The 230686-nt window shown below is 34.5% G+C and carries 225 protein-coding genes, 1 tRNA gene and 1 pseudogene (2 of these 227 cut by a window edge); 111 read left to right on the forward strand and 116 right to left on the reverse strand.

Annotated features, from left to right (window positions below; genetic code table 11):
- Nucleotides 1-359: the beginning of a YifB family Mg chelatase-like AAA ATPase gene (locus HQN85_RS07445; RefSeq protein ID WP_173270834.1), read on the reverse strand. It extends 1180 nt beyond the left edge of the window; the window shows 359 of its 1539 coding nt (coding positions 1-359); its start codon is at nt 357-359; its stop codon lies off the left edge, out of view.
- 166 nt (nt 360-525) lie between these two features.
- On the reverse strand, nt 526-1866 hold the full coding sequence (gene ffh / locus HQN85_RS07450) for a signal recognition particle protein (protein ID WP_173270835.1): 1341 nt from the start codon (nt 1864-1866) through the stop codon (nt 526-528).
- A 220-nt stretch (nt 1867-2086) separates the two neighbouring features.
- On the opposite strand from ffh, the gene HQN85_RS07455 reads away from it, so the two are divergent.
- The 3 genes from HQN85_RS07455 (at nt 2087) to HQN85_RS07465 (ending at nt 7132) form a co-directional block, all read left to right on the forward strand.
- Nucleotides 2087-2449, forward strand: a complete 363-nt coding sequence (locus tag HQN85_RS07455) for a BlaI/MecI/CopY family transcriptional regulator (RefSeq protein WP_173270837.1) — start codon at nt 2087-2089, stop codon at nt 2447-2449.
- A complete protein-coding gene (locus HQN85_RS07460) occupies nt 2446-4554 on the forward strand; it encodes a M56 family metallopeptidase (RefSeq protein WP_173270839.1) in 2109 nt (702 codons plus the stop codon). Before HQN85_RS07455 ends, HQN85_RS07460 begins: the two co-directional genes overlap by 4 nt.
- Before the next feature lie 148 nt (nt 4555-4702).
- A complete protein-coding gene (locus HQN85_RS07465; protein ID WP_173270841.1) occupies nt 4703-7132 on the forward strand; it encodes a DUF5916 domain-containing protein in 2430 nt (809 codons plus the stop codon).
- A gap of 73 nt (nt 7133-7205) precedes the next feature.
- Here the strand turns inward: HQN85_RS07465 and HQN85_RS07470 are convergent, their stop codons facing one another.
- The 9 genes from HQN85_RS07470 to HQN85_RS07510 form a co-directional block, all read right to left on the reverse strand.
- On the reverse strand, nt 7206-8198 hold the full coding sequence (locus tag HQN85_RS07470) for a DUF3078 domain-containing protein (protein ID WP_173270843.1): 993 nt from the start codon (nt 8196-8198) through the stop codon (nt 7206-7208).
- A gap of 97 nt (nt 8199-8295) precedes the next feature.
- The gene (locus HQN85_RS07475; protein ID WP_173270845.1) at nt 8296-8622 is read right to left on the reverse strand and encodes a hypothetical protein; all 327 of its coding nucleotides are present in this window, start codon (nt 8620-8622) and stop codon (nt 8296-8298) included.
- Nucleotides 8619-9383, reverse strand: coding sequence for a hypothetical protein (locus HQN85_RS07480; protein ID WP_173270846.1), 765 nt, complete (start codon nt 9381-9383; stop codon nt 8619-8621). Before HQN85_RS07480 ends, HQN85_RS07475 begins: the two co-directional genes overlap by 4 nt.
- A gap of 50 nt (nt 9384-9433) precedes the next feature.
- On the reverse strand, nt 9434-10285 hold the full coding sequence (locus tag HQN85_RS07485; RefSeq protein WP_246249682.1) for a glucosaminidase domain-containing protein: 852 nt from the start codon (nt 10283-10285) through the stop codon (nt 9434-9436).
- Nucleotides 10282-10986 carry a glucosaminidase domain-containing protein gene (locus HQN85_RS07490; protein WP_173270848.1) on the reverse strand — a complete coding sequence of 235 codons (705 nt, stop codon included), beginning with the start codon at nt 10984-10986 and terminating at the stop codon, nt 10282-10284. Before HQN85_RS07490 ends, HQN85_RS07485 begins: the two co-directional genes overlap by 4 nt.
- Nucleotides 10987-11059: 73 nt before the next feature.
- A complete protein-coding gene (locus tag HQN85_RS07495; RefSeq protein ID WP_173270850.1) occupies nt 11060-11692 on the reverse strand; it encodes an O-methyltransferase in 633 nt (210 codons plus the stop codon).
- Between the two features lie 5 nt (nt 11693-11697).
- Complete coding sequence (ruvX, locus tag HQN85_RS07500) at nt 11698-12114, reverse strand: Holliday junction resolvase RuvX (protein WP_173270852.1); 417 nt, start codon at nt 12112-12114, stop codon at nt 11698-11700.
- A gap of 63 nt (nt 12115-12177) precedes the next feature.
- Nucleotides 12178-14358 carry an outer membrane beta-barrel family protein gene (locus HQN85_RS07505; protein WP_173270854.1) on the reverse strand — a complete coding sequence of 727 codons (2181 nt, stop codon included), beginning with the start codon at nt 14356-14358 and terminating at the stop codon, nt 12178-12180.
- A gap of 4 nt (nt 14359-14362) precedes the next feature.
- A complete protein-coding gene (locus HQN85_RS07510) occupies nt 14363-14791 on the reverse strand; it encodes a MarR family winged helix-turn-helix transcriptional regulator (RefSeq protein ID WP_173270856.1) in 429 nt (142 codons plus the stop codon).
- A 120-nt stretch (nt 14792-14911) separates the two neighbouring features.
- On the opposite strand from HQN85_RS07510, the gene HQN85_RS07515 reads away from it, so the two are divergent.
- The 4 genes from HQN85_RS07515 to HQN85_RS07530 all read left to right on the forward strand — a co-directional run bounded on the left by HQN85_RS07515 (nt 14912) and on the right by HQN85_RS07530 (nt 19175).
- Nucleotides 14912-16060, forward strand: coding sequence for a DNA polymerase III subunit (locus HQN85_RS07515; RefSeq protein ID WP_173270858.1), 1149 nt, complete (start codon nt 14912-14914; stop codon nt 16058-16060).
- A gap of 1 nt (nt 16061) precedes the next feature.
- Entirely contained in the window at nt 16062-17480 is a 1419-nt protein-coding gene (locus HQN85_RS07520; protein ID WP_173270859.1) for a PSP1 domain-containing protein, read from the forward strand.
- Nucleotides 17473-17937 (forward strand): gliding motility lipoprotein GldH, encoded by a 465-nt coding sequence (locus HQN85_RS07525; RefSeq protein ID WP_173270861.1) that lies wholly within the window; start codon nt 17473-17475, stop codon nt 17935-17937. Before HQN85_RS07520 ends, HQN85_RS07525 begins: the two co-directional genes overlap by 8 nt.
- Nucleotides 17938-17999: 62 nt before the next feature.
- Nucleotides 18000-19175: a thioredoxin family protein gene (locus HQN85_RS07530; RefSeq protein WP_173270863.1), complete on the forward strand. Its 1176-nt coding sequence runs from the start codon at nt 18000-18002 to the stop codon at nt 19173-19175.
- 95 nt (nt 19176-19270) lie between these two features.
- Here the strand turns inward: HQN85_RS07530 and HQN85_RS07535 are convergent, their stop codons facing one another.
- Nucleotides 19271-20572, reverse strand: coding sequence for a UDP-N-acetylmuramoyl-tripeptide--D-alanyl-D-alanine ligase (locus HQN85_RS07535; protein WP_173270865.1), 1302 nt, complete (start codon nt 20570-20572; stop codon nt 19271-19273).
- A 92-nt stretch (nt 20573-20664) separates the two neighbouring features.
- On the opposite strand from HQN85_RS07535, the gene HQN85_RS07540 reads away from it, so the two are divergent.
- A complete protein-coding gene (locus HQN85_RS07540) occupies nt 20665-23151 on the forward strand; it encodes a M14 family metallopeptidase (protein WP_173270867.1) in 2487 nt (828 codons plus the stop codon).
- Nucleotides 23152-23261: 110 nt separating this feature from the next.
- Here the strand turns inward: HQN85_RS07540 and HQN85_RS07545 are convergent, their stop codons facing one another.
- Both HQN85_RS07545 and HQN85_RS07550 read right to left on the reverse strand, forming a co-directional pair.
- Entirely contained in the window at nt 23262-23669 is a 408-nt protein-coding gene (locus HQN85_RS07545) for a DoxX family protein (RefSeq protein ID WP_173270868.1), read from the reverse strand.
- 1 nt (nt 23670) lies between these two features.
- The gene (locus tag HQN85_RS07550; protein WP_173270870.1) at nt 23671-24570 is read right to left on the reverse strand and encodes a S66 peptidase family protein; all 900 of its coding nucleotides are present in this window, start codon (nt 24568-24570) and stop codon (nt 23671-23673) included.
- Nucleotides 24571-24609: 39 nt separating this feature from the next.
- Here HQN85_RS07550 and metG point away from each other — a divergent pair, with 39 nt between their 5' ends.
- The gene (gene metG, locus HQN85_RS07555; RefSeq protein ID WP_173270872.1) at nt 24610-26718 is read left to right on the forward strand and encodes a methionine--tRNA ligase; all 2109 of its coding nucleotides are present in this window, start codon (nt 24610-24612) and stop codon (nt 26716-26718) included.
- Between the two features lie 63 nt (nt 26719-26781).
- On the opposite strand, the gene HQN85_RS07560 is transcribed toward metG, so the two are convergent.
- Nucleotides 26782-27600 carry a hypothetical protein gene (locus HQN85_RS07560; protein ID WP_173270874.1) on the reverse strand — a complete coding sequence of 273 codons (819 nt, stop codon included), beginning with the start codon at nt 27598-27600 and terminating at the stop codon, nt 26782-26784.
- 378 nt (nt 27601-27978) lie between these two features.
- On the opposite strand from HQN85_RS07560, the gene HQN85_RS07565 reads away from it, so the two are divergent.
- The 11 genes from HQN85_RS07565 to HQN85_RS07610 all read left to right on the forward strand — a co-directional run bounded on the left by HQN85_RS07565 (nt 27979) and on the right by HQN85_RS07610 (nt 36965).
- Nucleotides 27979-28203: a hypothetical protein gene (locus HQN85_RS07565; protein WP_173270876.1), complete on the forward strand. Its 225-nt coding sequence runs from the start codon at nt 27979-27981 to the stop codon at nt 28201-28203.
- A 323-nt stretch (nt 28204-28526) separates the two neighbouring features.
- Nucleotides 28527-29984, forward strand: a complete 1458-nt coding sequence (locus HQN85_RS07570) for a tetratricopeptide repeat-containing sensor histidine kinase (protein ID WP_246249684.1) — start codon at nt 28527-28529, stop codon at nt 29982-29984.
- A 9-nt stretch (nt 29985-29993) separates the two neighbouring features.
- Nucleotides 29994-30659: a response regulator gene (locus HQN85_RS07575; protein WP_173270878.1), complete on the forward strand. Its 666-nt coding sequence runs from the start codon at nt 29994-29996 to the stop codon at nt 30657-30659.
- A gap of 369 nt (nt 30660-31028) precedes the next feature.
- Complete coding sequence (locus tag HQN85_RS07580; protein ID WP_173270880.1) at nt 31029-31568, forward strand: hypothetical protein; 540 nt, start codon at nt 31029-31031, stop codon at nt 31566-31568.
- A 164-nt stretch (nt 31569-31732) separates the two neighbouring features.
- Complete coding sequence (locus tag HQN85_RS07585) at nt 31733-31939, forward strand: hypothetical protein (RefSeq protein ID WP_173270882.1); 207 nt, start codon at nt 31733-31735, stop codon at nt 31937-31939.
- Nucleotides 31940-32124: 185 nt separating this feature from the next.
- Complete coding sequence (locus tag HQN85_RS07590; protein ID WP_173270883.1) at nt 32125-33261, forward strand: DUF4236 domain-containing protein; 1137 nt, start codon at nt 32125-32127, stop codon at nt 33259-33261.
- Nucleotides 33262-33274: 13 nt separating this feature from the next.
- Entirely contained in the window at nt 33275-33646 is a 372-nt protein-coding gene (locus HQN85_RS15920; RefSeq protein ID WP_379114969.1) for a DUF6804 family protein, read from the forward strand.
- 4 nt (nt 33647-33650) lie between these two features.
- Nucleotides 33651-34049: an uL10 family ribosomal protein gene (locus HQN85_RS07595; protein ID WP_216847245.1), complete on the forward strand. Its 399-nt coding sequence runs from the start codon at nt 33651-33653 to the stop codon at nt 34047-34049.
- Between the two features lie 5 nt (nt 34050-34054).
- Nucleotides 34055-35323, forward strand: coding sequence for an ABC transporter permease (locus HQN85_RS07600; protein ID WP_173270885.1), 1269 nt, complete (start codon nt 34055-34057; stop codon nt 35321-35323).
- 3 nt (nt 35324-35326) lie between these two features.
- A complete protein-coding gene (locus HQN85_RS07605; protein ID WP_216847246.1) occupies nt 35327-36229 on the forward strand; it encodes a hypothetical protein in 903 nt (300 codons plus the stop codon).
- 211 nt (nt 36230-36440) lie between these two features.
- On the forward strand, nt 36441-36965 hold the full coding sequence (locus HQN85_RS07610) for a thermonuclease family protein (protein WP_173270887.1): 525 nt from the start codon (nt 36441-36443) through the stop codon (nt 36963-36965).
- Nucleotides 36966-37358: 393 nt separating this feature from the next.
- On the opposite strand, the gene HQN85_RS07615 is transcribed toward HQN85_RS07610, so the two are convergent.
- From HQN85_RS07615 to HQN85_RS07690, 16 genes are all read right to left on the reverse strand, one after another.
- Nucleotides 37359-38657, reverse strand: coding sequence for an acetyl-CoA hydrolase/transferase family protein (locus tag HQN85_RS07615; protein WP_173270889.1), 1299 nt, complete (start codon nt 38655-38657; stop codon nt 37359-37361).
- The gene (locus tag HQN85_RS07620) at nt 38654-39055 is read right to left on the reverse strand and encodes a hypothetical protein (protein ID WP_173270891.1); all 402 of its coding nucleotides are present in this window, start codon (nt 39053-39055) and stop codon (nt 38654-38656) included. The genes HQN85_RS07615 and HQN85_RS07620 overlap by 4 nt, the downstream gene beginning before the upstream one ends.
- 86 nt (nt 39056-39141) lie before the next feature.
- Nucleotides 39142-39735, reverse strand: coding sequence for a YceI family protein (locus HQN85_RS07625; protein ID WP_173270893.1), 594 nt, complete (start codon nt 39733-39735; stop codon nt 39142-39144).
- Nucleotides 39736-39781: 46 nt separating this feature from the next.
- Nucleotides 39782-41113, reverse strand: coding sequence for a hypothetical protein (locus HQN85_RS07630; RefSeq protein WP_173270894.1), 1332 nt, complete (start codon nt 41111-41113; stop codon nt 39782-39784).
- 25 nt (nt 41114-41138) lie between these two features.
- Entirely contained in the window at nt 41139-41765 is a 627-nt protein-coding gene (locus HQN85_RS07635) for a YceI family protein (protein WP_173270896.1), read from the reverse strand.
- A gap of 109 nt (nt 41766-41874) precedes the next feature.
- Nucleotides 41875-42483 carry a YceI family protein gene (locus HQN85_RS07640; RefSeq protein WP_173270898.1) on the reverse strand — a complete coding sequence of 203 codons (609 nt, stop codon included), beginning with the start codon at nt 42481-42483 and terminating at the stop codon, nt 41875-41877.
- A gap of 139 nt (nt 42484-42622) precedes the next feature.
- Nucleotides 42623-43324, reverse strand: a complete 702-nt coding sequence (locus HQN85_RS07645) for a sulfite exporter TauE/SafE family protein (protein ID WP_173270900.1) — start codon at nt 43322-43324, stop codon at nt 42623-42625.
- Nucleotides 43321-43749 (reverse strand): FixH family protein, encoded by a 429-nt coding sequence (locus HQN85_RS07650; protein WP_173270902.1) that lies wholly within the window; start codon nt 43747-43749, stop codon nt 43321-43323. The genes HQN85_RS07645 and HQN85_RS07650 overlap by 4 nt, the downstream gene beginning before the upstream one ends.
- A 26-nt stretch (nt 43750-43775) precedes the next feature.
- On the reverse strand, nt 43776-45146 hold the full coding sequence (gene ccoG / locus HQN85_RS07655) for a cytochrome c oxidase accessory protein CcoG (RefSeq protein ID WP_173270904.1): 1371 nt from the start codon (nt 45144-45146) through the stop codon (nt 43776-43778).
- Entirely contained in the window at nt 45124-46056 is a 933-nt protein-coding gene (locus HQN85_RS07660) for a cbb3-type cytochrome c oxidase N-terminal domain-containing protein (RefSeq protein ID WP_246249686.1), read from the reverse strand. Before HQN85_RS07660 ends, ccoG begins: the two co-directional genes overlap by 23 nt.
- Complete coding sequence (locus tag HQN85_RS07665) at nt 46043-46225, reverse strand: hypothetical protein (RefSeq protein ID WP_173270905.1); 183 nt, start codon at nt 46223-46225, stop codon at nt 46043-46045. Before HQN85_RS07665 ends, HQN85_RS07660 begins: the two co-directional genes overlap by 14 nt.
- Before the next feature lie 2 nt (nt 46226-46227).
- A complete protein-coding gene (ccoN, locus tag HQN85_RS07670; protein WP_173270907.1) occupies nt 46228-48366 on the reverse strand; it encodes a cytochrome-c oxidase, cbb3-type subunit I in 2139 nt (712 codons plus the stop codon).
- Nucleotides 48367-48474: 108 nt separating this feature from the next.
- On the reverse strand, nt 48475-48636 hold the full coding sequence (gene ccoS, locus HQN85_RS07675; RefSeq protein ID WP_173270909.1) for a cbb3-type cytochrome oxidase assembly protein CcoS: 162 nt from the start codon (nt 48634-48636) through the stop codon (nt 48475-48477).
- Complete coding sequence (locus HQN85_RS07680; RefSeq protein ID WP_173270911.1) at nt 48633-51017, reverse strand: heavy metal translocating P-type ATPase; 2385 nt, start codon at nt 51015-51017, stop codon at nt 48633-48635. Before HQN85_RS07680 ends, ccoS begins: the two co-directional genes overlap by 4 nt.
- A 1-nt stretch (nt 51018) precedes the next feature.
- On the reverse strand, nt 51019-52359 hold the full coding sequence (hemN, locus tag HQN85_RS07685) for an oxygen-independent coproporphyrinogen III oxidase (protein WP_173270913.1): 1341 nt from the start codon (nt 52357-52359) through the stop codon (nt 51019-51021).
- A 1-nt stretch (nt 52360) separates the two neighbouring features.
- Nucleotides 52361-52786: a Rossmann-fold NAD(P)-binding domain-containing protein gene (locus HQN85_RS07690; protein WP_173270914.1), complete on the reverse strand. Its 426-nt coding sequence runs from the start codon at nt 52784-52786 to the stop codon at nt 52361-52363.
- Between the two features lie 177 nt (nt 52787-52963).
- Here HQN85_RS07690 and HQN85_RS07695 point away from each other — a divergent pair, with 177 nt between their 5' ends.
- Together HQN85_RS07695 and HQN85_RS07700 are read left to right on the forward strand one after the other, a co-directional pair.
- Nucleotides 52964-53353: a group III truncated hemoglobin gene (locus tag HQN85_RS07695; RefSeq protein ID WP_216847247.1), complete on the forward strand. Its 390-nt coding sequence runs from the start codon at nt 52964-52966 to the stop codon at nt 53351-53353.
- Nucleotides 53350-53778, forward strand: coding sequence for a hypothetical protein (locus HQN85_RS07700; RefSeq protein ID WP_173270916.1), 429 nt, complete (start codon nt 53350-53352; stop codon nt 53776-53778). The genes HQN85_RS07695 and HQN85_RS07700 overlap by 4 nt, the downstream gene beginning before the upstream one ends.
- Before the next feature lie 3 nt (nt 53779-53781).
- On the opposite strand, the gene HQN85_RS07705 is transcribed toward HQN85_RS07700, so the two are convergent.
- The 3 genes from HQN85_RS07705 to HQN85_RS07715 are packed head-to-tail and all read right to left on the reverse strand — an operon-like array spanning nt 53782 to nt 57820.
- Nucleotides 53782-54810: a response regulator gene (locus HQN85_RS07705; protein ID WP_173270918.1), complete on the reverse strand. Its 1029-nt coding sequence runs from the start codon at nt 54808-54810 to the stop codon at nt 53782-53784.
- A gap of 5 nt (nt 54811-54815) precedes the next feature.
- Nucleotides 54816-56003 (reverse strand): PAS domain-containing sensor histidine kinase, encoded by a 1188-nt coding sequence (locus HQN85_RS07710; RefSeq protein ID WP_173272529.1) that lies wholly within the window; start codon nt 56001-56003, stop codon nt 54816-54818.
- 35 nt (nt 56004-56038) lie between these two features.
- Nucleotides 56039-57820 carry a hypothetical protein gene (locus HQN85_RS07715; RefSeq protein ID WP_173270920.1) on the reverse strand — a complete coding sequence of 594 codons (1782 nt, stop codon included), beginning with the start codon at nt 57818-57820 and terminating at the stop codon, nt 56039-56041.
- Between the two features lie 223 nt (nt 57821-58043).
- On the opposite strand from HQN85_RS07715, the gene HQN85_RS07720 reads away from it, so the two are divergent.
- The 6 genes from HQN85_RS07720 (at nt 58044) to HQN85_RS07745 (ending at nt 63307) form a co-directional block, all read left to right on the forward strand.
- Entirely contained in the window at nt 58044-59507 is a 1464-nt protein-coding gene (locus HQN85_RS07720) for a L,D-transpeptidase family protein (protein WP_173270922.1), read from the forward strand.
- Nucleotides 59508-59514: 7 nt separating this feature from the next.
- The gene (locus HQN85_RS07725; RefSeq protein ID WP_173270923.1) at nt 59515-60387 is read left to right on the forward strand and encodes a universal stress protein; all 873 of its coding nucleotides are present in this window, start codon (nt 59515-59517) and stop codon (nt 60385-60387) included.
- A 9-nt stretch (nt 60388-60396) separates the two neighbouring features.
- Nucleotides 60397-61170, forward strand: coding sequence for a DUF6920 family protein (locus tag HQN85_RS07730; RefSeq protein ID WP_173270925.1), 774 nt, complete (start codon nt 60397-60399; stop codon nt 61168-61170).
- Nucleotides 61171-61173: 3 nt separating this feature from the next.
- Nucleotides 61174-61941 (forward strand): LOG family protein, encoded by a 768-nt coding sequence (locus tag HQN85_RS07735; protein WP_173270927.1) that lies wholly within the window; start codon nt 61174-61176, stop codon nt 61939-61941.
- A 2-nt stretch (nt 61942-61943) separates the two neighbouring features.
- Nucleotides 61944-62681 (forward strand): sulfite exporter TauE/SafE family protein, encoded by a 738-nt coding sequence (locus tag HQN85_RS07740; RefSeq protein ID WP_216847248.1) that lies wholly within the window; start codon nt 61944-61946, stop codon nt 62679-62681.
- 149 nt (nt 62682-62830) lie between these two features.
- On the forward strand, nt 62831-63307 hold the full coding sequence (locus HQN85_RS07745; protein ID WP_173270930.1) for a hypothetical protein: 477 nt from the start codon (nt 62831-62833) through the stop codon (nt 63305-63307).
- A gap of 32 nt (nt 63308-63339) precedes the next feature.
- On the opposite strand, the gene HQN85_RS07750 is transcribed toward HQN85_RS07745, so the two are convergent.
- The 8 genes from HQN85_RS07750 to HQN85_RS07785 all read right to left on the reverse strand — a co-directional run bounded on the left by HQN85_RS07750 (nt 63340) and on the right by HQN85_RS07785 (nt 69634).
- On the reverse strand, nt 63340-64029 hold the full coding sequence (locus tag HQN85_RS07750) for a VIT1/CCC1 transporter family protein (RefSeq protein ID WP_173270932.1): 690 nt from the start codon (nt 64027-64029) through the stop codon (nt 63340-63342).
- A 29-nt stretch (nt 64030-64058) separates the two neighbouring features.
- Nucleotides 64059-64721 (reverse strand): cytochrome b/b6 domain-containing protein, encoded by a 663-nt coding sequence (locus tag HQN85_RS07755; RefSeq protein ID WP_173270934.1) that lies wholly within the window; start codon nt 64719-64721, stop codon nt 64059-64061.
- Nucleotides 64722-64723: 2 nt separating this feature from the next.
- Nucleotides 64724-65932 carry a DUF3570 domain-containing protein gene (locus HQN85_RS07760; RefSeq protein WP_173270936.1) on the reverse strand — a complete coding sequence of 403 codons (1209 nt, stop codon included), beginning with the start codon at nt 65930-65932 and terminating at the stop codon, nt 64724-64726.
- Nucleotides 65933-65943: 11 nt separating this feature from the next.
- A complete protein-coding gene (locus tag HQN85_RS07765; RefSeq protein ID WP_173270938.1) occupies nt 65944-66174 on the reverse strand; it encodes a DUF4266 domain-containing protein in 231 nt (76 codons plus the stop codon).
- Nucleotides 66174-67070 (reverse strand): FAD:protein FMN transferase, encoded by an 897-nt coding sequence (locus tag HQN85_RS07770; RefSeq protein ID WP_246249688.1) that lies wholly within the window; start codon nt 67068-67070, stop codon nt 66174-66176. The genes HQN85_RS07765 and HQN85_RS07770 overlap by 1 nt, the downstream gene beginning before the upstream one ends.
- A gap of 41 nt (nt 67071-67111) precedes the next feature.
- Nucleotides 67112-67543, reverse strand: a complete 432-nt coding sequence (locus HQN85_RS07775) for a thioredoxin family protein (RefSeq protein WP_173270942.1) — start codon at nt 67541-67543, stop codon at nt 67112-67114.
- A gap of 148 nt (nt 67544-67691) precedes the next feature.
- Entirely contained in the window at nt 67692-68960 is a 1269-nt protein-coding gene (locus HQN85_RS07780; RefSeq protein ID WP_216847249.1) for a sensor histidine kinase, read from the reverse strand.
- A complete protein-coding gene (locus HQN85_RS07785) occupies nt 68957-69634 on the reverse strand; it encodes a response regulator transcription factor (RefSeq protein WP_173270943.1) in 678 nt (225 codons plus the stop codon). The genes HQN85_RS07780 and HQN85_RS07785 overlap by 4 nt, the downstream gene beginning before the upstream one ends.
- A 338-nt stretch (nt 69635-69972) precedes the next feature.
- On the opposite strand from HQN85_RS07785, the gene HQN85_RS07790 reads away from it, so the two are divergent.
- Genes HQN85_RS07790 through HQN85_RS07800 form a run of 3 tightly spaced genes read left to right on the forward strand, consistent with a single transcriptional unit; the run spans nt 69973 to nt 71764 of the window.
- A complete protein-coding gene (locus tag HQN85_RS07790) occupies nt 69973-70809 on the forward strand; it encodes a PAS domain S-box protein (RefSeq protein ID WP_173270945.1) in 837 nt (278 codons plus the stop codon).
- 46 nt (nt 70810-70855) lie between these two features.
- Nucleotides 70856-71218: a response regulator gene (locus HQN85_RS07795; RefSeq protein WP_173270947.1), complete on the forward strand. Its 363-nt coding sequence runs from the start codon at nt 70856-70858 to the stop codon at nt 71216-71218.
- An 18-nt stretch (nt 71219-71236) separates the two neighbouring features.
- Entirely contained in the window at nt 71237-71764 is a 528-nt protein-coding gene (locus HQN85_RS07800) for a DUF892 family protein (protein ID WP_173270948.1), read from the forward strand.
- Nucleotides 71765-71808: 44 nt separating this feature from the next.
- On the opposite strand, the gene HQN85_RS07805 is transcribed toward HQN85_RS07800, so the two are convergent.
- The 11 genes and pseudogenes from HQN85_RS07805 to HQN85_RS07855 form a co-directional block, all read right to left on the reverse strand.
- Nucleotides 71809-73563 carry an ATP-binding protein gene (locus tag HQN85_RS07805; protein WP_173270950.1) on the reverse strand — a complete coding sequence of 585 codons (1755 nt, stop codon included), beginning with the start codon at nt 73561-73563 and terminating at the stop codon, nt 71809-71811.
- Between the two features lie 12 nt (nt 73564-73575).
- Nucleotides 73576-74691 carry a sensor protein KdpD gene (locus HQN85_RS07810; protein ID WP_173270952.1) on the reverse strand — a complete coding sequence of 372 codons (1116 nt, stop codon included), beginning with the start codon at nt 74689-74691 and terminating at the stop codon, nt 73576-73578.
- A 9-nt stretch (nt 74692-74700) separates the two neighbouring features.
- A pseudogene (locus tag HQN85_RS07815) lies at nt 74701-75770 on the reverse strand (porin).
- A 19-nt stretch (nt 75771-75789) separates the two neighbouring features.
- Nucleotides 75790-76353 carry a potassium-transporting ATPase subunit KdpC gene (kdpC, locus tag HQN85_RS07820; RefSeq protein WP_173270954.1) on the reverse strand — a complete coding sequence of 188 codons (564 nt, stop codon included), beginning with the start codon at nt 76351-76353 and terminating at the stop codon, nt 75790-75792.
- Nucleotides 76354-76379: 26 nt separating this feature from the next.
- Nucleotides 76380-78410 (reverse strand): potassium-transporting ATPase subunit KdpB, encoded by a 2031-nt coding sequence (gene kdpB, locus HQN85_RS07825; RefSeq protein ID WP_173270955.1) that lies wholly within the window; start codon nt 78408-78410, stop codon nt 76380-76382.
- A 6-nt stretch (nt 78411-78416) separates the two neighbouring features.
- On the reverse strand, nt 78417-80135 hold the full coding sequence (gene kdpA, locus HQN85_RS07830) for a potassium-transporting ATPase subunit KdpA (RefSeq protein WP_173270957.1): 1719 nt from the start codon (nt 80133-80135) through the stop codon (nt 78417-78419).
- A gap of 3 nt (nt 80136-80138) precedes the next feature.
- Entirely contained in the window at nt 80139-80216 is a 78-nt protein-coding gene (kdpF, locus tag HQN85_RS15925; RefSeq protein ID WP_173272533.1) for a K(+)-transporting ATPase subunit F, read from the reverse strand.
- Between the two features lie 252 nt (nt 80217-80468).
- On the reverse strand, nt 80469-81797 hold the full coding sequence (locus tag HQN85_RS07840; protein ID WP_173270959.1) for a sigma-54-dependent transcriptional regulator: 1329 nt from the start codon (nt 81795-81797) through the stop codon (nt 80469-80471).
- A gap of 54 nt (nt 81798-81851) precedes the next feature.
- Nucleotides 81852-82757, reverse strand: a complete 906-nt coding sequence (locus tag HQN85_RS07845; protein WP_173270961.1) for a prohibitin family protein — start codon at nt 82755-82757, stop codon at nt 81852-81854.
- Nucleotides 82758-82999: 242 nt separating this feature from the next.
- Nucleotides 83000-84547: a bifunctional GNAT family N-acetyltransferase/carbon-nitrogen hydrolase family protein gene (locus HQN85_RS07850; RefSeq protein WP_173272535.1), complete on the reverse strand. Its 1548-nt coding sequence runs from the start codon at nt 84545-84547 to the stop codon at nt 83000-83002.
- A 190-nt stretch (nt 84548-84737) separates the two neighbouring features.
- Entirely contained in the window at nt 84738-86051 is a 1314-nt protein-coding gene (locus tag HQN85_RS07855; RefSeq protein WP_173270963.1) for a TIGR00341 family protein, read from the reverse strand.
- Nucleotides 86052-86175: 124 nt separating this feature from the next.
- Here HQN85_RS07855 and nhaA point away from each other — a divergent pair, with 124 nt between their 5' ends.
- Nucleotides 86176-87498 (forward strand): Na+/H+ antiporter NhaA, encoded by a 1323-nt coding sequence (gene nhaA, locus HQN85_RS07860; protein ID WP_173270965.1) that lies wholly within the window; start codon nt 86176-86178, stop codon nt 87496-87498.
- A 22-nt stretch (nt 87499-87520) separates the two neighbouring features.
- Here the strand turns inward: nhaA and HQN85_RS07865 are convergent, their stop codons facing one another.
- The 8 genes from HQN85_RS07865 to HQN85_RS07900 all read right to left on the reverse strand — a co-directional run bounded on the left by HQN85_RS07865 (nt 87521) and on the right by HQN85_RS07900 (nt 94544).
- Entirely contained in the window at nt 87521-88435 is a 915-nt protein-coding gene (locus HQN85_RS07865; protein ID WP_173270967.1) for a helix-turn-helix domain-containing protein, read from the reverse strand.
- An 11-nt stretch (nt 88436-88446) separates the two neighbouring features.
- The gene (locus HQN85_RS07870; RefSeq protein ID WP_173270968.1) at nt 88447-89376 is read right to left on the reverse strand and encodes an alpha/beta hydrolase family protein; all 930 of its coding nucleotides are present in this window, start codon (nt 89374-89376) and stop codon (nt 88447-88449) included.
- Between the two features lie 543 nt (nt 89377-89919).
- The gene (locus HQN85_RS07875) at nt 89920-90108 is read right to left on the reverse strand and encodes a hypothetical protein (RefSeq protein WP_173270970.1); all 189 of its coding nucleotides are present in this window, start codon (nt 90106-90108) and stop codon (nt 89920-89922) included.
- A gap of 25 nt (nt 90109-90133) precedes the next feature.
- Entirely contained in the window at nt 90134-91105 is a 972-nt protein-coding gene (locus HQN85_RS07880; protein WP_173270972.1) for a hypothetical protein, read from the reverse strand.
- A 327-nt stretch (nt 91106-91432) separates the two neighbouring features.
- A complete protein-coding gene (locus HQN85_RS07885) occupies nt 91433-92821 on the reverse strand; it encodes a ThiF family adenylyltransferase (protein ID WP_173270974.1) in 1389 nt (462 codons plus the stop codon).
- On the reverse strand, nt 92802-93419 hold the full coding sequence (locus tag HQN85_RS07890) for a hypothetical protein (RefSeq protein ID WP_173270975.1): 618 nt from the start codon (nt 93417-93419) through the stop codon (nt 92802-92804). Before HQN85_RS07890 ends, HQN85_RS07885 begins: the two co-directional genes overlap by 20 nt.
- Nucleotides 93361-93840 carry a hypothetical protein gene (locus tag HQN85_RS07895; RefSeq protein WP_173270977.1) on the reverse strand — a complete coding sequence of 160 codons (480 nt, stop codon included), beginning with the start codon at nt 93838-93840 and terminating at the stop codon, nt 93361-93363. Before HQN85_RS07895 ends, HQN85_RS07890 begins: the two co-directional genes overlap by 59 nt.
- On the reverse strand, nt 93837-94544 hold the full coding sequence (locus HQN85_RS07900; protein WP_173270979.1) for a multiubiquitin domain-containing protein: 708 nt from the start codon (nt 94542-94544) through the stop codon (nt 93837-93839). Before HQN85_RS07900 ends, HQN85_RS07895 begins: the two co-directional genes overlap by 4 nt.
- Nucleotides 94545-94943: 399 nt before the next feature.
- On the opposite strand from HQN85_RS07900, the gene HQN85_RS07905 reads away from it, so the two are divergent.
- Nucleotides 94944-95297, forward strand: a complete 354-nt coding sequence (locus tag HQN85_RS07905) for a helix-turn-helix domain-containing protein (RefSeq protein WP_173270981.1) — start codon at nt 94944-94946, stop codon at nt 95295-95297.
- Nucleotide 95298: 1 nt separating this feature from the next.
- On the forward strand, nt 95299-95850 hold the full coding sequence (locus HQN85_RS07910; RefSeq protein ID WP_173270983.1) for an ImmA/IrrE family metallo-endopeptidase: 552 nt from the start codon (nt 95299-95301) through the stop codon (nt 95848-95850).
- A 356-nt stretch (nt 95851-96206) separates the two neighbouring features.
- Here HQN85_RS07910 and HQN85_RS07915 read toward each other — a convergent pair.
- From HQN85_RS07915 to HQN85_RS07925, 3 genes are all read right to left on the reverse strand, one after another.
- Nucleotides 96207-96278 (reverse strand) — tRNA-Arg (locus HQN85_RS07915).
- 95 nt (nt 96279-96373) lie between these two features.
- Nucleotides 96374-97027 carry a hypothetical protein gene (locus HQN85_RS07920; protein WP_173270985.1) on the reverse strand — a complete coding sequence of 218 codons (654 nt, stop codon included), beginning with the start codon at nt 97025-97027 and terminating at the stop codon, nt 96374-96376.
- Nucleotides 97028-97351: 324 nt separating this feature from the next.
- Nucleotides 97352-97954: an FMN-dependent NADH-azoreductase gene (locus HQN85_RS07925; RefSeq protein WP_173270987.1), complete on the reverse strand. Its 603-nt coding sequence runs from the start codon at nt 97952-97954 to the stop codon at nt 97352-97354.
- A 110-nt stretch (nt 97955-98064) separates the two neighbouring features.
- Here HQN85_RS07925 and HQN85_RS07930 point away from each other — a divergent pair, with 110 nt between their 5' ends.
- The 6 genes from HQN85_RS07930 to HQN85_RS07955 all read left to right on the forward strand — a co-directional run bounded on the left by HQN85_RS07930 (nt 98065) and on the right by HQN85_RS07955 (nt 106044).
- Nucleotides 98065-98418: a winged helix-turn-helix transcriptional regulator gene (locus HQN85_RS07930; RefSeq protein WP_173270989.1), complete on the forward strand. Its 354-nt coding sequence runs from the start codon at nt 98065-98067 to the stop codon at nt 98416-98418.
- Between the two features lie 238 nt (nt 98419-98656).
- Nucleotides 98657-99346 (forward strand): hypothetical protein, encoded by a 690-nt coding sequence (locus HQN85_RS07935; protein WP_173270991.1) that lies wholly within the window; start codon nt 98657-98659, stop codon nt 99344-99346.
- Between the two features lies 1 nt (nt 99347).
- Entirely contained in the window at nt 99348-102119 is a 2772-nt protein-coding gene (locus HQN85_RS07940; RefSeq protein ID WP_173270993.1) for a TonB-dependent receptor, read from the forward strand.
- 3 nt (nt 102120-102122) lie between these two features.
- The gene (locus tag HQN85_RS07945) at nt 102123-103292 is read left to right on the forward strand and encodes a DUF4249 domain-containing protein (protein ID WP_173270995.1); all 1170 of its coding nucleotides are present in this window, start codon (nt 102123-102125) and stop codon (nt 103290-103292) included.
- Nucleotides 103293-103306: 14 nt separating this feature from the next.
- Nucleotides 103307-105673 (forward strand): hypothetical protein, encoded by a 2367-nt coding sequence (locus tag HQN85_RS07950; RefSeq protein WP_173270996.1) that lies wholly within the window; start codon nt 103307-103309, stop codon nt 105671-105673.
- Nucleotides 105674-105870: 197 nt separating this feature from the next.
- A complete protein-coding gene (locus HQN85_RS07955; protein WP_173270998.1) occupies nt 105871-106044 on the forward strand; it encodes a DUF6496 domain-containing protein in 174 nt (57 codons plus the stop codon).
- Nucleotides 106045-106128: 84 nt separating this feature from the next.
- On the opposite strand, the gene HQN85_RS07960 is transcribed toward HQN85_RS07955, so the two are convergent.
- From HQN85_RS07960 to HQN85_RS07980, 5 genes are read right to left on the reverse strand one after another with little or no spacing between them, the layout of a single operon-like run.
- Complete coding sequence (locus HQN85_RS07960; RefSeq protein ID WP_173271000.1) at nt 106129-107088, reverse strand: hypothetical protein; 960 nt, start codon at nt 107086-107088, stop codon at nt 106129-106131.
- 16 nt (nt 107089-107104) lie between these two features.
- Complete coding sequence (locus HQN85_RS07965; protein ID WP_216847250.1) at nt 107105-108067, reverse strand: DUF6175 family protein; 963 nt, start codon at nt 108065-108067, stop codon at nt 107105-107107.
- A 19-nt stretch (nt 108068-108086) separates the two neighbouring features.
- Entirely contained in the window at nt 108087-108575 is a 489-nt protein-coding gene (locus HQN85_RS07970) for a hypothetical protein (protein WP_173271002.1), read from the reverse strand.
- A 10-nt stretch (nt 108576-108585) separates the two neighbouring features.
- Nucleotides 108586-109113, reverse strand: a complete 528-nt coding sequence (locus HQN85_RS07975; protein ID WP_173271004.1) for a hypothetical protein — start codon at nt 109111-109113, stop codon at nt 108586-108588.
- A gap of 29 nt (nt 109114-109142) precedes the next feature.
- Nucleotides 109143-110486: a hypothetical protein gene (locus HQN85_RS07980; RefSeq protein WP_173271006.1), complete on the reverse strand. Its 1344-nt coding sequence runs from the start codon at nt 110484-110486 to the stop codon at nt 109143-109145.
- A gap of 363 nt (nt 110487-110849) precedes the next feature.
- Here HQN85_RS07980 and HQN85_RS07985 point away from each other — a divergent pair, with 363 nt between their 5' ends.
- Nucleotides 110850-111413, forward strand: a complete 564-nt coding sequence (locus HQN85_RS07985) for a thiamine pyrophosphokinase (protein ID WP_173271008.1) — start codon at nt 110850-110852, stop codon at nt 111411-111413.
- Nucleotides 111410-111913: a GNAT family N-acetyltransferase gene (locus HQN85_RS07990; RefSeq protein WP_173271010.1), complete on the forward strand. Its 504-nt coding sequence runs from the start codon at nt 111410-111412 to the stop codon at nt 111911-111913. The genes HQN85_RS07985 and HQN85_RS07990 overlap by 4 nt, the downstream gene beginning before the upstream one ends.
- 89 nt (nt 111914-112002) lie before the next feature.
- Here HQN85_RS07990 and HQN85_RS07995 read toward each other — a convergent pair whose 3' ends face one another.
- The 3 genes from HQN85_RS07995 to HQN85_RS08005 all read right to left on the reverse strand — a co-directional run bounded on the left by HQN85_RS07995 (nt 112003) and on the right by HQN85_RS08005 (nt 116375).
- On the reverse strand, nt 112003-113316 hold the full coding sequence (locus HQN85_RS07995) for a M20/M25/M40 family metallo-hydrolase (RefSeq protein WP_173271012.1): 1314 nt from the start codon (nt 113314-113316) through the stop codon (nt 112003-112005).
- A 36-nt stretch (nt 113317-113352) separates the two neighbouring features.
- The gene (locus HQN85_RS08000) at nt 113353-115179 is read right to left on the reverse strand and encodes a M61 family metallopeptidase (RefSeq protein WP_173271014.1); all 1827 of its coding nucleotides are present in this window, start codon (nt 115177-115179) and stop codon (nt 113353-113355) included.
- An 83-nt stretch (nt 115180-115262) separates the two neighbouring features.
- Nucleotides 115263-116375, reverse strand: coding sequence for a DUF4407 domain-containing protein (locus HQN85_RS08005; protein ID WP_173271016.1), 1113 nt, complete (start codon nt 116373-116375; stop codon nt 115263-115265).
- Nucleotides 116376-116692: 317 nt separating this feature from the next.
- On the opposite strand from HQN85_RS08005, the gene HQN85_RS08010 reads away from it, so the two are divergent.
- The 3 genes from HQN85_RS08010 to HQN85_RS08020 all read left to right on the forward strand — a co-directional run bounded on the left by HQN85_RS08010 (nt 116693) and on the right by HQN85_RS08020 (nt 118044).
- Nucleotides 116693-117322: a hypothetical protein gene (locus HQN85_RS08010; RefSeq protein WP_173271018.1), complete on the forward strand. Its 630-nt coding sequence runs from the start codon at nt 116693-116695 to the stop codon at nt 117320-117322.
- Nucleotides 117323-117544: 222 nt separating this feature from the next.
- Nucleotides 117545-117862, forward strand: a complete 318-nt coding sequence (locus HQN85_RS08015) for a rhodanese-like domain-containing protein (RefSeq protein WP_173271020.1) — start codon at nt 117545-117547, stop codon at nt 117860-117862.
- Nucleotides 117862-118044 carry a DUF6358 family protein gene (locus HQN85_RS08020; RefSeq protein ID WP_173271022.1) on the forward strand — a complete coding sequence of 61 codons (183 nt, stop codon included), beginning with the start codon at nt 117862-117864 and terminating at the stop codon, nt 118042-118044. The genes HQN85_RS08015 and HQN85_RS08020 overlap by 1 nt, the downstream gene beginning before the upstream one ends.
- A 5-nt stretch (nt 118045-118049) precedes the next feature.
- On the opposite strand, the gene HQN85_RS08025 is transcribed toward HQN85_RS08020, so the two are convergent.
- Nucleotides 118050-118352 carry a helix-turn-helix transcriptional regulator gene (locus HQN85_RS08025; protein ID WP_173271024.1) on the reverse strand — a complete coding sequence of 101 codons (303 nt, stop codon included), beginning with the start codon at nt 118350-118352 and terminating at the stop codon, nt 118050-118052.
- 423 nt (nt 118353-118775) lie between these two features.
- Between HQN85_RS08025 and HQN85_RS08030 the strand changes: the two genes are divergently transcribed.
- The 5 genes from HQN85_RS08030 to HQN85_RS15870 all read left to right on the forward strand — a co-directional run bounded on the left by HQN85_RS08030 (nt 118776) and on the right by HQN85_RS15870 (nt 123280).
- On the forward strand, nt 118776-118973 hold the full coding sequence (locus tag HQN85_RS08030; RefSeq protein ID WP_173271026.1) for a hypothetical protein: 198 nt from the start codon (nt 118776-118778) through the stop codon (nt 118971-118973).
- A 109-nt stretch (nt 118974-119082) separates the two neighbouring features.
- Nucleotides 119083-119559 (forward strand): peroxiredoxin family protein, encoded by a 477-nt coding sequence (locus HQN85_RS08035; protein ID WP_173271028.1) that lies wholly within the window; start codon nt 119083-119085, stop codon nt 119557-119559.
- 74 nt (nt 119560-119633) lie between these two features.
- A complete protein-coding gene (locus HQN85_RS08040) occupies nt 119634-120518 on the forward strand; it encodes a carboxypeptidase-like regulatory domain-containing protein (RefSeq protein WP_173271030.1) in 885 nt (294 codons plus the stop codon).
- A gap of 66 nt (nt 120519-120584) precedes the next feature.
- Nucleotides 120585-121118, forward strand: coding sequence for a hypothetical protein (locus HQN85_RS15705; RefSeq protein ID WP_216847251.1), 534 nt, complete (start codon nt 120585-120587; stop codon nt 121116-121118).
- Nucleotides 121115-123280, forward strand: a complete 2166-nt coding sequence (locus HQN85_RS15870) for a peptidase domain-containing ABC transporter (RefSeq protein WP_173271032.1) — start codon at nt 121115-121117, stop codon at nt 123278-123280. The genes HQN85_RS15705 and HQN85_RS15870 overlap by 4 nt, the downstream gene beginning before the upstream one ends.
- A 276-nt stretch (nt 123281-123556) precedes the next feature.
- Here HQN85_RS15870 and HQN85_RS08050 read toward each other — a convergent pair whose 3' ends face one another.
- Nucleotides 123557-124588 carry a dipeptide epimerase gene (locus HQN85_RS08050; RefSeq protein ID WP_173271034.1) on the reverse strand — a complete coding sequence of 344 codons (1032 nt, stop codon included), beginning with the start codon at nt 124586-124588 and terminating at the stop codon, nt 123557-123559.
- A gap of 81 nt (nt 124589-124669) precedes the next feature.
- Here HQN85_RS08050 and HQN85_RS08055 point away from each other — a divergent pair, with 81 nt between their 5' ends.
- Nucleotides 124670-125803 carry a hypothetical protein gene (locus HQN85_RS08055; protein ID WP_173271036.1) on the forward strand — a complete coding sequence of 378 codons (1134 nt, stop codon included), beginning with the start codon at nt 124670-124672 and terminating at the stop codon, nt 125801-125803.
- A gap of 112 nt (nt 125804-125915) precedes the next feature.
- Nucleotides 125916-126884 (forward strand): hypothetical protein, encoded by a 969-nt coding sequence (locus tag HQN85_RS08060; RefSeq protein ID WP_173271038.1) that lies wholly within the window; start codon nt 125916-125918, stop codon nt 126882-126884.
- Here the strand turns inward: HQN85_RS08060 and HQN85_RS08065 are convergent.
- On the reverse strand, nt 126867-127481 hold the full coding sequence (locus tag HQN85_RS08065) for a rhomboid family intramembrane serine protease (protein WP_173272539.1): 615 nt from the start codon (nt 127479-127481) through the stop codon (nt 126867-126869). The two genes, HQN85_RS08060 and HQN85_RS08065, sit on opposite strands and share 18 nt — an antisense overlap.
- A 4-nt stretch (nt 127482-127485) precedes the next feature.
- Nucleotides 127486-129228: a M14 family metallopeptidase gene (locus HQN85_RS08070; protein WP_173271040.1), complete on the reverse strand. Its 1743-nt coding sequence runs from the start codon at nt 129226-129228 to the stop codon at nt 127486-127488.
- 148 nt (nt 129229-129376) lie between these two features.
- Here HQN85_RS08070 and pepT point away from each other — a divergent pair, with 148 nt between their 5' ends.
- Nucleotides 129377-130627: a peptidase T gene (pepT, locus tag HQN85_RS08075; protein ID WP_173271042.1), complete on the forward strand. Its 1251-nt coding sequence runs from the start codon at nt 129377-129379 to the stop codon at nt 130625-130627.
- Nucleotides 130628-130682: 55 nt separating this feature from the next.
- Here the strand turns inward: pepT and HQN85_RS08080 are convergent, their stop codons facing one another.
- Together HQN85_RS08080 and HQN85_RS08085 are read right to left on the reverse strand one after the other, a co-directional pair.
- On the reverse strand, nt 130683-131369 hold the full coding sequence (locus HQN85_RS08080) for a class I SAM-dependent methyltransferase (protein WP_173271044.1): 687 nt from the start codon (nt 131367-131369) through the stop codon (nt 130683-130685).
- A 37-nt stretch (nt 131370-131406) separates the two neighbouring features.
- A complete protein-coding gene (locus HQN85_RS08085; protein WP_173271046.1) occupies nt 131407-131613 on the reverse strand; it encodes a YtxH domain-containing protein in 207 nt (68 codons plus the stop codon).
- A gap of 85 nt (nt 131614-131698) precedes the next feature.
- Here HQN85_RS08085 and HQN85_RS08090 point away from each other — a divergent pair, with 85 nt between their 5' ends.
- From HQN85_RS08090 to HQN85_RS08135, 10 genes are all read left to right on the forward strand, one after another.
- Nucleotides 131699-132085: a hypothetical protein gene (locus HQN85_RS08090; RefSeq protein WP_173271048.1), complete on the forward strand. Its 387-nt coding sequence runs from the start codon at nt 131699-131701 to the stop codon at nt 132083-132085.
- A gap of 91 nt (nt 132086-132176) precedes the next feature.
- Nucleotides 132177-133283, forward strand: coding sequence for an SGNH/GDSL hydrolase family protein (locus tag HQN85_RS08095; RefSeq protein ID WP_173271050.1), 1107 nt, complete (start codon nt 132177-132179; stop codon nt 133281-133283).
- Nucleotides 133284-133567: 284 nt separating this feature from the next.
- Complete coding sequence (gene rplM, locus HQN85_RS08100) at nt 133568-134011, forward strand: 50S ribosomal protein L13 (RefSeq protein ID WP_173271052.1); 444 nt, start codon at nt 133568-133570, stop codon at nt 134009-134011.
- 16 nt (nt 134012-134027) lie between these two features.
- On the forward strand, nt 134028-134414 hold the full coding sequence (rpsI, locus tag HQN85_RS08105) for a 30S ribosomal protein S9 (RefSeq protein WP_173271054.1): 387 nt from the start codon (nt 134028-134030) through the stop codon (nt 134412-134414).
- Between the two features lie 20 nt (nt 134415-134434).
- Nucleotides 134435-135280 carry a 30S ribosomal protein S2 gene (gene rpsB / locus HQN85_RS08110; protein ID WP_173271056.1) on the forward strand — a complete coding sequence of 282 codons (846 nt, stop codon included), beginning with the start codon at nt 134435-134437 and terminating at the stop codon, nt 135278-135280.
- Nucleotides 135281-135378: 98 nt separating this feature from the next.
- The gene (gene tsf / locus HQN85_RS08115; RefSeq protein ID WP_173271058.1) at nt 135379-136221 is read left to right on the forward strand and encodes a translation elongation factor Ts; all 843 of its coding nucleotides are present in this window, start codon (nt 135379-135381) and stop codon (nt 136219-136221) included.
- Between the two features lie 136 nt (nt 136222-136357).
- Complete coding sequence (nagA, locus tag HQN85_RS08120) at nt 136358-137470, forward strand: N-acetylglucosamine-6-phosphate deacetylase (RefSeq protein ID WP_173271060.1); 1113 nt, start codon at nt 136358-136360, stop codon at nt 137468-137470.
- Nucleotides 137471-137534: 64 nt separating this feature from the next.
- Nucleotides 137535-138242 (forward strand): UMP kinase, encoded by a 708-nt coding sequence (gene pyrH, locus HQN85_RS08125; RefSeq protein WP_173271063.1) that lies wholly within the window; start codon nt 137535-137537, stop codon nt 138240-138242.
- A gap of 42 nt (nt 138243-138284) precedes the next feature.
- Nucleotides 138285-138848 (forward strand): ribosome recycling factor, encoded by a 564-nt coding sequence (frr, locus tag HQN85_RS08130; RefSeq protein ID WP_173271065.1) that lies wholly within the window; start codon nt 138285-138287, stop codon nt 138846-138848.
- Between the two features lie 87 nt (nt 138849-138935).
- Entirely contained in the window at nt 138936-140696 is a 1761-nt protein-coding gene (locus HQN85_RS08135; protein WP_173271067.1) for an ABC transporter ATP-binding protein, read from the forward strand.
- A gap of 78 nt (nt 140697-140774) precedes the next feature.
- On the opposite strand, the gene HQN85_RS08140 is transcribed toward HQN85_RS08135, so the two are convergent.
- The 9 genes from HQN85_RS08140 to HQN85_RS08175 all read right to left on the reverse strand — a co-directional run bounded on the left by HQN85_RS08140 (nt 140775) and on the right by HQN85_RS08175 (nt 148522).
- Entirely contained in the window at nt 140775-142067 is a 1293-nt protein-coding gene (locus tag HQN85_RS08140; RefSeq protein WP_173271069.1) for an MFS transporter, read from the reverse strand.
- A gap of 37 nt (nt 142068-142104) precedes the next feature.
- Complete coding sequence (locus tag HQN85_RS08145) at nt 142105-142503, reverse strand: group III truncated hemoglobin (protein ID WP_173271071.1); 399 nt, start codon at nt 142501-142503, stop codon at nt 142105-142107.
- Nucleotides 142504-142510: 7 nt separating this feature from the next.
- Complete coding sequence (locus HQN85_RS08150; RefSeq protein WP_173271073.1) at nt 142511-143152, reverse strand: alpha/beta hydrolase; 642 nt, start codon at nt 143150-143152, stop codon at nt 142511-142513.
- Between the two features lie 77 nt (nt 143153-143229).
- Nucleotides 143230-143862 carry a thiamine phosphate synthase gene (locus HQN85_RS08155; RefSeq protein WP_173271075.1) on the reverse strand — a complete coding sequence of 211 codons (633 nt, stop codon included), beginning with the start codon at nt 143860-143862 and terminating at the stop codon, nt 143230-143232.
- A gap of 115 nt (nt 143863-143977) precedes the next feature.
- Nucleotides 143978-146425: a TonB-dependent receptor gene (locus HQN85_RS08160; protein ID WP_317170029.1), complete on the reverse strand. Its 2448-nt coding sequence runs from the start codon at nt 146423-146425 to the stop codon at nt 143978-143980.
- A gap of 55 nt (nt 146426-146480) precedes the next feature.
- Nucleotides 146481-146603 (reverse strand): hypothetical protein, encoded by a 123-nt coding sequence (locus HQN85_RS15820; RefSeq protein WP_262888145.1) that lies wholly within the window; start codon nt 146601-146603, stop codon nt 146481-146483.
- Between the two features lie 126 nt (nt 146604-146729).
- Nucleotides 146730-147257: an AAA family ATPase gene (locus HQN85_RS08165; protein WP_173271077.1), complete on the reverse strand. Its 528-nt coding sequence runs from the start codon at nt 147255-147257 to the stop codon at nt 146730-146732.
- Nucleotides 147241-147864 carry a nicotinamide riboside transporter PnuC gene (pnuC, locus tag HQN85_RS08170; protein ID WP_246249697.1) on the reverse strand — a complete coding sequence of 208 codons (624 nt, stop codon included), beginning with the start codon at nt 147862-147864 and terminating at the stop codon, nt 147241-147243. Before pnuC ends, HQN85_RS08165 begins: the two co-directional genes overlap by 17 nt.
- 139 nt (nt 147865-148003) lie before the next feature.
- Nucleotides 148004-148522: a hypothetical protein gene (locus HQN85_RS08175; protein ID WP_173271078.1), complete on the reverse strand. Its 519-nt coding sequence runs from the start codon at nt 148520-148522 to the stop codon at nt 148004-148006.
- A gap of 279 nt (nt 148523-148801) precedes the next feature.
- Between HQN85_RS08175 and HQN85_RS08180 the strand changes: the two genes are divergently transcribed.
- From HQN85_RS08180 to carB, 5 genes are all read left to right on the forward strand, one after another.
- Entirely contained in the window at nt 148802-149119 is a 318-nt protein-coding gene (locus tag HQN85_RS08180) for a carboxypeptidase-like regulatory domain-containing protein (RefSeq protein WP_173271080.1), read from the forward strand.
- Nucleotides 149120-149276: 157 nt separating this feature from the next.
- Nucleotides 149277-150758 (forward strand): hypothetical protein, encoded by a 1482-nt coding sequence (locus HQN85_RS08185; protein WP_173271082.1) that lies wholly within the window; start codon nt 149277-149279, stop codon nt 150756-150758.
- Nucleotides 150759-150766: 8 nt separating this feature from the next.
- A complete protein-coding gene (locus HQN85_RS08190; RefSeq protein ID WP_173271084.1) occupies nt 150767-151267 on the forward strand; it encodes a hypothetical protein in 501 nt (166 codons plus the stop codon).
- A gap of 74 nt (nt 151268-151341) precedes the next feature.
- Nucleotides 151342-151905, forward strand: a complete 564-nt coding sequence (locus tag HQN85_RS08195; protein WP_173271086.1) for a Crp/Fnr family transcriptional regulator — start codon at nt 151342-151344, stop codon at nt 151903-151905.
- Nucleotides 151906-152055: 150 nt separating this feature from the next.
- Nucleotides 152056-154953 (forward strand): carbamoyl-phosphate synthase large subunit, encoded by a 2898-nt coding sequence (gene carB, locus HQN85_RS08200; RefSeq protein ID WP_173271093.1) that lies wholly within the window; start codon nt 152056-152058, stop codon nt 154951-154953.
- Between the two features lie 151 nt (nt 154954-155104).
- Here carB and HQN85_RS08205 read toward each other — a convergent pair whose 3' ends face one another.
- The 7 genes from HQN85_RS08205 to HQN85_RS08235 all read right to left on the reverse strand — a co-directional run bounded on the left by HQN85_RS08205 (nt 155105) and on the right by HQN85_RS08235 (nt 162086).
- Nucleotides 155105-156058, reverse strand: a complete 954-nt coding sequence (locus HQN85_RS08205) for a DUF3137 domain-containing protein (protein WP_173271095.1) — start codon at nt 156056-156058, stop codon at nt 155105-155107.
- A complete protein-coding gene (locus tag HQN85_RS08210) occupies nt 156058-156615 on the reverse strand; it encodes a LemA family protein (protein ID WP_173271097.1) in 558 nt (185 codons plus the stop codon). The genes HQN85_RS08205 and HQN85_RS08210 overlap by 1 nt, the downstream gene beginning before the upstream one ends.
- 149 nt (nt 156616-156764) lie before the next feature.
- Nucleotides 156765-157235, reverse strand: coding sequence for a DUF4920 domain-containing protein (locus tag HQN85_RS08215; protein ID WP_173271099.1), 471 nt, complete (start codon nt 157233-157235; stop codon nt 156765-156767).
- 351 nt (nt 157236-157586) lie between these two features.
- Nucleotides 157587-158963, reverse strand: a complete 1377-nt coding sequence (gene radA / locus HQN85_RS08220; protein WP_173271101.1) for a DNA repair protein RadA — start codon at nt 158961-158963, stop codon at nt 157587-157589.
- Nucleotides 158964-159104: 141 nt separating this feature from the next.
- On the reverse strand, nt 159105-160655 hold the full coding sequence (locus tag HQN85_RS08225; RefSeq protein ID WP_173271103.1) for an Rne/Rng family ribonuclease: 1551 nt from the start codon (nt 160653-160655) through the stop codon (nt 159105-159107).
- A 249-nt stretch (nt 160656-160904) separates the two neighbouring features.
- Entirely contained in the window at nt 160905-161777 is an 873-nt protein-coding gene (locus HQN85_RS08230) for a tetratricopeptide repeat protein (RefSeq protein ID WP_173271105.1), read from the reverse strand.
- A gap of 6 nt (nt 161778-161783) precedes the next feature.
- Nucleotides 161784-162086, reverse strand: coding sequence for an HU family DNA-binding protein (locus HQN85_RS08235; RefSeq protein WP_055133196.1), 303 nt, complete (start codon nt 162084-162086; stop codon nt 161784-161786).
- 168 nt (nt 162087-162254) lie between these two features.
- Between HQN85_RS08235 and mutY the strand changes: the two genes are divergently transcribed.
- A complete protein-coding gene (gene mutY, locus HQN85_RS08240) occupies nt 162255-163304 on the forward strand; it encodes an A/G-specific adenine glycosylase (protein WP_173271107.1) in 1050 nt (349 codons plus the stop codon).
- 12 nt (nt 163305-163316) lie between these two features.
- Nucleotides 163317-163742, forward strand: a complete 426-nt coding sequence (locus HQN85_RS08245) for a single-stranded DNA-binding protein (RefSeq protein WP_173271109.1) — start codon at nt 163317-163319, stop codon at nt 163740-163742.
- Between the two features lie 51 nt (nt 163743-163793).
- Here HQN85_RS08245 and glmS read toward each other — a convergent pair whose 3' ends face one another.
- The 3 genes from glmS to HQN85_RS08260 form a co-directional block, all read right to left on the reverse strand.
- The gene (gene glmS, locus HQN85_RS08250; RefSeq protein WP_173271111.1) at nt 163794-165632 is read right to left on the reverse strand and encodes a glutamine--fructose-6-phosphate transaminase (isomerizing); all 1839 of its coding nucleotides are present in this window, start codon (nt 165630-165632) and stop codon (nt 163794-163796) included.
- Between the two features lie 81 nt (nt 165633-165713).
- Nucleotides 165714-167129, reverse strand: coding sequence for a DUF4270 domain-containing protein (locus tag HQN85_RS08255; RefSeq protein ID WP_173271113.1), 1416 nt, complete (start codon nt 167127-167129; stop codon nt 165714-165716).
- Nucleotides 167130-167155: 26 nt separating this feature from the next.
- Nucleotides 167156-167980 (reverse strand): glycogen/starch synthase, encoded by an 825-nt coding sequence (locus HQN85_RS08260; RefSeq protein ID WP_173271115.1) that lies wholly within the window; start codon nt 167978-167980, stop codon nt 167156-167158.
- Between the two features lie 149 nt (nt 167981-168129).
- On the opposite strand from HQN85_RS08260, the gene panC reads away from it, so the two are divergent.
- The 3 genes from panC (at nt 168130) to HQN85_RS08275 (ending at nt 171034) form a co-directional block, all read left to right on the forward strand.
- Nucleotides 168130-168978 (forward strand): pantoate--beta-alanine ligase, encoded by an 849-nt coding sequence (gene panC, locus HQN85_RS08265; RefSeq protein ID WP_173272545.1) that lies wholly within the window; start codon nt 168130-168132, stop codon nt 168976-168978.
- 92 nt (nt 168979-169070) lie between these two features.
- Nucleotides 169071-169421 carry an aspartate 1-decarboxylase gene (panD, locus tag HQN85_RS08270; protein WP_173271117.1) on the forward strand — a complete coding sequence of 117 codons (351 nt, stop codon included), beginning with the start codon at nt 169071-169073 and terminating at the stop codon, nt 169419-169421.
- A 473-nt stretch (nt 169422-169894) separates the two neighbouring features.
- The gene (locus tag HQN85_RS08275) at nt 169895-171034 is read left to right on the forward strand and encodes an acyl-CoA dehydrogenase (protein WP_173271119.1); all 1140 of its coding nucleotides are present in this window, start codon (nt 169895-169897) and stop codon (nt 171032-171034) included.
- 72 nt (nt 171035-171106) lie between these two features.
- On the opposite strand, the gene HQN85_RS08280 is transcribed toward HQN85_RS08275, so the two are convergent.
- Nucleotides 171107-171454, reverse strand: a complete 348-nt coding sequence (locus HQN85_RS08280; RefSeq protein WP_173271121.1) for a phage holin family protein — start codon at nt 171452-171454, stop codon at nt 171107-171109.
- Between the two features lie 87 nt (nt 171455-171541).
- Between HQN85_RS08280 and HQN85_RS08285 the strand changes: the two genes are divergently transcribed.
- The 5 genes from HQN85_RS08285 (at nt 171542) to HQN85_RS08305 (ending at nt 178133) form a co-directional block, all read left to right on the forward strand.
- Complete coding sequence (locus HQN85_RS08285; protein ID WP_173271123.1) at nt 171542-171967, forward strand: hypothetical protein; 426 nt, start codon at nt 171542-171544, stop codon at nt 171965-171967.
- Nucleotides 171968-172084: 117 nt separating this feature from the next.
- Nucleotides 172085-172549: a ribosome assembly cofactor RimP gene (rimP, locus tag HQN85_RS08290; protein ID WP_173271125.1), complete on the forward strand. Its 465-nt coding sequence runs from the start codon at nt 172085-172087 to the stop codon at nt 172547-172549.
- Between the two features lie 3 nt (nt 172550-172552).
- Nucleotides 172553-173788: a transcription termination factor NusA gene (nusA, locus tag HQN85_RS08295; RefSeq protein WP_173271127.1), complete on the forward strand. Its 1236-nt coding sequence runs from the start codon at nt 172553-172555 to the stop codon at nt 173786-173788.
- Nucleotides 173789-173857: 69 nt separating this feature from the next.
- A complete protein-coding gene (gene infB / locus HQN85_RS08300; RefSeq protein ID WP_173271129.1) occupies nt 173858-176839 on the forward strand; it encodes a translation initiation factor IF-2 in 2982 nt (993 codons plus the stop codon).
- 202 nt (nt 176840-177041) lie between these two features.
- A complete protein-coding gene (locus tag HQN85_RS08305; RefSeq protein WP_173271131.1) occupies nt 177042-178133 on the forward strand; it encodes an acyltransferase family protein in 1092 nt (363 codons plus the stop codon).
- 6 nt (nt 178134-178139) lie between these two features.
- Here the strand turns inward: HQN85_RS08305 and glf are convergent, their stop codons facing one another.
- The 5 genes from glf to HQN85_RS08330 all read right to left on the reverse strand — a co-directional run bounded on the left by glf (nt 178140) and on the right by HQN85_RS08330 (nt 183077).
- The gene (glf, locus tag HQN85_RS08310) at nt 178140-179240 is read right to left on the reverse strand and encodes a UDP-galactopyranose mutase (protein WP_173271133.1); all 1101 of its coding nucleotides are present in this window, start codon (nt 179238-179240) and stop codon (nt 178140-178142) included.
- Between the two features lie 44 nt (nt 179241-179284).
- Nucleotides 179285-180160 (reverse strand): glycosyltransferase family 2 protein, encoded by an 876-nt coding sequence (locus tag HQN85_RS08315; protein WP_173271135.1) that lies wholly within the window; start codon nt 180158-180160, stop codon nt 179285-179287.
- Nucleotides 180153-181055 carry a glycosyltransferase family 2 protein gene (locus HQN85_RS08320; RefSeq protein WP_173271137.1) on the reverse strand — a complete coding sequence of 301 codons (903 nt, stop codon included), beginning with the start codon at nt 181053-181055 and terminating at the stop codon, nt 180153-180155. Before HQN85_RS08320 ends, HQN85_RS08315 begins: the two co-directional genes overlap by 8 nt.
- 134 nt (nt 181056-181189) lie before the next feature.
- Entirely contained in the window at nt 181190-182083 is an 894-nt protein-coding gene (locus tag HQN85_RS08325; protein WP_173271139.1) for a glycosyltransferase, read from the reverse strand.
- Between the two features lies 1 nt (nt 182084).
- The gene (locus HQN85_RS08330) at nt 182085-183077 is read right to left on the reverse strand and encodes a glycosyltransferase family 2 protein (RefSeq protein ID WP_173271141.1); all 993 of its coding nucleotides are present in this window, start codon (nt 183075-183077) and stop codon (nt 182085-182087) included.
- Between the two features lie 215 nt (nt 183078-183292).
- Here HQN85_RS08330 and HQN85_RS08335 point away from each other — a divergent pair, with 215 nt between their 5' ends.
- Entirely contained in the window at nt 183293-184243 is a 951-nt protein-coding gene (locus HQN85_RS08335) for a glycosyltransferase family 2 protein (protein ID WP_173271143.1), read from the forward strand.
- Here HQN85_RS08335 and HQN85_RS08340 read toward each other — a convergent pair.
- Nucleotides 184240-186069, reverse strand: coding sequence for an ABC transporter ATP-binding protein (locus tag HQN85_RS08340; protein WP_173271145.1), 1830 nt, complete (start codon nt 186067-186069; stop codon nt 184240-184242). The genes HQN85_RS08335 and HQN85_RS08340 overlap by 4 nt on opposite strands.
- 163 nt (nt 186070-186232) lie before the next feature.
- On the opposite strand from HQN85_RS08340, the gene meaB reads away from it, so the two are divergent.
- Nucleotides 186233-187159 (forward strand): methylmalonyl Co-A mutase-associated GTPase MeaB, encoded by a 927-nt coding sequence (gene meaB / locus HQN85_RS08345; RefSeq protein WP_173271147.1) that lies wholly within the window; start codon nt 186233-186235, stop codon nt 187157-187159.
- Here the strand turns inward: meaB and HQN85_RS08350 are convergent.
- A complete protein-coding gene (locus HQN85_RS08350; protein WP_173271149.1) occupies nt 187119-188408 on the reverse strand; it encodes an aminopeptidase P family protein in 1290 nt (429 codons plus the stop codon). The two genes, meaB and HQN85_RS08350, sit on opposite strands and share 41 nt — an antisense overlap.
- Before the next feature lie 170 nt (nt 188409-188578).
- Between HQN85_RS08350 and HQN85_RS08355 the strand changes: the two genes are divergently transcribed.
- The 5 genes from HQN85_RS08355 (at nt 188579) to recG (ending at nt 193541) form a co-directional block, all read left to right on the forward strand.
- A complete protein-coding gene (locus tag HQN85_RS08355; RefSeq protein ID WP_173271151.1) occupies nt 188579-189925 on the forward strand; it encodes an OmpA family protein in 1347 nt (448 codons plus the stop codon).
- A 70-nt stretch (nt 189926-189995) separates the two neighbouring features.
- Nucleotides 189996-190139 (forward strand): DUF6728 family protein, encoded by a 144-nt coding sequence (locus HQN85_RS15875; protein WP_317170030.1) that lies wholly within the window; start codon nt 189996-189998, stop codon nt 190137-190139.
- On the forward strand, nt 190139-190519 hold the full coding sequence (locus HQN85_RS08360; protein ID WP_173271153.1) for a RidA family protein: 381 nt from the start codon (nt 190139-190141) through the stop codon (nt 190517-190519). The genes HQN85_RS15875 and HQN85_RS08360 overlap by 1 nt, the downstream gene beginning before the upstream one ends.
- Nucleotides 190520-190525: 6 nt before the next feature.
- A complete protein-coding gene (locus tag HQN85_RS08365; protein ID WP_246249699.1) occupies nt 190526-191428 on the forward strand; it encodes an EamA family transporter in 903 nt (300 codons plus the stop codon).
- Between the two features lie 7 nt (nt 191429-191435).
- Complete coding sequence (gene recG, locus HQN85_RS08370) at nt 191436-193541, forward strand: ATP-dependent DNA helicase RecG (RefSeq protein WP_173271157.1); 2106 nt, start codon at nt 191436-191438, stop codon at nt 193539-193541.
- On the opposite strand, the gene HQN85_RS08375 is transcribed toward recG, so the two are convergent.
- Complete coding sequence (locus HQN85_RS08375) at nt 193542-194777, reverse strand: serine hydrolase domain-containing protein (protein ID WP_173271159.1); 1236 nt, start codon at nt 194775-194777, stop codon at nt 193542-193544.
- 183 nt (nt 194778-194960) lie between these two features.
- Here HQN85_RS08375 and fumC point away from each other — a divergent pair, with 183 nt between their 5' ends.
- From fumC to HQN85_RS08405, 6 genes are read left to right on the forward strand one after another with little or no spacing between them, the layout of a single operon-like run.
- A complete protein-coding gene (gene fumC, locus HQN85_RS08380) occupies nt 194961-196358 on the forward strand; it encodes a class II fumarate hydratase (protein ID WP_173271161.1) in 1398 nt (465 codons plus the stop codon).
- 38 nt (nt 196359-196396) lie between these two features.
- Nucleotides 196397-196903, forward strand: a complete 507-nt coding sequence (locus tag HQN85_RS08385; RefSeq protein WP_173271163.1) for a fumarate hydratase — start codon at nt 196397-196399, stop codon at nt 196901-196903.
- 1 nt (nt 196904) lies between these two features.
- Nucleotides 196905-197705 carry a S1/P1 nuclease gene (locus tag HQN85_RS08390; protein WP_173271165.1) on the forward strand — a complete coding sequence of 267 codons (801 nt, stop codon included), beginning with the start codon at nt 196905-196907 and terminating at the stop codon, nt 197703-197705.
- Nucleotides 197706-197722: 17 nt separating this feature from the next.
- Complete coding sequence (locus HQN85_RS08395; RefSeq protein ID WP_173271167.1) at nt 197723-198157, forward strand: hypothetical protein; 435 nt, start codon at nt 197723-197725, stop codon at nt 198155-198157.
- Nucleotide 198158: 1 nt separating this feature from the next.
- Nucleotides 198159-198596 carry a low molecular weight protein-tyrosine-phosphatase gene (locus tag HQN85_RS08400; RefSeq protein WP_173271169.1) on the forward strand — a complete coding sequence of 146 codons (438 nt, stop codon included), beginning with the start codon at nt 198159-198161 and terminating at the stop codon, nt 198594-198596.
- Nucleotides 198597-198610: 14 nt separating this feature from the next.
- On the forward strand, nt 198611-199171 hold the full coding sequence (locus HQN85_RS08405) for a DUF1543 domain-containing protein (RefSeq protein WP_173271171.1): 561 nt from the start codon (nt 198611-198613) through the stop codon (nt 199169-199171).
- Between the two features lie 11 nt (nt 199172-199182).
- Here the strand turns inward: HQN85_RS08405 and HQN85_RS08410 are convergent, their stop codons facing one another.
- Nucleotides 199183-199623, reverse strand: coding sequence for a carboxymuconolactone decarboxylase family protein (locus tag HQN85_RS08410; RefSeq protein ID WP_173271173.1), 441 nt, complete (start codon nt 199621-199623; stop codon nt 199183-199185).
- 77 nt (nt 199624-199700) lie between these two features.
- Nucleotides 199701-200273, reverse strand: coding sequence for a Crp/Fnr family transcriptional regulator (locus HQN85_RS08415; RefSeq protein WP_173271175.1), 573 nt, complete (start codon nt 200271-200273; stop codon nt 199701-199703).
- Nucleotides 200274-200389: 116 nt separating this feature from the next.
- Here HQN85_RS08415 and HQN85_RS08420 point away from each other — a divergent pair, with 116 nt between their 5' ends.
- A complete protein-coding gene (locus tag HQN85_RS08420) occupies nt 200390-200845 on the forward strand; it encodes a PA2169 family four-helix-bundle protein (RefSeq protein ID WP_173271177.1) in 456 nt (151 codons plus the stop codon).
- 69 nt (nt 200846-200914) lie between these two features.
- Here HQN85_RS08420 and cphA read toward each other — a convergent pair whose 3' ends face one another.
- Nucleotides 200915-203533 (reverse strand): cyanophycin synthetase, encoded by a 2619-nt coding sequence (cphA, locus tag HQN85_RS08425; protein WP_173271179.1) that lies wholly within the window; start codon nt 203531-203533, stop codon nt 200915-200917.
- A gap of 257 nt (nt 203534-203790) precedes the next feature.
- Here cphA and HQN85_RS08430 point away from each other — a divergent pair, with 257 nt between their 5' ends.
- From HQN85_RS08430 to HQN85_RS08470, 9 genes are all read left to right on the forward strand, one after another.
- Nucleotides 203791-204663 carry a cyanophycinase gene (locus HQN85_RS08430; RefSeq protein WP_173271181.1) on the forward strand — a complete coding sequence of 291 codons (873 nt, stop codon included), beginning with the start codon at nt 203791-203793 and terminating at the stop codon, nt 204661-204663.
- Between the two features lie 24 nt (nt 204664-204687).
- Nucleotides 204688-205530, forward strand: coding sequence for an isoaspartyl peptidase/L-asparaginase (locus tag HQN85_RS08435; RefSeq protein ID WP_173271183.1), 843 nt, complete (start codon nt 204688-204690; stop codon nt 205528-205530).
- A gap of 20 nt (nt 205531-205550) precedes the next feature.
- Nucleotides 205551-206231 (forward strand): hypothetical protein, encoded by a 681-nt coding sequence (locus tag HQN85_RS08440; protein WP_173271185.1) that lies wholly within the window; start codon nt 205551-205553, stop codon nt 206229-206231.
- A 64-nt stretch (nt 206232-206295) separates the two neighbouring features.
- On the forward strand, nt 206296-208104 hold the full coding sequence (locus HQN85_RS08445; RefSeq protein WP_173271187.1) for a tetratricopeptide repeat-containing sensor histidine kinase: 1809 nt from the start codon (nt 206296-206298) through the stop codon (nt 208102-208104).
- A gap of 94 nt (nt 208105-208198) precedes the next feature.
- Nucleotides 208199-210142: a tetratricopeptide repeat-containing sensor histidine kinase gene (locus tag HQN85_RS08450; protein WP_173271189.1), complete on the forward strand. Its 1944-nt coding sequence runs from the start codon at nt 208199-208201 to the stop codon at nt 210140-210142.
- A 48-nt stretch (nt 210143-210190) separates the two neighbouring features.
- On the forward strand, nt 210191-210826 hold the full coding sequence (locus tag HQN85_RS08455; RefSeq protein WP_173271191.1) for a response regulator: 636 nt from the start codon (nt 210191-210193) through the stop codon (nt 210824-210826).
- 94 nt (nt 210827-210920) lie between these two features.
- The gene (locus HQN85_RS08460) at nt 210921-211388 is read left to right on the forward strand and encodes a DUF6252 family protein (protein WP_173271193.1); all 468 of its coding nucleotides are present in this window, start codon (nt 210921-210923) and stop codon (nt 211386-211388) included.
- A 29-nt stretch (nt 211389-211417) separates the two neighbouring features.
- On the forward strand, nt 211418-211645 hold the full coding sequence (locus HQN85_RS08465; protein WP_173271195.1) for a response regulator transcription factor: 228 nt from the start codon (nt 211418-211420) through the stop codon (nt 211643-211645).
- Nucleotides 211646-211748: 103 nt separating this feature from the next.
- Nucleotides 211749-213974, forward strand: coding sequence for a carboxy terminal-processing peptidase (locus tag HQN85_RS08470; RefSeq protein WP_173271197.1), 2226 nt, complete (start codon nt 211749-211751; stop codon nt 213972-213974).
- Nucleotides 213975-214040: 66 nt separating this feature from the next.
- Here the strand turns inward: HQN85_RS08470 and HQN85_RS08475 are convergent, their stop codons facing one another.
- On the reverse strand, nt 214041-214964 hold the full coding sequence (locus HQN85_RS08475) for an SPFH domain-containing protein (protein ID WP_173271199.1): 924 nt from the start codon (nt 214962-214964) through the stop codon (nt 214041-214043).
- Between the two features lie 80 nt (nt 214965-215044).
- Between HQN85_RS08475 and HQN85_RS08480 the strand changes: the two genes are divergently transcribed.
- Complete coding sequence (locus tag HQN85_RS08480) at nt 215045-217078, forward strand: M13 family metallopeptidase (RefSeq protein ID WP_173271201.1); 2034 nt, start codon at nt 215045-215047, stop codon at nt 217076-217078.
- 107 nt (nt 217079-217185) lie between these two features.
- A complete protein-coding gene (locus HQN85_RS08485) occupies nt 217186-217371 on the forward strand; it encodes a hypothetical protein (RefSeq protein ID WP_173271203.1) in 186 nt (61 codons plus the stop codon).
- A gap of 192 nt (nt 217372-217563) precedes the next feature.
- Here the strand turns inward: HQN85_RS08485 and HQN85_RS08490 are convergent, their stop codons facing one another.
- A complete protein-coding gene (locus HQN85_RS08490) occupies nt 217564-218670 on the reverse strand; it encodes a CapA family protein (RefSeq protein WP_246249702.1) in 1107 nt (368 codons plus the stop codon).
- A 74-nt stretch (nt 218671-218744) separates the two neighbouring features.
- Nucleotides 218745-219299: a C40 family peptidase gene (locus tag HQN85_RS08495; RefSeq protein WP_173271205.1), complete on the reverse strand. Its 555-nt coding sequence runs from the start codon at nt 219297-219299 to the stop codon at nt 218745-218747.
- Nucleotides 219300-219783: 484 nt separating this feature from the next.
- Here HQN85_RS08495 and pdhA point away from each other — a divergent pair, with 484 nt between their 5' ends.
- The 4 genes from pdhA to hisS all read left to right on the forward strand — a co-directional run bounded on the left by pdhA (nt 219784) and on the right by hisS (nt 225226).
- Complete coding sequence (pdhA, locus tag HQN85_RS08500; protein ID WP_173271207.1) at nt 219784-220779, forward strand: pyruvate dehydrogenase (acetyl-transferring) E1 component subunit alpha; 996 nt, start codon at nt 219784-219786, stop codon at nt 220777-220779.
- 27 nt (nt 220780-220806) lie between these two features.
- Nucleotides 220807-222468 (forward strand): pyruvate dehydrogenase complex dihydrolipoamide acetyltransferase, encoded by a 1662-nt coding sequence (locus HQN85_RS08505; RefSeq protein WP_173271209.1) that lies wholly within the window; start codon nt 220807-220809, stop codon nt 222466-222468.
- 130 nt (nt 222469-222598) lie between these two features.
- The gene (locus HQN85_RS08510; RefSeq protein WP_173271211.1) at nt 222599-223759 is read left to right on the forward strand and encodes a DUF418 domain-containing protein; all 1161 of its coding nucleotides are present in this window, start codon (nt 222599-222601) and stop codon (nt 223757-223759) included.
- Nucleotides 223760-223834: 75 nt separating this feature from the next.
- Nucleotides 223835-225226, forward strand: coding sequence for a histidine--tRNA ligase (hisS, locus tag HQN85_RS08515; protein ID WP_173271213.1), 1392 nt, complete (start codon nt 223835-223837; stop codon nt 225224-225226).
- Here hisS and HQN85_RS08520 read toward each other — a convergent pair whose 3' ends face one another.
- The 3 genes from HQN85_RS08520 to HQN85_RS08530 form a co-directional block, all read right to left on the reverse strand.
- Nucleotides 225227-225964, reverse strand: coding sequence for a class I SAM-dependent methyltransferase (locus tag HQN85_RS08520; protein ID WP_173271215.1), 738 nt, complete (start codon nt 225962-225964; stop codon nt 225227-225229).
- Entirely contained in the window at nt 225954-226424 is a 471-nt protein-coding gene (locus HQN85_RS08525; RefSeq protein WP_173271217.1) for a nuclear transport factor 2 family protein, read from the reverse strand. Before HQN85_RS08525 ends, HQN85_RS08520 begins: the two co-directional genes overlap by 11 nt.
- 66 nt (nt 226425-226490) lie before the next feature.
- Entirely contained in the window at nt 226491-226886 is a 396-nt protein-coding gene (locus HQN85_RS08530) for a response regulator transcription factor (RefSeq protein ID WP_173271219.1), read from the reverse strand.
- 157 nt (nt 226887-227043) lie between these two features.
- On the opposite strand from HQN85_RS08530, the gene HQN85_RS08535 reads away from it, so the two are divergent.
- From HQN85_RS08535 to HQN85_RS08545, 3 genes are all read left to right on the forward strand, one after another.
- Entirely contained in the window at nt 227044-227460 is a 417-nt protein-coding gene (locus HQN85_RS08535; protein WP_173271221.1) for an OsmC family protein, read from the forward strand.
- A 132-nt stretch (nt 227461-227592) separates the two neighbouring features.
- Complete coding sequence (locus HQN85_RS08540) at nt 227593-228903, forward strand: DUF3887 domain-containing protein (protein WP_173271223.1); 1311 nt, start codon at nt 227593-227595, stop codon at nt 228901-228903.
- Nucleotides 228904-229029: 126 nt separating this feature from the next.
- Nucleotides 229030-229476: a KTSC domain-containing protein gene (locus HQN85_RS08545; RefSeq protein ID WP_173271225.1), complete on the forward strand. Its 447-nt coding sequence runs from the start codon at nt 229030-229032 to the stop codon at nt 229474-229476.
- Between the two features lie 49 nt (nt 229477-229525).
- Here HQN85_RS08545 and HQN85_RS08550 read toward each other — a convergent pair whose 3' ends face one another.
- On the reverse strand, nt 229526-230368 hold the full coding sequence (locus tag HQN85_RS08550; RefSeq protein ID WP_173271226.1) for an NAD(P)H-binding protein: 843 nt from the start codon (nt 230366-230368) through the stop codon (nt 229526-229528).
- 151 nt (nt 230369-230519) lie between these two features.
- Between HQN85_RS08550 and HQN85_RS08555 the strand changes: the two genes are divergently transcribed.
- Nucleotides 230520-230686, forward strand: the start of a protein-coding gene (locus HQN85_RS08555; RefSeq protein WP_173271228.1) for a hypothetical protein. Its footprint extends 433 nt past the window's final position; the window shows 167 of its 600 coding nt (coding positions 1-167); it begins with the start codon at nt 230520-230522; its stop codon lies beyond the right edge, outside the window.

The following is a 230686-nucleotide window of genomic DNA, read 5'->3' on the forward strand; positions in this document are numbered from 1 at the left end:
GCACCTTTAATACTTTGTAAACCTCCATCTAAAGAAAGCTCACCCATAATAAAATACTTATCTAATTCATCGTTTTGAATTTGACCCGACGCAGCTAAAATTGCAATCGCAATTGGTAGATCGTAAGCCGAGCCTTCTTTTCTAATATCTGCAGGTGCGAGGTTTACAACAATTCGTTGTCGGGGCATGTGATATCCAGAAGTTCTGATTGCGCTTTCTACCCTGAACATACTCTCTTTTACTGCATTATCAGGTAAGCCGACTACAAAATATTTAGTGCCACTTACAATACTAACTTCGATGGTTATGGTTAACGCATCTACTCCATAAACGGCACTTCCATAGGTTTTTACAAGCATAGTTTTAAATGTATGCAAAGCAAAATGGATTTTTAGATTCCTTTTTAAAAATGAAACTATTAAGTAATTTCTTTAAGTATTGAGGATGTAATTTTTCTTTTTGAGAAATATTAGCGCAAAAAAAATCCCGAAACGTAAGTAACGGGATTTTAATTCCTGTTTAAACCTACATTCTGCCTTGTGGCATCTTCGGCATATTTTTCATCATTTTTGCAGCTGCTGCTGGATTTGAAAACTGTTTCATTACTTTGCGCATATCTTCAAATTGTTTAATTAATTTGGTCACCTCTTCAATTTTGTGACCAGAACCTTTGGCAATACGCAAACGACGGCTTTGTTGTATGCTATCTGGATTTTCTTTTTCAAAAGGAGTCATCGATTGGATAATTGCTTCAACACTTTTAAAAGCATCATCCTCAATATCTACGTTTTTCATCATTTTACCAACTCCAGGTATCATCCCCATCAAATCTTTCATATTACCCATTTTCTTTATTTGTTGAATTTGGTTATAGAAATCATTGAAATCGAATTTATTCTTACGAATTTTCTTCTGTAATTCTGCCGCTTCTTTTTCATCAAATTGTTGCTGGGCTCTTTCTACAAGGGAAACAACATCACCCATGCCTAAAATACGAGAAGCCATACGATCTGGATAGAAAACATCCAATGCTTCCATTTTTTCGCCAGTACCGATAAATTTAATCGGTTTATTAACTACAGACTTGATAGATAAAGCAGCTCCACCACGTGTATCACCATCTAATTTCGTTAATACTACACCGGTAAAATCTAATCTGTCGTTAAATACTTTAGCCGTATTTACCGCATCCTGACCAGTCATCGCATCCACCACAAATAAAATTTCATGAGGTTTAGTTTGCGCTTTCACCTCAGAAATCTCGTTCATCAAACTTTCGTCGATAGATAAACGACCCGCGGTATCAATAATAATTACGTTATTGTTGTTCTTTTTACCCTCAGTAATACCTTCCAACGCAATTGCAATAGGATCTTTAGAAAAGGTATTTGCATAGACAGGCACACCAATTTGCTCGCCTAAAACCTGTAATTGGTCTACAGCCGCAGGGCGATAAACGTCACCAGCAACCATTAAAGGCTTTTTGCCTTTACTTTTTAAATGTAAGGCAAGTTTACCAGTAAATGTTGTTTTACCAGCACCATTTAGGCCGGCAATTAATATAATCGTAGGATTGTTTTTTAAGTCAAGCTCTGTAACCTCACCACCCATTAAGGAAGCAAGCTCATCATTCATTACCTTGGTTAATAACTGACCTGGAGATACTGCTGTAAGTACATTTAAACCTAGTGCCTTTTCTTTCACATCATCTGTAAAAGCTTTTGCAGTTTTATAATTTACGTCGGCATCTAATAAAGCTTTCCTAATTTCTTTCATGGTTTCAGCCACGTTGATTTCAGTAATACTTCCTTGTCCCTTTAAAACTTTAAATGCCCTGTCTAGCTTATCCTGTAAATTTTCAAACATATTTTTATGGTGTAAAGTGCAAAGATATTAAAAATGACTGATAGTCTTAAGAGATAGTTGGTGATGATTTCCTGATTATTAATGATTGATATTGGGCATAAAAGATATAACATCTTAATCCTGCTCAATAATCACTTAAACATAAATGTATCAAAAAAGTTACTAATCTACTAATCTACTAATCGATTAGTATTACCTTCGTTTATCAAATTAAATAAAGATGATTAAACTGGCAAAAAGAGAAGAGCAAATTATGCAAACCTTTTGGGATGTAGAAAAAGCATTTATTAGAGATATTATTCCATTACTCCCAGATCCAAAACCTCATTACAATAGCGTAGCAACAATGGTGAAAATTTTGGAAGAAAAAGGATTTTTGGGTCATGATGTAGTTGGCAATATGTTTTGTTATTTTCCACTTATCAGTAGAGAAGAATACCAAAAGCATGCTTTAAAAGATGTAGTAAGTCAATATTTCGATAATTCTTATCCTCGGATGTTGGCTTTTTTTGCCAAAGAGCAAAATCTTTCAGAAGACGAACTAACAGAAATTGTAAACCTCATTAAAACGAAAAAGCCATGATGTTTTATGCCATAAATGTTGCCCTTATTTTAGCAGGATGTTTTTTGTTTTATAAAACATTGTTGCAAAAGGAAACCTTTTTTCCGCTCAATCGCTTTGTGCTGTTATGCTGTCTGGTCTTATCATTCGGGTTGCCACTCATTCCGGTTCCACAACAATGGTCGTTTCGTAATGTAGATAATAAGACTACTATGGCTACAATTATGGAAAACAAAGAATCGTATTCTTTACCAATTTCAGATGTCGTTTCTACTAAACAAGATGGGGCACCTACTAACCAAGTTGCACCAGTACAAAAAGAATCTTTCTTTAAGGACATTTCAATTTTTAAAGTACTTGTTTGGGCATATTGGCTTGGTGTTGTCGTATTTGGTCTAAACTTTTTATTTCAACTTTGTTTGCTATTGTACCGAAGCTATCGAAGCCCATCTATAGAAGATGGACGTTATAGAATTGTTGAACTTACTGGAGACCAAGCCCCATGCTCCTTCGGCAACCATATTTTTATAAATCCTGAAAAATACGATTGGGATACCTATAGCCAAATCATTTTGCACGAAAAAATACATATTCAGCAAGGCCATAGTTACGATATTATATTAGCTGAATTAGCACTTATTTTTCAATGGTTTAATCCGTTTGCTTGGTTTTACCGCAAGGCGATGGAGGATAACCTAGAATTTTTAACCGATAATGAATTGCTAGAACATTCAGATGTAGAAAAAACCAGTTATCAAATGAGCTTGGTTAAGGTTTCTGCACCTCACTTTCCAATTAGTTTAACCACAAATTATAACCAATCTGTACTTAAAAAAAGATTAATCATGATGAATGCAAAAAAATCCAACCTAAACTCTACATGGAAATACTTATGTATTGTTCCATTGTTGCTCGTTTTCATTTCTTTATTGAACGAGCCTATAGCTTATGGAAAAGTAAACCCTAAAGCCACTAAAAATGAAAATCAATTAAATTCTGTTCCAAATAAGGGTACATGGTTTGCAACAATTAAAAGAACCAAAATTACAATCCGCTTCGAGGACGAAGACAATAAAAATAGTAATAGCAATACCGATTTTGAACTGGCTGAATTTAAAAATATACCTTATAATAACACAGGAAATTTCTCTCTAACTCGTGAAGCGGGAAGTATACAATTTACTGGCAGATTTGAAGGGAATACAGGGATGGGCCAATATAATTTTAACCCAGATGATAGTTTTGTTTCTTTTCTTAACAGAGAAGGTGTTAAAGCGGATAAGGAAAAAGATATGCTTGTCTTTTTCATTCTCAACATTAAAAAGGACTTTATCACCATGTTAAAATCTCAAGGATATAACCAACTTTCTAAAAACGATATTATTCCATTAGCGGCATTAAAAGTTAGCGAAAAATACATAAGCTCTTTGAAGGCAGCCGGTGTTAATGATCTCAGCATACAAAATCTTATACCTTTAAAAGCATTAAATGTTGATGCTGCATTTGTAACAGATATTAAAAATTCTGGTTATAAAGACATATCGTCAAACAAACTAATCTCGCTAAAAGCACAGGGAATTACTGGTGAAGACATTAAAACTGCTAGAAGTGAAAAGATAGAATCTAATCAGAATATTAGCAAAAATAAAAATAACAACATCAATTTAAACATCAACTTAAATGCGGATACTAAAGGATCAAAGGGAAGCAAGGGAAACAAAAATTCAGATGATGATGCACTTGAATCTTTAATTACGAGAAAGGCGATGAACATCACCCCAGAATTTATTAAAAGTTTTAGAGATGCTGGCTATAAATTTACAGATGAAGAATTGGTTTCCATCAAAGCACTAGGAATAACGCCAGAATTTTGCAAGAAATTTGATGCAATTATCCCAAACCTTGGAACCGAGAATTATGTAAGTTTGAAAGCCTTAGCGTTTACACCAGAAGAATACAATAGCTATTTAAAACTTGGCTTCAAAAAACTTGAAATTGGAGATGTAATGGGCGCAAAATCGACGGGAGCTACTCCGGCATTTATTACAGAAATGCGAAAAAAAGGACGTAACTATTCTACTATAGATAAATATATCTCTTTAAAAGTACTTTCAGTCGGAGATTAAAAACAAATAAAATTCAGCAATGCCATTAGGAGATAATTCTTCTCCTTGGCTTTGCTATGGAAAAAAATTGCAAGCCTGAAAATTTATTTTCGACCTCGTGCAACATTTAGTAATAAAGTGCAGTCTTATAGTGAACAAAACAAACCGAATGAAACTAATTTTTACATGCATTATCCTTGCGTTTACCGTTACTATTAGTGTAGCCCAGAACGCTCCAATAAAGAAGAAAGTTCAGGCCAAAAGAACTTCCATCAGCCCAAAAATAGATGGTTTTTTAGATGATGCAGTTTGGGATGGAGTTCCGATAGCTACAGATTTTGTAGAGAATAGACCGGTTCCGGGGCGTGTGGAACCTAAAGATGGTAGGACAGATGTAAAGTTTTTATACGATGATTACGCGATCTATGTATCGGCTAGAATGTATGACAAACCTGATAGCGTTGTACACGAGCTTGTCGCAAGAGATCAAATTGGTAATGCCGATTTTATAGGCGTAGTTTTCGACACTTTCTTAGATGGGCAGAATGGTAATGGATTTTTTGTTACTGCTGCTGGTGTTCAGTTCGATGCCAAATACTCACTTATTGGTGATGAAGATCCAAACTGGAATGCTGTTTGGGAAAGTGCTGTAAGAATTGACGACAAAGGCTGGACGGCAGAAATGAAGATTCCCTATTCGGCCTTGCGATTTTCTAGCAAGGATATTCAAAATTGGGGGATGAATATTATCCGTAAGCGTACGGGAACAAACCGACAGACTTTTTGGAATTTTGTGGACCCGAAAGTTAGTGGATTTATCAATCAAAGTGGTGTTTTAGAAGGCTTACAGAGTATCAAGGCACCATTACGTTTATCATTTTCACCATTTGTTTCTACATTAATTAGTAATTATCCTTATAACACACCAGGCGTTAAAAATACACAAGCCACTATCAACGGTGGAATGGACGTAAAATATGGTATTAATCAGAGTTTTACATTAGATATGACTTTGATCCCAGATTTTGGGCAGGTGCAGAGTGATTATAGGGTATTAAACCTTACACCATTTGAGGTAAAATTTAATGAAAACCGTCAGTTTTTTACAGAGGGAACAGAATTATTTAATAAAGGAGATTTATTTTATTCTAAACGTATTGGATCGATTCCATCTTATTTTGATAGAAGCGCATTGAAATCTACAGATAAGGTAATTAAAGATCCGCAAGAAGGAAAAGTGTTAAATGCAACTAAAATTTCTGGCCGTACTGCTAAAGGATTAGGCATAGGTGTTTTTAACGCCATCACAAATAAAATGTACACAGAGGTGGAAGATGCTGCTGGAAACAGAAGCCGTTTTGAGAGTCAGCCCTTAACAAATTACAACATTTTTGTGTTAGACCAATCGTTAAAAAATAACAGTTCTGTAAGTGTAATTAACACAAATGTTTTAAGACAGGGAAGTGCATACGATGCAAACGTGAGCGCCGCACTTTTTAATATTAACGATAAGAAAAATACTTACTTTATTGATGGTGCTGCTAAAATGAGTTATGTAACTGCAGATCCAATTAAAGGAAACCATAATGGTTATAGTTATGATTTATCTCTAGGAAAGAAAAGCGGAACTTTTACATTTACTTATGGGCAAGAATTCTCAGATACTAAATTCGATCCTTCTGACATGGGATTCTATACCAATAATAACTTCTTCGATCAGTCAGTGAATTTCGCATACAATATTTATAAACCAGGTAAGTGGTACAATCAAATTCAGGCATGGACAGAAGTAGAATATTCTCGAAGATTTAAGCCTGGCGATTATCAAAGTTTAGGATTTTATCCGGGATTTTATGTTCAGTTTAAAAATCAATGGTCTGCAGAATTGAATGCGAATGTGTTGCCAAAATCAAATGATTTTTATGAGTCGAGAAACGGACAAATCTATAAAGCTCCGGGAAGATATCGCTTAGGAATTTATATTAATCCGAATAGAGCAAAAGCATACAATTTTGGTGGAAATGTAACAAGAACTAAAGTAGATTTATTTGATGGTGTCAATTATAATTTTTACTTTTTTCAGAACTTGAGAGTTAGTGATAAATTGGCTTTTGGATTAGACCTAAACTTTAATCCGAGTTATGATTATGTAAGTTGGGTAGGGTTCAATGGTGCACAATCAGTGTTTTCTAGATACGATAGAAACACTGTTGAGAATACAATGGATGCTAAATATAGTTTCAGCAATAAAATGGGAATTCAGCTAGGTGTGAGACATTATTGGTCTGATAGAAGGAACAAAGAATTTTATGCATTAAACAGTACTGGTGGATTAAACGCATATGTTGGTCCTACACTGCAAAATGTGGATAGAAACTATAATGTTTTTAACATTGATTTGGCTTACGTTTGGCAATTTAAACCAGGTAGTGAGTTAAGCATTACGTATAAAGATGCGGCAGAAACAAACGATAAATTTTTAACTAAACGTTACAGCAAAAACTTCGATAAAGTGTTTTCGAGCCCGCAAAATAACAGCTTATCTATTAAAGTATTGTATTATATAGATTATCTGGATTTGGTGAAAAAGAAGAAATAGTTTAGTTGTTCATTAGTTCATTTGTGCATAATATCTGATAGCCCAAATGAACTAATGATGCTAATGAACTAATTTATCTCGGAAAGATGAACATTAAACCCAATGCTAGGGTTTGACTACCTTGTATTTTTAGGTCAGTATCTCTATCATACAAACCAACTCCAGTAAGAGATACGTTCATGAAACGATTAACTTTTGCAACAAGATTTACATCTAATCTGTGATCTATATGCCCAAAATTATCATAAGGAATAAACATGTTATACCTAGTTTTTAAGGTAATGTTTTGAAAAATTTCTTTTTCGAAACTCGTTACAATTTGAAAAGCGAGCTCATTTCTAAATTTTTTCCCTTGCTTTACTCCGAAATTGTTAGGATTAGTTTTATATAGATCGGTATCTAATACGAAGGTTTGCCTAGCCGTACCTGTACCAATACGAGTAGAGAAAAACTTATTTGGCTTGTATTCAAAACCTATTGATTCTGTTAAATAACCAGGCGACATAAATTTAGATAATAGATTTTCTATTTCATTTCCTGCGGCGTCTTTTGGGTAAGAAAATCCTTTGTCGAATTGCGATTCGAAATTAATTGAACCGAAAAAGTACCAGTTTTTAGAAAGTTGTATTGCCGCTTTATTATCCCAATAAATGCGGTCATTAGTTTTCTTTTGTAACTGATTTTTATTTTTGACTTTGCCATATTGCAAAATAACCTCGCTCACATAGCTATAACTTTCTTTATTATATTCAGCTTTATAATTTACTAAACCCCCAATAGCTAATGAATTAACTCCACCGCCTTTCCAATTATCACTAAAAGATGCTTGGTTAATATTAATGCCAACCGACGTTTTAGTTTTCCAATAATTTATTTTTGCATTTACTATTGCTGGATTTAATTTAACGGGTTGAAATTGCAAAGTTCCCATTCTAGAAGGCAGAGGACTGCGTTTTAATTTAATATCTAAATCTTTTGTAGGAATAGGAATGGTATCTATCTCTTGGGCGGCTAGATGTGAAGAAAGCGCAAATACGATTAAAAAGGCAAGCAGTAAGTTTTTCATTTGTATTACAAATAAAAACAAAAATTAGGCGGAATAAAAGTGATTTATCATAAAATACGTGATAACATCTTCATTAATAGCACACAAATGTTTATGGTTAGCGGAGAAACTTTATCCAGCTATACCATTTTCTAATGGATAAATAATTCAAATCTTTTTCAAAATGATAGGCTTCTTTCTCAAAGGAGATGTTAAAGTAGGCTAAGTAATGATTTTTATATCTAACAAGATTGATAAGGTAATTTAGGAGATATAGAAGATAAAAAGGCAAAACCAATAATTCCAGCTGTTGCTGAAGATGTATTTGCTCATGATTAATTAAAACCAAGTCTTGTTTTTGTGCTTTATTTTTTAAAATGATGAAAGGAAATATTGCCATTGCATTTGCAGATAAATTTGGCAATATAATAATCCAAGACCTCATTGATTTTGATTACTAATAGGAGAATTCATCTTTGGTAAATTTGGCAACCTAAACATAGCTGGATTTCTTTTATAGGAAGCAAAACTATTTTTGACATATTGAACGAAAGAATAATCCGATGCGGATAAAACAAATTGATAAGTTGGTCGATATTGCAACATGAAATCAGTAAGCTCTGTATCATTTGTTGAGACAATTGATTTGATATAATCAGGCCTGAAGCGATAATCTATAATAGCTTCGCGGTAATCCCGTTCTAAAATTGCTTGTAAATGTCGAGCGTTTTTTCCTTGTCTACTTAGTAAATTATAAATGGCATCAATACCTAAACCGACTCCACCCAAACCTATATTTAATAAATCACTTGTATTACCTTTATCAAGTGCATACTTATAATCTTTTAAAGTTTTAATGTATTGATCATCAGGACTAGGAGCTTTGCCATAAATCTTTACTGCTTTTAGTTTAATGCTTAAAGATTTTAATTGAAAAACTATGGCATTTTGACCTTTGTAAATTACGGTATCCATTCCATAACCGCTTAGTGCAGCAAAAAGTGTATCGCCAACTTTTGCAGTACTTGTAAATTCTCCTTTATTGTTGTTATAAATGCCGTTGTCGTTTGCAGGATTGTAGATATAAACTTTTGCCAATCTCAGTTTACTATCCTTATCTACAACAAAGCCCTGCACCGATCTAGTTTGTGCAAACAGTTGAAAACAACATAGGGTTAACAATAAGAAAAAGCCCGAGAATTTCATTTGTTTAACAAAGCTACAATATGTTAGAAAGAGTTATGCTCTTCTTAACATTATTTAACTATCAAAAGTTTTTGACCGATTTTAATGTTGTTGTCGGTTAGCTTGTTTAAGGTCTTTAGGTCATCAACAGTTAATTTGTATTGTTGAGCAATTTTAAACAAAGTATCGCCTTGCTTAACAGTATAATAATTTTCATTGCCGATTGTAGTAGAAGATGTTGGCGGATCTTTTGGCGCTATGTCAACCGGCGTGAATTTTTTCTTTTCTATTGGAATATTTGCATTTATTTCAGTGAAAACGCGATCTTCTCTTGAAATTTTTTCCTTTTCACTTTCAGGCTGGTCATATAGATATAATTTATATTTCTCTATAACAGTTATCAACATTTCAGGATATTTAGGATTTGTAGCGTATCCAGCAGTCCTTAATCCTTGAGCCCAATTCTTGTAATCGTTTTTATCCAATTCAAATAGAAAACTATAGCGCTTACGTTTTAAAAACTCAGAATGATCTTTGTATGATTCCCTAGCATCTTTATACACCCTAAAACAATCGTTATTTTGATCATCATCTTTATAATACGCTTTCCCTTTCCAATCAGAAGTACATTTTATACCGAAATGATTATTGGCATATTTAGCCAAACTACTATTTCCACTACCCGACTCTAAAATACCTTGAGCTAATGTGATACTTGCTGGAATACCATAAGCATTCATTTCTTCTATCGCTACAGCCTTAAAAGCATCAATATAAGTTAAGGTTGTGTACGTTGTAAAATTTGGATTTTCTTTATTCGCAGCTTTTTCAATTTGCTTATTGTTTCTACTATATTGTCTAGATTTACAAGCGCTAAAAAATAAAATAGCAACCGCTAAAATGAGCGTAATTTTTTTCATCATAATTTAATTTTTTGTCCAGGGTGCACAACTGCTGATTTCAATCCGTTTTTCTTCATTAATGAAGATGAAGTTGTCCCAATTCTTTCTGCAATTTTATTTAAGTTTTCGCCAGCTTTAATGGTATATGTTTTACTTCTGGCTATTGATGAACGAGGTTTTGTTCGACTGCTTTTTGTTGATTTTGCCACAACCTTTGCAGCTGGAATTACAGTTTCAATATAATCATCTGGCCGGTCATCATATTGATACAATTCGTATTTCTTAATTAAGCCTATAACTTGTGTTGCCCAAGTTCGACTACTTGCATAACCTCCACGCTGAATTCCTTTAGCCCAATTTTTATAATCGTATTGGTCGTATTTACTAAATAGAACATTGAAATAAGAACGACTGTGTAAAAAGGAAACGAAGTGACTGTAAGAAGAATCGACAGTAGGATAATCTCTATAAGATGAATTGATTTCGGTACTGCTATTAGGCCCTTTTACACCAAAATGATTATTTAAAAAACGAGCAATTTTACTTTTACCAGCAGCAGATTCATGAATGGCAACTGCTAAAATAATACTTGCAGGAACTTGATGAATGCGCATTAATTTTTGTGCAAAATCAACGTGTTCGGCAATATAGTCTTCAGTAGTTTGAGCTTTAGCAAAAAAGCATGCTAATAGAAGTATAAATAAAGTAAATGTTTTTTTCATTTGTTAAATTGTTTTATTGCGCAATTGTTGGTTTATACCAACGTAAACTGTCAACTGACAATTGCCAACCGAATTATTTTTTCCGTATTACAAAAAGCCCATCTCTAACAGGTAATATTAATTTTTCAACTCTATTATCTGCAGCAATTAGATCATTAAAAGAGCTAATATTTTTGGTGTCTTTATCTTGAGCATTACTTAAAACTTTTCCGCTCCAAAGCACATTGTCTACAATGATAATTCCACCAGAGTTTACTTGATCAAATATTAAATCGTAATATGTTCCATTGTTTTTTTTATCAGCATCTATAAAAACTAAATCAAATGTTTCGTTACCTAAAGTTTTTAAACTCTGTTGAGCATCACCGATAATGTATTTTATTTTTGAATTTAATGGTGATTTTGCAAAATTTCTTCGAACCATTTCCTCCAATTCCGCATTAATATCTAACGTGTAAATAATCCCATTTTCAGTTAAACCCTCTGCTAAACATAAGGTTGCGTAACCTGTAAAAGTGCCAATTTCTAAAATCCTTTTAGGATTATTCATTTTGCTGAGCAAACTCAAAACACGACCCTGATAATGACCACTTAACATGCGAGGCATTAAAACTTTAAGATGAGTTTCTCTATCTATTTGCTGTAGTAATTCATTTTCTGGTTCGCAGTATTTTAACAGTAAACTCTGTAGTTCTTCGCTAATCATTGTATTTATAAACGGTGTTGTTCCATAAAATATTGCAAAATTATTGTTGCCGCGATAGTATCAACTCTTTCTTTATCTCTTCTATCGCTCTTTTTAAACCCACTTTGCATAATGGTTCTTTCGGCTAATTTAGATGTATAACGTTCATCAATCCAATGCTGCGGAATAGTAGGGAAATGCTTTTTTAGAATAGTAGAAAAACCTTTTACATGTTGTGCAGATTCTGAAGGCGAGCCGTCCATTTGTTTGGGTTCTCCGATTACAAAGGCTTCGATTTGCTCGGTAAGCATGTATTTTTTAAGAAAATCGATGATATCTTTTGGATGTATAGTATCCAAACCGGTTGCAATAATTTGCAGCGGATCTGTTACGGCAATGCCGATACGTTTGGTGCCATAATCAAAAGCAAGAATACGTGCCATAAAATCAAAGATATGATTTTTGGCGAAATTGGATTTTAAGCTACCTAATTAGTAAGACTAAAACTAAGTTCCCGCCCTATTAATTTCATCATTAGCACCGCCAGTAGAACGTTTTGCAGCTTTTAATGGTTTACCAAAACGATAGCTGAAACCAGCATTAATTACTTGGCTATCTCGCCATAAAATGAAATACTCGTTTGCACCAGGGAAATCTGTCATACCCTCCATAGATTGAGTGTAAAAAATATCTCTAGCCGTTAATCTCAATGTCCCTTTTCCTTTTAGAATAGTTTTAGCTAAACCTGCCGATACCTGTCCGGTTGGAGATAATAATTCTTGTAAATCGTTGCGATTTTTAGTGGTGTAAAATCCAGATATTTCTCCGTTTAAGGTTTTGCTTAGTTTAAATTGATTATTCATGTTCGTATGCAATTGTTTTACAGACGATTTATAATTTACGTTCTGATAACCACTTAATTTTTTATAATTAAAATTACTCTGAGCAGTTAACGACCACCACTTAACAGGAGAAACTTGTAAAGTAATGGATGCTCCAAAATTGTGCATCTGCCCAACGTTTCCTTCAGTATACACCAAAATATCATCTCCTTCGGATAAAAATAATTGCGAGAAATAGTTTTTAATTCCACTATAAGAAACGGCAGTTGTTAAGAGTTGCTTATATGAATGGCTTAACTCAAAATTCCATGTGTACTGAGGCAAAAAGAATGGGTTTCCTCGCTGATAGGTATATTTGTTAATGATGAAAACGAATGGATTTAATTTCTGATAAGCTGGGCGATCTATTCTACGACCTGCTGTAAAAGAAAATGAATTTGCCGAATCAACTTGATAAGATAAATATCCCGAAGGGAAAAAATCTTGATAATTTTTAGAGAAATTACTACCAGCTTGTGAAGAGTTACCTAATTGATTGCCAGTATAATGTGTATTTTCATAACGAAGGCCAAGTTGATAACTTAAACGATTCATTTTATGCTCTAAACTACTATATACAGAATTGATGTTTTCTTTGTATAAAAAATGGTTGCTTTTTTTAAGATCTTCTTTCCAATTTGTTCCATCAAACAACTCGTAATTTGCAGTATTGTCTGTATTAATAGATGAAGATTTAGCGCCAGCTTCAAATTTTGCATTTTTACCTAATTGTAAGATATAATCGGCCTTAGCAGAAAATATTTCCAGTTTAGAAGGAATATCCCCTCGCGAACCTTGGTTATAAGCAACAACTCCAGTGCGTATATTTTGAAAATTTTGATCATTATCAATGCTATACTTCAGATAATCTACATCAAAGCCAATATCTTGAGTTTTAGTAATTGTGTGTCTACCATACAGATTTACGGCACCATTTCTTAATCTAAAATCGCTACCGCTGTAGGTTGTGATTGCAGAATCAATTGCTTTCTGTGCGCTTAACCAAGTCGCAATCGCATTCCCAGCGCCTTTGCGGGTTACTAAATTACCAGAGAGCGTAAGTCCAAAAGTTGTTTTTTCTGATGCATAGAAATCCAATCCAGTTTTAAGAGAGTTGTTATGGCCCTCATTTCCTAAATAGGAGGGTTGGTCTAGTACAGCTGAAACAGCACCTTGATTATCAAAATATTGACGATATGCATAAATCGAGGTGAAATTTTTATTGTAGTTGAATCCATAATTCATAAATGTGTTTATTCGACCTTTTCTAAAATTTAAAACCAATGAATTATTGTTTTTCAAATATTTTCCCTGTCCGATATTGGTTAAAAAATTGCCATTAAATCCTTCTTGTTTGTTCTTTTTGGTTTTAATGTTGATGATGCCTGCATTTCCGCTTGCATCATATTTTGCCGATGGACTCGTAATTAATTCAATCTGATTTACTTGCGAAGAACTCATACTCCCCAACAAATTACTTAACTCGGTTCCTGATAAATAAGTTGGTTTATCATCTATTAGTACCAAAACACTTGATTTACCTTGTAAACTTATCCCACCATTTTTATCTACCATCACGCCAGGAGATTTTTCTAATACTTCTAAAACTGTAGTTCCAGCATTGGTAATTGCAGCATCCACATTTACAATTGTTTTTCCTTGTTTACGTTCAATCAATTGTTTTTTCCCTGTTATAGTTACTTCTTGTAGTTTTTTTGCACTCGTGTCAGGTTTTACGGTTTGTGCCATTAAGGCACTATAATTTATAAAGGATAATATAAAAAAGTATTTAATTAATGATTTCATTGTGTTATTTGCAGTTTTCTATAATTTGTTGAAGTAAGCTTTTCATTTGGTGAACGGTTTCCTCATTAATATTTTCTAGGGCAGTAGTTCTATTTTGAACAGCAATTTCGTTTACATCCATAGTTATTTTCTTACCACTTTCAGTTAGTGTTAAATTTACTCTTCTCCTATCTGAAGGATGAGTTTCACGAACTAAATAATTAGCACTTATCAATAATTGGATAATACGTGTGATAGATGCGTTATCTTTAAACACAATTTTGCTAATGTCATTTTGAGTGATGTCTGGATTTTCAGAGACACTCTTTAAAATTAACCATTGGTCTATTGTGATATCATATCCTGCTTTGCGTACATTTCGTTGTGCAAATTGATTATAGGTTCTAAAACATTTATCTAAAGTGTAAAGCAGTGTGTCGTTTAATTTTTCCATAATTTCTTAAACAAAAATATAAATGCGTAATCAATAATTGATATATCAACAATTATTTTACAAAAGCCTTTACTTCTTGTTCTTTGTTCATTTCTCCAAACTATTTCTTATTTTGCACCAATGCAGTTTAAAGAGATAATTGGACAAGAAAGCGTAAAAAAACAGTTGATTCAAACCGTTCTAGAAAATAGGATAAGTCACGCACAATTGTTTTTATCTACCCCAGGTAGTGGCGCCTTATTGTTAGCAATTGCATATGCACAATACATTAATTGTCAAAACAAAACAAACACAGATAGTTGTGGTGAATGTGCTTCTTGTCGAAAATATGAAAAATACATTCATCCAGATTTACATTTTTCTTATCCATTCTTTGCCTCGAAAGATGTAAAAATTGCAGTAGATGTATTAGAGGAGTGGCGTAATTTATTGCTTGAAGATCCATATTTTGATTTAGATATTTGGCGTTCCAAATTGAGTGCAGAAAATAAACAAGCCAACATCAATATTGCAGAGTGTCACGATATCATTAAAAAATTAAGTTACAAAGCTTTTGAAGCGGATACAAAAGTGTTGATTATGTGGCTGCCTGAATTTTTGGATAGAGAAGGAAATGCTTTGCTGAAGATTATTGAGGAACCGCCTGCAAACACATTGTTTATTTTAGTGGCTCAAAATCAAGAACAAATTTTATCGACTATTCTTTCGCGTACGCAGATTGTTAAAATTCCGAAGTTAGCAGATGTAGATATAGAAAACTACCTTATTCACAAAGCGCAATTATCAGATAATCAAGCAACAGAATATAGTTTTTTGGCAGATGGAAATTTGATAGAAGCAAAGGCATTATTAAATGATACGCCTAACAATAATGCAGGTTATTTTACAGAATGGTTACGTATGGGTTTTGGCAATAAGGTGCCTGCAATGATTGCTTTTACTGATACAGCAGCAAGTTGGGGCAGGGAAAATCAGAAGAACTTTTTAAAATACGGCATCAACTTTTTACGTGAATGTAGTTTATTGTTAAGCGGGGCTGATGACTTAGTAAAATTGCCACATCAGACCTTAGAAATTGCAGTAAAGCTCTCTACGAATGTATTAAATTTGGCCATGGTGGAAGCACTAATTAACGAATTAGAAAAGGCACATTACCACATCGAGCGCAATGCGAATCCAAAAATTCTGTTTTTAGATGTATCTTTACAACTAGTCAAAATAATTAAGTTTAAAACGCTCCCGAAAGGGACTCAATATATATACAATTAATATGGGATGTGGAAGTTGTTCGACAGGTGGCGGTTGCGCCCCTTCTGGATGTAAAAGTAATGGCTCATGTCTTACTGGCGGATGCCAAAAAATGGAAGTACACGACTGGCTATCGAATTTGGATATGCCTGCAAATTATATACCTTTTCAAGTTGTTGAAGTGAAATTTAAAGGCGCTAGAAAGGAATTCTTTTTAAATAACGATAATATTTATCTCGAAATAGGTGAGCTAGTTGCAGTAGAGGGCGCAACAGGTGGATATGATATTGGTCATATTTCCCTAACAGGAGAATTAGTGCGTATGCAAATGAAGCGTCGCAAAACTCCACTAGATCAGGTTACGAGGAAAGTGTATCGCAAAGCTACAGAGGCTGATGTAGATAAATGGAAACTTGCGAAGGATATGGAATGGGAAACCATGCATAAAGCCCGTACATTGGCATTAGATTTACGTTTATCAATGAAAATCAGTGATGTAGATTATCAAGGAGATAAAACAAAAGCTACGTTTTTTTATACAGCAGAGGGTCGTGTAGATTTTAGAGAACTGATTAAGAAAATGGCTGAAACTTTTCGAATCAGAATTGAAATGCGCCAAATCGGAATGCGTCAAGAGGCTGGTCGCTTAGGTGGAATTGGTTCTTGTGGCCGTGAGTTGTGCTGTTCAACTTGGTTAACTAATTTCAAAACAGTTTCTACAGCTGCAGCTAGATATCAAAACCTTTCTTTGAACACATTAAAACTGGCTGGACAATGTGGTAAGCTAAAATGCTGCTTAAATTATGAATTAGATACCTATTTGGACGCTTTGAAAGATATTCCAGATCGCATAGAAGCTTTACAAACAGAAGTTGGTGTTGCTCGTCACCAAAAAACAGATATCTTTAAAAAACTAATGTGGTTTAGTTACGCTAATCAAGAAGATTGGATTCCTTTAAAAGTTGACCGTGTGAAAGAAATCATGGCAATGAACAAAAAAGGAGAAAAACCCGTTAACTTAAAAGATGAAGCGGTAGAGTTAAAAACAACAACAATAGTTGAGAAAGTGCATGATTACGAAAATGTGGTTGGTCAGGATAGTTTAACTCGTTTAGACGATAGAAATAAAAACCGAAACAATAATAACCGTAATCGCAATAATAACAATAGAAATGATCGTGGTCGCAACCAGCCTCAAGGTAATTCGCAACAACATCCAAGACCAGCACAACAAGCAAAACCTGCTCAGCAACCTAGGCCAGCACAACAAGCTAAACCCGTTCAACAGCAGAAACCACAAGTTCAAAAACCTGCAGTAGAAGGAGCAGCCCCAGTAAATACTAATAATGGTCCAAAACCAAATCGGAACAATAAAAACAGAAATAAAAACCGCAATAAGAATAGACCTACAGATTCATCTGAAAAGCCAAAAAATGACTAAGACAAAGTTTATATTGCTGTTCTTAATGGTATTGCTATTCATTTTTGGATGTAATAATACCAATCTGGTTGATACCAATGTGAATGTTGAGGATAACAGTTGGACATACGCTAAGAGTATAAAAACGACTGTAGAAATTAAAGACACCATCCAAACGTATCAGCTTTATTTTAAACTTCGTCACACTACAGATTATCGCTATGCGAACTTGTATGTGGTGCTGCATTTGAAAGGTAATGGTTTAAACAAAAGTACTCGATATCAATTTAAGTTAGCTAAAAATGATGGGGAATGGTTAGGCAAGGGTTCAGGAGATTTGTACACGTATAATTTCCCGCTGTTAACTAATTACCACTTTGCGAAATCTGGAAAGTACGAAATAGAAATAGAACAAAACATGCGTGATAATCCATTAATTGGAATTAGTGATGTTGGAATTACGCTTGTAAAACAATAAACTAATACGTAACAAGCATTTAACAAAAGCAATAAGAGAAAAACCTGCTAAAAACTTATCAAATGAAGAACTTTATATGGGCAATTTGCCTATTCATGATAACTACATCTGCCACAGCTGCAGAAATCAATTTCTTAGATAATCCAGTATGGAGTACTGTTTTAGAAAAAGCGAAAAAGGAAAATAAAGTGATTTTCTTAGATGCTTATGCTACATGGTGCGGTCCTTGTAAAATGATGGATAGCGAAACGTATAAAGATTCAGCAGTTGCTGATTATTACAACACAAACTTTATTAATGTAAAGTACGATATGGAAAAAGGCGAAGGTTTAACCTTAGCACAGCGATTTTCAGTTGAATCCTATCCTAGTTTATTATTCATCAATCCGGATGGTACCGTACTTCATAAAGGTACAGGATTTCGCAAAGGGCCGGAGTTTACAGATTTAGGTCAAAACGCTCAATTCCTTATTTTAAAAAAATCGGCAATGGGAATGAGCAATGCTGAATTTGTAAAATTTGCAAGTGATGCAGTGAAATTTGAAGACGAAGATTTCGACCAAATTAGTCAAGATTATCTAGCTAAACAATCTGATATTTTAGGAAATGCAGAATTAATCGATTTGATTATGAACTATGCTAATTCGCTACCTGATCAAAAATCTTTAGCTTACATAGCCAATAACAAAGCAAAAATTTTACAAAGCGGAAATTACACGGAGAACGATTTTAATGAACGATTGATTAGTTTAACATTGGGCTATTCACTTTCAGATAAAGAACAATTAGACGAAGAAACTTTAGATTTTGATATTGTTAAAACCTTGTTGGAAAAATATGTTCCTGAAAATGCATTTTTTGTATACCACTATTTTAAAGCACAATATGCATTAGATAACAAAGAAACAGATGAAGCACTTTCAGAAATCGATCTCATTGTAGCTAACGCTCCTACAAAAGTAACCTTCGATCAGCTGTGTAATGCGATGATGAATATGGGGCCATTTTTATTAAATGAAGGAAAACTAGATCCGATATTGAAAAAGTTTGAGGATATCAAATTGACAGAGAAAGATGCGGATAATGCTTACATGAAAGATTTTGTGAAAGCAATTATCTATATTAAAGTTAAGGATTTTGAGAAATTTAAGGGTATTGCAAATGCAATGATCGCAAGTAATAGTACACCCGAAAAAGTTAAAGACGACTTAAAAACAGCTTTAGACAGAATAAAGTAATTTAGTGCATTTGTGTTCATCTGATCATTGTTCGTTTGGTTATAAGTCTAAGTAATTTGACCAAATGAACTAATGAACCATTTCAACCAATAGACTTAAAGCAAGTGCAATAATTGCTCAAGCGCCATACCACGACTACCTTTTAACAATACCAAATTATTTACAACAGAATTTTCTTGAAGATAAATTGCTGCTTCTGAAGGAGTGCTAAAGAAATGACCAGTATATCTTTCTTTATAGGTGTAGAAATCTTTACCAATAAAAATTAATGTTTCAATATGACTTTCGACAGCTAATTTCACAATTAGCTCATGTTGTGCTGCAGATTCTGTACCTAATTCAAACATGTCTCCAAGAATAGCAGTTTTATGAGGAGAACTAAGTGATTTCAAATTGTTTAACGCCGCACTCATACTGCTTGGATTAGCATTATAGAAATCGCATATTACGGTGTTTTTATCTGTCTTTGATATTTGCGAGCGGTTGTTATTCGGAAAATAATTCGCTAAACCCGTGTTAATTTGTTCAGCGCTTAATTCAAAGAAATTTCCAATGCAAATAGCAGCTAAAATATTCTCAAAATTATAAGTGCCAGTTAAATTTGCTTTTGCTTGATAGGTGGAATGATGAGTAGCCCATTCAAATTCAATTAAAGGGTCGCTGTGTTGTAGTTTGCCGCTTACGGAGTTTTCTTTTTCACTACCATAATAAACCACTTTATTTAGTCCCGCAACTTCACTCATCTCTAATAAATAAGGATTGTTACGATTAATAAATGCATAACCATGATGTGCTTTTAAGTAAGCATATAATTCAGCTTTACCTTTTTTTACACCTTCAAACCCGCCAAAACCATCTAAATGAGCCATGCCTACATTGGTAATTAACCCATGAGTAGGTTGTGCAATTTCACACAAAAATTCTATCTCTTTTTGATGATTTGCTCCCATTTCTATCACAGCAATTTCAACATTATCCTGTAATGCTAAAATTGACAAAGGAACGCCAATGTGATTATTTAAATTCCCTTTAGTAGCGAAAGTTTGAAATTTTTCAGCTAATACAGCTCTAATTAACTCCTTTGTAGTGGTCTTACCATTGCTTCCTGTTAAGCCAATAACTGGAATAGTTAATTGTTTTCTGTGGTGTTTTGCTAAATCTTGCAATGTAGTTAATACATCATCAACCAAAATACACTTGTCGTTTATAGCATATTTCTCATTATCTATAATCGCGAAAGCTGCACCCTGTTCTAAAGCTTTTTCGGCAAAAGTATTCGCGTCAAAATTATCGCCCTTCAGTGCAAAAAATAAGCAACCTTCGGTAATAGTTCTTGTATCCGTACAAATAGTACGGTGTTTTAGATAATGTTGATAAAGCTGTTCGAGTTTTGCCATTTCGCAAAGCGGATAAATATTCATCGTAAAATTACAAATGCAAAGATGAATACAAAATCCTTTTTAGTATTATTGATAAATATTCCTATTGTATGAAGAATTATCTGCTTTGCCTATTGTTTTTAAGTTTTAGCGCTACTGCGGTTTTCGCTCAAACACCATCACCTGACGAATTTCTTGGTTATCCCTTAGGCAGTCGTTTTACTCCCCATCAAAAAGTAGTTGATTACTTCAAAAAGGTAGCTTCAACAAATAAAAATATCCAGTTACAGACCTACGGAAAAACATACGAAGGACGAGAATTAATTCTTGCCATTGTTTCTGACAAGGACAACATGGATAAATTAGAACAGATTAGAACAACTAATTTAAGTTTAGCAAATGCTGATAAAAGCACTGCAAAAGTAACTAAACAACCAGCAATTTTATGGTTAAGCTATAATGTACATGGCAACGAAGCAAATTCTACAGAAACAGCCATGAAAGTTTTGTACACATTGGCTTCGGCAAAAGAAAGCAATACTGCAGCTTGGTTAAAAAACACAGTAGTAATTATAGATCCTTGTTTAAATCCAGATGGGAGAGAAAGATATGTGAGTAATTTTAATATGGTAAGTGGAGTTGTTCCAAATCCAGACCCTTCGGCTCGTGAACATAGCGAACCTTGGCCAGGTGGAAGACCAAACCACTATTATTATGATTTAAATCGCGATTGGGCTTGGCAAACACAAATAGAAACGCAACAAAGATTAATTGCTTATCATAAATGGATGCCTCAAGTACATGTTGATTTTCATGAGCAGAGCTACAACGAACCATATTATTTTGCACCTGCGGCAGAACCTGTACATCAAGATATTACACCTTGGCAAAGAGAATTTCAAATCACGGTAGGGAAAAATAACGCGAAATATTTTGACGAAAACGGCTGGCAATATTTTACCAAAGAACGTTTTGATTTATTATATCCATCTTATGGCGATACCTATCCTTTGTATAATGGCGCCATTGGCATGACTTACGAACAGGGAGGAATTAGAGCCGGACTAGCTGTAATTACTGCAGATGGAGACACGCTAACATTGAAAGATAGAATTGACCATCACTTTACAACTTCAATGGCAACATTAGAAACTGTTTCTACACATGCAGTAAAATTGGTAAGTGAGTTTAAAAAGTACTTCGAGCAAAGCGCAATAAATCCCCCTGGAATTTATAAAACCTATGTAGTTAAAGCGCAAAATATTTCCAGATTGCGTAAAATGGCCGAGTTACTGAGCCGAAATCATATTGCATTTGGCTTTGGTGCAGATCGTTCCCTAAATGGCTACAATTACGAAACACAAAAAGTAGAGCCTTTTAAAGTAGAACGAAATGATTTGATTGTTAATTTACAGCAGCCACGTTCGGTAATGGCAAATGTACTTTTTGAACCGCAAACTATGGTAAGCGATTCTAACACTTACGATATTACAGCTTGGGCCTTACCTTATGCCTATGGTTTAAAAGCTTATGCAGTTAAAGAGTCCTTAACAGGAAGTTTCAATTTTATTGAAGATAAAAAAGAAAATGTCCCTGCAATTAATAAACCGTATGCTTGGGTAATGCCATGGAATGCAGTAGCAGATGCACAAATTTTAATTGAATTACAAAAACAAAAAATAAAAGTTCGTTTGGCAGAGGAAGGATTTACCATTGGTGGAAAAGCTTATCCTGCGGGTTCTTTATTAATTTATCGTACGGAAAACGAACGAAATATAAAAGATTTTAACGCTGTACTGATGGGAATAGCTAAGCGCAGTAACGTTTCTTTTTATCCTATTTCGAGTGGTTACGTAGAAAAGGGAAAAGACTTTGGCTCCTCAGTATATAGACTTTTAACCGCACCAAAAATAGCAGTAGTTACTGGACAAGAGGTTTCTTCGCAAAGCGTAGGAGAAGTTTGGCATTTCTTTGAACAAGAATTGAATTATCCCGTAAGTTTAATAAGTGTACAAAGCGCAGCGTATTTAGACATTAACAAAATTAATGTATTGATTTTATCAGACGGGAATTATTCAGACAAACTTGCAGAACAATTAAGCGGATGGATTAATGCTGGTGGTAATCTTGTTTTAATGGAAGATGCAATTTTATCAATGGTTGGCAAAAAACCGTTCGATATCAAACGTAAAGAATATCCTAAAAAGGATGATAAGGAAAGCAACGAACGTAAATACGCTGAAAAAGATAAGGACGATTTGCAGAACGCTATTCCTGGCGCAATATATAAAGTGAGTTTAGATCAAAGTCATCCACTTGCCGCAGGCTTAGGCACGTACTATTACACCTTAAAAACAGACGAAAGAATTTACGAACCATTAGAAAATGGATGGAATGTTGGTACGCTAAAAACAAATAGTTACATGGCTGGTATTGCAGGAGAGAAAGTAAAGAAAAAATTAACTACAGGATTATTATATGGCGTACAACAATCTGGCAAAGGAAATATAGTCTATTTAGCTACAGATGTTTTGTTCCGCTCTTTCTGGGAAAATGGCAAGCAATTATTTACCAATGCAGTTTTCTTGGTGAATTAATCTAAAGTCCAATTTTATTTACATTCCAAATTCAATTAGGGATCTTCATGATAGTTAGCATTAAGCATTAGGATTCCCGTTTTCACAGTAATGACGATTTGTTTTAGAACTTACTTCTTGTCAATGCTATATTTTCCTGGTCCAACAAATAGTAAACCGAAAAATACGATACCTAATTCTATGGCGTGAGAGGCGCTATTAATACCATCACCTTTACTAAAATGAACTAAAGCTGCAATAAGCATTGTAAAAACCAATAGCATATTTACAGGGCGAAAGAATAACCCGAGTATTAATAAAAAGCCACCAAAAGTTTCGGTCGCTGCGGCCATAAATCCCCATAAAACTGGTAAAAAATCAATACCAATTAATTTCATGCTGCCGCCGAGTCCTTTCCATGTTTCTACACCGCCCATGATTTTTGGAAAACCATGAATCATGAACATCACGCCTAAGCCAAGTCTAATTAATAATAATCCAGTATTGCGGTATTTACCTAGGTTATCTAAAATTGCCATTTTATAAAAAGTTTAATTTAACGTTATTTTCATCTACTACTAAAGATACATTTTTACCAATCACCATTGCCCGATTATCGTCAATATGCCCAGAAGGGAAATTAAAACACACAGGATAATCATATTCCTTAACTAATTCCCAAATCACTTCTTCTGGTGTTTGTCCGAATGGGATTTTCTCTTCCTCGATTTCATTAAAAGCACCGACTATTAAAGCTTTTAACTTTGCAAGTTTGCCTTTCCTTTTCAGCAAACGCATCATTCTATCTATCGAATATTCATGCTCGCCAACATCTTCTAAAAATAAAACCTTATCATCATAATCTATTTCAGAAACCGAACCTTCTACAGCAATTAACAAGCTTAAATTTCCACCAATTAATATTCCTTCGGTATTGCCTACTCTATTTGGAAATTCACTCGAATAAGTATAAGATACTGGTTCGCCAAAAAGAGATTTTCTCAAGCTTTCTAAGGCTTCAGGAGTACTTTCATCAAACGTATAAGGCATTTGTGCATGAATGCTCTGGGTATTTAATTCCGCTAATGAGTGAGAAAGCAAAATGGTAATATCACTAAAGCCAATTAGCCATTTCGGATGCTCGTTAAAGGCAGTAAAGTCAAGTTTATCAATTATTCGAATGGTACCATAACCACCGCGTCCAGCAATAATTGCTTTAATGCTTTTATCATCTAAAAACTGTTGTAAATCGGCGGCTCTTTCTTCATCTGTTCCAGAAAACTGATGGTAAGAACCAGTTACTGTTTTTCCAATCACTACCTCTAATCCCCATTGTTTTAAAATGGCAATTCCGTTAGCAATACTACTAGGCAATTTCTTAGCAGGACAAACAATTGCAATTTTGTCTCCTTTTTTTAAATATGGTGGCTGTTTAATCATAGGTAAAACACTTATCTTTGCCAAAATAAATAAATAGTTTTGGATAATAGTAAAATTAAAAGATATACTGTAACGGCAGCTTTGCCTTACACCAATGGTCCGGTGCATATTGGTCACTTAGCAGGTGTTTATTTGCCGGCTGATACCTATGTGCGTTATTTACGTTCCAACAAAAGAGATGTAAAGTTTATTTGTGGCTCTGATGAAAATGGTGTTCCAATAACATTAAAAGCTAAAAAAGAAGGTGTTACGCCGCAAGAGATCGTAGATAAGTACCATAAAATTATTGGCGATTCTTTTAAAGAATTTGGCGTTTCTTTTGATATTTACCACCGTACTTCATCGTTAACTCATCATCAAACTGCAGCAGATTTCTTTAAAAAGCTATACAATGATGGTGTTTTTACAGAAGAAATTACCGAGCAATATTATGATGAGAAAGCACAAACTTTTTTAGCTGATAGATACATTACAGGAACCTGTCCTAAATGTGGAAATGAAAATGCTTACGGTGATCAATGCGAAAACTGTGGTAGTACATTAAATGCGACAGACTTAATCAATCCAAAATCTACTTTATCTGGTGAGCCACCTGTGCGTAAAGAAACTAAGAATTGGTTTTTACCATTAGATAAATACGAAGATAAGTTAAGAACCTATATCGAAAGTCATAAAGAATGGAGACCAAATGTATATGGCCAATGTCAGAGTTGGTTAAATGCAGGTTTGCAACCAAGGGCAATGACAAGAGATTTAGATTGGGGAATACAAGTTCCGGTAAAAGGTGCTGATGGTAAAGTTTTGTATGTATGGTTTGATGCCCCAATTGGCTACATTTCTGCAACAAAAGAATTATGTAACTACGCAAAGCTTGATGTTTGGAATCCTAAAGCTGAGGAATATTATATCCGCCAGATAGAAACTGATAAATGTGATTGGGCATCTTATTGGAAAGATGAAGAAACCAAGTTGGTTCATTTTATCGGAAAAGATAATATCGTTTTCCACTGTATTATTTTTCCAGCAATGCTAATGGCGCATGGCGATTATATTTTAGCCGACAATGTTCCAGCAAATGAATTCTTGAACTTAGAAGGTCAGAAAATATCTACCTCAAAAAATTGGGCGGTTTGGCTGAATGAATATTTAGTAGAATTTCCAGATAAACAGGATATTTTACGTTATGTATTAACGGCTACAGCTCCAGAAACTAAGGATAACGATTTTACATGGAAAGATTTCCAAGCTCGTAATAATAATGAGTTAGTAGCTATTTTAGGCAACTTCATTAACCGCGTTACGGTACTTACACATAAGTATTTTAACGGTAAGGTGCCAATGTTAATGGAAGTGACGGAGCAAGATCAGGCAGTAATTGATGAGTTAGCTACATATCCTGCAAAAATTAGCGCATCTATAGAAAACTACCGATTTAGAGAAGCTTTAGGTGAAGTAATGAATGTAGCTCGTTTAGGTAATAAATATTTGGCGGATACAGAACCTTGGAAAGTAATCAAAACCGATGAGGATAGGGTAAGAACGATATTAAATATCAGCTTGCAAATTACGGCAAATATTGAAATCTTAATTGAACCTTTCTTACCATTTACTGCAGATAAATTGATGAAAATGCTAAACTATGGTGGTTATCAGTGGGAGGATGCGGGTAAAATGAACTTGTTAACACGTGGACATCAATTGAATGAGCCGGAGTTGTTATTTAGTAAAATTGAAGACGAAGAAGTGCAGGCGCAGATAGATAAGTTAAATAATAGTAAATCTGCAAATGCACAAGCAAATGCAACTTTAGTTCCTGCAAAGGAAAATATTCAATTTGATCAGTTTGGCGCAATGGATATTCGCATAGCAACGATTACCGCTGCTGAAAAAGTAGAGAAAACTAAGAAATTATTAAAACTAACTGTAAACACAGGCTTAGATGAACGTACAGTAGTTTCTGGCATTGCAGAATATTATAAGCCCGAAGATATTATTGGGCAACAGGTAAGTCTTTTAGTGAACTTAGCACCTAGAGAAATTAAAGGAATTGTATCTCAAGGTATGATTTTAATGGCTGAAGACTCTGAAGGTAAACTTACTTTTGTAGCACCAACTGGGAAATTTGAAAATGGAAGTGTGGTGAGGTAATTATTCTAATTGGATTTAAAACAAAGCCTATCGATAATTATCGATAGGCTTTTTCATTATGTTTCAATTTTGTTTCGTTTTAGCCAGTTTCTTAGAAAGTACATACTTCTCAATAATGAAATTACTAACTGGTCTCAATCTCTTTCTGGCATCTAATGGGTATACTCCGCTATCGGTATAAAACTCCGCACTATCTAATGTTATTTTGATATACCATGCTTTTCCTACATCTTTTAAAGTAAGCGTATCCGGCTTGGTTATTCTCTGTAGATGTGCTAGCTTATCTTTATTTAGTGCAATGATAGGCGTGTCTCCAATAATTATATCACAGCCAGTAGCTTCATAGTTATTCCCAGTCCAGTACATGCATTGTTTTCCAAAAGTAATGGGATAAATAAATATTATTCCACTAGTGAGGGTAATAATTGCAAAAACAGCAAAAGCAACTTGAACTTTCTTACCTGAACGTAGTTTTTCAAATTGTTTTTTTATGAAGTTCAAAAGGATCGAGCTTGGAGGATTTGCTTCGGTTTTAGGTCTCCAAGCTGAGGATGGCCTTTCTGGAAAATCAATTAACCAAGCTAAAAGGTCTACAGTTCTTACATGAGGATCATCTGTTTCTCCTTTTAAAAAGTTATCTAATGGCCTGAATCTGCCGTCATCATAATCAATAATACTTTGGCTATAATCTTCAACCTCTCGACGAATCCCTAGGAATACTTTTAAGATTTCCCTATCCCTATCTGCCAAAGGTCCGGATCTGTAAATACGAAGACATTCCTCTTTCAATTTAGCTCGCGTTGGATTAGTAAGTTCATCTGACAACACGCCCTCCTTTGCTTTCTTTCTATAGGCCAATAATACCTCTTGCTTATATACCATTGATATGCTTCAAATTACACACAAAAATAAAACGTAATCTACGGAATTATTACGGATTCCCGGAATGATCTAGGAACCGTCGGAATTCCCTTGGAACAAATCGAATTCCATAGAAATTAGCGATTTAAGCATATAGTTTTGCTTTAGAAATCAGAACAGACGTTTGCTCAAATCATAGTAAATGTACGAAACAGATTTCAACAAGAGTGAATGTTGCGGTAGTAAGTAACCGGTTTGGGAAGCAGTTATCTGCGCCCGCGATTGACACTCAAAACACTTCCCAAAAATTTCAGAAGGCCTTCTGATTTACAACCGTAGTAAACCCCGCGAATGGTCGTGGGGAGCTACATAGTTTATCATTCTTAAATTTTTGTAAAAATGTTTATTCCTTTATTTATTGCCTTACTTTTAGGCTTAGTAAACCCTTCAAATGTAAGTAATACCTCAAATTGCCATGGTGGCGGAACCGTAGTTGTTAATGCTGAAGGTGATCCCGGAGACACAGGTGATCCCGGAGATACTGGTGATCCAGGGGATGGAACTGGCGAGGATGGTCCTGGCACTGGTGGTGGCACTGGAAACATTCCTCCTCCAAAACCATAATAACAACAATAAAAAAGGGGCAATTATTGCCCCCTTTTTATTAACTAAAAGATAATTTGTTCTCTAAGAGATATTATTAATTAACTTAGAGAAAACTAAGAATTTTGAAACACCTCTCATTTTTATTGTTTTCCTTTCTAATTTTAAATGCTTGTTCGAATAAATCTAACAATAAGCAGGACCCACAAAATCTATATTATCAAAAAGCAATAAAATACAGAGATTTAGGGAGGATTGATAGCTCTTATGTTTATTTTAATAGAGCTAAAGACCAATACTTATTACAAAAGGATAGCCTTGGTGTTGGTAAATGCTTAGTTAACATGGGGTATATTGCAAAAAATGAAGGGGATTATTTTGCCGCACAAGAAATCTCGTTAAGTGCGATTTCATACCTTGATGAAACAAAAAAAGATCAAGCAGCGTTAATTTCTTCCAATTATAACACACTTGGGCTTGCTTTTTATCAACTTAAGGAGTACAATGACGCACTTAGATTTTATAATTATGCATTGAAATTTATAAATGTCCCATTATATAAATTTATCTGTTTAAATAATATTGCAAAAGTACACGAGGAGGTTCATAATTATAATGAAGCAATTAAAAATTACCATTTAGTATTAAAAGGCACCGTCAATGATTCTATAGAGTATTCTAGAGCGTTAGCCAATCTCTCTTTTGCAAATTGGCTTCGAGATTCAAATTATAATGCATTACCAGGATTATTAAAATCATTAGCAATAAGAAAACAACAAAAAGACACACTTGGTTTAAACCATAGTTTTGCTCAATTAGCAGATTACTATACAAAAACAAACCCTAATACTGCATTAAATTATGCGAACAACATGTATAATGTTGCTGAAAAACTTAACCGTCCAGACGACAGGTTAGAGGCACTGGAAAAACTAGTAAGGCTTAGTTCAGGTGTAAAAACTAAACAATATTTTGAGAGATATCGCACTCTAGAAGATAGCATCCAAATAGATCGAAATAAATCTAAAAATCAATTTGCTCTTATTCGTTACGAAACTGAAAAGCAGAAATCGGATAACCTTATACTTCAGAAAGATAATACAGAAAAAAAATATCAACTCATAAAACAGAAAACCATCTTAATCCTAGGATTGATTTTTGCTTTTTTTACTATAATAACAAGTATTATTCTTTATAACAGAAGAAAACAACGAATTGAGTTAGAAACCCAAAATACCATTCGTGAAAACCAACTTAAGACCTCGAAAAAGGTTCATGATGTAGTAGCAAATGGGCTCTATAGAATAATGACTAAGCTGGATAATGAACAGCCTTTTAAAGATAATCCCATTGTTGATGAAATAGAAGAACTGTACGAAAAATCTCGAGATATTTCTTACGAAGAAAAGTTTACTGAACAGAATTTTCATGAAAAACTTTCACGCTTATTAATCTCTTTTGCCACACCAAACACCAAAATTTTAATCGTAGGTAATGAAGGTAGCCTATGGAATAAAGTAAGTGCACCTATAAAGTACGAATTAGAGCATATTTTGCAAGAGTTAATGGTGAATATGAAAAAACATAGTAGCGCAAATGATGTGCTAATTAGGTTTGAGCAAGAGGGAAATCAAATGAATATTTCTTATAGCGATAATGGAGTTGGTATGCCAGCAGATTTACACTTTAACAATGGCCTTACCAATACGGGAAACCGTATAAATAGCATTAATGGTGTAATTACTTTTGAATCAAACAATGGAAAAGGACTAAAAATCAAAATTACTTTTCCACTCACTTAAATTAAAAAGATGTTTGAAAGAGTACTAATTGCTGAAGACCAAGAAAGTGCAAATATATCGGTACAACAAACACTGTCTGATTTGGGCAATGTATGTAAAGACTATGTGTTTTATTGTGACGATGCTTTAATGAGAATAAAGAAAGGACTTCAAGCTAACCAACCTTACGATTTACTGATTACAGACATTTACTTTGAGGAAGATCATCGCCCTCAAAAAATTGTTGATGGGATTGAATTGATAAGAGCCGCTAAACTGGCTCAACCCAATCTGAAAGTTTTAGTTTTTTCGGGCGAAAGCAAAGCTGCAATTATAGAAACGCTTGTTAAAGAGCTCGGAATTAATGGGTATGTACGTAAAGCACGCCATGATGCTAAAGAATTAAAGTTAGCTTTAGAAGCCATTTCAAAGAACAAGAATTATCTTTCAGCACACCTAAAACAAAGCGTAAAGCAAAAAAACACATACGAGTTTACCAACTTTGATATCACTATTATTACGCTACTTTCTAAAGGCAAACTGCAAAAAGAGATTCCTGCGTATTTACTACAACATAACATAAAGCCATCTGGGTTAAGCAGCGTAGAAAAGCGTCTTAATCTAATGAAAGAAGGATTAGAGTTCTCTAAAAATGAGCAGTTGGTGGCCTATTGTAAAGACATGGGTATTATTTAATCGCTAAGCAATAAATTTTCCATTTTTTAATGTAATACGGATTCCCATAAGGATATGTTTTGTTGTACAAGTACTTTTGATAACTCACATTATCATCCCTTTACTAATGGAATACCAAATAAGAAAACTTTCAGTAATGCTAGTTCACAAAACAGTCCACATTGTGGTTAGCAAAATATATCATCAGGTATCGTTCGAGTTGCCACTCAGTTCTCGTGAACTAAATCTTTTTAGCACTAAGCCAACTTATTTTTTTTAACGAATACCATATGTTGGCATCCAAAAAGGACATTCTTATTGCTTTGGTAATCGTGATAATAGTCGCTTTCATAGTCGTATTACTTGCAACTCACTCTTAACACTTATTTGATGAAAAAAATATTTCTATTGTTTTTCTTTTTACCATCAATCCTTAAAGCTCAGAGCAATACATTGCTAGGCAGCTTAGAGACTGGAACATCCGCAGGGTTAACTGGGGAAATTGCCGCAAGCATTGGTTTTAGCACTTATGAGAATAGTACAATCTCAGTTGGTTATTTGTACAAAAGATTGCTGAACAATAAAGTGATGCATAATATAAATTATAACGGCTTTAGATTTCATGCGCAAGTTCAACTGTTTGATTTCGGAGGGGCATATTTACAGTATGATTTTGTAAAAGGAACAAGGTATATGTATTACGAACCTCGGAGCCTTACAGTACCAGAATTAACAACAAAATTTTATGGAGAGCCTGTGTTTGGTTTCTTTTATAATGGGGGATACGAAAAAGCATTGGGTCTTTATGCTGGTGTTACGCCATTTACTTATCAGCCAAGACAATGGGAATTATATCAACAAACACCCCATAAGAGTGTAAATTTCGTCTTTAAAATTAAGTATACGTTAAAAACTAAAATTCAGTTTTAAATACGTTGCTTCATTAATTATATATTTCCTTTTATAGGTTTAAGAAGACGCTTGGAAAAATAACATCTCCAATTTTATGTTTAATTAATACTTTCTGTCTTTACTGTTTTCCGTAATGTAGTTTCTTCTCCTCTATATATTTTTATTCAATAAAATAAATAATTATGGAAAAATATTATGTAAACAAAAAAGCCCAAAGTAATGGCGATCACGAAGTCCATGTTAAAAGTTGTACATGGTTTCCAAGTAGTGAAAATGCAATGCTTTTAGGAGAGTTTTCTTCTTGTGCAGATGCTGTAAAGGAAGCGAAAAAAACGTATTCTAAAGCTAATGGATGTTGGACATGTTGCCGTCCTTGCCATACTACTTAAACATTTACATTTATCAAACGTATTGCCTAGCTTCCTAACGGAGCAGGCAATTTTTGTTAGACCTATTTACTTCGAGCTTATTAACATTTAAGAAATATTTATCACTTACGGTTTCCCGTAAGAAAAGGTTTTTTCCTCATATTACATTTGATATAGTTAATCCCTAACCTCATATAATCAAAGTAATGGCCTGGAGTTTTCGTAAGCGGATAAAAATTATCCCCGGAGTTAATTTAAACTTAAGTAAAAGTGGAATAAGCACCTCTATAGGAGTAAAGGGTGCAAGTATAACCTTTGGTAAATCCGGAACTTTTTTAAATACAAGTGTTCCAATGTTAGGAATTTACAACAGGAAAAGACTCTCAAAATCAGATTTACATAAAGAGCCATACCGATATAATTTACCGAATGCCTTGCCTTCAATAGAAACGACGGCAGGTAATATCTTTAGTGCGGATATTCAAGAAATTACAAGTCAGAACATGCATGGTGTAAAAGAAGCCATACTAATGGCACATGAACAACGTAATGAACTGAATAATGACCTGCTAAGAATTAGAACAACTATTGGTAATTTTAAATTCAAATTGATAGCAAGTTATGTGTTGTTGTATGGGTTGATTAAGAGGAGTATTGCTGAAAACATAAAAACTGACATCAAAGCTCAGCAGGAAGCGATTTCACAAATACAAGCACAAATAGAAAATTGTTATGTAGAGTTAGATACCAATTTTGAGCCAGAAATAAGCGAAAAGTATAACCAAGTTGTATATACATTTAAACAACTAATAACTTCACATAAGATTTGGGATGTAACAAGCGCCCACTTTCAAGATAGGATTGTTACCCGGTCCTCTGCCAGTAAAGTCGTGAGTAAACGAGAGGTAAGATTTGCTTTTAAATCCCTCCCAGACATTCGTTCGAATTTCGAAACGCTTTGCTTCCAAAATGCGAATGGGGCTGACTTGTATTTCTACCCAAGCTTTATTGTGATGTACTCTTCTAAAACAAGTTTTGCGCTAATTGGAATTGATGAGCTAGACTTTCATCAAAGCTATGTAAGATTTACTGAAGATGGAACTGTACCAAGAGATTCGAAAGTTATCGATAAAACCTGGTATAAGGTTAACAAAAATGGCACACCAGATAAGCGCTTTAAAGGAAATTATCAGATCCCAATTGTGAAATATGGAGAGATAAGCTTACAAACAGTCACAGGGCTTCACGAAGAATATGAGTTTAGTAATTATGAGTTTACAGCACAATTCGGAGAAGCTTTTAAAAACTATCAGAATATTATTAAGTCCCTAAAACAGCTATAGCAAAACACCACATATGAAAGCGCTCTTTATTTTTTGCTCAATCTGTTGTTTTGTTGCCGTTTTGAGATTGCCTATAAGCTATTATACTTTCCTCCGAATAGTAGTTTCTTGTGGATCTATTGTATTGGTCTACAGTATGGTGAGGCATGAGAACTATGCTTTGCTAATATTATTTGCAGTTATTCTTCTTCTTTTCAATCCGATATTCCCCATTTATTTACACAGAAAGAGTGTATGGATGCCTCTTGATGTTATTGTAGGTATACTGTTTTTATTTATTGCTTTTTTGAAAAAGGAAAAGCGAATAGAAAAAGAAATAGAGGTTGTGCCTAGAAGGAAAGCGTATACTAGAGATTATATTATTTTACCTAAAAAAGAAAACTAATTATATGGAAACCATGATTAATACGGAACTACAAAGTCATTTTTTAAGACTATATCAAATTGCATGTGCTGATAATGATTTTGATGTTCTTGAAATGAAACAGCTTTACAAATTTGCCGAGCTACGGGGAATAGGAACTGAGCATTTAAATAATCTTCTAACGAATCCCGTTCATCAATTAGAGATTCCTACATCCATTGAGAAAAAAATAGAATATCTGTATGATCTTGCAATAATGATATGGGCAGATCAAAAGGTTACAGAAGATGAACTTAATTTACTTAAAAAATATTGTCAAACTTTTGAATTCTTACCTGAGAATATTGACAGTATATGCAATTATCTAATTGATTGCGCTAAACAAGAAAAAGAATTTCAAGAAATATTGAACGCCCTAAAATAAACAGAATGGAAATCAGAAAATTATTTACAACCAAAACAGATGCCGCAGCCAAAGAACAAAATTCTACAAATGATGAGCATGAGGAAAATAATATAAGAGTTACATATTATCAAAGTGGTTATGGTGCAGCTCTTAAAGCGATGGGTGCTCCCTTGAATTTTAGGGCTTGTTTACAGAATGTATATATGAGTTTTGAGCAGCAATGTAGAGAACAAGAATTTCAACAGGTTAAATTAAAACAACCTTACATTGATGAGAAAAACAAAAAATATAGTGAATTAAAAAACACTGAGGCAGCTATTTCTATATTCGAGGAAAAAAAACAGACTGTTTCTGAAAAGATTAATCTTGCGAAAAATGAGATTGAGGATGTAAATCACAATCCAGAAAAATATGGCGTTCCCTCTACTAAACGCCCTAAAGCACAATTTTATATCGGATTGTTGCTTTTAGTTCCAATTACATTGTACTTGTTTGTTTTTTACATCTCTGCGACTTACTCCGCCTTCTTTAAAGATTTTTCTAACGATAGCCTTACTGCTGCTATATTTGATGCTCAGGCATTTAATAATGCTTTAAATGCAGGTTGGTTAGAGGCAATCTTGATTTTTACCATCCCATCCGTTTTTTTAGGTTTAGGTTATATAATCCATATGGTGCAAAAAAGCAAAGGGATTAAGAACATTTTTAGAATGATCGCTTTATTCATTGTGACTTTTTTATTTGATGGTCTCTTAGCCTACCAGATTGAAAAGAAGATATATGAATTTAATAAGACCCCGGAATCATTACCTTATAATCTTAAAATAGCTTTAGGTGAATCTGAATTCTGGATGATTATTTTCGCTGGATTTGTTGTGTACATCATTTGGGGTTTAGTATTTGATATTACTATGAAAGAGCATGAAAATCTTGATAAGATCAAGGGCTATATTTCTTCCAAAATGGAAGAAATAAAATTGCTAGAATTATCTAAAAATGAAATCACGGAAGAAATTAATAACCAGAAGAAAAAGATAGTTGAAATTAGTGGAAGAATTACAGAATTACAAGGAGTGATTGATGGATTTGTTCTAAACCTTAAACAATATCTTTTATATCATCATCAATATAAAGAAGGGTGGTTTCAGTCTGTTAGGTCTGAAATTGCGTTGCCTTTGGCTAAGCAGAATGAAATATTGGAAGAGTGTGAAACTGTCGCGAATAATCATCTTCAAAGTTTAAACTTAATTAATCCTGATTTTCAAAATGTTGTTTACTCTAAAATCTCTTGACCTATGAAAACTAAAATTATTCTTTTTTCTATTTCAATGGTCTTTTTTTTTGGTTGTAATAATAATGATAAAGACCAAGTGAAAGAAACATCAGCTGTTAATTCACATACTAATAACAAACCTGAAAATTTAAATATCAGTATTTTACTAGATCTTTCTGATCGTATAGATCCAACGAAAAATTCTAATCTATCAATGGAATATTATAAGCGTGATCTAGGATATATACAGTCGATTAGTAAGACATTTGAAAAACACTTAAGCTCTAAGCCCATTAGACAAGATGATGACCAAATTCAAATCTACTTTGAACCAGAACCACTGAATTCTGAAATCAATAATTTGGCAAAACACTTAAAGCTTTCTTTCACAAAAGACAACACTAGTAAGGCTTCGATTGCAAAAATATCATCTAACTATATTTTAACTTCTAATACGATTTATAAGCTAGCTATTTCAGATAAAAGATATTTAGGGTCTGATATTTGGAGCTTCTTCAAAAATAAGGTGAATGATTATTGCATCAAACCAAATCACAGAAATGTCCTGTTTGTTTTAACAGATGGTTATATGTTTCATGAAGATTCGAAATTTCTTCAAGGTACTAAAAGCTCCTATATTACTTCGGCATTAGTGAAATCTTTAAAGCTCACCACATCAGGTTATAAACAAGTAATACAACAAAATGGTTATGGCTTTATCCCTGCTAACAGTAATTTAGATAATCTTGAAGTTGTTGTTTTAGGTATTAATCCTGCAAGGGGCAACCCATTTGAAGAGGACGTAATTAAAGAATATTGGATTAATTGGTTTACAGCAATGAATGTAAAAAAATTCTATCTAAAATCCGCAGATTTACCGTCAGATTTAGAGCCTGTAATACAGAAAATTATCCTTGGCAAATAATAACTCATCAATCATCCTTAATCATGAAACCTCTCTTACTCCTATTTATTCTAACTACTCTAGCAATCAAATCATCAACCACAGTGTATATTTGTGGCAGTGTCAAAACAACTAAATACCATTACAAATCTAATTGCCGCGGATTAAGCAACTGCAGTTATAAAATCATCAAGACTACTTTAGAAAAAGCACAAAAAGATAAAAAGACATTATGCGGTTGGGAAAAATAATACTATTTCTTTTATTTATTAATCCAGTTTTTGGTCAAGTTAAGGGGGAGGAACCTCCCCTAATAGATTTGCGAAACCAAACTTTCGTAGCTAAAGTAATACGGATTTTAGATGGCGATACTATGGAGGTCCTGTATAAAAGTACGCCTATTAAAGTAAGATTGGCCCACATTGATTGTCCGGAGAAAAGAGGCTCGCAACCGTATGGTAATAACGCTAAAATAGCATTATCCGACTTATGTTTTGGACAATATGTTACCGTTTATGGGGAGAAATATGATAGGAATAAAAGATTAATTGCTGTTGTAGTGAATGCCAAAAAACAAGTAATTAATCAGGAAATGATTAAACAAGGCATGGCCTGGCACTTCAAAAAATATTCTAAAGATTTAACGTATGCGCAGTTAGAAATTGAGGCTAGAAAAAATAAAGTAGGGCTATGGCATGATAGTAATCCAATTGCACCATGGGATTGGAGAAAACCCAAATATAATTTAGTAAAATAAAGCTACCATTTGTTGCGACAGAAACCATATAAATTCTATTAGGCTTTAATAAGGCGATAACTTTTTATTTTACTAATCTAACAAGCCTTTACCCTAAAAAACGTATATTTAAAAGACCATTCCATACACAACGATTTTCGTTACAAACCCTCATTATTTTCTTCTTGCTTACCGCGACATTAAGGCGACCTTATAGCGACCTTACCGCGACTTATGTTCTTGTGGAGTTCTAGTTTAGTTCTATATCAGCTTAGCTTAGCTGCTAGTTTTGATCTAGATAATTTTTGAAAATTGGATATTTTCTAGAACAAGACTCGGACTAAACTGGGACTAAACAAAAAAGCCGTTAACATTACGTTAACAGCTTTCATATTTGGAGCGTAATCGTGGAAATTAAATAACTGAAATAAGGCTTGTTCCAAACCGCTTAAGGAAAGAAGCTTCTAGCATTTCCCTATGATTAGGATGTGCAATGGAAATTAACTCCTTAGCTCTTTGCTTTAAGCTTTTGCCGAAAAGATTTACAATACCATATTCTGTAACTACCCAGTGCACATGGCCTCTAGTAGTTACAACACCAGCACCTTCTTTTAAGAAAGGTACAATTCTACTAATGCCTTTGTTGGTTTGAGATGGAATAGCAATAATTGGTTTACCACCCTCAGATAGAGATGCCCCATGAATGAAATCCATTTGCCCACCGATACCAGAGAATTGATATGTACCAATTGAATCAGAGCATACTTGTCCGGTCAAGTCAATTTCAATAGCGCTGTTAATCGCTGTAACCTTTGGATTTTGCCTAATAATACTGGTATCATTCACATAGTCGATCGCCATGGTTCGGATAGATGGATTATCGTTCACAAAATCGTAAAGCTTTCTTGTCCCTGTAAGAAAAGACGTAACAGATCTTCCGATATTTAATTTCTTTTTGCTATTGTTGATGACACCACTTTCAATTAGTGGAATAATTCCATCGGAGAACATTTCTGTATGTACACCGAGGTTTTTATGGTTGACTAAATTCTTAAGCACCTGATCTGGAATAGCGCCAATTCCCATTTGTAGTGTAGCCCCATCTTCTACCAAAGAAGCTACATTTGATCCAATCTTGCTTACAACATCATTAGATAGATTACTATAATCTACCTCTGGTAATATAGCATTATACCATACCATAGCATTCAATTTAGAGATGTGTATAAATCCATCTCCATGAGTTCTTGGCATTAAAGGGTTTACTTGTGCAATTACATGTTTGGCATTTTCCACAGCTGCTCTTGCAATATCTACCGATGTTCCCAATGAGCAATAACCATGAGCATCAGGTGGTGATACCTGTATCAATGCCACATCAATAGGTAATATGTTTTTTCTAAAAAGCTGCGGAATTTGACTAAGAAAAATAGGAACATAATCGCCATTTTCGCTATTGGCTATTTTTCTAGTCGCGGCAGAAACAAAAAGGGAGTTGAAATAGAAAGAATCTGCTAGCTCTGGACTGTCAAAATTAACATCTCCCAAGGTTGTAATACTTACCAATTCTACATTTTTAAGCTGATGGTGCTTTTTCTGCAGTGCTTTAACCAAGCAAACTGGTGTAGCTGCACCTCCATGAATAAAAACTCGATTTCCAGATTTTACTGCTTCTAGCGCATGGTCTTCTGAAATGTAAATAGGGGAGTTCATATTTTAACTCCTTCCACTAAACTAAAAAGATCCTTTTTAATTTGTCGATCTGATGCTAAAAGGAATTTAATTTCCTTGCTAATTGCTGCATTCTGTTCTATCAATTCAAGTCCAATATGCTTTTCGTTATCCGATAAGATAGACTCCAACAGGTGCTGATGTTTGCTGGTCAAGTTTTCTAGGTCATCTATTTTCTGCTGAAGAAGGGCTAAGTTTGTTCCAATCATTTCGATTTGTTCTTTTCCATGACGTATAGTAGCCAACTTTTCTGCATTGAGTAGCTTTGTGAAAAAGCGATGTTCATCTTTTAAGAAATCTATTTCCGATCTCCATTCCTTATTTTCAAGGTATAGTTCTTGGAGTTCTTGTGATAATTGTAAATCTGGTATAGTGTTCATGATGATTTTTTTAACAAATTTCCATAATCAATTCATGTACTTGAGAGACTGAGGTCAGACAAAAAAATGATATAGATTACTTGTAACTACTTTGCTTGTTGAAGATTAAGTTCAAAATCGACTTTCAACTGATCTTTCGCCTGAATCAATTTCCCCATTTTTTGTGGGGGCACGAGTTTAAAATCTGAAAAAGTGATGGCCTGGCATCCAGAGAGTGTCATTCCGTTACTAGTGGTTTTGATTTGGTAAAAGATTAAAAATCTTCTTTTTATTCCGGCAAGTTCAATTTCCACAATTCCTTTCACACCATTATCTGTTTGTTCTGTAATAGGTATTCCTTTTAACGATAAGAAATTAACATGTAAAAATGGATATTGCTCTTCTTTTAAAGTTTTGCGCAACTGTTTAGTCATGATTATGTTATTGCAATCAAAACTCTTAAGATTTAAACTTACCCGGCCTTGCAAAGCGATTTGCTTACCAACCTCAGTGTTGATGGTTACCGTATCCGTTTTTGGGTAATTTAAGATCGCACATGAAAATCGATTGATATTAGTGCTTCCATTCACTCTAAGTGTACTGTTTTCGGCAATTACCCATTTACTTTCGTTTTTAATAGGCTTATTAAAGTTTGGCACCGTTAAAGCTAACAACAGTAAAAATGCTTTGATGATCATCATAGTGGAAATAAAAGGAAGGGGCACAAGCCCCTTCCTATTTTATTAGCTAAAAACCTACTACAGCTTGGATAACATACCCTCTGAATTTTCCAGCATTGCGATAATCTGTTGTAGGAAAATCCTTATACTTTTGGATCACATATTCACCTTTTAACAAGATGTTTTTGGTCATGAACCAACCTGCTGCAAAAGCAATTCGATTCACTTTCACATCGTCTGTATAAATAATAGCAGGGGCAGGTGTTGCACCAGTTACTGCGGGCACATTCGCCAATTCGGCGGTAACTACATTATATTTTGCCCCAATAAAGAAATCTTCGCTGGCTCCAAATCTATATACACCATCTACGGCTATTTGTTCGGCACCCCTTACATCAGTTTCTGTTTTTGATCTACCTTGTGCATTTTCGTAAGTTGCAAAAACCTCTAAACCATGACATTTTACAAAAGCGTTTAATTGTACCGCATTCACTTTTTTGCTAAAGCCAGGATTAAATCTTCCTGAGAACGCGTTTGTAGTTGTAGTTGCACCCAATTTTTCTAAAACCATAAAATAGTTAGATCCTGTACGGTCACCACCATATAGTGTTTGTCCTCCTGAACTGGTGTTACTGTAAATTGAAGCAGAAAGTCTCAATCTTAAATGATTGTTGAGTTGTTTGTCAAATGTTCCTTTTGCATAAACTGCTGGCGATTTATTGACATTGGGATCTTGTGGTGTAGCGATTAAACTGTCAATATTTCCTTTAATCATTCCGTTAGATATACCAAGTAATCCTGAAAGAGGTCCTTTTCTCACCATAACCTCTCCACCTATTTCTGTGGTGAAAGCATCCAAGATATAATTTTCTATAAATGGATTGTAAAGGGTTTGTCCTCCATCAGATCTGCGAAAATGTTGATCGCCATAATTGATTTCCATATGTCCAATTTTGATGGTTGTAATTGACATGATATCTTTCCAGAACTCTCCTTTAAATGGAAGTTTATCAAACTGAATGTAACCTCCTTTTACCCATGTTTCATTGTGGTGACGAGAAGAAAGATAACTAGTTAAGTTTAACCTAATTCCATCGGCTAGTTGTACATCCATAAAAAGATTGGCATTTGCAGTATTAAATCCTGGAGTTATTTTATATAAACCACCAGCTGCATTTTTATGCTTTAACCCCTGAAAGGATTGTGTAAAACCTGCGCCGAATTGGACTTTTAGTTTATCAAATACGGTGTTACTGTCTTTTGGAGCTTCAAATACATTAATTCCAGATTTATCGTATGGGCGAAGATTGGAAACTTGTGCTTTTGCATATGAAAAGAAGAGGCTAATAAAAGCAACAGCAATTGCTGAAGTTTTTTGGATTGTTAATTTGTGTTTCATGATTTTAACGTTTAGTAATTCAGATTTATTTAGTTGCAGTTGCTTTAGTGTAATCGAGGTTAAATTTTACAGTAAGGTCATTTCCAACTTTCATTGCGCCTAGCATAAAACTTGGCGGTTCAATGCCAAAATCGGTAAGTTTAAGTGCTGTACTACCTGTGCAAGTAATCGATTTGTCTGCATTCACAACAGCAGTAACCATCATTGTTATTGGTTCAGTTTTGCCAGCAATGGCAACTGTGCCTTTTGTTTGTATCTTAAACTTATTGGCTTGAATTGTGGTAATTTCAACAGATTTTAATTGATAGCTGATTGTGGGAAATTCATCCGCTTTCAAGCTTTTATACGTCCTGCTATCCATTGATGATTTGCCGCTTTTAAGACTTTTTGCAGCAACAGTTAAATTAAAGGTAGAAAGTCCGATGAGTTCGTCTTTTGCATTGAATTTAAAAGCTCCTTGACTTTCTGCAGCGGTTGAAACCATTGTCCAGTCGTGTACATTAGATGTTCCAAGTACTGTTAATGTTGCGCTTTTACCGCCATCAATTTTATAAACCGTTTGAGCTGATGATGTTTGTAATGCTAGAAAAAAAACCAACAAAGTTGTTTTTAGTCCGAGCCAAATGCCGTTTGATGTATTTAATGTTTTCATGATCATTTGTCTATGTGAATGAATAATCAAAAGTACTTTGGCTATAAGATTCGGAAGCTGATAGGCAACAGCTTAAAAACTGATATTCATCAATATCATCTATACCTGATCAGATTGTTTTGTTAACTAGAAGAAGATCAATTTCAAGTTCTACTTCATCATTAATTGTCCCAGCTAGATAGGATGGAATGTTTACGCCGCATTGGCTTAGGCTGATGGTTTGCTTAGCTTGTATCCTAAGTGTTTGATCTGAATTGAGTTCATAGCTTACTTGCAGAGGAAGTATATATTTTCCATTCAACATATTTATCTCGCCAATTACATGGATTTTTTTCATCACAGGAAGAACCATACTAAGTGTCTGTTTAAATTTCAACTCGTCACAATTGTTTTTTTTAAAGATATCGTTGATTGTAGATTCTAACTGGTGGTTATTTGATTTAAGGACATTAATGGGAATTGCAAAACCGAGATCGGTGATGGTAAGCAATTGATGGTTGCTTACCTCGAAATCTCCAGAGCAATTAACTGAACTGGCTTCCATTTTCCACTTATCGGTATTTCCTGAACCGGATATAGTGATTTTAGATTCTGCAACTTCAAAAACAACATTTTCCTTTTTTTCTTCAATAGATGATATTGAGAACAAGATCACAGCGATAGCAATAATAGAGATAATGCTAGCTCTGCTAATTGAGAATTTTCTTACATGTTTCATTTTGATGAGATTAATTAACTATTATTTTTTAATTAATACCTAATTTAAATCTCTCATTTATAGGTTATTGTGATTGATGTGTTTGAAATAAATGATTTATATCACTTTTGATATAGGCTTAAGAATAGACGGCTCAATTCTATCTGCATTCTGCAGCATGATTATGTACATTGATATTGTGCGCTGGCGAAAGAAAGGGTACGCCAAGTTCGCTAGAGCGTAGAATAAAGAGTGCACCAAGAAAAAGCATAAACCAGGGGATAAGTTTATTGGGATTAAAGCGAATGTGTTTTTTTAGATAAATTCCCCCTAAAGATATAAGTAACATTAAAGGTGTTGTGCCCAAACCGAATAGAAACATAAAGCTGATAGATTCCTTTATGGAATGAGCATTAAGTGCGGTTGCTAAAGCGAGGTATACCATTCCGCAGGGGATCAGTCCGTTTAACATCCCAGCGAAAAACCCCCAAAACGGGAGGCCGTAAATCCTGCCCATCAATTTGCTAATTGGAGAAACTAATATGGTTTGAAAACGATTAAGGTATTTGAAATATCTTCCTGAAAAATAAATTAGAGAGAAAATAATAAGCAGTATCCCTACTAAAAGGCTTAAGGTTTCTTGGTTTGTAAATAAGGTTATACTACTGCCAATTATGCCGACAAGCAATCCAAGAAAAGCGTAAACTAAAACTCTACCTAATTGATAGAGCAAAAGTTGAATTGCATACCATAGCTGGTTTTTTTGCGACATAGGCAAACTTAGCATCAGTGGTCCGCACATTACGGCGCAGTGTAGGCTCCCCATTAGGCCTAATAAAAATGCTAAGGGTAAATTGCTCACAATGTGATATCTTTTTTAAACAAATATTCCTTGTTATTGCTTTTCCATTTTAACTCTAAAAACCAAAGACCCTTGGGCATAGTTGTAGAATTCAATTGAATAAGGTTAGAGCTTCCAGCTGTATTTCCCTTGATGAGGATATCATCATTAACAGTAGAAGGTCTTTGGAGTTTAAGTTCGTATGCAGCACTATCTTTTAACTTAATACTTAATTCTGTTTTTCCGATAGTGATAACTGGTTGGGCACCTTCCTCAACAACATTGTGTTTTGCATTATATTCTTCGTTATAGTTAATGCCCTTTTCATAGTAGTCTTTGTCTACAAGTGCATCATTTCCATGTACACTGAACATGTATACTACCATAGCAATGATAAAGAGCATAAATGCTACCATGCCTAAAACTATTTTGGTTCCCCAGTTCATATCTTTTTGTATAAGTGTATAGAAAATTACGGTTGCGAAAAGAAAGAAGTTGATGCGGTGCTGATTACTTTTCCTTCAGCAATCACTTCAAATTCTACCTCAGATTTAAAATCTTTAAGTTCGGCTTGTTTCTTGATAAGGAAAAAGGTTAAATGCGTTGCGCCTTCTTTTTTCAAAATTTCTGGCCTTTGGATAAATTTGATTACATCACTCTTATTTTGAGAACGAAACTGAAATTTTATGTTCTTGTTAGTTTTGTTAATCAGTTCTGCATTGTAAAGATTGCTCACTGTTCCATCGGCATTAAGTTGATACATTATTCCGCTCGCTCTTAACACTGTTGTTTCTACATCTTGCCTTTTATAAACTAAGCTAGAAAAAACTAGCATAACTAAAAACAGTACTGCAGCATAACCATAAGCTTTAAGCCCCAACTTAAAAGGCTTTTTAGCTTGAATATAATCTTGGGTATAGAAGCCAATAAGGTTTGGTGCTCGATTAATCTTTAACATTACCTCATTACAACTGTCTATGCAGGCTGTGCAGTTTACACATTCTAATTGTGTCCCTTTTCTAATGTCAATACCTGTAGGGCATACTTGCACACAAAGCCCGCAATCAATGCAATCGCCTTTTGTTGCGTCTACATTGTTTTTTTGTAGAAATGCCCTTGGCTCTCCTCTTTGCTCATTGTAGGCAACAATCAGGCTCTGATTATCTAAGAGCACTCCTTGCAAACGGCCGTAAGGACAAATTACCGTACAAACTACTTCTCGTACATAAGCGAAAACGCCATAAAATACAAAGGTGAAAAGCCAAATAGAGAAAAATCCGCTGATATGATTGCCAATTGGTTCTGAGATGATTTTATAAAGGACATCTGATCCGATGAAATAGGCCAAAAATGTGTTGGCTATTGCAAAGGATATCAATAAAAAAAGAAAGTGTTTAAATGTTTTTTTAAGTATTTTTTCACTGGTCCATGGTTGCAAATCTAACTTCTTTTGGTGGTTAGCATCACCCTCAATCCAATATTCTATCCTTCTGAAAATCATTTCCATGAATATGGTCTGTGGACAGGCCCATCCGCACCAGAGCCTGCCGAAAATCACTGTAAAGCAGACCACAAATATGATGAAGATGAGCATTGCCAAGGCAAAAAGGTAAAAATCTTGCGGCGTAAAAATAACACCGAAAAAAACGAACTTCCTTTCCAAAAAATTAAGCAATACCAATTGTTCGCCTCTTAGTTTTACAAACGGAAACGAAAACAAACAGATCAGTAGGAAATAACTAAACCATTTCCTATAGGCATATAGTTTGCCAGCAGGTTTTTTAGGATAGATAAATTCCCTACCAAAAACTTTTAGTTGCTTAATTTTTTGCAATGGTTTCATTATTCACACTATCTTTCACACTTTTAGGCTCGTACTTTTCACCTTGTGGTGATTTTGCATTGGCTGGTTTTGAGCTTTGTAATGACATAATAAAGTTGACTACTTCAGCAATATTTTTTGAGCTTAAGTTTTTCTCCCAACTCGCCATTCCCTTTTCTGGCACACCATACTTTACCGTTTTAAAAACATCGTTTATACTTCCGCCGTGTAGCCAAAATTCATCTGTTAAGTTTGGACCAACAATTCCTTGTCCGTGTTCACCATGGCAGGCTATACAATTGGCCATAAATACTGCTTTTCCATTGGCAACGAGAGAAGCATCAATTTTCACTGAATTCTCATCAAATTTTTCTGCGGCGACTGCTAAAAATGCTTTTTTATCGGCTGCTGCCTTTTCCATTTCAGTAAGGTATTCTTCATCTTGCTTTGGTCCATTGCCTATATGGTAATAATAGAGGTAGCAACCAGCAAAGATCATCGTTCCATAAAAAAGCACATTAAACCATCTAGGAATGGGATTGTTTAGTTCTTGAATGCCATCATAACTATGAGGGATGATGATAGATTCCTCCTCTTCAAGCGGTCTAAGACTTAATATCTTAGTCCAGATATTTGGCCTGCTCTTTTTCAGTTTCACCCATTCTACATAGTCTAAAGGCTCTGGCTCTTGATATTTTACGAATGGTGTTGGATTCATTCGTTCTTTTATCATCACTTTTAGAGCATTTAAAATAACGATAGCTGCAAACAATACTGCTACTCCAAATAGCAGTAAAGCAACAATTAAAAGTTCAGAGGAGCTTAATCCAATACTAGGCTCAGGTAAAACAGGTGCAACATCTGCCTTAGCTGCTGAAAATGCCTGCAAACCGATTAATAAAATTGTGAACGTTAGGCTAATCTTCTTCATGTTTTTGAGTGTGTGGGTTTTCGATTGGAAGATTACTCATTAAGGTTACGTGGTGTTTGCTAAGTTTAAAAAGATAAACCGTTACGATGATAAAGAACACCATGAACATTAATAATGAGGTGATGAGGTAAAATTCGCCTCCGGCTAGGTCTCGTATTTGATTGAACATAACTATTGATTTGAAGGGATTGTTGATTTATTAGCTTTGATATCGGTTCCTAAGCGTTGCAGATAAGCAATGATGGCAATGATCTCTTTGTTGCTAGCAACTTTAATATTGTCTTTTTTAAGGTTTGTGGCAATTGAGTCAGCTTGTATGCTAAGGTCTGCATTTGCTTTTTGATCGTAACCAAGCTCATAAGGTACACCTAAAACCTGCATGGCTTTAATTTTCGCCGCGGTTGTTGTTGTATCTAACTTTTGACTAATTAACCACTGATAAGAGGGCATGATACTACCAGGAGACATTGAACTTGGATCAAGCAAGTGGTTAAAGTGCCAAGCATTGCTATACTTTCCGCCAACGCGGTGCAAGTCTGGGCCGGTACGCTTACTGCCCCATAAAAATGGATGATCATACACAAATTCTCCAGCCTTACTATATTCTCCATAGCGCTCTGTTTCCGAACGGAATGGTCTTACCGTTTGAGAGTGACAGTTTACGCACCCTTCACGAATATATATATCTCTTCCTTGAAGCTCAAGAGCAGAATATGGTTTTACACTTGCTATAGTTGGTACATTAGATTGGATAGTGAAAGTTGGCATCATTTCAACCATACCCCCAATTAGAATAATAATCAGTGCAAAAACCATAAACTTAATTGGCTTGCGCTCTAATTTTCTGTGCCATTTTTTATCACCAGCATCTTCTACTACAACTTCTTGCAATGGCATCGCTTCTGCAGGTTCATTTGCCACTAACTTAGCACGTAGCATTGTTTTGGCAAGGTTAACCGTCATCACAATTACACCTGTTAAATAAAGTGTTCCACCAATTGCTCTTAATACGTGCATTGGAATAATTTGCAACGTAGTAGATAAGAAGTTCGGATATTTTAACAGCCCTTCTGGAGTGAACTCTTTCCACATCAACCCTTGTGTAAATCCGGCCCAGTACATTGGTACTGCATAAAATAGAATACCCAATGTGCCGATCCAGAAATGGAAGGAAGCCATTTTTTTAGAGTACAGTTCGGTTTTATAAATTCTTGGGATAAGCCAATACAATATTCCAAATGTTAAAAAGCCATTCCATCCAAGTGCACCCACATGTACGTGCGCCACAATCCAATCGGTAAAGTGTGCAACACCATTAATCTGTTTTAGTGAAAGCAATGGGCCTTCAAAAGTGGCCATACCATAAGCAGTTAAAGCAACTACCATGAATTTAAGCGTTACATCTTCACGAACTTTGTCCCATGCACCACGCAGGGTGAGTAGACCATTGATCATACCGCCCCAACTTGGTGCGATTAACATGATAGAAAAAGCAACGCCTAATGACTGTGCCCATCCTGGAAGTGATGTATATAATAAGTGGTGGGGTCCAGCCCAGATGTAAATAAATATCAACGACCAAAAATGCAGAATACTTAATTTATAAGAATAGACTGGTCTACCCGCCATTTTTGGAAGAAAATAATACATCATTCCTAAGTAAGGTGTAGTTAGGAAAAATGCCACTGCATTATGACCATACCACCATTGTACAAGGGCATCTTGTACACCAGCATACACATAATAGCTTTTGAAAAATGAAATAGGGAGTTCGAACGAATTAACAATATGTAGTACAGCAATAGTTACAAATGTGGCGATGTAAAACCAAATGGCAACATACAAATGGCGCTCTCTACGTTTAATGATTGTTCCGAACATATTTATGCCGAATATCACCCAAATAAGTGTAATAGCAATATCAATTGGCCATTCTAATTCTGCATATTCATGTGATGTTGTAAGACCAAGGGGTAACGTAATTACAGCGGATACGATGATCAATTGCCAGCCCCAAAAATGGATTTTACTTAGCACATCGCTAAACATTCTTGCTTTGAGCAGTCGTTGAAGGGAATAATATACCCCCATAAAAATGGCGTTACCAACAAAGGCAAAAATTACGGCATTGGTGTGCAATGGCCTAATTCTACCAAAAGTGGTATATTGATTTCCCATGTTCATGGCTGGTTTAAATAGTTGCATAGCCACAAGCAAACCAACGGTCATCCCGATAATGCCCCAAACTATGGTAGCGAGACCAAAATTGCGGACAATCTTATTGTCGTAGGTAAATTTTTCTAACTGCATAAAATTAAAATTGGTTGTTTTTGATAGCCCAAAAGTATTTACAGAGCGCTAATCAAATGTTGATAGTTGTTAGTTGAAAAAGTGATTTTTATCACTTTTGAAGTTTAATTAGGATTGGTTTTCATCATCAGTTTCTTCATCAAAAAGAACTCTGATACCTGGTGTCACTACATCATCATGCTGTCCGTTTTTAAGCGACCATATAAATGCGCCTAAAAAAATCAAGGCCATCACAACGCTACACCCAACCAAAAAATAAAGTATGTTCATAACAGACGGTTTTTACGTGCAAAAAATCTAGTAGCTATGGAGGTAAAGCTGATTATAGTGATGGTACTTATTGGCATCAGCACAGCAGCAACTAGCGGGTAAAGCGTACCTTGTACAGCATAGAAGAGCCCAATACAATTGTAGGAAATAGCAATTGCAAAACTGATTTTAATAACTTTTAACCCATCTTTGCTTAATTGGTGAAAGTTAGGTAAGAAGGTGAGTGCGTTACCCTTTAATATTGCATCGCAACCTGGAGTAAAATTGTTAATGTTATCGGTAATGGCAATTCCAAAATCACTTTGCTTTAATGCCCCGGCATCATTTAGGCCATCTCCAAGCATAATTACTTTTTCTCCATTTTTCTGTTTATTCAAGATTGCTTCTAATTTGTCGTGCGGACTTTGTTCAAAAGCGATGGTAACATTAGGCAAGAAAATGCTTTTTAATACATCACGATCTTTAGCTGTATCACCAGATAGCACAGATAAGCTGAAGGTGTCTTCTAGTTTAGAGACTAGATTTGGTAAACCCTCACGCCATTGCTGTTCAACTACAAAAGTTCCTTTATAAACACTGTTGATTACGATGTGAACCCCTTTGTGCTTTCCTGCTTTGATATTAAATGGTAAAATAGATTCATTACCTGCATAAACCATTTGATTGTTGATGAGGCCACGAATACCTTTTCCAGGGATTTCGTTGTATTTTGAGATTGGATAAAAACTACCATAGCCTAAGCTTTTTAAGATTTGTCTGCTCAAAGGGTGCGAAGAATTTGTAAGTAATGATACGATGAGCTTATGTTCTTCATCATTGAGTGTTCCTGTAAAAGATATTTTAGCATTTTCAGTAGTGGTTAAGGTTCCGGTTTTATCGAAAACAATGGAGTTACATTTGGCTAAGTCCTCTACTGCGTCAGTATTTTTGACATAAAATCCTTTTTTATCGAATACGGCTAAAATGGCCGATAAGGTAAATGGAGTGCTTAATGCTAAAACACAAGGACAGGCTACAATAATTACCGCAGTAAATGCAGCCCATGCTTTGCCACTATTGTTGTAAAAAAACCAATAGCCCATTGCTGCAAAAGCAATTACAAATACAGCAATGCTGAAATATTTGGCTACGCTATCATTAAAATGCTGTTTAAAATCATTTGAATAATGCTCTTTATTCCATAGCCCCGTCAAGTAACTTTGCGATGGCACTTTTACAACTTCAAGTTCAATACCCTCACCCATCTGTTTACCGCCAGCATAAACAATTTCACCAAGAACTTTTTGCTGAGGCTCGGTTTCTCCTGTAACAAAACTCATATCGAGCCAAGCATTCCCTTTCATCAGAATAGAATCTGCAGGTATCAGTTCACTATTCCTTATCCAAATGCGATCACCAATTACCAATTCATTAATGGCTTTTGGTTTTTCCTTTCCATCTACAAGAGTTGTAATGGCAATTGGAAAATAAGAACGGTAATCTCTATCGAAAGAAATATGGTGGTATGTTCGCTGTTTTACCCACTTACCCATTAATAGCAAGAATACCAATCCGGTTAACGTATCTGCAAACCCTGGCCCTGTATTTAAAATCACCGAATAAGCAGTGCGTAGAAAAAGTACCGCAATAATCAATGCCAAAGGTGTATCTAGATTAACATGTTTATGTTTTAAGCTATTCCATGCAGAAGTGAAATATTCTTGCCCACAATATAGAACCACGGGAATAGAAAGGGTAAGATTTAACCAACCGAATAATACCTGAAATTGCTTCTCTAAACCCGAAAGGCCAAAATATTCTGGGAAACTGAACAACATCACATTGCCCATACAGAAACCTGCAACAGCAATTTTTAAAATGAGACTTTTATTTACAGAGTGGCTTTTTTCTTTGACTACATCTTGTAGGTTAATGGCAGGCTCATAGCCAATATTTACTAAAATCTCCACTAATTTTTTAAGACTTATATCTTTATTCCTAAAACTGATAGTGACCTGTTTTTTTAAGAAATCAATTCTTGAGTTAAAGATTGCAGCATTTACTTTATATAAATGTTCTAGTAGCCATATGCATGAACTACAGTGTATAGCGGGTATAAAAAAGGTAACAATTGTGCTTTTCTCATCTTGGTAGTCAATCAGCTGTTTAATGATGTTCGGCTCATCTAAATACTCAAAGTATCCTGTGCTTAGTGATTTTTTACCTGGAGTTTCATTATATGCATAATATGCACAAAGATTGTTAGACGACAAAATTTGGTAAACGCCAAGGCATCCTGCACAGCAGAAATGTTTATCTTCTAGTATATAATTTCTGCCCATTACTTCTTCACCACAGTGATAGCAAATAGTGGTGTCTAGAATTTTTTGCTGTTTTATCATCTTACACGGATTGACTAAATAAACTGGTGCTGGGTTCCTTTTTCCATAGACGTTCATCAAATGCCATGCATATATTTCTCAAAAATGCCATGCCATCTTTAGTAATCTGGACTTGAGGACCGTCTAGGTCAACTAAATGGTCATCTAATAAAGGCGCCAACCTTTCTCGAATTGGATCCGGTATAGCTATGCTAAAACGTGTAGCTCCTTTGCACATTAGGTTAAGAATATGCTGGCGAATATCAAGGTCTTTATCATTTAATATATGGCCTCTATATACAGGAAGATTTCCTTGGTTTACCTGCTCTAGATACTCCTCCACAGTTTTGATATTCTGTGAAAAAGCAGTTTTGCAATCGCTAATAGATGAAACTCCCAAGCCAATGAGTACGTCTGTACGCTTGTCGGTATAGCCCATGAAATTTCGGTGAAGTTGATAATTCTCACTCGCTTTGTATAAGCTATCTTTGGTTAATGCAAAATGATCCATACCAATTTCTTGATAACCTGCATTAATCAACATATTTCTTCCTAGTTGATAGAGCGCAAATTTTTGATCACCTTGCGGGATATCCTTTTCAGAATAATGACGTTGCCCAGGTTTCATCCATGGTACATGTGCGTAACTATAAAATGCAATACGCTCTGGTTTCATAACCAGCACTTCCTTCATAGTTTGACCCAATCCTTCAAGCGTTTGTGCTGGCAAACCATAAATAAGGTCGAAATTGATGGAATCATAACCTAATTCTCTAGCTTCTGCCATTATTCTAAATACCTGCTCTGGTGTTTGGAAACGATTAATCATCATTTGTACCTTAGGATCAAAATCCTGTATACCCAAGCTCATGCGTTTAAACCCTAGCTGGTGCAGTGTATTAAGGTGCTCAAATGTGGTGTTATCTGGATGCCCTTCAAATGAGCATGTGGTTTCATCATCAAAATTTTCTGAAAAAGAAGCAATCAGATTCTTAAGGTTTTCTGGACTAAAAAAAGTTGGTGTGCCGCCACCTAAATGCAATTCTTTTATTTTAGGCGTTTCTCCCAGCAGCTTGCAGTACATTTGCCACTCTTTTTTCAATGCATCAATATAAGGTACTTCAACACCGTGATTTTTTGTAATTCTTGTATTGCAGCCACAATAGGTGCAAAGACTTTCGCAAAATGGTAGATGGATGTAAAGACTAATACCTTGATTTTTATGTGTTTTGTAAGCAGCAATCAATGATTCACGCCACTTCTCAAGGGTGAAAGATTCTGTTTCCCAGTAAGGAACTGTTGGATAACTCGTATAGCGTGGTGCAGCTATAGCATATTTTTTAAGCAATGCTGATGTGTCCATATCATTTATGTAATTCTGTTTTGATGGCGCAATCCTTATTGCAACAACAAGCATCACCTACGCATTTACCTGCAGACCAATTATCTAGATTAGCGATAACCTGATGCATGTTTTCCAACTCTCCTCCATGCTTAAAAGGAATATTTGCGATTTTAAGACCAATAGATCTTGCAGCATCCAAATCAATGTGATCATATCCAAAGGTGGAAGTAGCAATGTATTTGATACCAACGGACTTTAGCCCTTCAATGAGGGGTGCATCAATCAGATCGCGGTTAAATACAATAAGTGCCTCCTTTCCAGCAGCAAAGTTCAACGTGTCTAACGTTAGGCTATTAGCAATAATAGTGATATCATGCTTTTTATAATTGGCAAGAATGAGCCATTCTTTTTCTTTTGTATTGATGTTATAGGCGATAGCTTTCATATGCATATTTTTCTACCTACAAAACTATCTGATAGCGATTGAGTGGTCCGTGAGATTAGTTAGGAGAAAAAATGATCTTAGTCACGAAAATTTTAAGCCAGAGGATAATTTGCGTAAGATCATTTCAATAAGTGATACCAATCACATTGTAAAAACTTAAAAAGCTAAACTTTGGATATGATGAAAAAAGACATTGAAAATATCAACGACGTTCAACAATTAGTCGACACTTTTTATGAAAAAGTGCAAAAGGATCCATTATTGGGGAATATATTTATGACCAAGATTAGTGATTGGCCAAAACATTTAGAAAAGATGTATCGTTTTTGGCAGACAGTCCTTCTTGAGCAACATACCTATAGCGGAAGTCCTTTTCTACCACATGCTACCATGCCACTAACAGGTGATCATTTTAATCGTTGGTTAACTATTTGGAAGGAAACGATAAATTTGTATTTCCAAGGAACAAAGGCTGATGAAGCTAAGTGGAGAGGCGAGGCGATGGCAACAATGTTTCTCGCAAAAATTGAATTTTATAACGCAACAACAAGAACTCCATTAGTATGAAAAAAGACATAGGATTTGGCGCTATATGCATATGGATTGGTTTCATAGGCGCTATTAGTTTTATGGAAGCATGGCTAAAATTTACAGCACCCGGAGTTACACTATCTATAGGACTTGGTATAGGGCGCTTAGTATTCGCTGCATTGAATAAAATGGAATGGGTAGTGTTTCTAACCGCTTTCATTTCGCTTTTTCAGTTAAAAATATTTTTTAAAACTACCGACACCCTCCTCCTTTTTGCGGCATTAATTCTAATTGTACAAACCATATGGCTATTACCTGCACTTGATGCACGTGCTGAGTTGTATATTACAGGAGCTGCCGTGCCACCTAGCAACTTACATATTTACTACGTTGCTGCGGAAGGTTTGAAAATGATTACACTTTTGACGGTTGCAATTTCTTTATTAAGGAGAAAATCCTAATTATTACTGTTTTACATTCTTTAGTTTTTCTATAGAAAGGATCTGGATAGCATTACCGCTTTTCTCAATCAGTTTCTCGTCCTTAAAATCTGCCAACATTCTACTCACGGTTTCACTAGCAGTACCTACTAAGGCAGCGAGATCATCTCGAGAAATTTTTAACGTACACGTATCTGAGCCCGGTTGCCCGAATTTAGCAGCGACCTGCACCAGTGCATCAGCTACACGTTTCCGTACGGAAAAATACGCCAAGCGAAGCATTTGCTCTTCTTTTTCACGTACGCTACCAGAAAGCATGCCAAGGAATGCATTTGCAATTTCTTGATGGTTAAGCAAATATTCCATAAAATCAGCTTTGGCGATTAGTGTAAGTTCTGAATCGCTTAATGTTGCAGCGTTTTCAGCATATGGAGCTGATCTGCATAAACTTTCATATCCAAAAAAATCGCCTTCACTATATAAAGTAGAAGAAAGCTCACGACCATCTTTAGCACGTTTATACGTTTTTACTTGCCCTTTTTTTACAAAATAAAGATGAGCTGGTTCATCTTGCTCTACATAGATAATTTGCTTATTGGCAAACGACCTAATTTTCCCTTTAGCCTTCATCGATTCAAAAAGTGAAGCGCTATCGCCACCAGCTGATTTGAAACCAACTGGTTTACTACGTTTCTTCAGCCTACTTTCTATTGCATTGAAAAGTTCAACGTCATCAAAAGGTTTGGTGAGATAATCATCCGCACCCATTTCCATTCCTTTACGCATATCAGCACGTTCAGCCTTAGCGGTCATAAATATGAAAGGAATATTCATGGTCTGTGCGTTTTTCTGCAATAAATAAAGCACCCCATAACCATCCAATTCAGGCATCATGATATCACAAAGAATAATATCTGGAAGATGTTTAATTGCTAGTTCTACGCCTATCTTTCCATTTTTAGCAGAAAAGGTTTCATAGCCAGCTAGATCTAACATTTCAACAATTCCTTCTCTAATGTCATCGCTATCTTCAATGATTAGTGCTTTTTTCATATGGGTTAAAATTTAAAATGTAGCCTAAAAGTAGTTCCTCTATTTTGTTCGCTCTCGCAAGTACATGTGCCATTCATTAAATTAACATAACGCTTAACAATATTTAGCCCGAGACCTGTTCCAGGAATATCACCAGTATTATGCGCCCTAAAAAACGGCTCAAAAAGATTGCTCATTTCTGAGGTAGGAATTCCAATACCATTATCTTTAATATCGATGATAAGCTCATGTTCTTTAACAATGCTATTGAACTGAATCATGGTATCTTCTCCTGAATATTTAATGGCATTAGAAATGAGATTAATGATACAGTTCTTCAACAAGTTTTGATCTAAAAATACTTGACCAGTTGTACCTGTATGTTCGTATACGATGATTTGCTTTTGCTTGGTCATTAACTGCATTTCTTCAGTAATCTCTTCTGCGAAAGTAAAAATATCGAATAATTGAGGCGTGGCCTCAACCTTTCCAGCTTCCAATTTCTCTAAAGAAAGGAAATCGTTAAGAATAGTCGTAAGGTTATTAATAGAGTTTTTGATTTTAGCAGTATGTTTTTCAATGCTTTCTACATCATGTTTTTCTACATATTTATTAATTAATGAGGCAGATAACTGTATTGAACTCAATGGCGTACGGAATTCATGTGAAGCCATAGAAACAAATCTGGTTTTTAGCTGGTTCAGTTCCCTTTCTTTTTGGAAAAGCGCACTCATGTGTTCTTTTGCAGATTCAAGTTCATTGATAGATTTCATCAGTTCGCGTGTGCGATCTTTGATTTTTTCCTCCAGTTCTTCAGTGTAGCTTTTAATCTTGATTTCGTCTTCTTTTTGTCTGCTCAAATCATGAATAAAGCCAGTATAAATTCTTCGGTCGCTAAACTTGATTTCACTTACACCCAATCTGAAGGGAAAAGTGCTGCCATCTTTACGTTGACCGGTAACTTCACGGCCAATACCTATGATTTTCTTCTTTCCAGTATGCTCATAATTAGCCAAGTAACTATCGTGCTTGCTTCTGTCTGGTTCTGGCATTAGTACAGAAACATTTTTGCCTATTAGTATATCTCTACTAGGATAGCCGAACAGTTCCAAAGCTGCAGGATTAATATTCTCTATAAGACCTCGGTCATCTATTGTGATGATACCATCAATTGCGTTTTCGATTATGGCAACCAATAATTTTTCTCTTTCCATAGTTGAGTATTCCATCCAAATATAATTTAAAATTTTTAGATGGATAGTTTGTTCAACGTAGATTCAGCAGAAAGCAATGGGCTATAGAACCGATCTTTAAAGAAAATGATGTTATCCGGAAGATTAGTAAAAAGAGACTTATAATAATCGATACCAGTTAAAAGTTGAGTTTTAAATTTAGCAAGCTGTGCAGATTTTTTTTCAGTGAAATCATCCATCATGATTTTAATTTCTGCATTTAAGTAATTCACGTATAGTTCTAATTCCTTAATTAGCACATTGGGACGTTGTACTTTTTCCAGTAGATTTTTTCTGCCGTAAATGTGACCTACCATTTCATCCAAAGAATATACTCTTGAAAAATAGGCAAGATTAGGACCTGGGCATATGGCAACTGCCTTACTTTCCTTTGGTTTAAGGATACCAATTTTTTGATATGTTGAACTGCAAAGACCTTCGCAAAGACAAACTTTCTCCGTTACCTTATCTAATTGTTTTTCAAATTCTACAGCAGAAAGCTCCTTTGTTTTCAGATCCTTTATCTTCAAATGCTGATATTCTCTAGATGCTGTACAGATGGGTAATGCGGTAAATTCAGTATTCGTACACAAGTATTTCTTTTTACAGGGGCTACCAGGTTTTCCTTTTTTGATTCTTTCCAAACGCTCCCTATCAATACCACTGTTTTTGAAATTATTAAATAACACTCCAAGGGGCGATGAATTGCTTAAGTAATAAGAATCTTCAGTAGAGCTTGTAAGCTGGTCTAGCGTAGTTTCATCTACATTTGTAACTTCTGGAACTAATAGAAATGGACTTCCCCAACCAGTTGAATCTAGCTGATAGTGCTTGATCAGAAATTCGTTTTCTGCAGCAGTTCCTATCCCTCCTTGTACACTGATCCTTTGGCTCGGCAAATTATCAACATTTATTCCTTTTTCTTTAAGACCATTAACATATAACGAGAAGAGCTCTTCTTTCATTTGATGTTTGTTCTGCTTAAAATCTTCCAAGATTGGACCGAGTAGATATCCTGCAGTAGCAAATGCATGTCCTCCACAATTAAGACCACTTTCTACCCTAAACTCTGATACCCACAATCCTTTTTTCGCTAAGAATTTCGCTTGTATAAACGCCGATCTGAAATCGCTTACTTTTAAAATGATTTTCTTTTGAATATTATTATTTTCATCAGGGAAAAAGTCTTCAAATTGTTCTATATAACTATATAGCCTTGGGTTCATTCCTGCTGAAAGGATTACAGAAGAATTCAATCTGCTCTTTGCAAATCCACGTAAGGCAGTCAATGCATCACTTTCTTCATCTCCTGTAATCTCTACTCCATTTTCGTAATTGACACGATCCACTTTAGACATAATGTTTACATCTATGGCTCCCATTTCCATTCGATTACGCAAAATATTCTGAAAAATCGTTTTGCGCTCCCCATCTGGATACTCCATCATCAATTCATAGCCATGTTTCAATTGTGAATCTTCAGGCAAAAGGTCAAAATACCTGCACAAATCATTCCCAACTTCAAAAGGGAGCTGTTTTAGCTCTTCGAAATCCTTAGCCACCATTCGGTGCATCATATTTAGATAACAAGTTATTCTTCTTGCCCTTTTATCAAAATTCTGTTTTAAAATTGGCATAAAGGTTTCGCCACGCTTTTTTGTATGGTATTCCCTCATGCGTTCAATTAGTTCATCATCTACAATGGAAACAACAGATGAAATACCATATTTAGCCACTTTAAGCGGACTATCGATAGAAAAGCCAAGCCCTAGAACGGGGATATGAAATTTATGTAACATATTATTCTTTTGTTATTATGGCCCAAAAATATTAGCACTTAGCAAACCTGACGGATGCTTTCGTCAGCTAAAAAAATGATGTTGGTCACTTTCTTAGACAAATGATGCAAAAAGAGCTATTTAAGGTAAGAAATTGGTTTGTGGCATATCACTTTAAGAAGTGACAATCATCAGTATTTTCCATCTCTGTCTTTCTGAACTTTACACTATCAAAATCAATAATATGAAAGTACAGAATAGGGCTTTAACTACTCAAAAGAAAGATGATACTAAAACAATACTCATTATTGGAATAGTTATCTTATTCTTGCAACTTGCGTTTCACTTAACAGTAAGCGCAAGACCAATTGAAGAAAGCTCAATACAAAGAAAGGATTCACTGAATTACCAACTCGGAATACAGCTGAATAATCCACAAATGTTAAAGCGATTAAACTTTCCAAATACGGTAAAGCGTTTCTACGAAAAAAGCAATTTTGAAACAAATTGGTTAACATCTGAAGAGAATTCAGGGCCTACTGTAATGGCTATGCTTTTACTCGATTGCGTAAAGCAATACGGACTGCAGCTACGAGATTATCATCCTGAAATTTTAACATATGAAAAGCTACACAACTTATTTAGCGTAAATTCTCAAATTTCGACCGCACAAAAAATCGAGTTTGAATTGATGCTTAGCGATGCAATGGTTAGTATGATTAATAATTTACATTATGGAGCATTCAACCCTACATTAAATAGATTTAGTATAGATAATGGAATAAAAGGCGGTCTTTATGCGGATGTTTTTCTGCATACAGCCATAAAAAGTCCAAATTTAAGGGAAACAATACTTACAGTACAACCTAATATTGACCAATATAAACAGCTGCAAGCTTATATGAAACTCATCATGGGACAATATGCCTGTGACTCCTATGAAACACCAGAACAGGAAATAAGAACGATTGCTATTAACATGGAACGCCTGCGCTGGATAGGAATAGAAAATAGCAGTTATTTGTTTGTAAATATTCCTTCCTTTAAGCTGACTTATTACACCAATGATAAAACATTAGAATATAAAATTGTAGTAGGGAAAGCTTCAACACCCACTCCAACACTTGTTAGTACGATTGGCTATCTTGAAACTGCACCAGATTGGAAAATTCCTAGTAAGATCTTCATTAACGAAATGTTGCCAAAAGCGCAAAAGGATTTAGCTTACTTCGAAAATAACCACATGGCCGTTTATGATCAGAAGGAACATTTTGTCCCTATAAATGTACAAACATTAGCGCAAATCAAGCAAAATCCTAAAATTTACCACGCAAGGCAAACTGCAGGTTGTGACAATGCGCTTGGCAAAGTGGTTTTTCGTTTTGCTAATCCCCATGATATCTACCTACATGATACGCCAGAACAACAGTATTTCAGTCAGAGCAAAAGAGCCTTTAGTCATGGTTGCATCAGAGTTTCAAACGCCGAACAACTAGCCCAAATTTTAATGGAGAACGATGGACAAGGAAACAGAATTGCTGATCTTAAAAAGTCAATGGCGAATTACAATAAGCAAAGATTTGCCCTTAAAAAGCCTTTACCTATTATCATCACCTATTTAACTATTACTGTTGAGGATGGACTTTTAGCTAAACATGCTGATATCTATTTAAAAGATAAATCACTAGAAAATAAAATGTTCAAATAAGAAAATCATGAAAAAGATACTTGTTCCAATAGACTACTCTTCGCATTCGGATAATGCTGTAAACTATGCGATAGAAATTGCAAAGAAAATAAATGCAGATATCCATCTCTTTCATGGATTAGAAGCCCCAGAACTTATCGCAATGCCTGGGTTTATGGTTTGGCCAGCTGAAGATTTTTCAGAAATGAAAGAGGATGCAGATGAGGACATGAAAAAATATGTGTTGAAACTTAAAGAAAATCCAATATACCAACATCCCTATTTCCCAAATATCACTTTCAGTACCGCAATTGGAATGACTACTCAGGTAATTAATCAAGCAATAGTAGATCAAAAACCTGATTTGGTAATAATGGGAATGGAAGGCAAAGGTAAAATTGACCGTTTTTTTCTTGGCAGTACCAGTAAACAGATGATTGAAAAAGCTTTGGTACCTATCCTTTTAGTTCCTGCAACAGCTAAATATCAACCACTTAATAAAATTGCTTTTGCAACAGATCTTTCTGAAAATGATTTAGATTCAATTCATGATCTAGCCCGACTGTTTTGCCTTTACAATCCAGAAATCCTTTTGATACATGTTGATGATCAACCTTCAGATTTCCATGATCCCAAAAGTCCTTCAAATCAATTTTTGAACAGAGTAACCTGTAATATTAATTATGGTAAAATTTATTACCGATATATTAACGAAACGGATATTGACAAAGGCTTAAAATGGTTAACTGAGCATGGACTAGTTGATATTCTTTCTATGATTCACCGTCATCCAAGTATTTTTTCTAGAATTTTGGATGGAAGTCATACCCAAAAGTTAGCAAGATCCATACACTTGCCATTATTAGTTATGCCTGAAGATAAAACCCCTATTGGTTGGTAAAGATTAATCATGGAAATAGGAGAATTAAAAACGTTCTTTTCATTAGAACTTAGACGTGCTCGTGCATTGGTTAAAAGAATTTATACTGGCAAGCGCAAACTTGAGGAACTCCCGATGACGCTCCAGCATTTTCTGATACATTCTGGATTTATGACGGATGTAAATATTCATCAAACAAAAATAGAATGGAAGAGCGCAGCACTTAAGTTCAATAAAACTGCAAACTGGAAATCTATAAATTGCATACAGCATAATTTCCTGCCTGATCCTATTAGGTTGGTGTATATGAAAAGCAAAATGTTTGGCATTTTTAGCCTTGAAGCATTTGATAGCTTTCGTCATGGCCGTGGAGCAATGATGGTAAGAATGGCGAAAATATTTAACATTACTAATGCCAAAGGCCCTGAAATGGATAAAGCCGAATTGGTCACTATTTTAGCCGAAACCATGATCATTCCAGATTACGCCTTACAAACCTATATCCAATGGGAAGAAATTAGTCATTATGAAATTAAAGGAACCATAAGTTATTATGGTATAAAAGCTAGTGGCATATTTTATTTCAACAACAATTTTGAAATCGAAAAGTTCGAAACCGAAGATCGTTGCTATACCGATAAAAACGGCAAATTCCATTCAATAAAGTGGACTGCAGAATGCAGTGATTATACCAGGCATAGAGAACTAAGTTTCCCAACAAACTTTAAAGCCACATGGAATTTTCCAACAGGAGACTTTACTTATTTTAAAGGTGAGATCGACAACATTATTATTAATCCCTAAGCTATGGATGCTACATATTCTACTCCTGCAGTTGATGAAATAAAAATTTCTGAAAAGAAAAAAGATAGCGAGAAAATCTTTTTAGAAGGGCCTAGATCTCGTTTAAAAGAACTGATTTTTACAATAAAAGTATTATTTGAGTTCATTTCAGGATTTAGGGTGTTGCACTTTCTTGGGCCATGTGTGGCTGTTTTTGGATCTGCAAGAATTACAGAAGATTCTCCATATTATGAAAGCGCAAGAAAAATTGGGGCTGGTTTGGCGGGACAAGGGTTTACAACCATTACAGGCGGCGGGCCAGGTATAATGGAAGCTGCTAATCGTGGGGCACAGGAAAGTTTAGGTCAATCCATTGGCTGCAATATTCGTTTACCAAAAGAACAATATCCTAATCCATACCTAGATAAATGGTTTAATTTCAAGTATTTTTTTGTAAGAAAGGTGTTGATGTTTAAGTATTCAGATGCTTTTATTATTATGCCTGGTGGTATTGGTACTTTGGATGAATTCTTTGAAGCATTAACGCTGATACAAACCAAAAAGATTTTGGACTTTCCTATTATCCTTTTTGGAACAAAATTCTGGCAACCATTAAGACCACTGTTTGCTTCTATGTTGGAAGCGAAAATGATAAGCAGTGAAGACTTAAATCTAGTGCTATTCACAGATTCGGTTGAAGAAACTTTGCAACACATCAAAACTATAGCAATGGCTAAACACGCAGAAAAACGTAGACAGGCATTTAGAAGACTCCGTATTCTAGGGGAATAATGATGGAAAAATACTGGCTTTTTTACCTTCTAGCTTTAGTGGCTGAAATCATTGGTACAGTAAGTGGTTTTGGCTCATCCATTCTTTTTATTCCTCTTGCTTCCTTATTCTTTGATTTTAAGCTTGTATTGGGTATAACCGCAATCTTCCACATCTTTAGTAATCTTTCTAAAATTTATCTTTTCAAAAATGGGATTGATAAAAGGATTGCATTGAAAATGGGAATTCCAGCTATAATTGCGGTAATTATTGGCGCCTTGATTACCAATTTTCTTCCTCAAAAGGAACTGGAAATTATGATGAGCATCGCAATATTCTTTCTAGGATTGTATCTTCTTTTAAACACCAATAAAAAATTAAAAGACACCAATTCAAACCTAATCAATGGTGGTATTGCCTCGGGCTTTCTCGCTGGGCTGGTTGGAACGGGTGGCGCCATACGTGGGCTTACTTTAACAGCGTTCGGGTTAGAAAAAGATGTGTTTATTGCGACATCAGCCTTAATTGATCTTGGTGTTGATACCAGTAGAGCTATGGTATATGCAGCCAACGGATATGTACGTAAAGAATTTTTAATTATGCTCCCTTTCCTTTTAGCAATCAGTTTTGCAGGGACATGGATTGGGAAAAAAGTTTTAGCGCATATACCACAAAATTATTTCAAAAAAGTGGTGCTTGTTGTTATACTATTAACTTCACTTATTCAGTTGCTAATAAGTGTGTTAGATGCGCTAAAATAGCTGGTTACTCACTAGATGGTATTGTGCACATATTTTTCTCTTACAATAATCTAGGTGATACATCTCATTTCATCATATGAGATGTATCACGGCCACAGCAAATTAATTCAAGGAAATTTGATGGATTAATATCCATTAACTTCTTAACAATGAAACTAATCTTAACGAGTAAATTAAAATCACCTTTCAATCAGTTTTTTGCTTTATTTTCTATAATCATACTGCTCAATGCCTGCACAGTTGAAAAAAAATATGATCAAATCCTTAAACATAGTACACATGACACGTTAACTAAATCGGTCAATTCAAGTCCAATAAAAAATATTGGTAAGCTGAAAAAAATGGAGCATGATGGAGTGATATTTGATCAATATATCTCAAATGATTTTCAATTTCCTAAGAAAAAGAAAGATAGTACTGCAATCATCAATTATTTTGTAGAAGAGTCATTTGCGCAGTTAGGAAGAAGGGAATTCAAGCAATGCGATGTTGTTGTGATAAGAGGTGTACTCTTTCAAATTAATCTTAAAAAGAACTCTATCCCTGAGCGTTCCCGAACTCACAATCAATCAAGAATAGAGTTCATCGGAATGATCTTTGTATTACTTGGATTTTATTTCTTTTAAACCCTTTGTTATATGTGAAGTTGATATTTTAATCAGTTTACACCAACATTAAAGAAATAACCAACTAGTGCTGATACCGCCATGGCCACAGTACCCCAAAAACAAATCCTGATGACTGATTTCCATAGAGTTGCTCCACCAGCTTTGGCCGAAGCCATTGCAGAAATTGCTAAAAAAAGAATAGCACAACCATATTGATAAGGGATCATCGATTTTATGGGTGCAGAAATTGCTACTGTTAAAGGTAAAAGACCCCCAACAATGAAAGCAGATGCAGAAGCAAATGCAGCTTGTAATGGTTTAGCATTTGTGATCTCATTAATTCCCAGTTCATCTCTTGCATGAGCGCCAAGTGCATCATGTGCAGTTAGTTGTTTTGCAACTTCAATTGAAAGCTCTTTGCTAAGCCCCCTTTTTTCATATATTTTGGCTAACTCTAATAGCTCTATTTCTGGGATGGTTTCCAGCTCAAGCATTTCCCTTTTTAAATCTGCCGTTTCAATATCCGCTTGGGAACTTACAGAAACATATTCTCCGGCAGCCATTGATAATGCGCCCGCTACTACACCTGCTAACGCCGCTAAGATGATGGGGTTTCGAGTATCACTCGCTGCCGCAATACCTATCACTAAACTAGATGTCGATATAATTCCATCGTTAGCCCCAAGAACGGCTGCTCTTAACCATCCACTTCTATTGGTATAGTGTTTTTCCAGTTCCATTTAGCGATCGATTAACAGTTGTTTTTTCTCTACCCACCATTGATCATATCAGATACAATTCCTTTTCCCTCTTTTCTCTCAGCTAAAAATACACCAAAAATATGAACAATTATAAATGCAATAATTAAGTACATTATAAAACCATGGATTTCTTTTAGCTGGTGACTTAAAGATTTTGAAATTCCCAGTTCCTTATCGAATGCGATACATATACCCGTTATTACCATCAAGGTTAGTAAAAAATAGTAAGCTAGGTATAATGCTTTTGTAAGTAGTTCATGACGAGCCAATCTTCTTTCCTTTGGTTTTACAATATAATTCTGATAAGCAGTTTTAAGCTTATTAAAAAGTCGCTGATTTTTATCTTGAAATAATTCGCTGATTATCCTAAATACGAGTAAAGCAGCAAGCGTATAGCCAAAATAGGTATGTATTCCCCAAACCTGATCTTCCATGCCATGGATAACAGCTCTTGCTTGTTGATCATCCACTTGAGCTCCAGCCTGAACGAGTTCTTGCTTAACTAATCCAGAGTTTCCACGATCTAATAAGGTAGAGTTGATAAGTACTGTAATCAAAGACCCACAAATTACCAAAGCACTTAACCAGTGCCACAATCTTAAACTTGCAGCGTTTTTTTTAAGGGGCGATCGATTTTCGATGCCCTTTGGATTTGGCTCAATTCCTCTCATTGTTATTTGAATTTTAAGTTAAGTGATATCACATTTGAAGTTAATTTGGTGGATCTGGTATAGTGTCCATACCTAAGCTCTAGCGTATTCAGCCTTTGCCATCCAAAAACTCCTTTTGGTGGTGAAAAATGGAGACCAGCACCATAAAAATTACTATTTAAGCTAGATAGGTCATAATCACTGGTATAATAGTTTGCTGTTGGATTATGCTGACCATAAGGCGCAAAATAATCAACACCGGTTTGTTCACTATAGCGATAAAAAGGACTAATTGAGAAAAAAGAGTTCAACTTTATTGGAACTTCAATCTCTGCAGTGTGTGCCCTGATACCCCAATCATCCATGTAATATCTGTAAAAGGAACGAAGCACAACATTATCACTTAGGAAATAGTTTAACCTTAAAGCAATAGGTAGCTTGTATCTCTTATTTGGAAGATTTTCAGCCCTTAATGATCCATCTATAAAGTAATCACGTTGATATTTTGTTGCCAAAAGTCCTTTCTGGTAGGCAGGTTCTACAATTAACAGGGCCTGAAGTTTATCAGTTAATACCTGAGAGAGTGAAAACGAAGCGCTAAATGAGTTTCTTGGGCTGGAACCATATTCATCATGACCTTTTGCATTCCCTGTTCTTAGTTCCACAGGTAGAATAACCGTCCAAGTATCAAGGAAAGCCTGAAGCTTAAAGTCGAATTGGGTATTCTTATCTTTTGATAAACGAGTAAGGTTAAAACCTGCGCCTATCGATTGATAATCAAACTCTGTTGAAAACGATCCAGTAAAACCAAATGAATTACCTGTCTTTTCGTTTGATCTCGTCCAATTCAAAGATGGGTAAATCCTTGTATCTGCAGAAGAAGCCGATGATATGGTGTTTGGGTCGATTTTATCTGATGATGCAGAGGTATAATGGTCGATTCCAACTTCGAAAAGAAAGGTGTTTTTCTTTCCAAACTTTCCATAATTTGAAAGTTGTAAATCGAAAGTATTGGCTAAGTCACTAAGCTTTTCTGTTCCAATGCCACCTGTAACAGCTGAATTATTCCCGTTCTGATTATAATAAGAGGAAACGATGTTTACCTCTTCCATCTTAAGTTTACGAGATTGATAATTGCTGGCATCAGCATGAACACTTTGTGGTTGTATCTGTGCATGAGCAGTTAATATTCCCAAGTAGAGCACAACAATGTGTAGATAAATCTTTTTCATGTTAAATTGAATTAGTTACAGCCACATCCACCACCACTTTTTCCTCCGTTGGCACCTGAAGCACCTTCACGATACAATTGAAAACTCTGTTCAAATTTCTGTACCTTTCTAGCCGACAACACCATGTCGGCATCGTTGATTTTGTTTTTTTGATAAGCTTTAACCGAACTACATGAAGCTAGAAATCCTGTTCCGAGCAAGCCTAGTAATGTATATAAAATTATTTCTCTCGTATTTTTCATCAGTTCTTAATATGAATGTTTTTTGATGTGTATATATCATCAACGTCATCTACAATAATGCAGGCAACATTTTTGAGTTGATTAATGAGGTTTAGTCCAACTTTAACTCCCATTACCATTACAGGTGTAGCTAATGCATCAGCCAATTCTGCACTAGGGCAAATAATGCTTACGCTTTTTATTCCAGTAACAGGAAGTCCTGTTTTTGGATCGATAGTATGAGAATACCTAACACCATCTATCATGATAAATTTTTCGTAATTGCCAGAAGTAGCAATCGCCATGTTACTGATATTTAGCGAAGAAAACGGACGAGTGGTTTGATCTGGATCTGCGATGCCGATTGTCCAAGGAGAGCCATTTGGTTGTTGTCCCCACGTTACTAAGTCTCCAGCAGCATTCACAATACCGCTTTCAATACCTAAGTTCTGGAGTAATTGTTTGGCTTTATCGGCCGCATATCCTTTTCCAATTCCGCCAAAACCTATTCTCATACCTCTATTCTTTAACATCACAGTCTGGTTCTCTCTATCGATAATTACATAGTTAAAGTTGATAAGTGCAACTGATTTTAAAGCCAACGCTGCATCTGGTAAAGAATTCATATTTACATCAAAGTTCCATAGACTTTTATCGATTGACCCGTATGAAATATCAAATGCACCATCGGTAATTGAAGAAATTCTTTTCGATCTCTCGATCAGCTCCAAAACTTCCATATCAACTTTAACAGGCGTTATCCCAGCATATTTATTGATTTGATTAGCTTGGCTATCTTCTCTGAAGGTAGAAAGTAGCTGTTCAATGCGCTGAATTTCCGTAATGGCCTGGTCAATTGCGTGTTCACCAAAAGCCTGATCTTGTACAACAACAGTAAACTCAAATCGATTTCCCATCAATTTGGTTATCCTTTTACATTGTATGTGCATTTCTGCAATCATTTGGTAGATATTTTTACAATATCTGATATGAATTGCTCTGGTGTTTCATCAGGATAACCATCCCAGGTTTTAAGCACCTTGCCATTCTCATCCACTAGGAGGGTAAAAGGAAAGCGACCGTCTTTATTATACTGTTCTGCTAAGGATTCGTTCAGTTTTACCTGTTCTTTGGAGAGCTGGTTCTTCTTTTGTCGTGGGAAATCTGCACGCACAAGCAACAAGTTTGTAGAGGCATATTTTTCAAATACAGTTGATTCGAATATCTCTTCTCTTAGCCTAATGCAGGGCCCGCACCAATCAGATCCAGAGAAGTTAACCAATATGAGCTGGTGTGTAGTTTTTGCCTTTTTTTGAGTTTCAGGGAAATTGCTCGACCAAAGTTGAGGGACAAATAAGAATGCGAACAATGCAATTGATATCGATTTCATAGCTAGGAGTATATTTAATCTATTGACAAACTGAACATTAGAACAGTCACAATCAAATGTTTGGCTCTTAGAGTTAGCTTATCACCTAACAAAGGTGCAATACAATTATGAAGACATTTTGAAGTTTATTGTTTTAGCTGGTAAATTTCTATTTGCTTTCCTTATCTGATGAGAACCTTACCTTGAAATGATGTAGATTATCCATAAATCGGTAGGTAAGTTGATAGCCCATCTTGCTAGCTACCTGTTTTAAGATGGCAAGACCCAAGCCAGTGCCTTCCGATGCAGGATCTTTATAAAATCTTTCAAAAACCAGATTTTCATCAAGTGCTTGAGCAGAACCAGTATTGCTAACAATTAATTCTGTCTGATTTAGCTTTATATTAATTGCTCCACCCTCCACATTATGTCTTATCGCATTGCTCAACAAGTTGTTAATCAATATTTCAAAGAGATTAGCATTGGCTAAAACTTTAACATGCTTTAGTTGGGCGTTGATATTAAGTTTCCTACTGGTGATCAGTTCTTGGAAAAACTCTAACCTATCATTTATCAATTGCTCAATGTCAATTTCTTCATTTGGCTGTGGTAAGCTATTGTCAATTTTAACAAGGAGCAACAATGATTGGTTCAGCTTTGTCAGCTTAGCCGTCGCCCGATATAAGTCTACAAGTATTTCGCTTTGTTCTTCTGCCGATAAGTTAAACTGTAACATGGTATCAAGCTTTGAGTTGATTACCGCTAATGGGGTCATCATCTCATGAGAAGCATTTTCTGTAAATAGTTTAACTTCACTATAATCCGACTTTACCTTTTTTGCAAGTTCAAGAACAGCATCATTAAGTTGACTGAACTCCGTTATCGTTGTATTTATAGGTTCGAAAGGATGTTCATGATTAATATTGAATTTCTGGATATTACCTAATAATTTTCGGAATGGCGACCACATCCTTTTCATCATAATACCATTAATTAGGAGCACTATAACTAGCAAAAAAATGACAGGTAACACAATGATCAGAAAAATGCTTTTTACTTGTTCGTTTCTATTAAATTTTGAAGCAATTACCCAAACTCTATAGTTTTTGCCATTAATGGATAAATCGGTACTTAGATAACGACCAGACTCCTTAATTTTTTTGATAGGATTGTAGAATAAGGTATCATCTAGTTCACGCTGTCCATTCAAAGAGGCAACCTGCTTGTACTGAACAATAAGATCTTCAAAATCATTTGCCCTATAAAAAACATTATTCTTTGCATAATTCCTCACCTCAAGTGTTTCCTCTTCCAAATCTTGGTCAATCTGTCTATCCAGATAATAGTTGAAGGTAAAGTAGAAAAGCCCACTGATTAATAATAGTCCTAAGCCGCTAATTAGCAGTAAGGACCTATTGTATCTGCTCAGTAATCTCATTGATCTACAAATTTATAGCCTACGCCGTAAATAGATTGGAAATAATCGTTGCTTCCAGCGTCGATTAGCTTTTTCCTAATATTTTTAATGTGGGTATAAATAAAATCAAAGCTATCGGCCATGTCCGCATCGTCTCCCCAAATGTGTTCAACAGCTGCAGCCTTTGATATTGCCTTGTTTTTATTCGTCATAAAATAAAGCAACAAATCGAATTCTTTTTTTGTAAAGTACACAATTTGGTCTTTCACCTTAATCTGCTTGCCTTTTAGGTCTACATCAATCTCATTAAACGTAAAATGATCCTTACCCTCAAAGCTTCTCCTTCTAATTACCGATGCTATTCTAGCATTCAGTTCTGAAAGATGGAAGGGTTTAATCAAGTAATCATCTGCGCCTAAACTTAGCCCCTCAATTTTTTGATCTAAAGAATTTCTTGCAGAAATGATAATTACACCATCGGTTCGGTCTTTTTCCTTAAGAAATCGCAAAAGTTCTAAGCCCTCGCCCCCTGGTAAGCCAAGGTCTAATAAAATACAATCGTACTCATATAAGGCAAGTTTCTGTTTTGCGATATCATAGTTCTTCGCATTGCTACAGGTATAACCTTCTGCTGTTAGATAGGTATCCAAACTGCGCTGCAAACTTTCCTCGTCCTCAATAATGAGTATTTTCATAATGTAAATATGCCTTTAAATTATGAAGACATTTTGAACTTTGGAACAATCTTATTGAAGAATTGTTATTTAAATAATAATGAGATATTTTCTCGCTGGCTAACTGGTCGAAAATTAGCTTTTCCCTCAAAATTAGGTGCGCTTTCTTATCGAATCATAAATTTTAAAAAGCGACATTGTAGATGATGCGTTCACAGAACTGCCTAAAACATGTTCAAACTTGCCATAATTACTTCATAATGTAGTAATTGAAAACAATTTGAATAAGATTTGTATTAAACCTATTCTTAACGGACAAAATAATTTAAATGGTATATGATTGTGAATAATGATGGTGCATGGAAAAGCTGAATTCTAATACTGTTTTTGATCTAGAATACTTTTTTGAGATTACTCCAGATCTGCTATGTATCACAGGATTTGATGGTTATTTTAAGAAAATAAACCCTGCTGTATCCAAAACCTTGGGCTATACAGAAGAAGAGTTGTTTTCCGAACCAATCATTTCTTTAATCCATCCAGAAGATAGAGAGATTACTAGTCAGCGAGTTTTTAGATTGACGAAGGGAGATTCTCTGTTAAATTTTGAAAACAGGTATGTCACAAAGAATGGTGCTACTATTTGGCTTTCATGGACTTCTGTTCCAATCATGCGGGATAGTTTAATATTTGCCATCGCAAAGAATATTACTTATAGAAAGCAACTAGAGGAATACGATCGAATCTCTTCTATTTTGGAGATGATAAATGAGGATCACCATAAAAGATTTAAGGTCGATCATAAGTCAACAACCTCTACAAAACTATCACAATTACATATTGGTCATTTAAAGAGCAACAATGAAGAGCCCTCACAGTCAGATCAGTTCTGGCTCAACAGCTTTGAAACTGCCGTTCGGAAATATGTTGGTAAGCCAGACTTGAATCTAAATCTGATCAGTGGTGAATTAGCCCTAAGCCAACGACAACTTTTTAGAAGGGTGGATAGCATATTAGGTATTACACCCAATAAGCTTGTTCGCGTTATTCGTTTACAATTGGCGTGGGAAGCAATTGCTTCTGGGAAATACAGAACGATCAAAGAAATTTCCAACATTGCTGGCTATAGCTCTAGAAGTCATTTTAGTAAATTGTTTAAAGAAGTTTACGGAATTCAGGTGTCAGAACTACTGTAACAGAAATAATGTTTAATTAATATCGGTACTTAGTTTAAAAGTAGTTATGGCAAAAAGGATACTGGTAATAGACGATGATGAAGATATACTTTCGATAATGGATATCCTGTTCTGTGAGGAAGGGTATGAACCCATTCTTTACCAAACTGGGACTACGGTGGAGCACATTAAGCTATTACATCCAGATCTCATCGTATTAGACGTTAGGATAGAGGGATTTCAAAAAACGGGCGCACAGATTTGTGCAGAAATCAAAAAGGAGTTCGAACTTGAAAAAATACCCGTTATTTTAGTTTCTGCTGAACCAGATGTACATGAGCTTGCCTACGGTTGTGGTGCAAATGGATACATAAATAAGCCATTTGAAATCAATAATCTCCTTACGAAAGTAAAAGAATTCTTATATTAGCATGCTAAATTTGCTGCTATGAATGAAAAGCCCGACAAATCATCGTCCTGGAAAAAGATAAAACTAGGGTCGGCAAAACTTAAGGTATTTTTTATCAAACATTTGGATCGCATTTATTGCGCAAAACTTCACTTGGTTTCAAAACTTCCAAGTCTAGCAGAGGAAGTGGAATTTGCAGACCTTAAAAATGCAATTTGTGAAACCGTTAATGATGTAGAAAAGCAGATTGCTAGAATGGAAGTCATCTATTCACTACTAGATGCGGAAGTATCAAAAGGGAGCATTCATGGGCTTACAGGTTTAATTGAAGATGCCTTTGAGGCAATCAGGGAACAGCATGGAGAACCTGAACTTCGTGACCTTTCCATTATCTTTTATCTTCAAAACATCGAAAGCATTGAAATGGCATCTTTCCAGATCTTGCAGATGGCAGCAGTAAAACTAAAGAACAAGCATATCAATCAGCTATTAAAGGAAAATTATGACGAGGCCAAGGCTGATCGCACATTATTACTGTTAATTTCCTCTAAGTATATTACAAATTAATTTAGGTTATAACTAAATAAAGGGATAATGTTTGCGCATATAGATTAAGTAATAGCAGGGAGGCTGAAACTAAATCTACTCCCTTCTCCCAATGCACTTTCTACACTAATACTTCCATTTTCTGCTTCAATAAAATCTTTGGAAATTGCTAAACCAAGCCCGGTTCCAGATTTATTCTGCCCATCGGTAGGCACCTGATAATACCTGTCAAATAATCTTTTCTGGTATTGTTCTTCTATTCCTTTACCAAAATCCTTTACCGAAAATTCTATAAAGCTATCTTTTTCGTGTACTCCTACTAGGATCTTTGATTTAGCTGAGCTATAACGCAAAGCATTTGAAAGGAGATTTACAAGTACCCATGTTGTCTTTTGAACGTCAGCATTAATCATTGGCAGCTTATCGGCTATGTTCACTTCAAGATTAATTTCTTTTTGCTGAGCCTGAAAATTAACGGCAGCTAGTGCAAACTTTACAATTTCTGATGGATCTGTTTTTACCAGATTCAAATGCAAATTTCCTGTTTCTACCTGAGCTAGGTTTAATAATTCGCCGGTAATCTTCAATAACCGATCACTATCTTCCTTAATGTGAGTTACCAATTGGCGCTGTTCTTCATTCATCCCACCAACTCTAGAATCATCCAATAACTGTAAGCTCATTTTGATAGATGATAGGGGCGTTTTTAGTTCATGTGAAACGGTAGCAATAAAATTGGTCTTGGCTTCATCAAGTTCTTTAAATCTGGTGATGTTCTTTAAAATGTATACTGTCCCTGCTGATTTTGTACTATGCTTTAATGCCTGATCATGTTGATTTGCAAGATTTGGAATGATAATATCTCGATTTTCAAGCAAAAAATAAGATTCCTTTTCATTGGCATAAATTTTCAGAGGCTCATCTGTTGCAGGGGCAGATAATATCCTCTTTAACAACTCGTTCTTTTCTGCTAATAAAAGAGCATGTGCCCCAATAACTTTTGAAGGGTCTAAGTTCAATAATTCACCGGCAACTTTATTGCAAAAAAGGATTACGCTTTTATCATCCAAACCGATAATTGCATCTGGCATCTGTTCAATGATAGTCTCAATCCGCTGCTTTTCAGATTTTATTTCTCCTAAGTTGGAAGTATCCCAATTGCTGAGTTCATTGGCCATTTTATTAAAAGCAAGTGCTAGTTCGTTAAACTCATCATGACCTTTAAAATGAAGTTGTTGTTTATAGTTCTTTTTACTGATCTCCCGTATACCAACCAACAATTCGCGAAGTGGGTTGGCGATGAAACTTGGAAAGTTGACAATAAAAGTAAAAAGGATAATGAAGCACACGAAAGCTGTAATACCTAGATATGTTGTCGCTCGATCTGTTGCTATCTGCGCTTTATCATTTTTTTGCACAATGGCATCCATATTTAGTTCATCAATTTTTCTGAGCTGTAAATGCAAACTATTCAATGCATCACTTTGATTTTTGGCTGAAATACCTTTGAAAGTTAAATCTCTAAAAGCTTTTCTCAAAGCCAAAACAGCTTGTAATTCACCTTTCTCAGTTACATTATTTTCTTCTTCCTTAAGAATTTTTTCAAATGCATTCTTGTTTTTTTCATTGATTACTCCATTTTGCTTATCAAGTTCGACCCTCATTTGGTTTACATATACCAATGATTTGTAGTTATCCTTAAGCACGATTTTAGATTTTGTGGAAATCTCATTAATATGGTAAAGTGAAATCGCACCGAATGCAATAACAATTACAAATAAAAAGCCGAAGCCGAGGCGGAGTTTTGTTTTGATGTTCATTGACTATTGAAATTAAGATAAAATAACCAAATCTGTATCTTTTTTGGCCATTGCCTTAAGTAATTGGTTAAATACATTTGTGCTTAAAATAAGTTGGAACAGGTTAAAATGTGGTTTTCCAATGCAAATTGTAGTAATTTCTTTTTCATCTGCAATATTAAGTATGGTTTTAGTGATTTCATTGCTTTTTACGCGGATGACCTCAGCACCAAGTTCTGTGGCAAGTTTTAGGTTGTTGAGCAAATGCCTTTGCTTATCCAACCTGATCATATCTGGTTTTTCATTATTACCCTGTACATATAAAACAATCCAGCTGGAATGATAATAAGATGCCAGTCTTGCTGTTTTTCTAATTACCACTTTAGCAGTTTGATTATTGGAAGAGATACAAGCTAAAAATCTTTCCGACCGCAATTTTACTTGCTTGGGAACCTCTTTGTTTATCTTTCGTTCTACCTGATGGGACACTTCTTTCAATGCAAGTTCTCGAAGCTGTAAGATTTTCTCTGGCTTAAAGAAATTATTCAGCGCTTGCTGAATCTTCCCTTGTTTATAAATTTTTCCATCTTTTAAACGATTTAAAAGCTCATCTGAAGTAAGGTCGATGTTTACAATTTCATCTGCAATCTCTAAGACTTTGTCCGGAATTCTTTCTGTGACTTGAATACCGGTAATGTGCTCAATTTCTTCATTTATGCTTTCCAAATGCTGAATATTTACAGCAGAGATAACACTGATTCCTGCCTCCAAAATATCATATACATCTTGCCACCGTTTCTCGTTCTTACTTCCATCAGCATTACTATGAGCCAATTCATCTATAATTACAATTTCAGGATGCGCATTTATTATGGCCTGCACATCCATTTCTTCCAATTCCTTTCCCTTGTAAAAAATCCTTTTTCTGTCAATAATTGGGAGTCCATTTAGTAGCGCATGTGTCTCTTCACGAAGGTGCGTTTCAATATAGCCAATCCGTATATCTACACCACTTTTCAATAAAGAATGTGCATCTTGTAACATCCTATAGGTTTTGCCAACGCCAGCACTCATGCCTATGTAAATTTTCAGCTTTCCCCTACGATTTTTAATCACCAAATCCTGAAATTGTTGCACGTTGTTTTCCATCTTTAGGCGTTAGAAACTAATAGCAAAACTTGCAGTTACGGAAGCATTTTGGTTAACTGGAGATAGTTCTCGAACAAAAATTTTGTCACGACTATCGTATACTTTACCCTCTAATCTTAAAACTGCATTATTTACAGGAGCATAATCAAGATTTACTGAATAACCCATGGTTTGAAATCCATTTTCTGTGCCAGTAGTTATAAAAATACCATTTTTATCTTTGTAATATTCTACCCTTCCAGCAACAGCCCATTTTGGATTAAATCTATATTGAGCAATTGCTACAGGTGATAAAATTTCATTTTTTGTAGCTAAGCCTTTAACTTTTTGTTGAGTTCCGTAATCAAAACCTGCAGTAAGGCCAAAACTTTCGCTTAGCTGTGCAACTGCATAGAAATTATGATAAATTCGTTGAACCCTAATAGCATTGATACCTTCGTAACCAATATAGTTACTATAGTTTAATGTCAACTTTGCAGAGGGTTTGTAGGCTAGCTGTAGTCCACCAGCCGGTTTGCTATTGCCATCTTGGCGATTAATTCTTTGCCAACCGTTCAAGTATAGCACTGTAACAGCTAGTTTTCCATCTGTGGTTATATAGCTCAGCTTAACTCCGGATTCATAGTAAGGAGTGTTTTCCGAAGCAATATTTCGCGTTAATACCCAACAGTCTTTACTTATGGCACTCTCAAACCAATATGGGAAGAAAAAATTCCAGCATCTATCCAAAGGTTCTGTGCATTGGTTAATTTAAGCCCACCATTAGCCTCGAAGATATTTTTCAATACTCCAGGTTCAGCGGCGAGGTTAGCATTAGAATAGGTACCAGCCATGAGAGCAATATTGGCTCTTACTTTCTCATTCTCGTAGTTGGCCTTGATGAAACCTAGGTTAAGGTTAACTTCATTGTGCCTATTGTGCGAATAAATAAAACTTGGTCGGTTATTGTTTGCTGGCTTGTTGAAATCAAAACCATAATAAGTTTCAACATATCCCGAAAATTTGACTTTTGAAGTCTCTTGTGCATTTGCAGTTACTGCTAATCCAATAGCAATAGCAATTAAAATTAGTATTCTCATCCTATGTCTTTCTCCTTATTTATTTTAGTTCATCAAGTGCCAAATTTAACTTCAGCACATTCACCCTTTTCGGACCAAGTATTCCAAGTAGAGGTCTATCTGTATATTTCACTACAAGTTCTGCAATCTTCCTTTCATCGATCTTTCTGTAAGCTGCAATCCTTTTAATTTGAATAATGGCTGCTTGTTCAGAGATATCAGGGTCTAAGCCACTACCCGATGCGGTAACTAGATCTGCTGGAATATCTTTTCTTTTCAGAGATGGGTTATATTTAAGTACCGTATCAATCCTAGCGGAAATAACCGCCAAATAATCAGGATTAGATGGTCCTTTATTCGAACCCCCAGAACCTGCAGCATTATAGCCAATAGCAGATGGCCTGCCTAAGAAATATTGCGGCTGCGGAAATGATTGTCCAAGCAACGCATAGCCAACAACTTTGCCATTTTTATAGATTTTTTCTCCCCCGCCATTTCCATTACTAAGTTTTGCGGCGATAGCAATGCTGATAGGGTAAATAATGCACAACAATACAAGAAGTACTAGAGATAGTCTAATTGACTGGATTATGTATTTTTTCATATTTTATGATAATTATGATTTAAGATTTAAACAAATAGAGAAACGGCAAGATCGATTAATTTAATTCCGATAAACGGAGCTACAACTCCTCCTATTCCATAAATAAATAGGTTTCTTCTAAGCAATGCAGATGCGCCGATTGCTTTGTAGGCAACACCTTTTAATGCCAGAGGAATGAGTATAGGAATAATGATTGCATTAAAAATAACCGCAGAAAGTATAGCACTTTCAGGGCTATGCAATCCCATAATATTTAAGCCCTTTAATGCCGGAATTGAAGTAATAAAAAGTGCTGGAACAATAGCAAAATATTTAGCTACATCATTGGCGATAGAAAATGTGGTGAGTGTACCACGTGTGATTAAAAGCTGTTTCCCGATTTCAACAATTTCGATCAATTTGGTAGGATCATTGTCCAGATCAACCATGTTGCCAGCTTCTTTAGCAGCTTGGGTTCCGCTGTTCATTGCTACGCCAACATCTGCTTGCGCAAGGGCGGGAGCATCATTCGTGCCATCACCCATCATGGCAACTAATTTACCCAAAGCTTGTTCGTCTTTGATATAGTTCATTTTGTCTTCGGGTTTGGCCTCTGCAATGAAGTCATCTACGCCAGCTTTTTCGGCAATATATTTTGCAGTTAATGGATTATCGCCAGTAACCATTACCGTTTTTACGCCCATCTTTCTCAAGCGTTCAAAACGTTCACTAATGCCTGGTTTAATAATATCTTGCAGTTCAATCACACCCAAGGCATGCTCGTTTTCCGAAACTACCAAAGGTGTTCCACCATTAGATGCAATGTGTTTTACCTTTTCTTCAATATCTGATGGAAAAATATGCCCGGCTTCTTGCACAAAATTTCTAATTGAATCAAAGGCTCCCTTTCTAATTCTTCTGCCATTTGGTGTATTTATGCCACTTGAACGGGTTTCGGCAGTAAAAGTGATAAATTCAGAACCAGTGGGTACGATTGGAAGAATTGCTTTTTCATCAACTCTGGCTAGTTCGATGATTGATTTTCCCTCTGGAGTTTCGTCGGCAAGAGAACTCAATACGCACGCATCTACAAACTTTTTCATCTCTGTGCCGGCTGTTGGATAAAAGTTAGTTGCCTTCCTATTTCCGATGGTAATAGTGCCCGTTTTATCCAATAGTAATACATCGATATCACCAGCAGTTTCAACTGCCTTGCCCGATTTGGTGATCACATTTGCACGTAGTGCCCTGTCCATTCCAGCGATACCGATGGCAGAAAGCAAACCTCCAATTGTGGTAGGGATAAGGCATACGAATAATGAGATTAAAGCTGCTATCGTGATTGGAGTATTTGCATAATCAGCAAATGGCTTTAGCGTAACACATACGATGATAAATACTAGTGTAAAACTCGCAAGTAAAATTGTCAATGCGATTTCATTTGGTGTTTTCTGACGGGATGCACCTTCTACTAAGGCTATCATTTTGTCCAAGAAACTCTCTCCAGGTTCTGTTGTAACCTTAACCTTAATTTCATCCGAAAGCACTTTTGTACCGCCTGTAACGGATGATTTATCACCACCAGCCTCCCTAATCACGGGAGCAGATTCTCCAGTTATGGCAGATTCATCTATGGTGGCAATACCTTCGATAATCTCACCATCGGTTGCGATTAGATCTCCCGTTTCACAAATAAATACATCTCCTTTTTTAAGGAAATTAGAGGAACGGACCTCGAAACTTCCGTTTTCCATTAATACTTTAGCGGGTGTTTCTTCTCTTGTTCTTCTTAAACTATCGGCTTGTGCCTTGCCCCTTGCCTCGGCAATTGCCTCTGCAAAATTTGCGAACAAGACAGTAAGCAAAAGGACAAGGAAAATGATAGAATTATAGATTGGTGAACCTTCAATAGTATGACCAAGTGAGTAAATGGTGACATAGGCCATAATCAGAGTGCCAATTTCTACTGTAAACATGACTGGATTTTTGATCATCACCCTTGGATCTAGCTTAAGAAAAGCTTGAATTATTGAGGTTTTTACTAATGAGGGCTCGAAAAGTTTAGTATTGGATTTCATTATTTTCTATTTAAGCATTGTAAAATATTCGGCTATAGGACCTAAAGCTAGTGCGGGGAAATACGAAAGCGCATTTAGTACCATAATTACGGCAAAGGTCATCAGCGCAAAAGTTTTGGTATCAGTTTTTAGTGTTCCAGCAGATTCAGGAATAAATTTCTTTTTAGCAAGTAAACCAGCAATTGCAACTGGACCAATTATTGGTAAGAACCTTCCCAAGAAAATAATAATCCCTGTAAGTACGTTCCAGAAGGCGTTGTTATCACTCAATCCTTCAAACCCAGATCCGTTATTGGCGTTTGAAGAGGTAACTTCGTACAGCATTTCTGAGAAACCGTGGAAACTTGGATTGTTTAACCATGCCTTAGGCTCTGTTGACCATGCTACATCACCATGGGCGGTAAAAACATAGGTAGAAATTGCCGTCCCCGCCAAGATTAAAAACGGGCTGAGTAGGGTAATAATAGAGGCAATCTTCACTTCTCTAGCCTCAACTTTGTGACCAAGGAATTCTGGAGTTCGTCCAACCATCAATCCGGAAATAAAAACGGCGATAATGAGGTAAATAAAATAGTTCAGGATTCCAACCCCACAACCCCCATAAAATCCATTCACCATCATCCCGAGCAATTGCCAAAGACCTGTTAATGGCATGGTACTGTCGTGCATTCCATTTACCGAGCCTGTAGAAATTACAGTGGTAAGGGTACTCCAATAGGCGGTTGCTGCTGGTCCAAATCTCACTTCCTTTCCTTCCATTGCACCAGTATGCTGAGCGATACCCATCTTTGCTAGTTGTGGATTGCCCCCAAGTTCCGAGTGGAGGGTGGGTATCATTAATAATAGCATTCCGATGGTCATAACGCCAAAAATGGTATAACCTAATTTTTTTCTCCTAATGAAATAACCAAAACAGATAACCATGGCCATTGGGATAATCGTCTGTGCAATCATCTCGACCATATTGGTTAGGTAATTTGGATTTTCAAATGGATGCGAAGAGTTAGCTCCAAAATAACCTCCACCATTTGTACCCAAATGCTTAATGGCAATCATTTGAGCAGCAGGTCCACGGGAAACATTTATGGTATCACCTTGAAGCGAAATAAACTGATCTTTTCCTTCATAACTGGCTGGTGTGCCATTGAAAGTTAAAATAAGTGCAACAACCACAGAGAGCGGCAATAGCAACCTAGTAATTGACCTGACGAAGAATTCCCAGAAATTTCCAAGATTGGTTGCCGTTTTTTCTCGAAATGCTTTGAAAAGAACTATTGCAGCTGCAATGCCAGTTGCTGCACTTACAAATTGCAAGAACATGAGCACAAATTGCTGGGTAAGATAACTCACTCCGGTTTCTCCTGAATAATGTTGGAGATTGCAATTAGCTACAAAGCTGATGATGGTGTTAAAAGCAAGATCAGCAGGCATCCCAGGATTTCCATCTGGATTGAAAGGCAACTTATCCTGATACAAGAGGATAAAAAAACCATAAATGATCCATATACTATTAATGAGAAGAAGCACTTTAAGATGTTTCTTCCAATCCATTTGTTCTTTTACATTGATGCCAGAAAGTTTATAAATTAAAGTCTCGATTGGTTTTAGAAAGTCTGTCCAAACTTTCTCGCCCGCGAAAACCTTAGCCAGATATTTTCCAAGCGGGATAGCTATTGCTACGGTAATAAAGAATGTGGCAATAATGCCGATAAATTCTGTGTTCATTTTCTAGAATTTTTCTGGTTTGAGCAGTACATAAATCATATAAATAAATACTGCAATTGAAATGATGAATAGTGTAAGCATAGGTCAGATGTTTTCGAACCAATCTATGGATCTGTAAACGACCCAGCAGAAAGCGATCAGAATAAATAATAAGATGAGTGTAACCATTTGATGTTTTTTTGATAAGCCATGCCAATAGCAGTGCCGTTTATTAGAAAATTTGATTAATTATCTAATTTTCAGTGCATTACTGATTTGTGAAAAAGGTAAAGCATAAAAAAACCCTTCCATAACGAAAGGGTTTTTATCAAAGTGGAAAGAAGTATGATATGCTTAAATCTTGTATTCTTCTATTTTTCTATAGAGAGTAGTGAGACCAATATTTAATAATTTGGCTGTTTCTGTTTTGTTACCTTTTGTATAGTTCAGTATCTTCAAGATGTGTTGTTTTTCTACTGTTTGAAGGTCAAACGAATTGGAAGGTTCTTCATTGGTAAAAAATTCTGGAGGTAATTGACTGGTATCAAGCACATCCCCATCTGTTAATATAACTAGTCGCTCTATTACATTTTTTAGCTCCCTTACATTTCCCTTCCAATTGTGCTCGGTTAACGCATCAATTAATTTATCGCTCATCTTCAGCTTAATTCGATTGACTTTTGTCGCAAACTCTTTTAGATAATAATCTGAAAGTAGTCGAATATCTTCTTTACGCTCTCTTAGCGCAGGTAAATGAATATTGAATACCGACAAACGATAATAAAGATCAAGTCTAAACTTGCCTGTATCCGCTTCTTCTTTAAGGTTACGGTTGGTAGCGGCAATAATACGTACATTCACCTGATTTGTAGTGGTAGAACCTATTTTAATGAAGGTCTGACTTTCTAAAACTCTTAGCAGTTTTGCCTGAAGGTCTAGGTTCATCTCCCCAATTTCATCCAAAAAAAGCGTTCCGCCATTTGCTTCTTCAACAAGTCCTTTTTTATCTTTATTTGCGCCAGTAAATGCACCTGCTTTATACCCGAAGAGTTCACTTTCCAGCAATTCCGGACTGAACCCGCTACAATTAAGAGCAACGAAAGGTTTTTGTTTTCGCTGACTTTTATAATGGATTGCCTGTGCAAATACTTCTTTCCCGGTTCCTGTTTCGCCCAACAATAAAACAGTAGTATCTGTAGCAGCAACCCTAGAGGCCAATGCAATAGCTTCTTTAATCTGTTTAGATTGTCCCAATATTGAATCGAAGCTATATTTTTTGCTAATCTTTGCTTCAAGTTCAAGTACCCTTACACTAAGCTTAGCCTTATCTATTGCTTTATAGACCAATGGAATGATTTTATCGTTATCATCACCTTTAGTAATGTAATCAAATGCCCCGTTTCGCATGGCTGTAACACCATCTTGAATAGTGCCAAAAGCAGTAAGATTAATTACTTCCGTAAAAGGACTTATTTTTTTTAGCTCTTTAATTAGTTCTACTCCATTATAATCTGGTAGCTTCACATCACTTATAACCAATAGGATGTGGTTAGAAGAAAGGATTTTTAATCCTTCCTTTCCGTTAGCTGCCTGCAATACCTTAAAACCTTCAAGTTCTATGATCCTAGCTAAAAGACTTGAAATCTTTTTTTCGTCGTCAATAATCAGAATAGTTTCTTCCATATTTCGATTACGGTTATAAATATTGATGCCTTTGCAAGATACAACAAATGATAATTAATTGCTTCCGATTACTAAAGGTACATTCTTACTGCCCCCGCCCATAATTAAGACTTTGGTATTTGGAGAAAGAGCAATCTCTTTTTGAGCCTTAATTGCTTCATATTGTAATTGTTTGTCACTTAGGCCAGTAGATAAGATTTTTTGATAATCTGCAATTCCTCGAGCTTCCACTCTTTTCCTTTCTGCTTCTTGCTTTTCTTTTTGAAGGACAAATGTCATTTTCTGTGCTTCCTGTTCGGCATTAATCTTTGATTCTATACTTGCTTTTACAGATTGGGGGAGCGTAATGTTTCTTACCAATAGCTGTTCAAGATCGAGACCACGTTTGGCAAAACTTATCGCAATAGTTTGGTAGATTTTTTGTTGAAATTCTTCACGTTTAAGTGAGTACAATGCCACTGCGTCATAAGAAACGGCATTGTCTCTTATTGCGGTTCTTGTAATTGGCCTTACAATCTTGTCTACATAGTCGGTACCAATAGTCCGTAAAATTTCAGGTGCTGAACTGGGTTTTACCTTAAACAAAACCGAAAGGTCTATAACTACTTCTAGTCCATCTGCAGAAAGCACCCTAATCGCATCGTCCCCATTTTTGTTCCCTTCATCATGTACTGCAGACATGGTATAATTTTGAGTTTTCGTATCGAAGGATGTTACATTTACCAAGGGGCTTACCACATTCAGCCCGCTACTGAGGATGCTTTGATCTACTTTTCCAAAGAGTGTTTTAACACCAACTTCTCCAGTGTCTATTACTTTGAGCATTGATGTTGATATGCCAAGTAGGATAAAAAATAATCCAGCCATACGAACAGCTAGAACTAATTTTGCAAATTGTTGTTGTTTGGCCAAAAAATAACTTCCAGCGATGAGCAGGGCTCCTAAAATAATAATGAACATAATTTGAATATTTTCATTCAGGAGGCAAAGCGGATGCCATCGTGATAAGAAAGGAAATAGTTGCGTGTTAATAGGTTTTAAACACGTATTCTTTCAATATCCACTTAACTATAAGATTTAACACCCTACCAAAATGAAAGGGTGGTATACCATTTTGGTAAATATTTATTCAAATGGTTTAGGTCAGCGAACGTTTGAGTCCAATAAAAATGATTAACAGGGGAATATCAAGTGTGCTATAGCTAACCTTTGCTGTTATTCAATATTTTATAAAGATCAAGCCTTCTATCTTGTAAGTTTCTTACTGCACCAAAATTATGGAGTTGTTTCAATAAGTCAACATCCACATCGGCAATTAAGGTAGTTTCTGTATTGGCAGTAGCCTCGGCTTTAATGCCATTACTTGGGAAAGAGAAATCGGACGGTGTAAATACTGCAGATTGTGCGTATTGGATATCCATGTTGTGTACCTTTGGTAAATTGCCAACACTTCCTGCAATGGCTACATAACATTCATTTTCTATAGCCCTAGCTTGTGCGCAACTCCTCACTCTAGTATAGCCATTTTGGGTATCTGTCATAAATGGAACAAAAAGGATTTGCATGCCTTGTTCGGCTAACAACCTTGGGAGTTCTGGAAACTCTACATCATAACAGATTAGTATCCCGATCTTACCACAATCTGTATCATAGGCCGCTAATGAATTTGCACCAACCATGCCCCAAGCATTTTTCTCTGAGGGTGTTAAATGGATTTTACGATACATCTCATGAGAACCATCTCTTCGACATAGAAAACCGACATTTTGGAGCATCCCATCTTCCATATAAGGCATACTTCCCGTGATGATGTTGATGTTATAACTAATGGCATATTCAATAAATTTATCGCGTAGAGTAATTGTATTCTTTGCGATCTCCCTCATGGCCTCAGCTCCACCTAAATGGTTGTAAGCGGTCATTAAAGGTGCATTGAATAGTTCTGGAAATAGAATGAAATCACTTTGATAATCGCTCACAACATCTACAAAGAACTCGATTTGCTCATATAAAGAATCAAGGCTTGGGAATGGTCTCATCTGCCACTGCACCAACCCTAAACGTATTACTGACTTATTGGTGTTTAGGTGTACCTGTTCTTCTGCATAATAAATATTGTTCCATTCTAATAGCGAGGCATACTCTAGCGATTGGGTATCTCCTGAAAGATAGCCTTTTAAGATTTTGAGCACATGGAAATCATTAGCCAGCTGGAAGGAAAGCGTTGGATCATGTATCTCTTTCCCTTTCACTTTTTCTAGGAACTGTTTTGGACTAAGGGTAGCTGCGTATTCTTTATACACAGGTATTCTTCCTCCAGCTATAATTGCCCTGAGGTTATGCCGTTCACATATCTCTTTTCTGGCATCGTACATTCTTCTTCCAATGCGCATGCCTCTAAAATCGGGATGTACAAAAAATTCAATCCCATAAAGTACGTCTCCATCCGGATCATGAGTAGAAAAAGTGTAATTACCAGTAATCTGAAGATAGTTGTGCGAATCGCCGAATTTATCATAATCAACTATAATTGATAATGCACAACCAGCAACTCTGCCATTCACTAGGATGCAGATCTGTCCTTCGGGAAAGAGTTCAACTAGCTTGGCAATTTGCGTTTCCCCCCAAACTGATGCGCCTTCCCATTCAGAATAGGCCTCTATCATAGAAGCTTTTATCCCAAGATAATCATCTTTGGTCAACGTTCTTAACTCTATTTTAAGGTCTTCGTTTCTTATCTCTTTTTCCATCATGTGTTCTATTTTGCTAATAGCAACAATCCCATCATATTACAACAATTGAATAAAATTGCATTTATCGCCTTAGCTCTCTTTTAACAACGGAAATTTCCATCAAAAGTTTGCTAGGTCAGAAATTGAAAGGCATCATTCCCTAAACAGGTCATAAAATGTTGAAAAAAGAGCCGAATTGTTTTTCAGCCTACTGTTCTACCATTAACCTAAGTGAATCTGCCTTGATCCTGCTTTTTAGCCAAAGCCTTAATCGCTCTTCTTCCTTTTTTGAAATATTTGTTTTGAAATTAGCAACTGCCAAAGTAATAGTATCTTGTTTGTTTATATCCAAACGTTTTACGAGTATATTATCGATGCTATAACTAACAAGCTGAGGATATAGTGTTTTTAGTTCTTGCCTCAAATCAGGAATTTCATTTTCCATCTTTTTGGTATTTACATTCACCGAATCTCCTTGATACACGGATTCAAGAATACTTGCCTTGATCTGCGAGATATCTAACTCGTTTTTAGCGTTCAGGCCTTGACGGATAATTAGTTTCGTGCTGTCAAGATTATAAGCTGAAAGTTTAGCCTTAATGGAGTCGATTTTAGTATTGTCTAGCTGTCTGCCCAGTAGCAGTAAATCAATTTCATTTCCTTGTCGACTGTATTTGAAATTTTTAGAGATAACTTGAGTATCGGTAAATGTTAGTTCGTTTTGGATAAATGCCTTGGCATTATTTTCAAAGATGCTACGATCTACTATTCTATAGGCGAGATAGATGCTCGGTGCTACTGTAATTACGGTAATGATTAAGATGTATCTTCGAACCTTTTTTTCGTAAGCTTTATCTTCGAAGTGCTTTTTATGGAACTTCATGTAACGAACAATAAGGTAAGTGCCCAAGCAGATAAATACGCTATTGATAAAATAAAGGTAAAGTGCACCTAAAAAATAGTAAAGATTGCCAATTGCGATTCCGAATCCAGCAGTGCAGAGTGGAGGCATTAAAGCTGTAGCAATCGCAACACCAGGTATAACATTGCTCTTTTCCTTTCTAGTAATGGCAATAATACCCGCCAGACCGCCCAGCGCTGCTATAAAAACATCCCATATTGATGGGGAAGTTCGAGCTAATATTTCTGATGAAGCATCGTGCAATGGGGTGATCCAGAAATACAGCGTGGAAGTAGCAATACTGATTACTGTAGCAATGGCAAGATTTCTTGCGCCCTTTTTCACCAGCTCAAAATCGTTGATTCCGATTCCAAGTCCTAATCCCATGATAGGACCCATTAAAGGTGAAACAAGCATTGCGCCTATAATTACAGCAGTAGAGTTAACATTTAGTCCGATGGAAGCAATAAAAATCGCAAAAATGAGTGTCCAAAGGTTTGCTCCTTTAAACTCCACGTTTTTTCTGATCGACTCAAAGATTTCATTTTCATCTGCACTATCACCATGTAGACTGAACCTATAGGTAATAAAATTTCTAAAGGCTTGATACATTTCCTTCATAATAGCAATATAACGATTTCTGCATAACCAACAACAGATACTATGATAAGTTTGTCTATGCCGTTTTTTGATTGTTTCGATTGAATAGATTTTCAATACGCAAACTTTAGGTATATTTGGGCCTATGGCAGCTACACCTAAAACACCCATCGAAAAGATTATTGCCCCAGTGAGCAGATTCATTCATCTGGAATATACAAGTGGCATTGTGTTATTGATTAGTGTAGTAATTGCAATTCTATGGGCAAATAGTTCATCAAGTTCTTATCACCACCTTTGGGAACTTAAGCTTACAGTCGGCTTTGCAGACTGGGTACTAAGTAAGCCACTCCATATATGGATTAACGATGGGCTTATGGCCATTTTCTTTTTCGTGATCGGACTCGAATTAAAAAGAGAATTTATGGATGGCGAACTTTCCAGCTTTCGCAAGGCTTCGCTGCCTATGGGAGCAGCACTGGGAGGCATGATTGTTCCAGCATTGATTTATATTTTAGTGAATTATGGAGCAGACTCAACAAGAGGGTGGGGAATTCCAATGGCAACTGATATCGCTTTTGCACTAGCCTTGTTATCAATGGCCGGAAAGCATATTCCATCATCGGTTAAGGTTTTTCTTTCCGCATTGGCGGTAGCTGATGACCTCGGGGCGGTACTAGTAATCGCTTTTTTCTATACGGCGAGTGTTAATTTTGCAGCGCTTGGCATAGCAGGAATATTTTTAGTTGTTCTCCTCATTGGGAACAGGCTAGGTATTAGAAGCAGTGCCTTTTATCTAATTGTAGGGATTTGTGTGTGGTTAGGCTTTCTTTTTTCTGGTGTACATGCTACTATTGCAGGGGTGCTTGTTGCATTCACTATTCCTGCCTCCACAAAAATTGATGAACTGGTTTATGCTAAGAACCTCAAAAAGCTTACCCATGAGTTCGAGCAAGAAATTCCAAGTAATAGTACTTTAACGACACCTGCGCAGCACCACACCATACAACACGTAAAGAATTTAAGCTTGGCCGCTGAAACACCACTGCAGAAGATTGAACATGCATTGCATCCATGGGTGGCCTTTGTAATTATGCCATTGTTTGCCCTTTCCAATTCGGGAATCATCATTGGGGCAGGCTTCTTTAATTCAATCATCAATCCAGTATCAATTGGGGTAATTTTAGGGCTTGTTATAGGGAAGTTCTTGGGCATTCTTTTTTTTACATGGCTGATGGTGAAGATCGGGATTGGCGCATTACCTGAAGGAGCGAACTGGCGTCATATCTATGGTGTAGCTTTGCTTGGGGGTATTGGCTTTACCATGTCGCTGTTCATTAGTGGACTAGCCTTTAAAAACCTAGCATTTGTAGAGCAGGCTAAATATGGTATTCTTATCGCTTCCATCACCTCTGGGATATTGGGCAGCCTTGTGCTTAGAGGAAGCAAATCAACTGGAAAAGTTTAAAAAGATGAGATTTCAATATTCCTTAATTGAAAGAACGCCTAAAATCCAATGGTGAAACACTAGTTTTAAGCTTGAATAGTTTACTAAAGGACTGTGGATGTTCAAATCCCAAGTCATATGCTATCTCGCTAATGGAAGCATCGCTAGTGGATAACATTTCCTTTGCCTTTTCAATTAGGTGGTTGTGAATATGCTGTTGTGCATTTTGTCCAGTAAGTGAACGCAACATATCGCTTAGATAGCTTGAACTGACATTTAACTGCGAAGAAAGAAAATTGACAGTTGGAAGCCCTTGTTTATTCGAATATGGCGACTTAAAATAGTCGTGTAAAATGTCTTCCACCTTTTGAAGCAGATCGCTGCTTACTGCCTTACGGGTAATGAATTGCCGGCTGTAAAACCGATTAGCATAATTCAACAGCAATTCTATTTGGGAGATCACAACGTCTTGGCTAAAATTATCAATTCTGTCTTTTAATTCTTCTTCGATACTTTTGAAAACAGCAATGATTGTGGTTTTTTCTTTTTCAGATAAGTGCAGTGCTTCGTGAATTGAATAAGAAAAAAAACCATATTCTTTGATCTTCTTAGCAAGTTCGTAACCAAGTAAAAGATCAGGGTGGAAAAGTAAGGTATAACCCGATTGATCACTAAGTGGTGCGTGTTCTCCTGTGATCTGATTAGGCGAAACAAAAAACATTCCCCCCTCATCGAAATCGTAGTAATGCTGCCCATATTTAAACTTTCCCTGAAAGTTCATCTTATAGGAGATCTTATAAAAGTTCAAAATGTGCGGACTAGGAAGTCGTTCGAGCGGAATGCTCCCTTCAGCATTATTTATTAAACTTACCAATGGGTGCATAGGTGCCGGCATATCCAGCGCCTTATGCAACCTTGATAAAGAATCAAATCTGTGGTTAGCCATCTCATTCTTCATATTGTCTGATTTTATAACTTGCTTTCAATGCTACCTAGTGCTCCTGGTACGCCGTTAAGGGCTTTCTTAGTATCTTCCCAACTTGTATCGTTCTGGTCGAATGTACTACGAATATACGCAAGAATGCTTTCACACACAAAGGCAACACGTTCTGGGTTTTCATCGCTTGTTTCGCGGGCATCATATCCTGATATGCCACCAAAAATATGTTCGGCGCCAAATACGGTTAGCAAATCCTTAGGACCGGGACTTTGATAATAAGCGTCCGCACGCCAATTGTCCACATCAGAGAACATGAGATTTACGTCTTTGTCGCCATTTACAATAAGTGCTGGCAAGGTCATGGTGCCAAAGTTGCCAGCCGCCAACACGGGATAATGCTGTCTGTTTACTCCGTTAAAACCTTCAGGACCACCGCTTACGCCGATCAGGACCTGTGCTGTTATCCGTGGTTCTATGAAATTCACTATTTTACCTGTTGCAGGGTCAGTTACATCCATGCCAGCTAGCATAGCAACAGTGTGTCCGCCCATAGAGTGACCAATTGCAGCAATTTTTTCTTTGTCTACTCTGCCAGTTAAACCAGGTACTGTTAAAATAATTTCATCTAAATGATCGAGGATAAATTTCATGTCTGTTGCTCGAGAACTCCAAAACAAGGGAGCTTCAGGAAGGGACGAGGAAAGCCCAAGAGCTTTGGAATTTTGATGAGTAGGTTGAATTACGACAAAGCCCGCTGCTGCAAAAAAATCTACAATGGGACCGTATCCTTTGTATGAAGAGAGAAAATTAGAGGGGCCATGTCCGTGCGAAAGAAGAATCACTGGCAAATTGTTTCCACTTGCTGGAGCAGATACTTTTATTTCAAGCGCTACGTGACGACCGTCGACAGGTAATACAACTGGACTAAAGCTGATGATAGGTGTTTTTGACTGTTTCATGTTATTATTGATTAAGTTTTGATATCAACAAAGATCATCAGTCTTTAACTCCACCACGTAGTGAAATCGAGGCATTACTTAGCCAAACTCAGGAAGGTAGCGTTAGCTAAATGAAAAATATGCAGACGTTGTCCGGTTCTAAAAATTTACGAAGGAACTTCGTTATTTTTTTTACTTTCCCTTTATAAGGGAAGTAGCTTTTTGAAAGTAATGGTGATTAGCAATCACGAAACAGTTTGTTAGAAAATCCAATTAAGTTAACAGATTATGATACAGACAAAACCTAGGTTAAAGTGTAATTGATGGATCAAATCTACATGATAAAAAAAGAGAGCCAGGTTTGCATTTTCTTTCTAGTGGTTCCAAAAGGCACTATTTCAAACCTTTTTTTGGAGATTTACAGCTGGTTATTGATATTAGGGATTTTAAAATATCTTGACAAGTGGGTTTCAAACTTATCTTTATATATTATAATCTGAAGCTCTTTATACAAATAAAAAAGCAGATCTTAGAAAGTCTGCTTTTTGTTAGTGTTAGAGTAAATTATATACTTATGAAATTTCCTTCAATTACGAGTTCCTTACCTTTTAAAACGGTTTCGAGATCATCAGCTATGCTTTTCCTAACTTCTATTTCCTTTTTAGTGTCAGCTGCTTTCATCTCTTTAACTACCTTATTGTAAAAATCTCTATAAGTAGAATAATGATTTGCTGTTTTTTTTGCCGTTTTCATATATCCAAAGTTAAAAATTTATTAATTAAAATACTTCGTGTTTTACTATTTCATTTCCAGAAATAAATCGAAATCCATCATTATCAATGACGGCTAACTTAATAACACCTCCAACTGTTGGAATGTTTTCGGTATACTTTTGGATATCAATTTCAATTCTCATTAGTAATGTAGCAAGATCAACAGCCTGTTGCAAACTAAGTTCAGTTAAACGGTAAATTTTCATGTCCTGCATCATTTTGTCGTCGATTATTGATTTATCTTGAATAACCTCCATCCAATATTCTTCTCCAACTTTTTCAGCTGGTAATGAAAAGTCTTTGGCAACCTTCCCTATAATTCTAGGAATTATCTCAAACAAACCATTTAAGTCTCCAAATAATAACCGTTCAGCAAGCCTATTCTGCCCATCGCAAATCACCTTGAATTGATCAGGTTGCTGAAGAATGGAAACGTATTCAAAACTTTCATCTTTTAAACTATCGTTCGTAGCTTTATTAACTGTTAATTTATATACGGTAGTTTTATTAGGTGTTGGTGAATAAAAAGTTACTAAGAAAATGGTTTCACTTATTCTGGAGTTTTTTTCAAGAAACTTTTTGACTTCTTTAACAATAAATTCTTTGAGGCTATCAATCTTTGCAATAATTTCTTTTGCATTATTTCTGCCATTAGGCTTCAAAGTTCTAATAGCTTCACCTATAAGCTTTTTAATCCTTTTATTATTTATACTAGCAGATCCAGCAGTGGTAATAGCGGTATATTTATCATATTTGTAAAGTTTTTCTTCATAATCTTTGGTATGTGAAGGCTTAACTTTAAAAAGTTTTGCTATCTCTTTTGTATTTATTACTATTTCCTTACCGCTTTCTTTAGATGCCTTAGTTAAATATTCTTGGAACGTTTGAAAGTCCAAGGATGGTATTGATGTTGTAACTAAAGAATCAGCTATAATAGCCACTCCTTCTTTAGCGATCACACTTGCTATAAAAGTCATTTGGTTGAGAGTTAATTAGCCTAATATAATGTAATATTTTAACTTTAACGCAGATCCATAAAAATTGATTAATATCACTTTGCAATAAGCCGAATGACATTAACCAATGAGTTAGTAAAATTGAAGAAGCACGGCTGACTCAATTGACATTCCGTCTAATCAACCTTATCATTTGAGGAATCATTGTTGATTATAAACCCTAACCGATTCCTTCTTCGTCATCAGTAATTGTGCATAAGCAATTGTGCATTATACTAAAGTATAAAAGAAATTGTGATTAACAAAAATAGACTTGTCAAAACAAGCCTATGAAATCTTCTTGAGTGTTCAATAATCTAACTTGACTTTCAAACTTTTGTAGATGGCTTCGCTCTGACCACGGCAAATATCGCAGTTTTTTGCTTTTTGTTGATCTTCCACAAAGTCACCCAAGTATGTTGCCATATTAAACTGGGTGGAATTCTCTTTGTCGACCTTTCCATTTATCAGTTTAATCAGCTCTGCAAATGCCACGATAGCAGCGGATGGTGATAAAAAAGGTAAAATGCTAGCATGTGGCTCTTGTTCCTCCTGATTCTCGATTATACTCTCATCTGGTGCAGTCAACTCTACTTCGGCACACTTGGGAACGAATATTACCTTCGAGAGGTTCTGAAAAGTACACATTATACAATTATCCTTCAATGGTATGTGTCTACCTATATTAATACCCCAAGAGCGACTTGTAGTTGCATGAAAGACCACTGGCGGATATAAATTTTGGACAGTGGACCAAATATCAAAATCATTCGCAAAGCACATGATAACGTCAGCAGAATTGGAGGCTTTTCTATGGTCGTAGGAGTATTCTTTATAATCATCGTTGAATGATCGGACCTTGTACCCTGTATCCTGTAAATATGCTTCGCAAATTTCTGCCTTTTTTTGGTGGTGGGCTTTACAATTGGTAGTATTAAAGAGTAGCGAACTGCTGGTATTGTGAAGCTCTATGGTCGAATCGACATCAACGAAAAGGATTTCCCCAGTAAAATTGAACAAGCCCAACAAATAGGTGAATGATGAGCCAATAGCACCACAACCAATTACATGTACTCGACCTAAGTCCAATTGCCCTAGATCATAATCGTTTTGGATAGGAATATCTGAAACTGTCGATGAATAAACATCATACCATTTAGAATATGCTTCTGCACGGATGTTATTTGACCACCTGAACAGTTCTGCATTCGCAAGGCAGGCGGCGAAAGCTGAGCCTAGTGGGTTTGCAACGCTTTTGGGGTTCCCATTGCATTCGGCAAAACCATTAAATGAACAACTCGCCACCCAACCACTGGCATCAATTGACAAGTATGGCGTTTTGCAATCCGGCTCGGGTCTTCCAATAAATACGGTAAAATCTACTAATGGATTATCAACATTGAATTCAAAATGCCCGTAAGGATCAATTTCGCTCAAACTGTTCTTTACCATTTCCAATATGCTTCTATTGCTTTGGGAGCCATTGAAAATTATCCGTTCAGCATCAGCACTATTGATAGTAATATTTGAGCACCAACGTGCCAGAATATTTGTAAACATGGTGAGCATGACTTGTGTCGCAAAAAGTGATACATCCGAAGTAACCACAACCAAAACTTTGATGTCGTAATAACCTTTGTTCAATTCCGAAAATGAATCCGTCCTTTTATTTCTTTCTTTATACCAGGTCTCTTTCATACCTAAAATCTTTAAATTCAACTTTATTTTGATTAATCTTTTTGACACTAAACCTTTTGCTTAAATAGCGATTGGCAAGTCGTTTAAATTCGGATCCATGATACAGGTGCACACCACATTGCTCCCATGGGAGTATGCCATTCTTTGAAAATAAAGGAACGACTACGGATAGAAATCCTTCGGACCTGAATGCCGTCTCCTCATTATCTACATCTGAATGGTCGACCCATTTTCCGGGGTGTGTATGAACTTGGGAGATGTAAACCAAATCATTATCACACAAATATTCTACCACCAATGCATTAGAATTATGCGATGTTTGGATTCCATACCTTGATGCCTGAGTCTTTGGCGCAATAGCATGCGTTATATAATGGATATTGTTTTGAACATGTCCGGCCCAATAAATCAGTCCTTCGCAACTTGGCTTTTTGTTACCATATTCTCTTAATACGCGCTCCGTAAATTCAATAACTTGTACATCGACTATGTACTTTTTAACATCTTTTGGATAAAACCCCTTGGGCTTTCTAAACCAATTAAACCATTTTACCACGATACCATGTTTTGTTTGAAATTCTAGTATAAATTGTGTCAAGGATTGCGTTTAGATTAATCAAACCTCCTGCAATTGCCCTCCAATTAACCAGCTGCCAATCGGAATGGATACCGCTGTAACCAGCATAAGCCTTTCTGGAGCACGGGTGACATATTACCCCTCCCTGTGCAACTCTATTGAAAAAACTATCGCCCTGATATAATGGATATGACGAAAACTCTCCAACCTGCTTATTTTCAGGACTTACAAAGTCAATCAGGTATGGGGTTTCAGGATAGTTATCAAATCTAAATTCAATGATAAACTCCTTTTGGTCGATAGGCGAGACCATTGAAACAGTAAATAATTGGTTAACCTCATCCAGCGGAGAGATCAACCAATTAAAATCTTTACAGTTTTCTTGGCAAGCCTCTATTTCTTCAGCAACTGTTGCTGAAGAAATATAGCTTGGGACACTCATGCTCCTTTGCCCAAATCTGTGAAGACCAAAACTTGCCCATCTGGAAAACCATAACTTCCTATAATCCGAGCTTTTTCAAGAGTTTCCGTGGTTCCCTTAATTTTAAGCTCGTAGTTACCATCAGTTGCAAAGGCAAAATGGGCGGTTGTTTGTTGGATGAGTTCCTGGACCGTAATGGTTAGAAGAAATGAATTTTCCCACTTACCTTTTGGCGTTTGGATTATAAGCTTCACGTGCTTCTTTGATTTTGAAACGAAGTGCTCAATTCCTGGTCTTGCTAAATTAATTTCCTCGTGGTTCTCTACTAATTCATCTTCCCATGGTTTTCTAATAGAAAGATAGAGCTCATCTTCTAAACTAATACCACCAAGTTCCTTAATTTCTTTTCCAGTGATATATTGTTTATCCCAAACAAAATGTTTTCCATTGATAACCAATTGGAGGATGTTCTTGATGTAGAAATGCTCAATTTCAGGTCGGGCAAGGTTTACAGGCTCATTTTCAATTAACTCATCTTCCCATGGTCTTTGAACTGCTAGAAACAACTTAGATTCCAAGCTGTCTTCAGGAGCTCCAGCTATTTTTCTTATTTGGGCATTAGTGATGTATTGCTCTGAGGAGTAGTATTTAACTCCGTCAACTATAAATGGAAGCATTTCATTTTTATCAGCACCTTTTTCTTGATTATTATTTTTTTTTTGCATTGTAGTAAGTATTAAATTTTAAATAAAAGTTTACACATTGGCTCCAGATTTGGAACCATTTTTTTCAATAGGTAGTTTCGACGTTGTGTAACTTTTAGCTCGTTTAAAATTTAAAATCCTTAATTCCAGCTGTTAATACTAAAAAAAGTAAGCTAATTCTTGCAGATGCGGATGTACTGCCTTATATTTGACTTGCGATCCAAATACTTGGCTGGCAGAAGAGCTATTCTGCCTTGTCATTTACAACTTTAAGAACCAGGCGATTTAACAGTTGTCTGGTTTTATTATTTTACAAATATACGAAACGAATTCGAGATTCAAAATTTTTCTTACATTTTTTGTGTAAGATTTGGAAACACAATAATTTTAACTAAATTTGTTAACATTATTAAAGGATATATGCTTGATAAAGAGCAACAAGTAGAATTTTACGAAAAAATTGGCGAGCGTATTAAGGAGGCAAGAAAGCTTCGTGACATGAATCAAGATGTGTTAGCGAATGCGTTGGGGATCTCCCGCGTGTCCCTAGTTAACATTGAAGCAGGAAAACAAAGACCGCCCTTACATGTTCTCTTAGATATCTGTGAATTTTTGAATGTTACTATGAATGATTTAGTTCCACAAAATGTTACTTCATCTAATAGTTTAGATTCAATTATCTTGAACAAGATTAAGAAAGAAACTGATAATGGTACTGATTCTGCAGATAAGGTGATGAATTTTATCTTATCCAGAATGAAAAATAATAGTTGATATGTCAAGACCCATTTCCGGCCTAAAATTAAGGCAAGTTGCAGATCTAACTTTTCAGATGGTTACGAATGCTAAAATTACGCAAGCCCCTGTCGATGTTGATGTAATTGCAAAGTATTGTGGAGTAAGTGTAGAAAAAACTGATCTCGGCCAAGATGTTACTGGCTTACTAATAGCGCAAGGAGATGATGCAGTAATTGCATACAGTGCAAATCAAGGAGAACAGAGACGTCGTTTTACGATAGCACACGAATTGGGACATTTTGTTTTACATAGAGATGAGGGAACTGATACAGTTTTCGTCGACAAAGATTTTATTGTTAAATATCGAAGCAATAAACTATACTCGGATCTGGAGTTGAGACAGGAGCAAGAGGCGAATGCCTTTGCAGCTTCATTATTAATGCCAAGGGAATTTATTTTTGAAGAAATATCAAAAGATAGAGTTAGAAATTTACCAGAAGCCGAATTAATTTCTGAATTAGCAAAGACATTCAACGTGAGCGTCCCAGCGATGACATTTAGATTGAGCAACCTTAACATTTTATATTAGTTATATGTTGATCTGGCATTAAAAGTGCTGAAAAGCGTCATGTTTAACTTGATCAAAAGCATTTTTCATCACTTGACAATTTTGACATAATCAAATGCTGTGTGGTTTCGTATCCTTGTAATTTCATACTTCCTGAAAATAAACATTAACCTCACTATAGGCAACGGGATGATAGCGCCAGCAAAGCACCTTATCGCAATGCTAATCGCCTTATACCACTATTTCTCAAAATCCATGAGGCAACATTATCGGGTAATCCTATTTATTAAGGAAAATCTATCTTACCTTAACTCATTGTAAAAACAAAAAAGCCTGCAATCCTCTATTTGCAGGCTTAAGAGTTTAAATGTTCGTTGTGGTCCCGACGGGAATCGAACCCATATCTAAAGTTTAGGAAACTTCTATTCTATCCGTTGAACTACGGGACCAGTAATTAGATGCAACTATATCTAATGCCGCAAATATATAAAAATATCACACGCAACTTTATATAAATCTTGGGGTGTAACTGTGGTAGTCAAACTTAGTTGGCTTTTAAAAAGACAACGCTTTTCCCATTCATTAAACCAGTTGTTTTCCCATTTTTAAGCTGTTCACATTGTAATACATAAAGTACTTGAGCATTCTCTGGTAAGGGAGGGAATTGAAAATCTAAACTTCCATTTTTTTCTCCTTCTTTAGTTTCCCCTTCTAGCTTTTCGATAGCTATAGGAACTAGCAACGTTTCATCTGTAGCAATACGCAAAATACTCAGCTTGTAACTCGAAATAATATTCAAATAGTAATTAAGCGTAAGGGTATGCTTTGCATTTTCGTTTTTATGGTTAAGTGTAAATCTCCCCTTTTTAGAAATTGGGTAATCTAACCTCATTTCCATTCCATCAAAACCTGCATAGTTATAAACCTCATTGGCTTTTTTCTGCTGACGGAAAACAGATACGAGTCTGCTCCAAAACTTTCCATTTTTAAAGCCAGGAGCAAATTCATTTACCGCATCGAAAATGATTTTTGCCATTAAGTTAGCTTGTGCTTGGTTTGTTGAACTAGCAACCATCCCATCAGATTTCTCCCAAACCGTTCTTTTCTTCCTGCCATGAAAACCATAAGCCTGGCTATCCACAAATGTGATATCGCCAATAGTGCCACTTAATTTAATAACCGAACGAGCTTTTGCCATAAAAAATGTATATTTAAAAACCATTCAATATACAACGATTTTCCGTTATAAATCCTAAATTTTTCTTAATGCTTACCGCGACACTAAGGCGACCTCATCGCGACCTTACCGCGACTTATGTTTTAGTGGGCTTCTAGTTTAGTTCGATATTAGCTTAGGTGATCTGCTAGTCTTGGTGCAGACAGCTTTTCAAAAATGCACCTTTTCTCGAAGAAGACTCGGACTAGACTAGTAGGAGATCATTCGCTGTTGGTCGGCAATATAAAAGGATACAATGAGGGATAAATAACATCTCCCCTTTCCCTTAAGAAAAGGGGAGATGGTTTAATTAATTAAAATACTCTCAATTCCTTTAGCTAATGTATTGTCTTGAATTCCAGGAATTGAAGTGCCTTCTGCACGAATAATAGTTACATCGGTTATACCTAAAAAAGCAAATACCGATTTTAAATAAGGCGTTGCTGTATCATAAGCCGCCATAGGGCCATCTGTATAAATTCCTCCAGAAGAGAAAGCGATGTAGAGCTTTTTGTTTTTAATTAATCCCTCTGGGCCATTCTCACTGTATTTAAAAGTAACTCCTGATCTACAGATATGATCAATCCAAGCTTTTAAATTAGAAGGGATACTGAAATTATATAAGGGCACGCCCAACACAATAATATCTGATTCCATGATTTCGGCAATGGCTTCATTAGAGTGCTTAATGGCAACTAAATCTTCTGGTGTTCTATTTTCTTCGGGAGTAAAAAATGCATTTAAATGCGCTTCTTCTAAATGTGGGAATCGTTTATCTACCAGATTAACTTCCTTAACCACACTATCGGCATAAGCCAATTGTAGTTTATCTATAATCGCATTGCCTAATCTAATGCTGTAAGAAGCATCTCCCCTTGGGCTAGAAATAATGTGTAATATCTTTTTCATTGTTTTATAATTTATATCAACAAATCTATTTAGATTTGCTTGTATAATATTAGTAGTATACAAAAGGTTAGTGCTAATTTTTTGTATAGTGTAATGATAATCAGTTAGTTATGGAAAATGAAGAGAGTGGGGAAGCTTGTAATGCCTTTCTAAATCCTATTGGCGATGCTTTATATGTAATTGGGGGAAAGTGGAAACTACGTGTAATTTCGGGACTAAGAGATGGAAGTAAACGGTTCAATGAAATTCAAAGAGCAGTACATGGAATTTCTGCTCGTGTGCTTTCGGCTGAGTTAAAGGAATTGGAGTTGAATGGTTTTGTTAAAAGAATAGTTCATCACCAACAAACACCCGTGGTAGTAGAATACCAACTTACCGAATATGCAGGAAGTTTAAGCAATGTGCTACATGCTTTAGCCGATTGGGGAACGATGCATCGTGATAAGTTGAGACGAGATAGGTAGCGTATTTGGTTGAATAAGCTAAACCGAATTACGAAAACAAGATAGTAGTAAATAAAAAATAGCAAGTTTTAACCTATGCTGAATGGTAAATAATAGCAACAATCTTGTTAAGCGAGAACGTTTAACGATAATAATTCTGTTTTTTTAATTATTATAACTAAACTTACAGTAGGAATTTACTGATCTTCTATAAATGCTCAAAACATTCGTCCCTTTTTATGTAATATGTTTCTTTTGGATGACAGCAACCAGTGTTCTTGCACAATCTGATCAGCCAGATAGCTTAAAAAAAGAACATAACAAATATGTAGAAAACTACTTCAATAAAGCCATTGATCAACAATCTAGGTTAATAAATGGAAGACAATATAATTTTTATAATACAGCGATAGAAGGTTTTGGTTACTTCATGGAAACGCGAAAATTTGTAAATGGTACAGTGAATTATGATGGTTTTCGCTTTGAAAATGTCCCTCTAATTTACGACCAATTTAAAGACCTTCTCATAAGTACAACAGGCGATGATTTAATGGCGTATAGCCTATTAAGTGAAAGAGTAAAAGATTTTTATGTTCATGATCATCACTTTGTTCGAGTAGCTGTAGATTCCACTACGACAAACTCACCGATTCGAACTGGATTTTATGACCTCATACACGATGGTAAAATCAAAGTTCTAGTAAAGAGAAGGAAGACTATTCAAGAAAATTCAAAAGCACAGAAATATTTTTCATCATACACTGACTATTTTGTACAAAAAGACAATGTATATTATAAAATTAGTAGCGAATCGTCATTTATGAGATTATTTAAGGAAGAAAAAGATAGTTTTAGAAAACAGCTAAAGAACCAGGCCATAAAATTTAGAAAACAGCCAGAAGAAGCAATGATACTATTAGGAAATTATTATAACACTTTGAGCAATTAATATGCGTTTGTTAGGCCTCTTAATAGTATTGATGACTACCATGTTTATAAAAGCATCGGCACAAAAGCCCGATGATATTTTGTTTACGGTTAACTATACAAATGCTAATCTTAAGCAGGTTGTTTTAGATTTAGAGGCAAAAAGTGGAGTGCATTTCTTTTACGATCCGATTCAAGCAGATAGCCTTGCCATTACATTCAAGGCCGAAAAAAAGAGCTTAGATGATATCTTAACTAATGTTTTTAAGAATACAGGGTTCAACTTTTTACGTCATGAACAGCAAGTATTCCTTAGCAAAACGAAATCATTAAACGTTAATCTTGCATCAGATTATTATCCTAAAGACACTAAATCTACTGCCCAAACCAATGTCAATCCTGCTCAACAGAAGCTAGCGTTAATGCAAAATAGAAATGCACAAAATGCTAATTTGGCAAATAAGATTTATGAAATCGGTTTTAAAACAAATCAAATTAAAAGTAAATCAGTAACTATTGCTGGCTATATACGTGATTTAAAAACTGGTGATCCTATTGCAGGTGGAAGTATTTTTGTAGTTAATTCACCTCTAGGAGCAATTTCAGATGATAATGGTTTTTATACACTTACATTACCAAGCGGAAAGCAAACACTTTTAGTGAAAGCGGGTGGTCATGCAGATGCGCAAAGGCAATTGATTTTATACGATGATGGGAATTTAGATATCACTGTGCAAGAATCTATTTATGCGTTAAAAGAAGTTAAAATATCTGCTGACCGAATTGCGAATGTAAAAAGTTTAGAGATGGGTGTTAACCGTTTAGATATTAAAGCTATAAAACAGGTGCCAACTGTTTTTGGAGAGCCTGATATTTTAAGAGTGATATTAACACTTCCAGGAGTACAATCTGTTGGAGAAGCTAGTACTGGATTTAATGTTCGCGGTGGCTCAGCGGATCAGAATTTGATCTTACTAAATGACGCAACAATTTATAATCCGTCCCACTTTTTCGGATTTTTCTCTGCTTTCAATCCAGATGTAGTCAAGGATGTTCAACTGTATAAAAGCACTATACCAGAAAAATTTGGAGGTAGACTGTCGTCGGTATTAGAAGTGACAAATAGAGAAGGTAATATGAAAAAATTTACCGGAACAGCAGGTATTGGATTAATTACAAGTAGATTAAATATTGAAGGACCAATAGACAGCAATAAAACATCGTTTATATTTGGCGGACGTACTACGTATTCGAATTGGTTACTAAAACTCTTGCCAGATGCATATAAACGAAGTAAGGCATCCTTTACAGACTTGAATTTAGGCATAACTCACATTTTTAACGAAAAGAATAAAATCTCTTTATCAGGCTATTATAGTACAGACGACTTTAAATTAAATAGCGATACCGCATACGCCTATGCCAATAAGAACGGTTCTATTAAATGGAAGCATGATTTCAATGATAAATTTTCTGGAACATTAACCAGTGGTGTTGATTTATATTCATATAACGTAAAGGCAGATGTAAATCCTATAAATGCCTATAAACTTGATTTTAGTATCGCTCAGTATAATTTTAAAACAGACTTTAATTATCGCTTAAACGAAAAGCATACCATTGGTTTCGGGTTATCAAGCATTTACTATCAACTTAAACCGGGCAGCTTTAAGCCTTTAGGTGAAAAATCACTCGTTAAAACAGATATTATAGAGCAAGAACAAGCTTTGGAAAGTGCAATTTACCTAGGAGATAAATATGATGTTACAAATGATTTATCTTTTGACGTTGGGCTTCGTTATTCGTTATACAATTATTTAGGAGCACATACGATTAATAACTATGCACCTAATTTGCCAATAGAAGAGGTAAATCAAATAGGTACTACCACTTATGCGAAAAACAAATTCATACAAACCTATCATGGGCCAGAAATAAGAGCATCGGCTAGGTATAGTTTTAATCAAGATCTTTCCATCAAGGCATCTTACAATACGCTGAGACAATACATCCACCTTTTATCTAATACAACAGCAATAGCGCCAACAGATGTTTGGAAACTAAGCGATCCTAATATTAAACCCCAATTTGGAAGTCAAGTATCCTTAGGCATTTACAAGAATTTCAAAAACCAAACCATTGAGACTTCTATTGAAGTGTACTACAAGAAGATTAAAGATTATCTTGATTATAAAAGTGGTGCCGTACTTGTGCTTAATCATCATATAGAAACGGATGTAGTTGGCACAAAAGGTAAAGCCTATGGAGCTGAATTCTTTTTGAAAAAGAATACGGGTAAATTGAATGGCTGGTTAAGCTATGCATACTCAAGAACATTGCTTAAAATGGATAACCCGATTGCAGGCGCAACAATTAATAATGGTGCAGATTACCCAGCTAATTATGATAAGCCACATGCATTTAATTTTACAGGGAATTATCGTATGAAACAACGCTATAGTATATCTTTAAATATGACCTATAGTACAGGTAGGCCAATTACACTTCCTATTGCTAAATATTATTATGGAGGTAGTGAGCGAGTTTATTATTCTGATAGAAATAGTTACAGAATTCCTGATTATTTTAGAATGGATTTATCTTTTAATGTAGAGGGTAATCACAAATTGAAACAAAAAACACATAATTCATGGACGTTTGGCGTGTATAACCTTACCGGTACAAAGAACGCGTATTCTACTTATTTTGTTCAAGAAAGCGGAGTAATTAATGGATATAAACTTTCGATATTTGCCAGTGCGATCCCTTTTGTAAATTACAATATTAGATTTTAAGGAATGAAAGCATATAAATACACCTATCTAATTTTGCTTACATTCATAGTAATGTCTTGCAAGCAATCCTTTAAACCCGAAGTAACTACAATAAATAGTAATTTACTGGTGGTTGAAGGCATGATTAATGCTGGAGCAGATTCGACAATTATTAAATTGAGTAGAACTGTGATTATTGCTAACAAAAACACGGCAAAACCAGAGATTGGTGCTACTGTTGTTGTTGAAAGTGATGCAAATGAAAAGTATCCTTTAATAGAAGAACTTCCAGGCAAATATGCAAAATTAGCTTTGAACTTAAACAGCAATAAAAAGTACAGATTAAGCATTAAAACTAAAGGCGGTGTAAGTTATTTGTCTGATTTTGTAGAAGCAAAAATTACCCCCCCAATTGACAGTGTAAGTTGGGCGGCTAAAAATGATGGTGTTCAACTCTACGCGAATACCCATGATGCAACTAATAATACCCGGTACTATCGTTGGGAGTATGTAGAAACCTGGCTTTTTCATGCCGAATATGAGTCTAGATATATTTCTGATGGGAAGAAAATTTTAGACCGCGATATGAATACCCAAAATATTTATACCTGCTGGCAGAGCTACAAATCAAGTTCCATAATATTAGGATCTTCATCAAAACTAGAGAATGACGTAATGTATTTAAGTCCCCTAACTTTTATTCCTTCAACTTCTGAAAAGATTGAAGAAAAATATAGCATCCTTGTAAAACAATATGCATTAACTAAAGAAGCTTTTGGATTTTGGGAAAAACTTAAAAAGAATACAGAAAGCCTAGGCTCTATATTTGATGCGCAACCATCTCAATTAACAGGAAACATTCACAATGTAAATGATCCGGCAGAACCAGTTATTGGGTATATCAGTGTAGGAACCACGCAACAGAAACGCATATTTATTCCAAAAGATAAATTGCCAAAATGGACAACAATCTATCCTTATGAATGTACAACGCCAACAGATACTGTTTGGGTTACTGAACCAAAAACAGGATCAAAACTAGAAGACATGCTGTTTCATTCGTTTATTTTAGTCCCTTTAGATCCTCTTTATGCAAAGAATGGTACTACGATAATTGGGCATTATGGTACTACAAAACAATGTGGCGATTGTACGATAAGAGGAACAAATAAGAAACCTGATTTTTGGCAATAAAACACATGAGATACATGAACAAAATTGTATTTAATATAGTTATGCTCTTGCTATTAATCAGCGGAAGTACTTTGAATGCACAGATATTACCTGCGCTACAACAAGCATTTACGAATTACCAGCAAAAAGTATTTCAAGAAAAAATGTTTATGCATACCGATAAGGAATCTTATCTGGTAGGAGAACTTATCTGGTTTAAAATTTATAATGTTGATGCAACTAATCGGCAACCTGCAACAATTAGTAAGATTGCGTATGTAGAGGTATTGGATCAGCAAAACAACCCTATACTACAAACTAAAATTGAATTGAATAATGGTAGCGGTAGTGGCTCTTTGGACATTCCGAATATGGCTAAAAGCGGAAAATACAAATTGAGGGCATATACCAATTGGATGAAAAATTTTGGACCAGATGTCTTTTTTGAAAAACCCCTAGTTCTTCTTAACCCACAAAATGCACCAGAAAAGCAAAATGCTACCAATAATACTACAGATTTACAGTTTTTTCCAGAAGGCGGAGACCTCGTTGTTGGAATTACCTCTACAGTAGGCTTTAGGGCAATTAGCCCAAATGGGAAAGGAATTTTTTTAAAAGGAGCAGTTGTTGATGATCGGAATGATACTGTAGCTAGATTTCAGACTTTAAAATTTGGAAATGGTCAGTTTAAATTTACTCCTATTAGTGGGCGTACCTATAAAGCAATTGCCATTATTTCAAATGGAGAGGTACTAATTAAAGAACTTCCTTTAGCACTTAGACAAGGGTATGTGATGAACCTAACTCATACGAATTCAGGGAAGTTAGATTTAGTAGTACGAACAAATATAGCTGCAAATAGAGTTTATGCGTTCATTCACCAAGGAAAGAAAGTAATTGTAGCCTTGGATGCATCTATTGATGAGAAAAAAGCTACTCTCCAGATAGATAAAGAAAAACTACCTGAAGGCATTTCTTATATTACCATATTTGATCAAGAGGGTAAGCCTGTTTGTGAAAGATTGTTTTTTAAACCACCGACAAAAAAACTTCAAATACTTGCCAAATCCGATTTATTACAATATAAACAGCGTCAAAAAGTAGCGGTGAATATTGAGACTAAAAATGAAATAAGTCAACCTAAAGAAGCTAATTTATCAGTCTCGGTTCGAAAATTAGATTCCTTGGAATTTAAAAATCAGAATGATATCACTAGTTATATGTGGTTGAGTTCTGAATTGAAAGGTGAATTTGAATCACCAGAATATTACTTAAATAATACTACAGAAGAAAGCAATCAGGCATTAGAGAATTTATTGCTTACTCAAGGTTGGAGAAAACTGAATTGGACTGAAGTACTACAGAACACCACGCCTTCTTTCAAGTATTTACCAGAATATAATGGACATATTGTTTCTGGAACCCTAAAAAATGGAAATGTACCTTCAGAAGTAAATACATTGGTGTATATGAGTGTTCCTAGTAGAAGACTTCAATTCTATGCCTCAAAAACAGATGCAAATGGTAAGTTCTTATTTAACACGAAAGACTTTTATGGATCCAATGAGGTAATTATACAAACCAATTATAAAATAGATAGTACTTCCACTATTTCAATTCAAAGCCCTTTTTCTGAACAATACAGCACAACAAAGTACACACCTCTAACCTTACAGCAAAACGTAATTGGGCAGTTGGAAAAAAGGAACTTAGGCGTTCAGGTTCAAAATATGTACGTAAGCAACCAAATGAAGCAATTTTACGCTCCAAATGTAGATAGTACTGATTTTTTTCAAACAGCCTATAAAACCTATAAAATTAATGAGTATACACGCTTCAATAGGTTAGAAGATGTATTGCGAGAATATGTAAGGGAAGTATTGGTCTCTAAAAGGAACAATAACTTTCACATGAATATGGTTAGCAAAACAGTTTATTTTAGTGAAGACCCCTTAGTGTTAATTGATGGTGTTCCTCATTTTGACTTTAATAAATTGATGACTATAGATCCAAATGTGTTTGAAAAATTAGAAGTGGTGCGAGATCAATATTATTATGGGTCAATTATGGCTGAAGGAATTCTAAAATTCACTACTTATAAAAGCAAATTATCGACAGTAGAATTAGATCCTCATGCCATTGTATTAGATTATGAGGGTATGCAATTGCAGCGAGAATTCTATATGCCAGTATACGATAATGCGGAACAGAAAAATAGTCGCCTACCAGATTTTAGAAACGTTTTATATTGGTCTCCAAATTTAACTACGAATGTAAAGGGTGTCGGGCAATTCAGTTTTTACACTTCAGATCAACCGGGTACATATATTGGTGTAATTCAAGGAATGACGAATGAAGGCTTAGCTGGCAGTAAAACGTTTACTTTTGAAGTTGTAAAATAACTCACCCAACTCTATAGACTCTTAAAAGCATTTATCTGTAATTATAAGATTAATCGCATGTTCTTTAAGTGGTGATGTGTAGTATTCTTTTAAGTGTCTTAATTAAAAATAATATTTTTAAAACTGTTGCTAAATTAACCTGTTTATAAAAAAACCATCTAATGATACTAATTTGTTTCATTTAACTAGGTTTAATCATGGCAAAATATTCGAAAAAAGCAGGCGAAAAAGTCGAGCAAGCAATGCATGAAAAAAAAGAAGGAACGTTAAAAACCGGAACAGGTAAAAAAGTAACTTCTAAAAAACAAGCCATCGCAATAGGCTTATCAGAAGCTAAGAAAGAAGGTGCAAAGGTTCCAAAAAAGAAGTAATGCAGGCTGGAATACAGGTTTAATCAACAAAAAAATCGCTTGCAATGAGTTAAAATGCAAGCGATTTGAAATCGAATTAATTAATTACCACCAACCTTTAACGTTATAAATAACTGCTTGTGGCTGTTGCGCAGTGGCATAGGCCGCAGCAGCAGAATAGGCTGATTTTAAGACATCAGCATCTGCTTGTTGTTGCTTAAATATAAAGTTCCATTCACGTTTATCATTTTCCTTAATGCTTTTTGCAATTTGATTAACAAAGGTTTTTACATCTGTGTAACAAGAAGAATTTGGATCAATTTGCGATAGGATTTCGCCAGCTCTATTTGCGCCTTCGAAATTCTGATTTGCTGCCCAAACGGTTTTGGCTTCCAATAATTTGACTTGACACATTTTATTAATGTGTTTCTTATAAATCGGGATGATTGCTGTTCTTGCTTTGCTGTAACAAGCACTACTTGATTCTGGTATGCCCGATAACTTATAAAATGCCTCTTCATACCTTCCTTGATTCGCTAAGCTTTGTGCATCGCTGATAATAAAGTCACAACGGGTGTTGTAATATTTTAAGATTTTTGCTTTTCCAGATTCTAAAAATGCCTGAATAGCAGTGTTGCTGCCATTAATGTTTTTTATAGCAGAGATATAAGCTTTCGTTTCATTCTCGCCTACACCTCTTACACTAACTGTAGTACTGGCGAATTTTGTGCCCTCTATTCCATCACCAACATAGAGGGTTACATCTAAAGATAATGCTACCATGGTTGGGGCAGTCGCTGTTACATCTTTTGAAAGTACACCAACGTTTGCAGTGATAATAAATCGTTCGCTCATGTTGCTGCCACCAATTCCATTTTGAGAGATGAGCTGATTTAACTTATTAGATAAAATGCTTCTGGCTGATTCTGGCATTTTTTCAATTTGATCGGGTACATAGGCTGCAAGCGTTATTCTACCAAGATCATCTGATTTACCCTGCGTATTTTGGGCATGTGCACCTAAAACAGTAAATAGCGCAATAAAGAAAATTAGTAATTTTTTCATGTTTAGCTTTTAATTTTTATTTATCTCCCAAAACAATTACAGCCTGACCAAGTCCTTTAGTCATTAGTTTATTTACTATGGTATAAGGCGCTGCGGTAAGGAATTTTTGAAGATTTCTAGTAAATCCTCTGGCATCAATTGCGTTGCCTGAAGCATCGTATAACGGAATACGCACTTGCTCAAACAGTAACATATTTTCTGTTGATTCGCTGGTGCTAAATCTGCCTTTAACGGTATTTGCTCTCATCCAATTTTCGATGATCGTACCTAATTCCTCTCCACCATATTCCTTCTCCAAATCACCATTCCATTTTTCGAATTTCTTAACACGAACAATAATTTCACGACCATTCGCAAATAGATCATCAAAATGACGTTGCAAGCCTGCGTTAAAATTATCGATCTTATCAATTACTGCTTCTTCTAACATTACCGCTGGGTCTGCACTAAACGAAGGGTTTCCTGTGCCACCTGCGGTTGCCACTTCCTTATCAGTATACGCATCAATTCCTTGCAAGGTAAAACGGATCGATTTTTTAGGTCCTGTTTTTAAAACTTCAAAGGTTAACTGCATAATGATATCGGCTTTAGCAGTCTTCCTTAATTTATCAATTGGAGATTCTACTACGCCGCTACCACCACTTTTAGAGGTAAGCATAGCATCTTCGGCGCTTTCAGATGCCAATGATTTCATTACAGATTCCATGTTTTTTAAAGGGAAACCTCTATCTGCCATTAATCCGTTAATTTTACTAATCATTGCAATTAGATCGGCATTTTCTTGAAATGCTCTTTTATAGTCAGGAACTTTTTCTTTTGTTCCCTGATTATCGAATTCTTTCATGTAACCATTCTGATTGCACCAAACATCGCTTGGCACCACCATAATTGTAGGTTTTTTTGCTTGAGAGAATACAGATGTGGTAAAGCCCAGTATCATGAAAGATAAGAGCATTATTTTGATGATTTTTAGTTTCATATCTATCTTTTATGCTAGGTTATTGTTTAAGAATGCCATCGGCAATCATTTTTTGTTTAAGCTCTGGTTTTTTAATTTTAATGATAAATCCACTATTGATCATTCTTTTTGCATACTCAGGGTCTTTTGAAAAGTTCACCTCAACCATATCATCTTTAATAAAAGCGTAGTTTCTGTATGCTCCACCATCAGCGAAAAACTTATTAAAATAAGCTTCATTATTAGCTTTAATATTCGCTTCTGCTAAAATTGGTTTCACATCGCAGGTTGCTTTTCCTTCTACAATGCCTCCAAATAAAATATCATTTATTGCATTCTTTTTAGCTTGTTCAATAACGGTAACTGTTTCTGCAGTGTTTGACCATGCATTTACAATTTGAGTTCCATCTAGCTCCACACTCACACATTCTGTTTTATGGGTGTAATAGTTATTTGCAATTTTAGGAGTTGAACAACTTGCATAGCTTAGCAATACAGCTAAACCAGCGTATAATAATTTCTTTCTCATTGTTTAAAAATTAAAAGCCAGCATTAAGAGATTTCAGAATGCCTGCGTCTTCTAAATCTTTTCTTAGTAAAGCAACATTCACAGAAACAAGCACACCAATTTTGTATTCTTTACCTACTCTTAGTCTATCTTCCGCTGCTACTGCACCATCAGTTGTTAAAGAAACAAACTTCATGTATTTACCCCCTTCACTAAAAAAGTCGGTGAAGAACTCTTTCTTTTCTTCTTCAATATTTACGTTTGTGGTGAGGGGTGGTTTACCAGCAATACCTGTTTTACCTGGAAATCCTTTAAAAATAATTGCATGTACAGCATTCTTTTTGGCTTGTTCAATGGCTACTGCTGGGCGTTTAGAGTACGACCATACTTTAACTAAATAAGTTCCTTGTACGCCGGTTCCGGCTACTTCAACTTCATATCGCCAAGCTTCTGTTTGTTCGTCGGCCTTTTTCTTTGCATGCGCTTGCGCTTTAGTAGTTAGAGAGAATCCAACTACAAAAAGGCACAATAAGAGCGAACTTAAGATGTGTTTTTTCATCTGTATAATAAATATTAATAATTGTTGGTTTATTTGATTTGTCTAATTAGCATTCCCGCAGCGAAGTTTTTACCACCTTTAAAGGTTGTTCTATCAATTGGGGTTTTAGATTTACTTTTTTTATCCTCCTTTTCAGATAGCTCTCCTTCTGCAGCATTGTATCTGTTGTCCCAAATCGAATTTTTATCGACGGTGATAATACCTTTTCTCACGTATGCTGTTAAGCCAGTTTTAGGATCTAGGGTCTGTTCCAATACCTCGAATTTATCACCTCCTTCTATGCCTTCTTTTAGGCCAATTTTAGCCGTGATAGGTTCTCCAGAGTACAATGGTGTTTTCGGCTTAAATACATCGTATTCTTTTTGGAGTTTTGCGAAAACATTATCTACGTTTCGTACTGTTGCTAATTCTACAATTTCATCTTCAGTTCTTTTAGATTTTAAGGAGAACGTAACGAGTGTACTAGATTTTTCGCTACCTACAAATTCCATGTCAAAATCTGATGCGTTGTCAAATGCTTGCTTTTTCTTCACATTTAAGCTCTTTTTATCCATCCAGTATTTATCATAAAAAACGGCTGCAGTCGTGTCGTTCCATTTCAATCGATATAAATAAGAGGTTGTCCACACAGAATATCCTTCTTTGGTTTTGTTATAAACTGCTTCGGCGGCTTTATCTGCAAGCATTTGACCGAAAGTGCCTAATTTTGAGGTTTGTGTTTTGGCAGCTAACATAATAGCCAAGGCAATAGGCTCATTACTTACAAATTTCAGTTTTGTAAAAACAACAAAGGTGTTTTTGATCAATTCTTCACCTGCATCAGCTAAAGAGGCAGTTCCTCTTGCAGATCCCTTTGCAATATTTGCTGCCATTTCCGTTGCGTCATATGAACCTCTTTCTGCAATAAGTTTCATGTCAAAAGAACCATCTGGCTGACGGTCGAACCATTTTGCGATAAGTTGATTGGCAATCTTTTTATCCTTAATGAACTTATTAATTACTAATGACATTTCGGAGCCATCACCATCACTTCCTTTTAATGCACCAGCTGTTGCGGTTAAACTACTAAACATCCCTTTTTTTGAGCTAGTGGCGGCGGTGGTTGGAGCAGTTCCAACAACACCATATTGTGATGGATCGAAAGAATTAAAGCCAATAGAATGGTTATTGTATTTTTCTGGAAACGGAGCATTACTGTAGGCTTTCATTACCGTTTCTTTTCTAGGAAAATCTTCTGATTCAAGTAAGATCAAATGGAGCGAATTTCTGCGGTATTTTACTGCACTTTCTGCATCGCCAGCTTGGGCTTTTACTAGGGTACTAAAACCCATAAGTAACCCAAATAAAACAAATAATTTTTGTGGAATTTTCATAATATTGATATAGTTTGTTTGGTTTAAGAGCGTTGTATGATAACCTAAATAGCTTTATAATAGCTTTGCCTTAATTTTCGTTTAGCATTATATTATTCGTCTATTTTTAACTATTAATTATTATGTTTTCCTTTAGGTAGGATTTCTTAACTAAAAGTCAATAAATTGGATGTAACAAAAAATACCTACTTATGGGTATTTTTCATTCATTTTTGCCACTTTTTGAGTGATGTAAAGATTTTTACTGCCTATTTTGGTGATTTGCTGTTAGATTATGCGAAAAACTATAATTGGAAGTGAGGGGAAACAATCCAATTTGATAACTATTACTATAAATACTGAAATTCATTTTATCTTCGCTACATGTCATCACATCATATTGTAAGAGAAAAACAAGAGCCAGCGCTATATATTCATCATTTAGGTAATTTTGACGAAGAATTTCTAGGTCAGTTATTAGAATGGAGCCCCACTTTAATTGTTGCCGCAAGCGAATATGAAAAAGCAATTTCTTTAGGTTTAAAGGTGGATGTGGTTATTGGACCAGATGAGCAAATGCAACAGCAGGAAAATACAAAGTGGATATTCTCATCTAGAGCTAATTTGCAAACAGTGGTTAAATATTTAATTGCAGAAAAATATCCCGCTGTAAACATTATCAGTAAGGAAAATAGATTTGATGATTTAGCCGAGTTTTTACCGGAAATTAATATCGTGTTGTTTACAGAAACGGAGAAAAGCTATGCAGTTAAACCTGGTTTTAGTGTTTGGAAACCAGCGGGCTCAATTTTTCATATCGATATTATTTCGTATTTCGAAACCAGTAATTTAAAGCAAGAAGAGAACGGAGATTTTGTGGTGTTGAATGATGGTTTTGTAAGTTTTAATTTTAGTACTGATTATTTGTTTTTAAGCGAGTTGTTATGATAGTTTTAAGGAAAGCAAAAGAAGATGATATCGCTATCATTAGCGATTTGGCAGCACAAATTTGGCCACAAACTTACAGCGCTTATATTAGCGCAGAGCAGTTAAATTACATGCTTGATTTAATGTATAATAGAGGCGAATTATTATCACAACTACAAAAAGGACATACATTTTTAATTGCTACAGAAACTGAACAAGATAAAGATGTTGGCTTTGCTGGGTTTTCAATTATAGACGCAGAAAATCAAATTTATAAATTACACAAATTATATGTTTTGCCAGAAACGCATGGAAAGGGTGTTGGTAAAATCCTGATTAATGAAGTAAAGAATGTAGCTGTTCGCAGTGGCGGAAAAGCATTGCAACTTAATGTGAATAGAAATAACAATGCAAAGGAATTTTATTTAAAGGCAGGCTTTAAAATAAAAGAAACCGTTGACATTGAAATTGGCAACGGTTTCTTGATGAATGATTACGTAATGGAGCTTGAGATCAGCTAACCATCTCGTTATGCTCAGCTTGACTGGCATCTTAATGCAGTTACACTATATCATTCCCATTTTCATGAGAATGGTATAGTGTTAAAATTTTATTGTCTTGGTGCTAATTTTGGAATACGTGTTGGCGTATCAATACCTTTTACAATACTCACGGCACTTTTAGCAATTGCTTTAATGGTTGATAAGATGTTTTCTACATCAAGCGTTTTATATTCGTCAGTAACTTGATGATAATGTTTATCAATATCAATTTGATCTGTACTTATTGTGTGCGCTGGAACGCCTAAAGCTGCTAAAGTAGCATTGTCGCTTCTATAAAATAAATTTTGTTCAGTATAAGGATCTGGGTGGAAGGTAAACTCTGTTCCTTCTAAGTTCTTCTGTAAGATTTTGCCGAAATCGGATCTTTCGTAACCAGTAATAAAAGCACTATTTTTACCAAACTTGCTGTCTTTACCAATCATTTCGATGTTAAACATGGCAATAACATCATCAGGATTTAACTGTTGTGAAAAATAACGAGCGCCATAACCACCAATTTCTTCTGCGGTGAAGCCTACAAAAATTAAAGTACGTTCATTGTTGTTTAGCTTTTTGTAATATTTAGCTAAGGCAATCATAGCCGAAGTTCCAGAAGCATCATCATCTGCACCATTCATAATACTATCGCCTTCTTTCGGTGCAACAATACCCATATGGTCATAATGGCCAGAAAAAATAACTAAGTCTTTGGCTTTTGATTTACCAGGAATAATACCTGCAACGTTAAATAAAGGCATCTTCACAACTTCATTTTTCAATTCAACCTTAAAATCTTTTGCTACAGTATCTTTGTCTAAAATTAAAACTAGAGCACCAGGTTTTGCAGGAGTTAAGTCTTTTTCATCAACAGCTCTAGCAGGTTGGGCTTTCAAACGGTTAAACATATCTACGAATTTCACATCCACTAATACCAACTGTTTTTTGCCACTTCTGCTAATTGTTCTGTATTGGCTCATGAAATCTTTTGCTGGATCAAGTTTAATCCAACCATCTCCACTAGTTTGATCAAAAGAAAGTTCTTTCGAATTGTTACCAACTATTGCTATGTTTTGGTTGTCTACTGTTTTCCCATCAATAGTTACATTAACTGAAGAAGGTTTTAATTGGTATTTGTAGAATGTTTGGCGATATCCGGTTGCACCATCTAGTGGTTTCAATCCAATTTGCTTGAATTCATTTTCGATAAAGGTGGCTGCCTTATCAATTCCAGGAGTAAATGTTCTTCTGCCCTGCATATCATCACTGCTCAATGTTTTTATCAAATGATCTACATAATCTTTTGTGATAATTTTATTAATGTCTTGTGCAGATGCAATTGAAGCACTACACAATAGCAATAGGGTGTAAATTGTTCTTTTCATTTTATATATTTTCTTAAAAGCTTTTAAGGGGATTAATTATTTAACTTGTGAGTTTAACCAATTATCTCTAAAGGTTTGCATAGCTGGAGTTAAAACACCACCAGTTTTTTCAATAGAAACTAATTCTAACGCAGGGTTTTCTGCAAAGGTAAGTTTGGTGGTTTTGTCTTCACCACGATAATTATAAGTAATGGTAATAACATCTCCAGGTTGATGTGCTTCGGTTATTTTAGTTAACGTAGCCTGATCTTTTACCTCAACGCCATCAACAGTTAAAAGGATGTCGCCAATATCTAAACCAGCATCATAAGCAGGGGTGCCTTGGGTGGTTGCGCCTAATGTTGCTTTTCCATTTTCAAATTCCAGTCTTCCAAAACCTGTGTATGCTTTTCCAGGATTGGCTTTACGCAAAACAAAACCGGCATTTAGTAATAATTTAGCATAATCATTTTTAGCAGTTCCGTGAACATAGTTTTTAAAAAAGTCTGCAGCAAACGCTGGATTTTTAGTCAACTGAGCTAATGTTTTTTCTAAATCAGACATGGAGTAGGCAATTTCTGTTTTACCATACGCTTTCCATAAAGCTCTCATATAATCGTCTAGTGTAAGCTTAAAGTCTGATCGTAAGCGGAGATCTAGTGCTAAAGCAACCGCAGCTCCGTAGGTATAATAAGAAGTGAAAATATTGTTCTTATTGGTTTGGTCTATGGCCACACCTGCATCTGCAAATACAGCATAGCGACTAGCTTGAATTGGCGTAAAGTTTTTAGCTCCTGGCGAATTAAGAACAGCGTTCACCAAACCGTTAAAAGTTTGTGCGGCATTATCTACCGCTCTAAAACCTGCTCTTGCTAACAATAAATTACCATAGTATTGCGTAAAGCCTTCTGCAACCCAAAGTCCATCGGTTATATTAGAATGTTCGAAATTAAAAGGCTCTAGACCCTTTGGTCTTAATCTTTCAACGTTCCAACTGTGAAAATATTCATGAGAGAATGTACCCAACAGCGCTGATTCATAACCTGCAATTTTTGGTGTACGTTGTACAATTGATGTCGAGTTTCTATGCTCCATTCCGTCGCCTGCGTTAGCAGGATATACATCTTGTAAGAAGTAATAATTTCCGTAATCATAAGTTGGAAGCTCTCCCCAAACTGCCATGTGTTCGGCTACCATTTTCTTAACCATTGCCGCATAATTGTCAATGGTTTTTTGTTCATCATCTGAGTGAGAAATTACATGGATAGTTTGTGTTTTCCCATTCGGGTTTTTCACTTCCCAACTTGCAGTTTTATAGTTCGCAATTTCGGTAGGGCTATCCATAAAATATTGCAAATTTGGGGCGTAATAAGTGTCTTTACCCATTGGTTTAAGTTGGGTAGCTACTTTCCAGTCCTGCTTTTCTGCGTAGTTGAATTTCACAATTCTAGGACGGTTATCCATTCCAAGCGGAAACGCAAAAGTGGCAGGCATATTCATGTGCGCATGCGTATTATCAAAACCAGCATAGGTACCATCAATCCAATTACCAAATAGGGTATAAGTTATTTTTACGCTTGTTCCATGAGTTGGAATCTGATATACATCGCCCGCTGGCTGATTTAGTGCTAAGGATTTACCATTTGCATCAAATGCTTTTAAGTTATATACGTTTTTCCCGAATTCATGAGTTGCATATCTGCCTGGTGAAGAACGGCTCATTCGAACTGTTAATGGTCCGGCTGGCACGTTTGGAATAGTCATGCTAATTTGCGCTTCATGGTGAATAGCATTCGGGAAGCTAACTTCGTAACTAATTTCTTGTTGTGCTTGAACGCCAATTGATGTGGCTAATAAGCTTAAGGCAAGTATAATTTTCTTCATCAGATTAAAATAATGCCTTAAGGTAGTGCTATTCGATATAAAAACACAAATTGTCTGAAAATTATTACGATTGAGATGATTTACTAGTCCTCACCATGCAATTCACGGTAGGCTTTATTGCGAATCTGTTCTTTGCGTTTTTCTATTTCTGTACTTACACGAGTTTCATGGATGCCATCTGCTACTTCGACCTCGAATTCTCTTTCTTTATTTGATAGATGAACTTGAGAAACTTCTATGTTTTCTACAGAATGGTCATAAGGGCCTCTACTGCTCATCAGTTTTACAAAAACAGGTAAACATTCAAAAAATATAAATAGCAGGCCGATAAACGTTATAGCGATTGCGGTATTGGTATCTCTTGTACCATCAACATTAAAACTCAGTTGACCTAAAGCCCAGTTACGATCTGCAAAACCCGCAATATTGCTTAAACTATCTAACTGTTTTGTAGTGTACAATTTCTCAGTCATTAAACCATCGAACTGTTTTCTGCCATCTACAAATTTCTCCATCGTACGAACATCTTTAGTTAGGGTATCTAAGTTTTGTTCGCGTTGTTTCAGCTCTGCTTCTTTCCTTTTGGCATAAGGGCCGTAACCCATAACGCCAGAGGTTTCAGTTGTTTTGTTTCCGAAGATCTCAAAGTTCAATTTCTGTCTATCTGCTTTGATCGCTGCTGCTAATGAATCGCGTTCTGCTTTAGCATCATTTAGTTTTCCAATTTCAATAGTATATTTTTTATCGAAAGCTTTATTTAAAGTATCAATTTTAGATCGCTGCCCATTCAAATAACTGATGTTTAAGCGTTCTTTAATTTCTTTGTCAAAGATTTTAAGTTCTAGCGGACGGGAAATAACCATCCCAATCATAATGGCTAAAAGTATTCGAGGTGTTGCTTGCCAAACTTGTTTACTTGTTGTTGCATTTTTATTAATACTGGATACAATGTATCTATCCATGTTAAAAATGGCTAGCCCCCAAATGATACCAAAGAATAGAGCGAATAACCAAGCAAAATCTCCGCCTTTAAATACGAAATACATGGCATATCCGCCAGAAAGAGCAGCAAACAATCCTGTAAAAAAGATAGTTGCTCCTATACCAATGTATTTATTATGTTCTGTAGGATGTTTTTCTAAAGTGGAAAGGTGTGTGCCTGAGCAAAACCAAAAGAAACGAGAGATGCTATTCATAATTAAAGCAAAATTAATCAAGATTTATTATTAAACGCTTTTAAACGCAAGTTGTTACAGTAAATCTTTGAATAAAATAAGATGACTGCTTTAATTCTAAAGTGATTAAAATTTCAAATCATCCTCCTTCCTTTCTAACAACTTAATTAGCTACGTGGCAATGGGTATTTGAATATACCAATAGCAGGGTATTGATGTAATTTACTGTCGTGCTGATATTTACAAAAAAATATAATCATCCCTGAAACTAGCGTAGTCTCAAACAAAAGGAAAACTAAAGATCACGATGGCTTCATACTTAAACTAAATTTTAACTGATGAAAAAATTATTACTAATCGCAGTATTTGCCCTAGCATTAGGTGTGACTGCAAAAGCACAAGATGAAAATGTAACAGAAAACCCTGCAGAAGTTTCTGATACTAAAACAATGTCTTTGGATGAGCTTAAAGCGCAAAGAGCCACTTTATTGGCATTATCAAAATCTGAGGAGTTTCTAGAAAAACTAGCTAAAGTAGACAAACTACAAGCGCCAAAAGAAACTGGAATTGGAGGGTTAGACGCATTAACTTCAATGGCGGCAAAGCTGATAGAGCAAATGAAAACCACGAGAGGTTCTATTCCTCAGTTTTATGCAAGTGTAACTGGTCAAACAATGGATGGTAGTCCAGCAACTAATGTTACACCAATACAGCCAGATCAATTAATCGCATTATCTAAAATGTTTGTAACCATGGGTGTTGATTTAGTAAAATCTTCGAAGGAATTAATAACCATGCCAGGAGAAATTAAAAGTGCTGGTGTAATGAAAGCAATGAAAGCTTTAAAATCAATGGCCTATATTAAAAATGCATTTGTGGCTTTAAAACAAGAAATTTCTTACAATGCTAAAATGACCCAGAATTTAATTGCGACGAATAAAGCTATGAATGGAGATAAATCAAAATAATTAAATCAAAACTCAAAAAAGCTTATCCCGATTATTTGGTTAATCGGGATTTTTACTTTTAAACCCCTTTGCTAAGGCGTCTGTAAAACTACTTTTCGTATATTTCCTCTATAAGATATATTTTTAATGGTAGAGGAGAGGACGATAAATTGACTATAATATGTCAACCAATTATATTGCATATCATAGGCAATTTCTCTAAGTTTGAAAAAAATAAATATCATGAAGGAAATTTCAGTACAAGAACTAAAGCAAAAAATAGATAATAAAGAAGATTTTCAACTAATTGATGTGAGAGAAACTTTCGAATATGAAACTTCTAATCTTGATGGTTTAAACATCCCTTTGGGTGGGATTTTAATTGAAACTGATAAAATTGCTACAGATAAACCAGTGATTGTACAATGCCGTAGTGGTAAAAGAAGTGCTGCTGCGATTATGCAATTAGAGCAACTACATGGTTTTGATAATTTATACAATTTAAAAGGTGGTATTTTAGCTTGGCAAGAAGCTTTTGATCCAAATATGCCAGTTTACTAATGAAAAAAAAGATACTCTTAAACGTACTTTTTAATTTAGGCATAATCCTATCTATTTTTGGAATGGGATGGTCTTATAACAATAAAAGCCCATTAGTTGTTGCATTTTTTGGAGCAACTTTTGTGGCGTTTGTTTACGTGAAAATCCAATTGATTAAAACTATTAAAGATTTTAAAAAGTAGATGCCCTATGGCTCTTCTCCAAAAAGATCTTCATCGGGTCTAATTATTCGCAGTTGTTTAACAGCACTACTCAAACCTTCTTCATTTCCCTTTTGAAAGATTTCTAATATAAGAGCTAATATTTCTCTAGCTGGCACTTTAAATAGAAGGCTTATTAAGTAAAGTTTTTCTAAGTCAATCCCTACTCTCCCATTTTCTATATTGGCTAATGTTTCAGGAGTAATATTAATTTTCTTTGCGACAAAGTCTTGTTTGTAATTTAAGTGTTTTCTAAAAGCCTTAATTACTCTTCCGGTTGCTGTTTTCATAGGTTTAGGTAGCAACTAAAATAACTAAACATTACTTCTTTAAAAATTCATCAATTTAAAAAGAGTGTTTTTTAGCGCATTTTAAGTGCAAAATCTAAGCTAATCCTTTTGTTTTTGGTTTTGTTTTACCATACCATCCTTTTTATTTTAAACTCTTTGTTTAAGGTATTTAATCTGGAAAGAAAAATTTTAAACTTCTGCTTAAACAATTTTCTTACATAAGTAGCGATATATACTCTTAAGAGAAAAATTTATTGATGTAAATAAATTTAGCTTTTAAAAAAAATCACCCTACATTTTTTGTAGGGTAAAATTTTATTTTTCTTTTAAAAACCCATATACATTTGGTTTAATGTTTGGCCAACAGTAAGAGCTTGCCGAAAATCTTTAATAGAGTAGGTGTATTTTTAATTTATAAAAACTATGAAAACATTAGGATTAAAAGAAATGGAAGTAGTTGAAGGCGGAAAATTTTGGGGTTGGGAGCAATCTAGCATAACAACTGTAAACATGAGCGACCCTGCTTGTGGTGGTGGACCATCTACTACATATGAAATGACACATTACATATTTTGGATTGCAGATGATGTAGTTTCGGTAACTACATGTTGGGGGTTATAAAATTGTGTAAAAACTAAAATAAAAAGCCTTGATTTTTTTGAGGCTTTTTACAGCCTTGTTTCGAATAATGATCCGAAAACATTTAAACAGTGTTATAATTTCTGTGTGTTTGATCACAATCATATTCCTTAGCTATTCTATTTTCAAGAAGATCAAAGTTATTGATGAGAATAAAATATTAGGAGAAAGATTGCCAGATTTTGAGTTTTTCTTAATGAACAATCAGTCATTTATGCGAAATAATATACCAAAAGATAGATACCTTATTTTTATATATTTTAGTACAGATTGCGAGTATTGTGAGCATGAAGCTGAAGAAATAGGGAGAAAAATTAATCAAATTAAAACAGCACATATATTATTCGTTAGTCCTGATAAGTCAAGTGAAATTAATAGTTTCTCAAGTAAGTATAAGATTGATAATCATAGAAGCATTTTATTACTACAAGATAAATATAAGATCTTTAGTAAGAGGTTTGGTACTAGCGTTTTCCCATCTATGTACATATATAATGATAACCAAAAACTTGTAAAAAAATTTCTTAAGCAAGTACCCGTTGATTCTTTGTTTAAATATTTAAAATAAATTTATCATACATTTTATGATGGTTCCTACACTAATCATTAAAACATTATTCAGATATAATATATAATCTAAGAATGAAAAGACTTTTAATTTTATTTTTTGTATTCATTACTTACAATTCGTTTAGCCAAGATATAAACGGGATTGTTAGAGATCGTTCCAATCTCAAAGAAATTGCTTATGCTTCTATTTTTTATAAACATAATAATATAGGTACTTACTCAGACTCAACAGGGAACTTTAAAATCCAAAAAATTAAAGGAGATACGCTTATCGTTAGTTCAATGGGGTTCGAGAAGGATTTCATTTCTGAAGTTGATATTAGAGGAGCCATTCAAGTTAATCTATTGCCTATATCAATTAACTTAAATGAAGTTTTAGTTAAAGGGTCTGAATCTTCAAAAAGTAAAAAGGGAAAAAAAATCCATTTAGGCAATTTTTCTAAAAGATATGCTCACATTTCCGGAATGAAGGGACGAACTGTTGCTTATTTGATAAAGCCAAACGCCTTAGTAGTGGGTAAAATTGCGTCTATAGAATATGGAGTTAAAGCTGAAGCCGATGCGATTGTTAGAGCCCATTTATATACAGTTGATGGTATTACTGGAAAGCCAAGTGATGATCTAATAAAAACGCCTGAATTTATAAGTTTAAAAAGGGGATCCAAAAAGCTTGAAATAGATTTAAACCATTTGAATGTAGAATTACCATCCGGAGGTGTGTTTGTTGGGCTTGAATGGATTGGAGAAATAAAGAATAACAAGTTGATTAATATTAGCCCTATTTACACCTGTAGCAAGTCTACAGAACCTGTCACCGTTTACATAAAATTTATGGATAAAAATTGGGAGTTGGTTCCAAAAAGAAAAGTAAATATCCCATATGGTCAAAAAGCAAAAAATAACTTAGAGCAGTTTTTTTTTGAAGAACCAAATTTTAAAATAATGCTTATACAGTAATTAAAGTTTATGAATAAATTTTATATAATAGTTAAGGATTTTCCATTTAAGTATGGTATTACCCTTATGGCAATAATATTAGCTACTACACTCGTAGCGCAGGTATTCTATTATCATAAACCTGCAATTAGTCCTAGTGTTATGATAATCCCAATAACCTTCATGGTCAATTCATTGCTAACCACGATGATCATCTATGTTGGGTTAAAATTTAAAGAATTTAAAATAACTTTTAATGAAGTTTTTAAAGCAGTAATTACTGGGGCTGTAGCTTTTGCTCTTCAATATTTGTTTGAATTAATTTATTTGTTTCTTGCTAGTAAATCGGGTAATAATTTCCATCTATTGAACTTTTCTTCTCTCTCCTTATTTCACTTGTATCATCCAAATGATATGCCTTTTTATTTAATGTATCCACTACAAACAATTAATGTATGGGAAATACTAAATGTTATTATAATAATTCGCTCGCTAAAATTAATTGTTACTCCAAATAATCCGCCCTCTTTGACCTATACAGTTAATTTAACCTATTTTATTGGTTTGTTCATATGGGTGTTAATAGTTATTTACCTTAATCTAAGTCTTTTTAACAAGTGAGTAAACAAGCTAGAGTTAATAAAACATTCACTCTACAACAAGACCAAGCCGATTGTGGTGTTGCTTGTTTGCTTTCGCTTATTCAATATTATAAAGGAAGTGGTACGCTAGAGAAACTAAGAGAGCTTAGCGGAACAAATGCAACTGGAACTACCTTGTTAGGATTGTACCAATGTGCCAATAAGATAGGATTTACTGCCGAAGCATTCGAGGCAGACATGCCTAATCTTAAAGCCTTAAATGAACCTTGCATTTTGCATGTTTTAATGGAAGGTAACCTACAACATTATATAGTTTATTATGGCTTTGATGCCTATTTGGGGATATTTGTTGTTGGCGATCCAGCCAAAGGATTAGTTGAATTAACCGAAATTGAACTTAATAAAATTTGGCAAAGCAAAACTTTATTGCAGCTAAAGCCAAATGAAAGCTTTGAGCTTAAAAGACAACAGAATAACGCCAAATGGATTTGGTTTAAGAATTTAATAAAAGATGATGTGAACATCTTAACCATCACAATGGTATTGGGCATATTGACTACTGTATTAAATTTGGCAACTGCCATTTTCTCTCAAAAGTTGATAGACAAAATTTTGCCATCGGGTAACCAGCAAAAATTAATAACCAGTTTAATTTTATTGTTTTTGGTATTATTAATTAGAGCTGGGTTAAGTTTCATACGACAACATTTTCTGTTATTGCAAAGCAAAGATTTCAATAGTAGAATAGTTGGCAGTTTTTTTAAAGCATTGGTTCATTTGCCCAAATCATTTTTTGATACCCGCAAAACTGGCGATATGATCACAAGGATGAACGATACTTCTCGCATTCAAAAAAACATAGCCTACATTTCGGGCTCAGTATTTATAGATATTATTATTTTGTTTACCACGGCATTTTTCCTAATCAACTATTCCGTAACTATTTCACTGGTTACATTTGCTTTTATACCAATTGTAGCATTGGTTATATTAAGTTATACCAAGCCAATTAAAAAAAATCAGTCTGCAGTTATGGTAGCTAGTGCGTTAAACGAGAGCAACTATATAGATACCATTAATGGCATAATGGTAATTAAAGCACACGGTCTAGAGAAACATTTTACAACCAAAATAAATAAGGTATATAGTAACTTACAAAATCAATCCTTTGCATTAGGAAAACTAGGAAATCGTTTCACCATCACAACAGATGTGATAAGCGTAGTATTAAGTATTGTGCTAATTACTATAGCATCATTTATGGTATTGCATAAACAATTAAAGGTGGGAGAAATGATGGCTATTATTTCTTTGGCTGGTACATTAATTCCTGCTGTTGCGAGGTTAAGTCAAATCAATCTGCAATTACAAGAAGCTAAAGTCGCATTTGAAAGAATGCATGATTTTACCTCTGTTAAACCAGAATTTGAAGAACAAGAAATTACTCAGATAAATTTTCAACAATTAGAAGTAAAAAATATTTCTTTTCGCTTTGCTGGTCGAAAAGCCATTTTACAAGATATTAGCTTTGAAATTGCCAAAGGAGAAATGATTGCCATTTTGGGTGAAAGTGGTTGTGGTAAAAGTACAACAATGGCAATTTTGGAGAAATTTTACCAAGCGGACCAAGGCAAGGTTTTAGTAAACAATATACCAATTGAAAACATTTATACTCCTAATTGGCGAAGTATTGTTGCTACTGTGCCACAAGAAATAAAGTTGTTTAATGGTACGTTGATAGAAAATATTGCGATCGGTGACGCAAAAGAAGAAACACTCACCATTGTAGATTTCTGTAATAAAAATGGTTTTAACAAATACTTTGAGGCAATGCCACAAGGCTATTTCACTTTAGTTGGTGAAGAGGGAATTAATTTATCTGGTGGGCAAAAACAATTAGTTGCTGTAGCTAGGGCTTTATACCGTAAGCCTCAAGTGCTATTGTTAGATGAAGCTACTGCAGCAATGGATAGAAAAACAGAGCAGTTTATCTTACAGCTGTTAACTCAATTGAAAAATGAAATGGGAATTATTTTGATTACGCATAAAATGCAGACTGCCAAAATTGCGGATAGAATCTATATTATTGAAAGTGGTATGATAACAGCTAATGGATCACCCTCAAAATTGCTTGAAACTGATAATTTCTTTAGTCAGCTGGTTTCAGATGCCACTATTTAAACAAACAATTGGAAAAATAATAAGACAAATTTTAATTATGAAAATGAACGAACAAAAATTCATATATCTATTTACAATAATAGGCGCATGTTTGTTGTTTGTTGATGAAAAATACTCTTTTGTCGATCATGTTTGGAAAATTTTCATTCTAATACAAATTTTTGTACTGAATGTATATCAATTATCAAAAATTAATAAGGAAGAAAAAGCTATTGAAAAAAATAACAAAAAATGAATTTCTAAATAATTTTTCACGGAGTGGTTTAGGTTTACTACCTAATCAAACAACCCTTCATCAACACCTGTCAATCCTAAGCCTGGCAAATCATTTAAAACATAACGACCATCTTTCATCTCTGGATCGTTAAATGGATTGTTTTTAGTTAACCAAGGACCATCTAAATCTGCCCAATCACAAAGAGGTGCTAAAGCTATACCAGCTAAGGTTGCGATAGAAGTTTCGCTCATGCAACCAATCAAAATTTTCATACCAAAACTTCTAGCTTTTAAAATCATTTGGTGTGCTTCGTACATTCCTGCACTTTTCATCAATTTGATATTGATACCATGATAAGCCCCTTTTAATGTTTCTAAATCTCCAATACGTTGTACTGCTTCATCTGCAATTATCGGTATCGGACTTCGCCCAGTTAGCCAAGCATTTCCTTCTAGATTATTTTTATCCATTGGTTGCTCAATTAATAAAACGCCTTGATCGTGGAGCCAATAGCACATTTCTATAGCCTGTTTTTTATCACTCCATCCTTGGTTTGCATCCACATATAAAGGCAAATCGGTAACGCTTCTAATTGTATTAATCAGTTCTTTATCGTTATCTCTACCTAATTTAACTTTAACGACTTTAAAATTTTCAGCATCTTTTAATTTCTCACGGATAACTTCTGGCGTATCGATACCCACAGTATAAGAAGTTACAGGCATTTTTGCAGGATCACTTCCGAAAATTTTATAACAAGGCTCATTTAAGATCTTGCCATTTAAATCATTTAGCGCAATATCTATCGCTGCTTTTATAGCTGGATTTCCCGTTTCAATTGCATCTAAGTACTGATGAATTTCAGCAAAATCAAACGGATGTTGGAACCTATTCCAATCTACTTTTGCTAAAAATGCTGCGGCACTAGCCTGACTTTCGCCCATATAAGGCACCATGCTAGCTTCGCCATAACCCGTAAAACCTTCGTAGTTTAGTTTTAAAAGCAATAATGGGGTGCTAGTTCTTGTAAATTTTGAAATTGAAAATGGATGTTTTAATTCTAATTCAAACTCCTTGCAACTTATCTTCATTTTAAATCGTCTTGTATATATAAACGTTTAGTTAAGGATGATCAAAATAACGCTTCCTTAACTGACATAACTCTCAAAGCCATGAAAACTAATTCAAGATTACGGTATTTTATTTATTTATCCATACTAATTGTTGGATGTACCACTGGAAAAAATGCGTTACAAAATGGAAATTACGATGCATCGGTTTCTAAATCAGTTGATCGTTTAAAAAGTTCACCAAAAAATGCAGAAGCAATACAGGTTTTAACAACTGCTTACGAATTGGCATTAAAAGATCATTTGAGAAAAATTGATGAGGCGAAACTTTCTTCAAACGTATTAAAATGGGAAACAATCTTGACTCATTACCAACAATTAAATCAGTTGAGTGATGAGATTAATAGTTCGCCTATTGCACAAAGCTTGGTTCCTAATCCTCCAAAATATATTGCTGAGGCAGAAGATAGTAAATATAAATCAGCTGAGGCTCGTTATACTTTAGGTGTAAATCAATTGAATGAGAACAATCGCATTAGTGCTAAAAATGCTTATTTCAATTTCGAAAAAGCAAACTATTTTTATCCAAACTATAAAGATGTTCAGCATAAAATGGATGATGCGTATTGGGCTGCGGTTCTAAAAGTTGTGGTACAGCCCGTTGCTGTGAACAGTAGTTATTATAAGTTAAGTAACCAATATTTTCAACAACAGGTAAATGAATTTATGAGCAATTACCAAAAAAATAGATTTGTGATTTTCTATTCTGAACAACAAGCAAGCACTCAGAAAATAACTCCAGATCAAGTGCTACGATTAAATTTTGATAATTTTGTGGTTGGTCAGACCTATGTTAAAGAAAGAGTTGAAAAATTGAAAAAAGATAGTGTTTTAATTGAGGAAACTAGAGCAAATGGTAAAGTTTACGGTATTGTAAAGGCAACATTGAGTATTTTCGATAAAAAAGTTTCATCTTCTGGATTGTTATCGATGACTATTTACGATTATCAAACTAATAAAATAATTAAACAACAACGTTTGCCAGGGACTTACATTTGGCAAGATAGCTGGGCAAGCTACAAAGGCGATGAAAGGGCTCTGACTAAACAGCAATTACAAATGACAAAAAGAAGGGAAATTTTACCTCCTCCACCAAGTACGTTATTTGTAGAATTTACCAAACCAATTTATGCGCAATTGGTAGATGAAATAAGTTATTTTTATAATAGATATTAAGCAAGTTAAAAGTAATAGGTTATAAGTTATAAGTCTGTGTGCTTTAAAAAGTGCACAGACTTTTGACGTGGTATTGATTTATCGTATTAATTTATTAGCTAATATTGCAGCAATGAATACTGCCTTATACAATCCTTTTAAAAACTTCGATTTTAAGAATGATAAATGCTTTTTAAGCGGAGCAAGTTTTTCATCGCCTTTGGCTACTGTTAATGTATTGCCAGATTGGCTTTTGAATATGGCAAATTTAACTGGCGATGAAAAAATTCAATTATTGGATGAGACAATTCGTACTTATAAAAGCCTAATTGTACCTTGTAACGTTACGGTTTACGATCAGTCTGTCTCTCCATTGGAAGATAAAATTGCAATAGCTTTTGGTAAAGGTTATGCTGGCGTATCGGCATTGCCAGAAATAGATTTATTTAATTGGATTGGCAAATTGATGTATAGCTTTTTATATATCGAGATGCAGGGCGCTATTCGTTTACAGCAATTAAGTGGCGATGGAATGAACATGTCACAAGGGTTAATGCATAAGTTTGGGAACCTGCATACCATGTTGCAAAGCATTTATAGAGAAGTTGTATTAGAAGATTTTACGCCATGGTCTATTGTGGTAGTGCAATTGGAAAACGATGCAACTCCATTCAGTTTCCGTGATGAAATTAACACTTTAACCTTCTCCTTGAAATTTAAAGATTTTGGCATTATTGCTTGCTTGCAAGATAATGGCACTAATAAAAGATATCATCAAGAAATTATTAATTCTATAAAAGGTAAAAAACTTTCAGAACAACAATTTGAAGAGCTTGCGGCTCGGTTTTTCTATTCTGCGTATTTATTTAATCGCTTGCCAGAATACACTATCATGCCTGTTGAGGATGTAATTTATATTGATGCGATGCCGTTAAAAGGAACACAGAATAAAGCACTTTTTGATGTTTGGACAAACAAAACTTATGGACAGGTTTTAGAAAACTTCTGGAAACCTTGGGGACATACGTTGTTTGAAATTATTAAAGATCCTACAGCGCCAATGAGTTATTTTGAGAACCCTTTTTTACCCGCCTATTCCTAATTGATTTAAAAAGTGGGCAATAATACCTTGTTGTAAGATAATTGTAATAACAATGCCTGCTAATGCGCCAAAAAGGTGAGCGTCATGATTTATATTATCCCTAGATTGTTTTGACATAAAATAGCAATAAACTAGATACAAAACACCAAATGCAATAGCAGGAATTCCAAAAGGTATTGGAAAAATCATCAACTTACTTAACGGGTAAAATAATATAAAACTAAATAAAACAGCGCTTATTGCTCCTGAAGCACCTAAACTGTTATGCCTGAAATTTTCTTTGTGTTTAATAACGGAAGGAATGTCTGCTAATACCATACTCACAAAATAAAGTAAGCCAAATTGCCAATGCCCTATTAAAGTCTCAAGTTTAAATGCAAAAGCAATAAAAGTAAACATGTTAAAAAACAAGTGCATCCAGTCTGCGTGAATTAGCCCGCTTGTAATAAATGTGTAATACTTTTTGCCATTTGCAACAGAATAAGGGTGTAGCATAAATTTACCATATAGCGTATTATCATTAAACGCATAAATGCTAGTAATAATGGTAAACAAAAATATAATGGAAGCGACAGGCGTATCGTTTAAATATTGCATCATGCTATTTCAGGTTTAATTTTGTGTCTTGTAGCAATCTCCCAATAGGATATCGCATGTATGTTTTTTCGTAATAATCGGAGTTTTTGTATACAAAATCTAACTGAGCTCTACCATTTTTCGCAAAATCTGGATTTTTTAATTTCTCTGCTTCTAGTTTTTGTTTAAGATCTGGATATTTTTTTAATAAATCTGCAGCGGTATCCTCAAAAACATAAGAAGAATATCCTTCTTTTTGACCTAAAACAGAATCGAAAAAGTTCCAGTTGAAAAATGAGTCGATTGCTTGAGGTTCTAAAGTTTCTACAATATACCGGTTATTAGGTTGGTTAACGTATACTACATAATCGCCAGCATAAAATTGTACTTTTTGATTTACAGGATTTAAAACTACTGCCGAATGTTGATAATGACCCTCATATGGTCTTGTTGCAGTTTTCATATCACCAATGTAATACATCTCTAAATCTAGTTTTGCATCCGCTGACAATTGCTGCATCTTAACATTATTCAGTTTAAGCAACTCAATTACTTTGCTCCAAGTCTTCGGAATAACATAAGCAATTGGTTTAGTTACAGTTAAACTTGGTTCAAACTTATCCCAATATTTTATTTTTTTGGTGTAAGGCTCATTTCTATCGTAATATAAACGATCTACTCCACTAATTTCACTTGGTTTATATTTTGCTGCATATCCTTTAAACTCGATGCTATCATAAACAGAGCGGTTTAACTTCCAGTCCAACGGGAAATCTTTTTGTTGGGCAGTATATTCATCCGCTTTGCGTTTATTTTCACCAATAATTTTAGCGTCGCGAACAATAATATCTACATACGTTTGTAATAATTTATAGGTTGATTCTACTCTTTTATCAAACGATTTCAACATATGCGTTTCGGGCATAAAACCAATAGAATTGTGCAAAGCTGCATAGCCTGTTGAGTAGCGTGGCGATTCAATGTAACCAGTAATCCCAGCATCTGGAGTTTCATTGATGGAGTTTACGTAAGGAATTAGTTCATACTTTTTTCCTTTCATCTGACTATATAAATCAGGCACCATAGTTTTGGTTAGGTAGCCAGATAAAATAGGATTTAATTTATCTTTTTGCGTAGGAATAAGTGTCATTGTGTACTGATAATCAGCGCCATTACTTGTATGTGTATCGACGAAAATTTCTGGTTGCCAGGTATTAAAGATCTGCTGAAAAGCTTGAGAGTTTTTCGAATCTGTTTTGATAAAATCTCTGTTTAAATCGTAATTTTTGCTATTGCCTCTAAAACCATAAGCAACTGGTCCATTTTGGTTTGCACGAGAAGTACCACTGCGGTTGTGACTTCCATCAATATTATAAACTGGAATAATGCAAATCACCACATCTTCTGGTAATTTATTGGCTTTTAAAATATCTCTCGCAAATAACATGCTCGCATCAATTCCTTCAGGTTCCCCTGGATGGATGCCATTGTTGATTAGAAATATCCTTTTATCAGTTTTCTTTAATGTTAAAGGATCAAATACACCTTTTTTTGATAAAACCAATAGATGCAATGGTTTTCCGAAATCTGTACTTCCATAGGTAAATAATTTTGCTTGCTGCGGAAATGCCTTCGCTAAATCCTGATAAAAAGAAATAGCTGCCTCATAGGTAGTCGTTTCTTTTTTATTGCTAAGCTCGAAAGGAGTTTGTTGTGCAAAAGTTTTCATCGTTATAAAAATCAACAAGAGTAAAAGTGATTTCTTCATAAAATTGATAGCTAAATTAAAACCCTAAATTACTTTTTTATTTGTGAGCAAACTGTAACATTTCTTTTCTCTTTTATCTGATTTTGAAAAATATTCAGCTTTATTAAAATCTTTATTACTTATACATTGAATATATTAATTTTGAACTATGATTTATTCAAATGCAACGCATAAACTTGAAGATAGATTTTTTAGGTATGTAAAGATAGATACACAGTCAGATCCAACTTCTAAAAGCTGTCCATCCACTTTAAAACAAAAAGATTTAGCAAAAGTATTGGTTGCCGAATTATTAGAAATGGGAATTGAAGATGCGCATGCGGATGAATTTGGATATGTGTACGCAACAATCCCGAGTACTACCCATAAGCAAGTTCCTGTAATTTGCTTTTGCTCGCACATGGATACTTCACCAGATTGTAGTGGTGAAAACGTAAAGCCTATCATTCATAAAAATTACCAAGGTGAGGATTTGATTTTACCAGATGACAATTCCATCGTTTTAAAATTAATTGAACATACAGATTTAAAGGATCAAATCGGAAATGATATTATTAGTGCAAGTGGTACCACACTTTTAGGAGCTGATAATAAAGCTGGTTTGGCCGAAATAATGGAAGCAGCAGCTTTTCTAGTTCAAAACCCAAGTATTAAACATGGTACGATTAAAATATTATTTACTCCTGATGAAGAAATAGGCAGAGGTGTAGATAAAGCAGATTTGGAAAAATTAGGTGCAGATTTCGCTTATACAGTGGATGGCGAAACGTTGGGCTCTATTGAAGATGAAACATTTTCTGCAGATGGTGTAAAGCTGATTATTAATGGTGTAAGTGCTCATCCAGGTTTTGCAAAAGGTAAAATGGAAAGTGCGATTAAAATTTTGGGAGATATTTTATCGGCTTTGCCAAAAGATACGTTAACACCAGAGGCTACGAGTGGTAAAGATGGTTTTATTCATCCAGTAAGTTTTAATGGGCATGCAGAGCAAGCAGAAGCTCAATTTATCATTAGAGATTTTGATGATGATTTGCTGAAATCACATGAAGCTTTTTTAGAGAACTTGGTTAAAGAGATTTTAAAATCTTATCCTAATTCAACATATGAATTTCAAGTAACTGAGCAATATCGAAACATGAAAAAAGTGCTAGATCAATATCCTCAGATTATTGAAAATGGAATAGAAGCAATTGAGAGGGCTGGCTTAACACCAAAAAAACAAAGTATTAGAGGGGGCACAGATGGTTCACGTTTATCTTTTATGGGCTTGCCTTGTCCAAATATTTTTGCTGGCGAACATGCTTTTCATGGTAAGCAAGAATGGGTTTCGGTACAAGATATGGAGAAAGCGGTGCAAACCATTATTAATATTGCTTGCATTTGGGAAGAAAAAGCCTAGAGATTTTGTCACTTTGAACGCAGCGAAGAATCTCAAATTATTAGGATAATTCCATTTAACTAATTAAAGTTAATCTAGCTAAATATTGATCTTCATCATTATCAAAAACGATTTCGCACTCCCAACCATTTTCGTTCGCAGTGCGCATCAATGTTTCTTGATCTAAATACAGCCAATTAAACCAATTACCTTTTTGCTTTTTGTATTCATAGCAGTAGCTGACTTCTCCGTAATATTTATTTTCGGGTTTTGGAAGTTCAGCATATAAATAAGCAATGTCAGAGCTATCAAAAAGTAATTGTCCATCGGGATTAACCAATGATTTTGCTTTGCCTAAAAAGTCAACAAATCCTGCTAAAGTTCCAGTTAAACCTATGCCATTCATTAAAAACAGCAGTGTATCGTATTTATCTGTAACTTCAAAAACATCCTGCTCAACAGCTTTTTTAATGCCTCGTTGCTGCATTAATTTTACAGCATCTGCAGATATATCTATTGCTGTTACATCAGCTCCAGCTTCTTGTAAAATCATTGCATGACTACCTACTCCAGCTCCTACATCTAAAACTTTGCCATAACACATTGTTAAAGCTTTATGTTCTAAATCTGGCATCTCTTCAAAGCTTCTAAAGAAAATATCAATAGGCATTTCTTCAGGCTCATCATAAGAATTATGTAACCATAAAATATCAGCTTTACCTTTTTTATAAAAATCTGCTATAGCGTTTCCAAAAACATCCATGTTTCAAAGATAGTCATTGGTTAGCCTTATGCTAATTTTAGACTTTAACTTTAGCTAAATTATCTTTTACTAAACTGCCTACAGCATTAAGTTTATCTTTAGAGCTATCTAAAAGATCACAAAACCAATCAGTAACTTTTCCTTTTAATTCGTCGTCTTTATCAGCCGCAATAACTAAGGCAACAACTGCACCTAATGCAGCACCAGCCAATAAACCAGTTAATATTTTTGTTTGCTTTGTCATAATTCAAGTGTTTAATTAAATTTCTAACAATATTAAAACGGATTTGTTCTTTATAAGTTGCAATTTCAATAGATATTAAAAGATTATGTTTCAAAAGCTCTCTTACTTTAACTTAGTATTTTCCTTAATTTATGTATTGATCTATTTAAAAGATGGAACACTCAACTCTACTTTAGGAATACTCGCGTTTATAGTTTTTAGCTGGCTTGGCTTAAGAAGTTATCAACTGGATAATTATAAATGGAATCTTTGGCAATACTTAGCAGGATTATGGAGTTTGTACTACGCAGGATTTTTAATTTACGGATCCGTTAATATTCTTATATCTTCATTTGAATATGATTTTGTAAGCAACGATACCATCTTATTTCTTACCCTAACCTTTGTTTTAACAATTGCTGTTGTTTTACACTTTGTAATTTATTTTAGGAAGAATTTAACGGAAAATTCTCGAGATAAGAATGTACAATGATGATAAAAGGGAATTTTAACATGTGATGTTGCCAAGTTTGTATTTATTATAAAGGATTTCTAATATTTGTTATACACATTACATTATGACAATGATAAAAAACATTAGAAAAGGATTTCATAATATCCTTTTCGTAACCTTCTTCCTTTTCATGTTTAATAATGTTAAGGCTCAAACCACTTGGTATAATCCTTTAAAAGAAAACTATCCAGTAATACAAGGTCAAGCGCAAGCCAATAGTTTTCAAAGGTTACCAGATCTAATGAAAGACTTGGTAAGACAACCAGTTTGGGCTCTTTCGCAAAATACAGCTGGCGAGTATTTAGAGTTTACTAGTAATGCAAAGAAAATAATTGTAAGATACCAAGTAACTGGCCCGCTAAGTATGCCTCATATGCCATCTACAGGAGTAAGTGGGGTAGATTTATTTGCGCATGACGATAAAGGTTCATGGGATTGGGCTTCTGGTAAATATGCTTTTAAAGACACTGTAACCTATACCTTCGAGAACCTTGCCGAAAAAAGAGGAAAAGTTTTTAGACTTTATTTTCCTTTGTACAACTCGGTTAAATGGTTGGAAGTTGGAGTAGATAAATCGGCAACATTAACTTTTTTGCCAATAGATAAACAGAAACCAATTGTTGTATATGGAACTTCTATTGCTCAAGGCGGATGTGCTAGTCGACCGGGCTTAGCGTGGACATCTATTTTTGGCAGAAATGTAAGTACGCCTGTAATAAACCTAGCTTTTTCTGGCAATGGCCGATTAGAAACCCCGATTATTGATCATATAGCGGAAATTGATGCAAAGTTGTTTATTCTGGATTGTATGCCAAATCTAGGCTCAAGAACATTATATCCAGAAGAAGAAATTAGGAAAAGGGTAAACGAAGCTGTTACGAAATTCCAACAAAAATATGCGAATACACCTATCTTGTTGGTTGAGCATAGTGGAGGGGGAAATAATCATCTACTAGACACACAAAAAAATGAGGAGTTTGAAACTTCCAGCGCCATTATTGCTAAAATTTATAAAGAATTAAAGGCAAGAGGAGTTAAAAATATTTACTTCTTAACCAATAAAGAGATTGGTATGGGCATTAACTCAACTGTTGATGGTGCACACCCAAATGATATAGGAATGATGGAACATGCAACTGCATTTACTAAGAAATATTGGGAGATCTTTAAGAAATAATCACTTTCTTATTTATAGATTACATTGCCCGCCATTATCTTATTCTTCACCAGTAATGGAAATAGTAAAACTGCATTTAATAAATGTCTCAATGGGTTTTTAAAATACTTTAATTAATTGGTTTTTAATGCTTTCCCAATTTGAGTCCTGGACTTTTACCTTATTACCTAAAGACTTTAAGTTTTTTCATTCCAACTCTTTGATAATAAAAGTATTCTATCTATCTTTGCAGTCCCTAAAAAACAGGGATAATAAATATTTTTTAACAAATTAAATAAAAGCAAGTGAATACGTTAAGTTACAAAACTGTCTCTGCCAATGCCAAAACTGTTAATAAACAGTGGGTTGTAGTTGATGCACAAGGAGAGATTTTGGGGCGCTTGTCTTCTAAAATCGCAATGATTATTAGAGGAAAAAACAAGCCAGAGTTTACCCCAAACGTAGACTGCGGTGATAACGTTATCGTTATTAATGCAGACAAGGTAAAACTGACAGGAAACAAATTCGAAGAAAAAGAATACGTTTCTTACACTGGTTACCCAGGTGGTCAGAAATTTATTTCTCCAAAAGAATTAATGGCAAAACACCCTACTCGCGTAGTTGAGAAGGCTGTTCGTGGTATGTTACCAAAAACAAAATTGGGCAAAAAATTGTACACCAATCTTTTTGTTTACGCTGGTTCGGAGCATCCGCACTCGGCACAATCTCCAAAAACCATTAAACTTTAATTAAAAGAGAAAAGAAATGTCAGTTACAAATACTTCAGGTAGAAGAAAAACTGCAGTTGCCCGTATCTATTTAAAAGATGGCAGCGGCGTTATTACCGTTAACGGTAAAGACCACAAAGAATATTTCCCTACGTTACCATTACAATACATTGTTAACCAATCATTCGAAGTTTCAGAATCAGTTGGTAAATTTGATGTAACTGTAAATGTAAACGGTGGTGGAGTAAAAGGACAAGCAGAAGCAGTTCGCTTGGCAATCGCTAAGGCTATTGTTGAATTAGATGCTGAGAAAAAACCAGCATTACGTGCTAAAGGGTTAATGACCCGTGATATGCGTATGGTTGAACGTAAAAAACCAGGACGTAAAAAAGCACGTAAGAAATTCCAATTCAGTAAACGTTAATCTTAAAGGAGACAAACACAATGGCAAGAACTACATATCAAGACTTATTGGATGCAGGTGTACACTTTGGTCACCTTACCCGCAAATGGAATCCGAAAATGGCACCATATATTTTTATGGAACGCAACGGAATTCACATTATAGATTTAAATAAAACTTTAACTAAAACTGAAGAAGCTGCAGCAGCGATTAAACAAATCGTAAAATCAGGTCGTAAGATCTTATTCGTAGCGACTAAGAAACAAGCTAAAGAAATCGTTGCTGAACAAGCAAGAAAAGTAAACATGCCTTTCGTAACTGAACGTTGGTTAGGTGGTATGTTAACTAACTTCGCTACAGTACGTAAGTCAATTAAAAAGATGGTTACCATCGATAAAATGACTAAAGATGGTACTTACTCAATTCTTTCAAAGAAAGAGCGTTTGATGATCCAACGTGAGCGTATCAAATTGGAAAGCTTATTAGGTGGTATTGCAGACTTAAACCGTTTACCGGCTGCAATCTTCTTAATCGACGTTAAAAAAGAGCATATTGCTGTAGCAGAAGCGATGAAATTAAACATCCCAACTTTTGCAATGGTTGATACAAACTCTGATCCATCTAACATCGATTTCCCAATTCCAGCAAATGATGATGCAACTAAATCAATTTTATTGATTACTGATGTAATTATCAAAGCTATCGAAGAAGGTTTAGATGAGCGTAAACGCGAAAAAGATGATGAAGCTGAAAAAGAAGCTGTAGCTGTTAAAGCTGCTGCTGATGCTCCAGAAACTGCAGCGCCAAGAGAAGCTGGTGCTAAAAGACCAACTAAAAAAGAAACTGCTGAAGCACAAGCTGGAGCAGAAGATTCTACAGAAGCTTAAATTAAGTTGTGGGTTGAGAGTTATGAGTTGCGGGTTTACCCATAACCTTGTAACCTTCAACCCATAATATTTTATAAAAAAAATAAAAAACATACAAAATGTCTACAGTACAAATTACTGCCGCAGATGTAAACAAATTACGCCAACAAACCGGAGCCGGTATGATGGATTGCAAAAAAGCATTAGTAGAAGCCAATGGCGATTTCGAAGCTGCTGTTGATTTATTACGTAAAAAAGGTCAAAAAGTATCAGCTGCTCGTTCTGGTAATGCTACTTCTGAAGGTTTAGTATCAATCAATATTTCAGCAGATGGTACAAATGGTAAATTAGTTGCCTTAGCTTGCGAAACTGAACCAGTTTCTAAAGTTGAAGATTTCCGTAATCTTGCTCAAGCTGTTTTAGCAGCAGCGGTTGCTAATAATCCAGCTACTACCGAAGAATTAGAAGCAATTAAATTAGCAGATGGACGTACAGTTGCAGAAACTATCACTGAATTGACTGGTAAAATCGGTGAGAAGATTGTTATTCAAGAATATGCAAATATTTCTGGTGAGAAAATCGTTTCTTATATCCACTCTAATGGTAAAATGGGTGTTTTAGTGGTGTTTGAAGGTACTAATGGTGTTGATATTACTGAAGCTGGAAAAGATGTTGCAATGCAAATTGCTGCAATGAACCCAGTTGCTGTTGATAAAGATGGCGTTGATCCAGCTACTATCGAGCGTGAAATCGAAATCGCTAAAGATGTAATTCGTCAAGAAGGTAAACCAGAAGAAATGGTAGAGAAAATCGCCGCTGGTAAATTGAATAAATTCTACAAAGACAGCACTTTATTAAACCAAGAGTTTGTTAAAGATGGTTCAATGGATGTTCGTAAATTCTTAAATAATACAGCTAAAGGATTAACTGTAACAGCTTTCAAAAGAGTGCAATTAGGTTAATTAAATCTTTAAAATATCTGAAAACCTCGATTTATCGAGGTTTTTTTCGTTTAAACTAAATTTAGGTGCACTATACATACAGACTACTATGTGGTAATAAGAGCAATCTTATATATTTGCAGTCTAATCTCATCCTATGGTAGCCGTAAGCAACAGCCGTTTTTTTAAAGAAAATCAATTAATCGCTAATGAAACTGTATTATTAGCCAAAGGAAAAATAATTGCCCTTACTGATGGTACTATTCCAAATGGATATGAAGTCATAGATGCTGAACAAGATTATTTAGTACCTGGGTTTGTTGATCTACAGATTTATGGAGCTGGAGGTAAGTTATTTTCTGCTGATCCAACCGTAGAGTCATTGACAATTATTGAAGAAAGCTTATTAAGAACTGGCACAACTAGTTTTTTAGCCTGCATTGCTACAAATACTCCAGAAGTTTTCAATGCTTGTATTACAGCCGCAAAAGAGCATCAAAAAGTATCAAAGAATTGCTTGGGTTTGCACTTAGAAGGACCATTCTTAAATCCAAAACGTAAAGGTGCACACGTGAGTGCATTTATTCGCAAAGCTACACTTGATGAGATTAAAGCAATGCTTGATTTTGGCGATGGTGTAATTAAAATGATGACCATTGCTCCAGAATTACAAGATGAAAAAGTTATTCAATACCTTTTGGATAATCACATAGTGGTATCGTTAGGGCATAGCGATGCAAGTTTTGAAGAAGCTACAAAAGCGTATAATTTAGGCATACAAACTACTACACATTTATTCAATGCAATGTCTTCAATTCATCATAGAGAGCCCGGGATTCCAACAGCAGTTTTTAATCATGATAAAGCCATGGCAAGTATTATCGCTGATGGCAACCATGTGGATTTTGAAGTAATAAAGTTTAGTCAGAAATTGTTGAAAGAAAGAATGTTCTTAATTACTGATGCAGTAACAGAATGTTCATCAGGTCCTTACCAACATCGTTTAGTTGGAGACAAATTTGTAATGCCCGATGGCACTTTATCAGGTTCATCTTTAACAATGTTACAAGCAGTTAAAAACTGTGTAAATCATTGTGATATCGGTCTAGAAGATGCATTAAAAATGAGTTCATTGTATCCAGCTAAATTAATTGGAGAAGATAATTTGAAGGGAAGAATTCAATCGGGTTACCAAGCAAATATGTTGGTTTTAGATCATGAATTGAACTTAAAAGAAGTAATATTTAAAGGAGAATTGATCCACAACTAAATAATTACATCAATTGTTTAAAAGCATAGCGGCTAAGTAAAAAATTGTTAATATTTTTGAGGTCATGAAGTATAAACGGATTTTACTAAAATTGAGTGGCGAGTCGTTAATGGGTGATTTGCAATATGGCATTGACAATGAGCGAGTTAGGCAATATGCTGAAGATATCAAAGCAGTTCACGACAAAGGTTTAGAAATAGCAATTGTTATTGGTGGGGGTAATATTTTTAGAGGATTAAGTGCAGAAAAGTCTGGAATGGATAGAGCACAAGCTGATTATATGGGCATGTTAGCTACCGTAATTAATAGTATGGCTTTACAAGATGCTTTAGAAAAAGTTGGTATAAAAACCAGATTATTATCAGCGATTAAAATGGAACAAATCTGCGAACCATTTGTACGTAGAAGAGCTGTTCGCCACTTAGAAAAAGGTAGAGTTGTGATTTTTGGTGCTGGAACGGGAAATCCATATTTCACTACAGATTCTGCTGCAGCTTTAAGAGCAATTGAAATTAATGCAGATGTAGTATTAAAAGGAACTCGCGTAGATGGAATTTATACAGCTGACCCTGAGAAAGATCCAAATGCAACAAAATATACAGAAATTTCTTTCAAAGAAGTGTATGCTAAAGGTTTAAACGTAATGGATATGACCGCCTTCACACTTTGTGAAGAAAACAAAGTTCCAATTATCGTTTTTGATATGAATAAGACAGGCAACTTTATGAAAATTGCCAATGGTGAAGAAATAGGTACTTTGGTTCAAGGCTAATCTTAACCATTTTTTATATTTTTGTATAAATAAGAACACATTATGAACGACCTCATAAAGAAACAATTAGAAGATGCACAGGCAGCAATGGAAAAAGCAATTGCTCATTGCGAGGCTGAATTAACTAAAATTAGAGCGGGTAAGGCATCGGCAGGAATGCTTGATGGTATTATGGTAGATTATTATGGAGCACCTACTCCATTAGCACAAGTAGGTGGGATTACTACACCAGACGCACGTACTTTAATCATCCAACCTTGGGAAAAATCTTTGTTGGTACCAATAGAACGTGCAATTATGGAAGCTAACATTGGTATTAATCCACAAAACGATGGTGTAATTATCCGTTTAGTTGTACCACCTTTAACAGAAGAACGCCGTAAGGATTTAGTAAAAAAAGTAAAAGAGGAAGCAGAAAGAGGACGCATTACTGTTCGCAATATTCGTAAAGATGCTAATGGTAAAATTCAAAGGCTAAAAGGCGAAAGTGTTTCTGATGATGAAATAAAAACTGGTGAGGGCGAAGTCCAAAAAATTACTGACGCATATATTGTTAAGGTTGACAAACATGCAGAAGTGAAAGAAAAAGATATCATGACAATCTAATTTCTATATCGTTAGAATGTAATTTAAAAGGGAATGTAGCATAGCTTCATTCCCTTTGTTTATTTTTGAAACCCAAACAATAAAAAAATGAAATTATTACTTCAGTATTTAAAAACGCATAAGTGGATTGTGGTATTGGCGCTTGTACTAGCCGCTTTTAACATAGGTTTCTCTTTAATGGATCCGTATTTTACAGGTAGAATTTTAGATAGATTTATAAATAGACACAATGAGTTAAGTAGGAGCGAATATATTTGGGGTGTTTTAGGTTTAGTTGGTTTAGCTGTTGGTGCAGCAATGGTTTCTAGAATTGCAAAGAATTTTCAGGATTATTTTACCAATATTATTGTACAAAAAGTTGGCGCTAAAATGTACGCCGATGGATTAAAACATTCATTAGAATTACCTTATCAAGTATTTGAAGATCAAAGAAGCGGGGAGACTTTAGGGATTTTACAAAAGGTTAGATTGGATAGTGAAAAATTCATCACATCGTTCATTAGCATCCTTTTTGTAAGTTTAATTGGGTTGATTTTCGTAATCGTTTATTCGCTTTCAGTAAGCTACAAAGTGTCATTAATTTATGCAGCATCTATTCCAATTATTAGTTTTTTAAGTTGGTTTCTAAGTCGTAAAATTAAAACGATACAACGCTCAATTGTTGCAGAAACAACAGCTTTAGCAGGCTCTACAACAGAGTCACTTCGTAATATTGAATTGGTAAAAAGTTTAGGGTTAGCTAATCAAGAAATAGAGCGATTAAATAAAACTACTTACAAAATATTAGGCTTAGAACTAAGAAAGGTGAAGTACGTAAGGAGTATGAGTTTTGTGCAAGGAACTACAGTAAACTTGGTTCGTAGTACAATGGTAGTTGTGTTGTTAATCTTAATTTTTGAAAACACCATTTCTCCTGGGCAGTATTTCTCTTTCCTGTTTTACTCATTCTTCTTGTTTGGCCCGTTGCAAGAATTAGGGAATGTAATTTTATCGTGGAGAGAAGCGGAAGTATCTCTAGGTAATTTTAAGGCTATTTTAAATACACCTGTAGATAAAAAACCTGTCAATCCAGTTAAATTAGGGAAGATAGAAACCTTAGCTTTTTCAAATGTAAGTTTCAAACATTTATCAGGCAGAACAAATGCATTGAATAACATCAGCTTTGCTACAAATAATGGTGAAACTATAGCTTTTGTCGGTCCATCAGGTTCTGGAAAAACAACTTTAGTTAAATTGTTAGTAGGTCTTTATCAGCCAATAGAGGGCGAGGTCTTATACAATAGAACTTCTGGTAAAGAGATAGATTTAGATCAGTTGAGAGAAAAAATAGGTTTTGTAACACAAGATACTCAGCTATTTTCTGGAACAATTAGAGAGAACTTATTATTCGTAAAACCTACTGCGAGCGATGAGGATTGTATGCGAGTTTTACAACAAGCAGCCTGTCAGAATTTATTGGCAAGAGCAGATAAAGGTTTGGATACTGTAATTGGAGAAGGTGGAGTAAAAGTTTCGGGTGGAGAAAAACAGCGTTTATCAATTGCTAGAGCATTATTACGTAATCCAGATATTTTAGTATTTGATGAAGCTACCTCATCTTTAGATTCGCTGACTGAAGAAGAAATAACTATGACGATCAGAGATGTATCTGTTTTGACCAGTCATGTAACCATTTTAATTGCACACCGTTTATCAACCATTCGCCATGCGGATAGAATTTATGTTTTAGAAAAGGGACATATTATTGAGCAAGGTAAACACGCAGATTTACTAGCTGAAAAAGGCTTGTATTTTGCAATGTGGAGACAACAGGTTGGAGAAAGAGTAGACGATACAATTTTCTCATAACATTAAAAACATTCTGACCATATAGGTACATAAGAAACACAGTTATAATTGTTTAATATGTGCCTGTGTGGTAACTAATTAAATCTGATCTTCGATTTTATCAGCAGGTTTGATGTCATTTAGCGTTAGTGGTAGCAAACTTTTTGTTTTAAAGTAAGTAATGGCTGCAATACCTAAGGTCATACTTCCACCAAAAACTACAGCGGGTACGGTTCTCATCAGCTTTGCTGTTAAACCAGATTCGAATGCGCCAATTTCATTAGATGAACCGATAAACATACTATTTACTGCAGAAACTCTACCCCTCATTTGATCGGGCGTAAGAAGTTGCATAATGGTAGAGCGGATAATTACACTCACGCTATCAAATGCACCTTCACAGAATAAGAAAAATAAGGTTAGGTAAAAACTGGTTGATAATCCATAACAGATAATACTTGTTGCAAAACCTACAACCGCAATGATTAGGTTGCGCCATGGCTTATTCATTGGCGAAAATCTAGTCATTAAAAGCATGGTAATTACAGCTCCGCTTGATGCTGCAGCTCGCATAAACCCTAAACCTTCTGAACCAACTTTTAAAATATCATTAGCAAATACTGGAAGTAACGCTACTGCACCACCAAAAAATACGGAAAATAAATCTAGGCTCATGGCGCCGAGCATCATTTTACTTTTAAAAACAAAGTTGATACCTTCTGTTAAGCTTTTTACAATACTTTCTTTAGGGATAAATGTGGGTTGATGCTTTTTTAGGAAGAAAATACAGATTAACGAAATGAATATAAAAGAAATGATGACGAAGTATGTGGGTGTGATACCATAAAACCCATAAATTAAACCACCTGCAGCAGGCCCTAAAATAGAAGCCATTTGCCAACTAGAACTGCTCCATGTACTTGCATTTGGATATAATTCTTTTGGTAAAATTTGTGCCATTAATGAGAAAGTTGCCGGACCGAAAAATCCTCTAGCTAAACCTACCCCGAAAACCATGCAGTACATAATTGGTACAATGTAACTTGTTGGAATGTAGGTGTGCATTTGTTTAGAGGTGACAATTAGCATAATTAATGAGCATAAGAATACCCCACTAAATATTTTTAACAATAAACCTCGTTTCTCAGATTTATCGGCAACATAACCTCCATATAAAGCAATGCTGATGGCTGGAATAGCTTCACAAAGACCAATTAAACCTAGTGCGAGCGGATCTTTTGTGAGGTGATAAATGTGAAAACCTATAATTACCGCTTGCATTTGATAAGCAAAAGTAAAGAAGAAACGCATGCCTAAATAAGAGCGAAATTCTCGATAACGGAGTGCGGCAAAGGGATCTTTTTTTTCGGTGATGACAGACTGCTCTTCCAAAGGAATTAATTTGTAGTAAAATTACTATTTAGAGATTTTAAATTAAGGGTTGAGCTGGATTATTTTTGTAATAATCTAGTTTGTATTGAAACATTTCACTCATTCTGGCTGCTCGCCATTTAGCTTCATCGGCTTTTGCACCTGTAAAGTGTTCGTCAATAGTTTGATTAAATAAGTTAATCCAAGTATCAAAGTGTTCTTTTTCTACTGGAAGCTTGGCGTGCTTTAAAAATGGACTGCCACTGTAGGTTGGTGTTTCTAATAAAATGGTTTCCCAAAAGCGGTACATTTTTTCTAAATGCATTGGCCAATTCTCTTTTATTACATTGTTAAAAATGGGAGCTAGTAATTGATTGTCGCGTATTTTGGTGTAAAAGTCATCGACCAAAGTTTTAACATCGTTTAAATTAAGAATGTCAGTATTTTCGCTTTGCATAATAGTCTTACTTAATGATATCAAATATAAGCTGTTGTAATTGAGATGCTTTATTTACAATCATAAAATGACCTCCATTTGGTATTTCTATTACATTTTTAATATTATTGACAGGGAAAATTTTATCAGAAGTACCATGGATATGGTAAAGATTTTTGGGATAGCTTTCGTTTTTCCAATTCATGATTTTATCTATTGCCCAGACTAAAAACTTTGGATCTGTGTCCTTTATAATTTGATGAAGTAATTTGGATTCTTCTTTGCTTTTAACGCCAAAATAATAGTTAGCAGCAATTTTATTGCTTAACTGTAAAATCCAAAGAGGAATAATTTTATGGAGTTGAGTTTTTCTTGCAAAAGTTAATTGCCAGCTAAATTCTTTATGAGACTTAATACTTGATAAGATTATGGTCGTTTTGCAGGATATTAGTTTAGAAATTTCTTGGGCAACAATCCCTCCGAATGAAATTCCAATTAAAATAACTTCTTGTTTAATATCAATTTGATCAATTAATTTTTTACAATAATCTGATAGCCTTTCTGCAGGTTGTGGCGCAATCCATTTAATGAATTTATGGTCAGTATTTTGCAAGTCTAGAAACTGAAAAACTCTTTCATCGGCACCTAAACCACTTATGAAATATATCATCTCATAAAAATATGTAAAAAACCTATAAGATTTTTGAATACTCTATTGCAACATGGTTTTACTAGTTCTGATTTAACTTAAATAATTTCCCTATAAAAATCTATGTAAGCTTGGTACATATTTTCGGCTTGATTAATTGCTGATGAGGCCGCAATGCCATAAATACCTGTATTTAAAAGGGCGGGAATATCTTGTAAAGTAACGCCGCCAACTGCTAAAATTGGCAAGTTTATGTTTTCTTTTTTTAATGCATTTATCGCATCTGCATATCCTTTTGCACCTAATAATGGTGCGTTGTTGGGTTTTGTTGTGGTTATTTTGAAAGGACCAAAACCTGCATAATCTACTCCTTCTTTTGCTAATCTAATTAAGTTTTGAACTGTGTTTGCTGAACCTCCTAAGGTATATTCTTCGCCAAGTTGTTTGCGCAGAGTGATAAAATCTGCCTCCATCTCTTCTATATGAAAACCTTGAATATCGGCCTTGCCTTTTAAATGAGTATGATTGGTTACAATTAAGGTTGAGCCCCAATCATCGCAAATTTCTGCAATGGTATTTATATCTGTTAATAATTCATCATCAGCTTTGCTCAAACAACGGTATTGAATCCATTTTGCGCCAGCTTCGCAAGCAATTTGGACTTGTTCAATATGTGAATACTGTGGAATGTCGTGGGTGATGAATTGGAGCTTTTCTATGTATTTTTTCATAAGAATAATATCGTCATTGCGAGGTACGAAGCAATCTTAAAGCGACAGGTCAATATATTTTCGCACGTTGTAAGATTGCTTCGCGAAGCTCGCAATGACGAATTTAGTTAAAGGTTTAAAACTTTAAATTTAAACTTAGCATTAAATTGGTTCCACTTTGTGGGAAATAAAAATTCTCTGTGGTTTGTGCGCCACCAGAAAAGTAACCGTAGGTGTAGCCATTGCTTTCGTATTTATAGTTTAAAATGTTGTTAGCTAATAAAGCAATATTGATGTTTTTAATTCCTTTTAGTTTCATATCATATGCTAAACGTGCATTATTAACCCAATATGAGTTTAATTTACGGGCCTCGTTTTGGGTATTATCTAAATATTGTTTGCCAACATATTTACTTTGCCAGCCTAAAGCCAACGATTTTATTGGGCTATATACTAACTCACCCGAGATGACAGCATTTGGCGAGAAGGAAATATCTGTGCTGTTGTAGGTGTTTACAATTTGTCCGCCGTTATCATAATCATCTATAAACTCTGTAAAGTTTTTAATTTTATTACGACTTAAAGCTGCATTTGCCAACACAGAAAAGTGCTGATTAATTGTGTAAGCAGCATCTAACTCGACACCTGCACGGTAACTTTTATCTACATTTTGACGGTAATATTCGCCTACATCGTTAATTTTTCCGGTTACTACTAATTGATCTTTATACCACATACCATACACATTTACGCCTGCAGATAAGCTAGCGTTTTTGAAGCGATAACCTGCTTCTAAATTATTTAATCGCTCAGATTTTGGAAGAGTACCAGTTTCTACGTTTACATAATCATCGCGGCCAGGTTCTTTGTTGGCTACACTAAATGAAGCGTAAATATTGTCGTTGGGGTTAATGAAATAACTCGCACCAACTTTAGGGTTAAAGAAATTGAGGTTATCTTTAATGTTTAACTGATTAAGATTTTTCTCCGTTCCTAAAACTGTGTAATATATATGTCGGTATTGTAAATCGGCAAAAACGGTAAGCTGTTCAATCGGATTAAAATTAGCTTTTAAGTAAGAATTGAAATCAGTTTTAAAGCCGTCGTTATCGTAATAATGTCTGTCATTGTTGCCATTACTACCGTATTGCGCATAAATAACCTGACCAAAGTGGGCACCTTTGTATTCATTGTAGGCACCACCTAATGTAAGTTGAACTTTGGTGTCTGGTTTATAATTGAAGGCATAGGTGAAACCATAAAAATCATTATCTAGCCATCTTCTACGCACTAAATCTGTTTTAGTAACTGTGGTAGCACCAATAACAACTGGCTGTAAACCGTAGTTAATTAGCTTTTGAGCTTCTTTAAATTCCTCGTAATATCCTCGCCCTGCGGTATAATGTAAAGCTCCATTGAAAGAGAATTGATCACTAAATTGCTTAGCGTATATAAGCTGATAATGATCTTGCCAATAGTTATCAGTTTGGTCTTTATAGGTAAAACTATTGTAAGTTCTGCTACCCGAGTTTAATAGGTTTTCGGCATCTGCCGGATTTAACCCGTTGCGAGAAATGTAATCGTTCATGCCTGCAACATCTCCATTTAAACGTGATTCTGGAATACCATTCCATGCTTGATATGTTTTTTCACTTCCAGAAAACACGTTAATTCTTAGTAAATCGGTTTTGCCGTGATAAGCTCCCGATAGGAAATACGATTTAAGATTTGAAGCAGCACGATCTATAAAGCCATCAGATTTGATGCGAGATAATCGACCATCGAAACTCCAATGATCGTTAATTAGACCTGTACCCACTTTTACAGTATTTTTCCAAGTATTAAAAGATCCGTAAGTATTGTTTAGTTCTGCATAAGGTTCGGTTTCACCTGCAGTAGTTTGGATATTTAAGCTTCCGCCGAAAGCACCGGCACCATTTGTCGAGGTACCGACGCCACGCTGAATTTGGATATTATCTACGGATGAAGCGAAATCTGGCATGTTTACCCAAAAAGTTCCTTGACTTTCGCTATCGTTGTACGGAATACCGTTTAAAGTTACATTCACTCGAGTTGCATCGCTACCGCGGATACGAATGCCTGTATAGCCAACACCTGCACCAGCATCTGAAGTAATAACTACACCTGGTGTATTATCTAAAAGAAAAGGTAAATCTTGCCCAAAGTTGTTTTTGGCTATGGTTTCTTTGTCGATGTTTTTGTAAGTGCTGGCAGAATTTGCAGCTGCTCTAGTAGCATTTACTACAATTTCATTAGCTAAAAAAGTAAGTTGAATTAATTTAAAATCTACTACAGCATTGGTTTGTAGATTTATAGTTTGCTCCTCACTTTGGTAACCTAAAAAACTAGCGATTATGGTATAATTACCTGCCGGAAGATTTTTAAACTCATAGTGGCCAGTTTCATTACTAGAAAGAATTGCTGATTTGCCTTTTAATCGGATTGTTGCTCCAGGCAAATTGGTGTTGTTTTTTTCGGATACGGTACCCGAAATGTTGAATTGTGCCATAGAAAGGAGTGGACACAATAGCGCAGTGATTACTGCTAACTTAAATTTTTTCAATTTGTATTTTTTTGTTAGTTAAACATTTCGGAAATAGGGGTTACCTCCGAATTAGTTAAACTCCATAAACCATCCCTACGCCAGCATTATCTGGATCAGGTGCATTTGAAAGGTTGAGTGTTGAAATGTTTGAATATTGAAATGTTTCCACTTCCATCTTCCATTTTCTATCTTCCATTCAAAATGGGTATGTTCTCAGCCTGTATTTGTGTTTTTACAAAACAAGGCACCCCTTATTGATGGCACAAATGTAAAGCAAAATGATTGAGATTAAGAAATAGTTTTAGAAAATATAATATGGCTGCTATTTCTTTAAAAAATTATTTATGGCATTTATAGCGTTTTGCAGGCGATCTTCTATGCCGCCAATTACTTGATAGTTTGCATGGAGTGCTTTTAGCTCTTTATGCCAAATTTCCATAAAATGTTCTCGCATGTGCGGGAAATCTCTTAATGGATCTTCTTGCCAAGGCAAATCAATATCAAGTAAAAGATAGAAATCGTAAGAATGGACTTTTAAGGCATCTAGCACAATTTGCGGAGTTTCACCTAGCATTTCATCACTCCATATTTTAACAGTTACGAAAGTTGTATCACATATAATGAAATCAGTATCAGCCATTGCCAAAACAGATTCCTCTAAAGCAACTTGGCCATGAAACATGTTAATTTCATCTTGTAAGGTGCAATCGGCAGTTAAGGCTGCGCAATAATAACGAGCATACTCTGGTACCCAAGGCACATTGTAATGTTTGGCCAATTGCTGAGACATAGTTGATTTTCCTGTACTTTCAGGACCAACGATTGCTATTTTTTTAATGTGTTTGTTCACGGTAGATTTTTCTCCAATCTAGGTAACCCATTGTGGCGATGACAACGTACAAGGCATACATCAAACCTGTTGCATATAATTCTTTAGTGCAATATACACTTACATAAATTATATCTACGAATATCCAAATTAACCAATTTTGTAAAACCTTTCTGGCTAAAAATATTTGTGCAATTAAACTACAGGCAGTGCAAAAGCTATCTATAAAAGGAAAAGAAGCATCAGTGTTTTTATGCAGTATAAAACCCAAAGCCAGAGTAAAAATGATTATTCCAATTATAGATAATATAATTTCTTTAGAAGTAATTAAACTAATAGGTCGTTCTTTTTCGGGATTATCTCTTTGCTTACTCCAGTAATACCAGCCATAAATGTTCATAGCAAAGAAGTAAAATTGCAAACCCATATCTGCATATAATTTACTTTCAAAAAAGATAACGATATAAATAAGTACACTAATTATTGCGATTGGCCAATTCCAAATATTGTTTTTTGCAGCAAGCCATACACAAAGAATGCCTGTAAAAACTCCACACCACTCTAATGCCCCAGTTCCAAAAATGAATTGAGAAATGCTTTCTTTAAAACCGTCAATCAATAGTAACATATTTCAAAAGTATAAAATAGTAGCATTAAAATGTATGCGGTATAAACAAAAAAGCCCGATAGGGAACAACCCCTACCGGACAATAAACCAAACAAACTATTTATGAAGAATCCTCAAACTTGTTGAGGAAATTTTAGTTCTATTTTGTATTTGGCGATGAGCTAAAATTTATCGCCGCTCTTACACTCACATCACTCGTTAAACTATTCCTTAACGTGTATTCCATCCTCATTCTCAAATTACTTCCTTTGATATACTCATCAACAAAACGTGAATTGTCTATATCTAGTACAAGATTGTTGCCAATATTTTCTGATACATCGTTTCTTGACGCAACCATGACTTCTGAGCTACCATTCACTAAGAATAACTTTACAGTTTTAAATATGCCTAAGTTTTGACTGCTTGGATTACTAGCGTCTAGCCTTACTGATGTAACTCGCACATCTCTAATGTAGTTTGTACCACTTTGGTTCCCAAATATTTGATCAAAACTGCTAGCCGTACTAGTTGTTACTTGAACAACATCGCTTTTAGTACCTGCCGGGATGACTAATGTTGCTGTATATGGAAATGTAGATTTTATAATAGATTGTACTGTCGCACAACCACCAATAAGCACAACTAAAACAATTAATGGTAAGAATATCTTTTTCATCTGTATTTGATTTTGTTAATAACTCATTGATAACAAATGCTATTCCAAATAGTTTTAAAGGTTTAATAGGTTGATTTCTGTATGTAATTTAAGACATTTTTATAGGATGCATATACCAAGTTTCGATCAAGTTTGACTTAAATGGGCAATAATCATAAAAACAAGTCCGTTATAAAAGTGTTTATTTTAAACGCCTCAATAAAAAACTAAACATTATAAAGTTCACTGAATGGAAAAAACTTACGCTTAATTAATAGAAGTTTAACTAAAATTAGAATTATGAAAAGAGCGAGTTTAAATTTTTTAGCTGTTGCAGGTTTATCATTGGGATTGTTTGCATTCGGCTCAATCAAAGAAGGTGGAATACAGGGTAAAGTAACGCCAGCAGAAGGTGTAAAAGAAGTCGTTGCAGTTGCTGGAACTGATACTTTAAGAAGTCAGATTAGTAATGGCGCTTTTATGTTTAGTAATGTAAAAAAAGGCAATTATACCGTTTGGGTAAAAGCAAATGCCCCATATAAAGATGCTTCTGTAGAAAATGTTGCAGTTACAGATAGTGCAACAACAGATTTAGGAGAAATTAAATTACAGCAATAAGAAATTGTGTATAAAATAAAAAGAGGGCCTAGAGCCCTCTTTTTTGTTAAATGCAACTTAAGATTTTGAATTAAAGGGTTTTAAATGAATATTTCTTGATAAAAGTCAAGTGCAAATAGACAAAGTAAATATAGATTTGTGTAAATCTATTAATTATATGAAAACAAAAATCCAAAGACCTCTATTTAAGAAAATGGCTATGCTTTTATTAAGTATAGGTTTTCTATCAATCAACTCTTGTAAAAAAGATGCAGCAAATTTATCTATTAAAAATGATGAAGTTGAATTATTGCAAAAGTGGTATAACTCGATTGGAAGGACTAAAAGCACTTTCTCGACCTTAACACCAAAGTGGGATAAGATCTCAAAGTATGAGAACGATAAGGATTTTGTATACGAGGTTGAATTAAATAATCCAGAGGGGATATTTACGAGTTATAAGGAAATTGATTTAGAAAGCTCAAGCAATAATTCATTAAATACAATTAGGATTTTAGTCTTTAAAAATAAAAACGATGGAACGGTTAAGGGAGGATACTTCTCTATAGCTCCTAAGGATAAAACTTTAAACCCCGCTAATGTTCATTTTACAGCATTGACTAATTTTTCTGGAAAGATTTCTTTTTATAACTTGAATAGCAAATATTTAAAGGGATTAGTTTACGAATCAGGAATAATTAAGCAAGCGATGTCAAATAATGGAGGAATTTCAGATAGAAATAAATTAAATAGCTTATATCAGAAAAACTTCTATAAAAATAGTACTATGTATGTTCCAAATACAACTATGCTTGAGGGGCAATCATGCAATTATGATCTGGAGCCTGTTTATGGGCAAGCGTGTGTAGAGGCAGGTAATTCTGGGACACCTACATGTACTCCTTATATCCGTTACTATGATGTGGTATACAAATGTTCGGGGGGCGGGATGAGCGATATGCCAGATATGGGCGATCAATCAGGCCCTGGACCAGGTACAATCTATCCTTCAGACTTAATTCCAGAAAACCCTTACATGCCTGGGCAGGATAAAAGTGCTATTGATCCAAAAAAATTTACTGCTTGTTTTGACAATATTCCTAATGCAGGAGCAAATTATAAGGTAATAGTCCATGTTGAAGAACCCCTTCCTGGTACAAGAATAAATTGGACACCAGCAAATGGTGTTGGACATACAGCTATAACTGTCACCAAAATAGGTATTAATGGAGCAAGTGTTACGCAAACTGTGGGATTTTATCCTGCGGGAAATCCATTTAGTAGTCCTTCAAAAATGGTTGATAATGCTAAAGCAGGAGATACGGATCAGATAGAATTTACTGTACATATGGAATTTGATCTAGGAAATAATGCAACAAACTTTAATAAAATTATAGATAATATTGCTAACCCTCCAGCTGAGTATAACTTATATGGAATGAACTGTACGGCTTTTGTTGTTGGAGTTTGCGCTAGTGGGGGAATAACATTACCGGATCCAATGAACGGTATAGCTGGAATAGTGGATGCTTTAAATCTAATTCAGGCAATGACCCCTGCAGGTTTGGGCAATACTATGAGATTGGCCAAATCACATGGAGATAATAGAGTCAAAACAAATTCAAGCACTGCCCCAACAAGTAAAGGGGCTTGTAATTAGCCAACAATATGGAAAAGATGAATAAACTACCTGATATCGAATTTATTAAAGCAATGTTTATTGTGAATGCACTTTCGTTAATTACAACTTTGTTTTTTGCCTATAAATACTATTTTGCAAATGCTGGAAAGGGCATTGATGATTTTCTATTTGTTTTGGCTGTTCTTTCATTGCCCTCTTTTTTTGCAGCAATCGCCGCTTCAAAATTTATAAACCATAAAGAAGTTAGAATATGGCTCATTGGAGGACTAATTTGTACAATATTTTGTGGCACATATGTATATCTTGGAGTATTAGATAATAGCCTGTTGTTAGGATTAGTTTTAATAACAGCTCCTTTAGCTGTTTGTTTTATGGGCGCCCTCATTTTTTATAAAAACCTAAAAATATTTAGAACAAACATATATTGTATATTTTTTCTTTCGACTTTAATCGGGGCTGGGCCAATAGTCTTGCTCTTTGTTGTAGGAGGGTTTGCCTGGATTTGGTCTCTTTTTTATAAGGGCTAATATTATATTTCTTTGAAATAATAGGGATAGATAACATCGTTATTTTCCCATTTTTGTGTAAATTGGTTGGACCTATGGAGATCTTCTTAAAAAATGCACAACAAATTCATCCCCTATCTACTGAGCTTATTGAACATTTATCCACAGTTGTAAAAGTGCTTAAATTGAGTAATGGACATATTCTTTTAAAAGAAAGAGATATAGCTAAACACATTTACTTTATTGAACAAGGATTTGCACGTTGTTATTACATGAAAGATGGAAAAGACATAACTCAATGGTTTATGAGCACCGGAGATGCCATGATTTCTGTTTTTAGCTTTTTTAACCAGACGCCTTCTCTCGAATATATCGAACTCCTTGAAGATTCTGTACTTTTATGTACAAGTTATGCCGACCTGCAAGAGCTCTATCGAAAATTTCCAGAATTTAATGTCATAGGGCGAGTATTAACAGAAAAATATTACATATTAAGTGAAGAAAGAGCCATTGCTTTGAGAAGTATGACTGCCCAAGAAAGGTATGCTGATTTATTAAAGAAACACCCTAAAATTCTACAGAAAGCAAGTCTTAAACATATTTCATCTTATCTCGGAATTGCTCCTGAAACTTTAAGTCGTATTAGGGCTAAAAAGTAGTATAAAATCTTTAAATTTTATCCAAATATTCAATTCAAAAAACCTATCTTTGCATCCCGACAGAGCAGTTGGGATTTTCATTTTATAGCAGGAATTCTCCCAGCTACCAGTCAAATTGACTATTACTTTAGACTTTTTTAAACCCCCACAATGCCTAAAGACACCTCCATACGCTCAGTACTTATTATCGGATCAGGACCTATTATTATTGGTCAAGCTTGCGAATTTGATTATGCTGGTTCACAAGCCGCACTTTCGCTTAAAGACGAAGGAATTACAGTTTCCATTATCAATTCTAATCCGGCAACCATTATGACCGATAAAGTTATCGGTGATCATGTTTATTTGTTGCCTCTAACCTTAGAATCGATTGAGCAAATTTTAACTGATCACGCAACTAATCCAAACCTTCCTAAAATTGATGCTGTATTACCAACAATGGGTGGTCAAACAGCCTTAAATCTTTGTGTTGATGCAGAGGAACGTGGCATTTGGAAGGCACATAATGTAAAAATTATCGGTGTAGATGTAGCTGCAATTGATAAAACGGAGAATAGAGAATCTTTCCGTCAGTTAATGGTAGATATAGGTGTTGGTGTTGCTCCATCAAAAATTGCAAACTCTTATTTAGAGGGAAAAGAAGCAGCCCAGGATATTGGGTTTCCATTGGTAATTCGCCCATCATATACACTAGGTGGTTCTGGTGGCGGTTTTGTGCATAAAAAAGAGGATTTTGATGCTGCCTTAAAACGTGGCTTAGAGGCTTCGCCAACACACGAAGTCTTAGTAGAAAAAGCAGTTTTAGGTTGGAAGGAATACGAATTGGAATTGTTGAGAGATGGTAATGATAACGTAATCATTATTTGTTCTATCGAGAATTTTGATCCAATGGGAATTCACACAGGAGATTCGATCACTGTAGCTCCTGCCATGACATTATCAGACCGTTGTTACCAGGAAATGCGCAATCAAGCTATAAAAATGATGCGTGCCATTGGTAATTTTGCTGGCGGATGTAACGTTCAGTTTTCTGTAAATCCAGATAACGATGATATCATTGCGATTGAAATTAACCCTCGTGTTTCTCGTTCATCAGCCTTAGCAAGTAAGGCAACAGGTTACCCAATTGCAAAAATTGCAGCTAAGCTAGCTATCGGATATAACTTAGACGAGATTGAAAATCAAATTACCAAAACTACTTCTGCATATTTTGAACCAACTTTAGATTACGTAATCGTAAAAATCCCCCGTTGGAATTTCGATAAATTTAAAGGTGCAAACATGGAACTAGGTTTACAGATGAAATCTGTAGGCGAGGTAATGGCAATTGGTCGTAGTTTTATTGAAGCTTTACAAAAAGCCACTCAAAGTTTAGAAATTGGCAGAGCTGGTTTAGGTGCAGATGGCAGACAAAAAAGGAATATCGAAGAAATCATGCATGGCTTAGAGCATCCAAGTTGGAACCGTTTGTTCCTGATCAAGGATGCGATGAGTATGGGTGTACCTTTAGAATCTATACGTAAAGTAACTAAAATCGATAAATGGTTCTTGTCTCAAATTCAAGAATTGGTAAACTTAGAAGTTGAACTTAAACGTTACTCACTAACTAATATTCCTAAAGATTTCTTCTTCAACTTAAAGCAAAGAGGTTTTTCTGATATTCAAATTGCATACGTTTTAGGTAATGTAACGGAAGATGAAGTTTACAATCGCCGTAAAGAATTAGGAATTAAACGTGTGTATAAAATGGTTGATACATGTGCAGCGGAGTTTGCAGCACAAACACCATATTTTTATTCAACTTTTGAAGAAGCACCAATACAAATCTCATTAGTAGGTAATGAAACGCTTTCAAATGGTGATGAATTAGGCACAAATGAGTCAATAGTTTCTGATAAGAAAAAAGTAATTGTTTTAGGTTCCGGTCCAAATAGAATTGGTCAGGGAATAGAATTTGATTACTCTTGTGTACACGGATTATTAGCAGCTAAAGAAAGTGGTTTTGAAGCGATTATGATTAATTGTAATCCAGAAACAGTATCTACAGATTTTAACATGGCCGATAAATTATACTTCGAGCCAGTTTTCTGGGAGCACGTTCGTGAAATTATAGAGCTAGAAAACCCCGTAGGTGTAATTGTTCAGCTTGGTGGACAAACAGCACTAAAGATGGCTGAGAAGTTACATGAAAACAATATCAAAATCATAGGTACAGCTTATAACGACATGGATATTGCTGAAGACCGTGGTCGTTTCTCAGATTTATTAAAAGAATTAGATATTCCATATCCAAAATATGGTGTAGCTGAAAACGCTGAAGAAGCAATTGTGGTTGCAAATGAAGTTGGTTATCCAGTTTTAGTACGCCCGAGTTATGTTTTAGGCGGACAAGGGATGAGCATTGTAATTAATGATGAAGATTTAGAAAAAGCGGTAGTTAAGTTATTGGGAGATTTACCTGGCAACAGAGTATTAATTGACCATTTCCTAGACAGAGCAGAAGAAACTGAATCAGATTCGATTAGCGATGGAACAGATGTACATATTGTTGGTTTAATGGAACACATTGAACCTGCTGGTATTCACTCTGGAGATTCTAGTGCAGTTTTACCACCTTTCAGCTTATCAGAAAAGGTAATTGCTGATATGGAAACCTACTCTAAAAAAATTGCAAGAGCTTTAAATGTAATTGGATTATTAAATATCCAGTTTGCAGTTAAAGATGATAAAGTATATGTTATTGAAGCAAATCCAAGAGCTTCTCGTACGGTTCCTTTCATTGCAAAAGCATATGATGTACCTTATATTAATATTGCGGCCAGAATTATGTTAGGTGTAAACAAGTTAAAAGACTTTAACATTGTTCGTAAATTAAAAGGTTATGCAATTAAGGAGCCTGTATTTTCTTTTGATAAATTCCCTGAAGTGACGAAAGAGTTGGGCCCAGAGATGAAATCAACAGGAGAGGCTATCCGTTTCATTAAAGATTTAGAAGATCCTTATTTCCGTAAGTTATATAAAGATAAATCGATGTATTTGTCGAAATAAGATAAAAGTTATAAAGAGCGAAAGTCAGTAAAGCATAAATCCCTTAGCGTAACGTTAAGGGATTTTTTATTTATTGTATTTGTCATCCAGAGCATAGGGAAGCAATTTTACATCGCCGCAAGATGCTTCGTACCTCGCAATGACGATTTCACTATTGTTTAGTCCAAATTCTGGTATTCAAATCTAGTTCTCGTACAATATCATACATGAAAGTTAGCACAGACATGTCATCGTCCAATAAATCTGGTTTTAATAATGTTTTAAAAACAGGCGGTTCGAAATAATTTTTATCCAGTGGGAAAGCAATATACATCCTAGTATCGATGAACGACAAAGATATGGTGTAAGCCGATCGCTGATTGAGGTCGTTAATTTTTTCCATCATTGCTGGAGTTAAAATATACCGAGCTTCAATTTGATCTGTGCTGTATATTACGAAGTTCTTATTAAAATTCTCATTTTCAAGTTCCACCACATTTTTATCGCCAAAAGAATACACGTTTTTAGAGAACCAAGCACCAATTTTACTTCCAAAATTTTTGGGTCTTACTACAGTGACACCATTAAAGTTTTTGTTAAAATCTGCAGTAAATATTATACCTTTTAAAATATCATGCCAAGTGACCTGTCTACCATTTTTAGTCTGAACCTCAGTTTTATATTCTGCATGCACTTCTGCAAAATAGAAGCTCGTTTTGTCGATTTTTCCACTTATTAAATCTTCTGTATTGTACCGATCTGGAGATGTAGTAAAAAGTTGTGAAGATGTAAATTCAGACTCTACAATCCCACGGTTAGGATCTAATGTTAAACTTTTATCTACTGAATTTAAAGCAGCACCAATTACTTCTTGTTTAAATCGACTTTTGTAATTAGAAACACTTTCGCCAATGCGAAATAAAATTATAGCACCCGGAATTGCAATAATAAAGCCTACAATTGCAAGTATAGCGAGACCTAATACAACTCCAATAACGAAACAAATTATACCAAAAACAATAAAGCTCCAACCTTGTAGTTTATTGGAAACTATTTTTTTTCGTTGAATTTCTAATTCAGCAACTACTTTTTGTACAGCTGGAGGTAGCGTGAAATTTGTTGACATTAATTATTAAAAAGCTCTTTAGCACTTACGTTTTTACGCTCTTCTTCTGCAGTCTCTAAAACTGCTATTGGCTGATAACCCAACATACCTGCAAACATATTTCCTGGGAACATCATTACAGCATTATTGTAAGTGGTAACAGACGAATTGTAATTTCTTCTAGCAGCAGCTATCTGCTCTTCACTTTCAGTCCAGGTACTTTGTAAGTTTAAAAAATTTTGATTAGCCTTTAAATCAGGGTAATTTTCTACGCTTACCATTAAGCCTTTTACTGCACTTCCAATTTGTTGATCTAACGCTAGTTTATCGCTCTCACTAACATTAGTGCCTAAAGCTTTACCCCTTAATTCGGTAATTTTAGTTAGCGTATCACCTTCATATTCCATGTATTGCTTTACGGTTTCCACTAAGTTTGGAAGTAAGTCGAAACGTTTTTTAAGCATTACATCTATTGCAGAAAATGCGTTTGCTACTTGGTTTTTTTTGCTAATTAAGGAATTGTATATGCCAATGCCAATAATTAAAACGGCAATTGCGAGTATAGCTACAATGATCATAGTCCAGTTTGGTTTAAGGTTTTTATAAATATAAAAATTATATAAGCATATAGATGTAGAATTGTACGAGCTGTTACAATGTATCGTAAAAAAACCCTACTCCGGAGAGAGCAGGGTTCAATCAATCAATATTAAAAAGGAGAACCTTTCTAATCCTCCAAAATTACAACTCCTTTTGCTTCAAACACAATTTCTTTTTTAGGTTTTGTGATTTTTGCAATTTCTTCAGCAGATTTCTTTGCATCTTCTGCAATATGTTTTAAGTCTTCAACAGATGTTTCTGTTCTTTCTGCAAAACCATCAATTACTACTTTTTTACCTGCTAAATCTTTAGGCATGAAAAAAGCGTAATCTTTAAAGTTTACACGGATAGTTTCACCATTTGGTGCTTCTAAATTCATAAAACAACCCTTTTTTTGGCAAACTAAAGTTACTAAACCCGTAACTTTCATGTCTTTTTTGGTTTCTTCGCCAAGTTTTGCATTTACTTCTGCAGTTGTAATTACATTTCCTTTTTTAACACCTTCACCAAAAGATTTTCCTACAAATGAAGTTGCATCTTGTGCAAAAGCAAATGCGGTAAACATACACAAGGCTAGACTTAAAATAATTTTTTTCATTTTCTTTATTTTTAATTGGGTATACTCTTATCTATCTGATACAAAAATATTTAAAATCTTTTTAAATAAGGAATGTTCTTCATAAAATAGGATTGAAAAAAATCCCCACTACTTAAAAGCAGTGGGGGTCAATCATCCCTATTTATTAGTAATCATGAATACCAATGCTAAGTGATATGCAATAGCTTATCCAAATTGGAGATTAGATGTAGAATATTTATAATTAACTGATCGTTAATAGATTAAATATGCATCTTTTAGAATTCTACATTGAGTTTTCTTCTTTTGTTGTAGAGATATGTACCAGAAAGTCATATAATGGGTATTTTATTTCCTAAATAAATGAAAGAGTTACCCAAAAAGTAAAGAGAAAACTTCTTCAATTTTACTAACTGTAATTATCTGTATTTTAAATTTATCTTTCACCAATCCTTTTAGGTTATAGTTTGAGATAAATATTTTTTCGAATCCTAATTTTTCTGCTTCTGAAATACGTTGCTCTATCCGATTTACTGCTCTAATTTCTCCTGATAAACCCACTTCTGCTGCAAAACAAACCTTAGATGAAATAAAAATATCTTCATGAGACGAAATAATAGCCGCCATAATACTTAAATCAATTGCAGGATCTTCAACTTTAATTCCTCCAGCAATATTTAAAAAAACATCTTTTGCGCTTAATCTAAATCCACATCTTTTTTCTAATACGGCAAGCAACATATTCATTCGCTTGGTATCAAAGCCGGTAGCAGATCGTTGCGGAGTTCCATAAGCGGCAATGCTAACTAAGGCCTGAGTTTCAATTAGCATTGGTCTAGCGCCCTCTAAAGTTGCTCCAATTGTGATTCCACTTAATTCTTCATCTCGTTGAGAAAGTAGAATTTCTGATGGATTTGAAACTTCTCTTAATCCACTGCTTTGCATGGCATAAATTCCTAATTCTGCAGCAGCTCCAAAACGGTTTTTAATCGACCTTAAAATTCTATAGATATGATGCCTATCTCCTTCAAATTGTAAAACCGTATCTACCATGTGTTCTAAAATTTTAGGCCCTGCAATTGCGCCATCTTTTGTAATATGGCCAATTAAAAAAACTGGTGTATTGGTTTCCTTTGCAAAACGCAAAAGTTCTGCTGTACATTCTCTAACTTGAGATACACTACCGGGAGTAGATTCAATATGCGCAGAATGTAGTGTTTGAATGGAATCGATAATTACAATTTCTGGCTCTAGCTGTTCTATTTGCTTAAAAATATTTTGCGTTGAAGTTTCGGTTAAAATGTAACAATCTGCTTTGGGGTTAGTAGTAATTCTTTCGGCCCGCATTTTAATTTGTTGCTCGCTCTCTTCTCCAGAAACGTATAATACTTTTCTGCCCGCTACATTAAGTCCGACTTGTAACATTAAAGTCGATTTACCAATTCCAGGTTCGCCACCAATTAAAATAACTGATCCTGCAACTAATCCCCCGCCCAATACTCTATCTAATTCTGCATCTCCAGTGGTAGTTCTTTCTTCTGTTGCACTTTGAATTTCTTCAACCTTACTTGGTTTGCTTAATCTTTGTGTACCAGTGGGTGACTTCCAAGTTGGAACGTGTGCGGCGCCTTTATCAATAATTTCCTCTACAAAGGTATTCCATTGATTGCATGATGGACATTTGCCCAACCATTTTGCAGATTCATAACCACAACTCTGACAGAAATATGCTGATTTTGTTTTAGCCAATTTGATTTAAGATTAACGATTTCTGGATAACGATTTGTTAGTACGAATTTAGATTTAATCGACTTAAAAATTTTGAAAATTTATAAACAATAAAAAAGCCTGATTTTTTAGAAACCAGGCCTTCAGTTTTACGTTAATTGTTTATAATTTAATCTCTTCGTCTTTTGAAGATAAAAAATGAAACTCAGTCAGGTTATAAGAAGATACTGATCTTATCTTAATACGTTGACCAAATTTGAAGAACCATTTCCATTGTAAAGAAATAAATCCTTTTTTAATGAAGGCTTCAATATAAGGATGCACACAAAGTGTAATATTCTTTTCATTCTGCTCTTGCAAAATATAAGTTAAATTACTTTCTATATCATCCATTAAAACAATACTAGCTTTAATTTCTCCAGTACCATCACATGTAGGGCATTTTTCTACCGTTACAATGTTCATTTCTGGTCTAACACGCTGACGAGTAATTTGAACTAAACCAAATTTACTTGGTGGTAAAATGGTATGTTTAGCACGATCAAGTAACATCAAATCGCGTAAATAATCAAAAAGCATTTTACGGTTAGTTGGTTTGTGCATATCAATAAAATCGATTACTACAATACCACCCATATCTCTCAATCTTAATTGACGAGCAATTTCTTTAGCAGCTTCTTTATTTACTTGAAGTGCATTTTCTTCTTGATTTTCTTTGCTAGCCGTTCTATTACCACTATTTACATCAATTACATGTAAAGCCTCAGTATGTTCTACTACCAAATAAGCTCCACCAGCAAGATTAACTGTTTTACCGAAGCCATTTTTAATTTGTTTTTCTACACCGAAATGCTCGAAAATTGGTTCTTTGTGTTTGTAATGTTTAACGATTTTCTCCATTTCTGGCGAAATCTCATGTACATAAGAACGAATATCTTCAAACAAGTTTGCATCGTTTACATAAACATTTGCAAAATCGGTGCTTAAAATATCTCTAATTAGGGTAGAAGTACGATCCATCTCTCCCCAAACGCGTTTAGAAGGTTCTGCATCAGGCAACTTTTTCGTAAAGTTTTCCCATTTAGATACAGAATCCAATAAATCTTTTTGTAATTCGGTAACTCCTTTTCCTTCAGAAACAGTTCTGATAATTACTCCAAAGTTTTTAGGCTTTATACTTTCAATAATCTTTTTTAAACGATTACGTTCGGTATTGCTTTTAATTTTCTTAGAGATCGATATCACATTAGAAAAGGGCACTAAAACTATATATCTTCCTGCAATAGAAAGATCAGAGCTTAATCTAGGGCCTTTAGTAGAAATAGGTTCTTTAGCAATTTGAACGGGTAGGATCAAATTTTTACTGACGATTTCGGATATTTTACCCGCTTTATTAATGTCAGCTTCTAATTTAAAATTATCTAATAAAGTACCATTGACTGTGCCGTTACGCTTAATTTTAGTAAGCTTTATTAAAGATTGTACTTGTGGGCCTAAATCGAAATAATGCAAAAATGCATCTTTCTCATAACCTACATCAACAAACGCAGCATTTAAACCAGGCATAATTTTTTTAATGCGGCCTAAATAAATATCGCCAACGGCGTAATTGTTGTTAATGTGTTCCTTATGAAGTTCTACAAGATGTTTATCTTCAATTAAAGCTATGGTTACTCCCGTAGGAGTCGAATCGATTATTAATTCCTTTACCAAAAGCTACAGATTTTAAGGCAATTTAATGCCTTATTACACATGGACTAAAAAAACATTGAATCCAAAAATAAATACCCGAATTATCAGATATTTATTTTTGATCAATACACTATAGGAAAATCCTATTTTTTCTTGTGTCTGTTTTTTCTTAAACGTTTTTTACGTTTGTGTGTAGCCATTTTATGTCTTTTTCTTTTTTTACCGCTTGGCATAATTTTAAGTTTTTAATGTTTTTATTAATTCTGTTAATTAACGTTTATTCTTTAACTCAGCAACCTTAGTGTCAATCCATTTGGATAATGTTGGGTTAGCTGCTAATTTCTTGCTATTTAAATAAGCGTCTATTGCTTCTTTGTTATTGCCTAAATTTTCATTAGCAGTAGCTAAATAAAAATAAGCATCTGGTGTAGCCTTAATATTGTTAATTATATCGTTAAAACGAATAATTGCTTTATCAAATTGACCAGATTTAATTGCGAACATGCCTAATTGCATATTAGCCTTAAGGTTTTTAGGATCTTTTTTAACTACATCCAACAACATTGCTATACCTTGCATTGGCGCACCTAAACCATTAACGATCGTAGTTCCTAAACCGGTTCTTGCATCACTGCTGGTAGAGTCTATTGCTAATGCTTTAGTAAAAGCTGCATTTGCTTTTTGCAACATAACAGGTTGAAGTAAGCTATCTTGCATTGCATTATCAAACGCTTTTAAAAAGCGAGTTCCAGCATTTAACCAATTTGTTAATGTTGGTTCGCCATTTGCAACCACTTCTAAATACATTGCACTTGGAGCAGCTTGCTCAACATCATCCCATTTTTGAGCCAATTGCTTAGCTTGTGTTGTTTTTTCTGATCCTGAAGCGCTATTATAAGCGTTTTCTAGAGCAGATATTTCTTTTGAGGTAGCATTGCTTACTAAGTTTTTCGCAGTAGCTGATACTTCTTCAATAGTTAATTGTGTAGTAGTTGAATTTGCGGTACCTTGCTCAGTTGGCATTTTACCTGCTTCATCCTTTGGTTTTACTAAACCTTTAATTTCTCTAGTAAACAAAAATCCAACAAGCAATAAAATTGCAATAATGATAAAAACTTGTTTTGAACGGATGTTGTTTAACATGATGAATTAAGCTTCTGCTTTAACTTTTTTAGAGTTGTTTTTTACTTTATCAACAAAAACTTTTGCTGGTTTAAAGCTTGGAACAAAATGCTCTGGAATAATAATCGCAGTGTTTTTAGAAATATTTCTAGCAGTTTTTTGAGCTCTCTTTTTTACAACGAAGCTACCAAATCCTCTTACGTAAACATTTTCTCCGCCAATCATGCTGTTTTTGATTACCTTGAAAAATGCTTCAACTGTTTCCTGTACATCTACTTTCTCAATTCCTGTTTTTGTTGATATTTCTGAAATAATATCTGCCTTAGTCATATTTTTCTATTATTAAGTTATTGTTGTTAAATTTTATAACTGTTTTGGGGTTGCAAAAGTATTGCTTTTTAATGAGATAGGAAAATAAAAGATGATTTATTTATAATCAAACTTATCATGTTAATGCAATTTTGGTGAAATGATATATTTTGATCGTATTTTTGAGGAATGGATTTCCAAAATGAAATTGTAAAATGGTATAAAATTAATAAGCGTGAGCTTCCATGGCGTAATACTACAGATGCTTATGTAATTTGGCTATCAGAAATTATTTTGCAACAAACACGTGTTGAACAAGGATTACCTTATTTTAATAAATTTTTAGCTCATTTCCCTACGGTTAGTTCTTTTGCAGAAGCAACCGAAAACCAAGTATTAAAGCTTTGGCAAGGTTTAGGTTATTACTCGCGGGGTAGAAACATGTTGTTTACTGCCAAACAAGTAATAGAAAATCATGATGGAATATTTCCCGTTCAGTACGAAAAGCTAATTCAATTAAAAGGAATTGGTGAATATACTGCTGCAGCCATATCATCTTTTGCTAACAATCAGGCTAAAGCAGTGCTAGATGGAAATGTCTTTAGGGTATTGGCAAGATATTTTGGGATTGGAGAGCCTATAAATTCCACAGTTGGAAAAAAAGTGTTTTCAGAACTTGCTCAAAGCTTAATCGAAAATCAAAGCCCATCCCTATATAATCAGGCCATTATGGAGTTTGGGGCCTTACAATGTAAACCAAAATCGCCTCCATGTAATATATGCCCTTTACAAGTTAATTGTTATGCCTATAAAAATAACAAAGTAAATGATTTGCCTCTCAAATTAAAAAAGGTTAAGGTTAAGGAGCGATGGTTTAATTATTTTGTTGGAATACATAATGGCTATGTTTTAACTAAGCAGCGCAAACCTGGAGATGTTTGGCAACATTTATACGACTTCCCTCTAATTGAGACAGATGGTAAACCTGATTTTGAAGACGAATCGTTTATTGTATCTGTAAAAAATACCTTCGGAAAAAACGTTAGAATTACGCCTATAATACAAAAAAAGCACTTATTAACCCACCAAATTATATATGTGCAATTTTTTGGTTTAGATAATTATATTGTTAACTTTAATCTACATACAGACATTAAATCTGTTTTGCTTGAAGAGTTTGAAGAATTTCCACATCCTAAAGTAATAAGTGATTTTATTAGCCTGTATTTAAAAAACTAATCAAATATATCTATGTCTGGCATTAACAAAGTTATTTTAGTGGGCCATCTGGGTAAAGATCCAGAGGTTCGGCATTTAGAGGGTGGGGTCACGGTAGCAAGTTTCCCTTTGGCTACCTCAGAAACGTACAATAAAGATGGTAAACGTGTAGAACAAACAGAGTGGCACAACATTGTCTTATGGAGAGGTTTAGCGGAAGTTGCCTCAAAGTATCTTCAAAAAGGGAAACTAGTCTATATTGAGGGTAAGTTGCGCACTCGTTCTTTCGAAGACAAGGAAAAAGTTAAAAAGTATGTTACTGAAGTGGTAGCAGAAAACTTTACAATGCTTGGCAGAAAAAGTGATTTTGAGAATACACCAGCTAACAATGGAGGTACGCCTAAAAGTGAGGATGATTTTGTAAGTCCAGTAGATGAAACTGGAGATTTACCCTTTTAACGCTCAAAACTTATTTAAACAAAAGGCTCGATATTTATCGAGCCTTTTGTTTTATTCTACTGTTACAGATTTTGCTAAATTTCTAGGTTGATCAACATTGCAGCCTCTTAATACGGCAATATGATAAGATAATAGTTGAAGCGGTATCGTTGCTAATAGTGGTAAAAACGCTTCACTAGAATCAGGAATTTCAATGCAATAATCAGCCATCTTTTTAACCTCAGTATCACCTTCGGTAACAATGGCAATAACAACTCCTTTTCTTGCCTTAACTTCTTGAATATTACTAATTACTTTTTCATAAGATGAGTTTTTAGTAGCAATAACAACTACTGGCATTTCTTCATCAATCAAAGCAATAGGGCCGTGTTTCATTTCTGCTGCAGGATAGCCTTCTGCATGAATATAAGATATCTCTTTTAATTTTAAAGCACCTTCTAATGCTACTGGGAAACCACTTCCTCTGCCTAAAAACAGGCAATTTCTTGAGTCCTTAAATTTTTCCGAGATTGCTTTAACAATATCATTCGATTGAAGGGCGACTTGAATTTTATCAGGAATGCAATCTAACTCAGTTAAAAGCTCTACTAATTTCGAATTAGAAATAGTTCCTTTTTGTTGTGCCATGTAAAATGCCATCAGTGTAAGAACTGTTACTTGAGCAGTAAATGCTTTAGTAGAAGCAACACCAATTTCAGGGCCAGCATGTGTATACACACCAGCATGGGTAATTCTAGGGATAGATGCGCCAACAACATTACAAACACCGAAAATAGTTGCACCTTTTTCTTTAGCCATTTCTATAGCCGCCATTGTGTCGGCAGTTTCACCAGACTGAGAAATAGCAATCACTACATCTTTTTCGGTAATAATCGGATTCCTATATCTGAATTCTGATGCATATTCTACTTCAACTGGGATACGAGCATATTCTTCAATTAAATATTCTCCCACTAAACCAGCATGCCATGAAGTACCACAAGCAACTATAATAATACGATCTATGTTCTTAAGCTTATCTGCAAACTCTTTAATTCCACCCAACTGTACTTTCCCTTCCTCCGGATAGATACGCCCTCTCATACAGTCTCTTATTGACCTAGGTTGCTCGTAAATTTCCTTCAACATAAAGTGATCATACCCACCTTTTTCAAGCATTTCTAATTGAAGCTCTAATTCTTGTATGTATGGAGTTTGAATTACATTGTCTAATCTTTTAATTAAAAGCTCATCTCTTTTTACATAAGCAATTTCATTATCGTTTAGATAAATAACATTTTTAGTGTATTCTATAATAGGTGTAGCGTCTGAAGCGATAAAATATTCTCCTTGGCCAACTCCAATAACCATTGGACTTCCTTTTCTAGCGGCTATTAATTCATTAGGATTATCCTGATCCATTATAACGATCGCATAGGCGCCACTAACTTCGTTCAAAGCCAGCCTAACCGCCTCTAGTAAGTCTACTTCAGCATTCTTATAGATTTCTTCTACTAAATGGATTAGAACTTCGGTATCTGTATCACTATTAAAAGTATGACCTCTTCTTAAAAGCTCTTCTTTTAAGGTAGCATAATTCTCAATAATTCCATTATGGATAATACTTAATCTTCCATTGTTGGAAGTGTGAGGGTGTGAATTTCGATCTGATGGTGCACCATGGGTTGCCCAACGCGTATGACCCATGCCAATTGTGCCAGACAAATTTTTGCCTACAGAATAATTTTCGAGTTCTTGAACTTTTCCAGCTTTTTTATAGATGTTTAGATTGTCATCATCGATTAACGCAATGCCCGCACTGTCATAACCTCGGTATTCTAATCTTTTTAGTCCTTTAATTACAATTGGCCAGGCCTCACGAAACCCAATATAACCTACAATTCCACACATAAATTTTTTCTGTTAAAATAAGAAATCACTCAAAAGTATTGCTTTTGAGTGATTAATCAAACGGTTGCGTGAAATAAATTTTTAGTTTATTTTAGTATAATAGATATTCAATTTCATCAAATTATCGCCTGCAACAGGAGACTTTTTAAACGAGCCAATTACCGATCTTGCCGCAGTAGAAATAGATGGATAAATTTGATATTCATTGGTAGGCGTTGTCGCCAAAAAGGTGCCATAATCTGTAGTTTTTCCATCCAATAAATCTTGGATATAACTAGTTACCACAAAAACATATTGTTTAGTTACCGAATTATAATATCCGCCAAAAATCCTTGGGTCCAACGAGCGAGGGTCTCCACTAGTGTACTGTGTTGCTGCGTTATTATCGGGTACATTCTGTCTTTGCTCTGCAATATCATATCTATAAAGTGAAAGTCTTGGAGCTGCACCATAAGGAAGCACATCTGTTCCTGTACTCACATCTATTACCAACTCTGCTTTGTTAATCACAATCTTACCAATATTAGCTGCAAATTTGCTTAGATAAGGGAAAGTAATTTTATTTCTTAAACCAACTAATGGCTGTAAGTATGTTACGGGTTGCTGCACTGTTGGGGCAGCTAATTGATTGGCAACTGGAGTGCCAGAATAATCATGTTTAATAGTTGCTGCAACAACAGGGTTAACAATTGGGAAATTAATGGAAACCGTATCTTTTAATGTAGTAGTAGTCGCATTTTGCTTTTTATAATATAACACTAGTGCAGAAGTAGTACCTGCAAAATCAAAGAAAGCTATACCTCCATTACCAGTGGAGTTTGTTTTATTTATTTGAACATGTAAACCATTAAAAGCCCCATTAAAATCCGAGTTAGTTTTTAAACTCGCCGAACTCAAATTGGCAATATTATTTTGAATAAATGTTTTATCCAAAGGTATTCTTATCTGTGGTGTAACAGTTTTTAATGTATCAGCTTTTCCAACTACAATGTCGTTAACTTTATATTTAGTTGTTGGATATAATTTTCCAGTTTTATTTCCTATCAATTGATTATTGTAAGTCCAATTTCTATTACTTAAAAAGGAAGATTCTTTTGAAATATTAATATTTAACGGATGCACATCAATACTATACGTTAATGTGCTATCTCCATAAAATTCACTACCATAATTTAAAACTAAAATTGCTGAATCGATAACAGGCGTAGTTCCAAAATCGTACGCATCATTTGGTAAATTAACAGCCATTGCTAAACTCGATTCAGTTGTTCCAAATAGTGGATCTTTCATATAACCTAAAGGATGCCTAACGGCAGAAACAGTAGATATTTCATCCTCTTTTATAGTACGGGAGGTAATTGTAATCGAATCGACTAAAGAACCTTGTATTGCGCTACTAGGGTCTACTTCTAGTCCTATGGTTGACGTGTTTTCGCATGATGCGAAAAGAAAAAGACTTATCAACAGGGTTAATAAGTCTAGTTTTGAAAATTTCATATTTAATATTAAAATAATGCTCGCTTTTAAGCTACTGAAACCAATTCCTCATCAGAGATTTCTTCATAAAAACTGAAGAAGTTCTCGTAATTTTCGGTTAAATTAAAGGCTAAAGTTGGCTTATTAGAATCTTTAACAAATTTTAACACATCTTTATCTAAGTTTTCGTCAGCCAAAACAACGGCGTCAGAATGGGTTATTGCCCCCATATGCAAGCTGTTACAGTCTGCGTTAATAAATGCTTTTGTATCCTCTTCGGTCATGTTGTTCATTACCGCTTTTTTATGCAAATCAGCATTTAAGGTTTCAGTAAAGCAATTCTCGTAAACAGAATATACTACTTTAGAATTTTTAAATGTAGGATCGTTTTTATAAGTTGTTTTAATGTAAGCAGGTACTAAAGATGTCATCCAGCCATGGCAATGAACAATATCTGGTGCCCAACCTAATTTTTTAACAGTTTCTAAAGCGCCTTTGCAAAAGAAAATTGTACGCTCATCATTGTCTGCATAAAACTTGTTTTCCTTATCTCTGAAAACATATTTTCTTTGAAAATAATCTTCATTATCTAAGAAATAAACTTGCATGCGTGCAGCAGGAATTGATGCAACTTTTATAATTAACGGATTATCATTATCGTCAATAATAATGTTCATACCAGATAAACGGATAACCTCGTGTAACCTGTTTCTTCTTTCGTTAATGTTGCCAAACCTTGGCATCAAGATGCGGATTTCAAATCCTTTTTCTTGCATTGCTTGTGGTAATTGACGGGTAATTTCTGAAATTTTAGTGAGTTCGAGGAAAGGCGACATCTCGTGTGTAACAATCAGTAGCTTCGTTTTTGCCATCTCCATAGTGTATATTAAATTATGTTAATTTAAAGATTATCAAGGGGCAAAGGTACGCATAATATTAATATTTATCAATAACTTGTGCAATAGGCTTTGTAAGTTTTAGATAAATGTTCAACTTTGAGCCTTTAAAACCAATTGGTAATTTGGAAATTATACATACAATCTCAGCGCTGCAATTACTGTTAACGCCATTGCAGAAGACAAAATCTAAAATAGCACTGGTACCTACAATGGGTGCGTTGCACAAAGGTCATTTATCACTTATTGAAATCGCACAACACCAAGCTGATATAGTAGTGTGTAGCATTTTTGTAAATCCTACCCAATTCACAGATCCTAAAGATTTAGAAAAGTATCCGAGGCCACTAGAACACGATATAAAAATGTTAAGTGATGCTGGTTGCGATGTCGTATTTATGCCATCGGTTAAAGAAATGTATCCTACCTTTCCAAATCCAGAAAATTGGCATATCGATTTGGGTAGTGCAGAATTTTTGCTAGAAGGAGAATTTAGGAAAGGTCATTACCAAGGTGTTACACAAATTGTGAAAAAACTGTTTGATGCGGTACATCCAGATATTGCTTTTTTTGGTCAAAAAGATTTCCAGCAGGTGCTAATGATTAAAAACATGGTGAAGTATTTTAACATGCCTGTAGAGATTGTTTCCTGTCCTATTATAAGAGAAGATGATGGATTGGCCATGAGCTCTAGAAATATCCATTTATCTGAAACTGATAGAAAAAATGCTTTAGTATTAAGCAAAGCGTTACAATACGTGAAGGATAATTTTAAGCAGTTGAGTTTAGTACAATTATTAGATGGGGCTAAAACGATGATGAATGAAACTGAAGGTGTTGAATTAGACTATTTTACTATTGCGGATGGGGAAACTTTATTGCCTATCGAAAATAAAACAGCTAAATACCCCGTTGCACTTGTAGCTGCAAAAGTGGGGCAAACAAGGTTGATAGATAATATGCTTTTGAATTAGAATGTTGTAAGATTGTAAAGTTGTAATGTTTAAACCTTCCAAGCTTTCAACTTTCCAATTACTTAACAAAAACTTATTGCTAACTTTGCACTATGATTATCGAGATTCTTAAATCGAAAATACACCGTGTTAAAGTAACGCAGGCAGAATTAAACTACGTTGGCAGTATTACAATAGATGAAGATTTATTAGATGCGGCTAATATTATCGCAAATGAAAAAGTTCAAATTGTAAACAATAACAATGGCGAACGTTTTGAAACCTACGCAATTAGGGGTGAGCGTGGTACTGGTACTATTTGCCTAAATGGTGCTACCGCTAGAAAAGTTCAAGTTGGCGATATTTTAATTATCATGTCTTATGGCTCTTTACCTATAGAAGAGGCGAAAAAATATCAACCCATTCTTGTTTTTCCAGACGATAATAACAAACTCTTGAAATAAAATTCTTCTTTGGAAATTTTAAGTTTTCGCACATTAACCACGTGGTTTTAAATGTCCGAAAATGTCTGTACTTGTCCGGAAATGTCAGTAAAAAAGTGATCTTGTCCTAGAGTTGTTCGAGGATTGTCCTAGGTTTGTTCTGCTCAAAGGGCATTTTTCAGGAGAAATGTAGGAGAAGACTGGGAGAAGTGTGGGAGAAATGAATGCTAAATTTTGAATTTAAGCCTGCTTAAAAATTATCTTTGGGTTAGCTGAACAAAAGCTAAATGAAGGCGACTAAGTTTGGAGAATTTCTCTCTAAATTATTGTTCCGGCAATAATTACAACAAAAAGCAACTAAAATCTGACTGTCCTAAGCGGCTGTGTTAAATTTACACTTCATCCTATTTTAGGTAAAAAATTACTATGCAACCATAGTAATTTAATTTAGAAATACTAAATTTGGAAAATCTTACCATTTATAAATCATAATTATGCTTTTTGAGTTAAGCGAAGAACAATTGATGATACAGCAGGCTGCTAGAGATTTTGCCCAAACAGAATTAAAGCCTGGAGTTATCGAGAGAGATGAACATCAGAAATTTCCAACGGAGCAGGTTAAAAAACTGGGCGAACTTGGATTTTTAGGAATGATGGTTGACCCGAAATATAATGGAAGTGGCATGGATGCTGTTTCATATGTTTTGGTGATGGAAGAGTTATCAAAAATTGATGCTTCTGCATCGGTAGTGGTTTCTGTAAATAATTCATTGGTTTGCTACGGATTAGAAGCTTATGCAAACGAAGCACAAAAAGAAAAGTATTTAAAGCCATTAGCTTCTGGAGAAAAAATTGGCGCTTTTTGCCTTTCTGAGCCAGAAGCAGGTTCTGATGCCACATCTCAACAAACTACCGCTGAAGATAAAGGGGATTATTATTTATTAAACGGCACAAAAAATTGGATTACAAATGGTAGTACTGCAAGTACATATTTAGTAATTGCACAAACGCATAAAGAATTGAGACATAAAGGTATTAATGCTTTTATTGTAGAAAAAGGGACACCCGGATTTACCATTGGTCCGAAAGAAAATAAGTTGGGTATTCGTGGCTCTGATACACATTCATTAATGTTTAATGATGTGAAAGTTCCAAAAGAAAATAGAATTGGAGAAGATGGATTTGGATTTTCTTTTGCAATGAAAACCTTAGAAGGCGGTAGAATTGGTATTGCAGCCCAAGCATTGGGTATCGCAGCAGGCGCATATGAGTTAGCGCTTGAGTATTCGAAACAACGTAAAGCTTTCGGTAAGCCAATTTCAGATCATCAAGCAATTGCTTTTAAACTTGCGGATATGGCTACACAAATCGAGGCGGCTAGGATGTTGGTTTATAAAGCAGCTTGGTTAAAAGACCAAGGTCAATCTTATACCTTGGCTGGTTCTATGGCAAAATTATTTGCAAGTAAAGTAGCCATGGATGTTACAGTTGAAGCGATACAAATACATGGAGGTTATGGCTTTGTAAAAGAATATCACGTAGAACGATTAATGAGAGATGCAAAAATCACGCAGATTTATGAAGGCACATCTGAAATTCAGAAAATGGTAATTAGCCGAAGCATTTTATCATAAATAGTCAGAAGTTTTTAGTCAGAAAGTCAGAAAGTGATTTAGAATCTCTTTCTGACTTTTCGGTCTTGCCGACTAATTTTTCTCTACTCCAAAAATAGAGTCCAATATCATTTTAATAATTGATACAGCTATGGCCAGAATTGCTGCAGCTAAGAAACCAGTTGTATTAAATCCGGTCATCCAGCTATCTACCAATAAAATCATTAGTACGGTAATAATAAATGAGATTAAACCTAAGGTTAATACATTTAGAGGGAATGTAAAAATTCTTAAAAGTAATCCAATAGTGGCATTGGCTACTGCAATTAAAACGGCAGCAATAATTGCACTACCATAACCATCTACGCTAACACCAGGGACAATATATGATCCAAACATCATAGCCAAGCCCATTAGTAAAATTTCTAATATTAATTTCATCTTTTTTATATATTTATTTAATTGTTAATTGTGGTCTTTAAGATTAAAGAATTTAATCCTAAAGGGTTTATAATGTTAATTTAGTAAATGTTTAAATATTTAAAACTATCAATTTGGCTTTTATGCCTTACCTTGATTAGCTGTAATACAAATAGTAAGCCATTATCAATCCATTTTTCTAAAGATAGCAGCGCAGTTGTGATTAGCAATATTGAGCCGGCAGGTCTTTTGCAGCTTAAAAATAACATAAATACAGATACGGCGTATCAAAATTTAGTATCGGTTTTACAAACCCCTGCTGATGATGATTCGACAAGTATGGAAGTTGAATGGCCTGGAAAATTGAGTATTACTGGTGATAGTTTAGTATTTACTCCAGCAAATCCATTTATAAAAGGCAAATCATATTTGGTAGAAACAATGTTAAATACACAATTTGCTAGGGGTAAAGAAATTATAAAATCTGAGGTTGGGCATAAGGTGAAGGCTCAACAACAAATTTTAAGGCGATAATAAATAGCTCATTTGTAGGCTTTTTTATTTTTTTGAAAAAATATTCGTACATTTGCACCGTAATAGAGGAAGAAGAGGGGACAGAGTCCCCTCTTTTCTTTTACAACAAATTAGGATATGCAGGTAGAAAAAAGAGTTAAAGAGCTTGTAGAGGAAAAGATTGCGGATAGACCTGAACTGTTTTTGGTAAACATCAAAATGCTGCCAAATAACAAACTTATTATCCATGTAGATGGTGATGAGGGCATAAGTATTCAGGATTGTGCAGCAATTAGTAGGCATGTTGGGTTTCATTTAGAAGAGGAAAACACAATTGAAAAGGCTTACAATTTAGAAGTTTCGTCTCCAGGAGTTGGTGAGCCACTTCAATTAAACCGTCAATACCATAAAAATATTGGCAGAGAATTGAGCGTTAAACTTTCCAATGGAGAAAAAAAAGAAGGCAAATTGCTTTCAGTTGATGATAATGCAATCTCGATAGAAGAGAAAGTTAAGGAAAAAGGTAAAAAAGCCCAATTGGTAGAAAGCCAAATTGAGTTTAATACAATAGTAGAAACAAAGGTTTTAATTTCATTTAAATAACAAATGAGCAATATTAATTTAATCGATTCATTTCAGGAGTTTAAAGACTTCAAAAATATCGACCGCCCTACAGTAATTAGTGTGCTGGAAGAGGTATTTCGCAGTATGTTGCGTAAAAAATATGGAACAGACGAAAACTGTGACGTAATTGTGAACCCAGATAATGGCGATTTGGAAATCTGGAGAACTAGAAAAGTAATGGAAGATGGGTTTTCGGAAGATGACGACTTAGAAATCGAACTTGCTGAAGCGAAAACGATAGATCCAGATCTAGAGGTTGGAGATGATCACATTGAGCAAATTACATTAGAAAGTTTTGGTCGCAGAGCGATTTTAGCAGCTCGTCAAACCCTTGTTTCTAAAGTATTAGAATTAGAGAAAGACGAAATCTTCAAAAAATATAAAGATAGAGTTGGTGAGATTGTAACAGGTGAAGTTTACCAAGTTTGGAAAAAAGAAACTTTAGTATTGGACGATGAGGGCAATGAGTTAATGATGCCTAAAACTGAACAAATTCCAGCAGATTATTTCAAAAAAGGAGATTCGGTTCGTGCTGTAATTTCTAAAGTTGATATGGTGAATGCAACTCCAAAAATTATCATTTCTAGAATTGCACCAGAGTTTTTACAACGTTTGTTCGAAATTGAAGTTCCAGAAATTTTTGATGGTTTAATTACCATTAAGAAAATTGTTCGCGAACCAGGAGAACGTGCTAAAGTTGCTGTAGAAAGTTACGATGATAGAATTGATCCGGTTGGTGCTTGTGTTGGTATGAAAGGTTCTCGTATTCACGGAATTGTAAGAGAATTAAAAAATGAAAATATTGATGTTATTAATTTCACAAACAATATTTCACTATACATTCAACGTGCTTTGAGCCCTGCAAAAATCACTTCTATTAAATTAGATGATGTTACAAAACATGCTTCAGTTTATTTAAAACCAGATCAGGTTTCATTAGCAATTGGTCGTGGTGGTCATAACATTAAATTGGCAGGTAAATTGACAGGATATGAAATTGATGTTTATCGCGAGGCTGGAGAAGAAGATGAAGATGTGGATATCGAAGAATTCTCGGATGAAATTGATAGCTGGATTATTGATGAGTTAAAAGCAATTGGTTGCGATACTGCAAAAAGTGTTTTAGCATTATCAGTAGATGAATTAGTAAAACGTACCGATCTTGAAGAAGAAACGATCAAAGAAGTGATTGCAATTCTTCAATCGGAATTTGAATAACGTGTTATGCTTGAATAAATAAGAATAAACGTTACTTTTGTATATAATTAGTAAAAAATAGGATAATAAATGTCAGACGACAAAGCCATAATTTTATTTAAAGCAGCCAAAGAGCTTAACATAGGGATTGCTACAGCCGTAGATTTTCTAGGTAAGAAAGGCTTTGCTGTGGAAAATAAGCCCACTACAAAACTTTCAAAGGATATGTATGATACATTACTGCGAGAGTTTCAGGGGGATAAAATCGTAAAAGAAGAAGCCAATCAGATCGTTATAGGTAAAATTCGTCGTGATGAACCCGAAGTAGCTGAGAAAGCTCCTGAGGTGCCTAGAAAAAAACAAGAGTTTGAAAACGAAGGTATTTTAATTAAAAACCTTCATTCATATACTCCTCCTGCTGAGAAGCCGAAGGAAGAAAAACCTGTTGAAACTAAAGTAGAGGAGCCTGTAAAAGCACCTGCTAAAGTTGAAGCTGCAGCGGAAGAGGGATCTTTACCTGGTGTTAAAATTGTCGGTAAAATTGATCTTAACGATTTAAACAGTAAAACTCGTCCTGCTAAAAAGGAAGAAGCTCCTGTTGAAGTTAAAGCTCCTGAAGCTAAAAAGAAAACTTCGCCAGTTGTTGAAGCTCCTAAAGCAGAAGCGCCGGTAGTAGTAGAAAAACCAGCTGAAGTTAAAGAAGAAAAAGCTCCAGTAGTTGAAGCTAAGGTTGAAGAACAACCAAAAGCACCTCAGCCTGTTGCTCCAGTTGCAGAAACGCCAACTTCTCCTGATGATGAAGTTATTAAAGCTCGTTCGGTAAAATTATCAGGACCAAATATTATTGGTAAAATTGTTTTACCAACTACACCTGATCGTAGAAACCAACCAGTAGCCTCATCTGGTGATAGCGAAGCAGCAAAACGCAAACGCAAACGTAAAAAAACACCTGGTGGCCCTAATGCTCCTCAACAAGGACAAGGTCAGCAAAATCAAGGTCAACAAGGTACAAACCAACCTCGTCCCGCAGGAACACCTGCACCACATGTTGGTAACAGACCTGATTTTAGAAATAACACCAACAATACAGCTGGTGGTCGTCCTAACTTTAGAAATGCTAGACCAGGTGGTGCGCCAAGTGGTCCTAAAGAAGAACCAACAGAAAAAGAAATACAAGATCAGATTAAAGCAACACTTGCTCGTTTAAGTGGTGCAGGTAAATCTGGTAAATTTGCACAACGTGCTAAACTTCGTCGCCAAAAACGTGATGATGTTGCATTAACTGCAGAAGAAGCAGCAGCAGAAGAACAATTACAATCTAAAGTATTAAAGGTTACCGAATTTGTTACGGCAAATGAATTAGCTAATATGATGGATGTACCTGTAACTAAAATTATTGGTACTTGTATGAGTTTGGGTATGTTCGTTTCTATTAACCAACGTTTGGATGCTGAGACTTTAACAATTGTTGCTGATGAATTTGGTTATGAAATCCAGTTTGTAAAAGCGGATGAAGAAGCAGATAGTGTTATTGAGGAAGAAGATGCACCAGAAGATTTAGAAACTAGAGTTCCTGTTGTAACCATCATGGGTCACGTAGATCATGGTAAAACATCATTGCTAGATTATATTCGTAAAGCGAATGTGGTAGCTGGTGAGGCCGGTGGTATTACACAGCATATTGGTGCCTATAAGGTAACGACCAACTCGGGTAAACAAGTAACGTTTTTAGATACACCAGGTCACGAAGCCTTTACAGCGATGCGTGCTCGTGGTGCGAAAGTAGCGGATATTGCAATTATTGTAATTGCAGCAGATGATGCGGTGATGCCTCAAACAAAAGAGGCAATTAACCATGCGCAGGCTGCGGGTGTACCATTGGTATTTGCCTTTACAAAAATTGATAAGCCAGGTGCAAATTCGGATAGGGTTAAAGAACAATTATCTGCAATGAATATTTTGGTTGAAGATTGGGGTGGTAAATTCCAATCGCAAGAAATATCAAGCAAAAGTGGATTAAATGTTGATTTGCTATTAGATAAAGTATTATTAGAGGCCGAATTATTAGAATTACAAGCTAATCCTAATAAGAGAGCAACTGGTACTGTAATTGAAGCAACTTTAGATAAAGGTCGTGGTATTGTAACTACAGTATTAGTACAAGCTGGTACGTTAAGAGTTGGAGATCCAATTTTAGCAGGTAGTTATAGTGGTAGGGTTAAAGCTTTGTTCAATGAGCGTGGAGCTAAAGTAAGTGAAGCAGGACCATCTGTACCAGTACAAGTACTAGGTATGCAAGGCGCTCCAACAGCGGGTGATAAGTTCAACGCAATGGAAAGTGAAGTTGAAGCGAGAGAAATTGCCAATAAACGTTTGCAATTAATGCGTGAACAAGGCTTGCGTACACAGAAACACATTACATTGGATGAAATTGGTCGTCGTTTGGCAATTGGAAACTTTAAAGAGTTAAACTTAATTGTTAAAGGTGATGTGGATGGTTCAATTGAAGCATTAGCCGATTCATTATTAAAACTATCTACTGAAGAAATACAAATCAATATTATTGGTAAAGCGGTAGGTCAGATTTCAGAATCTGATGTATTGTTAGCATCTGCTTCAGATGCAATCATCATCGGTTTCCAGGTACGTCCTTCGCCAGGAGCTCGTAAATTAGCAGAACAAGAACAAATAGATATTCGTTTATACTCGATTATTTATGATGCTATCAACGAGATTAAAGCGGCAATGGAAGGTATGTTAGCTCCAGAATTTGAAGAGAAAATTGTGGCTAACGTTGAGATTAGAGAAACCTTTAAAATTACTAAAGTGGGTACCATTGCAGGTTGTATGGTATTAGATGGTAAAATCACTAGAAATAGCAAAATCCGTATTGTACGTGATGGTGTGGTAATTTATACTGGAGAATTGGCATCATTAAAACGCTTTAAAGATGATGTTAAAGAAGTAGCTAAAGGCTATGAATGTGGTTTAAACATTCAAAACTTTAATAATATTGAAGTTGGGGATATTGTAGAAGCTTACGAACAAGTAGAAGTTAAGCGTAAACTGTAATATTGTTTTTACTTAATAAACAAAGGAGCCTAATATTTAGGCTCCTTTTTGTTTTAAGGCCCTCTAGCTGTTAAACAACGGTTAGTTTTAGTGGATGTTTAAATACCAATACGCTACATTAAACCTGTAATAATTATGTAGCTCTAAGATTTGAGGAGCGATTTTTGTTACTCTTTTTTATTTACACGACCTACACTAATTAATGTCAGAAATCACGCCCTCACAATCAACAAAGAAGAACTTCGATTTTATAGATTCTATTAGAGGCATAGCAATGTTTGGAATTGTATTTGAACATTCATCTGCCTTCTGGTTTATAAAGTATAGCGAACAAAGTAGTCAGGTTATTCAGGCGGGTTATATGCAACTTGCAAAGTTTGCAACGATTGTATTTTTTTTAATTAGTGGCTTTTTAATCAATTATAAATTCACGGAGTATACACCTTTTGAGTACCTTAAAAATCGCTTCAAAAACACAATTGGTCCTTGGCTATTTTGGATTGCAGTATTTATCCTATTAAAGAATGCGCATAGTATTTTTATGTATTTCAAAACAAGAGATGCAATTTATTTGCCCCCCACTTGGTATGATGCTACCTTGGGGCAATTCTTTTACACTATATTTTATACAAATTACTGGTTCATTTTAAATTTTCTGATCTGCATTGTTGTTTTACTCTTATTCAAGAAACATATTTATAAAGTTGGCTTTGGCATTATCTTAGGACTGATCTCTCTAACGTATAGTGTCAATTTATACTATGGCTGGTTCCCTGCAGAACATACTACTGCAATCTTTGGGTTTGTGGTATACCTTTGGCTAGGTGTATTTTTGAATAGATATTATGAAAGTATAATAGGCTTCTTAAGGAAAGTGCCAATGATAATATTAATTGTTGCTGCGTTGATATTATTTTCTTTGGCAACACTCGAAACGGTTAAGCTTATGGAACTGAAAATTGCGGATCCTTACAATACTTTACGTGTAACTAATATTGCATATTCAATTGTAATGTTTGGGATTTTACTTAAGCTAGGTTCAATGAAATCCATTCAGAAATTATTACAACCACGACAAACTACTTATGGTATATACTTAATTCATTTTATTATTATTGAACTAGTGTTATCTGAAATTGTTAGACCAATGAAGTTGTCTCTAGAAACAATGTCACCAGTAAACGCTATAATTTATTCAATTGTTCGTTTTATTATTGTTTATGGATTAACACTTATAATTATCAAATTAATCCTTAGAACGAGATTTAAGAAATTTATTGGTGTAAAAGGATAATTCAGCTTATTCAAATTCCTTTTTAGCAACATTTAATGCTGCCCCAATTACTTGGTGCATGTCGTAATATTTATATTCGGCCAAGCGCCCGCCAAAAATAACATTTGACTCTTGTTCTTTGAGTTTTTTATATTGGTTAGCCAAGTCTTCGTTCCTTTTATCGTTTATTGGATAATAGGGTTCTTTTTCACTGCTCCATTCTAGCGGGTATTCTTTGGTAATTACAGTTTTTGTTTGTTTGCCAAACTCAAAGTGCTTGTGTTCTACTATTCTAGTATAAGGGGTATCATAATCTGTATAGTTAATCGCTGCATTTCCCTGGTAATTTTCAATATCTAATACTGAGTGTTCAAAGGCTAGACTTCTGTATTGTAAATGCCCTAAAGAATAATCGAAATACTCATCGAGCTTACCTGTGTAAACAATTTTATGTGCAAGATCTTTATACCTTTCTCTCTCTTCAAAGAAATCGACACCTAATTTTACTTCTATGCCCTCTAGAAGCCCGTCGATTAATTTATTGTAACCACCAATCGGAATGCCTTGATATTTATCGTTGAAATAATTATTGTCGAAAGTAAATCTTAATGGTAAACGCTTGATAATAAAAGCGGGTAATTCGGTAGCTTTTCTGCCCCATTGTTTCTCGGTATATCCTTTAATCAGTTTCAGATAGATGTCTTTACCGACTAAACTCAGTGCTTGTTCTTCTAAATTTTTTGGGGTGGAAATTGGGTTTTCAGAAATCTGCTGATCAATTATTGTTTTTGCTTCTTCTGGTGTTTTGGTTTTCCATAATTGATAAAAGGTGTTCATGTTGAAGGGTAAATTATAGAGATCCCCTTTAAAATTTGCAACAGGCGTATAAGTAAAGCGATTGAATTCGACGAAAGAATTTACAAAGTCCCAAATGGTTTTATCATTGGTATGGAAAATATGTGGACCGTATTTATGTACGTTTATTCCTTCAACATTTTCACAATAAATATTACCACCTTGATGATTTCTTTTGTCAATAACTAGCACTGTTTTTCCTTTAGCTTTTGCTCTATTGGCGAATGTTGCCCCAAAAAGTCCTGATCCAACAATTAGGAAATCATATTTCATAAAATTTTCAGATAATTTACAAGGTTACAAATAGTATTTAAATCCTAGTCCTTTTTTCCTGTAAAAGGGCGTAATAACTTTTCTAATTTATATTTGAATGTTCGTTTATGCTTTAAAAGTTTTATTTGCTTAAGCTGTTTGTGGTTTTCATGCAGCAGATAATCGTTGTTATATCTTAAATAAGTATTAAAAAGAGAAGGTTTATTAATGATTTGTTCTATTATTTTGATAGCCTTCATCTTATTTTCGAACATAAAATCATCTTTACGTGTCATTCCTGAAGTGTTTTCCCGATAAAAAGCTAAAGGTTCATTTATAAAAATTGTTTGGGGCTCGTGCTGATAAATCTGCAACCAGAATATCCAATCTTCTTTTGCTTTTAAATCTTCTCTAAACAAATAGTTAGCAGTTAAATTTGAGGGAAAAAGAGCACAATTTATTGGAATTGTAAAGCGCTTATCCCATTCCATTAAAATAGCCTCTTGGTTAAAACAATTTTGTTCGAGTTTACAGTAAGCTGGTTTTTCTTTTTGTTTATTATCATCAAAGAGCAAGAAGTTAGTGATAATGACAGTATTATCTTTAACCGTAACTTGGCTTAATGACTTTTCAAACTTTGATGGAGCAAGGAAATCATCAGCATCTAAAAATTGTATAAAATCTCCGGTAATATGATTTAATCCAAAATTTCTAGCAGAACTTAAACCACCATTTGACTTCTTGTAGTATTTAATTCGTGCATCTTTTTGCGCCCATTCCTTTCCTACTTTTTCTGTATGATCAGTACTTCCGTCATCAACTAAGATACATTCCCAATTAGCATAGGTTTGATTAATTAATGAAGAAAAACACTGCTCCAAATATTTAGCTTGGTTGTAGCAAGGCACAATTATAGAAACTTTGTAAGTATTATTATTCATTAGTTTTTACTTTATAAAGTTTAATACCATCTCTAATTCCCCTAATCATTCTTGAAATAAGGTCTTTCTTTTCCGCCATGGTATATTCTTTCCCTTTTATAATAAGCTTTGTACGATATTTAAGTTCTCTATAAAGGTTTTTATAAAAGAAAGGACTGTTTCTTTGTAAAAAATGTTTCCTTAAATTCTTTTTCAATAAGAATAAATTTCTAAACTCATAGTAAGCTTGTAGAGGTCGTATTTTATTTAAACTTACTAACCTTTTTCTATACATTTTTGCAGTTTTAGTATAAGCAACATTTGTATAAAGATTGGCTAGTACCCCATATTCTGTATCATCGCCAGCAATAAAATAATCTTTATTAGGGAATCCTATTTTTTCTACAATAGATCTGTGTATAAGCATTCCTTCAAAGCAAGTGGTATTTACAAAACAGTACTCTTTATTTCTAAGCGACATGTTGTTGTGCACAATGGGCATGCAGGTTCTATAATCAAAGTAATGCTCCCATTCGTAAACTTCATCATTATCTTTAAATAATCTTAATGGGTTAATACATTTTGATATGTCACCAAGCTTAAGTAGTTGTTCTAAGCAATCGATAAATGGTTCAACATCATCATCCATTGTCCAAATCCAATCATAATTGTTTTCATAAGCATATTTTATGGCCGTATTAAAACCGCCGGCACTGCCAACATTGCTTTGGGTAATGATTTCTATTTTATCACTAGCTATGCTTTGTAGGTATTGAGGTGTCTCATCGGTTGACCCATTATCTACAATGCATATTTTATCTAGTGTAATTGTTTGGTTTAATAAAGAAGTTATACATTCTTTTAAAAGATTAACTCTATTATAAGTTACTAATACGGCGCAAACAGATTGGGACATAATGTATTGATTATCTTGTGCTTTTTATACATTTTCAGTTATTACTTGAAAAGGATAAAATTTAATGAAATACTTTTTATAAGCATGCTAATTTACTAAGATAAATAGGGAATTATGGTGAATATACATTAAAGTTATTTTAGCTTGCGAGCAAAATTTAGCCTACTTAGCCAGTTTCTCGGTTTTTTGTCAGGGAAATAGGTTGGATAATTTACCAATAATAACCACATTAAATAGAAGCTGAAATTTTTACTGTATTCACAACTTATTTTTTCAATGAATTTTTTATCCTTTGGTTTTAAGTTCTTGTAATGTTTAAACTGTTCTAATTGTATCTCTGCCTCAACATTCAGGTCTTTTTTAAACTGCTTTTTATCATTACTATAAGCGCCACTAGTTACCGAACTATTATGCATTCGATGTAAAGTTAAACACTTGTTTAGGCATGTAGCTTTATTGTGGTAAAGTGCTACAAAACCCATCCACCAATCATAGTAACCTTTAGCAGGCATGGGTGTAAAATAATCTACAAATTGTTTATCAAATAACACGGTATGACCTGTTACTGAATTATAAAACAAGATACTTTTAAACCCACGACCCTCCATGGTAAAAGATGGATTTAGTATCTGCTTTCCCATAGATACTTCATTTTCATCTACCCATTCAGAATTAGAGAAAATTAACCAGTTGTTTCCAATATTATTTACTAATAGTTCTAGCTTTTGAGGAAGCCAAATATCATCTTGGTCGCTTATTGCAATATATTTACCATTACAAAGCTTAATTGCTTTTTCAAAGTTTTTATTGAAACCTAAATTTTTTTCGTTTCTATAAATCTTTAGCTGTGCATGTTGCTCTTGTAATTTTTCTAAAAGGTGATAGGTATTATCAGTAGAATTATCATCAACAGCAACAATTTCAATGTTTTTATAGCTTTGATTAAGTATACTGTTTACTTGCTGCTCAATATATTTACTTCCATTATATGTGCAGAGCGCAATAGAAATTAGTTCTTTTTGTTGCATATCAATTGGAATACAATTTAATGAACTGTTTAAGATTAAAAAAGCGTAAAGAGAATAGATTTGAAGAAGTGAACTTCAATAATTTATTGTTTTCGGAACTTCTAATTAAAGCATTGAACCATTCTTTTTGTAATCTTTTTTCCAGTACATTTTTAACATATATGTTTTTGGATTGGTTTGCTTGCTTAATTGCTAGAAGATGTTGTTCAATCTGATCAATACTAACACCATCATTTTGTTCTGGTCGTAGAAGTGAATGATGTATTATTAGTCTTTTTTCAGTTACCTCATCAAATAAAAATGATAACAAGTACTGCATGGTTTTCCGTTCGCTTAAGCTCATTTCGCTTATTCGCGTTGCTGATATGCTTTCATTATGTACGCGATAATAAAGACCGATATCAGCGATGTTTATGGCTTTGTGATGCATTATTATTTCAGAAAAAAGGAAATAATCTTCTGCATATTTATATTCTTCTTTATAACCAAATGACTTAATAATACTCGCATCAGCCATTACAGATGGATGAATGAAGGAGTTCTTAAAGAGTTGAGAAACCTTAATATTTGCATATTGTTTTGGTGGTCTAATTTTAGAACTCTTCTCACCATATTCATTCATCTTTAGGGCGTAAGTGCCACAAAGTTTATATTCGGGGTTTGCTTTTAAAAATTGTAATTGAATTTTAAGTCGATGGGGAGTAGCAATGTCATCAGCATCCATTCTTGCAATATATTTACCGTTGCTTAAATTGAGTCCTTCATTTAATACAGCAACTATTCCTTTATTAGAAGGATTGTTCACATAGTTAATTCTGCTGTCATTAAAGGAGCGTATGATGTTGTCACTTTCATCAGTGCTGCCATCATTAATTATAATTAACTCAAAATTAGTAAATGATTGGTTTAAAATGCTTGATATGGAATTTCTTAAATATAATTCACTGTTAAAAACGGGCATTAACACAGTTACTTCTATTCGAGTTTCTTTCATTATCTAATAAAGTGAATTATAGAATGTAAAAATAAGATAAATAATTTATAGTGCTACGTTAGAACTTTCCTAAGTTAAGAATAGCTTTTTCTTATTTATTTTGCATCTTTGACTGGCTTTTTTCAAGGGTATTAATGATGCGAAAAATGAATCAGTGCAAGATTTATTTAACCTATTGGTTAACCAGATTTGCATAAAGCCTTTAACAATTAAATATGGATAAACCTCTTGTTTCCATTATAATCCCAACCTTTAATTACGGGGAATTGATTAGCCAAACACTACAATGTGCATTGGAACAATCCTATTCAAATTGGGAAGCAATAATTATTGATGATGGCTCTACTGATAATACCATTGACATTATCCAACCCTTTCTTACAGATAAAAGATTTATTTACCACAAGCAAAAAAACAAAGGGCTGCCTGCTGCAAGAAATAAAGGAATTAGTATAGCTAAGGGAGATTATATACAATTTTTAGATGCAGATGATTTGCTTTCTAAAGAAAAGCTAACCGTACAGGTTGACTATATGCAAAAACATGAGCAACTTCATATTTCTTATACAAATGGTTTATACTTTAAAGGGTATAACATTAATGAAACCTATGCAAATAGACGAATGACTCAAACAGATTGGATTCCTAAATTAAATAATAGGGGAATAGATGTCATTATGGAGTTATTAAAAAGAAATATTATGCCGGTGAATGCTGCATTGCTTAAACGTGAAGTTTTTAACATAGTTGGGTTGCAGAATGATACTTTGAAAAGTCTTGAAGATTGGGAATTTTGGTTGCGCTGTGCTTTTGAAAATCTTTATTTTGGTTATTGTGATAATACTAACTCAATAGCATTGATTAGATTACATTCTGAAAGTATGAGCATTGACAAAACTCGTATGATGACTCAAGAATTAGTGTTAAGAGATAAGATAGATCTTATGATACAGAACTCAAAGTTAGTCACTGATCGCCAGAAAAATACATTAACTACACTTAACAAAAAAAAGAAAGCTTACTCCTACAGAAGAATTATTTTGTCAAAAGGTTTTTTTAATGCTCAGCTTATAAAGGAAATATACGCAAAGTATGGTTTTTCTATTTTAGTGACCATTTATGCGAAGGCACTTAATGACCTAAGAAAGCAAAAGAGTAAATTTTAATCGTTGAAGGTTTGCATGTCAATTAACCTTTTATAGAGTCCACTATGGCTGATCAATTCTTGATGAGTTCCACTTTCTACAATTTCACCTTTATCTATTACAACAATCAAATTTGCTTGTTGAATGGTACTTAATCGATGTGCGATTACAATTGAAGTTCTATTCTGCATTAAATTATTCAACGCCTCTTGTACTAATTTTTCCGATTCGGTATCTAATGCAGAGGTTGCCTCATCTAATAACATAATTGGAGGATTTGCTAGAACTGCTCTAGCAATGCAAATGCGTTGTTTTTGCCCACCAGATAATTTATTACCCCTATCCCCCACAAAAGATTGATAACCTTGCTCAGTATTTAAAATAAACTCATGTGCATTGGCAATTTTTGCAGCTGCAATTACTTCTTCTTGCGTGGCATCGGGTTTTGCAAATGAGATATTATTAAAAATGGTATCATTAAATAAAAATGATTCCTGGTTAACAGTTCCCATTTGAGCTCGAATACTTTCTATCGTTAAATCTTTGTAATTGTAACCATCAATTTTGATATCACCGTTCAGAGGATCATGAAAACGAGGAATTAAATCCATTAACGTGCTTTTTCCACCACCAGATGGCCCTACAAGAGCAACTGTTTTTCCTTTCTCTATAATTAGATTTATATTTTTAAGCACTTGCTTATCTCCATAACTAAAAGAGACATTACTTAGTACTAAATCTTTTTTAAATTCCGCTAATTCTACAGCGTCTGGTTTATTTACCAATTCTGCCTTTGTGTCTATCAAATCTAAAACACGTTCTCCTGCTGCAATTCCAGAGTGAATGCCGCTAAATGAATCTGTAAGTGCTTTGGCTGGACGCATAACTTGTGAAAAGAGAGCGATATAGGCTATAAACTGACTAGTGGATAATGCATTAGGTTCATGGCTAATGATTAAATTCCCGCCGTACCAAACAATTATTGCAACCATTAAAACACCTAAGAACTCGGAAACAGGTGATCCAAGTTGTTGCCTTCGCACCATTTTACGGTTTAGGTTGGAGTATATTACATTTTCTTTATGAAATTTCTGTTTGGTTCTTTCGGCGCCGTTAAAAGCCTTTATAATTTTAATTCCCCCTAATGCTTCATCTAAGAATCCAATCATTTTAGCAAATGATTCATGTGCCTCTTTAGCTTGTTGCTTAATTCTTTTAACAATTTTGCTAATGATAAATGCTGATATAGGAATTACTAATAAAGAAAATAAAGTTAGCTTTACTGAGATAGAAAGTAGAACAAGCACATAAAATATGAGTGTTAAAGGTTCTTTAAAAACAACCTGAAGTGTATTGGTTACTGTAAATTGCACTACTTGAACATCTGAGGCCACTTTTGAAATAATATCCCCTTTACGTTCATTATTGAAATAGCCTACATGCAAATCCATTACATTGTTAAAAACGGTTTTGCGTAAATTAAGCAAAGTATGCACACGTAAATCTTCCATATAACGTTGAGAGAGATACCTGAAAATATTGGATAGTAATACTGAACCCACAATGGCCAAACATACATAGGTAAGTGTTAATTGTATGCCATTTGTATTTCTAGAATAATTAACAAAATCTCTCAATTGTCCTGTTATATCAAGCGAAGAAGTTGCTGTATTTGTAATTATACTTGAATTGACACCACCTGTTGGCATCAATGTTTCGAAAAGCGGAACTAAGAGCGTAAGGTTTAGGGTTCCGAATATAATTGAAAGTATAGTCGCAATAACATAAGGTATCGCAAACTTTTCTATAGGTTTAGCAAAAGATAATAATCTAAAATAGGTCTTCATTCAAAGTGTATAAAACAAACAAAGTTACATATTTTGTTCTTTGTTTATGGTTCGATCATTTAAGGTGATATAATATTACCAAAAACAAACTATATCAACTTGAGCTATATTGGATGATACATCCCTTAATAAAATTCTGTTTATTTGTAGTAAAGATTTTATAATGAGTTCGCATAAGATACTTAAGGAAGGAATTGAAAAAGGAGATTTTAGGGTTTTAGCAAGAGCATTAACTTTTGTAGAGAACGATATTGAACCTGCTTCAACATTATTAAAAGCAATTCATATTAAAAATGATGTGCCTGTTTTAGGTATAACGGGCCCTCCTGGAGCTGGTAAAAGCACTTTAGTAAATGCGATCACAAACTATTTTATTGAGCAGAAAAAGAAAATAGCCATTTTGGCAGTAGATCCTACATCCCCATTCAACTTTGGGTCATTATTGGGCGATAGAATAAGAATGGCTCAACAGTTTAATAATCCAAATGTATTTATCAGATCTATTGCTACGCGTGGAGCTTTGGGGGGAATTTCTCTTAAAACATTAGAAATGGTAGATGTGTTGAAAGCCGCTAAATTTGATTTGATTTTAGTCGAAACGGTTGGAGTGGGCCAATCTGAAGTAGAAATAGCAGGGTTAGCAGATAAAACAGTTGTGGTGTTGGTTCCCGAATCGGGAGATGAAATCCAGAATATTAAATCTGGATTGATGGAGATTGCTCAAGGTTTTGTTGTAAATAAAGCAGATAGAGAGGGTGCTGATACTTTTGCAAACAACCTTAAAAAATTGGTGACTCAGCAACATCAAAATATTCCGGTTTTTAAAACAGTGGCCGATAAAAATGAAGGCATAAGTGCTGTATGCAAATGGATTTTGAAACCAATCGGAGTAATTAATGAACGAAAAAAATTCTTAATGGCAGAAAAAGCATTACGAATTATTCAGCATTATCGAATGAAAGATATTGATAAAACACAACTTCGTATCGATGTTGAGAAGGCAGTAACACAGCCAAAGTTTAACGTCTATCTATTTGCAGAAAACTGGATTAAGCATTCATCAGATCTTCAATCTCATCAACTTCAATAGGTATATTCGCCATTAAATCCAAATTCCCATTCTTTGTGATTAAAATATCGTTTTCTAATCTTACGCCAAATCCCTCTTCAGGAATATAAATACCAGGTTCGCAAGTTAAAATATTTCCTGCAGCAAAAGGAGTGTATCTGCTCGCAAAATCATGTACATCTATTCCTAAATGATGTGAAGTTCCATGCATAAAATACTTTTTGTATGCTGGGTAGGTTGAACTTTGATTTTTTACTTCAGCAGAAGAAATTAATTTAAGCTTGATAAGTTGTTCAGTCATGATTTCTCCGACTTCTTCATGATAAGTATTCCAAATTGCTCCATCAACCATCAGCTTCTTCGCTTCCTTCATTACGTGTAATACAGCATTATAAACTTCCTTTTGCCTTGCTGTAAATCGACCATTAGCTGGTATTGTTCTAGTCAAATCTGCATTGTAGTTGGCATATTCTGCTCCAAAATCCATCAAAATTAACTCACCTTCTTTGCACATTTGATTATTATCTGTATAATGCAAAATATTCGCATTGTTTCCAGAAGCTATTATAGGATTATATGCATGGCCAGTAGCTGCTTGTTTAATAAACTCATGAATAATTTCTGCTTCAATCTCATATTCCATTACATTTGGTTTCACAAATCTTAGCACTCTTCTAAAGGCATCATTTGTAATATCACATGCCTTTTGGGTAAGTTCCACTTCAATTGTAGATTTAATTGCTCTTAAATCTCTAAGTAAAGGAGCCGCTCTTTCATATTTATGTAATGGATACTTTTCACGCAAATCTTTAATGAAACGAACATCTCGGTAAGGTACAGAATGAGCGTAACGATCATTCTCGTTTGTATTAAGGAAAATATATTCTGCATAATGGATTATACTATGCAGGATGTTATCAAAGTCATCTAACCAATAGATATTTTTAATGCCTGATGTTGTTCTAGCTTGGTCTTTGGTATATTTATGCCCTTCCCATACCTTAATATGATCATTAGTCTGTCTTAAAAATAGGACTTCTCTGTATAATGGATTAGGACAGTTTGGATACAGCAATAAAATTGATTGTTCTTGATCTATGCCAGATAAGTAAAAAAGGTCAGGATTTTGTTTAAATGGATAGTTTTGATCACCACTTCTTGGAAACTCATCATTAGATTGAAATATCGCTATTGCATTGTTAGGCAATAGATTTACAAAATTTTCTCTATTCATTAAAAATAGAGAAGAGCTTATTTCTTTGTATTTCATAATTATACTATCTTTAATTGAGATAATTTTTTCAAATGTAATAAAATGATCAGTTCTTTAGAAGTTTGGAACGGAGTTTGTACAGTGTTTTGAGATTATAAAAATTTGTTTAATTTTGTCTTACAAAAAATTATACAATTAATATTTGTTTAACCTTAAAAAAGAAAATTATGAATTATTCTACTTTAAAAAAGGGCGTTGTAGCTTCTTTAGTAGCTTTAATGGGAGTAACAACTCTTGCTAACGCTCAGGATGCTCCTGCAATGTCTTCTTCTGCCAAAGTATTTGGTGGTAGAGCACAGTACAGAACGTGGTCATTAGGTATCAATGGTGGTGTTTTAGCACCAGTTGTTGTTACTGGTGGTACCAACGATTTCACTAACTGGGATGTTAACTTAGGTTATGGTATCTCATTACGTAAACAATTAGGTCATGCATTTGGCTTAGAAGGTAACATTTTCCGTGGTAAATTATCAGGAACTAATAAAGATGCTACTGGTGGTGTTAAAAATGGCGCTAAAGAATTCGAAACTGATATTCAATACGCAGCTGATTTAAGAGGTGTTGTGAATGTTGCAACTGTAGATTTTTTACGTCGTGAAAACTCAGTTAACTTCTTCGTAACAGCTGGTTATGGTTTAATGGCTTATAACCCTAAATTGACTTTAGCTAACGGTACAGTTGTTGATACTAAAGGTCAATATGGTGAAGATCATGATAATGATTATATCAGAGAAGCTTACATTCCTGTAGGAGCTGGTATTAAATTTAAAGTATCTGACCGTGTATCTTTCAACTTAGCTTATACAATGAATTTTGTTGATGGTGATAACGTTGATAGAGTTTATGCTGGTGGTACTTCAAAAGATAAATATTCTTACACTTCTGCTGGTTTAGAATTCTCTTTAGGTTCGAAAGCTAAACCTAACTTGGATTGGGTTAACCCAGTAGCTATGATGTATGATGAGTTAAAAGATCCTACATTACGTCAAGAAGTTGAAGCATTGAAAAACCGTGTTTCTAACGTAGAAAAATCAGTTGAAGATTTGAAAAAAGATTCAGATGGTGACGGTGTTGCTGATCAATTTGACAAATGTGCTGGAACTCCAGCTGGAACTAAAGTTGACGGTTCAGGTTGTCCACTTCCAGTAGCCGCTCCACAAACAACTCCAGTTGAAACTTCAAACGTAACTGGTTGGGAAACTATTCAATTCGAATTTAACAGTTCTGTATTAAAAACTGAATCTTATCCTACTTTAGATAAATTATCTTCAGTATTGCGTGAAAACGGTGGTAAAATAACTGCTAAAGGTTATGCTTCAAGCGAAGGTACTACTGCATACAATATGAAATTATCTAAAGACAGAGCTAATTCTGTTAAAACTTACTTAGTAAACTCTGGTGTTAATGCATCACAAGTAACTACTAAAGGTTTTGGTGAAGCTAATCCAGTTGCTTCTAACGATACTGAAGAAGGTCGTATCCAAAATCGTCGTGTTGAGACTTCAAGAAACTAATCTTTCTTAATTCGATATAAAAAGAGCTCCGAAATTTCGGAGCTCTTTTTTTTTATGCCTACATTTGTATATGTACTTCTTTAGAAAGAAAGATTCACAACGCCCAACTAATATTAATATTAGAATTATGCATATTATCAATGCATTAGCTATACTTCTATTTGCTGGTGGAATAATCTGGAAATTGATACAATGGTTTATATTAAAGAAATAATGAAAAAAATTATTAATACCAATAATGCACCTGCCCCAATTGGCCCATATAGCCAAGCTGTATTAGCTAACGGATTTTTATTTCTATCAGGTCAAGTAGCCATTAATCCAGAAAATGGTGAGATTAATCTTACATCAATTGCTGAAGAAACTCATCAAGTAATGCGCAATATTAAAGCGGTGTTATTAGAAGCTGAATATGAATTTGATCATGTTGTAAAAACTACCATATTTTTATCTGATATGAATTTGTTTGTGGAAGTTAATGAAGTCTATGGATCTTATTTTCAATCTCATTATCCAGCTCGAGAAACAGTTGCAGTTAAAGGTTTACCTAAAGGTGTTAACGTAGAAATATCCGTGACAGCATTTAAAGCATAAGCTTTGTTGAAATCAAAATCACGTTATCTACTTGCTGCTTTTTTATCCGTAGCCATTTGGGGATTTTTCTCCATTCCTTTAAGAAATCTCAAAGCATATCCTTCGGAGGAAATATTGTATTACCGCATATTTACTTCCTTAATCGTTATTTGGATAGCTATACTTTTATTCCGGCGAAAAATTTTAATTAAAGATATTCAATATTTTAAAAATGCATTGCCCAAAGAAAAGCAAATAATTGTTGCTCAGATTATTGGAGCTACTGTTTTGCTTACTTTAAATTGGTATACGTTTATTTATGCTGTAAATCATGTCAATCTCAAATCTGCTGCATTTGCCTATATGGTTTGCCCACTAATAACTGCGTTTGGTGGTTTCTTAATTTTAAAGGAAGAGCTTTCCAATCTAAAATTAATATCACTCGGTATTGCATTGCTAAGTATTATAATGTTGGCAACGGGTTCCTTTATTGATGTACTTTGGTCGGTTGGTATTGCGGCATTGTATGCCTTTTATCTTATCATTCAGCGTAAAATGAAGCATTTGGATAAATTGAATGTACTTGCCTTGCAAATAACAGTAGCGGTTTTATTAATGTTACCTTTTTATATCTATCACCATGAGGGTTTCCCAACAGAAATATGGTTTTGGAGTCACATTGTTATCATAGCAGTTGTATTTACAGTTATTCCGCTCTTTTTAAGTTTGTATGCTTTAATAGGAATTCCTTCATCAACCTTAGGGATTATAATTTATGTAAATCCAATTATCGCGTTTGCCGTTGCAGTTTTATATTTTGACGAAAAAATAAGTATGCATCAACTTTTTGCCTATTTACTATTATTGTTCGCTGTTTTTCTTTTTAATTGGAACTTGATAAAAGATATTTTTACTTTTAAGAGAAAATAAGTCTGCTTTGTTTGCCTCAAATTTAGATACACCTTTAGTTTACTTAAAGGGCGTTGGTCCTAAACGTGCCGAACTACTCCAAAAAGAGTTAGGCATATTTACGTATGAGCAACTTTTAAATCATTATCCTTTTAGGTACATCGACAGGACCCGGTTTTATAAAATAAATGAATTACATCCTGAAATGCCGTTGGTACAAGTAATTGGCAGAATTATAAGTAAAGAAACCATAGGTGAAAAACATAAAAAAAGGATTGTTGCTAAGTTTACAGATGATACTGGAACAATGGATCTGGTTTGGTTTCAGAGTTTAAAATGGGTAGAAGACCATGTGATGCGTGGAAGTATTTACATCGCCTTTGGTAAACCAACCTTGTTTAATAATAGCTTCAGTATTTCTCATCCAGATTTAGAAACTTATCCCAGACAAACTGGAATTACAAGTAATTTAACCTTACAACCAATTTATAATTCTACAGAGAAGCTTAAAAAAAGCTTCTTAGATAGTAAAGGCATTCAGAAGTTAATTCATCATATTATTGAATTACACATCAACGAAGTTAGAGAAAACTTGCCTGCTTATATTTTGAAGAAATATAAATTAATTAGTAAGAAAGAAGCTTTGATTCATATTCATTTTCCTGCGAATACATCGATGTTGCAACATGCCGAAAGGCGCTTAAAATTTGAAGAACTATTCTTTATTCAGTTGCAACTCCTGCATAACAAACAACTACGAAGTTTAAAATTTAAAGGGGCGTTATTTAATGTTGTTGGAGAGAAGGTAAATACATTTTACAACACTATGCTTCCTTTTGATCTAACAAACGCACAGAAGCGGGTAATTAAAGAAATAAGATTAGATACCCAAAAGGGTATTCAAATGAACAGGTTAATTCAGGGAGATGTAGGTAGCGGGAAAACTGTAGTAGCTTTAATGAGTATGCTATTGGCAAATGATAATGGTTATCAGGCATGTATGATGGCGCCAACTGAAATTTTAGCTCGACAACATTATCAATCCTTAGTAGACTTATTAAAGGGTGAATTAATAACCGTTGCTATTTTAACAGGAAACACCACTAAAAAACAACGAACTGTTTTGCACCAACAATTAGAGGCTGGCGAAATAAATATTTTAGTAGGTACACATGCGCTGATTGAAGATAAAGTTCAGTTCAAAAACTTGGGCTTGGTTGTAATTGATGAACAACATCGTTTCGGTGTAGAACAAAGGGCTAAGTTATGGCGCAAAAATGTTGTTCCACCACATATTTTAGTCATGACAGCTACACCAATTCCTCGTACACTTGCCATGACTTTATATGGTGATTTAGACGTTTCTGTAATTGATGAATTGCCAGTAGGAAGAAAACCTATTGAAACGATACATTTATTTGAAGGTCAACGAATGCGGATGTTTGGCTTTATGAAACAGGAAATTGCCAAAGGTAGACAGGTTTATATTGTTTATCCGTTGATACGGGAAAGCGAAAAATTAGACTTATTGCATTTGGAAGCTGGTGTAGAACAAATGCGTTATCAATTTCCTTTGCCAGATTATCAAATTAGTATTGTGCATGGACAAATGCCAAATGCAGATAAGCAGTATGAAATGCAAAGGTTTATTGAGGGCAAGAGTCAAATTATGGTGGCAACAACTGTAATAGAAGTTGGGGTAAATGTACCCAATGCATCGGTAATGATTATCGAAAATGCAGAGCGATTTGGTCTTTCGCAATTACATCAGTTAAGAGGTAGAGTAGGTCGTGGTGCCGAACAATCTTTTTGTATTTTAATGACGGGTAATAAATTGGGACCGAACTCCAAATTGCGGATAGAGACTATGGTTAAAACCAATAATGGGTTTGAAATATCGGAAATAGATTTACAACTCCGTGGACCAGGAGATATTACAGGTACACAACAAAGTGGGGTGTTAGAACTTAAAATGGCAAATTTGGCAAAAGATCAAATCATTTTACAAGAAGCTCGAAATACAGTAATTGAACTTTTTGAAAAAGATGCAATGCTTGAATTGCCGGAAAATATACTTCTTAAAAATTATCTTAACAAAAGAACAAGAGCAATTGCTTTTGATAAAATCTCTTAATTAATCTTCGTCTGTACCAGGTAAAGAACCACTTCCTGTGTAAGCTCCCTTACGGATAATTGGCATTTCTAAATATTTAAATAAATCATCTAAATGCATTAAGCTGCCGTTGGTTAAATTTCCTAAGAAAATAACTACGATATCTTTATCCAAGTCACGAACATAAATATGGCGGAAACCATGCCACCAGCCAGTGTGATAAACTACTTTGTCCATTCCCTCACCATCAAACATTCTCCAACCATAGCCATAATTGAAATGCCCGTTTACGGGTTTGTTGTGGCCAGTATAAGCAGAATCCAAGCTTTTCTGAGATAATAATCTTCCGTTTTTTAAATACTTATCATATAAAAGTAAATCATGGATTGTGCTATAAATTCCTTTATCACCAACTGGCCCATCTAAAAAGTTTTGTGCTACAGAATATCTAAAATTATTACGATCATGACCAACAACATCTACAGGAATTTTTGGGTAGACCGTTGTCGAATATACATGTGTATGTTTCAGACCAGCAGGTTTAAAAACATGTTCCATCATGTAATCTGCATAAGATTTACCAGTCACTTTTTCTATAATAGCCCCCAAAACCATAAAATTTGAGTTGTTATAATGAAATCTATTGTCGGGTTTAGTATATGGATTTGGTTTTCGTTCGGCAATGATATCCATCACCTCTTGGTTTGATACCCCTTTCTTTTGATTACGTTTTTCTTTGCGCCAAATGTCATCGATAAAATAAACATAGTTCATCATCCCACTTCTGTGGGATAAAAGTAATTTAATGGTTATGCCATTATATGGAAAATTTGGATAGAATTTTTTTACATCATCTGTTAACTTTAGCTTTCCAGCTTCCACTAATTGCATAATAGCTACTCCAGTGAAAGTTTTAGTAATAGAAGCTAATTCAAATTCTGAATTTATTTTTAAGCTATCGCGATGTAAATAATCTGCCCAGCCGATTGCCTTTTCGTATAAGATTTTACCTTTTCTGGCCACCAACATATTGCCATTAAATCCAGATTTTTTATGAAGATTTTGAGCAAAATCCGCAATCCATTGATCCCCTTTGGTTGGATCATAGGTGATTAACAAACTATCGGCTTTATCATCTTCTTTGGTTCTTACTTTTTTATCGGCCTCTGCCTTTTTAGCTTTTTCTTCTTTAGATGTGCAAGATGAAAGGGATATTATAGCGATTGCAAAAGCTGCAATGAGTAAACGAAACTTCATGTATAGGGATAACAGGTTTAAAAGGCGAAAAATAAGAATTATTGTCTTTTTAAACGCAAAAGAGTTTTAAACATTGTATTTAAATTTTTCTTTAAGTTGATAATGATTCTAATTTTCAATCCTATTAAATATGTTACTGCAAAACGGCTCAAAATCTTTAAATTTGTCAAAAAAAGTAACATCATGAGTTTCAGAATAGAACACGATACCATGGGCGAGGTACAAGTACCTGCTGATAAATATTGGGGCGCACAAACAGAGCGTTCACGTAATAATTTTAAAATAGGTCCAGAGGCAAGTATGCCGAAGGAAATTATACATGCTTTTGGTTATTTGAAAAAAGCAGCAGCTTTAGCAAATACAGAATTAGGTGTGTTGTCAAGCGAAAAAGCAAACCTAATTGCAAATGCTTGCGACGAAGTTATCGCAGGCAAGTTGGATGCAGAATTCCCATTGGTAATTTGGCAAACAGGTTCTGGTACGCAAAGTAACATGAACGCTAACGAGGTTATCGCTAATCGTGCGCACGTTTTAAATGGTGGAAGTTTGGCAGACGATAAAAAAGTGCTTCACCCAAATGATGATGTGAATAAATCGCAGTCTTCTAATGATACCTATCCAACTGCGATGCATATTGCTGCTTACAAACAAGCTGTAGAAATTACTATTCCAGGATTGGAAAAATTGAGAAATACACTTGTTGCTAAAGCATCTGGATGGAACGATATCGTGAAAACAGGTCGTACGCACTTCATGGATGCTACCCCTTTAACTTTAGGTCAGGAATTTTCTGGTTATGTGCAACAAATAGATAATGGTATTAGAGCAATAAAAAATGCTTTAGTCATGATTAGCGAGTTGGCTTTAGGTGGTACAGCAGTTGGTACAGGCTTAAATACGCCAAATGGTTATGATGTTTTAGTTGCTAAAAAAATTGCTGAATTAACAGGTTTAACTTTTGTAACTGCCCCAAATAAATTCGAAGCTTTAGCTGCGCATGATGCAATGGTAGAATTATCTGGTGCTTATAAACGCGTTGCAGTTTCTTTAATGAAAATAGCTAACGATATTAGGATATTGAGTTCGGGGCCACGTTGTGGAATTGGAGAAATTATTATTCCTGATAACGAACCAGGGTCTTCTATTATGCCTGGGAAAGTAAATCCAACACAACCAGAAGCATTAACAATGGTTTGTGCGCAGGTTATGGGTAATGATGTAACTGTTGGTATTGGCGGAAGCAATGGCCATTTCGAGTTGAATGTTTTTAAACCGGTTATTGCGGCGAATGTATTACAAAGTGGTAGATTAATTGGAGATGCTTGTGTTTCATTTAATGATAAATGTGCAATGGGTATTGAACCAAATAGACCAGTAATTCAGCAACACATGGAAAATTCTTTGATGTTGGTTACTGCTTTAAATCCACACATTGGATATGAAAATGCAGCTAAAATCGCCAAGAAAGCACATAAAGAAAATAAGACTTTACGTGAAGCTGCGGTTGAATTAGGTTTGTTAACTAGCGAACAGTTTACCGAATGGGTAAAACCAGAAGATATGGTTGGAAGCCTTAAATAAGTAAGTGAAAGTATAAAGACTAATTCAGAAATAAATAAATGATTTTTAAGAAGCCCCTCTACTTTTTACTTTTTACTTTTTTGATTTTTACTTATGCATCATGTACTAGATTACCTGATGTACAAGGTAAGGGAGAGGTTTTTTTACAAGGAATTTGGAACCAAGATAGCATTGCTAATTCGGTTAAGTTATTAAACTACACACAGCATCGGTTTAAAATAAGTTGCGACTCATTTTATGTAGATTTAACAACCCATTCTAAAGTAAATTACTATGAAGATTCTTGTTTTAATAAAGGAGTTTGGAAAGAATATGCTAAAGGGACATATATTGTTAAAGGAGATACATTATTGTTAACAGGCACTTTTACCAAAGCAAATTATAAACAAAAAGCTTCAGGATGTTATCGAAATGGCCAATATATAAGCAATTTCAAAATTAAATCATCAAGTCCAACTAGCTTAATACTGGAAAATTTAAATGACCAAAGAGAATGTACACTTGTTCTAAAAGAAAAAATAACCTGTGTACCTAAAGAATTATAAAATGAAAAGAATATCAGTTTTTAAGAAAATCGTTATCGTAGTTGCCTTATTGTATGTGCCATTTACTGCAGGGGCATGGGGTGTTTTAGGGCATAGAATTGTAGGTGAAGTTGCCGATCAATATTTACAAGCAAAAACTCGTTTGGCAATCAAACAAATTTTAGGTGCAGAAAGCTTGGCAATGGCAGCTAATTGGGCAGATTTTATAAAATCTGACTCTACCTATAATTATTTGAGCAATTGGCATTATGTAAATTTACCAGCAGATTTATCGAAAAGTGACGTTTATAAGTTTTTGGATAATCAGCCTTCGGCTAATATTTATAATAAACTTAATGAAATGATTGCGGTGTTAAAAAACACAAAAAGTACTGCAGATCAAAAGAAATTAGCTTTACGAATGGTTATTCATTTAGTGGGAGATTTACATCAACCTATGCATACAGCTAGAAAAGATGATTTGGGTGGAAATAAAATTTTGTTGAATTGGTTTGGTGAGAAATCTAATTTACATAGAGTTTGGGATGAAGGATTGGTAGGTTTTCAGCAATTAAGCTTTACAGAATATACTAAGGCAATTAATCACCCAACAAAACAACAAGTAATTAATTGGCAGCAAACGAGCTTAAAAGATTGTGTTTTTGAATCATATCAAATTTGCAATAAAATTTACGCTACTGGCATTAAAAATGATGATAAATTAAGTTATAAATATAATTTTGATTGGATTGATACTGTAAATGAGCAATTGCTTAAAGGTGGTGTTCGTTTAGCGAAAGTTTTAAACGATATTTATAAATAATCATTAAATTATTTATCATGAAAAGGCTGATTTTATTCGTGTGTATTTGCGCATTATTTTCTTGTAAAAAAGAAAAAGTAGAAGATATTACTAAGTATAATTGGGTATTGAAAACGCAAGTTGTAAAACCAGCAATAACTATTGATGGAAAAACATCTACAAATTATTTGAGTTTGCAAAATCCGGATGGTTGCTCTAAAAATTTTACCATTTCATTTCATGATAACGGTGTATTTTCAGTTGGATCGAACGGATCGCTTTGTGACATGGTAGCAAATTCAAATGCGCAAAAATGGAAAAAAGAAGGTGACCAAATTACCTTAGATTATGGAAATGGTCCCGGCGCACCTTTAACACTAAAAGAAAACACTTTAGTTGCTACCTCTACTTTTCCAAATAATGGAGCAACTTATTCGCTAACAAGCATATACGTTGCAGTAAAATCAAAATAGAGTGAAAATTTTAATGGTTTGTTTGGGTAATATTTGTCGTTCGCCAATGGCCGAAGGGATTATGCGCCATTTGGTTAATGAACAACACTTAGATTGGGAAATTGCATCTGCGGGTACAGGAAACTGGCACGTTGGAAAAGCACCAGATAGAAGAAGCATTCTTATTGCTAAAACTTTCGGTTATGACATTTCAGCTCAAAGAGGAAGACATTTTACAGTCGATTTATTTGATCAGTTTGATCATATTTTGGTGATGGATAAATACAATTTGAGGGATGTTTTAAATTTAGCTGAAACTGAAGAGCAGAAAAAGAAAGTAAAGTTGTTTTTAGCAGATGAAGCAGATGTTACCGATCCTTATCAAGACAGTTCGCTGTTTGAATCTGTTTGTGCATTGATAGAAAAAAGATGCATGGAATTAATCGAGGAACTAAAATAAACTAGCTAAAACTTATGCAAGCACCACAATTATTTATGATTTTATTGGGTTGTCGACCAGAAGGAAGACATACCGAACAACATGATATATTTTTTGGAATAGGAACTTCCCTAAAAGAATTAATACCAGAAATGAATGCTTTTTGGCCCGAGGCAAAAGGTAAAATTCATATAGATGCTTTACGAATTGTAAAAAAAGTTGGGACGCATCAAGTTACTGTTGTTAATAAAAGCGAAGAACTTAAAACTGATTTAAACAGCTTATTTTTTTTAAATTTAGGTGGTTATAAGAAAGATGAATTTGACGAATTACACTATAAAATACTAGTGGTTTCCGATCAAAAAGCTTTAGCAATTAAAGAAGCAAAAAAAACCAGTTTTTATAAACACATGGGTTATAAGGGCGCTACTTCTCATATAGATGATAAATTCGGTGTTGATGTTGATGATGTTTTTGAAATTAAGGATATTTTAACTGAAGACACAAAAAGCAAATATGCTTTAAAGTTTACACCAGCTGGAGAAATGCCAGAAGATGAAATCTTTTTAGGATACTTGCCTTTATCAAAAATTTAAATGTCAGAATATTAGGCAGGTTGCATATGCGTTGCAATTGCCATTCTATTCCATGCATTTATGGCCATAATAGCTACCATAATTTGGGCTAATTGATTTTCGTCAAAAAAAGCTTTAGCGACATTATATGTTTCATCTTTTACTCCACCATTAGCAATTAAAGTCATTTCCTCTGTTAATGCCAGAATTGCTCTTTCTTCTTCTGTGTATAAATCATGCACTTCTCTCCAAGCGTTTAATAAATAAATACGTTGCTCGGTTTCACCATGTTTTCTTGCATCTTTAGTGTGCATATTGATGCAAAAAGCACAACCGTTAATTTGAGAAGCTCTAATTTTAATTAATTCTTTATGTGTTTTACTAATTTTAGTTGTCCCTAAATAGTTTTCAACTGCCATAAAAGCTTTGTATGCCTCTGGTTCTAAAATTCCAATGTTTATTCTATTTTCCATTTCTATATCTTTTAATTTGATACATCAAAGATAAATTGAAGCACTTTTAAAAAACTTAAGCTGGTTTAAGAAATAATTTAAGGATGCTTTTTGCGTAATTCACTTAAATATTCGGGGGTAATTCCTAAATAAGAAGCTAACATGTATTGTGGAATACGCTGAATAAATTTGGGAAATAAAGAAACGAATTGCCTATAATTTTCTTCTTTCGAAAAATCATGAAAATATTTAACTCTCATTTGTGAGGCAGCGTATGCTCTTTGCATCATGATTCTAAAATATCGTTCAAGTTGTGGTAGTTTTTTAAATAATTCTTCCTGTTCTTGGTGTTCAATTACTGCAATTTCAGAATCTTCGACCGTTTGAAGATAGAATTTTGAAGGAGCCTGCATCATTAAACTCATATAATCTGACAGCCACCAATTTTCTAAAGCGAATTGAGTAATTTGTTCAGTTCCTTTTTCATTAATGTAAAACATGCGTAAAAGACCGGTTTCTACAAAATAATTGCCTTTACAAATCTGCCCCTCTTTTAACAAGAACTCCTTTTTCTTTATCGATTTTATTTTGACATAAGTTGATAAGACCTTAATATCATCCTCTGTTAACGAAATGTGGTTTTTTAGATGTTGTATAAAATTTGGATACATGGCAATATGTTTACACTTCAAATATATCAAAGGTTGTTGTATTCCTAAATGCGCTAAGGTATTTTAAACTTTTCATTTTTATCGCTGTTCTTAAAATACATCAAAACAATAATAATATGGAAACTAGAACAGCAAACGCAGAAGTATTAAACGATCTCATCTTAATTAATAACGATAGAGTTAATGGCTATGAAAGAGCAATTGAAGAATTAACTCCTGCAGATTCTGATTTGAAAACGCTTTTTGTGAAAATGATAGGAGAAAGCCATAAGCATAAAATGGCTTTAGCAACAGAAGTGCAGGCCTTAGGCGAAGATGTTGAAGAAGGAACTACAAACTCTGGTAAAATATATAGAGCATGGATGGATGTTAAAGCAATGTTTACAGGCCATGATCGTAAAACAGTTTTAAATAATTGCGAATTTGGTGAAGATGCTGCTCAAAAAGCATATAAAATGGCATTAGAAACCGATGGTTTATCAGCAAATATTAGAACCATGATCACAGAACAAAAAGCTGAATTAAGAGCTTCACATGATGAAATTAAGATGCTGAGAGACTCCCAATCGTAAATAAACTCTCGGTTAAACAAAAATCCTCCTGACGGAAGTTAGGAGGATTTTTTTATGGTAATGCTTTGATTATTTTTTATCCAATTCTTTATCTAAGTAATAAGTTGCTTTATGGATAGCATCATCAATTGTATCACTTAAAATGGTAATAAATGAACCAGATTTAGCATTAGCAATTAAATTTTTCATGCAATCCTCTCCATTATTATTAATTTCAATTGGCATATTCGGTTTAATTTCTTTTAATCCAACTAATAGGAGATCAATTAATTCTTGTTGTTTGCGTCCTCTTAGATATTTCTCTTGGCAAATCACAACTCTATCGAACATTTTAGCTGCAATACGAGCAGTTTCAATAATATCTTCATCTCTTCTGTCCCCAGTTCCAGATATTACACCCACATGTTCTGTCGCTTCAACAGTTTGTAAATAATCTTTAATGCCATTAAATCCATCGGGGTTATGTGCAAAATCTACCAGCACTTTAAAGTCTTTGAACTTAAAAATATTCATTCTACCTGGAGTGTGAGCTGCCGAAGGAATAAAGGTTTCTAAAGATGTTCTAATGTCTTCAGTTTTATAACCCCATAAGAAAGTAGTAAGGGTAGCAGCTAAAACGTTCTGTATCATAAAATCAACAGAAGCATTAAATGTTAAGGGAATATGCGTCGCTTTTTCAACACGAATTTTCCAATCTCCTTTTTTAATAGTTACATAACCATTTTCGTAAATCGCTGCAATGCCACCTTTTTTACAATGTTCTTTTATAACTGGATTTTTTTCATCCATACTAAAATAAGCTACATTACAATCTGCACTTTGAGCAATTTTTAAACAATAGGTATTATCAGCATTTAAAACTGCCCATCCACTTCTTTTTACAGCACCAATAATTACCGATTTTACACGAGTTAAATCATCCAAAGTATTGATATCAGAAATACCTAAATGATCTTCCTGAATATTAGTCACTACGCCAATATCGCATTTATTAAAACCTAATCCAGCACGTAATATTCCCCCTCTTGCAGTTTCTAACACCGCAACCTCTACTGTAGGATCCTTTAAGATGAACTCTGCACTAAAGGGACCAGTAGTATCGCCCTTCATTAATAAAGTATTTTGCACATAAATCCCGTCAGAAGTTGTAAAACCAACCCTACTTCCATTGTTTTTCACAATATGTGCAATTAAACGAGTAGTTGTAGTTTTTCCATTGGTTCCCGTTACGGCAATAATTGGAATACGAGCAGATTTGCCTGGAGGGTATAACATATCGATAACTGGGGCTGCAACATTACGAGGTAAGCCTTCGCTTGGGGCTAAGTGCATTCTAAATCCTGGAGCTGCATTTACTTCTAAAACAACACCACCGTTTTCAGTTAAAGGCTCAGTTAAATTCTTCGCCATAATGTCGATGCCACAAATATCTAAACCAACTATTCTTGAAATACGCTCGCAATTAAAAACATTTTGCGGATGTACCTGGTCTGTTACATCAATCGAAGTTCCACCTGTACTTAAATTAGCTGTAGATTTTAAGTACACAATTTCTCCTTTCGGAGCAACACTTTCTAATGTATATGATTTCTTTTCTAAAAGATCTAATGTGTCACGATCTACCGTTATTTCAGTCAACACATTTTCATGTCCATAACCACGACGTGGATCTTCATTTTCTTTATCAATTAATTGCTGAATAGTGAGTTTTCCATCGCCTTTTACATGTGCAGGAACACGTAAAGCAGCAGCCACCATTTTATGATCTATCACTAGAACTCTAAAGTCATGCCCGGTAATGAAACTTTCTACAATAATTCTTCGTGAGTATTCTTTAGCGTAATTAAAAGCGGCAATTGCTTCTTCCTCATTTTTTACATTGATAGTTGCGCCTTTACCATGATTTCCATCTAGAGGTTTGAAAACCAAAGGGAAGCCAACTCTTTTTATAGCATCATAAACATCTTCTAACGTTGAAGCTGTAACACCTTTTGCAACAGGAATTGCAGCATCACTTAATAAACGTTTAGTTTCATCTTTATTTCCAGCAATATCGACCGCAATACTACTGGTTCTTTCGGTCATGGTTGCTCTAAAACGAACTTGATTTTTACCGTAACCCAATTGCACCAATGAGCTTTTATTTAGCCTAATCCACGGAATATCTCTAGAAATTGCCTCATCCACAATTGATCCTGTACTTGGACCTAAACGTTCTGATTCTCTTAGCTCCCTCATCCTCTGAATATCGTGCTCTAAATCATATTCTTTATCATTTATTAGAGCTTCGGCTATGCGAACGGCAGATTCTGCCGCATAAACACCAGCTTTTTCTTCTAAATAACTAAAAACAACATTATAAATACCTTCAGTTTTTGTCTGACGAGTTCTACCAAAACCAGTATCCATGCCAGCCAAAGTTTGTATTTCTAATGCAATGTGCTCTATTACATGCCCCATCCAAGTGCCTTCTTCTACGCGTAATAAAAAGCCTCCAGGCGCTGCTTTAGAACAACGATGCGATTGCAATGTGGGAATTAATTTTTCTATTCTTTCTCTAAAACCAGCTATTGTATTGGTTGGGCGTTGTTCTAATTCCTCCAAATCCAAACGCATTTGGATTAATTTTTTTCTGTTAATAGACCAAATATTTGGTCCTCTTAGCACCTGTATGCCTAGTATTTTCATTGTTGTTTATTTAAAATGGTAGTAAGGAGCGTTATGCTGAATTGAGCGTATAATTTCAAAGAAAAAATTAAAGTATAAAAATTTTCTCAGATTAAACGTTAATCTAACATTAAAAGTTTGTAATCGTTTTGCTAGGCTAATAAAATATATAGAAGCCATTTTAAATGTTAATTAAAAGCATAATATTGATAAAAATAATGTTAATTATTAGCCTAATGGTATATATTTGAATTTTAGCGAAAACCTAAAACGATAAGATGGCTCCAAAAGGGAAATTAATTATAATTGGCGGTGCAATAAATACAGGAAGTTTTGCCGAAACACAGTTCGGATTGCCGCAAAACATGAACTTTTTTGAGCGTGGAATTTTAAAAAGGATAACTACCGAATCTATTAAAGGAAACGATTCTAGGTTTGAGATTATGACTACCGCCTCTCTAATTCCAGAACGTGTTGGTGAAGAATACATTAAAGCTTTTGCTCAATTAGATGTTCATGATGTTGGTGTACTAAACATTGGAAGTAGAGAAGAAGCAAATAGACCTGAGTATGCAGAACGTGTTAAAAATGCGGATGTCATCATTTTTACTGGCGGCGATCAGTTGCGGTTATCCTCTATTTTTGGTGGAACAGAAATTCATCGCATTTTGCTAGATAAATATCAAAATACAGAAATTGTGATTGCTGGTACATCTGCAGGAGCTGCGGCTAGTTCTAAAAACATGATTTATCAAGGAAGTAGTAAAGATGCCTTACTAAAAGGAGAAGTTAAAATAACAGGTGGATTAGGCTTTATTGATGATGTTATTGTGGACACTCATTTTGTACAAAGAGGTAGAATTGGTCGTTTATTATATGCTGCCGCAAGTAACCCTGGTATTTTAGGAATTGGCTTGGGAGAAGATACAGGCCTATATATTCATGAAAATACAATGGAAGCTATTGGTTCTGGTATGGTTATTTTGGTTGATGGTCGCTATATGGCAGATACCAATTTAACGGATGTAGAAATGGGACAGCCTGTATCTATAAAAAATATGATTGTGCATGTAATGTGTGATGGTGATGTTTACGATTTAAAAAGTCACCAATTAGTTATTCAGCATCCTAAAGTTGTTCCAACAGAATAATTTTAGTTAAAAAGTTTGTACTAAATGAAAGTTATTATACATGGTGGTTTTTTTAGCGAATCTGCTACCAATCAAGAAACAAAAAAAGCGAAGCAAGATGCTTTAGCCGAAATTGTAGAAAAGGCCTATCGTTTTTTAACCTCCCATACAGCATTAGAAACCGTTGTATATGCCACAAGTCTGTTAGAAAATAATGAACTATTTAACGCTGGGATAGGTTCTCAAATCCAAAGTGATGGCAAGGTTAGGTTAAGTGCATCCTTAATGGATGGCAAAACACAAAAATTTAGTGGTGTTATTAATTTAGAAGACGTTAAAAATCCCATTGCAGTTGCGCAAAAATTGCTCAATTATGATGACCGTGTTTTAAGCGGTGAAGGGGCTCTAGCTTTCGCAAGAAATAACGGATTCGAGTATTTTAATCCTATAACTGCTCAAAGACAATCAGAGTATGAAGCAAAATTAAATCAACAAGAAAGAAAAGGAACTGTTGGTTGCGTGGCTTTAGATGCAGAGGGAAATTTAGCTGCGGCGACATCAACTGGTGGAAAAGGTTTTGAAATTCCTTGTCGTGTAAGCGATTCTGCTACAGTCGCTGGAAATTTTGCTACAGATTTTGCTGGGATTTCTTGTACTGGAGTAGGTGAAGATATTGTAAGTGGTGCATTAGCTGCCAAAATTGTAACTCGCGTAACTGATGGTTTCACATTAAAAGCTGCTTGCGATAAATCTTTTGAAGAATTAAAACCATTTGATGGATTTGCAGGGGTAGTCGGAATATCTGCTAAAGGCGAAATTTATCATTGCTATTCACATCCATATATGGTTTGGGCATCTTTTGATGGTAGTTTACAGGCGTTTAACTAAATTTTATATATCTTTATCGGATGAATAAAATCTGCTTAACGCTTGTTTGCTTGTTTTTGGTTTCTATATCAAATGCTCAAAATGTTAATTCAGGGCCTCAGGATATTCCTCAACCGATATCTGCAATTAATATTTCGGTATCGAATGTGGAGGAAACTAGTGCTGATGAATTTTTTGAAGATGCAGATCGTAACGAGCGTCGTGGTGATTTAAATGAAGCGCTAATTTTATTTGGAAAAGCTGCATTTGAATACAATAATGACAAAAAATTTAGTCGTTATGGAGCCTCTCTATTAAGAATGAGTAATGTACACTTATTGCTTTCACATTATACTGAAGCAGAGCAAGTTGTATTAAATGCTGCACTAAAAACTTATTCTCGAATTGGCAGCAAATCTGGTCAAATGGCGTCATATAATCAACTTGGTAAAATTTATTTTGCAGCTAATAAATTAACTCAATCTTTATGGTTCTATACCCAACAAGGAATGTTAGCGCAACAACTTAAAAACAATATTTCTTATATCGATTCAGTATTGGGTATTGCCTTGGTGAAGATTAAAAAGAAAGAATATAGTTTAGCTATTAAGGATGTAAACAGAGCGGAGTTACTTGCCAAAAATGCAAAAATCACCCAATTTGCACAGCAGATAAAAAGCAGCAGATCAACTATTGCTGAGAAGCAAAATATCAAAAAATAAGAAATTCTTTAAAATCAGTAGAATAGGGTATTTGATTATTAGCTAATTAATCGAACTTTGTTTTGTGTCTTCTGAAAAACGAAATTTATTTACAAAGATTTCCATTTCCATTACAGCCGTAATAGGAGTGCTGGTTTTATCATTACCTGTAATAGCCCAACAAAATAAATTATTAGATTCAGCTCAGAGTATCTTCAGGGCTCAACCAGAGTTAGCTTTATCACTTTTAGTACAAGTAAAAAATAACGCACTAAAAACAAAGGACAACAATTCTATTGTTGCTGCTGGATTAATTGAAGGGAATATTGCTTATTTTAAAGGAAAGCATGATAAAGCTTTAGAAATCTATTTACATGCTTTAGTTATCGCCGAAAAAAACAATTTACATGAGCAGATAGCTGCAGTTTGTAATGAGATAGGTACTTTATTTAAGAAAAACAAAGATCTAGAAAAAGCATTGTTTTATTATACGAGAGCTATGAATGAGGCAATTGTCATTAATAATAATGCTCAAATAGCGAACTCCCACAATAACATCGGATTGGTTTATGAGGAAGAAGGAAATTATTCAAATGCATTAAAGCAATACCAAAAGTCATTATTTTATTATCAAAAAGCTAAGGAAAAACTGGGAGAATCTTACACTTTAGAATACATTGGTTATGTGTTTGGACTCATGAAAAAATATGAGTCTGCCAATGAATACTTGCAAAAAAGCTTATCACTTCGAAGGGAATTAAAGGATAATTATGGTATCGCTGTTTGCCTAATTGAATTGACAGAGATCAATAGAGATAAAAAAGATTTTAAACAGGCAATAAGTTATGCTAAACAAGCCATTTCATTTTGTAAGGAAATAAATTATCCTGATATGTTGCAGCAAGGGTATTTATTGCTTTCAGAAATTTACGAGCAAAAAAAGGATTTCGATCAAGCATATCAAGCACACAAAAAATACGTATCTGTCAAAGATTCGATATTTAATGTGACTAAAAGTAATCAGATAAACGAATTACAAACACAATATGATACTGAAAAAAAAGAGCAGAAAATTGATCTTTTAAATAAAGAAAGCGCAATTCAAAAACTAAAATTAACACAACGTGATGGAATTATTTTTGCGATTTGTCTTGCTTTCTTATTCTGTATTATTATTGGTTATTTAGTTTCCAATCGATATAAATTAAAGCAGAATGCTCGGTTGCAAAATGCAGTTATTGTACAACAAGATTTAGCCGCAAAAGCAGTTTTAAATGCTGAAGAGAATGAACGTAAACGTATTGCTAATGAATTGCATGATGGGCTTGGTCAGATGTTCTCGGCAGTAAAATTAAATTTATCCGCATTAGCAGATCATTTTGAATTTAAGGATGAACATGGTAAAAAAATGTATGGTAAAACCCTCAGTTTGGTAGATGAAAGTTGTAAAGAGGTGCGGGTAATTTCTCATCAAATGACACCAAATGTTTTACTAAAATCAGGTTTAACAAGTGCCATAAGAGATTTTATTGATAAAATAGATGTCAAAAAATTAAAGGTTAATCTAAGCACATTTGGATTACAGGATCGTTTAGATGAAAATATAGAAATTGTGTTATATCGAGTAATACAAGAGACCGTGAATAATGTGATTAAACATGCTGGAGCAAATAGTTTAGATATTCAATTAACAAAAGATGAAGAAGGGATAAATGTAATGATTGAGGACAATGGGAATGGTTTTGATGCTAATCATATGGAAAAATTTGAAGGCATGGGATTAAAAAATATTCTTACGCGTGTAACATATTTAAATGGAACCGTAGACTTTTCTTCTACACCTGATCAAGGAACACTTATTGCAATTTTTATCCCTTGCAAGAAGCAGGCATAATTATTTAAAATACAACTCTTTATATAAAAAATACCCGCTAGTGGGTATATGGGCTCCCGCTAATAAAAGTAATTTTGATTGCTAAATCATCCCAATGAAATTTACGCTCTCAATCTTTATTTTTTTGGCATTATTCAATACATTGAAGGCACAGGATCAAAAAGTTCTTGATAGCCTTGAAAATGTATACAGTATCTCGAAAGATGATAAACTTAAATTAAAAGTTTCTGGAGATTTATGCTGGAGTTATGGAAGTGTAAATTTCGATAAAGCACTTTTTTATGGTAATGCAGAATTACTCTTAGCCCAAAAATTAAAAGATAGCGCATCGATTGCCCTGGCTTATAGTGATATTGGGAATACGTACACTCGTGTAAACAATTTAAAAGAAGCTTTAAATTACCATCTAAAATCCCTAGCCTTAAGGGATAAATTAGGATTAAAGGCCAAAGCTGCTGGATCTATTTCTAATATCTCAATCATCTATAAACAACTTGGCAATTATAAAGAAGCATTGGATTACATGCATCGATCTTTAAAAATTTACGAAGAAGCAGGCGATGAAGTTAAGCAAGCTTTAGTGCTGGGGAATATTAGCAACGTTTATATGAATTATGAAAAATATGCTGCTGCCAAAGAAAGCTATGATAAGGTAATCGATTTAGCAAAAAAGAATAAAACAACTTCATTATTAGCGAGCGGTTATTCTGGTTTAATGAAATATAATTTTCAACTGAAGAAGTATGATCAAGCATTAAGAAGTGGAAAAATGGCCGCCAAATATTTAGATGATTTAAATATGAAAAGTGATTTGGCAGCTGTCTACAACACAATTGGTCAGGTTTATTACGAAAAAGGAAATTATACAGAAGCAATAAAATACAATAACAACTCTTTACGATTTAGAGAGTTTATGAAAGATAAATTAGGGATTGCATCGTGTTACAAAAACTTAGGGGCTTGTTATGCAAAACTTAAAGATTATCCCAAAGCAGAGCAATATATTAACAAAAGTATAACGATTTTTAAAGAGCTGAATTCTAAAGATTATTTAAGAGAAGCATATACAATTCTAGCTAATGTCTTTGAAGAAAAACAAGATTACATTAACTCGCTAAAATTTTTTAAGGAAGGTGCTGCGATGAAGGACAGTATCTATAATAAACAAACTACAGATAAAATAAGCGAACTGCAGATAACTTATCAGACCGAGAAAAAGATTCAACAAATTGCCTTACTTAATAAAGAGAACAAAATCCAAAAACTGTTGCTTTTAAAACGAAATATCTTTTTGAGTTTAGCAATTGGAGTATTGGTAATTACATTATTGTTTGGGTTTTTGCTTTTCAAAAGCATTAAATTGAAACAAGCCTCACGTTTACAGGCAGAAGTGATATTACAGCAAGATTTGGCCACTAAAGCGGTTTTAAATGCAGAAGAGAATGAGAGGAGACGGATTTCAGGAGAGTTACATGATGGTTTAGGGCAAATGTTTTCAGCTGTAAAAATGAACTTATCTGCTTTAACAGACGATTTGACATTTAAAAATGAGAGTAGCAAAGAAATGTTTGGAAAAACATTGAATTTGGTAGACGAAAGCTGCAAAGAGGTAAGATTAATTTCGCACCAGATGGCACCAAACGTATTACTAAAATCTGGTTTAGCAACTGCTGTGAGGGATTTCATCAGTAAAATTGATGCCCGTAAACTGAAAATTAATTTAGAAACATTCGGACTGCAACAACGGCTGGATCAAAATGTAGAAACAGTATTATACCGAGTAATCCAAGAAACAGTTAATAATGTCATTAAGCATTCTGGAGCAAATAGTTTAGATATTCAACTTACAAAAGACGAAGAAGGGATCAATGCCATGATTGAAGATAATGGAAAAGGGTTTGACACAGCATCCCTAGAAAAATTTGAAGGAATAGGTTTAAAGAATATACGGAGTAGAGTGGAATACCTAAAAGGTTCAGTAGATTTTTCTTCTACACTACATTCCGGAACACTTGTCGCTATTCATATTCCTTTGTAAATTAGTAAGATGGAACCGTATAGAAACCATACCACAATAAAATAGATAATGGAAAATATGCTCTCAACAAATTTATTCATTGTAGACGATCATCAATTAGTAGTTGATGGTTTACGGTCTTTGCTTAACAACGAAGAAAATTATACTATTGTTGGCTGTAGTAATCAGCCAAAAGAAGTAATGGAAAGGCTTGACGAATTAAGCGTAAATATTCTTCTTACGGATATCAATATGCCAGAAATGTCTGGTGTGGAGTTGACTAGATATGTAAAGAAAAAACACCCACATATTAAAGTCCTTGCATTGTCGATGTTTGGCGAACGACAAGTGATTAAAGAAATGATTGACGCAGGAATATCAGGATATATCCTTAAAAATACGGGGAAACAAGAATTATTAGAGGCATTAGATAAATTAGCTAAAGGTCAAACTTTTTTTGGCGAGGAAGTAACGCGTGAGTTAATGAAATCTTTTAGAAATAATGATGAAGAATCTCACCTCACCAATAGAGAAATTGAAATTATACGATTGATAGAATGCGAGCATAGCAACAAAAAAATCGCAGATATGTTATTTATTAGCGAACGTACTGTTGAAACGCACCGTAAAAATATTTTTAGAAAAACCTGCACTCAAAGCATCGTAGGATTATTAAAGTATGCATATGAGCATAAAATAATTTAAGCTATACCTGCTATTGGGTAGATAAATATACCCTAGCTCAGGTATTGTAGAGCGTAGTGATTTTTTCAATTTTTGCTTAATAAAATTAATCAAAATGAAAAAATTTACAATTATCCTAGTAGCATTTGCAATGCTCAGTACAGTATTTGTTTCTTGTAAAAAAGATGAAGAAACAGTTAAAGCAGCAGGTTCTGCAAGTGCATCATTAACAGTTGGAAGTGCAGCCGCTGTAACATGGACAGCAACTGCAGCTACAGCAGTAAAATCTGGAACGAGTTATACCATTACTGCCACAGGCACAAATAGTACGAATTTGGTAATCAAAGTTGACAATGTCACAGCGGCAGGCACCTATACCTTAACAACAGCTCCAAGAACTGCCTCATTTACAACAGGCGGGAAAACTTACTCAACTACAAACAATGGCGGTGGAAACGTGATCATCACTTCATTAACAGGGGATAAAATTGAAGGAACTTTCTTAGCAGAGATGTTCGATGGAACAACATCCACAGCTGTTTATTGCAGTTTAGGAAGTGGAAAATTCTCTGCTTCTTTTTAAAAGAAGTAACGATTTTAAACCAGAACGCTATGAATACAAAAACATGTGCTAAAGTAATTGACATTTTGAGTAGGCGTGAGGTTGAAATTGTTAAATTAATAACTCAAGAATACAGTAATGAAGATATTGCGACTTATTTAGCGATAAGTAAACGAACGGTGGAAACACATCGTAAAAACATCTTCAAAAAAACAAAAGTTAAAAGTGTGGTTGGTTTGGTGATGTTAGCGATTAAAAGCAAGTTAATTTCAGCATAGAAATAGTTAACTTTATAAAGTTTACAAAAAAGATACAGTTAAAAGCTGTATCTTTTTTGTTTATTTGAGAAATTGGTATCATATTGGATAATGATTTATAAGAATGAATTTTAAAATAGTTAAAGAGATGTTGAGAAGAGTATTGATGATTACGTTTACAGCCGCAGCATTGGCATGTAGCGCTTCGCCTAAACCTCAAAAAATGGTAGATGGCGTACAAAATATTAAACCAGATGATCAACAAAGCCTGGTGCTTAGGCAAGTAGTTTCATTAATTGAGGGATATAACTATAAACAAATAAAGCTGAATGATTCTATCTCATCTATTATTCTAGATCGATATATCAAAGCATTAGATCCTTCAAAATATTATTTTTTAGCAAGTGATATTGCTGAATTCGAAAAAAATAGAACAACATTAGATGATGATTTTAAAAATGGAGATTTAAGTGCGCCGTTTTATATTTTCAATGTTTATTTAAAAAGATATAATGAACGCATCGATTACTCTATCTCTCAAATAAAAAATAAATACGATTTTAATCAGAATGATACTTATGTGTATGATAGAGAAAAAATGCCATGGGTTAGCAACGCAACTGCATTGGATGATATTTGGAAAAAAAGAGTTAAGTATGAACTAATTAACCTTAAAATTGCTGGGACAGATCAGGCAAAAAATGTTGAGACATTAACCAAACGTTATCAAAGTTTAAAATCTCAAGCTGCTAAATTCAATAACCAAGATGTGTTTCAAATTTTAATGGATTCATTTACGGAAGCTATTGATCCACACACTAATTATTTTAATCCAAGAAACGCTGAGGTTTTCAACCAAGAAATGGCTCGTTCATTAGAAGGAATTGGTGCAACTTTACAATTGGAAAATGAAGTAACTAAAATTGTAACCATTGTGCCAGGAAGTCCTGCTTTTAAAAGCAAACAACTAAATGCAGGTGATAAAATTATCGCAGTAGCTCAAGGTGCAAATGGAGAGTTTGAAGATGTAATTGGATGGAGAATAGATAATACCGTATCTAAAATCAAAGGCCCTAAAGGAACTACTGTTAAATTAAAAGTAATTCCAAGCGGACAAGAACTTTCATCTAAGCCAATTATTGTAACCTTAGTTAGAGATAAAATTATTTTGGCAGATCAGTCTGCTAAAAAATCGGTCAAAACTATTCAATCAGATGGTAAACCATATAAAATAGGAATTATTGAAGTTCCAGCCTTTTATGCGGATTTTAAAGCGGCAAATGCAGGCGATAAAAATTATAAAAGCACCACTAGAGATGTCCGTTTATTAATAGATACCTTAAAAAACATGGATAAAGTTGATGCCATTGTAATGGATTTACGTTCAAATGGTGGTGGTTCTTTAAATGAGGCAATAGATTTAACAGGATTGTTTATTGATAAAGGTCCAGTTGTACAAACAAGGGAATTTAATAATACCATAAAAGTTAACGATGATAAAAATGCTGGCGCTGCTTGGACTGGTCCATTTGGTGTAATGGTAGATAGGTTAAGCGCCTCTGCTTCAGAAATTTTTGCCGGCGCTATACAAGATTACGGACGTGGTATAGTAATGGGTACTCAAACTTATGGTAAAGGAACGGTTCAACGTACTATTGATCTTAACGAAATGATTGATCCAACAATTTTGCAAAAAATGGCTACAGTTCTAGCGGCTACAAAAGCAAAAGTTGTAGGTCAAAAAATTCAAAACCCTGGTTCAACAAGCGTAACCATTGTAGATAAAGATGGCATTCCTCAGCTTGGTCAATTGAACTTAACAATGGGTAAGTTTTATCGCATCAACGGAAATAGTACACAACATAAAGGAGTTATTCCAGATGTAACTTTCCCATCAATATATCCATTGGATAAAATTGGAGAAGATACAGAACCATCAGCTTTACCATTTGATATGATTAAACCATCAAATTATATAGCTGTTTCTGATTTGACAGGAATTAAAGCGAATTTGGTAAAACTACATAATGAAAGAATGACAGGTTCTTTAGATTATAAAGCATTAGTAGATGATATTGCAGAAGCTAAAAAACGCGATGGCGAAACTTCAATTACATTAAATGAAGCAAAATTAAAAGCAGAACGTGATCAATTAGAGAGTAAAGGTTTAGCTCGCTTAAATCAAATAAGAGCTGCAAGAGGATTAGCTCCCGTTAAAAAGGGAGATAAAACTGTGAAAGAAGAAGCATATGATTTTGTAGAAGAAGAAAGCCTAAAAATTATGATTGATCTAATGAAGATGACAGATGGATCAAAAACAGCTAGTGTTTCTCAAAATTTTAATAAATAGAAACTAACTTCATAAAAAAAGTCCAGGTCATTTACCTGGACTTTTTTTTATTAAACTAGAAAGTGATTATTTTTTAGTTTTTTCAATTTGCATAGACATCATTTCTTTCATTGTTTTGTTCATTCCTTCTGTACTACCATCTAAGAAAATTACATTACCATCGCTGTTTTCTGCAAAGTGCTTAATAGATTCTGTCCACATGGTGAATAAAATTACGGAAATATCTAAATTAGCTTGCTCCATTTCCTGAGCTGCTTTCGTCATACCATGTGCTACTTCAGCTCTAAACAATGCAATACCTTGACCACGTAATTGAGCAGCTTCACGCTCTGCAGCAGCAGCAATTTTAATCGCATTACCATCAGCCTCTGCGCCTTTAGTTTTAGTAATTAACAAAGCTTGCCCCTCATTTTCTGCAGCAGCTTTTAAATTGTTTGAAGCCACGACTCTACTCATAGAGCGCATGATTTCTTCATCAAAAGTTATATCATTCAATTGAAGATCTTGTAAGTGATATCCCCAGCTTTCTAAAACCTGATCGATTTGATGTTTTACATGTTCTACAATTTCGTTTCGTTGTGCTAATACATTGGCTTGTTTTTGTGTCGCAACGTAAGCTCTTATTGAACCTTCAATGGTACGAATTAAAGCCTGCATTAAGTTACTAGCATCAACAAACTTAAATGCCACATTTTTAATCGTTTCTTCATCATGGTTTAGGACAGAATAAAGTAACATTGCTTTAAAATAAACATTAGCCTGATCTTGTGTAACTGCCTGAAATGAAAGCTCAACTGAACGGTTTTGAATAGAAATCTTCGAATGAATTTGCTCTATTAGTGGAATTTTTAAGCTCAGCCCTGGTCTTAATTGCCTGCGATATTTTCCAAAAACAGTAATTACCGCAATTGTGCCTTGTTTCACGGTTACAAATGAACTAAATAGGACTACTAGTCCAAAGAATAGTAAAATGTATGGAATGTAATTCATAGTATAATTTGGTTTAAATAAAGCTCAATATTACTGATTTTCTATGTAGATTTATTTAAATATTTTTTAATCAATTGTTTATGAAACTAAATTTAGGTTTACCACTAATAGGTCTTGCCTTGCTAATGGCCTGTAAAAACAAAGGTACCGAGACAAGTGAGCGTACTGTCTTTTTGGATAAAGCCGGGATGGACACTACTGTTAATCCGGGAGATAATTTTTTTGAATATGCTAACGGAAAATGGATGAAAAATACTGTTATTCCTGACGATCAAAGTGGTTGGGGCAGTTTTTATACTTTGTACGAAGACAATTTAAAGAAATTAAAAGGGATTATTGAAGATGCAGAAAAGAGTAATTCTGCAAAAGGAAGTATACAACAAAAAGTTGGCGATTATTACGCCAGTGGAATGGATACTACGACTATTGAGAAACTTGGTGCTGAACCTTTAAAACCAGTTTTAGCAAAAATTGATGCGGCAAAAAATTATCAAGAATTAGTTAGTTTATTAGCTGAGTTGGCTAAAACTGATGAAGCCGGCTTACTAGGGTTGAATGTTGGGGCAGATGAAAAAAATAGTGTTAAAAATATCGCATCATTTTATCAATCTGGATTATCCTTGCCAGAAAAAGATTACTATTTTAAAACAGATAGTGCTTCTAAAGCGGCTAGAGCTGGATTTGTTACCTACGCTAGTACATTATTTAAATTAACGGGAGTTGATACCGCAACCGCTACAAAAAATGCAAATGCCATTTTAGCACTGGAAACAGAAATAGCGAAATCTCATCGTAGCCCACAGGAACTTAGAGATCCGCAAAAAAATTATAACAAAATGAGCCTCGCACAATTGTCCCAATTAGCACCGAACTTAAATGTGCCCGCACTTTTTAATGCAATGAAAATTAAGACTGATAGTGTTAATGTAGGACAACCAGATTATTTTAAAACTTTAAGTGCGTTATTAGCTAGTCAACCATTAGATGTTTGGAAAACAAAGTTCAAGTATAACTATATGTCTAGAAATGCTGGTTTATTAAGTAAAGCTTTTGTGGATGCATCTTTCAATTTTAATAAAATTTTTAACGGGCAAAAAAAACAATCAGAGCGTTGGAAAAGATTGGTTAGTGGAATTGATGCTAATTTAGGCGATTTGCTAGGGCAATTATATGTAGAGAAATACTTTACGCCAGAAGCTAAACAACGTATGGATGAATTGGTGAATAACTTGCAAAAAGTATTTGCAACGCGTATTGACAAATTAGATTGGATGAGCGCCGAAACAAAAGCAAAAGCAACTGAAAAGTTAAATATCTTTTTAAAGAAAATCGGATATACAACAAAATGGAAAAACTTTGATGATGTAACTATTAACAAGGGCGATTATTTAGGTAATGCCCGTAGTGCAAGAACACATAGCTATAATGAAATGATAAATAAAGTTGGAAAACCAGTAGATAAAACAGAATGGGGAATGACTCCGCCAACTGTAAATGCATACTATAACCCAACATTTAATGAAATCGTTTTTCCTGCTGGAATTTTACAGTTTCCATTTTTTGATGCTAATGCGGATGATGCAATTAATTACGGTGCAATTGGTGCAGTAATTGGCCATGAAATGACTCATGGTTTTGATGATCAAGGTCGACAATATGATGCTGTAGGTAATATGAAAGATTGGTGGACAAAAGCTGATGCGGATAAATTTAAAGTCAAAGCTGATAAAGTTGCAGCAATGTACAGTGGATTTACCTTATTAGATAATCAACATGTAAATGGTAATTTAACATTAGGAGAAAATCTTGCGGATATTGGTGGGTTAGCAATTGCATATGATGCATTTAAATTAACAGAACAAGGTAAAGAGGCCACTAAAAAGATTGATGGTTTTACACCTGATCAACGTTTCTTTTTAAGCTTTGCACAAGTTTGGAGAATTAAAGATAGAGATGAAAACATGCGTGTACGTATAAAAGTAGATCCACATTCGCCAGAAATGTTTAGGGTAAATGGCCCAGTTTATAGTATGGAAGCATTTTATAAGGCATTTAACATACCAAAAACTGCTAAAATGTATATAGCTCCAGAAAATAGGCTCGGAGTTTGGTAAACAAATTGATAAGTTAATTTTTAAAGCAGTATCATTAATTTGATGCTGCTTTTTTTATAAAACAAAAATCATTTAATGCTGTTATATGATGATAAAATCTAAAACTTATGAATGTAAAACGTACTTTCGGAACTATCCTAACTATTCTAGGAATTATTGGATTAATTTATGCTGGCTGGGGATTTGTACAACATAGTGATGGCGGTCGCGAATTAATTGTAGTGGGAATTATTGGTATTATTTTCTTCGTGTCAGGTATTGGCTTGGTAAGGAATACAAAGGACGAAGCATAAATTAATTTCCCTTAAAAGTATTTCTATATAGATGCCTTCATAATGGTTGATTTATTGTTAGTTATCATGCTTATCACAACATGTTACTACAATATGCTCATATGATGTATTCTTGCTAGATAAAATAAAATCGGTTCTAAATCTATTATAGATTTAGAACTAATTTTAAGGATTAGTCTATTATCTTTCGGCTTAATTCCTTAAAATTATTCTATTTGTATCTTTAAATAAGAGGTTATTGCCTGGAAAATCTGCATTGCTTAAAGCTTTAATTTTAAGAAATGCAGTATGAGTTTCATCAACTGTTAATCTATTAATCTTATCCTGTTTTACTGAAATTACATCGGCATATAAAAAATCGCCACTTGAGTTTATTTTTAGTTGAAGTAATGGAGCAAAACCATTTGGACCTTTTAAGCTAAACATACCATAAGTACAAAAATTACCTAAGCTATACGCTATAAATTTGTTTTTATAAACCTCAACAGCTCTGGTAACGTGTGGCCCATGACCTAAAACTACATCTGCTCCAGCATCAATTACCCCATGTGCAAAAGCATAAACATTTCCACGATTTTCTTTAAAAAAGATTTCCGTTTTTCGAGTTAAATGCTCAAAATTTGCGCCTTCACCGCCTCCATGAAAAGAAACAATTACAATATCTGCTTGCTTTTTAAGAGCGGAAACTAGCATTTTTGCACTATCAATATTTTTAATGGATACTGTATTTTCATTAGGTGCAAAAGCACAAAATGCATATTTAACACTATCTATTTCAAAAATTTCAAATGGTTTATTTAATTGACCAGCATAATGTATCTGCAAAGAATCTAAAATTCTTGCAGTATTTTTTCTCCCTTTTGCGTTAAAATCCCCAACATGATTGTTTGCAATGCTTAAAACATTAAAACCAGCTTTTTTATAAATATCTGCATAGCGATCGGGCATTCTAAACGCATAGCAGTTATTTGGATTGATACCTTTACATTTATCAGAATTACCTGAATTTAAAAAGCAACCTTCTAAGTTCCCAAAAACTATATCTCCTTTTAGAAATGAATCGACTGCTTTAAAGCTATGAATTGCATCGTCAGGTGGTAAATTAAGCTTACTTGGGAAAGCAGAGCCCAACATCATATCACCTACTGCAACAATACTAATCGTGTCTTTTATTTTCCTAACTTTTAAACTGCTATCAGCCTTATTTTTTGGTGTTGTCGTTGTAGTTTTATTTCGGCAACTCATTGAAAAATAAGCAACAACTATCATTAAAAAAGCTATACTAAAAAATTTATTCATTGCTTTATTCATAAAAAATCCCTCCCGATTTAACGGAAAGGATTATATATTTTGTGTTAACTGCAAGCAGATATTTATTCCTCTACAAAATCTTTCTTCGTCGCCTCTAATATTCTTCCACCCTTATAAAAAATACGAGAATAGTACGGTTCATTTAAATTGCTAATTACAACACCTCTGGAAGACGATGCATGTGCAAAGCGATTATCACCTAAATAAACACCAACATGAGAAATTGTACGGCCATTACTTCTAAAGAAAACTAGGTCGCCTTCTTTTAACTCATCTTTGGATAATGGATTTACTGTGCTAAAAATATCACGAGAGTTACGTAAGATAGTTGTATTAAATACTTTATCATAAATAGTTTTCGCGAAAGCTGAGCAATCAATTCCCTTTTTTGTATTTCCTGCGAAGCGGTAAGGAGTACCAATCCACTCGTAAATAAATTTATATAGCTTTAAATTAGAGGTCGCATCTACAGCCACACCCATTACCTGTGAAAAATATTGCGAGGCTAAATTATCTGGGTCTTCTAATTTGTTGGTTTCTTTTGTCTTGGTTTGAGCAAATACAGTAGATAAACTGCAAATGACAATAAGGGTAGAAAACAAAAACTTTTTAATCATGTTATACTGTTAAGTTTGGGTAAATGACACTTACACTTAAACGTACACCACTAGGGCTTATTGTTAGGGGAGCAAAAATAGATTATTTGCAAATGTTATCCAAATGTATTTCAGTTTAAACTGAAAGTTATTAACATTTTATATCTTTTTTGTTAAAAAATGATTATCAGAATGATTATTTCAAATAATTTGATTTGATGAACTGTTAATAATTTATTAAAACAAAATGCCAACTCTCAACAAAATATTATTTTTCTATTAATTTTATGTAATTCTAAAATTTAATGTGATTGTAGCAAAGGGAAAAATTTTAGTTATACATATCCTTATTTTGCAGTAAAATAAATAATAGATAATCTCGAGAACAAAGCTGAAATCTAGCCGATTAACTACTACATACGGATAATTTTACATTAATTCTTATCAGAAATTGCATAAAAAAAATTAGATTTGCTCTCACAAACAAAAAAATCAATACCTCAACATGAGTGCAGTAGAAATAAATAAGGATACCTATTTGAAGTGGTTTGAGTCGATGTTGCTGATGCGCAAATTCGAAGAAAAAACTGGACAACTATACGGACAGCAAAAAATTCGTGGTTTTTGTCATTTATATATTGGTCAAGAAGCGGTGGTTGCTGGTGCAATTTCTGCAATGGGACCAGATGATTCTATGATTACAGCTTACCGTGATCACGCACATGCATTGGCTTTAGGTGTTAGTGCAAATAGTATCATGGCCGAGATGTATGGTAAAATTACTGGCTGTTCAAAAGGTAAAGGTGGTTCTATGCACATATTTAGCAAAGAACATAATTTTTATGGGGGTCACGGAATTGTTGGGGGTCAAATTCCATTAGGTGCAGGTATCGCATTTGCGGAAAAATATAAAGGCACTAAAAATGTAAATATTTGTTACATGGGTGATGGAGCTGTTCGTCAAGGTGCTTTAAACGAAGCATTTAATATGGCGATGTTGTGGAAATTACCTGTAATTTTTGTTTGCGAAAACAACGGTTATGCGATGGGTACTTCTGTAGAACGTACTACAAACATGACAGATATTTATAAAATTGGTTTAGGTTTCGATATGCCATGTGCTCCTGTAGATGGTATGGATCCTGTTGCGGTGCACAATGCAATGGACGAAGCAATTCAACGTGCTCGTAATGGCGAAGGACCAACTTTCTTAGAGATGAGAACGTACCGTTATAGAGGTCATTCAATGTCAGATCCAGCTAAATATCGTACTAAAGATGAGTTGGAAGAATACAAAGCTAAAGATCCAATCGAGCAAGTAAGAGAAGTAATTTTGAAAGAGAAATATGCTGATGATGCTTGGATTACCTCAATTGAAGAAAAAGTAAAAGAGATTGTAGATGAATCAGTGAAATTTGCTGAAGAATCGCCGTGGCCAGATGCATCAGAATTGTACAAAGATGTGTACATGCAATCAGACTATCCTTATCAAGAAAATTAATAAACGCATTTCAATAGATATATATAAATGGCTGATATAGTAAAAATGCCCAAAATGAGCGATACCATGACCGAAGGGGTAATGGCGAAGTGGCATAAAAAAGTGGGCGATAAAGTTAAAAGCGGTGATGTTTTAGCCGAAGTGGAGACTGATAAAGCTACGATGGATTTAGAATCTTACTGGGATGGAACGTTATTATTTGTTGGCGTTGAAGAAGGTAAAGCTGTTCCAGTTGACGCTGTGATTGCAGTAATTGGTAAAGAAGGCGAAGACTACAAAGCTGCTTTGGAAGCAGAATCAGGAAATCAGAAGGCTGAAAGTCCGAAAGAAGAAGCTCCTAAATCAGAAGAGAAAAAAGAAGAAGCTCCTGTTCAAGGCGGTGGTTTAAGCGAAGAAGAATTAGCTAAAAAAGGTGTAACGGTAATTCGTATGCCTTTATTAAGTGATACAATGACTGAAGGCGTTATCGCCGAATGGCATAAAAAAGTTGGTGATAAAGTAAAAGATGATGATATTTTAGCTGATGTAGAAACCGATAAGGCAACTATGGAAGTGATGGGTTATGCAACTGGAACTTTATTGCACATTGGCGTAGAAAAAGGTTCTGCAGCAAAAGTAAATGGTATTATTGCTATCGTTGGCCCAGAAGGTACTGATGTTTCTGGTATTTTAGCTGGGGGTGATGCTCCTGCAGCAAAATCTGAGAGTAAAGATTCAGAAAAATCGGAAGGTTTAAAAACTGAAGCACCTAAGGAAGAAGAAAAAGCTCAAGTTGTATCAAATGCAAATGGTGGTCGTATAATTGCATCGCCACTGGCTAAGAAAATTGCAAAAGATAAAGGAATTGATTTAGCACAGGTTTCTGGGAGCGCAGAAGGTGGACGTATCATTAAAAAAGATATCGAAAACTATAAGCCTGCAGTTGCTTCGCAACAGTCAGAAAGCTCAAAGTCAGAAAGTCCGAAAGCTGCTGCGGCTACTCCAGTAATTCCAACTTATGTTGGAGAAGTTAAATTTACTGAGCAACCAGTATCGCAAATGCGTAAAGTAATTGCTAAACGTTTAGCGGAAAGCCTATTTACTGCTCCACATTTCTATTTAACTGTAAGTATAGATATGGATGGCGCAATGGCTGCTCGTACTGCAATTAATGCAGTTGCTCCTGTAAAAGTTTCGTTTAACGATATCGTAATTAAAGCAGTTGCTATCGCCTTGAAAAAACACCCAGCTGTTAACTCATCATGGGGTGGCGATAAAATCCGTTTCAATGAGCATACTAACATTGGTGTTGCTATGGCTGTTGAAGATGGTTTATTAGTACCTGTTGTTCGTTTTGCTGACGGTAAATCACTATCTCACATTTCTGCAGAAGTAAAAGATTTTGGCGCTAAAGCAAAAGCTAAAAAATTACAACCAGCAGATTGGGAAGGTTCAACATTTACAGTTTCTAACTTAGGTATGTTTGGTATTGATGAATTTACATCTATTATCAATTCTCCAGACGGAGCCATTCTATCTGTTGGTGCTATACAAGCGGTTCCTGTTGTTAAGAATGGTGCCGTTGTACCTGGTAATGTAATGAAGTTAACTTTAGGTTGTGATCACCGTGTGGTAGATGGAGCAACTGGAGCTCAATTCTTACAAACCTTAAAAGGATTATTAGAAGAACCAATTCGATTATTAGCATAATCACTTGTCATCCTTAGCTTGTCAAAGGATCTCATTATAAACTTAAAGCTACCTCAAAAGGGTAGCTTTTTTATTTCGGTGTTATTTAAAAATAACATTATCTTAGATAAAGCATTTAATTTCAGCGTATATGAATAATGGACTTAACCAGCCAATTCAATTAAACCAGCGTACAATAATAGTTGATGTACTCAGAGGTTGGGCACTATTTGGTGTTGTACTCATGAATTATTTCGATTTCTTCACACTTGGCAGAGATTGGACAACTTATAAACCAGATCTTTTTACTAATATTCTTTTTTATATAACAAGTATTATTTTCTCTGCTAAATCATGGACATTACTAAGTTTGCTTTTTGGTTATGGCTTTGCTGTTCTTATGAATAATATTAAAGAAAAAGGACATAATCCATATAGTTTTTTTGCTGGAAGAATGTTTTGGTTATTGGTATTAGCATTAATTAATAGTGCTTTGTTTTTTGGCGATATATTAAAGGATTATGCGGTGCTAGGTTTGTTGTTGCTGTGTTTTTATCGTGCATCTGCAAAGACTGCATTTATCACTAGTTTAATTTTATTACTAGCAATCCCTGCACTCAGTAGCTACATCTATTCTTTAAATAATACCAATTGGGCAGAACTACCTAAATTATTTCCGTTATATAAGAGTAATAACCCCATAGACGTTTTAGGTTTTGGCCTACAGGCAACCTATTTAGCGCAAATAATTAGCAAGCCCTATTTATATACTGTTCACGTAGTTATGTTCTGCTGTTTTTTATGGGGATTTTCTTTGTATAAAATCAACTTCTTTAATGAGTTGAATACCAAGAAAAAATGGATTAAAACTACATTTTGGACTAGTTTAATCATTGCGATTTTGTTAACAGGATTTTCAATGTTGGACACAAACATGAAATGGAATGTTTCAAAATATTATAATATCAGGTATTGGATAATTTTGAGCTCTATGCTTTTTATCGCAACCTCAATTTGTTGGCTTTATATATCAGGTAAGCTAAAAAATGCATTTGCAAGCATGGCTATTATGGGTAAAATGACATTAACAAATTACATGACCCAAAACTTAATAGGCTTACTTGTTTTCTCTGGTTTTGGTTTCGGTATTTGGAATACAAAACCGCTTTGGTTTTATCTAATATTAGCCATAGTAGTTTATATTGTACAAGTTTACTTTAGCAAATGGTGGTTATCGAGATATAATTATGGTCCAATAGAATGGATTTGGCGTCAATTGAGTTATCGCAAACGCCTTCAACTTAAAAAATAAATCACCAAATAAATTAAGAAAAAGTGTCTTAATTCCTTGCTCTTTGTTCAATAATCTTTTTTGTACTTTTGCGCCATGTCTATTACCAAGCCCAGTTTACCAAAAGGAACAAGAGATTTTTCGCCACAAGAAATGGTGAAACGCAACTATATTTTTGATACCATTAAAGCTGTTTTCAAAAAATATGGTTATGCAGAAATTCAAACTCCAAGTATGGAGAACTTGCAAACTTTAACTGGTAAATATGGTGATGAAGGGGATAAATTGATTTTCAAAATTCTTAATTCTGGAGAATTCTTGAATGATCCAAAAAAGAAATCGTTTGACTTTGCACAGGATGAAAACAGCAATAAACTGGTGAGTCTAATCTCTGAAAAAGCTTTACGTTACGACTTAACAGTACCTTTCGCACGTTATGTAGTAATGCACCAAAGTGAAATTTCATTTCCCTTTAAACGTTTTCAAGTACAACCTGTTTGGCGAGCAGATAGACCACAAAAAGGTAGATACAGAGAATTTTATCAATGTGATGCAGATGTGGTTGGTTCTCCATCATTAATAAATGAGGCGGAGTTTATTTTAATTTACCATGAAGCTTTAAAAAATTTAGGTTTAAAAGATTTCGATATTAAAATCAATAACCGAAAAATTTTATCAGGTATAGCCGAAATTATTGGTAAACCAGCATTAATTGTAGATATGACTGTTGCAATTGATAAGCTAGATAAAATAGGTTTTGATGGCGTTACTAAGGAATTATTAGAACGTGGTTTTAGCAATACGGATATAGAAAAATTAGAACCTGTAATCATGTTAAAAGGTTCGAATACTGAAAAGCTGGAAAGTTTAAAAACTGTTTTGGCAAGTTCTGAAATTGGTTTAAAAGGAATTGTAGAGATTGAAACTGTTTTCGACTATGTTAGTAAACTCACAACCGAAAATTCACAGCTGAAAGCCGCTATTGAGCTAGATATAACTCTAGCTCGTGGTTTAAATTATTATACAGGCTGTATTTTCGAAGTTAAAACCAATGAGGTTGCAATGGGAAGTATTGGTGGTGGCGGTCGTTATGATGACTTAACGGGTATGTTTGGTTTAAAAGATTTAACTGGTGTAGGAATTTCATTTGGTGCAGATCGAATTTACGATGTGCTAGAAGAACTCAACTTATTTCCGGCATCTGCTGCACAGGGTACCAAAGTGCTAATTAGTAATTTTGATGAAGCCGCAGAGATGTATGCTCTGCCAATTATACAGGAATTAAGAGCTGCTAATATTTCTGCAGAGTTATATCCAGCTGCAGCGAAACTTAAAAAGCAAATGAGTTATGCAGATGCTAAAAATATCCCATATGTGATTTTAATTGGCGGGGATGAAATGAATAGCGGATTACTAACCTTAAAAGATATGGAAAGCGGAGATCAGCAAAAGTTGGATATCGCTGCCATTATAGCAAAACTTAAATAATTAAGAATTTCTTCCAACCTTAAGTAAAAGTGGAAAATGAATAGCCATTTGCTCATTATTTCCCCACGCTTTTCTTAAATCTTCATAAACTAAAGCCATTGGATTTTCTCCGTTTGCTTTAATGTAATGTTGTAGTGAAGACCATGTTTCTAGGTAACCAATTAATTGCTCAAAATTCCATTCCGTTAAAATTTCTAATACAGGACTTTCTATCTCTTTAAATGGAAAAGGAATATTTAAGTAGTTGTCCTCAATATGTCTTCTTTCCTCATCCCAATATTTGCCTAAAATATCTTCATATAAATAATGCACAACTTTATCTACTTCTGGATTTATGTGCATAATGCCATAACCAATGGCGGCAAATATTCCACCCGGCTTTAAAACACGCTTTACTTCTGTAAAAAAGGTATCAAACTTAAACCAATGAATTGCCTGTGCAACAGTAATTAAATCAAAGTGATGATCTGCAAATTCCGTTTGCTCGGCGGATTCAACTTTGTAGTTAATGTTAGCTAATTGTGGTGCATTAATTAGTTGTTTCTCACTTATATCTGTGGCCTCAACATAATTAAATTTTTTAGCAAGTTCTACAGCAACCTGACCATTCCCTGTAGCACAATCCCAAGCAAATTCAGTGTGTTCTACTTGAGAAAAAAGGAAATCATAAAGTTTCTCAGGATACTTTGGTCTAAACTTAGCATATTGTGCAGATTGGGTGGAGAAATTATCTTTCATTATTCATGAATTTAGTTAAGTTACTTAAAGCTGTGGTTTGAATTTTATTTTTCAAAAACCCTGTCCACCCTAACAACATTCCGCTTAATCCTAAAGCTTGTTTTGCCCAAGTATAAAAGTTAAAATTATCTACATGCTTAACTATTTTCCCATTTTCGAATTCAAAACTTGCATCAATTCGGTTTATTACTTTTTTACCAGTTGCTGAAAATGTATAATAAGCGTCCCAATGTGCTTTACCTGTAGTTTCATCAGCAGATATATTGTTAAATTCTAATCTTAAATCTTTACCCTTTAAAATTAACATTTCCCACATTGCTTTAACTTGCTCTGCATTTAGATTTTTAAAAATGGCATCACTAAAAATGGCATTATCTGCATAACAAGCTTGCATGCCTTTATAATCCTTATTTTTAAAACAGGTATAAAAAGTGTTAATGAGTTGTTCGTTTGCGTTCATTAGCTTTAGTTTTCTTAAATGTAGGAAAATATTGCTGAACGAACTTAGCCTAGACTAAATCAAGAATTACAAATAGGTTTTTCCTGCAAGAATACCTTCAATTTTATCTAAAAGGTCATCTATATCAAAAGGTTTAGCTAAAAATCCATTTGGTTTATGTGAGCCATGTTGAATATTTTGAGCAGTGTATTTTGCTGAAATCATAAGCACTGGAATGTCAGCAGTTTTTTCGTTCGTGCGAATTTGCGTAAGTAATTCCCTACCATCAGCATCAGGAAGCATAATGTCGAGTATCATTAAATCTGGTTGGAAAGCATGAATATGGTCCATCATATTCGCACTTTTATTTAGGCCAGAAACTTTGTAAGCTTCACTTTGTAGAATTAAAGTTATCACATCTAAAATAGCATGATTATCTTCTATAACTAAGATGTTTTTGTACGATTTAGAATTTTTTGCCAATGCGGTAGTATGTTTTAATATCTTACAAAGATATTTATTGCAATGATATTTTAAACTAAAATTATTTAGAGAAAATATGAGTAAATTTATTGTCAGAATTTGATACATGCAAACATATATGCTATAAATTACCTTTCTTTATTAAAAACAATTCGATATGAAAAGAAATGCAACAGCCGTTTGGAATGGCACAGGAAAAGACGGAAAAGGAACATTGACCACACAAAGTGGAACATTAAATCAGACACAATATTCTTTCAAAAGTCGCTTTGAAGAAGGTGTGGGTACAAACCCTGAAGAGTTAGTTGCTGCGGCACATTCGGGTTGTTTTACCATGAAGTTGAGTTTTAATATTTCTGCAGAAAATATTACACCCGAAGAAATTACAACCAAAGCTACAGTTAATCTTAATCCAGAAAAAGGAGAAATTGTGGATATACATTTGGAGGTAAAAGTTAAAGCAACAGGGTTGTCACAAAGTAAATTTGATGAGCTTGTTGCCGATGCAAAAGCAAATTGTCCAATTTCTAAGTTGTTAAACACTACAATAACTATAGAGGCTGAACTTTTATAAAGTTCTTTTTCTTTAATTTGAAAACGCTGTTTCAATTTTTGGAACAGCGTTTTTATTTCACAGTTTTTAACATTAAAGCGAATTAAATATTATTAACTTTGAATCTCACTAAATGTGAGGTAATTAGATTTTATGAAGAAAACCATCCTTTTAATTGCACTATTATTTGTAAGTACAGTTTCATTCTCTCAAAATGTTTTAAGCCTGTTTGGTAAAGCTAATGAGTTTTTCACCTTATTAGAAGAAGGAAAATTTGATACAGCTCATGCCTATTTCGCAGAAAGTGAACAAGCTAAAGTTTCTGTCGAAAATTTAAAACAACTATGGGGTTCTGTAAAAACAAAATTGGGGAAAACAGAGTCTTTAGAGGCGATTCAAAGTAAAGTACAGGGACAATATTATGTTGTAATTGTAAACGGTAAATTTGAAAAGGATGAGCAAGATTTTATGCTAGCTTTCGATAAAAGTGAAAAATTAGTTGGACTTTTTATGGCCCCAAAAGCGGTAACATATGCCAAGCCTAGTTACGCTGCTGATACCACTTTATACCAAGAAAAATCAGTTTATCTTCAAACGTCAGGTCATCAACTTGCGGCAATAATTACTACGCCTAAAAATGTAAAAAATTTCCCCGTAATTGTTCTTGTACATGGTTCTGGACCTAGTGATATGGATGAAACTGTAGGTCCAAATAAACCTCTAAAAGATTTAGCTTTAGGGCTTGCTTCAAAAGGAATTGGTTCTGTACGTTATGTGAAAAGAACGTTAATTTATCCAAATGATTTTAGAGGTGTATTTACAGTTAAAGAAGAAGTAATGGATGATGCTTTAGCGGCAGTTGCATTGGCTAAAACCATTTCTGGTGCAGACACAAAAAGCATTTATTTATTAGGACATAGTTTAGGTGGAATGCTAGCTCCTCGTTTGGCTACCATGGCTCCAGACTTAAAAGGAATTATATTAGCAGCCGCTCCTGCTAGAAAATTAACGGACATTATTTTAGACCAAAATAAATATATGTTTGAACTTGCAAAAGACACTACGCAAGCTGCCAAAGATAAAATGCAAGAAGTAATTGGTGAAATAGGGAAGAGTAGAATTTCACAATTGGGAACTATGAAAGCAGACTCGCTTGTGATAGGTTTACCAGCATCTTATTGGGTTGATTTAAATTCTTATGATCAAGTTGCTGTTGCCAAAAAATTAAAGCAGCGTATTCTTGTTTTTCAAGGAGGAAATGATTTTCAAGTTTCTGAGGTTGATTATAATTTGTGGAATACAGCTTTGGGTAAAAAATCAAACGCAATTTTAAAGTTGTATCCAGAATTAAATCATTTGTTAAGCCCGCAAACAGAGAAAGGCACAACAGCACAATATCAAACGCCAGTTAATGTTTCAGAAAAGCTAATCGATGATATCGCGGCATGGATTAAGGCTAAATAACAATTAGTAAAGCGCTTATTATAATTTTCCTTAAAAAAGCGTACCTTTGCACAAAAATTGTTTTACTGAGTGTTGCGCTTTAAAAATTTGCAATTATTTCATAAACAATAACATATAAAAAGGTTTATGAAAAAAGTTGGAGATTACAGAAAAATATTAGGTGTTACTAAGGCTACAGAGTTAAAAGAAATCAAGAGTATTTACAGAGGCTTGATGAAAGATTGGCACCCTGATAAGTTTAGTGCTGATGCAGATAAACACACAGAAGCTGAAGAAAAAAGTAAAGAGATTATCGAAGCGTATAATTTTTTATTAAGTATTGCACCTGAAACTTTGGAGCATTCAAAAGAAGAATATATCCAAACTACTACATTATCAAATATTCAAGATTTTCAATATAAAGACCAAATTTTAAGAATTGATTTTTTTGATGGTAGCGGCTACGAATACTTTGACGTACCAAGAGCAATGTATATTAAATTAGTAAACGCAGACTCTCCGGGTAGATTCGCAAGAAGACATATTTTTAATGCATTCCCATATCGTAATGTGAGTAAATTGGCAACTGCCTAATAATTTATATTAAGGAATTAAGAAAATTACATTCAATTATCTTAATTCTTTAATGTTTAACTTTTCCATACTCCAACCAATTCTTCACTTCGTAATTATAAGCTAAAATAGTAGGCACGTTTATGCTATCTATTTGTTTCCAATCCAGAAGTTCATCAATAAAATAAGGTTCCTCAAAACCTGATGCAATGCAAGCCTGAGTATAGAATTCTTTTCTAGAAGGATGATGTGGAGTTACCCCATGGTATGTTTTTCCAAATGCTTCTTGATTAATTATAGCTTCAGTCAGTCCAATACAATCAGATAAATGAATTAAATTTATTGGAGCTAAACCATTAGAAATATCTTTTTTACCAGCAAAATGCTTTGCCAAATTCCTATTTGGACCAATCAATCCCCCAAAGCGAATAATAGTTGTTGTGAATGAAGGATTACTCTTTAAAATATTTTCTGCTTGTAATAATGTTTTGCCCGAAGCTGTTTGTGGTTCAGGAATTATCGTTTCATCTACAATAAAATTTCCATCTTGATAAACCCCAGTAGAGCTAATGAAAATAATTTGTTCCACCCTAGCTTTTTCAGCTGCCAGAGCAATCGCATCTATTTTTGTAATAAATGAATCTAACTCTGGGGAATTGCTCTTTGGTGGAATGGCAATACATAAAATAGCACAGTTAAAAAAATCTGCATCATATGCAATTTCTTTTTCTGATAGATTAATTAAAAACGGTTTTATTCCAACTTCATTCAGTAGGGTTAATTTATTACTGCTTGTGGTAGATCCATTAACAGTAAAACCATTTTCAATTAACTTTTTTGCTAAAGCCAAGCCATACCAACCACAGCCTAAAATGCTGATTTTCTTTTTTTGTTCTGAATGATTAGTTGTCATCAAATTCAATTTAGAGCAAGATAGGCTAATGGATCATAAAGAATGTCACCTTAAAAATAAATTTCTAAAAGAATTAGTTTTATGCTGTAAATTTCGAGTGGCACTGTTGTTGTGTAGTCTTATTTGATTTCATGTCTAATAATTAATTACGATGAATAAAATAGTTTTGATTTGCCTTTTGGCCGTTGGTTTATCTTCTTGTAGTATTAATAAACAAGCTCAACAAATTAAAGCATTAGAACAATGTGAATATAAGTTAGTCAATGCATCAAATATCACAATTGCAGGTACAGATGTTAAAAAATTGATTGATGAAAA

Source organism: Pedobacter boryungensis, assembly GCF_013204825.1.
Lineage (GTDB): Bacteria > Bacteroidota > Bacteroidia > Sphingobacteriales > Sphingobacteriaceae > Pedobacter > Pedobacter boryungensis.

Coding starts and splice junctions, on each gene's coding strand:
- ffh (WP_173270835.1), bottom strand. CDS start 1,866: ATGTTTGAAAATTTACAGGATAAGCTAGACAGGGCATTTAAAGTTTTA.
- HQN85_RS07455 (WP_173270837.1), top strand. CDS start 2,087: ATGATTAAACTGGCAAAAAGAGAAGAGCAAATTATGCAAACCTTTTGG.
- HQN85_RS07460 (WP_173270839.1), top strand. CDS start 2,446: ATGATGTTTTATGCCATAAATGTTGCCCTTATTTTAGCAGGATGTTTT.
- HQN85_RS07465 (WP_173270841.1), top strand. CDS start 4,703: ATGAAACTAATTTTTACATGCATTATCCTTGCGTTTACCGTTACTATT.
- HQN85_RS07470 (WP_173270843.1), bottom strand. CDS start 8,198: ATGAAAAACTTACTGCTTGCCTTTTTAATCGTATTTGCGCTTTCTTCA.
- HQN85_RS07475 (WP_173270845.1), bottom strand. CDS start 8,622: ATGAGGTCTTGGATTATTATATTGCCAAATTTATCTGCAAATGCAATG.
- HQN85_RS07480 (WP_173270846.1), bottom strand. CDS start 9,383: ATGAAATTCTCGGGCTTTTTCTTATTGTTAACCCTATGTTGTTTTCAA.
- HQN85_RS07485 (WP_246249682.1), bottom strand. CDS start 10,285: ATGATGAAAAAAATTACGCTCATTTTAGCGGTTGCTATTTTATTTTTT.
- HQN85_RS07490 (WP_173270848.1), bottom strand. CDS start 10,986: ATGAAAAAAACATTTACTTTATTTATACTTCTATTAGCATGCTTTTTT.
- HQN85_RS07495 (WP_173270850.1), bottom strand. CDS start 11,692: ATGATTAGCGAAGAACTACAGAGTTTACTGTTAAAATACTGCGAACCA.
- ruvX (WP_173270852.1), bottom strand. CDS start 12,114: ATGGCACGTATTCTTGCTTTTGATTATGGCACCAAACGTATCGGCATT.
- HQN85_RS07505 (WP_173270854.1), bottom strand. CDS start 14,358: ATGAAATCATTAATTAAATACTTTTTTATATTATCCTTTATAAATTAT.
- HQN85_RS07510 (WP_173270856.1), bottom strand. CDS start 14,791: ATGGAAAAATTAAACGACACACTGCTTTACACTTTAGATAAATGTTTT.
- HQN85_RS07515 (WP_173270858.1), top strand. CDS start 14,912: ATGCAGTTTAAAGAGATAATTGGACAAGAAAGCGTAAAAAAACAGTTG.
- HQN85_RS07520 (WP_173270859.1), top strand. CDS start 16,062: ATGGGATGTGGAAGTTGTTCGACAGGTGGCGGTTGCGCCCCTTCTGGA.
- HQN85_RS07525 (WP_173270861.1), top strand. CDS start 17,473: ATGACTAAGACAAAGTTTATATTGCTGTTCTTAATGGTATTGCTATTC.
- HQN85_RS07530 (WP_173270863.1), top strand. CDS start 18,000: ATGAAGAACTTTATATGGGCAATTTGCCTATTCATGATAACTACATCT.
- HQN85_RS07535 (WP_173270865.1), bottom strand. CDS start 20,572: ATGGCAAAACTCGAACAGCTTTATCAACATTATCTAAAACACCGTACT.
- HQN85_RS07540 (WP_173270867.1), top strand. CDS start 20,665: ATGAAGAATTATCTGCTTTGCCTATTGTTTTTAAGTTTTAGCGCTACT.
- HQN85_RS07545 (WP_173270868.1), bottom strand. CDS start 23,669: ATGGCAATTTTAGATAACCTAGGTAAATACCGCAATACTGGATTATTA.
- HQN85_RS07550 (WP_173270870.1), bottom strand. CDS start 24,570: ATGATTAAACAGCCACCATATTTAAAAAAAGGAGACAAAATTGCAATT.
- HQN85_RS07560 (WP_173270874.1), bottom strand. CDS start 27,600: ATGGTATATAAGCAAGAGGTATTATTGGCCTATAGAAAGAAAGCAAAG.
- HQN85_RS07565 (WP_173270876.1), top strand. CDS start 27,979: ATGTTTATTCCTTTATTTATTGCCTTACTTTTAGGCTTAGTAAACCCT.
- HQN85_RS07570 (WP_246249684.1), top strand. CDS start 28,527: ATGGGGTATATTGCAAAAAATGAAGGGGATTATTTTGCCGCACAAGAA.
- HQN85_RS07575 (WP_173270878.1), top strand. CDS start 29,994: ATGTTTGAAAGAGTACTAATTGCTGAAGACCAAGAAAGTGCAAATATA.
- HQN85_RS07580 (WP_173270880.1), top strand. CDS start 31,029: ATGAAAAAAATATTTCTATTGTTTTTCTTTTTACCATCAATCCTTAAA.
- HQN85_RS07585 (WP_173270882.1), top strand. CDS start 31,733: ATGGAAAAATATTATGTAAACAAAAAAGCCCAAAGTAATGGCGATCAC.
- HQN85_RS07590 (WP_173270883.1), top strand. CDS start 32,125: ATGGCCTGGAGTTTTCGTAAGCGGATAAAAATTATCCCCGGAGTTAAT.
- HQN85_RS15920 (WP_379114969.1), top strand. CDS start 33,275: ATGAAAGCGCTCTTTATTTTTTGCTCAATCTGTTGTTTTGTTGCCGTT.
- HQN85_RS07595 (WP_216847245.1), top strand. CDS start 33,651: ATGGAAACCATGATTAATACGGAACTACAAAGTCATTTTTTAAGACTA.
- HQN85_RS07600 (WP_173270885.1), top strand. CDS start 34,055: ATGGAAATCAGAAAATTATTTACAACCAAAACAGATGCCGCAGCCAAA.
- HQN85_RS07605 (WP_216847246.1), top strand. CDS start 35,327: ATGAAAACTAAAATTATTCTTTTTTCTATTTCAATGGTCTTTTTTTTT.
- HQN85_RS07610 (WP_173270887.1), top strand. CDS start 36,441: ATGCGGTTGGGAAAAATAATACTATTTCTTTTATTTATTAATCCAGTT.
- HQN85_RS07615 (WP_173270889.1), bottom strand. CDS start 38,657: ATGAACTCCCCTATTTACATTTCAGAAGACCATGCGCTAGAAGCAGTA.
- HQN85_RS07620 (WP_173270891.1), bottom strand. CDS start 39,055: ATGAACACTATACCAGATTTACAATTATCACAAGAACTCCAAGAACTA.
- HQN85_RS07625 (WP_173270893.1), bottom strand. CDS start 39,735: ATGATGATCATCAAAGCATTTTTACTGTTGTTAGCTTTAACGGTGCCA.
- HQN85_RS07630 (WP_173270894.1), bottom strand. CDS start 41,113: ATGAAACACAAATTAACAATCCAAAAAACTTCAGCAATTGCTGTTGCT.
- HQN85_RS07635 (WP_173270896.1), bottom strand. CDS start 41,765: ATGAAAACATTAAATACATCAAACGGCATTTGGCTCGGACTAAAAACA.
- HQN85_RS07640 (WP_173270898.1), bottom strand. CDS start 42,483: ATGAAACATGTAAGAAAATTCTCAATTAGCAGAGCTAGCATTATCTCT.
- HQN85_RS07650 (WP_173270902.1), bottom strand. CDS start 43,749: ATGAACTGGGGAACCAAAATAGTTTTAGGCATGGTAGCATTTATGCTC.
- ccoG (WP_173270904.1), bottom strand. CDS start 45,146: ATGAAACCATTGCAAAAAATTAAGCAACTAAAAGTTTTTGGTAGGGAA.
- HQN85_RS07660 (WP_246249686.1), bottom strand. CDS start 46,056: ATGAAGAAGATTAGCCTAACGTTCACAATTTTATTAATCGGTTTGCAG.
- HQN85_RS07665 (WP_173270905.1), bottom strand. CDS start 46,225: ATGTTCAATCAAATACGAGACCTAGCCGGAGGCGAATTTTACCTCATC.
- ccoN (WP_173270907.1), bottom strand. CDS start 48,366: ATGCAGTTAGAAAAATTTACCTACGACAATAAGATTGTCCGCAATTTT.
- ccoS (WP_173270909.1), bottom strand. CDS start 48,636: ATGAACATACTTTATTTTTTGGTTGGGTGTAGCGTTGTGATGGCCTTG.
- HQN85_RS07680 (WP_173270911.1), bottom strand. CDS start 51,017: ATGATAAAACAGCAAAAAATTCTAGACACCACTATTTGCTATCACTGT.
- hemN (WP_173270913.1), bottom strand. CDS start 52,359: ATGGACACATCAGCATTGCTTAAAAAATATGCTATAGCTGCACCACGC.
- HQN85_RS07690 (WP_173270914.1), bottom strand. CDS start 52,786: ATGAAAGCTATCGCCTATAACATCAATACAAAAGAAAAAGAATGGCTC.
- HQN85_RS07695 (WP_216847247.1), top strand. CDS start 52,964: ATGATGAAAAAAGACATTGAAAATATCAACGACGTTCAACAATTAGTC.
- HQN85_RS07700 (WP_173270916.1), top strand. CDS start 53,350: ATGAAAAAAGACATAGGATTTGGCGCTATATGCATATGGATTGGTTTC.
- HQN85_RS07705 (WP_173270918.1), bottom strand. CDS start 54,810: ATGAAAAAAGCACTAATCATTGAAGATAGCGATGACATTAGAGAAGGA.
- HQN85_RS07710 (WP_173272529.1), bottom strand. CDS start 56,003: ATGGAAAGAGAAAAATTATTGGTTGCCATAATCGAAAACGCAATTGAT.
- HQN85_RS07715 (WP_173270920.1), bottom strand. CDS start 57,820: ATGTTACATAAATTTCATATCCCCGTTCTAGGGCTTGGCTTTTCTATC.
- HQN85_RS07720 (WP_173270922.1), top strand. CDS start 58,044: ATGAAAGTACAGAATAGGGCTTTAACTACTCAAAAGAAAGATGATACT.
- HQN85_RS07725 (WP_173270923.1), top strand. CDS start 59,515: ATGAAAAAGATACTTGTTCCAATAGACTACTCTTCGCATTCGGATAAT.
- HQN85_RS07730 (WP_173270925.1), top strand. CDS start 60,397: ATGGAAATAGGAGAATTAAAAACGTTCTTTTCATTAGAACTTAGACGT.
- HQN85_RS07735 (WP_173270927.1), top strand. CDS start 61,174: ATGGATGCTACATATTCTACTCCTGCAGTTGATGAAATAAAAATTTCT.
- HQN85_RS07740 (WP_216847248.1), top strand. CDS start 61,944: ATGGAAAAATACTGGCTTTTTTACCTTCTAGCTTTAGTGGCTGAAATC.
- HQN85_RS07745 (WP_173270930.1), top strand. CDS start 62,831: ATGAAACTAATCTTAACGAGTAAATTAAAATCACCTTTCAATCAGTTT.
- HQN85_RS07750 (WP_173270932.1), bottom strand. CDS start 64,029: ATGGAACTGGAAAAACACTATACCAATAGAAGTGGATGGTTAAGAGCA.
- HQN85_RS07755 (WP_173270934.1), bottom strand. CDS start 64,721: ATGAGAGGAATTGAGCCAAATCCAAAGGGCATCGAAAATCGATCGCCC.
- HQN85_RS07760 (WP_173270936.1), bottom strand. CDS start 65,932: ATGAAAAAGATTTATCTACACATTGTTGTGCTCTACTTGGGAATATTA.
- HQN85_RS07765 (WP_173270938.1), bottom strand. CDS start 66,174: ATGAAAAATACGAGAGAAATAATTTTATATACATTACTAGGCTTGCTC.
- HQN85_RS07770 (WP_246249688.1), bottom strand. CDS start 67,070: ATGGGAAATCGATTTGAGTTTACTGTTGTTGTACAAGATCAGGCTTTT.
- HQN85_RS07775 (WP_173270942.1), bottom strand. CDS start 67,543: ATGAAATCGATATCAATTGCATTGTTCGCATTCTTATTTGTCCCTCAA.
- HQN85_RS07780 (WP_216847249.1), bottom strand. CDS start 68,960: ATGAGATTACTGAGCAGATACAATAGGTCCTTACTGCTAATTAGCGGC.
- HQN85_RS07785 (WP_173270943.1), bottom strand. CDS start 69,634: ATGAAAATACTCATTATTGAGGACGAGGAAAGTTTGCAGCGCAGTTTG.
- HQN85_RS07790 (WP_173270945.1), top strand. CDS start 69,973: ATGGAAAAGCTGAATTCTAATACTGTTTTTGATCTAGAATACTTTTTT.
- HQN85_RS07795 (WP_173270947.1), top strand. CDS start 70,856: ATGGCAAAAAGGATACTGGTAATAGACGATGATGAAGATATACTTTCG.
- HQN85_RS07800 (WP_173270948.1), top strand. CDS start 71,237: ATGAATGAAAAGCCCGACAAATCATCGTCCTGGAAAAAGATAAAACTA.
- HQN85_RS07805 (WP_173270950.1), bottom strand. CDS start 73,563: ATGAACATCAAAACAAAACTCCGCCTCGGCTTCGGCTTTTTATTTGTA.
- HQN85_RS07810 (WP_173270952.1), bottom strand. CDS start 74,691: ATGGAAAACAACGTGCAACAATTTCAGGATTTGGTGATTAAAAATCGT.
- kdpC (WP_173270954.1), bottom strand. CDS start 76,353: ATGAAAAAATACATAATCCAGTCAATTAGACTATCTCTAGTACTTCTT.
- kdpB (WP_173270955.1), bottom strand. CDS start 78,410: ATGAAATCCAATACTAAACTTTTCGAGCCCTCATTAGTAAAAACCTCA.
- kdpA (WP_173270957.1), bottom strand. CDS start 80,135: ATGAACACAGAATTTATCGGCATTATTGCCACATTCTTTATTACCGTA.
- kdpF (WP_173272533.1), bottom strand. CDS start 80,216: ATGCTTACACTATTCATCATTTCAATTGCAGTATTTATTTATATGATT.
- HQN85_RS07840 (WP_173270959.1), bottom strand. CDS start 81,797: ATGGAAGAAACTATTCTGATTATTGACGACGAAAAAAAGATTTCAAGT.
- HQN85_RS07845 (WP_173270961.1), bottom strand. CDS start 82,757: ATGTTCATTATTATTTTAGGAGCCCTGCTCATCGCTGGAAGTTATTTT.
- HQN85_RS07850 (WP_173272535.1), bottom strand. CDS start 84,547: ATGGAAAAAGAGATAAGAAACGAAGACCTTAAAATAGAGTTAAGAACG.
- HQN85_RS07855 (WP_173270963.1), bottom strand. CDS start 86,051: ATGAAGGAAATGTATCAAGCCTTTAGAAATTTTATTACCTATAGGTTC.
- nhaA (WP_173270965.1), top strand. CDS start 86,176: ATGGCAGCTACACCTAAAACACCCATCGAAAAGATTATTGCCCCAGTG.
- HQN85_RS07865 (WP_173270967.1), bottom strand. CDS start 88,435: ATGAAGAATGAGATGGCTAACCACAGATTTGATTCTTTATCAAGGTTG.
- HQN85_RS07870 (WP_173270968.1), bottom strand. CDS start 89,376: ATGAAACAGTCAAAAACACCTATCATCAGCTTTAGTCCAGTTGTATTA.
- HQN85_RS07875 (WP_173270970.1), bottom strand. CDS start 90,108: ATGAAAACGGCAAAAAAAACAGCAAATCATTATTCTACTTATAGAGAT.
- HQN85_RS07880 (WP_173270972.1), bottom strand. CDS start 91,105: ATGACTTTTATAGCAAGTGTGATCGCTAAAGAAGGAGTGGCTATTATA.
- HQN85_RS07885 (WP_173270974.1), bottom strand. CDS start 92,821: ATGAAAGAGACCTGGTATAAAGAAAGAAATAAAAGGACGGATTCATTT.
- HQN85_RS07895 (WP_173270977.1), bottom strand. CDS start 93,840: ATGAGTGTCCCAAGCTATATTTCTTCAGCAACAGTTGCTGAAGAAATA.
- HQN85_RS07900 (WP_173270979.1), bottom strand. CDS start 94,544: ATGCAAAAAAAAAATAATAATCAAGAAAAAGGTGCTGATAAAAATGAA.
- HQN85_RS07905 (WP_173270981.1), top strand. CDS start 94,944: ATGCTTGATAAAGAGCAACAAGTAGAATTTTACGAAAAAATTGGCGAG.
- HQN85_RS07910 (WP_173270983.1), top strand. CDS start 95,299: ATGTCAAGACCCATTTCCGGCCTAAAATTAAGGCAAGTTGCAGATCTA.
- HQN85_RS07920 (WP_173270985.1), bottom strand. CDS start 97,027: ATGGCAAAAGCTCGTTCGGTTATTAAATTAAGTGGCACTATTGGCGAT.
- HQN85_RS07925 (WP_173270987.1), bottom strand. CDS start 97,954: ATGAAAAAGATATTACACATTATTTCTAGCCCAAGGGGAGATGCTTCT.
- HQN85_RS07930 (WP_173270989.1), top strand. CDS start 98,065: ATGGAAAATGAAGAGAGTGGGGAAGCTTGTAATGCCTTTCTAAATCCT.
- HQN85_RS07935 (WP_173270991.1), top strand. CDS start 98,657: ATGACAGCAACCAGTGTTCTTGCACAATCTGATCAGCCAGATAGCTTA.
- HQN85_RS07940 (WP_173270993.1), top strand. CDS start 99,348: ATGCGTTTGTTAGGCCTCTTAATAGTATTGATGACTACCATGTTTATA.
- HQN85_RS07945 (WP_173270995.1), top strand. CDS start 102,123: ATGAAAGCATATAAATACACCTATCTAATTTTGCTTACATTCATAGTA.
- HQN85_RS07950 (WP_173270996.1), top strand. CDS start 103,307: ATGAACAAAATTGTATTTAATATAGTTATGCTCTTGCTATTAATCAGC.
- HQN85_RS07955 (WP_173270998.1), top strand. CDS start 105,871: ATGGCAAAATATTCGAAAAAAGCAGGCGAAAAAGTCGAGCAAGCAATG.
- HQN85_RS07960 (WP_173271000.1), bottom strand. CDS start 107,088: ATGAAAAAATTACTAATTTTCTTTATTGCGCTATTTACTGTTTTAGGT.
- HQN85_RS07965 (WP_216847250.1), bottom strand. CDS start 108,067: ATGAAACTAAAAATCATCAAAATAATGCTCTTATCTTTCATGATACTG.
- HQN85_RS07970 (WP_173271002.1), bottom strand. CDS start 108,575: ATGAGAAAGAAATTATTATACGCTGGTTTAGCTGTATTGCTAAGCTAT.
- HQN85_RS07975 (WP_173271004.1), bottom strand. CDS start 109,113: ATGAAAAAACACATCTTAAGTTCGCTCTTATTGTGCCTTTTTGTAGTT.
- HQN85_RS07980 (WP_173271006.1), bottom strand. CDS start 110,486: ATGAAAATTCCACAAAAATTATTTGTTTTATTTGGGTTACTTATGGGT.
- HQN85_RS07985 (WP_173271008.1), top strand. CDS start 110,850: ATGTCATCACATCATATTGTAAGAGAAAAACAAGAGCCAGCGCTATAT.
- HQN85_RS07990 (WP_173271010.1), top strand. CDS start 111,410: ATGATAGTTTTAAGGAAAGCAAAAGAAGATGATATCGCTATCATTAGC.
- HQN85_RS07995 (WP_173271012.1), bottom strand. CDS start 113,316: ATGAAAAGAACAATTTACACCCTATTGCTATTGTGTAGTGCTTCAATT.
- HQN85_RS08000 (WP_173271014.1), bottom strand. CDS start 115,179: ATGAAGAAAATTATACTTGCCTTAAGCTTATTAGCCACATCAATTGGC.
- HQN85_RS08005 (WP_173271016.1), bottom strand. CDS start 116,375: ATGAATAGCATCTCTCGTTTCTTTTGGTTTTGCTCAGGCACACACCTT.
- HQN85_RS08010 (WP_173271018.1), top strand. CDS start 116,693: ATGAAAAAATTATTACTAATCGCAGTATTTGCCCTAGCATTAGGTGTG.
- HQN85_RS08015 (WP_173271020.1), top strand. CDS start 117,545: ATGAAGGAAATTTCAGTACAAGAACTAAAGCAAAAAATAGATAATAAA.
- HQN85_RS08020 (WP_173271022.1), top strand. CDS start 117,862: ATGAAAAAAAAGATACTCTTAAACGTACTTTTTAATTTAGGCATAATC.
- HQN85_RS08025 (WP_173271024.1), bottom strand. CDS start 118,352: ATGAAAACAGCAACCGGAAGAGTAATTAAGGCTTTTAGAAAACACTTA.
- HQN85_RS08030 (WP_173271026.1), top strand. CDS start 118,776: ATGAAAACATTAGGATTAAAAGAAATGGAAGTAGTTGAAGGCGGAAAA.
- HQN85_RS08040 (WP_173271030.1), top strand. CDS start 119,634: ATGAAAAGACTTTTAATTTTATTTTTTGTATTCATTACTTACAATTCG.
- HQN85_RS15705 (WP_216847251.1), top strand. CDS start 120,585: ATGGCAATAATATTAGCTACTACACTCGTAGCGCAGGTATTCTATTAT.
- HQN85_RS08050 (WP_173271034.1), bottom strand. CDS start 124,588: ATGAAGATAAGTTGCAAGGAGTTTGAATTAGAATTAAAACATCCATTT.
- HQN85_RS08055 (WP_173271036.1), top strand. CDS start 124,670: ATGAAAACTAATTCAAGATTACGGTATTTTATTTATTTATCCATACTA.
- HQN85_RS08060 (WP_173271038.1), top strand. CDS start 125,916: ATGAATACTGCCTTATACAATCCTTTTAAAAACTTCGATTTTAAGAAT.
- HQN85_RS08065 (WP_173272539.1), bottom strand. CDS start 127,481: ATGCAATATTTAAACGATACGCCTGTCGCTTCCATTATATTTTTGTTT.
- HQN85_RS08070 (WP_173271040.1), bottom strand. CDS start 129,228: ATGAAGAAATCACTTTTACTCTTGTTGATTTTTATAACGATGAAAACT.
- pepT (WP_173271042.1), top strand. CDS start 129,377: ATGATTTATTCAAATGCAACGCATAAACTTGAAGATAGATTTTTTAGG.
- HQN85_RS08080 (WP_173271044.1), bottom strand. CDS start 131,369: ATGGATGTTTTTGGAAACGCTATAGCAGATTTTTATAAAAAAGGTAAA.
- HQN85_RS08085 (WP_173271046.1), bottom strand. CDS start 131,613: ATGACAAAGCAAACAAAAATATTAACTGGTTTATTGGCTGGTGCTGCA.
- HQN85_RS08090 (WP_173271048.1), top strand. CDS start 131,699: ATGTTTCAAAAGCTCTCTTACTTTAACTTAGTATTTTCCTTAATTTAT.
- HQN85_RS08095 (WP_173271050.1), top strand. CDS start 132,177: ATGATAAAAAACATTAGAAAAGGATTTCATAATATCCTTTTCGTAACC.
- rpsI (WP_173271054.1), top strand. CDS start 134,028: ATGTCAGTTACAAATACTTCAGGTAGAAGAAAAACTGCAGTTGCCCGT.
- rpsB (WP_173271056.1), top strand. CDS start 134,435: ATGGCAAGAACTACATATCAAGACTTATTGGATGCAGGTGTACACTTT.
- tsf (WP_173271058.1), top strand. CDS start 135,379: ATGTCTACAGTACAAATTACTGCCGCAGATGTAAACAAATTACGCCAA.
- nagA (WP_173271060.1), top strand. CDS start 136,358: ATGGTAGCCGTAAGCAACAGCCGTTTTTTTAAAGAAAATCAATTAATC.
- pyrH (WP_173271063.1), top strand. CDS start 137,535: ATGAAGTATAAACGGATTTTACTAAAATTGAGTGGCGAGTCGTTAATG.
- frr (WP_173271065.1), top strand. CDS start 138,285: ATGAACGACCTCATAAAGAAACAATTAGAAGATGCACAGGCAGCAATG.
- HQN85_RS08135 (WP_173271067.1), top strand. CDS start 138,936: ATGAAATTATTACTTCAGTATTTAAAAACGCATAAGTGGATTGTGGTA.
- HQN85_RS08145 (WP_173271071.1), bottom strand. CDS start 142,503: ATGCAAAGCGAAAATACTGACATTCTTAATTTAAACGATGTTAAAACT.
- HQN85_RS08150 (WP_173271073.1), bottom strand. CDS start 143,152: ATGATATATTTCATAAGTGGTTTAGGTGCCGATGAAAGAGTTTTTCAG.
- HQN85_RS08155 (WP_173271075.1), bottom strand. CDS start 143,862: ATGAAAAAATACATAGAAAAGCTCCAATTCATCACCCACGACATTCCA.
- HQN85_RS15820 (WP_262888145.1), bottom strand. CDS start 146,603: ATGGAAGATAGAAAATGGAAGATGGAAGTGGAAACATTTCAATATTCA.
- pnuC (WP_246249697.1), bottom strand. CDS start 147,864: ATGTTACTATTGATTGACGGTTTTAAAGAAAGCATTTCTCAATTCATT.
- HQN85_RS08175 (WP_173271078.1), bottom strand. CDS start 148,522: ATGAAAAAGATATTCTTACCATTAATTGTTTTAGTTGTGCTTATTGGT.
- HQN85_RS08180 (WP_173271080.1), top strand. CDS start 148,802: ATGAAAAGAGCGAGTTTAAATTTTTTAGCTGTTGCAGGTTTATCATTG.
- HQN85_RS08185 (WP_173271082.1), top strand. CDS start 149,277: ATGAAAACAAAAATCCAAAGACCTCTATTTAAGAAAATGGCTATGCTT.
- HQN85_RS08190 (WP_173271084.1), top strand. CDS start 150,767: ATGGAAAAGATGAATAAACTACCTGATATCGAATTTATTAAAGCAATG.
- HQN85_RS08195 (WP_173271086.1), top strand. CDS start 151,342: ATGGAGATCTTCTTAAAAAATGCACAACAAATTCATCCCCTATCTACT.
- carB (WP_173271093.1), top strand. CDS start 152,056: ATGCCTAAAGACACCTCCATACGCTCAGTACTTATTATCGGATCAGGA.
- HQN85_RS08205 (WP_173271095.1), bottom strand. CDS start 156,058: ATGTCAACAAATTTCACGCTACCTCCAGCTGTACAAAAAGTAGTTGCT.
- HQN85_RS08210 (WP_173271097.1), bottom strand. CDS start 156,615: ATGATCATTGTAGCTATACTCGCAATTGCCGTTTTAATTATTGGCATT.
- HQN85_RS08215 (WP_173271099.1), bottom strand. CDS start 157,235: ATGAAAAAAATTATTTTAAGTCTAGCCTTGTGTATGTTTACCGCATTT.
- HQN85_RS08230 (WP_173271105.1), bottom strand. CDS start 161,777: ATGTTAAACAACATCCGTTCAAAACAAGTTTTTATCATTATTGCAATT.
- HQN85_RS08235 (WP_055133196.1), bottom strand. CDS start 162,086: ATGACTAAGGCAGATATTATTTCAGAAATATCAACAAAAACAGGAATT.
- mutY (WP_173271107.1), top strand. CDS start 162,255: ATGGATTTCCAAAATGAAATTGTAAAATGGTATAAAATTAATAAGCGT.
- HQN85_RS08245 (WP_173271109.1), top strand. CDS start 163,317: ATGTCTGGCATTAACAAAGTTATTTTAGTGGGCCATCTGGGTAAAGAT.
- glmS (WP_173271111.1), bottom strand. CDS start 165,632: ATGTGTGGAATTGTAGGTTATATTGGGTTTCGTGAGGCCTGGCCAATT.
- HQN85_RS08255 (WP_173271113.1), bottom strand. CDS start 167,129: ATGAAATTTTCAAAACTAGACTTATTAACCCTGTTGATAAGTCTTTTT.
- HQN85_RS08260 (WP_173271115.1), bottom strand. CDS start 167,980: ATGGCAAAAACGAAGCTACTGATTGTTACACACGAGATGTCGCCTTTC.
- panD (WP_173271117.1), top strand. CDS start 169,071: ATGATTATCGAGATTCTTAAATCGAAAATACACCGTGTTAAAGTAACG.
- HQN85_RS08275 (WP_173271119.1), top strand. CDS start 169,895: ATGCTTTTTGAGTTAAGCGAAGAACAATTGATGATACAGCAGGCTGCT.
- HQN85_RS08280 (WP_173271121.1), bottom strand. CDS start 171,454: ATGAAATTAATATTAGAAATTTTACTAATGGGCTTGGCTATGATGTTT.
- HQN85_RS08285 (WP_173271123.1), top strand. CDS start 171,542: ATGTTTAAATATTTAAAACTATCAATTTGGCTTTTATGCCTTACCTTG.
- rimP (WP_173271125.1), top strand. CDS start 172,085: ATGCAGGTAGAAAAAAGAGTTAAAGAGCTTGTAGAGGAAAAGATTGCG.
- nusA (WP_173271127.1), top strand. CDS start 172,553: ATGAGCAATATTAATTTAATCGATTCATTTCAGGAGTTTAAAGACTTC.
- infB (WP_173271129.1), top strand. CDS start 173,858: ATGTCAGACGACAAAGCCATAATTTTATTTAAAGCAGCCAAAGAGCTT.
- HQN85_RS08305 (WP_173271131.1), top strand. CDS start 177,042: ATGTCAGAAATCACGCCCTCACAATCAACAAAGAAGAACTTCGATTTT.
- glf (WP_173271133.1), bottom strand. CDS start 179,240: ATGAAATATGATTTCCTAATTGTTGGATCAGGACTTTTTGGGGCAACA.
- HQN85_RS08315 (WP_173271135.1), bottom strand. CDS start 180,160: ATGAATAATAATACTTACAAAGTTTCTATAATTGTGCCTTGCTACAAC.
- HQN85_RS08320 (WP_173271137.1), bottom strand. CDS start 181,055: ATGTCCCAATCTGTTTGCGCCGTATTAGTAACTTATAATAGAGTTAAT.
- HQN85_RS08325 (WP_173271139.1), bottom strand. CDS start 182,083: ATGCAACAAAAAGAACTAATTTCTATTGCGCTCTGCACATATAATGGA.
- HQN85_RS08330 (WP_173271141.1), bottom strand. CDS start 183,077: ATGAAAGAAACTCGAATAGAAGTAACTGTGTTAATGCCCGTTTTTAAC.
- HQN85_RS08335 (WP_173271143.1), top strand. CDS start 183,293: ATGGATAAACCTCTTGTTTCCATTATAATCCCAACCTTTAATTACGGG.
- HQN85_RS08340 (WP_173271145.1), bottom strand. CDS start 186,069: ATGAAGACCTATTTTAGATTATTATCTTTTGCTAAACCTATAGAAAAG.
- meaB (WP_173271147.1), top strand. CDS start 186,233: ATGAGTTCGCATAAGATACTTAAGGAAGGAATTGAAAAAGGAGATTTT.
- HQN85_RS08350 (WP_173271149.1), bottom strand. CDS start 188,408: ATGAAATACAAAGAAATAAGCTCTTCTCTATTTTTAATGAATAGAGAA.
- HQN85_RS08355 (WP_173271151.1), top strand. CDS start 188,579: ATGAATTATTCTACTTTAAAAAAGGGCGTTGTAGCTTCTTTAGTAGCT.
- HQN85_RS15875 (WP_317170030.1), top strand. CDS start 189,996: ATGTACTTCTTTAGAAAGAAAGATTCACAACGCCCAACTAATATTAAT.
- HQN85_RS08360 (WP_173271153.1), top strand. CDS start 190,139: ATGAAAAAAATTATTAATACCAATAATGCACCTGCCCCAATTGGCCCA.
- HQN85_RS08375 (WP_173271159.1), bottom strand. CDS start 194,777: ATGAAGTTTCGTTTACTCATTGCAGCTTTTGCAATCGCTATAATATCC.
- fumC (WP_173271161.1), top strand. CDS start 194,961: ATGAGTTTCAGAATAGAACACGATACCATGGGCGAGGTACAAGTACCT.
- HQN85_RS08385 (WP_173271163.1), top strand. CDS start 196,397: ATGATTTTTAAGAAGCCCCTCTACTTTTTACTTTTTACTTTTTTGATT.
- HQN85_RS08390 (WP_173271165.1), top strand. CDS start 196,905: ATGAAAAGAATATCAGTTTTTAAGAAAATCGTTATCGTAGTTGCCTTA.
- HQN85_RS08395 (WP_173271167.1), top strand. CDS start 197,723: ATGAAAAGGCTGATTTTATTCGTGTGTATTTGCGCATTATTTTCTTGT.
- HQN85_RS08405 (WP_173271171.1), top strand. CDS start 198,611: ATGCAAGCACCACAATTATTTATGATTTTATTGGGTTGTCGACCAGAA.
- HQN85_RS08410 (WP_173271173.1), bottom strand. CDS start 199,623: ATGGAAAATAGAATAAACATTGGAATTTTAGAACCAGAGGCATACAAA.
- HQN85_RS08415 (WP_173271175.1), bottom strand. CDS start 200,273: ATGTATCCAAATTTTATACAACATCTAAAAAACCACATTTCGTTAACA.
- HQN85_RS08420 (WP_173271177.1), top strand. CDS start 200,390: ATGGAAACTAGAACAGCAAACGCAGAAGTATTAAACGATCTCATCTTA.
- cphA (WP_173271179.1), bottom strand. CDS start 203,533: ATGAAAATACTAGGCATACAGGTGCTAAGAGGACCAAATATTTGGTCT.
- HQN85_RS08430 (WP_173271181.1), top strand. CDS start 203,791: ATGGCTCCAAAAGGGAAATTAATTATAATTGGCGGTGCAATAAATACA.
- HQN85_RS08435 (WP_173271183.1), top strand. CDS start 204,688: ATGAAAGTTATTATACATGGTGGTTTTTTTAGCGAATCTGCTACCAAT.
- HQN85_RS08440 (WP_173271185.1), top strand. CDS start 205,551: ATGAATAAAATCTGCTTAACGCTTGTTTGCTTGTTTTTGGTTTCTATA.
- HQN85_RS08450 (WP_173271189.1), top strand. CDS start 208,199: ATGAAATTTACGCTCTCAATCTTTATTTTTTTGGCATTATTCAATACA.
- HQN85_RS08455 (WP_173271191.1), top strand. CDS start 210,191: ATGGAAAATATGCTCTCAACAAATTTATTCATTGTAGACGATCATCAA.
- HQN85_RS08460 (WP_173271193.1), top strand. CDS start 210,921: ATGAAAAAATTTACAATTATCCTAGTAGCATTTGCAATGCTCAGTACA.
- HQN85_RS08465 (WP_173271195.1), top strand. CDS start 211,418: ATGAATACAAAAACATGTGCTAAAGTAATTGACATTTTGAGTAGGCGT.
- HQN85_RS08470 (WP_173271197.1), top strand. CDS start 211,749: ATGAATTTTAAAATAGTTAAAGAGATGTTGAGAAGAGTATTGATGATT.
- HQN85_RS08475 (WP_173271199.1), bottom strand. CDS start 214,964: ATGAATTACATTCCATACATTTTACTATTCTTTGGACTAGTAGTCCTA.
- HQN85_RS08480 (WP_173271201.1), top strand. CDS start 215,045: ATGAAACTAAATTTAGGTTTACCACTAATAGGTCTTGCCTTGCTAATG.
- HQN85_RS08485 (WP_173271203.1), top strand. CDS start 217,186: ATGAATGTAAAACGTACTTTCGGAACTATCCTAACTATTCTAGGAATT.
- HQN85_RS08490 (WP_246249702.1), bottom strand. CDS start 218,670: ATGAATAAATTTTTTAGTATAGCTTTTTTAATGATAGTTGTTGCTTAT.
- HQN85_RS08495 (WP_173271205.1), bottom strand. CDS start 219,299: ATGATTAAAAAGTTTTTGTTTTCTACCCTTATTGTCATTTGCAGTTTA.
- pdhA (WP_173271207.1), top strand. CDS start 219,784: ATGAGTGCAGTAGAAATAAATAAGGATACCTATTTGAAGTGGTTTGAG.
- HQN85_RS08505 (WP_173271209.1), top strand. CDS start 220,807: ATGGCTGATATAGTAAAAATGCCCAAAATGAGCGATACCATGACCGAA.
- HQN85_RS08510 (WP_173271211.1), top strand. CDS start 222,599: ATGAATAATGGACTTAACCAGCCAATTCAATTAAACCAGCGTACAATA.
- hisS (WP_173271213.1), top strand. CDS start 223,835: ATGTCTATTACCAAGCCCAGTTTACCAAAAGGAACAAGAGATTTTTCG.
- HQN85_RS08520 (WP_173271215.1), bottom strand. CDS start 225,964: ATGAAAGATAATTTCTCCACCCAATCTGCACAATATGCTAAGTTTAGA.
- HQN85_RS08525 (WP_173271217.1), bottom strand. CDS start 226,424: ATGAACGCAAACGAACAACTCATTAACACTTTTTATACCTGTTTTAAA.
- HQN85_RS08535 (WP_173271221.1), top strand. CDS start 227,044: ATGAAAAGAAATGCAACAGCCGTTTGGAATGGCACAGGAAAAGACGGA.
- HQN85_RS08540 (WP_173271223.1), top strand. CDS start 227,593: ATGAAGAAAACCATCCTTTTAATTGCACTATTATTTGTAAGTACAGTT.
- HQN85_RS08545 (WP_173271225.1), top strand. CDS start 229,030: ATGAAAAAAGTTGGAGATTACAGAAAAATATTAGGTGTTACTAAGGCT.
- HQN85_RS08550 (WP_173271226.1), bottom strand. CDS start 230,368: ATGACAACTAATCATTCAGAACAAAAAAAGAAAATCAGCATTTTAGGC.